Below are 230686 nucleotides of genomic sequence, written 5' to 3' on the forward strand. Positions count from 1 at the left end.
AAATACAGACGGGGCAAAGGCCTTTTCGGTACCCATATAAGTTACCTTCCCGGGAACGTCCGGGCCCGGGATGTACAGCTTTCCGATGGAATCGCGCATTCGGACGATATCGCGTACAAACGTACTGTCGTTGTCAAAACTGTCGCCCGGCATTTCGTAGGCAATGATATTCATGCTTCCCTTCTGGATTTCCCGGTCGATCCAGACAAAGTTTTCCTCTTGTTTCCCCACCTTGTAGATGGACGGCAGGCGCAGGGTGACGCCAAACTTGTCCTGGAAGATAGTCTCCTTGCTGAGCGAGCGGCGGAAACGCTCCTGGGCCTCTTCCATCTCCATGGTGCGGATGCTGTCGATTATCTGGCCCGCATGGGTTTCGATTGCGGCCATAATCGCGGAATCCGAAGTCCCCTTGACCACCCCGACCATCTGGGGGGAGGCGTAGAGGTCGCTCTGCACCTGGGCCCCCGTCACGCTGTCCCTAGAAACGTAAAGTACGGACCTCCGGTGGCGTGTGGTCCCCGTGAAAACAGAGGGCGGCATGTGTTCCAGGTTAAAGCGGGGTTCGTCCCAGGTCAGACCGATCAGGGGGGCGGCAAAATGTTCGCGGACCTTATCCCCGACCGCGCCTTCCCACATGGCGTTCGGCATGACCACTGCCACCGTGTTCAGGGCGCCGATGGAGCCCGGTTTGTATTTTTTCTTCGGGGTATCGTCACAGGCCGAAAAAACGGCTGCACATGCGATCAGGATAACTAGTTTTCTCATTTTCGATCGGGTTCCTTTTAATGCGGGAATCAGGAGGAGCAATTACAGAGTTTCAACCGGGTCCCGGGCTGCAGGTTGTTCCCGCGAATCCCGTTCCACTCCCGCAGGTTTTCAATGCTGATCCCCGGGTACTTCCGGGAAATCGTCCAGAGCGAATCCCCTTCGCGAACCACGTGGACACGGGGACCCTCCCCGGTATTACCCGCCACCTCAGCCCCGGATCCGGAGGCCTGGGCCTTTGGGGTGGTCACCGGTTTTCTGGGATAGATGGTCAGCCGCTGGCCAATCCGAAGGTCGTTGCTCCGCAGGCCGTTCCAGCGCTTAATCTGGCTGATGCCGACCCCGTAGCGTTCGGCGATCTTTCCGAGGTAGTCCCCGCTGCGCACCCGGTAGCGGATCCGGTCTTCGGCTTCCACCAGTTGCGGCAGGGCATTTTCCTTCTTTTTGAGTTCTTCCCGGGCCAGGGCATATACGGCCTCTTCGTTTGCGACAAAGGTGCCGATGGCCCTGCGGGGGAGCCGGAGCACGTAATTCTTCCCGTCGATTTTCGGGATGATCCCCAATTTGAAGGCCGGGTTGAGCATGGCGATTTCCTCTTTGTCCACCCCGGTTACTCGCGCAATCTGGTCGAAGGTAAGCGTGGCCCGCACCCAAACGGTATCCGTTTCAAAATAAGGCCGTTCTGCCGGGGTAAAGCCCAGGCCGTGTTCGGCGGCGTATTCAAAAATATACATGGCCGCAAAGAAGGCGGGCACGTATCCGGCTGTCTCCCGCGGCAGGAAATTCCGCAGGTTCCAGTAATTCGTATAGCCCCCGGATCGCCGGATGGCTTTATTGACGTTCCCGGGGCCGGAATTGTAGGCGGCCAGGGCCAGGTCCCAGTCCCCGAAAATACCGTGGAGCCGCTTCAGGTACTGGGCGGCTGCCTCCGTAGATTCGATCGGGTCGTTGCGTTCGTCTACATAGCTGCTCACATCCAGGTCGTACATACGGCCGGTACTGTACATAAACTGCCAGAGCCCGGTGGCGCCCACGCGCGAACGCGCTTTCGGGTTCAGGGCCGATTCCACGATGGCCAGGTACTTGATCTCCAGCGGCAGGTCGTGCCGGTCCAGGGCCTCCTCAAACATCGGGAAGTAAAACTGGCTGGCCGTCAACATGCGTTCCATCAGGTCCCGTTTCCGGGTCAGGAAGGTTTTCACCACGCTCTCCAGGGAGGTGCTGTAAACGATGTTAAACGGGGTCTTCTGGTTGAGTCGTTCCAGGCGGTCCTTGAACTCCTCCGTGTCGAAGGAGGGGATGCTGTCGGGGGCGTTTTCCAAAGCAGCCAACCGGACTTCCTCATACATCTCGGGAAAGCGTTCGGCAGCCTGCCGGAGTTCGCCCATCCAGAGGCTGTCATAACGGGCGGCGAGTTCGTGGTCGCGCATACGGGCGGAATCCGTGGCCGAAAATGCCACTTCCGCCACATCTGCCAGACCGGCAACCCGGGCGGCCACCGGACGAGGTTTCAAGGTATCCGCGGGCCGGGTAACGGCCGTGGAATCGCCCTGCCCGAAGGCCGTGCCAAACAGGGCCAGAGCGCATACGACAAATAGCTTTTTCATTTGATTTCCAGCGTGTTTGAAGTGGGGGTTAGCGAAAATCGCATAATTTTATATAAGAACGAAATTTTTGCCGTTAAAGTGCGGCAACCCCCCTTTTGGTTGAGGGAACTAGCTGCCCCGAATAGCTGCAATCCCCGGCAGGGTGCGACCTTCCAGGCTTTCCAGCATGGCGCCTCCTCCGGTAGATACATAGCTCACCTTTTCGTCAAAGCCAAATTGCTTCACGGCGGCCACCGAATCGCCCCCTCCGACCAGGGAAAACGCCCCGTTACGCGTAGCCTCGGCTACATAGTTCCCCACGGCAATGGTCCCCTTGGCAAAGTTGGGCATCTCAAATACGCCCACCGGGCCGTTCCAGAGGATGGTCCGGGATTCCAGGATCACTTTCCGGAATCGCTCCAGGGTTTCGGGTCCGGCGTCCAGGCCCTGCCAGCCGTCTTCGATGGCGTCCACAGCCATGATCCGGGACTCCGCATCATTGTCAAAGGCATCGGCTGCCACCACATCCACGGGCAGGTGTACGGCCACCCCTTTGGCCTTCGCTTTCTCCAGGATGGAAAGCGCCAGATCCGTTTTATCCGGCTCGCAAATGGAATCCCCCACGGAGCCTCCCCGGGCCTTGACAAAGGTGTACGTCATCCCGCCCCCGATAATCAGGTGGTCGATCTTGTCGAGGATGTTCTCGATGATGGTGATTTTGGATGAGACCTTGGCACCCCCCAGGATGGCTGTAACCGGTTTTTCGCCGGTTTCCATCACCTTGTCGATAGCTTCAATTTCCCGGGCAAGCAGGTATCCGAAACATTTCTTTTCCGGAAAGAATTCGGCCACCACCGTAGTGGAGGCATGCGGCCGGTGGGCCGTCCCGAAGGCGTCGTTTACATAGATATCCCCCCACTGGGAGAGCTTCCGGGCAAACTCGCGGTCGCCGGCTTCCTCCTCCCCGTGGAACCGCAGGTTTTCCAGCAGGAGGATCTCCCCGCTCTGGAGTGCCTCTACCTCGGCGGCTGCAGAATCCCCGATGCAATCCGATGCGAATTTTACTTCCACCCCGATGATATCGGATACCGTATCGACGATATGGGACAGCGACAGGTCCGGGTTCGGGCTGCCTTTGGGGCGGCCCAGGTGGCTCATCAGTACGGCGCTGCCGCCATCCTCCAGGATTTTGATAATGGTGGGTTTGGCCGCTTCAATACGGTTCGTGTCGGTCACTTGGAAGTCCTCGTTCAGGGGCACGTTGAAATCTACACGTACCAGTGCTTTCTTGTCCTTGAAGTCAAATTTGTCAATCGTCATGGTGTTGCGGTTTATTGGCAGACCCAAAAATAATATATAATGCACGGACCATTTGCCCCCAACCCATTTAATTTCGGGGCCGCGACGCAAAAGTGCTATATTTGGTCCATGCGTTTTGCCGACATTCTGGGGCTTGCCCACCTGAAGAAACACCTGACTTCCAGCGCAGACGGCGGACGGATCCCCCACGCCCAGTTGTTTGTCGGGCCGGAGGGGTGCGGCACCCTCCCGATGGCCGTCGCCTATGCCCGGTATATCCTCTGCGGGAATTCCGGGGGCGAAAACGACGGGCCCAATACCGCCTGCAACTCCAAATGCGAGCGGCTCGCCCACCCGGACCTGCACTTTGCCTTTCCCGTGGCGAATTCGGACACGGTCAAAAGCCACGCTGTGAGCGACCACTACCTGCCCCGCTGGCGGGATTTTGTCCGGGAGCAGCCCTACGGCAACCTTTTTGACTGGTACCGCTTTATCGGGATTGAGAAAAAACAAGGGCAGATCGGCGTGGATGAAGCGCACGACATCGTTAAGAAACTCAGCCTGAAATCCTATGAAGGAGGGTATAAGGTGATGATTGTCTGGATGGCCGAACGGATGAATATCCCGGCGGCTAACAAACTGCTGAAACTCATCGAGGAGCCCGCCCCGAAAACCGTGCTCATATTGATTGCAGAGGACGAAGAACTTCTGTTGCAAACCATCCGGAGCCGGTGCCAGCTGCTGCATTTCCCCCCCCTGCCCGAAGTGGTGATCGCCGACGGCCTGGTGGTCCGGGGCTCCAACCGGGAAGAAGCCACGCAAATTGCCCAGGAGGCCAATGGAAATTTCAACAAGGCGCTGGACCTGTTAAACAAGGACAGCGAGGACCTGGTATTTGAGCGATGGTTTGTGCAATGGACGCGCACGGCTTTCAAGGCCAAAGGAAACAAGGGGGCGGTCCACGAATTGATCCTCTGGAGCGAGGAGGTGGCCAAAACCGGCCGGGAAACGCAAAAGAAATTTCTCTCCTACTGCCTGTCCGTTATCCGGCAAGCCCTGCTGATGAACTACCGGGCGGATGCCCTGGTGTATATGAAGATGCGCCAGCCGGATTTTGACTTGCAGAAGTTTGCGCCTTTCGTGCACGAAAACAATGTGCAACCCATGGTGCGCGAACTGGAATCTGCCCTCTACCACATTGAGCGGAATGGGAATGCCAAGATCATTTTCACGGATTTGTCAATCAAACTGACCCGGCTGCTTCACGCCCGGGCCGCAAACATCCAGGAATCATGAACACGCTATTGGAACACGCTGCCGAAATCCTCATCCTGCTTTTTCTGATCATCACATTTATGCAGAGCGGAATCGATAAGGTAATGGACTGGACGGGCAACCTGAGCTGGCTGCGTTCCCACTTTTCCGAAACCCCTTTACAGGGACTGGTACCTGTCCTTTTGGCTATTGTCCTGATTGCAGAAATGCTGGCGGGGATTCTCTGCGCCGTGGGTCTGGTCCAATTGCTCCTGTACGAATCCGGAAAAATCGCGCTGTTGGGCGCTATTGTTTCCTGCGTGTCCCTGCTGATGCTGCTTTTCGGCCAGCGGCTCGCCAAGGACTACGACGGGGCCAAGACGATAGCGGTTTACTTTATCCCGGCCGTATTCCTGGTCTTCCTGTTACAGTAGATCCCGGCGCCCGGATACCCCCCGGACAGTGGCTGCCCGGGCCCTGATTAAGCAACAGGCTACTGCGTGGCCTGCTCGTTCAGATATTCGAGCACTTTATCTGTAATGTCCTGGCTTTCAGAGCCATACAGAACCGTGCCGCCTTCTCCTCCGGCCAGGATGTACGTGTAGCCATTGTTCTGGCCATACTCCCCAATGCGCTCTTTGACCTCCATGAGGAGGCTATCCATTTTCTGCTGGCCCTGTTGCTGCATGCGCTGCTCCTCCTGTTGCAATTGTGCCCCGATTGCCTGGCCCCGTTGCTGCAAGGCGCCAAATTCCTCCTGGGCTTGTTGCTGGGACATGCTCTTGGTTTTGTTCTGGAGGCTTTGTGCTTCAATCTGGAAGGCCTGGGAAATACTGTCGCGGCGTTGGGCAAAGGCTTCTGCACGGGAATTGTAAGTAGCTTCCAGATCCTTCTTTTTGCTGTAGCCGTCCAGTAGTGTCGCATAATCTACGTAGGCTACTTTATTTTGCTGGCAACTGCTCAAGATTATGGCGGCTGCCAAAAGAATTACTTTTTTCATGTGTACCTGATTTTTTAGGTGCGGGGCAAAAATAGGGGATTTGGGCCTTTCGTCGAACCTCCATCCAATTTATCTTTTTGCATGGAGGCCATACCGATTTGTAATGCGGCCCCCCGATGGAGGAAGCGGTTTGGGCTGCTATAGACGTACGCTATGCTGTTTTTGCGTTTTCATATCCTGAGTCTATTTAGAAGTTGGGCTTTTTAAAGCCTTTGAGAGCATTTAACAGCCTGCGTGAACCCCATGGGTGTCTGCCGTTGTTTTGAGCCCGTAAAAGGGCGCTATGGCCCTGAGTTGCCTGACGGCCCCCTCCTTCCCAACACATAGACCACGGAGGAAGGTTCCCGGGTAAACAGGGCTCCCAGGTTTGAAGTGAGCCCTTTCCATGGAGCCACCAGCGCCGCCCAGCGGTTGGCCTTGTATTTTTCCGATAGCCAGGACACATAAAAGGCGTCCAGCCACATCGGTCGCATAGCGATACACTCCAGCCCGTATGTGCCGAAAAGATCTTTTACGGAATGCTTTGAAAAATGCCAGAGATGCCTGGGCACGTCGTAGGCTGCCCAGTATTCCCGATAGTGGCGGGCATCCCAGGAACGGTGGTTGGGCAGGGCCAGGATCAGTCGTCCATCTGGCTTTAGTCGATTGAGTAAATTGGAAATGGTTGCTTCCAGATCGGGGATATGCTCCAGTACGTGCCAGAGCACAATCGCGTCATTGGCAGCTGCGGGCACTTCGTGCAACTTCTCAAATACTTTGAGTTTTTTCTGCAAGGCACGATGTCTGGCTCCCCTATTTGGCTCTACCCCGCTCACGCTCCAGTGGCGGGAAGCAACCTGTAAAAAGTCTCCCTGTCCCGTACCAATCTCCAGTATCTCCCCTCCGGCGGGGACGAATTTTGCCACCAACCGGACCTTCCAATTTACGTTCCATGCCCGGGCCAATTGATACAATCGGCCAAACAGCGTTTCCGGACGATCACGATGTGAAAGGTAGTCTCGGGATTCGTAGTAGCGCGTCAGGTCCTCGGGTACGGGATGAGTCATCAGCAGGCCGTGTATTTTGTCATGCCGGTGCAGTTGGAATTCCTCCCCGCTCACCATATAGTCCCTGGTGGTCAAAACTGGATCCTGGAGCATCGAGGGGGGTTTCGTTGAATTTTCGGCCATCATTTACGCGTTCTTGTCCGGATTGTTCCACGTGGAACTATCGATTCAAAAAAACCATCAGGACGCTGATGTCGCTTGGGGATACCCCGCTTACCCGCGAGGCCTGTGAGAGGGTTGCGGGACGGATCCGGCCGAGTTTTTCCCGGGCTTCGTAGGAGAGCGATTTTACCTGACTATAATCAAAACCTTCCGGTATCTTAACATTCTCGAGGCGCTGCAATTTATCTGCATTGTTCTTTTCCTTTTCGATATATCCGGAATATTTCACCTCAATTTCAGCCTGCTCAAGCACTTCCTGACCCAGTTGGTTCTCCCGAACATATTCCGATACACTCTCCAGTTGCATCATATGCTCCATTTGCACCTGAGGCCTGGAAAACACCTTGAATAATTTATCGCCCTGATCCACATTTTTCGATCCGACAGTTTCCAGGATGGGGTTGATTTCTTCCGGGACAAAGCTGGTCTTTTTAAAGAACCCGACCAAATCCTGGGATTGGGCCTTCTTCTGCTCCACTGCCCGCATGCGCTCTTCGCTTGCCAGGCCCATCCGAAAGGACTTCTCCGTAAGCCGCAGATCCGCATTGTCCTGTCGCAATAAAGTGCGGTACTCCGCACGACTCGTAAACATCCGGTAGGGTTCTTCCGTGCCCTTGGTAATCAGGTCGTCGATCAGTACCCCGATATACGCTTCGTCCCGCCGCAGAATAAACGGCTCCTTTTCATTTAATTTCAAGTGGGCATTGATCCCCGCCATCAAACCCTGGGAAGCGGCTTCTTCATACCCCGTTGTGCCGTTGATCTGCCCGGCGAAATACAAATTCTCAATGAGCTTCGTCTCCAGGGTATGCCGTAACTGGGTGGGGGGAAAATAGTCGTACTCAATGGCATAACCCGGACGGAAAAACTTCACGTTTTCGAATCCCGCCACTGAACGCAGCGCACGGAACTGGACGTCCTCCGGCAGGGAAGTTGAGAAGCCGTTTACATAGACCTCAACGGTATCCCACCCCTCCGGTTCCACAAACAATTGGTGCCGGTCTTTATCCTTAAACCGGTGGATTTTATCTTCAATTGAGGGGCAATACCTCGGGCCGATGCTTTGGATGCGACCATTAAACATCGGGCTCCGGTCAAACCCCTCCATTAATAATTCATGTACCTCCGGACTCGTATACGTCATATGACATTCCCTTTGCCTTGTAAGTTTAGGAGTGTCCAGATACGAGAAACGACCCGGCTCTGCATCGCCTGGCTGGGGGATCATCTTAGAAAAATCAAGGCTCCTGCCGTCCACGCGAGGCGGCGTGCCTGTTTTCATACGGCCGGTATCAAAGCCCATTTCTGCAAGCTGCTCGGTGATGCCCCGGGCGGCGCGCTCCCCCGCCCGACCGCCTCCGAATTGCTTTTCGCCTATATGGATTAATCCGTTCAGAAAAGTTCCGTTGGTAAGAACCACGCTCCGGCCACGGATTTCCAACCCGAGAGAGGTACGCACCCCAACCACCCGATCTTCCGAAACGATCAGATCACTGACCATTTCCTGGTAAAAATCGAGGTGCTGGGTACGTTCCAGCGACAACCGCCATTCTTCTGCAAACCGCATCCGATCATTCTGGGTGCGGGGACTCCACATGGCCGGTCCTTTGGATTTGTTCAGCATTTTAAACTGTATGGCCGACCGGTCGGATACGATACCACTGTAGCCTCCCAGAGCGTCAATTTCCCGGACAATCTGACCCTTGGCAATGCCACCCATGGCAGGGTTGCAGGACATCTGTCCAATGGTCTGAAGGTTCATGGTAACCAGCAGGGTTTTTGAGCCCAGGTTAGCTGCAGCAGCCGCAGCCTCGCATCCGGCGTGACCTCCACCTACTACTATTACATCGTACTCTTCCGTAAACATACTCATTGTTTCACGTGGAACATTCGCAGGCAGGCAGACTCTTCCTGCCGCATAATTTCCTTTTCCTTCTCCGTACTGTCGCCGAAACCAATCAAATGCAAAACCCCGTGGATCATCACGCGTGCGAGTTCTTCCTCAAATGGTACGCAATACGTTTTGGCATTATCCCGGATTCGATCTATTGAAATAAAAATATCTCCGCTAACGCCATCTTCCAGGTCGTTCTCGAAGGTGAGGATGTCTGTGTAATAATCGTGACCCAGATATTTATGATTCATCTCCAGCAAATAATCATCCGAACAAAAAACGAATTGCAGTTCCCCGGGTGTTAGTTCCCTGGATTTCAAGACATTAATAATCCATTCGGTATATTTGGCCGGATTGGGCAGGGAAAAATCCGTTTCACTGTGGTAATCGATCCTCATCCTGGAAATACGCCTTAATTTTGTTCTTGTAAATGCGGCGCAAAGGTAATACTTGCCTGTTTAATATTTCAACGTTTTCACCCTCATTTTCAAATACTTCTGGCCGGGTGGTAATTGGGTTCATATAGGTCCTGGTACTTGTCCGGCTTTCCCGTTCTTCTTTTTCCCCTTGTTGAAAGGAGGCATTTTCCAGCTTCATCAATTGCTGCTGGATTCGGTTCATTCGGTCTGCTGTCCGGGTAGTGACGCCGTTTCGTAATATTTCTTCCTCGAATTGTTCCATTTCACGTGCAATTCGTTGTGCCAATTCCCTGTCTGAATTATCGATCATGTCCTGTAATTGCTCTTCGAGACGGTTGCGGATAATCTGCTGCTGCTTATAGATTTCAAACAATTCCTGATAGCTCATTTCATCCCCGTTAGAACCACCGGTTCCTTCGCCGTTCTCCCCCCCGGAACCCTGACCATCTTGCCCATCCTGGCCCTGGTTTTGTCCCTGTCCTTTTCCATTCTCTCCGTTACCCTGGCCTTGTTCCCCGGAGCCCTCCTGACCTCCCTGGCCTTGCTGGCCTTGTTGGCCCTGGGATCCTTCGCCCTGTCCTTCGCTTCCCTGTTCGCCTTGTTCACCCTGTCCGGATTCGCCAGATGATTCCCCTTGGTTCCCCTGGCTGCCTTCCTCGGAATTGCCTTCCTGAGACCCTTGCATCCGTTGACGGAGTTCTTCCTGGCTCTGGATAATATCCGGAAGCTGAAAGTCGCTGCCTGAACCCTCTCCTTTTCCCGGCATCATTGATTGTTGCATGGATTCGAGCATTTCGGCAAGCATGGAAGCCAACTCATTGGCAGCAGTAATTACATATTGCTGATAGGAGGCGCCCCGGTACCATTGATTCTCGCTCAGGCTTTCAAGGCCCTTGTCTACGTTGTAATACACTTCAGCTATCTGTTTATTCACCTGTTCTGAAATCTGGGGTTGGCGTAGCGAGAGGGCAAACAAACTGTCATCCACATGCTCGAAGAGCTTCCTGAGCTCCTGTTGCTGCCGTATATCCCCGCTAAGTGAGGCGGCACCTTCTTCGAGTTTCTGTACGGCGTCGTAAAGCGTCTCCTGCTTAAAAGAAAAGACCACCAGGTTATCAAGGATCTGGCGCAACATCTCGGCGTCTTCCGCTGTGGATTCGCTCCCACCTCCCGAAGCGGCCGATTGCTGAAGCGCTTCGGACAATTCCCGGATCTTCCGGGCAGCAGCCTTCTGTTTCTTACGCGTACTGGCCGCTTCGGATTGCTGATCTCTTGTTTCCGAAGTTTCCGGCGCATGAAGCTTTTCCAATAATTCCTGTGCATCCTTCTGGTCCTGAGAAGCTCCTTCCTCCTTCTGTGTATCCCGCTTCCATGGGAGGGGTTGCTTCAGGTCCTGGTTGTTTTTCTCGAGTTCCGACAATTCCCTGCGCAAACTGTCGAATTCTTTACGGAGTTTATCCTGTTGTTCCGCGGAGAAATTTTCCATCATGTTCTCCAGCTCCGAGAGGATATCCTGCCGTTCTGCAAGCTCTTTCAGTTGTGCAGCCAGCTGCCGCGACTTTTCCTGCACATAATACCGTTTGGTAAGCTCCAGCAATTGTTCCATGCTGCGCCGGTTGCCCTCCTGCCGTTTGCCGATTTCCTCCATGCGCTCCCTCAGGGCGTCCTTGTCCAGTTGGTCCAGGACCTTCTGCATCTCCTCCATCAATTGGGCATTTTTCCTCGCTTCAATTTCCTGCCGTTCCAGGCGTTCCTGGAGCAATTCCCGGAAGGGATCCTTTTTGGCTTCTTCGGACTCGAGGTTCTCGCCGAGCTCCTTGCTGAATTTTTCCATCAGCCGTTCCTGCTTCAGCTGTCTGTTGAGTACGTCCTTGAGTTTCTGCTGGTCGTTGAATTCAAGATTGCGCTTCTCCTGTTGTTCCTTTCGAAAGGCATCCAATTCCTCTTGCAGCTTTTCCTGGGTCTCCCGGGTTTTCCCCAACCCGTCAAGAAGGGAATTCTGATAGTCCAGTTGCTGATCCCGCAACTCCTCAGGAGTATACTGGGTAAGCCTGAACGCTTCGCTTTCACGAACCTTACCGCCCCGCAATCCGTCGTTGTCGCGGATGCGGAACTGTACGATGTAATCCGTTCCGCTTTCCAGATTCAATCCGGATGGAAATGTGTAGTAAAAAGTATGATAGGTTCCTCCCGGCACATCGAGATCCACTTCCCGTACAGCCTCCTCGTCCCCTTCCGGGTAACAGATAACGGTTAGCTTCCCCAGGCCGTAATCATCGGAAACCTCCCCTGAAAAATAGGCCAGGTTCGGTTCCAGGGAGTCCCGCACCATCCGCGCACGGATGTCCGGAAACTCATCCCGGATCACCTCAATTCGATATCTGAGCTTATCGTATCCCGATACATCCCGGTTGGACGTGCTGAGCATATAATCCGTGGGCCGGAAAACGCGACGTGCAAGCGAAAAGGTATTTCCCTCCCGTGCCGCAAACAGTACTGTGTCCTTATCTTCATACCGGACGGTATCTGTGTGTACAGTAGCGATATTCCAGCGAATTCGCGTGCCCTCGGGCACAGTGATACTGCCGGTTCCCTGGACTTGTTGTCCGGTTCGCTGCAGATAGGCCGGGAATTCCAGCTCCATACCAAACCGGTCTATTACCGGCACGCGAACCACCTCCAGCCGGTAGGCCGGGGATTGCACCTCGTTGGCCTCAAAGTAGAGATCCATGTTCTCCAATGGCGGGCGAAAGGTGTATTCGAAATGTGTGGCCTTGTCTTCCATTAATAGGCGGCGCCCCCCGGCAACCAATTCCACGGTTTCAGGCTGCACGTCCCCCACAGTGCGCACCTTCAGGGTAAACGCCTGATTCTCCCGCGACCTGAGTTCCGGGTTGACCAGGTGGAAAGCGAATGGAGCGGGGGGTTCGTAGGCCGTTCTGTAATCGACGACCCGCTGGTAGGAATCCAAAAAATCCAACCCTTTGCCGGTGAGCCATAGCGCCCCGATAAACAACAAAGGGAGCACGGCATAACGCGCATAGCGCCATCCGTCCTGCATACGAACGGCACTGGCAAAAGGCACGTGTTTCAGGTTGCGGGAGCGCTGTTCGATACTGGCGAGGAGCAATTCGGACTGACCCGGGTTCTCGGCGAGCTCCAACAGGTTATACAACCGGTCGCCTACCTCGGGGAAATGCCGGCCGATCATGGAAGAGCCCTCTTTATAACTGAGACCGCGCTGTAAACGGAACAACTGCAGAACCGGTTGTACCAGGTACCGGAAAAACAGAAACAGCTCAATGCCCACCAACGCCCAGAACAGGATCCTGCGCAATCCGCTTCCCATCCACAACAGGTACTCCAGGCCGCTGACCAGCAGCAGGAGGAGCCCGCCGAAAAACAGGAACAGGAAAGTGCCTTTGAGCAACTGCCGCAGGTAGTAGCGCGTCAGGAACTTCTCCAGTTTCCCGATAATGAGTTGATACGGTTCCAAAAAGCCAATCTTTACCACCAAGATAGGCAGCTTCCGGGAATACGGGGACTAAAATCATGTTAAAAGGCCGGCGGGGCCCGGTCTGTAAGCTTCGCTTGTCATCCGGTCCGGCCTGCCTATCTTTGCAATTCAAATTCCAATCTGATGAAACAACCCGTCCGCGTCCGTTTTGCCCCGAGCCCGACCGGCCCTCTGCACATCGGCGGTGTCCGCACGGCTCTATTCAATTATTTGTTTGCCAAAAAACACGGGGGGGATTTTATCCTGCGGATTGAGGATACCGACCAGAACCGCTTTGTAAAAGGGGCGGAAGAATATATCGTGGAATCCCTGGAGTGGCTCGGCATCCCCTTTGATGAAGGCCCCGGGAAAGAAGGGGGCTATGGGCCCTACCGCCAGAGTGAGCGCAAGGACCGCTATCGGGAATTTGCCGAACAGCTCGTGCAATCCGGCTGGGCGTATTACGCCTTTGACCGGCCGGAGGCACTGGATGCCCATCGGGCCGATCACGAAAAAAAGGGGAAGACCTTCATCTACAACTGGCACAACCGGGAAAAACTGGACAATTCCCTGGGCATGTCCCCGGAGGCCCTCCAATTCCGCCTGGATGCCGAGGACCCGTATGTTATCCGGTTCCAATGGCCCAAAGATCAGACCCTTGAATTCCAGGACCTGATCCGGGGCGACATCCGCATCGACACAAACACCCTGGACGACAAGGTACTTTTCAAAAGCGACGGGATGCCCACCTACCACCTGGCGAATATCGTGGACGACCACCTGATGGAAATTACCCATGTAATCCGCGGGGAGGAGTGGTTGCCGTCCCTGGCACTGCACATTCAACTTTACCGGGCCTTTGGTTGGGAAGCCCCCCAATTCGCCCACCTGCCCCTGATCATGAAACCGACGGGGAAAGGCAAGCTCAGTAAACGGGACGGGGAAAAAATGGGATTCCCGGTTTTTCCCCTGGAATGGAAAGACTCGGCCGGATACCGGGAATCCGGCTATTTTCCGGAGGCAGTCCTGAACTTCCTGGCTTTATTGGGGTGGAACCCCGGCACGGAACAGGAGCTCTTTTCCCTGGAAGAGCTCATCGAGGCCTTTGACCTGGAGCGCGTCAACAAGTCCGGGGCGCGGTTTGATCCGGACAAAACCCGATGGTACAACCACCAGTACCTGCAGCAGAAATCCCCGGCTGAGCTCGTGCCGGAATTCCGCAGGGTTCTGGAGGGCCGCCATCCGTTTCCGGACAGCCTGGAAGACGCCTACCTGGAACGGGTAGTTGCCCTGTTGCGGGAACGGGCGGACTTCCTCAAGGACATCTGGGAACAGGGCTCGTATTTCTTCAGACAGCCGGAAGCCTACGATGAAAAGGCCGTCCGCAAGCAATGGAAGGAGGGTACGCCCCAGGTGATGGCCCGACTGGCCGATTTACTCGAAACCCGGGACGACTTTTCTTCGGAACACCTGGAAACCTCCGTAAAAGATTGGATCGGTGCGTCCGGGCTGTCTTTCGGACAGGTCATGCCGCCCTTGCGCCTGGTCCTGGTCGGCGCCATGCAGGGCCCCCACCTGTTCGACATCATGGGCCTTATCGGGAAGGATGAAACCGTCGGGCGGATCCGCCTGGCCATCGACCGTCTCGGCGGGAGCCCGAAATAGCACACCGCTGTAACAATTCCCGGGAAATTGCGACCTATAAGGACGATACTTTCGTATTTTCACGAACCCTTAGCAACGCACACTATGATCGCATCATTCCTTTGGATACCCTTCCTGTTCCTGGGGCTGGTTATCCTCTTCAGCTCTTTCTTTATCGTCAAACAGCAAACGGCCGTTATCGTCGAGCGGTTCGGCCGGTTCCAGAGTATCCGGAATTCCGGCCTGCAGATGAAAATCCCGATTGTTGACCGGATTTCGGGCCGCCTCAGCCTGAAGATCCAGCAGCTCGATGTAATTGTGGAAACAAAAACACGGGACGATGTGTTTGTCAAGCTCAAGGTATCCGTTCAGTATGTGGTGATCCGGGACAAGGTGTACGAAGCCTTCTACAAGCTGGAATACCCACACGAGCAGATTACTTCCTATGTATTTGACGTGGTTCGGGCAGAGGTGCCCAAGATGAAGCTGGATGACGTTTTTGTGAAGAAGGACGACATCGCCATTGCGGTGAAGGCTGAATTGCAGGACGCCATGCTCGATTACGGGTACGACATTATCAAGACGCTTGTCACAGATATCGACCCGGACGCCCAGGTAAAAGCCGCCATGAACCGGATAAACGCTTCGGAGCGGGAGAAGATTGCCGCCCAGTTCGAAGGGGATGCCGCCCGCATCCTCATCGTGGAAAAGGCCAAGGCCGAGGCGGAGAGCAAACGGCTGCAGGGACAGGGGATCGCCGATCAGCGAAGGGAAATTGCCAGGGGCCTCGAGGAGTCCGTGGAGGTCCTGAACAAGGTGGGCATCAATTCCCAGGAAGCATCGGCCCTGATTGTGGTTACCCAGCATTACGACACCTTGCAGGCCATCGGGGAGGAAACCAATACGAATCTGATCCTCCTGCCGAATTCGCCCCAGGCAGGCAGCGATATGCTCAACAATATGGTGGCCAGCTTTACAGCCAGCAACCAGATTGGGGAGGCGATGAAAAAACAGAACAAGGACAAAAAGGAGTAGGTGCAGCCGGCTCCGGTAGCAGGCTCCCGGAGTTTCCCAAACTTACCCGGAATTTCCCGGGCCATGCGTAAAACGAAAAACCCCGGCCAATGCCGGGGTTGTTTTTTGATTTCAGGCCTGATGTGACTGCCTAAAGACCTTGCCGTAGTGCAGGTCTCCGCAACCGGCGTCTTACCGGCTGAACTTCTGCAGCAACTTTTTCGCCAGAAGGGAGATGGCCAATTTCTGGATGATACCCGTAACCCCCCCCAGCAATTGGGTAGGGTAGAGGCTCTTGCGAGCTTCTGTATAGGAAAGTTTCAGGTTTTCCACCGCAATCTCCTGCTTCAGACGCATAATTTTCAGGTCCTTATCGATCTGTTCAAAAGAGGTATAGCGCTTACTCATCTTCTTCGTAAAAATATTCAGAGAACTTCCGCAGGATGGGGGCGTTCATGGAATCCTTCAGCAGGTAGGCCAGGAGGAACACAACCAGGTATGCCCCGGCCACAATCAGGAACCCGGTGGACAATGAGTCCATCCGCTCCCCGATGGCGTAAGCGCCGGCAACTGAAAGAAATATCAGGGTAAGCAACAGGATAAAGCCCAAAACAAACCCTTTGGCCAGGTAGAGAAAGCTGCGCATGGCGAGCTTAAAGGCCTTGAGTTTATAGTATTCGGCACTGGCCTGCCCGTATTCCTTCAGGTCGCGCTCGGCTTCAGCGGCGCGTTCTTTTAATTCGTCAAAAGCCATTCAGGGCTATGATTTGGCGGCTACTTTCGGTTTTCCGGCTGTTTCTATTACCGCGTCTTTCTGGTACTTGGCGTTCTTCTTTTTCAAATCTGCCAGTTTGTGTTCCAGGGTTTCGATAATATCGTCCGCCTTATAACTCATGGTGGAGATGGTATCCTCCAGGCGCCGCTCGAAATCTTCTTTCTTGGCCTCGGCCGTGCGGCTCAGCTCTTCAGTGGCCCGGGATACCCGAACCGAGATGTCGTCCTTGGCCTGATTGGCCTTTTTCTTGATTTTCTTTCTTGTTTTTGATCCTTTGTCCGGGGCGTAAAGTATGCCTACACCCGCTCCAATTGCCGCTCCTGTCAGAAGCGCCAAGAGTACAGATCCAGTATCGTTAGATGCCATAATTTGAAATTTGAAGTTAAACTTAGTTTTTGATCGGTTACGATCGGTCATAAATAGTATAGTGCAATTTCGTCAGAATATGCGTTAACAGGTCGTTAATTCGGGGGCTGTGCAGGTTTTGAGCACGGTTTTGATCCGGGGGAGCAAAAATACCGGGCAAAAAACGGTCTGTTGGAACTAAAACGGCCTGCGGACGCGTGTAAGGGCTTCGATGCGGCCGGGCAGTCCGGGAATATGCACCGCCCTCCGATCGGTCCTTAAAAAGGGCCTGATACAGGCGATCTAGATAGAATATACCGATTGATACAATCGCAGGGATAAGCGCCTTCTATGGCCCTGACTAGCCCTCCTTTTGTTCGATTTTGGCCCAGGTATCCCGGAGGGTCACCGTCCGGTTGAAAACGAGCCGGTCCTCCGAAGAGTCCGGGTCCACGCAAAAATAGCCGAGGCGCTGAAACTGGAAACGCTCTCCCGGTTGCGCACCGGCCAGGCCGGGTTCGATCCGGGCCTCCACTACTTCCAGAGAATCCGGGTTCAGGAATTCCATAAAATCCCGGTCTTTATGCTGGTCCGGGGTCGCATCCGTAAAAAGGCGGTCGTACAGCCGGACTTCGGCCCGGTGGGCGTGCTCGGCCGACACCCAATGCAGGGTGCCCTTCACCTTCCGCCGGCTTTCCTCCGTACCGCTGCCGCTGCGGCTTTTGGGGTCGTACGTGCAATGTATTTCGGTGATTGTACCGGATGCATCCTTTACCGCCTGCTCCGCCTTGATGATATACCCGCTCTTGAGACGGACCTCGCCCCCGAGCTTCAGGCGGAAAAATTTCCGGTTGGCCTGTTCCCGGAAGTCTTCCCGCTCAATATAGAGCTCCCGCGAAAATGGAATTTCCCGCGTGCCGGCTCCCGGATCTTCCGGGTTGTTTTCCGTCTCCAGCCATTCGGTTTCCCCTTCCGGGTAATTGGTCAGCACCACCTTCACCGGGTCCAGAACAGCCATGACCCGGGGGGCAATCTGGTTTAGGTGTTCGCGCATATGGAAATCCAGCAGCGCCACATCCACCACATTGTCCCGTTTGGCAATCCCGATGGTATCCGCAAAATTCCGGATGGCTTCCGGGGTGCATCCCCTGCGCCGGAGTCCGGATATGGTCGGCATGCGCGGGTCGTCCCAACCCGATACATGGCCGCCTTCCACCAGCTGGAGCAGTTTGCGCTTGCTAACGACCGTGTGGCTCAGGTTTCGGCGGGCAAATTCCCGTTGCTTCGGCCGCAACTTCCCCGCTTCGGTCACTGCGTCGAGAAACCAGTCGTACAGCGGCCGGTGGGGCTTGAACTCCAGGGTGCAGAGCGAATGGGATACCTGTTCAATGTAATCGCTTTCCCCATGGGTCCAATCGTAGAGCGGATAAATACACCAATCGGTATTTGTGCGGTGGTGGGCCCGATGCAGGATTCGGTACATCACCGGGTCGCGCATCAGCATATTTGGGGAAGCCATGTCAATTTTAGCGCGCAACACATGTGCGCCGGCCTCGAACTTCCCGTCCTTCATGCCCCGAAATAGTTCTAAATTCTCAGATACCGATCGGTTTCTGTGCGGGCTGTTCGTGCCAGGTTCCGTGGGCGTCCCCTTCTGGGCGGCGATTTCCTCAGAGCTCTGGCTGTCTACATACGCCTTGCCCTGGCGGATCAGGTCCTCCGCCCAATCGTAAAGTTGCTGGAAATAATCGGAGGCATAGCGCTCTTCCGCCCACTCAAATCCCAGCCAGGAAACGTCCCGTTTGATGGCGTCCACGTATTCCGCTTCCTCTTTGGCCGGGTTGGTGTCGTCAAAACGCAGGTTTACCGGGGCATCATAGCGCAGGCCCAGGCCGAAATTCAGGCAGATGGAACTCGCGTGGCCTATATGCAGGTAACCGTTGGGTTCCGGGGGAAACCGGAAGCGCAGCTGGTCTTTGGGAAATCCCGAGGCGAGATCGTCCTCGATGATATGCTCAATAAAATTCAGCGATCGGGAATCGGCTGTCATGTATGGGAATTTAAGGCCGTAAAGGTAGAAAAAATGCTGTTCATCGATGCTGATAAATCCCTTATCCGCAAGCCATTCATACAAATACAGTGATTTCACAACATATATGGTCGATGCGACAACAATAAATTCCCTATGGGCGGGCTTACAGCCATATTTGTTAGACAATGTTTGGTTGCGGTGGCCTGCCACCTGCTCAAATTGGAGCGGGGAACGGCATGGGCAGGGCGCCGGAGCAACCAGGCAAAGTAGGGCATAACCAAGTCGTTAACCAGTAAAAAGGAGTGTCATGAACCTAAAATTACGTATCACCGCAGCCCTACTGTGGGGATTGATGTGCGCCCAGGCCGGGTACGCACAGATTCTCAATGCCCCCGAAGCCGCCCCAAACCAAACCCCGCCACCGGGAACCAACCCCTGGACCGCAGCCTGCGCCTCCGGATCCTTCAACGATTATTGGGCCAATTTCACCTGGAGTCCGCCCCTGGTGAATGCCGACAACGAATTTATCCTGGAGCTCTCCGACGCTTCCGGGGACTTTTCAGGCGCCCGGGAACTCGCCCGGGTGGATGACATGAATACCACATTTGACTTTTATTTCCAGTTCTCTTTGCCAACCGATACACAGGGCGAGGGTTATCGCATGCGCGTACGCAGTACAAGCCCCGCGATGACCAGCCCTGCGTCGGTTGCATACCCCATGTATTATCTGGGTGTCAACAGCGGGATCAATATCCGCCCGCAGGGACAGGCCGATATGGGTGACGGCACCGCACAGGTGTGCGACGGCAATTCGATTACCCTGGAAGTATACAATGTAACCAATCCGGATACCTATCAGTATAACTGGTACCGCAGCGGCACGCTCCTGGCCGATAAGGGCTCCAGCATTACCGTGACCCAGGGGGGTATGTACAACGCCGAAATCGACTACGGATCCTGTTCGGGGTCCGGGAACACGTTGTCGAACCTGATTGACGTGACCAGCGGCAGCAGCCTGGGGATTGCCATCAACCCCCCGGCCAAGAACGCCCTCTGCCCGGGTGAAACCATGGACCTGACCGCGAATATCACCGGCCAGGGCCTCACCTATACCTGGTTCCGGGACGGCAACCCGATCACCCCGCCTACAGTAAATGACGACACGTATACGGTTGATGCCGGTATCGCCGGGTTTGAAGGGGATTATTCCGTGGAAATCTTTGGGGACGGTGCCTGCGTGGAACAATCCGCAACCGTAACCATTACGAATGCCGGCAACTTCACCGTAACCCGGACGAATCCGGCAACCGTAATGGTGTTGCCGGGCCAGACCCAGGACCTGTCTATTACGACGGACGCCTCCGGGGCCGATATCCAGTGGTACCGCAATGGCAGCCCGGTTTCCGGGGCTACCGCAACAACCCTGACGGTTTCCGAGTCGGATACCGGAAACTATTTTGCCCGTGTATCCCTGACCGGCGGAGCCTGTTCGGCAACTTCCATCGACTCGGACCCCACCTCCGTGGTGGTGCCCGCCTCCCTGGAAATGGACATTGCCTACAGCGGGGCCTACGCCGCCTGTACAAATACCGACATCGTGCTGGAGGTGTCCGCCATCCGCGCCCTGGACGGTAGCGGCGGCAGCACGGACGTGACGGCCGACCTGATGGCCGACCTGGCCTTCCAGTGGTACCGCGACGGAACGGCAATCAGCGGTTCTACCGCATCTGCCATCAGCCTGGCCGATATCTCGGAAAACGGATCCTACCATGTGGAAGGGAGTATTTCCTCCTATTCGCCCGCATCCAATACGCTGAGCGTCCAACTGCGGGTAGACGAACTCATTACTATTTCGGGCAGCGAGACCACTGTATGCGGCCCGTCCGATCCCGTTACCATCAGCACCACTACCGACCTGACCGGGTCGAGTTTTGACTGGTTCCGCGACGGGGTCAACCTGAACCTGACCACCCCGTCCATCGATGCCACCACCCCCGGCACCTACCAGCTGGTGGTGATGCGCAGCGGCTGCCCGGTGCCGTCCAACAACCTGGTTCTCAACAGCCTGGACGAAAACCTGATTACCCTGGACCCCGGAACGGATATCCGAATCCCGGAAGGCAGCGCCCGTACGGTTACGGCCTCCGGAGGGGAGACCTACCGCTGGATGGACAGTAACAATATTGAAATCAGCAGTACGTCTTCCTATTCCTTTACGGAAGCGGGTGATTACCTGCTGATTGCCACCATCGGCGGATGCGAAGTGGCCCGGTCGGTGACCGTTTCCTACCTGGACACGTTCCGGGTGCCGAATGTGATTTCGGTGAACGGGGACGGCATCAACGACCAGTGGGTTATCCCGAATACCTATTCCAACCGCCCGGAGGTGAATGTGATTATTTACAACGAAAAAGGCGAGGAGGTACTGAATGAAAACAGCTACCAGAACAACTGGCCCTCCTCTGCCTCCAGCTTCCCGAAACAGAACATGGTGTTCTATTACAAGATCCGGGATGCTGAAAAAGTCCTGAAACAAGGTACCATTACCGTAATACGCTAACCCGACCATGAAACGCATAGTAATGTTTGTACTGGTGTTGTGCACTGCAGGCCCCCTGGCCCGCGCCCAGGAGGAGAACCCGATCCTCGCCTACGAAGTGCCGGCCCAGAACCTGTTGAAGTACAACCGGTTTTTGATCAACCCCACCTTTTCCACGGTGCGGGAGGACAAGTCCTACATTAACTTGCTTCATAGAAACCAGTCGGTATCTTTTGACGATAACAACCAGATGTACTTCCTGAGCTACAGCGGTCGGATCGGGGACCGCTCGGGCCTGGGATTGAGCCTGTATACGCAGCGGGAAGGGACCCTGAGCAATTACGGGGTACTCGCCAACTACGCCTACGGGGTGAAGCTCAGCGACAAAAGCAATTTTACCTTTGGAGCCAACCTCTCGTATTACAGCAGCGGTTTTGACGAAAGCCTGGCAAACCCTGTGGAAGACGACCCCTTCCTGAGCGGTTTTCAGAACAGTTCCCTGCTGACGTTTCAGCCGGGTTTCAACATTTCCTACGGCCCCTTTGACCTTGGGGTGTACGCGGAGAACCTGATTGATTACAATTTGAAGACAAGTGACTTCATAACCGAATTCAAGGATAAAACCTTCTCGGGCCACCTGCAATATACCCACCAATTCCCGGCTGCAACGGGGATTTTTGAAGAAGGTCGCCTGATGCCCCTGGCGCGGGTCCGGAAGGTTGGAAAAGACGAAACCGTCCTGGGGGGAAACCTGATCCTTGACCTGCCCAAACTGGGTTGGCTGCAGGGGGGTTACGACAGTTTTTACGGTGCCTCAGCCGGGATCGGATTCAACATCAACCGGAGGCTTTCCATCGGATACACCATGGAAAAAGGTCTTTCGGACACGCAGGACAACCTGGGGCTTACCCACGAGATCTCCTTTGCCTATTCCTTTACGCCCAACCTGACCGAAGACCGGGTGATGCTGGAAAACGGATATAGGGATTCCCTGGCAGATGCAGATGACGACGCCATAGAAGTAACCGACAAGGACGTCGAAATCGCAGAACTTAAAAGGCGGTTAGCCGAAAACGATGCAATCCTTGCCGAATTGATGTTCCGTCAGGATTCCCTTGAAAACAGCCGCCAGCGCGAACTGGAACAGCGGTTTGAGATGGTGATGCGCATGGTGCGGCAGGAAACCGGCGGGGAACGCCCCGACCTGGAAGACAAGGCGCGTCAGGTGTATTTCGTCAACAACGACGCCACGACAACCGGCCGGGACTCAAGCAACATACCTTTCGGTATTAACACTGAAGACCAACCGGGCAACAACGCCCTGGCCGCCTCCGCAGATACTGCGCGCAAAGAAGAAACCGCACGGGCTGCAGAAACTGCCCGCAGGGCACGCGCTGAAAAAGCCATCGCCCGCGACCGGGACCGGACAGCGGTTGCCGATGCCGGGGAGCCGGCCAAAGGCCAGACAGCAAATGCTGCCACCCAACCGGAAGCCTCCCGGGTTAAAAGCCGGAGATTCCGCGACCTGCAGGGTGTACAGGACGGCTACTATGTGGTAGCCAACGTCTACAAGGGCACCACTTATTTGGACAAGTTTATCAATCGCCTGGAAGCCGACGGTATCGGCGCAGACTATATCGATAACCCGAACAACGGCCTGAAATACGTATACCTCACCCGGTATGACAACTGGGAAGATGCCGCCCGGGCCGTAAACTCCAAAGTGGACGGCCGCTACCAGGGCGACCTCTGGGTCATGCAGGTAGCCAACCGATTCAGCAACGAAGCTTATGCCGCCAATTCACGCCGCATTGAAGAAAAATCCGATCAGTATGAAAGTGATGTGCTGCAGAAGAACGTGGTGGAACGCGACAAGACCTCCGCAGGCGAAATAGCCGGAGAGGCCTTGATGGGCCAGGGGGGTACTGAATTCTACCTGATTGCCAACGTCTTTGCCAACCCCGGGAATGCCAACCGCTTTGTACGCTACCTGAATTCCCTGGGGCTCAGTGCCAGTTATTTTATCAACCCGGATAATAACTATCGGTATGTTTACCTGAAGCGGCACGAAAACTGGAACAGCGCACTGATCTCCTACTACTCAAAAATCAACAACACGTACGGCGACAAAATGTGGATCATGCGTGTGAGACCCAACCAGATCGCCTAGATGAAACCAACCAGACTCAGAAGACTTCTTCTGGCCTGTCTGTTGCTGACCACAATAGGAGGCCTTGCTCAGGAATACAACTCCTTCGATGTCCGCTACCAGGCGAATCTTCGGGGAGACCTGACATTTATAGCCAATAACATCGTCAACCGGCAATCCGGAAGCAACAACCCGGAAGATCCGTATAATGCCACTGGCGACTCTTCCACGTACAACGATTGGCTGAATATGCAGTACATCGACGTGGATTCCGACCCATCCACTTTCAGCTCGAGTTCGGCCACCTTTGCCTACGACGACGCCAACTGTAACCTGATTCGGTACGCCGGGTTGTACTGGTCTGCCACCTATCCGAGCGAACAGGCCGGGCAGGCCGTGGGAACCAACCGGCAAAACGACTTCAACCAGGTCAAATTCCGGGTCCCCGGCGGCGCCTACGTGGACGTAACGGCCGATGAGGTGCTTTACGACGGATTTACCAGCAGCGACAATTCGATGCGCGAAAACAGCCCGTATGCCTGTTATGCGGACGTTACGGCACTCGTAACGGCCCTGGCCGACCCCCAGGGGGAATATACGGTGGCGAACATCCGCTCCGTGGTCGGATCCCTCTCTCCCGGAGGCGGGGCAGCCGGGGGTTGGACCCTGGTCATCGCCTACGAAAACCCGAATCTCACCGGGAAACTCATCACCACTTTTGACGGCTTTGCCCGCGTGCGAAGCGCCAATCCCACGGTGGATATCAACTACACCGGCTTCAACACCATCCCGGCAGGCCCTGTAATTGCAGACATTGGAGCAGCCGCGCTTGAAGGGGACAACCGGATTACCGGCGACCGCCTGCGCATCAGCTCGGCTTCGGTTTCCGGATTCACGACCATCAGCAACGGGGCCAACCCGTCCAATAACTTCTTTAACAGCAATATCAGCGAGGACGGGGCAATTGTAAACACGCGAAATCCGAACAGCGTCAATACGCTGGGGTACGACACGGATATGTTTATCCTGAACAACCCGCTCAATTCGGTCATCCCGAACAACGAAACAGCCGCCACTTTTCGCTTTACCTCCAACGGCGACCAGTATTACCCATTCTTCAATTCCTTTAACGTGGAGATCATCGAGCCGAACATCGTGCTCGAGAAGCGGGTAGAAGACATCGCCGGGAACGATATAACCGGGGCCGGGGTCAACCTGGGGCAGTTGCTCGACTACGTGCTGACGTTTGAAAACCTCGGGAATGACGACGCCACCAACTATACGATCCGGGACATTCTGCCAATCAACGTCGCTCTGGATGAATCGAACCTCACGCTGCCACCCGGGGTAACCTATACCTACGACCCGGGGACGCGGGAAGTGATCTTCTCGATACCGGACAACCTTATCGAGGAAGGCGACCCTGCATCTTCCATCCGCATGCGGGTCCAGGTGGCCGAAAACTGCTTTGATTTTATCGACGCCTGTACAGACCTGATTCAGAACCTGGCCTATTCCACCTACCAGGGCGTCATCAATACTGCCGTAATTTCGGACGACCCGAGCGTCTCCGATTTCGATACCTGCGGCTTTGTAACGCCCGGGGCAACAAACTTCCTGCTGGACGACCTGGAAAACTGCGATTTCTCAAGGGAAGTGGAGCTTTGCGGGACCAGCGTGGTCCTGGATGCCGGCGACAACTTTGACGAGTATATCTGGTACCGGGACAACAACGGGGACGGCCTGATTGACGGCGGCGACACGGTCATTGACGACGGGGACCCGGACAACGATCCGAGTACCCAGCGCGTAACGGAGACCGGCCAGTACATCGTGGACAAGATTGTGGCGGACCCCTGCAAGGGCTTCCAGGAAATCATCACCGTTACGCTTCCCGGTGTCACCCAGGAAAACCCGATCGTCACGCTGATCAACGACACCTCCAATACCGTGGAAGGCGAGGTGGTAACCTGTGCCAACGACGGAGACCTGCTGCCCAAGATCTTCCTCTGCGGCCTGAACGACACGGAGCTTATCCAAATCAACATCCCGGATGCCACCAGCATCGTCTGGGAACAACTGGACGAGGCGAGTTGCGCGGATTCCGGGGATGACTGCGCCAACAAGAATTCCGCCTGCGCCTGGAACCAGGTAGACACGGGCAACGACTTTCTGGCGACCGATGCCGGTGAATACCGCGTGGTGGTCAACTATCAGAACGGTTGCTTTACCCGTTTCTATTTCAACATATTCAAGAACCCGCTGGATCCCCAATACGACGTGACGGATATTATCTGCAGCACGCCGGGGAACATCACAGTCACCAACATGCCGGCCCAGTACGAATACCAGCTGCTGGATGCCGTGAGCGGCAATGTACTGGTGCCTTACAGCGCGAATAACGGCCCGAGCTTCGACATCGCCACCAACGGCGCCTACACCGTAGAAATGCGGCAGGTGGGCGTGGTGGACGGCTGCGTCTTTTATCTCGAAAACATCGGGGTGCTGGCCCGGGACTTCCAGGTGGATGTCACCACCTCCGACGTGGATTGCAACGGCCTGGGCGCTATCGATATTTCCGTGCTGAATGTAGAGCCCCAGTACTACTACGAGATCTCCCAGGGAGGCACCGTGGTGGACACTTTCGGCCCCAGCACCGACAATAACTACAGTTTCGACAATATCAACGCCGGCACCTACGACGTGCGGGTAACCACAGACGACGGGTGTTTGCATACCGAGCAGGTAACCATTATAGACAATTCCGACCTGGAACTCGAAGCCCGCGTCTCCCAACACATTAGCTGTAAAGAAGGAAACATCCTCATGTCTTCGGACGGGGGGAGAACGCCCCATACCTATGCCATCTGGGAATATGTGGACGATGGGGGCGTAACGCAGATTTCCTATGCGACCCCGGCCGATATCCCGGCTTCTGAGTTTCAGACGAGCCAGATTTTCGACATCATGGACCCGGGCCAGTATACCTTTGTCGTCGTAGACCGGAACAACTGTTTCTCCATTTCGAATACCGTGGAAATCGAATTTGTCCCGGCAGCCGACTACAATGCCACTACCGTGGTCGATGTGCTTTGTTTTGGAGAGTCTACGGGTGAAATTCGCTTCAACCTCGTAAGCAGCAATGGATATCAGCTAACGTACTACCTGTTCGATGCCGCCGGATTTGACGAAGATAATTTCAACTATGCAGATGCATTGGCTACCAACTCCTCGGGTGTTTTTACAGGACTGCCGGCCGGCGACTACGCCATCGTAATCAACCAGCGGAAAGGGAGTGCAGATTGCGACTATTTTGAATATCAGACCGTATCCCAGCCCGCGTCCGGCCTTGCCGGTGATGCCGCGCTCACCCAACCGTACACCTGCCTGCAGGATGCCACCATCCAGGCGCAGAACGTCGCCGGAGGTACTGCCCCTTACGAGTACAGCATCGACGGGGTCTCCTTTGGGGCTTCCGATACATTCGCCGGTCTGACTGCCGGAACTTACAATATCACTATCCGGGATGCCGCGGGTTGTACCGTGGTAACGAATTCAATCACCATCGACCCGCTGAACCCGCCAGACGACCTTACCTTCGCTGCCACCCAGCCCACCTGCCCGGCCCTGGTTTCCGATGTCACGGTAACGGTCAGCAACGGCACGGCGCCCTTTGTGGTTGAAATCATCGCGCCTGCCGCCCAGGCCGCCGATTCCTCCTCCGGGAACACGGCCACCTTTAACGGGCTGGCCCCGGACACCTACACCTTCCGCGTCACGGATGACAACGGGTGTACCTATGAAGAGAATTTTACCATCAACCCGGTAACCCCCATTAACGTTTCCGGCGTTCAGGTTTCGCCTGTCAGCTGTTTTGGCGGATCCGACGGGGAGGCCCGCTACACCGTAAGCGGTTTTGCCACTTCCTACGACTACGCGGTAACCGGCCCGGCCGCCTTCTCGGGCACGGGGGAGACTAATGCAACCATTGACCTGACCGGCCTGGCTGCGGGCACCTATGACATCACCGTTACGGATACGGATACGAATTGTACGGATACGGCTTCGGTAACCATCGACGAGCCGGCCAGCCCCCTGGCCTTTACATTCAGCGCCGTACAACCCACTTGTGTCAGCGACGGCTCAGTTACCATTTCGGCCAACGGCGGCTGGGGTAGCTATTCCTACCAGCTCACCCAGCCGGATGCCACAGTGCTCGGGCCGCAGGGCAGCGCCACTTTCAACAACCTGACACAACTCGGATCCTACACCATTGCGGTTGAGGACGCCAACGGTTGTGTGGAAACCGATACCTTCACCCTGTCCGCCCCGTCCAACCCGACGGTGAGCCTGGACCCGGTAACCGACCTCTGTTACGACCCGGCCACAGGCGTGAGCCTTACGGCCACTGTTTCGGGGGGTACGGGCCCCTTCTCGTACAGCCTCAATGGAGGCCCCGGACAATCCGGCAACACCTTCAACAACCTGACCCCCGGCAATTACACGGTGGTGGTTACGGACATGAACGGCTGTACGGCTACTTCTGGTACCGTCACCATTGAGCCCCAGCTGACCGCCACGTCGGTACTCACCAAGGAGCTCGATTGCTCCGCTTCCCCGGATGCGGTTATCGACGTTACCATCAATGGCGGGTACGCCCCCTTTGCCTACCAGGTAAACGGCGGGGCCTCCACCCCGGTTGTTGGCAATGCCTTTACCTATACCACCGCCACAGACGGTACTTTTGTGTTTACGATTACCGACGCGGAAGGCTGTACGGCTGAAACCACCGTGGTGGTCGATCCCATCACCAACCCGGTGGCCACGCACAACGCAACCGACCCCGCATGTGCCGGGGCATTGGACGGTCAGGTGGAAATCCTGATCGACACAAACTTTGGAACCGCCCCCTACCAGGTGGATTTTGACGGGGCCGGCTTCGGCAGCCAGACGGTATTCAGCAACCTGGCAGCCGGCACCTACAACTACACCGTACAGGACGCCAAGGGCTGCTTGTACAACGGCTCGGTAACCCTTACAGACCCGGCCCCGATTGCAGCCGACGCGGTCCTGGTCCAGGGGTATACCTGCCTGCAGGACGGCAGCATCCAGGCGCAGAATATTACCGGGGGAACACCCGGCTACACCTACAGCATCGACGGGGTCAACTTCCAGGCCTCCGACACCTTTACCGGTCTGACAGACGGCACGTACACCATTACTGTACAGGATTCCGCAGGCTGCACGTTTGTGACGGCCTCCGTGGTGATTCCACCCCTGGACCCGCCCTCCGACATCAGCTTCAGCGCCACCCCGCCGAACTGCCCGGCCGAAGTCTCCGACGTTACCCTGACCGTTACGGATGGGGTAGGGGCCATCACCTATGAGATTATCGCGCCCGCTGCCGTTAACAATGGCAACAACAACGTATTTACAGGACTTGCCCCCGACACCTATACCTTCCGGGTAACGGATGCCAACGGGTGCTCTTATGACGAAGCCTATACGATCAATCCGGTAACGCCCATCGCGGTTGCCGGTTCCCTAGTGCAGGATGTAAGCTGTGTAGGCGGATCGGATGGCGCTGTGGATTTTGCCGTCAGCGGCTTCTCCACCACCTATGCCTATTCGGTAACCGGCCCGGCAACCTTCTCGGGCACCGGGGAAAGCGGCGCGGTCATTAACCTCACCGGTCTGGCTGCCGGCGATTATACGGTGGTGGTTACCGACGAAACCACCAATTGTACCGCTACGGACACCGTGACGGTAAGCGAGCCGGCCCTGCCCCTCGCATTTACCTTTACCGTTACCCCGCTGACCTGCGCGGCAGACGGTTCCGTGACCATTTCGGCCACCGGCGGATGGGGCGCCTATACTTACCAGTTGGAGCAACCCGACGCCAGCGTGCTTGGGCCCCAATCCGGAAATACGTTTACCGGCCTCAACCAGGTGGGCACCTATACGATCACCGTGGAGGACGCCAACGGTTGCCAGGTGACCGACACCTTTGACATCACCACGCCGGCCAACCCGGTGGCGAGCATCGACGCATCTTCGGATGTCTGCTACGACCCCTCCGGCGGGGCCACCGTAGTGGTGGGGGCTTCCGGCGGCGCGGCGCCCTATTATTACAGCATGAACGGCGGGGCTACCCAGACGTCCAATACGTTTGCCGGCCTGGTGCCCGGGAACTATACATTCACGGTGCTGGACAGCAACGGGTGTTCCGATACGGTAGCCTTTACCGTCGAGCCCCAGCTTACGGGTAATGCAGTACTGACCAAGGACATCGATTGTACGGTATCCCCGGATGCCATCCTGGATGTAACAGTTAACGGGGGGTATGCCCCCTACACCTATGAGGTGGAAGTTAACGGCGGCGGCTTTACGCCTTATGCCGGAGGCTTCCCTTACACCACGGCAACCCCCGGGACCTACCAGTTCCGGGTCACGGACAGCCAGGGCTGCGTGGGCCTGACCAACACGGTTACGGTTACGGCGGCCGTAGACCCCCAGGCCACGGCCACCACCATCGACCCGACCTGTTTCGGCGACTCCAACGGGGTAGTCGAGATCGATATCGACCCGAATTTTGGGCAAGCCCCCTACCAAGTAGACTTTAACGGAGCGGGATATAGCAACCAGACAGTTTACTCCGGCTTGCCTGCCGGCACCTACAATTACACGGTAAGGGACGACAAGGGCTGTACGTTTACCGACAGCGTCACGCTGACAGACCCGCCCCTGTTTGACGCCAGCATTACCGTGACGGACGTGTCCTGTAGCGGGGCTCCCGGGGGTGGCGACATTCCGGGCCGCATCGACATCTCCATCATCAGCGGGGGGACCCCGAATTTCACCTATACGCTGTACGACCAGATGAACAATATCGTTCCCGTAACCGGGTCGAACCCCATCGTAAACACAGCGGCAACCAGTGTCTCCTTTGACGGCCTGGACTTTGGCGACTACTATGTGCGGATCATCGATGCAAACGGCTGCGAATTCTACCAGAACCCGGTACGCGTCCTGGCCAACCCCTTCCTGACACTGGATTCCCAGGCGATCGTGGATTGTGCCACGGGCGGCACGGTGACCCTTTCCGCCGATGGCGGTTCGGGCGATTACAGCTTTAGCATCTACGGCCCGGGGACCCCGCCAAACTCGGAAACCGCAGGCCCGGGAGCCAATGAAGAACAGGCCGTTTTTCAGGGTTTGAATGCCGGCCAGTCCTATGTGTTTGAAGCTATCGACAACGTAACCCTGTGTACGAGCTACGTGGAGGTGGACATTCCGGCCCTTTCCGGTATCGAGGTGGTACCCACTCCGGCGGTTAACGACGTGACCTGCTTTGGCGACACAAACGGCTCCATCGCCTTCCAATTCCAGAATTTTGACGGCACGGTTGCCGACATCAACTACAGTATCCTGGAGGCGCTCACCAACAACCCGACGGGCTTCTCCGGCACAGTAAGCGGGCCCATGGGCGGCCCTACTCCCCTGGAGACGGTCAACAACCTGCCCCCGGGCGATTACGTCCTCTATTTTGAGGAAGCCACCAGCCCGTTCTGTTCGAATACCTGGGATTTCCGGATCCTGGAGCCTTCGCCCATTACGTTTAACCTGGTAGACCAAAACAACGCGAATTGCAACGAGGATGCCCAGGTTACCGTCCAGGCTACCGGCGGTTCCGGCGGGTTTGCCTACGCCTTTGTGGAAGACGGGGTCGCCCCGGTTCCCGGCGATTTTACAGCGAGCAGCTATGCCGAACTCGACCCGGCCGTCAACACGGACTGGGATGCCTATGCCATGGATGCCAACGGCTGTATGACGCCGCCCCTGGACATCGCCATCTCCATGGACCCGGAGCCGGTAATATCTGCAGTAGCCAACCAGTGTTCCGCCACCGAAGGCAATTTTGAAATTACCGTTACCCTGGATGTTGCCGGTGTCGGCCCGTATATGCTGAGCCTGGACGGTGGGGCCTTTCAATCCACTTCCCTGGTGAATGCGGGGGATACCCATGTTTTCACTGGCCTGAGCTCCGGGACGCACACCGTGGAAGTCCGCGATTCGAATTCTTGCGGCAACCTCGTTTCCCTGGATATTTTCCCGCCATCCGACCTGACCGCTGAGGCCGTGGTACAACCCACCTGTGCCCTGAACGACGGGCAGGTTCTCCTGACGGCATACGGCGGCTCCGGGGTATACACTTACGAACTTTTCCTGGGCGCGGTCAGCGTCACGGGAGGGCCCCAGGCATCGCCCCTGTTTACAGGGCTGGCGCCGGGCACCTATACTGCCTTCGTATACGACAGCCTTGCCGTCGGCTGTGGGGCTTCTTCCAGCATTGTGCTGAACGTCCCCACGAATGTGGCCTTTACCACCTCCGTTACGGACGTGAGTTGTGCGGGCGGTTCGGACGGGGTCATCACCGCAACCCTGGACCCGGGTCAGGACAACCCGCCCTACACCTACCAGCTCTTTGACGCCCTGGGCATTCTGCCGGTTACCGGCGTACAGTCCAGCCCGGTCTTTACCGGCCTGGCAGCCGGCGACTATACCGTGCGCGTAACTTCCGGACGCGGCTGCCAGCAAGATGATGTCGTTACGTTGGCAGAACCGACTCCGGTAACCGCATCTGCAACGGCCACGAGCTTTGCCTGCGCCCCGGACAACACCGTGACCCAGGCGGTAGTTACAATAACCGGTGGGGGCGGAACCGCACCCTACCTGTATAGCCTGGACGGAGTGAACTTTACGAGCTCCAACACCTTCAACATCAGCGACACAGGTGCCGTCCAGAATTTTACGGCCTATGTGCGGGATGCCAATGGGTGCGAGGAAACCGACAACATCAGCATCAGCCCGCTGCCCGTCATCACGGATGTGAACGTAAGCCAGCTTACGGTCATTACCTGCTCCAACGACGAAGTTGTACGGGTTACCGTTACCGGCGGTTCCGGCGACTTTGACTTTGACCTGCTCCCGCTGGGGTCGGCTCCCACCCAATCCCCGGGTGCCGGTGTCTACACAGCCGATTTCAACCTGGCCGCCCCCGGCGATTATGTATTCCGGGTTACGGATAATGGCACGGGATGCTACTTTACGACTACCCCGTATACCGTGGCGCCCTACGATCTGATTGAGGCTGTAGCCACAGCAATCACCCCGGTAGACTGTTTCGGGGATACGGATGGGGAGCTTTCCCTCCAGGTTAACAACTACGCCGGGAATTACACCTACCAGGTATTTGACGGTGCGGGCACCCCGGTAACCGGGGTCGTGCCTGCAGACACCTCGGTGAACCCCCGGACCATCGGCAGCCTGGCGGGCGGCAACTATTACGTAGAAGTCATCGCCACGGATACGCCTTTCTGCGACGACGTTTCAAACACCGTGACCATCGCCTCCCCGCCAGCGGCTGTGAGCCTGGCGGAAACGGCCAATATCAATGCGAATTGCAACACGGGCGCCCAGGTAACGGTTGCTGCCAGCGGCGGCACCCCCGGATATACCTATGCCTTTGTGCCCACCGGAAATATCCCCGTGCCCGGCGATTATTCGCCCAGTGCCACAGCGGTACTGAACCCGGCCACCTATCCGGCCGACTACGATGTGTACGCTATGGACAGCAACGGGTGTTTCACCTTTATCACCGTAACTGTGGACGAGGACCCGATGCCCACTGTTACCGCCCCGGCCTACGCCGCAGACCAGTGCGCCTCGGACGGTTCCAGCTACACCTTTACCGTTGCAGGATCCGGGATTGCACCCCTGAGCTATAGCGTAGGTGCCGGCTTCCAGGCCTCCCCGACCTTTACGGTAAGCGCCCCGGGCACCTATACGGTAACTGTCCGAGACGCCAATGGGTGTACGGCTACGGATACGATAACCATCCTGCCGCCCCTGGCCCTGACTGCCCAGCCCACGGTACAGCCCACCTGTGCCCTGAATGACGGGGAGATCACCGTCACCGCCCAGGGTGGTTCCGGCAGCTATGAATACGACCTGCTGGACGGCGGCGGGGTGAGCGTCAACGGCGGGGTGCCCCAGGCCTCCAATGTGTTCACGGGTCTGGCCCCGGATACCTATACGGCCATCGTATACGACACCTCCGGCACCGGCTGTGATGCCCAGGCGCCTGTAACGCTGGAAACCCCCACACCGGTATCCTTTACCACTGCCGCAGAAGATGTCAGTTGTGCCGGGGGTGCCGACGGTTCCATCACCGTGACCCTCGATGCCGGACAGGACAACCCGCCCTATACCTACGAATTGTACGACGGGACGATGACACTCGTGGCAGGCCCCCAGAACAGCCCGCTGTTTACCGGCCTGGCAGCAGATAATTACACAGTGCGCGTGCTCTCCGGCAGGGCCTGCGAAGCCAGCCTGGCCCAGGCAGTTGCCGAACCCACGCCGCTGAGCGTCACCGCTGCGGCCACGGCCTTTGCCTGCGCCCCGGATAATTCGGTGAACACTGCTACCATTACCGCCACGGTTCCGGGGGGAGCGGGGACTGCCCCGTACCTCTACAGCCTGGACAATGTCAACTTTCAGGCGTCGAATACCTTTGAAGTGGCAGATACGGGAGCCGTACAGAACCTGACGGTCTATGTGCGGGATGCCAACGGATGTCCGGCTACAGACACGGTCACCCTGGACCCGCTGAACGTCTTCACGGCTACCGTGACGCAAAATATCGCCATCACCTGTGCAAACCCGGAGGAAGTCCTCGTTTCCGTAAGCGATGACGGCAACCCGGCCAACACCTACACGGTGGAGTTGTTGCCCCCGGGCAACCCGAACGGCTCCCTGAACACTGTGGTTTCCAATACGCAGACCACCTGGGACCTGACCGTCCCCGGCACGTATGTGTTCCGGATTACCGACGATGCCACCGGGTGTTATATCCAGACCGCTCCCTACGAGGTGCCCCCGTACGACCTGATCCAGGTTGCAGCCGCACCTGTTAACCCCGTTACCTGTTTTGGGGATACGGACGGCGCGCTCTCGGTGAACATTACCGGGTATACCGGAGCCTACGACTACGAGGTGTTTACTGCAGCCGGGGTTTCTACCGGCGTGGTCGGAAGTGCCAATACGAGCACGAACCCGCTCACCGTAAATGGCCTGAGCGGCGGCAACTACTTTGTCCGTATTACAGAGACTGCTTCGCCTTTCTGTGCCGAAGACTCCAACATCATAACCATTATCTCCCCGGATATGGCGCTGACGGCTGTCGTCAGCCAGGTAGCCGACGTTACCTGTACGAACGACCAGGGGGAAATCCTGGTGGATCCCACAGGCGGTTACGCACCGTATGACATCGTCCTTACCAATACCACCACCGGGCAGGCCTATACGGCCAACAACGTCCAATCCCGCGTGTTTGCCGGGCTTTCCGCAGGTTCCTTTACGGTAGCCGTTACGGATGCCAATGGCTGCGTCTACAACGATACGATCGACCTGGTTGAGCCGGCGCCCATTGCGGCCGGGATCAATGCGGCCCCCGCCGTCCTCGCCTGCTATGGCGACACAAACGGGGTAGTTACGGCCACGGGTGTCTCCGGCGGCTCAGGCAGCTACCAGTACAGCCTGAACTATTACGACGCGGCCGGCGCCACTATCGCCTTCTCATCCGGATTCCAGGCAAGCCCCGTATTTACAGGGCTTGGAGCCGGCATCTACAGCATCACGGTATCCGATGGCTGGAATTGTGATTTGGAAACCGTCCAGGTAACCATCACCGAGCCCACCGAAGTGGAAGCCAACCTCATTCAGACGGCATCCATGACGTGTACCACCGACGCAGAGATATACCTGACCGCAACCGGAGGCAACGGCCCCTACGAATACAGTACGGACGGCACCACCTATTCGCCCATGTCAGGCGGAAACTCCCATACCTTCAGCGTGACGGATGGCACGTTCCAGTACTATGTGCGCGATTCTTTTGGTTGCGAGGCGGATATCTCCAACCAGGTGAGCATTGAGCCCATCCCGCCCCTGATGCTCGACATCGACACCAGCGCGGCCGTGATCAACTGTACGGGCGAAATGACTGCGAGCCTCCGGGCTACCGCCACCGGCGGCCTGGGCAGCTACCAATATGAGCTGTACGGCGATGCCGCCCTGACAAGCCTCCTGTCTGGTCCGCAGGCCAACGGCACGTTTAGCGGCCTGGGTGTGGGCAGCTACTGGATCCGGGTCACCAGCCAGGATTGCGAGGAGGTTTCCAATGAACTGATCATCACGGAGCCCGCTCCCCTGCAAATCGACCGGGAGGAGTTCACTGACGTCACCTGCAACGGGGAGGACGACGGTACGATCACCGTGGAAGTTTCCGGCGGCACCGGCAACATCCTCTACGCCATCAGCCCGAACCTGAACCAGTTTGACGACAACAACGTCTTTACCGAATTGGCGCCCGGCGTCTATGACGTAATTGCCCAGGACGAGAACGGCTGTTTCCTGACCTTCCAGTTCACCATTTCCGAACCGGCGTCGATTACGGTGGATGCCCAGGCAACCCCCGAGGTTTGCGCGGGCAGCGAGGACGGCATGATCGATATTGCGATCAGCGGCGGCACAGCGCCTTACCGGACGGCCTTCAACTCGAATGCAGATGCCGATTTCGGACCTGCCCAGTCCACATTCAGCGGATTGGCTGCCGGCACGTATGTGATCTTTGTAAGGGACGCCCAGGATTGCCAAACCAATGTAATCGTGGAAATCGAGCCCGGCGTGAACCTCAATGCAGTTGTAACGCCTGTATACGAGTGTACCGGCAGCATCCCGGATAACTACCTGGAGGTGGCGCTGGAAGACCCGTCCGTTGAAAATGACGTCATGTACGCCCTGGATTCCACGGATCCGGCCGACATGCAGCTGGATGCTGATTTTGCCGGCCTGAGCCCCGGCCCGCATTACCTGGCCATCTCGCACGCCAACGGCTGCGTACAGACCATCGATTTCGAAATCGAAAGTTTTGAGCCCCTGACCCTGACCCTGGAACAGCGGAACATCAACGAGATTACGGCCCTGGCGGAAGGCGGCGTAGCCCCCTATACGTTCTATTTCAACGATGACGACAACGGGGAGGACAACACGTACTATATCACCGAATCCGGCGTGTATACCGTACGCGTGGTAGACCAGAGCGGTTGCGAGGCCGTGGCCCAGATCGAGATGGAGTTCATCGACATCGAAATACCCAACTATTTCACCCCGGATGGGGACGGCAACAACGATTTCTGGATTCCCGACAACCTGGAGGGCTTCCCGGAAATACTAATCAAAATTTATGACCGTTATGGTAGAGTGGTAGATGAACTCGCCTATGGATTCCAGGGTTGGGACGGGACATATGAAGGTCGGGAATTACCCACCGGAGATTACTGGTACGTAATCAAACTGAACGGTGAACGCGACGAGCGGGAATTCGTCGGGCATTTTACCCTGTACCGCTAACGATAACCTACAACACGATGCGCTGGAGAATAATATTATGGATGTTGCTGCTGGGAAACCTTGGGGTTCGCGCGCAGGAATTGAATTCGCCCCAGTTGTCCCAGTACCTGGCAGACAACCCCTTTGTTCTGGCCCCCACCTATGCGGGGATCGGCGACCACGTGAAGATCCGCCTGAACGGCCTCAGCCAGTGGGTGGGGATCAAGGATGCCCCACAGACCCAGTCCCTGGCTGCCGATGCGCGGATCGGCAACAAATCCGGCCTCGGGATCTTTCTCTACAACGATAAAAACGGATATACGCGCCAGCAGGGGGCCCGGCTCTCGTTTGCCCACCACCTGACGCTCGACCGGTACGAGGATGAATTCCTCTCCTTCGGGATATCGTATAATTTTAACCAGTTCCGCATCAATATCGAGGAGTTCCGCGATTCCCCGGGGGTGCCCACCAACGACCCGAATGTCACGGACGACCGCTCCACGAGCAACCACAACTTCGACGTGGGGATCATGTACCGGATCAACAAGTTCTACGTGGCCCTGAACGCCTCTAACCTGCTCGATAAGGACCTGACGAGCTTTAACCCGATCTTTGAGCCGAACCACCTTCGGAACTACTACGTATACACGGGCTTCCGGTATTCCAAAAACAAGAACAGCCGGGTGGAAATAGAGCCCTCGGCCCTCTACAAGATCTTTGAAAGCGACGGCCGGTCCGAAACCGACCTGAACGTCAAGGTCCGCCTGTACGATTTTGAAGATTACTACTACGGGGGCATCAACTACCGCTTCCTGAACGACCAGATCGGGAAACCGCTGTACATCGCCCCCTTTATTGGTCTGAAAAAGAACAATTTTTACTTTGGCTATTCCGTGCAGGTGATCCTGAACGACATCCTGGCCTACAGCTACGGGACGCACGTAATCACCGTCGGGATGGACCTGTTCCAGGGCCTCAGCAACTGCCGCTGTACCTACTAAAAGCCCCTTCTGCATCCCTTTACTTCTCACTGGGCACCATTACTGGTGGCCGGACTCCATAGCTGCATCCGGCGCCGGCGCAATTTTTCCTAATTTTGCGGTAAACAAATTGCATGCTGGGTAAAATACGACTGGAAAATGTCAGGCTCTACGGTTTCCACGGGTGCCTGAAGGAAGAGGAGATGATCGGATCGGATTATCGCGTGGACCTCGAGGTAACTGCCGACCTGTCCCGGGCCGCCGCTTCCGACCGGTTGTCGGACACCGTGGATTACGTCCACCTGCAGACCATCATCCGGGAGGAGATGGCCAAACGCACCAAGCTCATCGAAACCGTAGCCGGGCGTATCCTGGACCGCGTCCTGGAGGAGCTCGGGGAGGTCGTAGAAGCGGAAATTGCCGTTTCCAAGATCAACCCGCCCATCGGCGGGGATGTCCAGCAAGTGACTGTCTGCCTGCACAAAAAAAGAGGCTGAGTTTTTTGGATGCGGGGAATGTATTAACTTTGCCCCCCTGAGGGCATCGTGGCCGAGTGGCTAGGCACAGCTCTGCAAAAGCTTGTACAGCGGTTCGAATCCGCTCGATGCCTCTGAAAAAGAAACCCCGGAAAATCCGGGGTTTTTTTATTCCTTCACCTATTCCCGTATCAGGTCGATTCCCTGTTCGATGGATAACTGGTCCTTGGGCAGGAACCCCTTGACAATCAACACCACCCCGCAGATAATCAGGATGATGCCCAGGGCTTTTTTTACCCAAAAGATCCGCTCCCGGGTGAGTTTTTTGCGCAATTGCTTGGCCAGAAGGATCTTGAATATATCCGTGACCAGGTAGGCGGCCAGCATGGCCGAGAAAAAAGTGAGGATGCGGTTGGGCTGGTTGTCCAGGCTTGGGCCCACGATAATGATCACGCCCAGCCAGAATACGAGTACGCCGATATTGATAAAATTCAGCAGAAATCCTTTGACGAACAGGCCGAAGTAATCCGAGGACCGGGTTACGATATGCGGTTTTTTTTCCTTGAAATCGGACCGGAAAACCGTTGTAAGCCCGTACACCAGCAGGATCACCCCGCCAAACACATAGAGGCCGGGTTGGTTGCTGAGGTTTTCCAGGAGTTGGAAGCTGCTGAAATAGGCGATTACCAGGAAGAGGATGTCCGCCAGCACCACGCCGAGGTCCAGGGCCAGGGCTGCGCGGAAGCCTTTTGTAGCACTGGTTTCAAGAAGGACAAAGAACACGGGGCCGATCATGAAGCTCAAAAAGAAGCCCAGGGGTAGTGCCGCGCTAATGTCATCCCAAATCACCTGCTACATGCGTTTTATCGTTCCGCCAAAAACTGTTTTTTCTTCCATTTTGTCCGGGTCGCCGTAAACGAACACCTTGCCCCCTGCCTTCACGGTGGCCTTTACGTAATCCGAGGCGTGGATTTCCGCTGTGGAACCCGCATTGACGTTAACGGTACAAAATCCGGTAGCGAAGTCCCTGCCCTGGTAGATGCCGCCCGTATTGATCTGAACATCCTGGTTCTTCGATTTCCCCGAGGCCGTAATAATGCCGCCGGTTACAGCCTTGACCAGAAACTGGGTTACTTCCGCCTCCAGGACAATTTCTCCTCCTTCCTGGGCCTTAACCTCCAGGACATCCTGCCGGATCACGTCCCTGGATTCGATGCGGGCATCCTCGTTTACATCGATAATTAACAGGGGATCCGTGTAATACAGGTCTACAAAAGTGCGATATCCGCTAAAAATCTTGGTGATCTCCATCCGGACTTTCAGGATTCCGTCGTTGTTCACAACAGCCACCTGCCGGGTATTTTCACCCCGCACCACGGCCTGGTTCCTGTCGCTGCGGATCAGGTTGAGGGAAATGCCGTCAAATACTTTGATTTCCCGGAAAGGCCCGGTATCGTGGGTCACCTGGGCATCCTGCGCGCGGAGCCCCGCAGCCGTCAGCCCTGCCAAACCAATCCAGAGAAACAGAAATTTACATTGACGCATCCTGGGGTACTTTGGTACAACTTGGTTTCCGGGTTCAGGCCTTCCCGATCAGGGAAAAATCCAGGTGGCGTTTGATCAGGTCGGAGTTTTTAACCATCACCCGGACCTCATCGCCCAACTGGTATACCTTGCCCCTGCGTTCGCCAACGAGGGCGTACTGCTTTTCATCAAAGGTATAATAATCATCTTTTATATCCCGGATCCGCACCATCCCTTCGCACTTATTTTCGATGATTTCCACATAGATCCCCCATTCGGTCACCCCGGAAATCACCCCGGTAAACTCCTGGTCCTGGTGGTCCTGCATGAATTTGATCTGCATGTACTTGATGGAATCCCGCTCCGCCTGGGCCGCCAGGGCTTCCATTTCAGAGGAGTGCTTGCACTTATCCTCATACAGGGTCTCGGGGGCCGATTTGGCCCCGTTCAGATACTGGTGCAACAGCCGGTGGACCATTACATCGGGATATCGCCGGATCGGGGAGGTAAAATGCGTGTAATAATCAAATGCCAGCCCGTAATGCCCGATATTGTCCGTGGTATAGGAAGCTTTGCTCATGCTGCGGATGGCCAGGGTGTCCACCAGGTTCTGCTCCTTCCGGCCCTTCACATCCTCGAGCAGCTGGTTGAGCGAATGGTTCAGATTTTTCTTGTTCTTGAAATTCAGCTGGTGGCCAAAGCGTTTGACAATCCCGTTCAGGGCAATGAGTTTGTCCTCATCGGGTTCGTCGTGTACGCGGTATACAAAGGTCTTTTTAGGCTGCTGCTTCCCGATGAATTCAGCCACTTTCCGGTTGGCCAGGAGCATGAATTCCTCAATGAGTTTGTTGGCGTCCTTGCTTTCCTTGAAAAATACCCCTACCGGGTTGTTTTCCTCATCCAGATTAAACTTCACCTCCACCTTGTCAAAGGAAATCGCCCCGTGCTGCATCCGCAGCTTCCGCATTTTCCTTGCCAACTGGTCCATGGTGTAGATGGCGTTGACGATTTCCCCGGAAATCTGGTAGGCCTTGCCCCGGATGGAAATATCGGCGGGGATGGAACCCCGTCCCGTCTCAATCACGTGCTGGGCTTCCTCATAGGCAAAACGCTCGTTTGAGTGGGTCACCGTCCGACCGAACCACTGGTCTTTTACCCGGGCCTGGTCGTCCATGATAAAAACAGCAGAAAACGTGTATTTGTCTTCGTGCGGCCGCAACGAACAGGCGTTGTTGGAAAGAATCTCCGGCAACATGGGCACCACGCGGTCTACCAGGTACACCGAAGTTGCCCGGTTATAGGCCTCTTCCTCCAGGATGGAATCCTCGTTCAGATAATGTGATACGTCTGCAATGTGGATCCCGATTTCGTAATCGCCCCCGTCGAGTTCCCGGAACGACAGCGCATCGTCAAAGTCCTTGGCATCCTTCGGGTCGATGGTAAACGTCAGGGTGTCCCGCATATCCCGACGTTTTGAAACCTCATTGGGATGGATCCGGGTATCCAGGGAATTGGCGTAGTGCTCCACCTCGGCGGGAAATTCATACGGCAACCCGTATTCGGCGAGGATTGCATGGATCTCCGTGTTGTGTTCGCCGGGCACCCCTAAAACCTGGGTTACTTTTCCATAGGGGGAATCCGCATCCTCCGGCCAACTCTTGATTTCCACCAGTACTTTTTCCTTGTCTTTGGCACCGTTCAGGTCGTCCAGGGAGACAAAAATATCGGTATACATCCGGGAGTCCGTAGGCCGGACAAAAGCAAAAGATTTGGACTGGTCCACAATGCCCACAAATGCATTTTTACGGCGCTCCACTACCCGGACCACTTTACCTTCCGGCTTGCTTCCCTTTTTCTTTTGGAACAACTGTACCTCTACGGTGTCCTTGTGGAAGGCCCTACCCAGGTTCGGGGAGGTGATAAATACATCTTTCTCCAATTCCGGGATCACCACGTATCCGTTCCCCTGAGAATTGATATCGATCTGCCCGGTCAGCACCTCCACCTTATGGATGGCCTGGTATTTTCCCGGGGATACTTCTTTAATCCGATTTTTCTGGGCCAGCTGGCCCAGGCGCTTGATGAGAAGGTTTCTGCCTTCGGTATCGCCGATCTGCAGTTTACCGGCTATTTGTTTGTAGTTGAAGTTCTTTTTAGGGTCGGACTCTAATACACTGAAGATTCCTTTGGTAATTTCGTTGATAAGGTGATTCTTTGCCCGCTTCTTTCTTTTCGACATGTACATTTTAAATTTCGCCGCAAATTACGAATAATATTCCGAGGAAGGCCCCGGAACCCTGTCTATTAAGCGATTCGGTCAATTAACAATTTAAACAACATATTCTATTATTAATTTGATTTTATAAAAAGATGATTATAGATATGATAGGCTGTTAATTCAGGGGATAAAAAAACATCGTTTTCCTTGTGAGATTCAATGCTAAGAACTTATCGACAGGATATATGAAGCAGAAATGGGTAGAATCAATGGGTTATACCGGTTATCAACGTTGTTTAATAAGTGCTGTTAACAGGAATTTTTGGATAAATAAACAGCGGATGTGTGTTGATTAGGGCATCGATCGCAGCGGATAATCCATGACAAAAAATGACAGTTACCCCTTGAATATCCGGGATTTTAAGTCCAATGCAATTTTTATGCGGGATAACAAAATTGGGTTGTCACAAATTGTGCCCCGGGTTTTCAACAATTGGCAGCACAGTACTTCGCTCAGGATAAAGCAGTTGAAATTATTGTAAAAAGCAGCTGTTAATTACCCGGGTTCGGCTCCAAGCCGGCTTGGTTTTGTAACTTTACAGGGGTGTAAAAGAAATAGCGACTGCAGTGATCAACGAAAATGTAGGGATTAGGTAAGACTCCGTGTAAAACCGAATGGTTTGTGAGTAGGAATCTGCTACTACTCATACACAAAACGATAGATACAATTTAAAACTACCAGGATTGAATATTAAATCAAGTTTGAAGTCATTAGTCTTTGTTTTCTTAATGCTTTCGGCAATCAATCAAGTTGTTTCACAGCATGCCACAAAAGCCCATAAAGACTCATTAGAAACAATTGTTCAGAAATATTATGATTTAAACCTCAAAATATTTCAAGCAAATTCCACAATCGATGATATCGACAAAACCTTTGAACTTTTTACAGAGGACTTTACATACGTTCATCCAAAATATGGTGGAACATACACCAGAGAAGATTTATACAACGGATATGTAAGGAATCAAAGAAATGGAGGTTATGATGGAAAAGTTACAGATATTAAAATACTGAATAAAATTACAGGACTTAACGCTGTTGTGACACAAAAGTGTTTTGTAGAAATTATAGATGGTGAAATCAAAGAGGGAGAACCAGAAATGACTCTTTTTGAATTTAGGGACGGGAAAATATCTCGAATTTTTGAATATTGGTAACGCAAAAAAACTGTATCTAACGGTTTAAATAGAATGAAATGAAAATAGCCATTGGAAACGACCATGCGGGTACCGAGTACAAGCTGGCCATTGTGGGTTTGCTAAAATCCATGGATATCGAAGTAATCAACCACGGCACCGACGGTACGGACGGAGTGGATTATGCGGATTTTATCCATCCGGTTGCCACGGATGTCGCTTCCGGGGAGGCAGACCTGGGGATTGTGGTATGCGGCAGCGGGAACGGTGCCTGTATGACTGCCAACAAGCACCAGGAGATCCGGGCGGCCCTCTGCTGGAACAAGGAAATCGTTTCCCTGGCTCGGGAACACAACAATGCGAATATACTGGGCCTGCCGGCGCGGTTCCTGGCCATTCCCCAGGCGCTTGAGATGGTGCGAACTTTCCTGGATACGCCTTTTGAAGGCGGCCGCCACCAGAGGCGAATCGAAAAAATACCCTGTTACTGAACCAGGAGTTTTGTGCGTAAGTGCCAGCTGAATTGAGGATCCATGGGACACTCCCACCATCACCACCACCATCATCCCACCACAGGCGGTCGCAACCTGTTGATATCCATCGTCCTCAATATCCTGATTACGATTGCCCAGGCTGTGGGAGGTTTCCTTTCCGGCAGCCTTTCCCTGCTATCGGATGCCCTGCACAACCTGAGTGATGTACTCTCCCTGGTCATCAGCTATATCGCCAATGTACTCACCCGGCGAGAACCTTCAACCAGCAAGACTTTTGGTTATAAGCGGGCGGAGATTATCGCCGCCTTTGTAAACTCGGCTTCCCTGATCGTAATCGCAGTTTTTCTGATTATTGAAGCTGTAGAGCGATTCCTCGAACCCCAATCCATCGATTCGGGCATCGTTATCTGGCTTTCCCTCCTGGGCATCCTGGCCAACGGGTTCAGCGTGCTGCTCATCCGGAAGGATTCCGGGAAAAACATGAACATGCGATCCGCCTACCTGCACCTGCTCACGGATATGATGGCTTCGGTAGCTGTCCTTGCCGGGGGCATATTGATGTATTATTTCAATTGGTTCTGGATCGACCCGGCCCTGACAATCGCCATTGCGCTCTACCTGATCTATATGGGGTACGACCTGCTCCGTTCTGCTACGCGGGTGTTGATGCTGTTTAGCCCGGACCATATCCGGGTGCAGGAAATCGTAGGGAGTATCAGCGCCCTGGATGCGGTGAAAAACGTGCATCACGTCCACTTGTGGCAGCTCAACGAGGACTCCATCCACCTGGAGGCACACATCGACTTTCACAGCGACATCCTCCTGTCGGAATTCGAGGTCATCCTGTCTGAAATCGAAAGAAAAATGCTCCGGGATTACGGGATCAACCACCTGAGCATCCAGCCGGAATTCGGCAAATGCGACAGCAAGCAAATTATCGCCCAGCACTGATATGGATATAAAACTCTTTCGCTTTGACGAGTTGAGCACCCGGCAACTCTACGATGTATTGAAACTGCGGTCGGAAATCTTTGTGGTTGAACAGGAATGTATCTACCTGGATCCGGACGGGAAGGACCAACCGGCTTACCATTTGTTGGGCTATGAGGGCGATATGCTGGCAGCCTATACCCGGATCTTTGCCCCGGGCGACTACATGGACCGGGCGAGTATCGGCCGGGTTGCCGTTGCGGAAGCCTGCCGCGGCCGGGGGTATGGCCGTGAAATAATGAAGGCCTCCCTGGAGGCCGTTGTGGATATATTGGAATGCAATGAAGTAGCCATTTCCGCCCAGGCCTACTTAAGGCAGTTCTATGCGGATTTCGGTTTTGAGATTTCCGGGGACGAATACCTGGAAGACGGCATTCCCCACATCAAAATGCTATGGCGGGCTGAATCCGGTTAACCGGCTACCACGCCTTTCACGTAACCTTGATGGGTTGTTTGTTCCCGAGGTTCAACTCCTGCAGGAGCGTATCGGTAAATTTGTAATGTCCGCGGAAGGTGATAATCCGGAACCGGTTCGACTTCATCCGGCTCAGCGTATCGAGGAAGACCCATTTGGATTTCAGCATGGTGGGCTTTTCCGACTTCAGGCTGATATCAAAGAGGTATTTCCTGCCGTTTTTGGTGGCCGTTATATCCGGCGTGACCGGGTTTCCGGTGCTTTTTTTGATATAGGATTTCGGGGATTCAAACCCCTCCATATCCGCTTTGATGTTGTTGAACCCTCTTGCCTCCAAATGCTGGATGGACTTCTCCAGAATTTCCTGATTTTCTTTCTTTTCTACTTTGATCATAACTAGTAAAATAGACGAATTTTTGTAACTGCCAAATTCCGGAGGCTAATTAACATAATCATAAGGTTTTAGCGATCGAAAATCAATCGATTGCAACCGTTTTCCCGGATTTATAGGAAGCGTCGGCCGCCAGAACGATCCGCAGGCTGTTCACCGCATCCCGGAGGTGGTCCCCCAGGTCGGCGTCGTTGCGGATCGCATCCAGGAAAAATTCCTGCTCCAGCCGGCAAAGACCGTCGTGGTCCGGTTCGTCTGCAGTACTGATGATTTCGTCCTCCCTGAGGAATTCGCCGTCAGGGCCCGTGGCGCTGTGGTGCAGCCTGAGGCTCCCGGTTTGGGTGTGGCCCTCCACGTCGTCCGAACCGCCCGCCGCGGTGTCCTGGATGGAAACCGACCCCTTTGGCCCCATGACGTCCTTTATAAAAAATGCGGTTTCGCTAACCATGGGCCCCCAGCCGGCTTCGTACCAGCCAACAGACCCGTCCTCAAAGCGCACCTGCAACTGGCCGTAGTTATACATCTCCGGGTCTATTTCGTCGCTCAGGCGGGCGCCAATGGCGCTGACGCTTACGGGGCGGGACCCCGTCATCAGGCACATGATATCCACGTAATGTACCCCGCAATCCACAATCGGGGACATGGATTGCATCAGTTGCCTGTGCGTATACCAGGTGGCCCCGGAACTCTGTTGGTTGAGGTTCATGCGCATCACCAGCGGTTTTCCAAGCGTTCGGGCAATTTCCACAAACTGCGACCAGGCCGGATGTACCCGCAGGATATATCCAACCACCAGCTTTAACCGGTTTTTATGGGCGAGGTCCACAAGTTCCCGGGCTTCCTCCACGGTAAGTGCCAGGGGTTTCTCCACAAAAGCATGGCAACCCGCATCCAGGGCCTCCCGGACAATTGCTGCATGCGTATCCGGATAGGTGTTGACAGATACGGCATCCGCCGGGGTGTCGGACAGCGCCTCTCCCAGGCTTGCAAAGGTGGGGTAGCCGCCGAGTTCTGCAGACAGTTTTTCCCGGCTTTCCGGGGATCTGCTTACCAAACCCGTGATTTCAAAGCCCTCCATGGCGTGGTAGGCCCGGGCATGGCTGGCACCCATATTGCCGCAACCCACTACTACGATGCGGATCGGGTCGTTCATGTGCGTTGGATTTTTCATGTCCGTTTGTTTTATTCGGTTTTCAGCGAGAAAGCAATGATGGAATTTCCCGGAGGCGTCCCGAGTTTTTCGCCCCCGCAGGCCAGGGCGATGTATTGCCGGCCGCCTGCTTCGTAAATTGCCGGGGTGGCAAATGCAGCTGCCGGCAACCGGTATTCCCAGAGCAGCTGGCCGGTATCCCGGTCAAAGGCGCGGAAAAAACCGTCCTTGGTGGCCCCGATAAACAACAGGCCGTTTTCGGTGACTACCGGCCCGCCGTAATTTTCGGTCCCCGTCGGGCGTTCCCCGCGGGCTTTCAGCGATTCTGTATCCCCCAGGGTAACCTGCCAGAGGTATTCCCCGGTGTTCAGGTCGATGGCGTGCAGCGTTCCCCAGGGAGGGGCAATGCCGGGCAGCCCGTTGGCATCCAGAAATTTATGGTATCCGTCGTGTTGGTAGGGAAGTGGCCTGCCTTCCTCCCCGGGCTCCCCTGCCACGACCTCCTGTTTGTCTCCCGGCGCGGCCTTGTGGTCTCCTGCCGCACCCGTGTTGTATTCCGCCGCGTCCAGTTCCAGCAGGTAGGCTGCCAGCGCATCCTGTTCGGCTTCCGTGAGCTGGGGAAAACCGGGCATCATGCCTTTGCCTTTGGAAATAAGCGTTTTAAATGTTTCAGGGGTATACGTTGAACCCACCCCGATCAGGGACGGGTATCCGCTGGCAGCCACCCCCTTGCGGTCCGGCTGGTGGCAAAGGGCGCAATACGTCAGATAGATGCGTTGCCCGGCCGGCAGGTCCTCGTCCGGGACCTGCGTCTCGCTCATCGAGAGGATCCAGGCCATCTCATTGGAATTCACATACAGGATGCCCTTTTCCGGATCTGCCGCGGCCCCGCCCCATTCGGCGGCCCCATCGTAGCCGGGCAGCAGGAAAACCGGGTCCGTGGAAGGCGGCGCATACAGCCGCTTGTCGGATTTGTTAAACAGCGCCAGCAGGGAGTCCCGGTCCGGGGCATAGGGGCTGATGTCCGCTTCGGTGAGGTAGCGCGCCTGTCGGGCATAGGGTGCTGGTTTTACCGGGATAGGCTGGGTGGGCCAGGCGGCTTCGCCCTGCAGGGTGGAAGCCGGGACGGGCACTTCCTCGATGTCGAACAGGGGTTCCCCCGTGATTCGGTGGAACAGGTATACATAGCCCTGTTTGGTAACCTGGGCTACTGCGGGGACGGGGGTTCCGTCCCGCATGACGGTCAGCAGGTTCGGCGGGGCGGGCGGGTCGCGGTCCCAGATGTCGTGATGCGTAAACTGGAAGTGCCAGAGCCGCTCCCCCGTGTTGGCATCCAGGGCCAGGAGCGTATTGGCAAAAAGGCCGGCACCCCGTCGGTCTCCGCCATAAAAATCCGGGGCTGCAGACCCGGTGGGGACGTACAGGATTTCGTTCCTGGCATCCAGCGCCATACCCGCCCAGTTGTTGGCCGCGCCCACCACCGGGCTTTCCCGTATGTTCGGGTCTTCCCAGGTGTCCGCTCCGAATTCCCCGGCCAGGGGAATGGTGTGGAAAACCCAGGCCACCTCCCCGGTGATGGCGTTAAAGGCGATGATATCCCCGGGCGCACCCCCCGGCCCTTCCGAGATCCGGAGGGGCATGATGATCAGGTCTTTAAATACCGTTCCGGGCGTATTGGAGATCACGAATTTATCCGCTGCCGAAGCCGGCAACCCGGAGCGCAGGTCGATTTTTCCACCGGAGCCAAAACCTTCAACAGGGGTTCCCGTACGGGCGTCCAGCGCATACAGGTCCGAGCCCACGGTATAGAGGATGCGCTTGTCATCCCCCCGCTCCCAGTAGCTGACCCCCCGGCTCGTGGAATGCCAGGCGTTCAGGGTATCCCCGAAAACCCAGAGTTCCTCCCCCGTACGGGCGTCCAGGGCAAAGGCGCGCAGGGCGGCCGTTACCCCGTAGATGACGGTGTCCACCACCAAAGGATTCATCTGCATCTGCCCGCTGTCCGGCGCCCGGTATTCCCATGCAACTTCCAGGTCGCGGACGTTTTCCCTGTTAAACTGGCTGAGCGTACTGAAATGGCTTCTTCCGGGATCGCCCAGGTAGTCCTTCCAGGTGGTAAAATCGGCCGCATGGGTGAACGATGTATCCGGTTCTTCCCCGCAGCCGCAGAACAGGGCGGCTATCCAAACCGTGCAGAGGATGGCCCGCAGGTGCAGGGTATGGGTTTTCAACCGGGGATACCGTGGGCAATAGCTCCGTATCATAATAATAAAAATTAAAGGAACTAAAATTAAGGAATTACCGCTGATGACGATTTATCCTGCCCGGCTAGTGCCCTGTCCCGAAAAGATCGCGCCCAATTTCCCGGACACCGCCAGCGTATGAGGACCCGAACAGGTTCAGGTGGACCAGCAGGTAGTAGAGCTGGTATATGGCCCTTCGGCGGGATTCCCCTTCGGCCGGGGGCAGCACGCTGTGGTATCCCTGGTAAAAATCAGGGGGGTACCCGCCGAAGAGCCGGCTCATCGCCAGGTCCACTTCGCTGTGCCCGGCGTAAACAGCAGGATCTATGAGCACAGCCCTGCCCGCTCGGTCAATCAGGTGGTTGCCGCCCCACAGGTCGCCGTGCAGGAGGGCGGGCTGTACCTCCCCGGCGGATGTCCGCAGCCAGCGCGCCACGGCAGCCGGCTTTGGGATTTCCGACGGCGCCAGCAGCCCGCTGGAAACGGCCCGCTCGTATTGAGGCGCCAGCCGGCGGGTGGCGTAAAAATCCGCCCAGTCCGGCCCGGGTGTATTGCTTTGGGGCAGGCTGCCGATGAAATTGTCGCCAGGCCAGCCAAAGTGCTCCTGCGGCTCGCTGTGCAGTTCGGCCAGTTGGATTCCGAAGGCCCGGTATTCCCCTGGGGTCCCGGGCCGGGATTCGATGAATTCCAGGACCAGGCAACCCCCCGTTACCAGCGGGAAAACGCAGGCTATTTCCGGAACCCGGATCGTGCCTGTCCGGGAAAGGGCGCGAAGGCCCTCCGCCTCGGCCCGCAGTTGTTGCAACCCGCTTTCCCCTTCCATGGTTTTTGCGAAGAACATTTCCCCCGGGGTTTTCACGCGGTAAGCCGAGGCGATATCCCCACCCCGTACCGGGGTCACCGACAGGATACGTTTTCCAAGCTGGGAGGCCAGGGCCTCATGCAGGGATACGGAAGCCATTAAAGCCGGAATTTTTGGCCCTGGCGCGCTATGCGGTATCCGGCCGCGCGGGTGGATTGGCTTGCGGCACTATCCGGGTCCAGGAGCGGGTTCGTGTGGTTCAGGTGGATAAAATGCACTTTGCGTCGCATCGCGGCGGGAAGGTTGTCCCAGCGCCCACGGCTTTCGGACACAAACGGATGGGGGATTTGTGAAATATCCCGGTAACCGATTTCAGCAGCGTCGTAAAAGGTAGCGTCCACAAATGCGACGTCTACTTCGGAAAGCAGCCGTTCAATAGGGGTCTCCCAGCGCTCCCATTTGTCGATATCCGGAATAAAAAGGACTTTTTGCCGGGGACCGCGGATCAGGAAGCCCACGGTCTCCGAATATTCATCCCGGTGGGGGACTTGCAGCGGGGTCACCTCCAGGGATTCCCCGAGGGTGACGACCGCTCCTGCGCGCAGCGGCTCCAGACGGATGTTTCCCGAGGCCACCAACTGGCTCCACGGCCCATTTTCCTCCAGGAAGGAGCGCATTCGAGGCATGGCAAATACAGGTACCTGCCGGGCTCCAAGGGCCTCTTTCCCCAGGAACATCAGGCCCGTGTAATGTCCGATATGCGCATGGGTCAGGAAAATTCCGTCGGGGACCGCATCGGGCTCCCCCCTGCCCACGCGGCCCAAATCGTGGAGTTGCCGGCTGATATCCGGGGTAGCCTCAAAGAGGTAGCGTTTGCCGCTGCGCGCATCGGAAATCCCCAGGGAGACGACCATGCGGCCTGGGTCCGGCGTTTTTTGCAAGGGGGCGCAGCATGAGCGGGCGCATCCGATGTGCGGGGAACCCCCGTCCTGCACCGTGCCCAGGACAACAAGGGTTACCCCCGCATTCTGGCTCTCCGCAACAGATTGCCCGGAGACGATGAATCCCGGAATACATATAAGGAGTATCCCAAGCAACCGGTTCACGGCCCCTGCAGGATTTCGCTGTATCGCCGGGGCTGCCCCAGGACTTCCCGGGCGGTCAGGATGGCCGCGTCTTTCTCCAGGTAATATTCGTAGAGCCCTTCCCGGTAGAAATAACGCTTGATGATTTCGTCCTCCAGCTGCCGGGTGATTTCGTCCGAATAGGTGTCCAGGGCCCGGAGCTTGCTTTTCTCGATGTCCGCCAGGAGCGTTTTAAAGTCGTTTTCGATGGTTTCCGTGAAAATGACTTCCTCCCGGTCGGTCAGGGCCTTTTCAAGGGCCTTCTCCGTCCGCGTTTCAAACGAAAAACTGCTGCCGGTAACGTGGTCCGTAAACTCCTGGTAGACTGCAGGGGTCAGTTCAAATTCTGCGGGGTTGTCCAGGGTGTGATCGTAGTAGTATTTGGTGGCGAAATCAAAAATGACGTGGTTCTGGACCAGGGCCCGGATGAGTTCGTTGGATTTCAGCTCATCGATGGGGATGTCCGGCTGGACCCCGCCCCCGTCGGTCACCTTCCGGCCGTTCCGCGTTTTGAATTCCTGGAATTCCGTATTCCGCACGGCGTTCCCCGATTCGTCCCGGTTCCAGTAGTCCAGTGCCTGGATGCATCGTCCCGAAGGGGTGTAATACCTGCTGATGGTTACCTTCAATTGCGTGCCGTAGGTGAGTTTCAGGGGCCGCTGTACGAGTCCCTTTCCAAAACTCCGCGCCCCGATAATCACTGCCCGGTCCAGGTCCTGCAGCCCGCCGGATACGATTTCACTTGCCGAGGCACTTTGGCCGTCCACGAGGATGGCCAGCGGGATTTCCGTATCCACTGGCCGCTTCCGGGTCTCGTATTCCTGGTTGAATTTGGCAACTTTGGATTTCGTGGTGACGATCAATTCGCCTTTTGGCACAAACAGGTTGGTCACGTTGATCGCCTCGGAAAGCAAGCCGCCGGGGTTGCCGCGCAAGTCCAGGATAATCCGTTCGGCTCCCTGTTCCTTGAGGTCCAGCAACGCTTCCTCGGTTTGGGAGGATGCCTTGGAGTTGAAGCGGGAGAGCACGATGTAACCTGTTTTATCATCCGCCATCCGGTAAAAGGGCACGGCGTCCACCTCAATGGCGCTCCGCTCCACGGTTGTGGACTGCAGTTTCCCCTGCCGCAGAAAGCTCACGGAAACAGACGAATTGTTGGCCCCTTTCAGCAGCTCGGCCGCGTCGTCCTTGAAATCCGCAACGGAGATATCGCCGATGGTGACAATCTCGTCCCCCGCTTTCAGGCCGGCCCGGTCTGCCGGATACCCTTTGTAAGGCTCCACGATCACCAGGCGGTCTTCGTAGGACCGCACCAGGGCCCCGATGCCGGAGTATTCCCCGGCATTGTTGATTTTGTAGGCCTCCACGTCCTGTTCGTTGAGGAAGACCGTGTAGGGATCCAGCTCTTCGAGCATGTTCTTAATGGCCGAATCCATGAGTTCTGCAGGGTTCGTCTCGTCCACGTAGTTCATGTTGAGTTCCTTGAACAGGGTGGTGAATATTTCGATTTGCTTGGCGATCTCAAAAAAATCGCTTTTAAAGGCCGTAGTCGTCAGGAACAGGCCAATGGCCAGGACCGGGACAACAACCTTAGTCTTCAGTAACTGCTTCATGGGAATCGAATTTTTTTAGCAGGATGTTCGTGGCTTTTGAAACCCCCTCAAAATCGGGCATTTCCCTTCCAATGTATAAAATAACGAACGCAAAGCTTCCCTTTGTATTGTTAAAAGTCCCGGGCTTTTCCAGGCGGAAGGCCTCGCGCATCAACCGTTTGATCCGGTTGCGTTGCACGGCCTTCCGGAAGGAGCGCTTGGGCACGGCAAATCCGGCCTGGAACGGCACGGGCTCCGGGAGGGGTGTTTCCAGGTAGTACAACAGCAGCGGGTAGGCTTTAACCGTGCGACCCTTGCGGAAAACCTCCTCCCACAATTTCCGGTGCGCCAGTTTTTCCCGTTTGGGGAATCGAAAAGAAACCATGTCCAAAAATAGGAATAAATCCCCCAGCAGCCCGGATGACAAATATCATATATTCCAGGCCCCCCAGGCCCTAACTTGCCGGATATAAACCGGGGATCCCCCCTGCACGAAATCACCTTTTATCTAGAAACTACCTTCTATGGGAAATTTAGCTGTAAAGACCCTGGACACCTCCCTGGAAAGGGCGCAATACTACCGGCAATTGCTAACGGATATCGCGGCCCTGGAGGTGATGCTCGAAGACGGCCTTTTTGAGCGGAACGAAATGCACATCGGCGCGGAACAGGAATTTTGCCTGGTAAATGCGGATTGGGAGCCCTCCATGAACGCCCCCAAGATCCTCAGCGACCTGAACGAGCCGCATTTTACGCCCGAACTGACCCGGTATAACCTGGAGATCAATCTGGACCCGAGGCGGTTGCAGGGAACCTGCCTCTCGGACATGCACAACCAGCTCAGGGACCTGCTCGGCCGCGCTCAAGAAGCGGCGGCAAGGCACGGCGACAAAATTATCCTCACCGGGGTCCTGCCCACCATCAGCACCCGCCACCTTGGCCAGGCATATATGGCCCCGCTCAACCGCTACCGCATCCTGAATGAAGCCGTGAAGCACGTCCGGGATTCCGACCTGGAAATGCATATCAAAGGGGTGGACGAGGTGAATCTGCACCACGACTCCATCATGTATGAAGGGTGCAACACGAGCTTCCAGAGCCACCTCCAGATAGACCCGGAGGATTTCTCAAGCGCCTATAACTGGGCCCAGGCCATCGCCGGCCCCGTCCTGTCGGTATGTGCCAATTCGCCCTTGCTGATGGGACGCGAACTCTGGGAGGAAACCCGGATTGCCCTTTTTTCGCAGAGCGTGGACACCCGCAGGAGTACCTTCCGGCTCAATGAGCGCGAGCCGCGGGTAGGCTTCGGATCCGAATGGGAGACCGGCAGTGCCGCAGATTTTTTTAAGCGGTCCGTGGCGCGATACCGCAGCCTGATATCAACGGATTTTGAGGCGTCGGACAGCCTGGAACAGGTAAACCGCGGCCAGGCCCCCGCCCTGACCGCACTGAGCCTGTACAATGGTACGGTTTACCCCTGGAACCGTCTCTGTTATGGCCGGGGCGGAAAGAAACCGCACCTGCGGATCGAAAACCGCTACCTGCCTTCCGGACCTACAACGGCCGATGAGATCGCCAACCTGGCTTTCTGGACAGGGATCATGACGGGACGCCCCTCCGAGTTCGACGACATCCGCAAGAAAATGGATTTCCGGGACGCCAAAAAGAACTTTTTCCATGCCGCCCGCTACGGTATGTCCGCCCAGTTCCGCTGGCAGGGAAAAGATGTCCCGGCCCGGGAACTCCTGCTGGATTTCTTCCTGCCCATTGCCTATCGGGGGCTTTCCCGGATGCAGGTGGCCGGTGCGGACATCACCAAATACTTAAAACTGATCGAGAATCGGATCCGGAGTCAATCGGGAGCCGAATGGAAGATAAGAACCTACCGGGAACTCCGGAAAGAGCTTCGCCAGCCCGATGCGCTTCGCGTACTGACCGCCAGCCTGTACAACCGTTCACTCAAGGGGTATCCGGTAGCCACCTGGAAAAAGTATACCTGCAACGAGGTGTTCAGCGGCCGCCGTTCCGCGAGTGTTCGCGACCTGATGAGTACCCGGATCATCACGGCCCATGAGAACGACAGCGCAGCCCTGGTGGTGCACCTGATGAAATGGAACGGGTTCCACCACCTTCCTGTATTGGACGGAAACCAGGAATTGATTGGCCTGCTCAGTTGGAAGGATGTCGGGGAACTGGCGGATAGTCCCGAAATATACGATATGCGGATTGCCGACCTGATGAAAACGGAATTGATAACCACAGGCCCGGATAAATCCATTCGATCGGCCCGGGAACTGATGGCCTCCTACGGGATCCATTGTCTTCCCGTCGTCTCGGGTCGGGAACTGATAGGCCTGCTTACTTCAACAGACATTGATAACGAAGACTGAATCTGACGCACCTCGGGAAATCAGGGATACCGGGATCCGGATCATCGGCGATATTCGCGGGCCGGAGCCCGGGGCTACGCTGATTTGTTTCGGCGGAATCCACGGCAACGAGCCGGCCGGTATCCTGGCGCTGGAGGAAGTTTTCCGCCAGCTGGAATCCGCAAAGGAGCCCCTGTCTGCCGGGCGGTTTATCGGGGTGCGTGGCAACCTCCCCGCCCTCCGGCGGAGCAAGCGTTACCTGGAGCAGGACCTGAACCGGATTTGGACGCGGACCCGGATCGGGCAGGTGTGTGCCACCGCCCCGGGCGAGCGGTCTACGGAAGAGCACCAGCTCGCCGAGATCCTCACATGGCTCCGGGAACTCCTGGAGGAAGAGCAGCCCCCGTTCTATTTTATCGATTTGCACACCACTTCGAGCCCTACCCTGCCATTTGTAACCATGAACGACGCGGTCATCAACCGGAAGTTTGCACAGCTCTTCCCGGTCCCGGTAATCCTCGGGATTGAAGAATACCTGGACGGGCCGCTATTGAGTTATATCAACGAATTGGGCTATGTTTCCCTGGGCTTTGAATCCGGGCAGCACCAGGAGCCGTCGGCCGCAGACTCCGCTGTGGACTTTGTCAGGCTTGCGCTGATCTTTGCCGGGCTGCTATCCGATACGGGCGGGAGGGAAACGCGGAGCCGGCTTGCGAACCTGCGGGAGGCGGCAAAAGGGGACGCTGCATTTTACGAGGTGTACTACCGCCATGCCCTGCAAAGCGCCCGGGAATTTCGCATGGTACGCGGCCTGAAGAGCTTCCAGCCCCTGCCGGGCGGCACGCTGCTGGCCCACGACCGGGACGAACCGGTGTTTCTCAAACGCAAGGGCATCCTGTTTATGCCGCTCTATCAGGAGCAGGGGGAAGAGGGGTTTTTCCTGATCCGCCGCATAGCGCCCTGGGCCCTGAAGCTTTCGGCCTGGTTACGGCGTTTCCGGTTCCAGGACTGGCTGGCCTTCCTGCCGGGGATCCGTTGGGCGGACGGCAACACGCTCCTGGTTAACCTGCGCATTGCCCGCTTCTTCAGCAAGCCGCTGTTCCACCTGTTGGGATTCCGAAGCCGCCACCGCGGCCGCTCCCACCTGCTCCTGACCAACCGGGAACGCACGGCCCGGAATGCGGATTACCGGGATACTTTCTGGTTCAGCCTCAAGCGGCCGGGTCGTTTGCGGTAATTATCAGGGGGCAGCAGGGTCCGAAAGTGTACTCGGGCAACCCGATTATTGCCCGGGCTGCCAGATGTTGTTTTCCAGGTCGATATCCGCCATGAGGCCGGACGGGTCGATGGCAATGGCCTGAATTTCGTCTATCGGGATAACCAGGACCAGGTCGTAGACGGGTTGCGCCCAGGGCCAGTCCGCTTTTACTTCCCGCTCAAAGCCGGCGTACGGATTCTCCTTTTCGGCCCGCATCATCCTCAGGGGCAGGTAATAGGTTTTCCGGGTCCCGTCATTCAGGGCTACCAGCAAGTCGATGGGCATCGGCATCAGGCCGATGCGCTCCAGGGAAACCCGGGTGCCGCCTTCCACGGCTTCCACGCTTTTCACCCCGTAATCGATTGTATTCGCCGTGCGCGTAAAATCGTTCAGGTACCACTCGAGCTCCGCCCCGCTGACCTTTTCGGCCACCCGGATAAAATCGTTCGGCGTGGGGTGCCTGAACTGGAATTCCCGGTAATAGCGCCGGATGGTCTCCATGAGCTTGTCCTGCCCGATCACGTATCCGAGCTGGGCCAGGAATACAGCCCCTTTGCTATAGGCGGAGATACCGTACCCCCCGTTAAAGTCGTACCGGTCCGCATGGGTGGTGAGCGGTTGCTCCCGCCCCGAGGCGGCCAGGCTGCGGTAGCCGTTGTAGGACCCGGCGAAGGGGTTCTCCCGTTGCCGCTCCATAACCGCATCCATGCACAGGGCCGAGATAAACGAGGTGAAGCCTTCGTCCATCCACTCGTGGCGGGATTCGTTGGTGGCCAGGACGTGCTGGAACCAGGAGTGCGCCATTTCGTGGACGGTTACACCCACCAGGCTCCCGAAGGAGCGCTCCCCGGTGATGAGCGTGCTCATGGCGTACTCCATGCCCCCGTCGCCCCCCTGGATAATGGAGTACTGGTCGTAGGGGTAAGGCCCGATATTCCGGTTGAAAAATTCCATGGTTGCCGCAGCTTTGGGCTGCAGGTTTTTCCAGTTCTCCAGGATTTCCGGGTTGTCCTTGTACAGGAAGTGGAGTAGCGTCCCGTTGTCCAGGCGAAGGGTATCGTGGAGGTAATCCGGGTCGGCGGCCCACATGAAATCGTGGACATTGGGCGCTTTGAAATGCCAGGTCAGCGTCTTGCCCCGGGTGCGGACGGAGGTGCCGGGTTTCTCGTAGCCGTGCCCGATTTCCTGGGGGTTCTGCAGGTACCCTGTTCCGCCCACGGTGTAGTCCTTGTCAATGGTCAGTTTCAGGTCAAAGTCTCCCCATACCCCGTGGAATTCCCGTGCGATGTACGGGTCGGCGTGCCAGCCCTCAAAATCGTATTCGGCGAGTTTCGGGTACCACTGGCTCATGGACAGGGCCACCCCTTCGCGGTTGTTGCGCCCGGAGCGGCGGATCTGTACGGGTACCTGCCCTTCAAACTCCATGTCAAAGGTCGTTTTACTTCCGGGAAGCAGCGGCTCAGCGAGCTCCACCACCAGGACGGTACCTTCCTCCTGGTAGCTCAGCGCTGTGCCGTCCTGGGTCAGGGAAGTGGCGTGGAGGTAGCCGATTTCATCCGGGGATAACCCGGCAATCCGGCTTTTGCCGTCTTCGGTCATCCGCCCGTCCGGGTCTTCAATGGCCTGCAGGCGCATGTCCATTTCGCTGCCGGGTTGAAAAGCGTTGAAATACAGGTGGTAGAATACCCGGTTCAGCGTATCGGGCGAATTATTGGTGTATACCAGTTTTTGCGTGCCGGTATAGCGGTAAGTTTCCACATCCATATCCACTTCCATCCGGTAGTCCACATGTTGCTGCCAGTAGGCGGTGTTGCCCTGGCCATAGGCCGTGGCGGTTGCAAGCAGGATAAGAAAAAAGAGACGTGTCATATTTCAATTGAATTTTAAGGTTGTGCATTGCCCCGGCTCACCTGGCTGGCCAGGATCAGGGCGTTATACAGATTCGCTATCCGCCCCGAGCGCGAGGCATCTGCAAGCGTACGCGCATTTTCCGGGTTGCCGCCCAGGATTACCTGAGACTTTACGGGCAATCCGGACTGCATGATGATTTTCTTTACCTGGGAGGCGGTAAGGTCCGGGAAGCGGGAGCGGATAACCGCGGCAATCCCGGCGACGGCCGGCGCGGCCATGGAGGTGCCGCCCTGGAAGTCATAGGCATTCCCGGGCATGGTGGAATATATGTTCCCCCCCGGGGCAAAGACGTCCACCTGGCTCCTGCCGTAATTTGAAAAGGACGACACCATCTCCGAGCCGTAGGAACTATCCAAAGACCCTACTGTCAGGACATTGTCTGCAATTTCCGGCCCAGTGCCTTCCTGGTCGGTGGGGTAATTTGCATTTTCCGGGAGGTCCAGGTCCTGGGAATCGTTGCCGGCCGCATGTACAATGAGCACATCGTTGGCTGCGGCGTATTTAATGGCCTCATACACCCACTGGGCGTTCGGGGAGAATGGCTTTCCGAAACTCGCATTGATGATCCGGGCACCGTTGTCTACCGCATAGCGGATCGCCAGGGCCACGTCCTTGTCGTATTCGTCCCCGTTGGGAACGGCGCGCACCGCCATGATTTCAACCTTGTCGGCTACCCCGTCCACGCCGATGCCGTTGTTGCGCTCAGCGGCAATAATGCCGGCCACATGGGTGCCGTGGGATTCGTCTTCCACCCGGTTCGACGGATTGCCGTTGCCGTAATTGCGGTCGTCGATGTCATAGGGGTCGTCGCCCACCACTTCCCGTCCGTTGAAGGAGGTGTTGAAGTGGTAGTTCAGCCGCTCGGTAAAATACTGGATGCCTTCCTGCAATTGCTCCATGACCGCATCGATGCTGTCCTCAAAGCTGTACATCTGCTCCAGAATGGCTACGGCCTGCATCAGCTGGGGGTCCTGGGTGTCGATACCGGCTACGTCGGCTTTGGTATAATTGTCCCGGCCCAGGTGGGCTTTGACGGCTGCGTCGGCATTTTTCACCGCCTGGAGGATTTGTTCGTACCGTTGCTTGTTGGCAGCTGCCTCGGCAGATTCGGCCTCGAGCTTTTTGCGGGCGCGCTCCTGCAGGGCGGCATCACCCAGGTTCAGCCGGAGGATGCGGGCCGCCTCGAGTTGTTCGTTGTAGGATTCGCCCAAAAAGTTGTAGCCGTGCACATCGTCCACGTAGCCGTTGTTGTCGTCGTCCACCCCGTTGCCCGGTTTCTCGTCCCGGTTTGTCCAGAGTACGCCGTCCAGGTCTTCGTGGTCCAGGTCAATCCCGCTGTCCAGTACGGCTACCACGACAGTTTCCCCCCGGAGGGATCCCAAAATTTCAGTGTATGCCCGGTCTACGCTCATGCCGGGGATCGAATCGCGTACCAGGTCGGCATGTGACCAGGATCGGGCCTCGGCCTCGCTCAATTCGGTGACTTTGGGTACCACGTGGTCGATGTTTTCGACCGGGGTGCTCACCAGCTGCGTGGCTCCGCATCCCCAGAGGAGGATGGCGGGTGCCAGCCAGGCCAGCGGACGGATCATTGCATTCAATTGCTTCATGTTTGGTTTATTTGTTTATTCAGAAAAAGCGGCGCCGGGATGCGGGGCTTCGAAAACCTCAAAACACCCCCGGTCTGCCAGGGTCACGTAGACCGTTTTGCCGTCGGGCCCGGCAAAAGTAAGATTACTTGGCTTCTTACCCGAAAGCCGATATTCTTTTAACACGCCCCCGTCCGGAGACAATACAACTACTGTGCCTTTGTCGTAACGGGCCACGTAAAGGTTGCCCGCCCGGTCGCAGCGCATCCCGTCCAGGCCAAAATCTTCAAATTTGTGGAATAGCGTTTTGTTGCGGACACCGCCGCCCGGGTCCATGTCGTAGCGCCAGATTGCGCGCTGCACGGATTCGTTTACATACAGGTAGCGCTGGTTGGGGCTCAGCGCAATCCCGTTGGTGGTGCCCATCCCGGATTCGAGCAGCTCCACGGTCCGGTCCGGGCGCACGCGCCAGAGGTTGCCCGTATTGTCGGACCAGTTCGGGTCGCTCAGATAGACGCTGCCGTCCGGGTGGACGCACAGGTCGTTGGGTTGGTTCATCCGGTCGTCTTCCGCCCACACCTCCGGGGCATCGCCCCCCGCCGGGACCCGGTAGACCCTATGCCTGACGTAATCCGCTACATACATGTGCCCGTCCGGGCCAAAGGCAATGCCGTTTCCGACGCTTCCCTCCGGCAACGTCAGATACAGACGGGCCTGCCCGTCCGGCGTCACCTGGCCGATGGTGCCTTCTTCTGCAAAGTTCACCGCATAAACATTGCCCGCCCCGTCTGTGGCCGGTCCTTCAATTCCCGGGGTAAAGGTCCCCTCCGGCAGCAGGTCGTTACTATCGGGCAGTGTCCCGCAAGCCCCAAGCAGGAACAGGGTGCCGCAGAGCACCGGCAGGGTGGCGCATTTCAAAACATCCCGCACGTTTGCTTCTGCAACTGGGTATTTACGCGCCGTACAAACCAAAATTTTAAAACTGCGCATGGAAGTCAAAACTTTTGTCCAGGCGGATGCCTTTTTCGGTTTCCCTGAGCGTGCAGCACTCGTTGTGGGCGTCGTGCTCCAGGAAGAGCACGTAGTTTTCCCGGCAGGCCCGGTCCAGGAAGGCCGCTTTTTCCTTCAGGGTTAGTAGCGGGCGCGTATCGAAGCCCATGACGTACGGCAGGGGGATATGGCCGGTTGTTGGCAGGAGGTCGGCCATAAAGACCAGGGTCTGCCCCTGATAGCGGATGTGCGGGATCATCTGCTTGTCCGTGTGCCCGTCTACGTACAGGATGCCGAAACCCAGGGGGCTTTCCTCCTGGAAGGTCTCCGCCCCCCGCGGGATAAAGGCCAGCTGCCCGCTTTCCTGCATGGGCATAATATTTTCGCTGAGGAAGGAGGCCTTTTCCCGGGCATTGGGCTCGGTGGCCCATTTCCAGTGGTCCTCATTCGTCCAGAAGGTCGCATTTTTGAAAGCCGGCTCGTATCCCGTCCGGTCCCTGTTCCAGCGAATACTGCCGCCGCAGTGGTCAAAGTGAAGGTGGGTCAGGAAGACGTCCGTGATGTCGTCCCGGTGGAACCCGGCTGCCGCCAGGGAGGCGTCCAGGGAATGGTCGCCCCAGAGGTAATAGTAGCCGAAGAATTTTTCGGATTGCTTGTCGCCCATGCCCGTATCGATCAGGATCAGCCGGTCGCCGTCTTCGATCAGCAGGCTCCGGGCGGCCATCTCGATCATGTTGTTGGCATCCGCCGGGTTGGTACGGGACCAGAGCGATTTGGGCACCACGCCGAACATGGCACCCCCGTCCAGCTTAAAATTCCCGGTTTCGATGGGGTAAAGGGTCATCCAGGTAGTTTTCTGATCGCGCAAAATACGAATTCGGGGCCCTATTAGCGAGGCGATTAACAAAGATTTTGGCATCTTCCTGCAAATTGCCGGGGTCGCCGGGGTTTCATAACTGGGGAGATTCCCTATTTTTGGCTTTAACGCAAAAACCAACACATGATAGAGCTGGCGGGTATTGTCATTCTCGGGATTGTGGCGCAGTGGGTGGCCTGGAGGCTCAAACTGCCCGCCATCCTGCCCCTGATCCTGATTGGGTTGCTGGTGGGGCCGATCTCCACCTTATTTACGGAGGATGGCGCGAAACTGATCGAGCCGATCTGGAACGGCAGCAAGGGCCTGTTTCCCGGGGAGGGGTTGTATTATTTTGTCTCCCTGGCCATCAGTATCATCCTCTTTGAAGGCGGGTTGACGCTCAGGCGCTCCGAGGTGGCGAACGTCGGGCCGGTAATTACCAAGCTTATCACCCTGGGGACCCTGGTGACATTTTTCGGCGCGGGCATCGCCGCGCATTTTATCTTCGGGCTTTCCTGGCAGATCTCCTTTTTGTTCAGCGGCCTGATAATTGTTACGGGCCCCACGGTAATCACCCCCATCCTGCGGAACATCCCGCTTAAAAAAGACGTCTCCGCCGTCCTGAAATGGGAAGGCATCCTGATCGACCCGATCGGGGCCCTGGTGGCCGTATTGGTATACGAGTTTATCAGCGTCGGGGCCGAAGGGGGGGCGTATACGAAAACCGCCCTGATCGAATTCGGCAAAATCCTGCTATTCGGCCTCACTTTCGGATTTACCTTTGCCCATGCCCTGGCGTTTGTCATTAAGAAGAATTTCATCCCCCATTACCTGCTCAACGTCGTGGCCCTTTCCACGGTGCTGGGGGTCTTTGTGATGTCCGATATTTTCGCCAAGGAATCCGGCCTGCTCGGGGTGGTGGTCATGGGCATGGTGATGGGGAACACGGAGCTCCCCAACCTCAAGGAACTCCTGTATTTCAAGGAATCCCTGAGCGTGCTGCTCATCTCCATCCTGTTTATCGTGCTGGCGGCCAACATCGACCTGGTAGACCTGCAGCTCATTTACAACTGGAACACGGCACTGTTATTTGCCATTATCGTGTTTCTCATCCGGCCGCTGGGGGTGTTTTTATCCTCTCTGGGCTCCCACCTGAGCATCAACGAAAGGCTGTTTATCGGTTGGGTGGGTCCGCGCGGGATCGTCGCAGCCGGTATCGCGTCCCTCTTTGGTTCCAAGCTGATTGACCAGGAGGTGCCCGGGGCAGAATTTATCACCCCCCTGGTATTCGTGATCGTTCTGGGGACGGTTCTGCTGAACGCAACCACCGCCCGGTTGTTCGCACAGCTCGTGGGCGTATTCCTGAAAAAATCCGAAGGCATCCTGATCATCGGGGCCGCCAAGCCCTCCCGTCTTATTGGCCAGTACCTGATGAAAAACAACCGGCATGTTGTGCTGATAGACAGCAACCAGACAAATGTGGAAAAATCGCGGAACCTGGGGCTGGAGGCGCTCACCGCCGATATCTATTCGGATACGCTGAGCGACAATATTGAGCTGAGCGATATCGGCTACCTGATGTCGCTTACGCCGAGCTCGGTGGTAAACAAGTACGCCATTGAAAAGTTCCGGAACCAGTTCGGGGAACACGGATCCTTCCGCCTTGTGGATGCGGATGAGATGAACGACCCGGAGAACAACCCGAAGGAAGGCCTGTTCTCGCACACGGACGACTTTATCAAACTGATGGAGGCCACCCGCCATTATCCGGCCATCCACGAAATTGACCTGAAGGACCGGCAACACTACGAAGGCCTGATCGAGATTACCAAGGCCGAGGACGACATCATCCCGCTCTTCCTCAAGGACCCGGAGGGCGACCTGATCATCATCCCGTCATATTCCAAGGATTTCACGGATATCACCGAGGGCTTTAAACTCGTGTACCTCGGGAAGGTTTTTGACCTGGACAAGGAAGAAGATGAGCCGGTCGGGAAGGAGAACGGCAAGCAGCACGCGCAAGCCGATAAGAACGGCTCGCCAGGCGAACAGGACGCCTAATCGTTCAGCTTCAGCACGGCCATAAACGCCTGCTGGGGGATTTCCACGTTGCCTACCTGGCGCATGCGCTTTTTCCCTTTTTTCTGCTTTTCGAGGAGTTTCCGCTTCCGGGAAATATCCCCCCCGTAACACTTGGCGGTCACGTCCTTGCGGAGCGCCTTGATGGTTTCCCGGGAGATGATCTTGGAGCCGATAGCCGCCTGGATCGGGATGTCGAATTGCTGGCGGGGGATCAACTCCTTGAGTTTCTCGCACATCCGCTTGCCGATGTCGTAGGCGTTGTCGAAGTGCACCAGGGCGGAAAGCGCGTCAACTGGCTGGGCATTCAGCAGGATGTCCACCCGCACGAGCTTGGAAGTCCGCATGCCGATGGGGCTGTAATCGAAGGAGGCATACCCCTTGGACACGGTTTTCAGCCGGTCGTAGAAGTCAAAGACGATCTCGGCCAGGGGCATGTCGAAGGTGAGTTCCACCCGGTCCTGGGTGAGGTAGGTCTGCCCGGTGATCTCCCCCCGCTTGTCGATGCAGAGCGACATCACATTCCCCACAAAATCCGACTTGGTGATAATGGTGGCCTTGATGAAAGGCTCTTCCACCCGGCTGATGGTGGAGGGGTCGGGCAAATCCGAGGGGTTGTTGACGATAAAGGGCGTTTCCGGGTCCTTGGTCGTGTAGGCGTAATAACTCACGTTGGGCACCGTGGTGATGACCGTCATGTCGAATTCCCGCTCCAGGCGTTCCTGGATGATCTCCATGTGCAGCATCCCCAGGAAGCCGCAGCGGAAACCGAAGCCCAGGGCCGCGCTGCTCTCCGGGGTGAAAACCAGGGAGGCGTCGTTGAGCTGGAGCTTTTCCATGGAGGCGCGAAGCTCTTCAAAATCCTCCGTGTCCACCGGATAGATTCCGGCAAACACCATGGGTTTGACGTCTTCAAACCCGGCAATCGCCTGGGGAGTTGGGTTGGCGGCGTCCGTAATGGTATCCCCCACCTTGACCTCCCGGGCGTCCTTGATGCCGGTGATCAGGTAGCCCACATCGCCGGTGGAAATTTTTTGTTTGGGCAGCTGTTTGAGTTTCAGCGTCCCGATTTCGTCTGCATGGTATTTTTTACCCGTAGCGACGAATTTGATGTGCTGGCCTTTGCGGATTTCCCCGTTCATTACCCGGAAGTAGGTTTCCACGCCCCGGAAGGGGTTGTAGACCGAGTCAAAGACCAGGGCCTGCAGCGGGGCCTCCGGGTCGCCGGCCGGGGCCGGAACGCGTTCGATAATAGCTGTCAGGATTTCCTGGATGCCCAGGCCCGTCTTCGCGCTGGCCGGGATCACTTCCCCGGGCTTGCAGCCAATCAGGTCCACGATATCGTCCGTCACCTCCTCGGGGTTGGCGCTGGGCAGGTCTACCTTGTTGAGTACCGGGATGATTTCCAGGTCGTTTTCCAGGGCCAGGTAAAGGTTGGAGATGGTCTGTGCCTGGATGCTCTGGGCGGCATCCACTACGAGCAGGGCCCCTTCGCAGGCCGCGATGGAGCGGGACACCTCATAGGAGAAATCCACGTGCCCGGGAGTGTCGATCAGGTTGAGGATATAGGGTTCGCCATCGTGGATATAGTCCATCTGGATGGCGTGACTCTTGATGGTGATGCCGCGTTCGCGCTCCAGGTCCATACTGTCCAGCAGCTGGTCCTGTTTTTCGCGCTCGGTCACCGACCCGGTAAAGTCGAGCAGCCGGTCCGCCAGCGTACTCTTGCCGTGGTCGATGTGGGCGATGATGCAAAAATTCCGAATATTCTTCATGCAATCCGAAAATAGGAGGCAAAGATAATCAAATTGCGCTCGGCGGCACCGGAATTTATGCGCTGCCCGGAGGACTTCGGGTTCAGTCCTGCCACTCGGCGATAAACAAATTGGTGTCCCGGGTGCCCCCGTTGTTCCGGTTGCTCGAAAAGGCCAGGTATTTTCCGTCCGGGGAGAAGACCGGGAAGGCGTCGAAGGTCTGCCCGTGGGTAACCCGCTCCAGGCCCGTGCCGTCTGTGCCGATGAGGTAGAGGTTGAAGGGGAAGCCGCCCTCGGATTCGAAGTTGCTGGAAAACAAAATTTTATCTCCGTCCGGATGGAAGAAGGGGCTCCAGTTGGCATTGCCCAGGAAGGTGAGCTGCCTCAGGTCGCTGCCGTCTGCATTGCAGATAAAGAGCTCCATCTCGGTGGGCTGGACCAGGCCGCGGGACAACAGGTCTTTGTATTCGGCAATTTCCGCCTCAGTCTCCGGTCGGGAGGCCCGGAAGATGATCTGCGTGCCGTCCGGGGAGAAAAACGCCCCGCCGTCGTACCCGAGCTCGTCGGTGATCTGTCGGACGTCCGACCCGTCCAGGTTCATGGTGTACAGCTCCAGGTCGCCGCTCCGGTCGGAGGTAAAGACAATCCGGTCGCCCTGGGGAGACACGGTGGCCTCGGCATCATACCCGGGCTCGTCCGTCAGCTGGTCGACGATATTCCCCTGGAGGTCGGCCACGAAGATGTCGAAGGAATCGTATACCGGCCAGACGTATTTGCCGTTTTCACGCAGGGGCACCTCCGGGCATTCCGGGTCCCGCAGGTGGGTGGAGCCGTAGAGGATGTGCTCATTATCCGGCATAAAATAGCCGCAGGTGGTACGGCCCATCCCCGTGCTGACCATGGGCGGGACGCTTCCGTTGAAAGTTTCCCCGGCATCCATCAGGAACATCTGGTCGCATTCCACCCCCCACTTTTCGTAATTGGACTGGAAGATCAGCTGGCGGTTGTCGAAACTCCAGTAGGCCTCTGCGTTGTCGCCGCCAAAAGTGACCTGGCGGATGGATTTAAAGTGCGTCTCGCCCGGGTAGATGAGCGTGTCGGAGGATGCGGCCATGGGGCTGCCGGCAGCGCTTCCCGCGGCCGGGTTATCGGCAGGATCGGAAGCCCCACCCGCGCCGGGCTCCGGCTTTTTGCCGTCCTTGCAGGCCATGGTGCAAATTCCCAACAAGAGTAAAAGTAAGATTCTCATGGAGATGCGTAATTTTGGTAAAAATAGAAGGAAGCCATGAAGTATTACAACCTTTTTGCAGGAATTCTGATGTCGGGGGCCGTTGGGCTGCTCGCCGGGAGTTGTGCCGAGACGGCCGCGCCTGCCGCCAGCCTGGAAGACGATGTGCACATCCTGGCCAGCGATTCCCTGGAAGGCCGCCGCACCGGGTCGGAAGGGGCCCGTCTGGCGGCCGGGTACCTGGCGCGCCGGATGGAGGCCATCGGCCTGGAACCGGCCGGGGAGGAAGGCAGCTATTTCCAGGACTTCAGCTTCCGCCCCCGGCAGGACCCGCATGGGGAGGTAGCGTATGGCGACCATTCGGACGGATCGGTCACCGCCCGGAATGTCCTGGGCCTGCTCAATAACGGGGGGGAGCGCACCGTGGTGATCGGGGCGCATTACGACCACCTCGGGATGGGGGGCGAAGGTTCGCTGCACCGGGGAGACTCGGCCATCCACAACGGGGCGGACGACAATGCCAGCGGGGTGGCGGTTATGCTCCGCCTGGCCCGGGACCTGGCTGAACGCGCGGCAACCGGGGCTTCGGGACCCCGGGATAACTATTTGTTCATTGCCTTCTCCGGGGAGGAAATGGGCCTGCTGGGGTCTAACTATTTCACCAAGAACCCCACCGGCGATTTCGGCAAGCCCGCGTATATGATTAACCTGGACATGGTGGGCCGGCTCCGCCCGGACAGCACCCTGTCCATCAGCGGTACGGGGACCAGCCCCATCTGGAACCAGGTGCTCCGTTCCCGGAACCCGGGATTCCGCCTCGTACTCCAGGAATCCGGCGTTGGCCCTTCCGACCACACGTCCTTTTACCTGCAGGATGTCCCCGTACTCCACTTCTTCACCGGTCAGCACGAAGATTACCACCGGCCTTCGGACGATTCGGAGAAACTCAATTACGAGGGGATGGCGCAGATTTCGGATTACATCCTGGCGATTGCCGCAGATCTGGAAAGCCAGCGGGAAATCGCCTTCCGGAAGACCAAAAACGAGAGTGAGGAAGTGCCCCGGTTTAAGGTGGGGCTCGGGGTGGTCCCGGACTACCTCTTTGACGGTACCGGCATGCGGATCGACGGCGTGAGCGAAGACAAACCCGCCCAGCGGGCCGGCCTGCAGAAAGGGGATGTGGTGGTTCAACTGGGCGACAGCACGGTAACCGACATGATGAGCTACATGCGCGCCCTCTCGGCCTTTGAGCCCGGGGACAGTACCACGGTGGTGGTAGCGCGCAACGGGAGGCAGGTAACCGCGGAAATCGGGTTTTAACCAGAAGGGGCCGGGCGTAAGGCCACCCGGGGTGCAGGTAGTCTAATTCTTCCAAATTTTAACGGGTTGGCTCGTGAAATTGTTTAGATTTATACCAGCCCAGACAGAAATTGAAGTTACGAACCTTGCTTTTGCTGGGGATTTGCCCCCTCGCCCTGCACAGCCAGACCTACTCGGTCTCCGGTTTCGTCAAGGATACCGGCGGTACCCCATTGCCCTATGCGAACATCCTGTTGCTCAACGCGGACAGCGTCCGGGTAAACGGGACCTCCTCGGATGAATCCGGCTATTTCTCAATCGACGGCATCGCCCCGGACCTCTACCTGTTCCAGCCCCAGTACTTTGGATATTCGGCCCGCCCTGTCCCCGTAGAGGTCCGCTCGGACCTGCGGCTCGGGGCCCTGATCCTGTCGGAAGATGCCGAACAGCTCGACGAGGTGGTGGTGACCCGGAAGCGACCGGTCATTGAGCGGCAGGCAGACCGGGTGGTCTTTAAGGTGGAAAACACCGTCCTGAGTTCCGGCAGCACCTGGGACATCCTCAGGAATGCCCCGGGGGTCATTGCCGGCCCGGAATCCCTTGAGGTGCGGGGGCAACCGGCCACCATCTACCTGAACGGCCGCAAGGTCCAGCTCGGGCAGGACGAGGTGCTGGAATTGCTCCGGGGGTTGTCGGGGGATATGATCCTGTCCGTTGAGGTCATCCCTTTGCCCCCGGCGAGCTTTGAAGCGAGCGACGGCCCGGTGCTGAATATCCGCACCCGGCAAAACATCCTCCCCGGGTATAAGGGCAGTGTTCGGGGGGAGTATACCCAGGCGGTATTCCCCAAATACAGCCTGGGCACCAGCCAGTTCTTCAAGACCGAAAAATTCGGGTTGCTCGCCAGCTATTCCATCGCCCCCCGCAAGGAATTGAAGGTCTCGGACAGCTACATCAACTTTATCGACGCCGGCAACGCGGTTTTTGCCAACTGGGAAACCCGGATGGACCGGATAACGCGTTCCCAGGCGCAGCAGGGCAACCTGATCCTGGACTTTACCCCTTCGGACCGGGACGAGCTGAACCTGACGGCAAACCTGTTGTATTCCCCGGACCAGGAGCACGCGTATACCCTGGGCACCGAGATGCGCAACGGACAGGGAAGCCCGGACTCCACCCTGGTAACCCGTTCCGTCCTGGACGAGGACCGGCTCAACGCCTCGGTTGAACTGAATTACCGCCGCAGCCTGGGGGAGAAGGGGGCTTCCCTGAAGGCCAATGCGCACTATACGTACTACGAACTGGACCGGGTCCAGGAGGGGAACAGCCGGTACTTTGACCCTTCCGGGGCCTTTCTCCGGGACTTTTTCTTTGCCACGGATGCGGACCAGCAAATCGACATCTACACGGGCCAGCTGGACCTGGACGTGCCAATCGGCAAGGGGAACCTGGAAACCGGGGTGCGGGGCTCGTTTATCGAATCCCGGAACGCCATCGACTACCTGGACGTAAATATGGAGCCGCCTTTTGACATTGCCGTGACGGACCGGTTTTCCTATGACGAGGAGGTTTACGCCGCCTACGCGAGCCTGTACCAGGAATGGTCGGCCTGGTCGCTCCGCCTGGGGCTGCGCGCCGAGCAGACACAGGTGCGGGCCCGTTCGGAAACCCTGGACGAGATCAACAACCAGGACTACCTGGAGTGGTTTCCCACGCTGTACCTCGGGCGGGCCCTGGGGGAGAAGCACAGCATGGCGCTAACCTACAACCGGCGGCTGACGCGGCCAAATTACCAGGACCTGAACCCTTTCCGGTTCTTCCTGAATGAAAACGACTACAATGAGGGCAACCCGAACCTCGTCCCGAATTTCAGCCACAACTTCAACCTGAACCTCTCCCTGGACAACACGTATTTTATAGACCTGTATTACCGGGATAATGGTCGGTACATCAGTACGCTCAGCTTCCAGGACAACGAAAACCAGACCCTACTGCAAATTAAGCAGAACACGCTGGGAAGCATTTCCTACGGGCTGGACTTCACAGTATCCAAAGCCCTGTTGGATTGGTGGCAGGTTTACGCCTACAATTCGCTTTTTTACGAGGAGGAGACGCTGCTGGCCGTATTGAGCGAGCAGGAAACCTACACCAACCGCGTCAGCGGGTATTACGGCTACCTCAACAATTCACTGACGCTTTCGGGGGACGGCACGCTTACCGGGGATGTCTCCCTGCTGTACCTGAGCGGCTTCCTCCACGGGTCGTTTAAGCGATCGGAAACGATTGCCCTGAGCGCCGGTCTCCGCCAATCGCTCTGGCAGGGCCGGGCCTCCCTGAGCCTGGTGGCCGAGGACCTGCTCGGACGGGCCAATGCCACGTACACCTCCCGGTACGCCAACCAGGACAATGCGTTTTACTCCCGCCCCGAAACCCGTTTTATCCGGCTGGGATTCACCTATAATTTCGGGAATTACCGCCTGCAGAGCCGGCGTGCCGACCTGCGGAACACGGAGCGGGACCGGATTGTGGAGGATTGATTTGCCCGGAAATCCACCTTATTCGTAGCTTTGTAGCGCAAAAACAGCAATTTATGGTTCGTATCGGCCCTGTGGAACTCCCGGATTTCCCGTTGCTGCTCGCCCCGATGGAGGATGTGAGCGACCCGCCCTTCCGCACGCTCTGCAAGGAACAGGGGGCCGATGTGATGTACACGGAATTTATCTCGTCCGAGGGCCTGATCCGGGATGCCGCCAAAAGCGTGGTGAAGCTGGACATCTATGAAAAGGAGCGGCCCATCGGCATCCAGATCTTCGGGGCCGAACTGGACTCCATGCTCCAGGCTGTGGACATCGTTACCGAGACCGGGCCGGACATTATCGATATCAATTTTGGCTGCCCGGTTAAAAAAGTGGTTTGCAAGAATGCCGGGGCCGGGATCCTGCGCGACATCCCGCTGATGGTAAAACTCACCGAGGCGATGGTGAAACGGACCCACCTGCCCGTGACGGTGAAGACCCGCCTGGGCTGGGATCACAATTCCATTAAGATCGTCGAGGTGGCCGAACGGCTCCAGGACGTGGGCATCCAGTCCATCGCCATCCACGGCCGGACCCGGGTGCAGATGTACAAAGGGGAGGCAGACTGGCGGCCCATTGCCGAGGTAAAGAACAATCCGCGGATGCACATTCCTGTGTTTGGGAACGGGGATGTGGACACCCCGGAGGCAGCGGTTCGCATGCGGGACGAATACGGTCTGGACGGGGCGATGATTGGCCGGGCATCCATTGGCTACCCGTGGTTTTTCCGGGAGGTAAAGCACTATTTCGAAACCGGGGAGCACCTGCCGCCGCCGGACATGGAGGCACGCGTGGCAGCAGCGCGCCGCCACCTGCAGATGGCCATCGACTGGAAGGGGGAAAAGCTCGGCGTATTTGAAACCCGCCGGCACTACACGAACTACTTCAAGGGGATCCCGAATTTTAAGCCCTACCGGATGAAGATGGTTACCAGCGACGACTCGGCCGACGTCTTTGCCGCCTTCGACGAGGCCCTGGAGGCATTTGCCACCCACGAGTTTGCCTGAATTCCCGATCCCAGTTCCCGGATTGGACCGCTACAGGCTCAGCATCTTTTTATTTATTCGGTTGCTCGCAATGCGGGCGGCAATGACCCCCAACACGGCTATGGTGGCCAGAACAATCCCCACATTCGCCCAGCTCAGGGCCACCGGGTAGGCCAGGGACGGGGTGATCATCAGCCAGCCAAAGGCGAGTTGCGACCCGATCAGCGCCACCCCGATCAATACCCCGATTACCCCGCCTGCACAGGTAACCAGTACCCCCTGCAGGAAATAGATCCGGCGGAGCTGCCTAACGGTGAGCCCCAGCGAATAGAGGGTGCGGGTATGGAGCTGCTTGTCCAGGATCATCATGATGATGGCCCCCACCACGTTAAAGAGCGCAATGATTAACACCAGCGTAAAGATCAGGTAGGTTGCGAGGTTTTCGGTATTCAGCATCCGGTAGAGCGTCTGGTTGAGCTGGCGACGGGTACGGACTTCCACGCCGCTCCCCAGGGTATCACGCACGGCCGACAGCATGGCTGCTTCATCGGCCTCCGGTGTGAGTCTCAGGTTCACCCCGGATACCTGCAGGCTGTCGCGCTCCAGCAGCGCCTGCACCAGCCCGAGGTCTGCAAACAGGTATTTTTTATCCAGCCCCTCCTCAATCTGGTAGATTCCGGAGAGGATCACCGCCATCTGGTTGTAGGGCTGGTCGCCCAGGCCCTGGGGGGAGAGGTTGCCCGTTCCGGGTTTCGGGACCAGTACGATGAGGGGGGAGCGGTAATTCTGAACGCTCAGCGAGAGCTGGGAGGCGATGGAGATCCCGGAAACCGCCTGTTGGGCGCTGAGGTCCCAGAGCCCCATATAGATGGTGCTGTCGATGCCCGTGGTGCGGTTGTAGGCGGAATCCACCCCTTTGATATAGGCAATCATGCTGCGCTGGTCGTGGGTGAGGTAAACGCGTTCTTCCAGTTCCCTGGAATACGAGGCGATCCCCGGGATGTCCCGCAACCCCGCAGCTTGTTCCGGGCCAAAGGCAAAGGTCTTCCCGCTGGCCGGGACAATGCGCATGTCCGGGTCGAACGTGTTGCTGAAAGACAGGCTGAAGGTTTTTAACCCCGCAAAACCGGAGAGGACGATAAACAGGGCAGCGGAGCCGATGACAATGACGCCGAAAGTGACTGCATTGATGATGTTGACCGCGTTCTGGCTGCTTTTGGAACGGACATAGCGCCGGGCGATGTACAGCGGGAAGTTCACGCTCAGGATTTTTTGCGGCGGGGCAGCAGGTCCGGGTTCTCGATGGGGTCTTCCCCTTCCTTGAGCGACTTTTCGATATTCTCGATGTATTCCAGGGAATCGTCCAGGTAGAATTGCAGTTCGGGAACGCGCCGGAGCTGGTTGCGCGTGCGCCGGGCCAGTTCGTGCCGGAATTGTGCCTTTTGCGCCTGGATCCCCTTGATCAGGCCCGTGGCCTCTTTGACCGGGAAGATACTCACATATACTTTGGCAATGGACAGGTCTGAGGTGACGTGGACTTTGGTCACCGAAAGGATAATCCCCTGGAGCCCGCCGTCGACGGCCGCCCGTTGGAGCATTTCGGCCAGGTCCTGCTGGAGGAGGCCGGCGATTTTTTTCTGTCGTTGCGTTTCCACAGCCCAAAAGTACACACAAATGGCTTATTTTCGTAGGAAAACGCCCCGGGAATGCGCAAAATCGAACATATTGGGATCGCGGTAAATGATCTGAAAGCAGCCGGCGACTTGTATGAAAAACTCCTGGGCAGCCCGGCCTACAAGACGGAGGAGGTTGCCTCGGAAGGGGTGCGCACCGCATTTTTCCGCTCCGGCCCCAACAAGGTGGAACTGCTCGAAGCCACTTCCCCGGACAGCCCGATTGCCAAATACCTCGAAAAACGGGGCGAGGGCATCCACCACATCGCCTTCGACGTGGAAGATATCCGAGCCGAGATGGCCCGTCTCCGGGCCGAGGGGTTTACCGTACTCAATGAGGAGCCCAAAAAAGGGGCAGACAACAAACTGGTGGCCTTCCTCCACCCGAAAGGCACCCACGGCGTCCTGGTGGAACTCTGCCAGGATATGGGCTAGGGCTTCGCCTGTGCAAGCTTCCGGCACAAACCGGCAAATCCGGAGGCAGTTCCAAACCTACAGGTTCCATCCGGTTGCCGGGTTCCATCCGTTATATCGTGGGATGAACTCCCTACTGGTACTTCTTCAGGTAGGCATCCAGTGAAAACCTCCCGGAACCGTATACAAAGAAGAAGACGCAGACCAGCAGCACGATGATGGCCGTGATCAGGTTGGCGGGAATCATCTCGCCCAGGAAATTCGTCATAATCGCCCCGAAAAGGATGGGGATCTGAAACCCTACGGCCCATCGCGTGAGCAGGCCGATAATGATAAAAAAGCCGCCGACAAAATGCGCCGCGGCCACATAGTGCAGGATGATCCAGCTGCCCGGCAGGTCCTGGTAGGGCCGCATCATGCTCATGAACAGGTCCAGGTTGGACATAAAGCTCACCCCTTTAACAAACAGGAATACCCCCAGGGCCACCCGAAGCACATCCAAACCGTAATAGGAGTGGGCGTCCGCCCACTTGTCCCAAGTTTTGATTGTTCCCATGGCTACGTTGTTTTAACCTACTTAAATTACTGAAGTTTAGGGAGATAAAAAAATTATTTTCGCTATGGCCCATTGGGGATTGTGGCTTTTCCGGAGGATGTGACAGGTGATATTGCCCCGTGTGCAGCCTCATTTATACGCTGGGTTCTCCAGCTATGCGAAACAAAAAACCCAGCCGAAGCGATCAGCTGGGTTTTGGATTTTGCTTAATTGTTCAATTAATAAGTAATCTCGCCTTCCAGTTCCCAAAATGTCCCTTCCGGACCGAAGCGGGCATTCCTTTGGAAAAATTCTCCGGTGGCATTTTGAAACCTACCGGTTCCTTCTTTGATGGTTATTGGGATGGGATTGCCATCCCCGTCCAGGGCATTAGTAAAGGTGCCGGTGGTGTAATCAATTCCGCCACCTTCCGTGGTATTTGGAAACTGGATTGAAACATGTTCGATAGTAACGAATTGATCGCCATTGGCTGCGACGTAGGTGACCTCGAACGTGGTGACCAATTCCCGAAATGTCACTACATTAATGTCACAGGTAACCGGCACGCCGAAACTTCCTGATAACATGTCTCCGGTTACAGCATGGGAGACGCCTTGCTGTAATTTTCCCAAGTGGCTCATACGCCCACCAATGATGTTCCTGGTCAGGGGAAATCCAAATTCCTGGGGACTGCAAATCAGGACATCTTGTTCATTCGGATCCTCAAAATTGAAAAGTGTTGCCTTAATAGGCCGGGCCTTTTTCCCCCTGGCTGAAACCATATTGAGGCTTTCCGCATCATCGGAACTGGAAACCCCGACAGAATCATGGGTACAGCCTGCGGCAATAAGTATGCATGCGAACAGGGATACCCCAAAAATTGAATTTTTGAAAAAAGAAGAATTGGTTTTCATGCTATGTTTGTTTAATGGGTTACATGATTGGAATGGAACCTCGATAGCACAAACCTTACGTCGGAAATTATAGGGGAAGCTATAAGCCGTGTGTCTCTATTTCGAGATAGCACTTGATAAAGTACAATAAAATAATGGCATTCAATCACTTATAGGACGAATTATTCAATTTTAATAGCTTTAACAGCACGGGGAAGCCAACAGGAAAATCTGCTTGCAGCCTCCCGAAATAAGTGGTAATATTGCATGCTCCAAAACGGGTCCTATAGCTCAGCTGGTTAGAGCACTTGACTCATAATCAAGGGGTCCCTGGTTCGAGCCCAGGTGGGACCACATCAAGCAGCAAACCCCGCACGGAAACGTGCGGGGTTTTGCATTTGTGGGAAGCGAACCAAGCTTGCTTGAGTGAGCGAACCACAGATGTAAAACCAAGGCTTGCTTTAGCAAGCCGGGGTTTGCTATTTGCAGGAGTGGTGATTTTCTGGTCGCTTTCGACGCAGGAGAAAGCAACCCAGGTGATCAGGAACGAAAAGGCGCCGATTTGCGCTAGCAAAGCGGAGGTTTGCTATTTGCAGGAGTGGTGATTTTCTGGTCGGCGGCGCCAGCCGCCAACCCAGGCATGAAATCCGTTGATTTCATCTCCGGTCGCTTTCGACATGAGGAGAAAGCAACCCAGGGAATCAATTCTGTGAAGTACTTCCAAGCAGGAGCCGTCATTCTCTGGTCGGCGCTAGCCGCCAACCCAAGATAACATAATCGCAAAGACCTCGCGTTACGCAAACAAAGATTGGATTATATAATAGCGAATCATAATATGCTGCCTAGGATGAGTAATCAGAAAATCAACTCCAACCTCAAGGAGATCGCTGCAATTTTGGGCATCAAAAAGCGGATTACGCACCACACCGCAAGAAAGACTTTCGCTTCTACAGTTCTTTTGAACAATGATGTGCCGATGGAGATAGTAAGTGAATTACTTTGTCACTCGAGTATAAAGATTACCCAGGAGTATTATGGTAAAATTGTACAAAGGAGGATTAGTGAGGAGACGAAAAGGATTAAAGATTTATTGTTATGAATATCCAAGCAGCGGACCAGTAGGGTATAATAAAAAGGGCCCTAAGACTCAAGAAATACATTAATGGCCGGCAACGGAATTCTGTATGGCGAATTAAATGACGCATATATCAATTTTTATTCTCGAGTTGTTTTTTCCATAATTCAGCCGATTCCTTGGCGCAAGATTTTATGAAATTCTTGCTTAGTTGACAATCATAATTCGTAAAAATTTTGGTATCCAAATCCTTTGTCAGATTGTCAACGCTTTGTTTGGCATTTCCCCCTTTGTTCGAGTGCGGAATGGGTCCAAGTATCACATAGTTGTATTTGCCAGATTTAATCTTCTGAAGAACATTCGAGTTTTTGATGTTGTATTCGGGAACAATCTCGATGTGTTTTTTTGAAAGCCACTTGGAGAAAATCCGATCAAATTCTTCACCAATGACTTTGGTTATATCATTGGAAGCAAGAGAAGTTGCTCCTGTACAAAGGATTTGTAATCCATCGTAAGGATCTTCAAAAGAATCATCCTGTTTGTCTATTCCAAAATCACTGGCTCTTAATTCATCTACCCTTCTTCGATAGTCTTCTTCGAGAATCCGCTCCCGCTCCTCGAACTCCTCCTTCTTGAGTTTTTCAAGTTCTTCAAGTCGTTCATGGGCCTTCAATACTTCCTTTTCAAGTTCAAATGCCTTCTTTTCTCTTTCTTTAAGAGTTTCTTCTCTCTTTTTGACGCTTGCCAGAAGCTTATCCATATCCATTGAATTTGCTCCGCTCTTTCCAAGCAAGCCGTCAATATCAGCAGATAGCTTATCAGACAATCCTGAAAGTGAGGCAATTATTTTCTGGTTTTCTTGATAGTGGACATGAGTGATCTTCTCGAGATTAACCATTTGGGATTTCAAGAAGCTCTTGTCGGACTCCAACATTTTCCGCTCCGACTGAAACCTTGTGATTTCTGATTGTAATGATCCGATGACCTGCTTCAGGTAGTTTACTTCGCTTGCTGAGACACTGTTGGATTTGGTTTTACCCTCAGCAAGATGATTAGACTGGTCTCGAAGAGACATAAACATGTCCAACATTTCTTGAACCTTACTGCTATCAGGCTTCGCATGCTCTCCAGTTTTCGTTTTGACAAACGGAAGCCTGAATAAGTATCTATACCGGGTTCCATTTGAAGCGGGGTATTTAGGGTCGGAATAGAATTTTGTTGGTTTTAAGCCCTCCTTATCTAGGAATGCCACCAATGATTTTAGTTCGTCCTGAGTGGTGTCATTCAGGCATATGTAAGGATAGTATGGTTGAGTATCGTAATAGTACTGCATCAGCAATGTTGTTTTAAAGCAGCTAAAAAGAATAACAGAAGTTACTAAACAGATAACAAGTACCAAACCCAAGCTAAGAGATATCCCTGCGAGCAGGACATTACCCTTAATAGTTCCTGCAAATTACTGTAAAGTATAATTGAGTAATTGTTCCTATGATCCACTATTCTATCGCCCCTTCCACAATGATTTCGCCATTGGATTTCACCCAAAAATGAACAATGCCAATGTCATTTAAGTTGGGAATGATTCCGCCAATAGCTCTTTTAATATCCTCATCTAAGGGCTGAGCAATAGCCACAACAGACTCTGGGAAATTGTTTTTGGTCTCAAGCGATTTTACTATAGCCTTCCCAAAGTGATCCTTAATTTGCCCACTATCAAAATACTTTCTCTTTTTGGTTGGGGAATTATCATTTGCTTTTGCCCCTTTCGTTTCGACAACTAGCTTTTTGCCATTTTTCAATGCGACAATATCAATGCCCCGTTTTTGTCCCAGACAATAACTCTCAATCTTCCAATCCCTGCTTTTGAGATAAGGCATAAGCAGTTCAATAACGCGATCTTCGGTTAACTTGTGATCTTCCATGTGGACTTCTTTTAAATGGTTGTTTTTATTCTTAAAAGGCAATTGAGAAAACCCCGGCAGGGGATCAAAACGGCATGGTGACGATTCTTATTTCCTTCTTCATTTCCTGTATTTCAATGTTAAGTCTTGAATATTGGTGCGTTTGGTCATAAAAGGCAAAACAGAAGGCCTCCGGTGTCCTGAAACAGAATGATGGCTCAATGTTTACAGTCCAAGACCCTGTTGAGTTTTGATGAGCACAACTCAGCATGTATTTAAAAAAGCGATAGAAGCGCATCTTATTCGGCATATCGGTTTGGACTTCCGGATACTTTAAAAATGGCAGGAAGTAACCAGGTTGATTGTTAAGGCATGCATATATCAGGGATTTCTTTGCTTTAAAGATTCGATGCTTCGTAACTAAAACTGTATTCATAGTTTGATTGAACAAGCGTTGATTAGTAGAGCACCAGAGTGTTTTGAGCTCGGGTTATGGCGGTGTACATATATCTCAAGGAAGGCATGTAGAACGAGTTTAGAAAGACTTTATCCCACTCTCCTCCTTGTGCCTTATGACAGGTGATAGAGTGCCCGTAGGTTGCTCTTATGGCTCCTACATAGCGGTCGTCAAATGCGTTGCCAGATTCCCGATAGACGATGTTTTTGGTGTAGCGTTCATGACGTAAGTTGTTCTCCTGTTTTGAAGTCAGTCCCTGTGGCTGAACCACGGATTCCAACAACAGATAATCTTCAATATACTCGTCCTCTCCTTTCAGGGTTTTCGATTTTAATTTAACGGGAACAAAATGCAATCCAGCGACCTCTTCCAGGTCTGACATGAAGACTTCCTTGACGATCAGATGATCTCCACTAAAGAGGGTATGCCCATTCCTTTTCCATTGTCGCGTGATAATCAGCAGCTCATCTTGTTCTATCGTATTTGCGCCAAATCCGTAGAGGGTGCGTCGGACAGCACCATTGAAAACAGCATTCATTTTATGAGTAGCCCCGATAGAAATACAGCGATCCACATTTTCTGAGCTATAAGACCTGGCATATTCCCCAACAGCACTCCATATATCTGTTTTAGCAAATCCTGTAAGGGCAAACTGACTGCCACCTGCCTCAATTTCTCTGCTCAGCAGGGTGGCATTTCTCAAAATCTCTGTACCGTCCTGCTGACGCTTAACTTCATGGAGAATGGATACAGAACCTTTAAGGTCAAACTTCTGGGTCAGATACACCTCAGATAGTGCTTGAGATACTCTCTCATGTACTGGAGGGAGTTGATTACGATCCCCTAAGAAGACAATTTTGTTGTTTGCATTTCCCTCCTTCACAAAATCGATAAGATCAGAAAGCAACGACCTTTTTGCCTGGAAGAGGGCATTATCGTCTTTCGAGGCTACCGACGAGATCATGGATGCCTCATCGATGATAAAAATGGTATAATCCATAACCTCGTTCTTCTTTGGCTGTAGATGAATGATGCCGCTTTCCGGGTTTGGCTTGGCATTATAAATAAGTGAGTGCACGGTGCTATTAATCGTTCTGGCTTTTCGCCCGAGAATACGTGCAGCGCGACCTGTGGGTGCTGCTATTTTATAGTGAACACCATTGTGATTCAGAAGCCCAATAAGTGCTGTAGTGATGGAGGTTTTACCTGTACCTGCAGCTCCGGAAAGGATAAAGAAATCCTCTTTATTCCTTTTTGAAACAAATGCCTCGAGTTTCTCTAATGCGGATTTTTGATCTGCTGTAGGCGCTGAGAACTGAAGGAATTCCAGAATGTTTTTCGTTTGTTTCATAGGTTCTTTGACCTTTCGGAAACAAACGTAAAACAGATGCGTGCAGCAGAACTGCACAAGTGCTAAAAAGACGGGAACGAGACAAAACTCAAAGTACTAAACCCCGGAGACTTCAGTTTCTCAAGATATTTCTGATGCAGTCTTTTGCGGTTATTAATTTGCCGGTAATGATAGTGATCAAAGATACTTGAGCTTTCGAGTTCGGTGTCCTCTCCCTTGGCATTAGGAACAAGATTAAATCCACGAGTTGCTTTAACTATTAGAAAATTGGAGTACAGATAGCGATCATGAAAAGGAGTGCCAGTGGCGTGAGCATTAGTAACTATCTGGAAAGAGTAAGGGGATTTGGCAAATATTGAATTCAGTTTTTGAACAATCCTCTCAGCTTTCGATTCCTCAGTTTCCGGAGGCCTGACCTTAAAATCTTTGGTGTGAATTCTAATTTGTACATCTGATTTCTTGCCTTGATTTAACAGCGCATGGAGTAAGGGAAATAAGTTCTTGCTTAATATATGCCCAGAAGATTCAGATAATATATAATGATCATTAATAATAAGGGAGTTGATAGGTAAATGAGCAAAGAATTCAAACCAATTCCAACCAGGAAATTCCTCAAAAAGATCAAACCTTTTATGGCATTTCGAAATGATCTCCTCTATTGTTCTTTCGAAGGTCTCAAACTCAAAACATAGTGCTCCTTTTCTTTCTGCTTCCTCAAACCAGTCTTTCTTTTCGACACAAAAGATTAGAGTCTGTTCACAGCTTGAGTGTTTGAAGAAATGTTTTTCAAAACTTTCTACTGAAGTAGGAGGATGGTAATTGGACCGGGAGGCGAAAAGGGGATTGTCCAATGAAAGCCGCTCCAGATCCTCAGGAGATTTAATAGGGCAATCAATGAACCAATCTACTTCTCCATAGTCTGTTAAAATGGATACAAGCGCTTTCTGTCCAAGACTGTAATTTCTTTTATCAAGGCTTGCATAGAAATCATCCAGAAACGCTTTTTCGATATAGAGTTCCATGATCAGTTTTGCTGCTCCTGATTAATGCGCATCAGATCAAATTTCAGACGAGTGGATTCATCGTAAAACCCCGGACCGAAGGTATCCGTAAGATTGCCATTGGCTGTAATTGATATTTCCTTCACCTTTGGTTCCTTTTCATTGACATACTCATCACTATTGAAATAGTAAATGGCCACACTCTTTTCATCAAGCGAATCGTTCGCAACAAGATATTGTAGCTTGCGGATCAGGTATTCAGAATGCGTTTCAATCACAAATTGTAATCCTGGAAAAGTAGTAATTGTCAGGTGAAGAAAGTCAGCAATTTTAGACTGAAGATTGGGGTGAAGATTCGCCTCTGGTTCTTCAATAATAATGGTGTATTCGTTAATCAGGGGCTTCTTCTGAAATGTTGCTAAACTTCCTATGGCATTACTAATGCGTAAGATAATGGGAACAATTTGGGAATACCCATACCCGAGATCTGATAGGTTAATTTCTTTTTTTCCTTTAAGAGAAACAACCGAAGCAAAATTTTCGAATCTCTTGACCTCAATTTCACCGGGTATTCCGAATAACTGTAGTGCTTTTGACTCATAATCCTTAAATGTTCTTTCTCTGGAAGAGTAGTCCCTTATAATTTCATCCATTTGTGTTTCTCCTTCATTAAGAAGAACCCGTTTCTGAGTTCCTCTGTTTGCAGAGATGTAATCAATGTTCTTGAATAAACTCTTGAATTTGAAATAACCAAATCCATCAAATAGTGATCGGGCAAATTCAATTTCCGTGGGACCCGCATCGTCAAAATCAGAGTCTAAGGGGTTACCAGAATTCTCGAAGGCATGAGATCCCAATAGCTTCGAGAATAGAATTTTACCAAGGGTGGAATATTCAACAACTATTGGATCATTTGCAATTGATCGATCTTCTTTATCAAACAAATAGTTATAGATTCTATTCTGCAATTCGTTTTGAAGCCTGTTGGGCACATTGTAAATAGACGTACTAATGTCTATAAACGTATCAGTCTCTCTATAAATTGATGGGGCTAACTCAAACCCATTCTTAAGTGCATTAATTTCTTCTTCAATCACATTTGCAAAGAGATGGGTCATCTCCTTTTTGCCGAGGAATATTCGAAATGGATTGTAGTCTCTCTCGAGTTGTTTTATTTCATTTCTAATGGCAGCAGTTCGTAACAGACTTCTGAATTTAAAATAATATGAATTCTCTTGCTGAATCCTGGATATCCTGCTGAATATATCCTCGAGGTTATCAAGAGTAACAGAATCTAGATAAAATCCATCAGCCTTAAGAATATTCTTGCACGTTGACTTAAGTAATTGTTCCATTTCTTCTGAAGTAATATCGCTGTCTTCAGTTTTAAGCATATGGGATTCCAACAGGGAGCCATCATAGATGGAATCCATCATTCTCTTCAGATCAATGGACAACCAAGCAGTGTGCTTGGTGAAGCTCAGAATGTCTTTACTTCCATCATCATTATTGACTTTAGAATATTTGCAGGCTATCGGAATTTCCTCGGAATCACAAATCTCGATTTTATAAGCGAGATCACCTTTATAGTAAACCTTATGGAAAAGGCCGGGCAAGGCTTGATAGTCTTCGTAAATGCTTAAAACCAATTCCTCAGAACCTAAATTCCAATTTAGCACCTTTGAAAAGCTTTCCAGATTGTGTTCCCCTTTGGTAAACTCAAGTTTGGAGATGCCGTTTTTTAGCAGCAATAACAGCTTGGTCAATGAGCTTTTCCCCGCATTATTGGGGCCTAAAAGAATAGTAATAGGACGTATATCAAATATTTGCGTTGAGGAAAAAACTCTGAAATTCCGGATTCCTATTTTCATAAAATTCCTGATGATTATGATGCCTGAAAAAGTATAAGGCGCCAATTCGCTATTAAAGTTATCAAATTCCCTTACAGCAAAGGAATAATGATGCTGTGCACTATTGCCTCACAGATGAGTTCTTAAAGGGCACCATAAAAGCAGGTCATTTACTAATTTTATTAAACCTCCATCTATTCCCAAAACATCTCCCTAAACGAGGATGTGGGGAGGCCCCCCCTATGATCCATAATTTATTTAATCATGGTAAACGTAAAAGATTACAAACAAAGGGAAGGAAAGGATGGTGAGCCGTTCTTTGTACTGGTGCTTCAGGGGGATGTCACGCCGGTAAAAAGCAAACAATCAGGGAGACTTTACTTCACAGCGAAGACCTGCACGGTCTCCAGCACATTCGATGAACAGACCTGCAAGGATCTGATCGGATTGCAGTTTCCCGGGGAGAATTATCCAGGTCACAAGACCTTAAGTAAATGCGTGCGATTTAGATGAGATATTCTTTAAAGCAGCTGTAATTCAGTATCTCTTGCGAAACCAGTCAGCTAGCATACTCCAGAATCCAAAAGCCCCCAACATGATAAAAGCCATATATCCCATTGCGGAATAGAATAACCAATTGGGAAAACTCTCGTAAAAGAGGATAATGATCACTGATCCGAACATGAGCCCAACACCTATCAGAGAGAGCAGTTTCGCTAATGCATCGAAGTTAAATCTGATTTTCATGTTCTTCTTACTAACGCTGCCGAATCGATTATGCTTATGTGGAACCAACTTCCATCATGCAGTCCAATCCTTAAACTGCCCTTCAGCCTGCTCCATGATTTCCTGCAGGATGGCATCTAATTCGCTCATAGACACCCTGCGTCGTAGCTCATGCTTTACAGCCAGCCGAATCTGAGCCTTGGCATTCTCCTTTTTGGTCCAGTCCAGTTGTAGGTTCTTTTTCACTGCTTTTACTACCGCCTTAACGATATCTTGAATGGGTCCTTTTTCTGAGATTATTTCTTTTTTGGCTGCCAGGATATCATAAAAGGCGAGTTCTTCTTCGGACAGGCCTAATTCCTTAGTCCGCGAGTCTTCGTGTTGTAACTCTTGCGCACGCTTGACCAGCTCTAATATGGTTGCATAGCTGTCAAGGGCATTGGTATGGTAGCGTTCTAAGATTCTTTCGAGCTCTTCTTTTAAGGAAGTATATTTCTTGATGTTTTTAGGAAGGCGGAGCTTAATCTCATCTTTAAGGATGTTTTTGATCAGCTCAATCTTGAGCGCATGCCCATCCTTTTCCTCTTTCGCTCCTAAAAGAAAGGTTTCATCTAAGATGGAGATATCTGGTTTTTCGATGCCGGCCATTGCAAAAACATCCACCACCGCCTCGGAATCAATACTCTGACTGATGAGCTCCTTTACCCTCTCGCGGTGGTTTTCGCGCTGTATGCGAACCGATTTGGCATTTCGAACCGCTTTGGCCACATGTTGAATGAAAAGCACATCTACCGCTTTGTCCTGAATAACCGGCTGATTCTTCACAATGGACAGCAACCCGGAGAGTTTTTTCTCTCCCAGCATGAAGTTTTGCGAGTCTTCGTCGCTGGGTACAATCGCATTTACAGCAGTTTTAACCAGGAGGAGTTTATCCCCTTCCCGCAAACGCTTCCAGGGACTGTAGTCGATATCCCCGGGGATATATTGCAGACAGGCCTCGATCTGGTCGTTGAACAGCTCCAGGGCCTGTTTCATATCGATGGTGGGCTTCCCTTTTCCACCGCCCTGGGTGTATTTTCTGGCGGCATTCCTCAGGTTATCCCCGATACCAATGTAATCGACAATAACGCCATTATCCTTATCCCGGAATACCCGATTGGTTCTGGTGATGGCCTGCATGAGATTATGACCTCTCATGATTTTGTCTACGTACATGGTATGAACGCATGGGGCATCAAATCCGGTGAGCCACATATCCCGGACAATGACCATTTTCAACGGATCTTTCGGGTCCCTGAAACGCTTTTTAAGCGCTTCTTTGGCCTCTTTGGTCCGGATATGAGGGTTCCACTCCTTCGGGTCCTTAGAGATGTTCCCAGTCATTACCACGGCGATTTCGGGGCATCCTTCCAAGGCGGTAAGCGCATCGTACATCTTGACACAGTTGCGACGACTCATGCAAACGATCATGGCTTTCCCTTCGAGGGTTTCGGTGCGCAACGTGAAATGTCTTAAAATGTCCGAGGCCAATTCCTTGACCCTATCCGCTGCACCGGCGGCATCCTCAATGGCCGCCCAATTCATGTTTCCATCCTCCTCGTCTGTCTCAGTAATGGCAGCTACTTCCTCATCGATATCTTCATTCCATAAATGGAGTTTAGCCAGGCGCGGCTCATAGTAAATGTTTACCGTTGCCTTGTCAGCAACCGCCTGCTGTATGTCGTAGGTGTGAATAACACTTCCAAAGACTGCTTCCGTATCGGCATCTTTTTTGTCAATAGGAGTGCCGGTAAATCCAATAAAGGAGGCATTTGGAAGGGCTTTGCGCAGATTGGACGCAAACCCGTCTAGCAATCCATATTGGGTCCTGTGCGCCTCGTCAGCCATCACAATCACATTTTCTCGCTCCGAAAGAACAGGGTGCTCCTCTTCTCCTTCGGTATCTTCATACCCTAATTTCAAACGGAACTTTTCAATAGTGGTAAAGATCACGCCTCCCGCTCCGGCCGAGAGCAAACTCCTAAGTTCATCTGTGCTTTCCGCATGGGATACTTCACCAACTAAGTCTTTAGCCAGCACAAAGTTTTCATACAATTGAAAATCCAGGTCGCTGCGGTCTACCTGGACGACAATGGTAGGGTTTTTAAGCTCTGGAAGGCTTCTGAGGATCCCGGTATACATCGCCATAGAGATGCTCTTGCCGCTTCCTTGTGTATGCCAGATCACTCCAATACGCCCATCACCGTATGGACGCACAGCGCGTTTGGCCGCATCTACCGCAAAGTTGACTCCGAAGAATTGATGGTACTTGGCGCCTTTCTTAATCAGTGTCCCGTTGTGATCTTCATGAAAAATGAAGTTTTTTATGTAATTCAAAAGTCGCTCTTTGGGGAAGAGGCCAAAGAGAAGCGTATGCATTTGAAAATCTCCGTCAGCCACTGTGGTGCGCCCGTCGATACTTTTCCACGGCGCAAACCACTCCAGACTGGAGCTGAACATGCCATGCTGGGCCTCGTTACCATCGCTTATGACCGTCAAAGCATTGTATTCGAAAAGCTCCGGAATGTCTTTTTTGTAGTGCCCAATTTGGTTGAAAGCCTCTTTGATGGAAGTTTTCTCGTCATACCAGTTTTTCAGCTCGAATAGCACCAAGGGAAGCCCATTAATGAATACTATCACATCGGGCCGCCGGACGTTTTTTCCTGTAACACTAAATTGATTGACAACCCGGTAGGTATTGTTATCTGGATTTTCGTAGTCCAGTGGGTACATGTGGATGGCTTTCTCCTCACCTTTGGAATTCTCATACGGCAGCTCCAGTCCTTTAGTGAGCTTAAGATGAAAACTGCGGTTACGATGGTCAAGATCTACGCCTGCATTGTTTGTAAACTCCCCAACAGCTAAATCATAGACCTCAAGTGGGAGACCGGGATAGGCTTTCTCCAAAAAGCCTCTAAGGTCCTTTTTAAGGACCACCTCTTTGAAATTCTCTGCCAGCTCCTCTCCCGGCAGATACGGATACCCCAGATCCTCCAGCCATTCTATGGTGGCCTGCTCTATATTTGATTCCCGAGTCATAGAAGTTCTTTTGCAAGTGATTTCAACTTTTTGATATCTCGGGGGAGTTCTAGGTCATGCATCAGTTTTTTAACGATCGGAATATCTGCTGGAGCAAACTCGTACTTTGAAAGTTCTGACTGCGCTACCCATTTATATTGATCATGGTCGGTAAGGATGATATCTCCCTCTAAATAATCAGCTAGATACCCTTTGAGACAGATGGATTTAGTATCGTAATCATAAGTAGAATCCATGAAATGGGACCGTACTGAAATACCTATGTTAAGCTCCTCCATAATTTCACGCGCCAGGCACACTTCCGGCGTTTCATCCGCTTCAATTTTGCCTCCCGGGAATTCCCAAAAGCCCGCTAGATGCTTGCCGGCTTTTCGCCGGGTTATAAGCACCTTTTTTGATGCATTTTGTATGATGCCAGCGGTAACTTCAATCATAGTGCAGATTCTACTTCTTCCCGGAATTCTTTTAAGCGAACCTCTCCGGAGATGAGTTTAGGAAGTAGGGTATCTCGGAGATCGCTCAACATTATATTTTCAGTTACTTTGGACCTGATCATTTTGAATAAAGGATCTACAATTTGATTAAAGTAAAAGATTATTTTTTCTTGAGGATAGATGACAGAGGTGGTCTTAAATGTTGAAGTAGTAATCGTATCAAATACCGAGCCGTACGATTTTCTCTTAAACTCCTCAATTAAATTCGAAATGATCAGATATATTGTTCCTTGGGAAAATTCACTTGTAGAGTACAAACCGTAGCAAGATTGATTCATGGCCATTGGACTAGATATTATTCCAAATTTCCCCACTGATCCACGAGCCACAACTATAACGGTATTTTCTGGCAAAATTTTTGCCGAACTATTATTCAACCCCAAATAGGAAATTTTCTTCTCCGTTTCAGATATGTAAATGGTCCCCTCATTGCCAATGTCTTTGGCAGACACCCAGTTTAAATTCCCCCCCCAATATTCAGAAACCCTTGTTTTCGGTGTGCCACCACTCAATAAATCAGCAACTTCAAGAATTCCTTTTACTTCCCACCCCTTCGGAATAGGCCCCAACTCAGAATCCACAAACTCTCCATCCTGAAACGGCCCGAAATCCACAAACCAGTGTTTGTAAAGCGCCATGGCCATTTCTTCCAGGGTTTGGTTCATGGCCAGGTTGTTTTCGATTTTGTCGTCTATGGCGGACAGAACGCCTGCAATATCATTAGCTTGTTTAGGATCAGGTGTACGAATTAAGAAATTTTCCAAATCCGATCTACTTAGGTTTGGAAATGTTGAACCTGTACAAAGTGCTAACATTCTGTCTAAATAGAAGTCAATTAGGTATTTAACATAACGAGTTGAATAGCTGTTTTTCCCTCGAATTGCCCCTAAGCCTCTTCCAATTGCATAAACTTGATCGGAAAAATTCATTCTACCGGTGGTAGAACCTCTTACACAAAAGAGCAAATCTCCTTGGACTGATAACTTTTTGGGTTGATTAGTGAACTGGGTTGGTGCAGGATGTGAATAACCAAATTCTGTCGGGCCGTTCAATAGAGGAATACCCTTACCTTCCTTGTTTGTATAGGATCCCATAGGTGATTGACCCATAATTATCTCCGCAATCTCAGATAGGGTTTGTGTTTTCCAACCGTTTCGCATCTTAAAACTGATCAAAGTTATCCAGTATCTTCCTCTTCAAGTCTTCACCTTCACGAAATTGCTCTTTTAATTGAGCTTTTAAAATGGCCAGCTTCTCCTCAAACGGAATACCGTCATCCTCCTCTTCTTCTATCCCCACATAAATACCAGGAGTAAGCTTATAATCCTGTTTTTGAACTTCTTCTAAGGTAGCTGCATAGCAGAAACCATCCTGGTTTTCATAAGGAGCATTATCCTTATTAGGCAGATTTCTCCAGGCATGATACGCCTCAACTGCTTTTATTAGGTCGGCCTCGTCAAACACACGCAGTCGCCGGCTTTCCATTCGCCCCATCTTCGACATATCGATAAAGAGAATCTCCTCTTTACGTTCCCTGTGAACCCCATCCTTGCCATCCCGGTTTTTGCTCAGGATGAAAATACAGGCTGGAATCCCGGTAGTAAGAAAGAGCTTGTCTGGGAGGCGAACAATTGCATCAATCATTCCCTCATCCACCATATGTTGGCGCACATTCTTTTCTCCTTTATTCCCGGTAGTCATGGCACCATTAGCCATCACCACCGCGGCAGTTCCCGTATTGCTTAGGTGACTCCAAAAAGTCTGCATCCACATATAGTTGGCATTGCCATCTGTGGTAAACTCTTCTTTAGGTCCAAAGAGCCGAGGGTCTTTATCCGGAAGATCCTCCGGATGCCACTGGCTGACGTTGAATGGGGGATTCACTAGGATATAGTCAGCCTCTAAGTCTGGAAATTTGTCTTGCAGCAGAGAGTCTCCCAAACGGACATCAAAGGACAAATCACGAAGGGCGAGATTCATTTTACACAGTCTCAGTGTGCCACTATATCGTTCTTGGCCATAAATAGAAATATTACGCTTGTCTCCGCCGTGCGCTTCTAGAAATTTAAGGGATTGCACAAACATTCCGCCGGACCCACAGGCAGCATCAAATATTTTACCCTTGTAAGGCTCTATCATTTCAACCATCAAGCGAACAATACTGCCGGGAGTGAAGAACTGACCCGCACCGGATCCCTCAGCAATCGCAAACTTCCCGATATAGTATTCATAAACGCGCCCAAGAATATCACTCTCTGGATTTTCCTTTACGGACAATTTAGGGTGCGAAAGCAAATTAATGAGTCCACCCACTTGCCGAGAGGTGAGCTGGCTCTTCACAAAAATCCGCGGTAAAATTCCTTTGAGTTCAGGCCGGAAAGCACCAAGTGTTTCATCCAGAGTGTCAAAAGCCTCGTCCACCAGGACTTTGATGTTATCCCGCTCGGCATTATCTTGTAAAAACTCCCAGGTTGCCTTTTTGGGAATGATGTAGGTGTTCTTTGAGAGGTATTCATCTGGGTCTTCAAGAACGTAGTTTCTATCGTCCTCAGATAGCCCGTAGTAATTTGAGGCCTCATCCTCGAAAGCATCCATTAACTCATCCCGGCGCATCTCATAACGCTCCGACATGTGCTTCAAGAAGATTAGGGGAAGCACATAATCCTTATACTGATTTTCGGCTACAGCTCCGCGGAGTTCATTGGCTGCATTCCAGAGTTCTTTTTCGAAGTTGATGTCGGCTTTGGTTTGGGTCATTTCAAAAAAATATAATGATTGCAGTTATTAGGTTAAATGTTATCAGCGTAAACTCCTTTAAACCATAAAAGGATTTCAAGCACTCCATTTCTTAAGGACTCTACGGCATAATTTGAAATAGTGTACTTTTCGTTCTGATGTTGCTCTAGATAATGAATATATGTCCCGCAAGTGTAATAAATCCATTCATGAAGATTCTTGATTTCCTTCGTTTGATATACCGGTGTAACTGGCTCCCAGTTTCGGTCTCTGGATGGGTTTCCTGATAAATGTTTCAGTTTTGAACTAAAACTATTCAATGAGGAATTCAAAACACTTATACCTTCAAGATTATAAAGACAACTTTCCTGAACACTTCGAATAATGGTTAAGATTTCTTTTAATTCTGAGTTGGATGATGGCAAGGGCTTGTTAATTAGATCCAGAATATTTTCTTCCATTTCATGAGGTAAATAACCTAAATCGAAAATTTCAAAAATTTCAGGATTATTATGTCTAGCCTGGGTTTCGGGGAGCAAATCTGACTCGGATTTTATCCTTTCCCATAATTCATCCAGATGTTCTTCATTACCCAGCTTATCATAGACTAAGCCTTCCTGAAATGCCTCGGCAAATCGATTTTTCTCCTTCGTAAATGAAGCCTGTCCGGAAAGTATAAACCAAGGTAATTTCTTGACCCCCTCAAGCCTAATTAATTCTCTGGCAACTTCACCTAGTGCATCGTCTTTTGTAGGTGTTCCTTTCTCCTCAGGTGTTTTATAAAACAACCCGTCCAGAAGTGCTGCATCGTAATAGCGAATATTTGTTCTTAACTCATTGATCCCACTTGCAGAATTCTTGAATCCCGTGAGTTTTATATCATTTAAGTGCGCATGTTCCTGAATCCTTGTTAAAGAATCATACTCGTCATCAAACCAAATTACTCGATAGGTTTTATTCTTCATTTTAATCACTAATTGGAAATTTTAACTCGAAGGAGGTTGCCAAATCACTATTTGCGAGTCTCTCTGGACCGGATTCGTCAATGAGGTCCCACTCTCCTTTATGCTTTCGAATAACCTGATCTATAAACCAACCTCCAAATCCTTGGCCCTGACCACTTCCGAAGCTAAATCCGTTTTGCTTTATATCATCGAATGTAAGGCTTGAATCAATTGGATTTCCTGTATTGGAAACCAGGATTTCGATAGTTTGAATTGTAGGGTCCTCCAAGAATGTTGATAAGAAAATTTCGATTCGATCGTTTCCTTTATTTTGAAAGGCATGTGCTACCGCATTGTCAATAAGATTATCTAGCATCGCAGTGAGCAGCTCCTTGTTTCCTAATATTTTTGGCCGGTATCGATTTCCCTGTACATCTGTGAATCCTTCTTTGTCATAGTCGAATAGAACTTCATAATCTGGCTTTGCATCTTTTTTAACGTGAACGTAGTTTTCCACAAACCTGAATAGGTCTATGTTGGTCATTTTCTTTCCCTCGAGTGTTTGCGCCACGCTTAATTTGCGCTGAACTGTATCACGAATAATTTTGGCTTTCGTCTTAGACTGTTCCAGATAGTTTTCCAAAGTAAAAATGTGCTTTGCACTTAGTTTTCGTTGCAGTAATTCAGGTAATTGCTCAAGCGCTATTTCTCTAATAATTTCATCAATGTTTTGAACGGCATTAAATAAGTCAGAAACAGGTCCTGCCAGCGTATGGCGTAAGTAGGCATTTTGTTGTATTATATCGCTCTCCAGAGAATCAATTTGCCTATATAACTTTGTAGCCTGAACCATTTCACTCTTTTGTTCTTTCAGACTAGGTAAAGCGAATTTCAAGCTTAAGAGATCCTGACGCCTTAGATAAGAAATACCACTTCCCTTTTTGAGTAAAGCCAACTGTCTTTTAATGGAATCAGAATGCAAATGATTAATAAACCAATCGAGATCAACTAAATTTGGATTTGGCTTGAGTGCAATTAGCTGATGATGAAGATAAAAAGGAGGTTCGGAATTGGAAACAAAAGTAGGTTTGAGCGAACTTCCAATTAAAGTCACTAAAACTACTTCATCCACAATTATCCTTGCGTTGTGCGAGCGCTCACGAAACTGAACTGAATCGATTTCTAAAGAATAATTATAGGGGTCGTTTTTTAAGTCTTTTGTTGAGATGAATTTAACTTGCCTTAGAACTTCTTGGATTTTTGAACGATTCTGATTGACAATTTTCCCATAATCATTTTTAGCTACTCCCTCTTTATCAAATGGTTCACCAAGTTGTGAAAAACCCATTTTTCTGAAAAATTTTTCAAGAAAAGAATCATTCCGGTTAAAGATTGATGAAACATAAATTAATCCTGATTGATACCCTTTTTCGACCTCTACTATTTCCTGAAGTTCAATTCCTTCTATTTCCTCGAATCGATATCGTTCGTGATCAAGGGAGTAATCCTGACTTTTAATGGAATCTTTGTCGATTTCCAATTGATTGAAAGGAGGTTCGTCAGTTCTAGAGTGATCGGAAGTTTGGATACTTACAGATCTTCTAAGAAAATCTTTGGTAATATCTTCTAGCATCAATTGGTAGTGCCCATTGTTTAATGGTTGCGCATAATTCTCTCCTGGAAAAAACAGCACACTTCCAGGTCGCTCCTTTGTTTTGCTTATAACTATTACTGAAAAAGGGCTATTCGATTGAAGAAATAATCCTCCTGGAAATGAGATAACAGCTTCGACTAGATCCTCTTCAATAAGTCTCTGACGGACACCTTTGTTAGACTTGGAATATAAAAGCCCATTCGGAACTATTGCTATCATCTTACCACAATCCGTAAGAAGTTCAATACCTTGAGTGAGTAGAAATTGCTCTACAGTTTTGTATTTCTTTTCCGTCGTTTGTTGATGTTTTCCAAGGCGAAGTCCAAACGGGGGATTGGATATAATGAGATCGTATCTATTGGTATTAGGCCAGGATAGAAAAGAGTCAACTTTTTCAAATGATGAGTTATTTAACTTATCATGAGCATCCAATCTTAATGTAGTAACCGCCCAGGTTAAATCATCAATTTCCTGACCATGATAATTAATGGTTGAATCATTCAGGAAGATTCCAAAACTTCCCAAGCCAGCAAATGGATTAAACACTCTTTTGCCCCCATGTAGATTTGAAATATTAATCAGGAATTTTGCTATTTCTGAAGGCAGCATTATTTCCCCCCTCTTCCTTTCAACACCCTTAACTATCTTCTCTAGTAAAGTCTCAAAAGCTTTAGCGTAGAGGGCAGGGGGTAGATTCAAATAGAGATCTTCTAATTTTTTCAGAAGTTCTTTTGATTCTGATAATTGAAAATTCTCGATTCGCCTTTCAAAAATCCTATAGGTATCCCTTAAAAAGTCAGGTAACTCATAGTTTGGCAATAGCAACAAGCGAGTTTGGGTGAAGGATAATTCTCCCTGGTCATTTCTATTCGGAAAAAGAGCAAGGCCTGAAGTATAGGAGCTTTTTTCTGATGTAAATTGAAGTTTAACATAATGACGAAAGCAACCTAGAACATAAAGGAGAAGAAAAGCATCATCCGGTTTTGTGGAAACCACCCTAAAAGCCTTCAGGGCCTTTAGGGCAAGATTTTCAAGATTTTCAGATTTGCTCATTTCAGATGTGCTGGCTTTTCAAATTCATATACTGCAAACCTAGATATGATTTGTGCATTGAGTCTTCACTAGTTATAATGTTCTAGGCTGTTTCTTAATTGGACATAGATTTCTTCTCTGTATCCATCAGGGCTGAGTACCTCAATTTTGTCACCAAAAGATAGAAGAAGGCTATCTAACTCTTTATTAGGCAAAACCTCTATAGAAAAGATGGCATAGTTACTTGTTTGGTCAACTATTTTCTGTGAGCCATGTAACGGTTTTGTTTTGATATATGGAGCCAGGGAGATATCAACTTTAAGTCGGATTTTTGTTAATTCCTGGTTTTCAAATAAGGTTACACCAATAATGTCCTCAAAATATTCATCGAAATCAATAGAGGTGTTCTCAATAAAGGCATGTGAGGATTCCTCTATTTCCTGAATCCTGTCTAAAGCGAGATTTACAATAGAGTCGTATTCCTTGTTACGCCCAAAAAGAAACCACCGACTATTATATTGTTTTAAATACCAAGGGAAGAATAGGAATGTAGAAGGTCTCTCCTGCCGAAATCCCTGATACGCTATATTCAAAGATTGTTTGTTGATTATTGCATTAAATAAACGCCCAAAGTAATTTAAGCCTTTCAGGTATGGATTCGTCTCGAATCCTACAATAGATTTAGAAGAACCTTTCAAACCTAGAGCATCCTCTAGGCGAATCTGCATTTCTTCAATCCATTCGAATTGAGGCATGCCCTTAAACCTTGAAAGCACTAAAAAAGCAGAGCGCAATTGCTCGGCTTCCATCGGATTTACCATTTGGTTTCTAATGGAAAAATGAGGGTCGGCATACCGATAATAAACCCGTCGCCCATCCCGGGTCTTTTCCAGTTCAATGGACCATCCCTGAGAGGATTCCATAAAAGCGATGTCATCGTATAATTGCCGGCGACTTATGCCGCTGCTACCCCCTTTGAGTTCGGCCAAGGCTTCATTACAAGCCTCGAGTAATTCCGGAATCCCATAATTTTTTCCAGGATTACTAAAGCACTCATCTAACTTGTGGTAGCGAACGATGGCATTTTTATTAATGGACATAGATCGGGCGACTTTTCAGCAAGGTACGGAATTCATGTGCACCATAGCTGCACACATTGGGTGATATCATGGAAAATGCAGGTTCCTTATTGAACAAGGAGGACCTTATTTCCCATCTGTACTTCGGGACGAGCGAGATAGAAGACATTGAAATATAATTCAAATGTGGGCCAGCTGATTTCCAAACGCCGAACACCGTTTTTTACTCTGACTAAGGGAACTCTAAAAAACTCTAAAAACAGGTTACGTTTAAGAGTAAATTTCATCGTGTTTGGATCCTCAAATTACATAATGAGGTTGATTTATTCGAAGGAGATCACCGGAAAGGGCATATAAGTGCCCCCCCTTGGGAATGAGAGAGGTAAACTCAGGAGACCTGCCTTTAGTCACAGGGCATTCAGAGGATAAATGCCAACAGGCCTCAGGACTGAAAACAAGATACATGTCTTTGGGGCTCTTTTTCCGTTTCGCCCGAATCCAGATATCCCCGAATAACTCAAGTATTGCTTTATGAAATCCGTAGTCCCGTTCCAATGATTTGGGAATGAACAACCCTTCTTCAAAAAGATCGCAAAGTTCATCCCTGTGGATGGGAATTTGAACATAGTCGAACTCATCTCTCCGCCAGATTATATACGGGAATATGAGATACCCTTGTTCCAAAGCGTCAAGACATGTGATCATATGCAGTCTTAAGAAGGATTAACTAATGTCAGAAGTGGGTTGGTAACAGGAATAAATGAAAAGGATTGTATTAGCAGTCAGCAGATTTCTGCTTCATTCGATTTCTGAAATCATCTTCTATACGGCGAAGCGTAGACTCCGACAGGGTATCGGAGATCATTTTGAAATCAAGGGAGGCATAATCAAATCCGTCCCATTGGAGGGCTTCTTCGAAGCTCTTTGCAGGACCATACCCTTCACCCCAATCCGGGATCAGGTAGAAATGCTCATCAAACGAATAGATGTAAACGGTACAGGCATTGCCAGGGGCATCACCCATATAGAATACTTCAAGAAGCATTTGCCCGTTGTCATTTACTTTTTCAAAGGTACTTTGTGTAATTACTCCGAATTCCATTTGGCTCGCGGTTTTAGGTTCATTACAAAGAAATCATTAATGTGTGCGCTCAATCTGCACAGATGTGTCTTACGGGAACTTTGAAAGCGCTTTGGATGATACAGGCATGGAATAGGGGAAACAATCCAAATTGACTATTAGCGACTCATCAGTTATATGACTTATCTGAAGATCCCCGCTTAAAGGGATGTTCAGGCACCCAGTAATATGACGCTTTACCAGAGGGATTAATGCTTGTATTGGAACAGCACTTAGCCGGAGTAGTTTTCCTTCAACCAGAAATACATGATTCCTGTAGGACATGGAGCTTTCATCGCCTACCTCAGAGTAATCAATGTTTCGTTTTTCAAGGGATTGCCGAATAGCGGCGAGGTAGCCCTGTTTAGCAGCACCCCATCCCCCGTTATGGACCTGGCTGTTAAAGGCCCGAACGAGCTCATCATCGGATTGCTTCTCAAATCCGTCCAGGTACTCATGATAATAGTCCTGCCAGTACTTGACCATGGTCTCATTAATTGGATTCGTACCAGATGTAATTTCCTTTTGGGGTCATGGCAGAGTTCAACCAAGGGATGTTCTCAGTAGCTGGAATGGGCGCATTCAGCAATCGGTAATCAAACCCATCTATCCCAAAAGCGGTATAATCAGGAATGATCACATAGTCCTTTGGTTCAGATAACCCCAGAGGCTTCAAATGCTTTTCAGCAAATTCTACGAGTTCGCAGGGAGGGTTCATCATCTCCTGCATGAGGAAGATGTGGTGATTTGCTGTTCCGAATATGAAGCCTGATCGAGATAACGACTTGAAGAATTCATTATGCTTTTTAATTACCGATACACGAATGACCATCCCGGAAAAAGACAGTTTTAATTTGGACTCTTTTTGATATGTGATCATATGCACAACGGGTTCTTTTTGAAATCATTAGAAGTGAACCTGAGGGTAAAGAAAATTGTAATGGGTGCACTCAATCTGCATATTTAATGAGTCGCGATGAGTCAAGACCTAGAGTCGAATAATATATCAGTTCGGACTTAAATAGACAATTTGCAACAGAACCGGTGAAATTTAAATAACCGAAGAATTTAATTGGTGTAAAGTGGTATAGCCAAATTCAACTACCAACTAATTAGTGTTGAGCAGTATCATATTGGGCCTACGGGTTATCACATTTACATAGGAGATAACGGGAATAATCGGCGTTTTTGGAATTTTTGACGAAGAGAGGAGGCTATATGCATCTTATTCAGTAAATTAAGGGGTTGATCACTCCTAACAATGGCCTATATAACCACTTATACCCTTAGTCAGCTTTCTAAGCGATTAGAGCTTCACAAAGACGAGGTCACAGAAGGTGTTTTCTTGGAGCACATCTATAACGACACCAGGATTTATCATTACCTGAACAAATATGAACTGCGGTATCTTTTTAACTATTCTTCGATTCTCAAAGATCCTATAACGTATTTAGAACAAGTGCCAATCCAAAGAGATACACGCACCTATGTGCAGGAGCGGGATGAAAAATTGAAATATCATCTTTACCTTGAGTGTGAACTACTGCATAAGGATTTTATAGGGTTTAAGATTCCTCCAGAAGTTAAGGAAGAAGATTTGGTGGAGGAATTCCGAAATTGGTTCAAAGAGAATGATTTTATTGAAAAGTACCTGGCGGATGAGATAACCAAAGCCGCGATTATTTATCGATACAATTCTGGATTTGCCCCCAGATATAATTTGCCGAAGTTAAACGAGAGTTATGAGTTAATCCGTGAATTGAAGAATTCAGGATATTTTGACATTGATGGAGAGTTTGATTTGTCAAAGTTCTACAGGGACATCAGTCAGTGGGTCTTTAGGGCAGATAATAGGTTACCTATACCTACATGGAAGCTCTTAGGAAAATGGCATAGCTTTGGACGAAAAAGTCTGAATGACATAGAAAATCTCCTTGAAAGACTTCAGATTAATCATGGTTTTAGAAATGCCAATCCTGCTGATGTTATCAGGGAAAGGTTAAGTGAACATCACAAAGAGATAATAGAATTGATTAGAATGCTGAGGGAATATTTCAATTGGACTTATAAGGCGGAAAACGTACTTTTTGATGTCGTTACCCTCGAGAATTTTAACTTGAAGTGTTGCAGTAATTGTAGGGATTTAAAAGAACTTGAAGTGCTGAATAAATCAGGCGCAGCAGGTCGTCAAAGATGATTTTATTATAAAAAACAGGCATACAATTCGGACACCCTAAGAGTTGACAAGTCGCCGCTTGGCCAACGCACCGGCTGGCTCCTCGCTGCGAGAGGTCCACCGGACCTCACGCGGCCGCTCGGCCCGGTCGCTTTCGACGCAGGAGAAAGCAACCCAGGGAATCAATTCTGTGAAGTGCTTCCAAGCAGGAGCCGTCATTCTCTGGTCGGCGGCGCCAGCCGCCAACCCAGGGCCCCGGGGTAAATCCCCCGAAAACAGTATCTTGGGGAGTGTAAAAACCAACCCAATGCCCAAAGGCACTACGTCCCGCTCCTGGATCGACATATTAATCGAACTCGCAGAGGTCTTTTTTAAAAGCGCCCGCCAGAACAAACGGGGGAGGACCTGGCACCAGCATGTGGTGCCCTATAAAGACAGGTGGGCCGTCAGGCGGGAGGGCAACAAACGCATCACCTCCAAACACCTGCGTCAGGACACCGCTATTCGCAAGGCCAGGCGACTGGCCAGGAAGTACAAGGCGGATGTGATCATCCACCGGTCGGATGGCAGTATACGCGATCGGATCAGCTATGATTAAAACGAACAAACCGGGGAGATGAAAACGGGAAAGCGGAGCCCCAACCGCAACTAATTTCCTGACGAATCAATATACTCCCCAGACCCATGGAAGCAACCGCAGCGGCAATAACGGCTATCGCTATTTTTGTAATAACCACTTTTTTGGTCTGGAAACTTTCGGTAGGCCGGTTTAAAGCGGAATTTGGTAAAAAGAGGAGAAATGTATGGGGCCAACGGACGTTTTATTGGGAGAGCATTATAGCGATCAGTACGGGAATTACCTTTCTGGCCATGTACCTCTTGAGATGGGCGGATGTGCTAACTTTCCCGTGAGCCGGCTGCACCGGTAGTCTTGTTCAATCCGCAGGGGCTTATTTTGTAACCCTCACTACCCATTCCTGTCTTTTCCATGGTTTTACAAAGTCGTTTGGAAAAACTTCGGCAGAGGTATTTCAACCCGACCTTTCAAGCAATTACTGGAACTCCCCTGCAAATAACTCCTATTCTCCGCCTCCGGGCACCCCGTGTTACCGATGTGGTATAGCTTGTTACATCTGTGCTATCGGATCACGCAGGCAATAGGTATATTCTATCGGATCCAGCCCGATGTTTCCAGGGACCTGGTTGTTTGCTCGGATACTGACATGTGCGGGATAACGAACACCGCCTGGCTACCAGACTTTATGATAAACTGAAAAACAAATAAGATGAAACACCTGATCTGTTTATGGATGCTCCTGCTCCTGACCCCATCGGCGGCCTGGAGCCAGGATTTTATGGAATCCATGATGCAAACCGCGCAAATGGAAAACGAGGCCAATGCGCAAGAAGAGGGCCAGCCCAACGAGGGAACGAATTCGGAAGCCGCGGAAACCTGGGAGGCGGAATTGGAGCGAATGAGGGAAAGTACCCCGGAGTTTTTCGCTTCGTTGGACACCAAATATCTGAAGTGTGTGGCCATGATGGAATCGTACGTCTATATGTATTTAAAACTGGTGCGGGAGCATAAATTGGGCGATATGACCCTGTCTGCATGCGACGCCTATGGAATGCAGACCCTGGCGATGGCCAGTTCCACCACATTTATGTACTGTGCGGAAGGGATGGAAGCCCCTGAATTGAATGAAGAGGAGAAAACCGATTTGATGATGGATTATATTCATAAGCTTACCGGGTTCCAAGAGCTGATAAATCATTACGTATATAGTTATTATTTCGATTTAGTGCAGTCAAATTTCCCGAATACCCCCGCCAGCGCCGAAACGATGAATCACAACTACCTGGTTTACCTAATGGAATTTTTCCGGCCGCGGTACATCATCCCCCAAAGCCTGAAAATTGCCCGGGAAATGGAGGCCCTGGGCTGTGGCGGATAAAATCGAAATTTAATCGGGCAGGGCATCGGGCGAACGGGGAATTTTGGGCAGAACATCAGGGATTGGCAAAATTTTCTACATTTAAGCCAACCGCCGGACCATGATCAAATTCTTCCGAAAAATCCGCCAAAGGCTCCTGGCCGAGAACAAATTCAGCAGGTATTTGCTTTATGCCGTTGGCGAGATCTTCCTGGTCGTCATCGGGATTTTGATTGCCCTGCAGATTAACAACTGGAACGAGGGCCTGAAGGAACGGGCAACGGAACAGTCCATACTAAAACAGTTGCACAGCGAATACCAAAGCAACCTGGCGCAGCTGGATGAGAAGATTTTTATGCGCAACGAGGCGCTGGAAGCGAGCTACTTCCTGCTGGAACAGATCGACCACCCTGCAAACATCGAAGAAAATGCGATATACGATGCCTTCTGGAAGCTCGTCAGGGACCCTACCTTCGACCCGATTGTGAACGATATCGTGGGAAGCAGCAACCTCCGCCTGATCCGGAACGATTCCCTGGTGCGGCTGTTGTCGAACTGGTCTTCGGAGGTCTACCAGGTACAGGAACTGGAACTGCAGTACCAGAAATTCCGCTCGGAAATCCTGGCGCCCGCCTACAACCGGCTGGGGGTCTCCAGGAATGTCAACGACGCCGTGTGGAAGGATGGTTATTCCCCCCCGGAAGCCCTCGACAAAAAAAATTCCGTCAAGCTGACCATCGACCAATCACCCAGGCCCATGGACCTCCGGGAGGTGCTCAAAGACGTCGAACTCGAGGGCATGATTGCCCAGGCCATCACCTACCACCAGGTAACCAACATCCAATCCGGGACGCTTCGCGACCGCATTCTGGAAATGCTCGAATTGATGGAGGGGGAGATAGACTGACGCGCTGCGGATCCTCCCCAGGCCCACTTCAGGGCTTCTGCCTTTATCCCTTTTCTGAATGACGTCTTTATCTCCTTGGCCCCCTACGCAAGACTTCAATCGGCACAGAGGAGTTTTCCCACACATAAATAATTGAAAATCAGTAATTTATTTTCATCCTCCGGTAGGTTGGCTGCTTTTATTTCGTACCTTCTGAGACTGCCTATATTCAAATAATCAACCAAAACCTATTAAAATGAAAAAAGCACTGCTTATCGTTGTCCTGCTGGGCCTGACCATGGCCTATGGACAATCCAAAAAAAACGGGACGATTTATATCGAACACCCGGCCATTGAAACCGTCAACGCCCTGGTCGACGCCTTTGTAGCGGGAGACAGCGCGGCCGTGGCGGGATTCCTCCACGAAGATTTCCGGGCCTTTAACGGTTCTACGCCGAACAAAGACGCCAAAGGCGCAACCAAAGAACAATACCTGGGACGCGTCAACTTCTGGAAAAACAACATCTCTTACCTCAGCATCGAACCGTTGCAGGGGTCCTACCCGGATGCCCTGGAATACAAGGACGGAGCCCTCTGGGTACAGAACTGGAGCCAGCTAAAAGGGGTCCATAACGGCTCCGGGGTCAAGATCGACGTGCCCATCCACCGGATGTACCGGCTGAAGGACGGGAAGGTGGACCTGGAGATCAGTTACCACAACGAGCGAATATACCGGGAAATTGGCGAGAGTTTCCAGGACCGCGAAAACGGGACTATCTACAACCACCACGACAATATCAACAGTGTCCGCCGGATGATGCACGCTTTTGAGCACGACGATTTTGAGACGGCTTATAGTTTCTTTGACGAGAAGGCCCGGTTTAGCAGCCTGGAAATGGAGCGGGGGGAATCGATGTCCCTGGAAGAAGCCAAGGCACGGAATGAGGAAATCTGGGAAACCTTTGACATTACGAGTATCGACGTGGTGGGATACCCCGATTACCTGGAGTACGACCTGCGCGACGGTAAGGTGGTACAGAGCTGGTGGAATATCCGGATGACGCGAAAAGCCGACGGCCACAAAATCGTGATGCCCGCCCTGTATATCCACGATTTCAATGACGAGGGGAAAATTACCCGTTCCAGTGCCTACCTGAGCACGAAATGGCTGGATGCCCCGGCTGAATAAACCAGAATCACCTGATGGCAGGAAAGCCCGCGACCCAATTGGGTCGCGGGCTTTGTTTTTTTGTATAACGCAAGGGAATCACGGGGTACGAGGACCCGCCTAGAACCCGCCCCGCTCCAGCTGCAGCAGGAAGGCGTACATCAGGGCCGTGCGCCGGTAGCGTTCAAAACGTCCGGATGCCCCGCCGTGCCCCACGTCCATGTTTGTGTCCAGCAGCAGCACGTTGTCGTCCGTTTTATAGTCCCGCAGCTTGGCCACCCATTTGGCGGGTTCCCAGTACTGTACCTGGCTATCCCAGTAGCCTGTGGTAACCAGCATATGCGGGTACTCCTTCCGCTCCACATTGTCGTAAGGGGAATAAGATTTGATGTATTCGTAGTACTCCGGGTCTTTCGGGTTGCCCCACTCGTCAAACTCAAAAGTGGTGAGCGGGATGGATTCGTCCAGCATCGTGGAGATCACATCCACAAACGGAACGGCGGCAATCACCCCGTTCCACAGTTCCGGGGCCATATTCACCACGGCGCCCATCAACAGGCCGCCAGCGCTGCCCCCTTGGGCGTACAGGTGGTCCGGGGACGTATACCCCAGTTCCACCAGGTACTTCCCGCTGTCGATAAAGTCGTAGAAAGTGTTCTTTTTGTTCAGGAGTTTTCCATCCTCGTACCATTGCCGCCCCAGGGTCTGGCTGCCCCGGATATGTGCGATTGCAAAAGTAAAGCCGCGGTCCAGCAGGCTGATCAGCGGATAGCTGAAGGAGGCGTCCTGGTTGGAACCGTACGATCCATAGCCGTAGAGCAGTAACGGGGTCTCCGCACTCTTGGGCGTACCCTTGCGGTAGACGATGGATACCGGGATCTGCGCCCCGTCCCGGGCCTCTGCCATAATGCGCTCCGTCTGGTAATTGGCGGGGTCGAAGCTGCCGCCCAGCACCTCGTCCTGTTTCATGACGGTCCGCTCCCGGGTGGCCATGTCGTAATCGTAGACGACGGTCGGGGTTGAAAAACTCGAATATTCAAACCGCAGTACGTCCGTGTTGTATTCTGGGTTGCCGGTAGTGTATACCCGGTACGCCGCATCCTCAAAATCGATGTAGTACTCGGACATGTCCCGCCGGTCGATCACGTGCAATTGCACAAGCCCGTCTTTCCGCTCCCCGAGGACCGAGAAGTTCTCAAAATGGTCCATGCCCTGGAAGAGGACCTCCGGGTTGTACGGGATAAAGTCCTCCCAGGCCGATTTTCCGGTAGCGTCTTCCCCACAGTACATCAGGCGGTAATTCGGGGCCTCCAGGTTCGTGCGGATCACAAAACGGTCGCCGATATGGTCCACGTAATGGATCAACCCCTTTTCCCGCGGCTGGAACAATTGCCAGTCCCCGTCCGGGGTATTCGCATCCAGGTAGCGGTATTCGGTCCACTCCGAGTGGGACGAGATCAGCAACAGGTAGTCGCGCGACCGGCTCTTGTAAACAAAGCTCTGGAAGGTGGGGTCGGTTTCTTCATAAACCAATTCGTCCGTGGCGGGGTCCGTGCCCAGGACGTGTTTGTAAACCTGGAAAATCCGCAGCGTTTCCGGATCCTTCTTGCCGTAGAATACGGTCTTGTTGTCATTGGCCCAGGTGATGCCCTGGGCATTTTCGATTCGCTCGTCCCGGACCTCCCCGGTTTGCAGGTTCTTGAAATAAACGGTGTACTGCCTGCGCGAGACGGTGTCCACCGAAAATGCCAGCCACTGGTTGTTTTCGCTGACTTCCCGTTCCCCGATGCTGAAGTACGCCTTGCCTTCGGCCATTTCCGGACCATTCAGCAGGATTTCCTCCTCGGCCCCTTCCTCCAGGGATTTCCGGCAGTAGAGCGGATACTGGTTGCCTTCTTCATACCGGATGTAATAGCTATACCCATTGAGGGTTACCGGTACCGAGGCGTCGTCCGGGGCCATCCGCCCCACGATTTCCTCGTACAGGCTGTCCTGCAAGGCCTCTGTCGGCTGCATTACAGCCTCCAGATAGTTGTTTTCCGCCCGGAGGTAGTCCAGGACCCTGGCGGTTTGCTCGTCCGGATCCTCCGCGTTTTTCTGGGCATCGCTCAGGCGCATCCAGAAGTAGTCGTCCGTGCGCGTGTCGCCGTGTATTTCTAGTTGTTCCGGGGATTTTTCGGCTATCGGGGGCTGGGGGGGTGCCGGTTCGGTTTTGCAGGCTGCCAGAAACAGCAGCAATACGGGAAACAGGTAGTATTTCATTAATCGTTGTTTTTTAGCTGATTGGTACTTGCACCTGCGGGCCAAAAAGGCCGACTCACAGCTGGCGGGGAGAAGTTACGGAATTTTACAAAGCGGAGGATTGTACGACAATCGGATGAAGGCGGTCCGGAATTTACAGATTGCAAACGAAAGATTGACAGCAGTAAGAACGCCGGCCTAATGCACCATCTCAGCGAGCATTGCTTCGCTTAACGGCTTCACCCGCATAGCATCCTGCAGGTCGTATTTTTCAATACGGGCCTGGTCGGATGGCTGCACTTCTGCGGTCAGGAAATAGAGTTTCATCCCGCTGAGGTCCCGCTCCGCCCCGGAAAGGGCTTCCATAAAATCCCAGGCATCCATCACGGGCATGTTGACATCCATGATCAGCAGGTCCGGCAAAGTCTTCCCAGGATCGAGGAGTTGCTCCAGGGCATCCCCGGCCGAGAGCAATTGGCTGACGGTGGCGTCCGGGAACGTGCGACGCACCACCACCCGGTTTACAAACAGGCTCATTTCGTCGTCGTCCACCAGGAGGATGGACCGGGGCGGAGACGGGGGGTTATCCTGGGTTGGTTTGGCAGGTGAGATCACACTATCAGGGGGGTTGTGCGGGTTTGTTTATGCGGATTGGAGGATGCCGGTCAGGTCTAATTCAGTTATGGGCTTTACGAAATAGTTGCCCACTACCTCGTATTCCCGCGCCCGCTGTTCGTCGGCGGGGTTGATCGAGGAGCTGACCACGTATATGGTAACCCGTTCCGTATTGTTGTTGGGGATCTTGACAAAAGACTCGAGGAAATCCCAACCGTCCATCACCGGCATATTCAGGTCCAGGAAGATGACCGATGGCAAGGCCTCTCCCCGGTTGAGCATATCCAGCAGCCCGTCTATGGCTTCCTGCCCGTTGTTAAATACCAGGATTTCCTCGCAAAATTCTACCTGCTTCATCATGAGTTTCATCCCATAGACCAGGATCGGGTCGTCGTCTACGATACAGGTTTTTTCCAGTGTTTTCATGTATTGTCGGTTGTATTGAGTATGACGCTGAACGTGGTGCCTGCGCCCGGCTGGCTGGACACGGTAATTTTCCCGCCCATGGCCTCTACCTGGTTTTTGGTGATAAACAGCCCGATTCCCCGGCTGTCCTTGTGTTTGTGGAAAGTCTTGTACATGCCAAAGAGCTTGGCCCCGTGACGCTGCAGGTCAATACCCAGGCCATTGTCGGTGAAATCCATGCGGCACCGTCCGTTTTCGACGGTGGCCCCGATCCGGATAAAGCTCTCTTTCTCCGGGTCGCGGTATTTCATCCCGTTTGTGATCATATTCAGAAACAGGCTGTCCAGGTAAGCCGGGATGCCCATAACTTCCAGCCCCATATCTATATCGACGTCCAGCCGGACTCCTTCGGCCTGCAACAAAGCGGCTAGTTCGGTTTCCGCTTTGTGGGCAGCGGCAAACAAGTTTACGGGCCGATGTGCTTCCTGATTGCCCGTCTGCACTTGTACCACCTCGTTCAGGTGGGTAATTGAATCGTTCAACCCGTTTGCAGCCCCGGCGAGCATTTGCAAAGCGTTCTTACGTTCGGATTCGGCGATCCTGTCCTCCAGGAGGAATTGGGTGATCATCGACAGGTTGGTAGCGTGAGACCGCAGGTTGTGCGATACGATATGCGCAAAATTCAACAGGCTCTCATTCTGGCTGACGGTGGTATTCAGGAGTTTTTTCATCTCCTCCTCGGCCATTTTTTGCCGGGTGACATCCCAGGCGGCGCCGATTACCTGCAGGGGCTTCCCATCGGGGTCCCTGACAATGTTTCCCTCGTCGTGGATCCACCGGGTTTCCCCATCCGGCCGTACAATGCGGTAGTCCATCTGGAACTTCCCGGCAGATTGCAGGTCGCGGCCCATTCTTTCCCTGACCCACTCCCGGTCATCCGGGTGCAAGGCTGCCTGCCAGGCGGCAAAAATGCTTTCAAACTTTTTCGCTTCAATGCCGAATATGTCGTGCATGCGCTCGTCCCAGGCAACCTCCTGCCCAACGACGTCAAAATCCCAAATACCGATTTCAGCACCCTCTTTGGCTATATTCAGGCGCTCGCTCACTTTTTTGAATTCAAGCCGGGCTTTTTTTCGTTTGTCGATATCCTGCATGGTTCCGCGAATCCGGATACACTTGCCGTTATGCATATCTACCTCGCCAATCCCCCGGACCCAAATTTCCCGTCCTTTGGCGGTGATGAGCTGCACTTCAATATCCCAGGGCTCCCCGGTACGGACATTCTCGTCCAGCACCTTGAGCACCAGGTCCTTACTGGCCCCTTCTTTGTAAAACTTGATTACCTCCTCCATAACCGGTTCATAATCCGGGGGTACCTCGTGCAGCGCCCGCAAGTTCGGCGACCAGAAAATCTGATTCTTCACCATGTCTACCTCCCAGGTCCCGATCCTGGCTACCCGCTCCATTTTTTCAAAAAGGTCGCGGTCCCGCATCTGATCGGTAATATCCTCAAGGACCAGGAGGATGCCTCCGGGCATCGGGCCATCGGCGGCCAGGGGGGACATTTTCCAGGAATACCAGGCAATTTTACCGTCGGCATGGCGGTAGAATATCCTGTCGTTGGATCGCTCGAGTCCCTCCCGGCAATAGGAGAGGTCCAGGAAGAGCTCCTCCGGCATATCGGGGAAGACTTCTGCAATCCGGGACCCTTTGGTGCTCCGGTCCGTCCGGAACTGGTTGTGCCAGGCCTCGGAGAAACCCTGGAATTTCAGGTCCTGGTCCAGGGCGGCGATGGGGATCGGCGCCTGGAGTAGCAGCAAGTCGTTGAGTATCATTATTTGGTCAGCTTGTACGAAAGTAGAAAATTCTTACGAAACATCATGAATATTGTTACAACTCGAATTTATGGCAATTATTGCCGTCAATTGATGAAAACATACGATTATTGCAGGGCTTTTCGTTACAGTGGCAAAGTGAACCCGAAAATTCCCTCTATGCGCAAGTTCCAATACCTCTGCTTGTTCTTATTATTGTTGGCAACCGCCTGTTCCACCGATGCAATGGACGACAACCCGGCCGGCGACCCTTCCGGAAATGGCTCCCCGGACGGGGGCCCGGGGTACCGCGGCGCTGTCGGTGAATCCGCAGCCGACCTCTTGTCCGGCGAAACCTTCAGCGGGCTTTCATTGCAATTGCTCTATGTGGAAGGCATGCGGCCTACCCAGGCTACCGTCGATAATTTCCAGGACTTCCTCCGGGAGCGCCTGAATAAGCCGGACGGCATATCGCTCACCCTGCAGGAAATCGCATCGCCCGGCCAGGACGTCTATTCCACCCAGGACATCCGGGAACTGGAAGACGAGGTGCGCACGCTGTTCTCAACCACAGACAACCTGGCGGTATGCGGTATTTTTCTGGACGGTTCCTTTGAAGGAAACACGGAATCCGGGTCTGTCCTGGGGATTGCCTACCGGAATACGTCCTTTGTCGTTTTTGGGGAGACCATCCGGGAATTCAGCGGACAGCCCCTGGCACCATCCACGACCGTCCTGGAAACTACCGTGGTCAACCATGAGTTCGGCCATCTGCTGGGCCTGGTGAACGCGGGGACCCCACTGCAAACCCAGCACCAGGATACCGAACACGGCCGCCATTGCACGGCCGAGGATTGCCTGATGTACTGGACTGCGGAAACCGGCGAGGGGTTGGTCAATATGATTTCCGGGGGGAACGTTCCCAGCCTGGATGCAGCCTGCCTGCAGGACTTGCAGGCCAACGGCGGGCGTTAAGGCGGCAACGGCCATTCGTTGCCAGGGCTTCCGGAACCTCAATTTGCGAATCTGCCGCGGGAGTACTGCCGGGATGGAATCATTGTATCTCAGGGAACCGATGCCATGTCGGGCCCTATGTCCTGTAATACGGAGCGATAGTGCTCAAACCGCTCAAAAACCTGTTTGACGTACCGGTAAGGTTCTTCCCCCCGCACATAGCCGTAGTCCACCACCTCATTCAGGTAATTGTCAGGCGTACTCAGGGCAAGTAACATCCGGTCTACGTTTTCGTCCCAGCAATCCTTGTCATACCCCCTGACGTCTGCCAGTTTGCGCGCATCTTCTACGTGTTGGTAGCCGCAATTGTATGAGGCCAGCGTGAACTTGATGCGCTGCAGGGAATCCGTGACCGTGGGGAAGCGCTGGTACAGTGCTTCCAGGTACCGGGCCCCGGCTTCCAGATTCTCCCGGGGATTGGTCCGGTCGGCCACCCCGAGTTCCTCGGCCGTGGCGGGCATCAGTTGCATCAGGCCCGAGGCCCCGGTCCAGGATTGGGCCGTGGCATTGAAACGGGACTCCTGGTAGACCACGGAGGCCAGCAGGCGCCAGTCCCAGCCCATTTCCCGCGCTTCCTGTTTGATCAGCGTGTCGTACGGGCTGATCTTCCCCTCATTCAGGCTGTAGAAGGGACTGTTTACGCGCCGGCTGAAATTGCGCCGGTTCTTGAAGTATTTATTAAAAATGACATAGTAATCGGTCTCTTTTTTCTCCCGTTCAAGCCATTGGTTGATGGCTTTGAGCAACCCGGGGGAATCCCTGGAAACCGCCCAGGCAATTCGCTGGGAGAAGCTCACCGGGACGCTCACGTCCAGGATGGGGTGATGGGAGGCGTTGATCCGGGCCAGGTTCTGGTCCGCAAAGGTGTATTTGATCTTTTTATCCACCACCATCTGGATAATTTCGTCCGTGGCCAGGTTGCCGTCCAGGGTGTCTACATGGATAATGCCCCCGATCTCCTGGGAGAGGTTGTTGACGCGTTCCAGGTAGGAGGAATTCTTGCGGAGGCTAACCGTATCCCCGATGAGTTCCACCGGGTCCAGGACGAGGCGGTCCCGGATCTGGTCGCGGGTGAGCCGCCGCCACCCGGCGGGTTTTCGCTGTACCAGGACCTGCCGGGTCAGGTAGAGGTAATCGGCAAAAGCGACCTTTTTTTTCCGTTCCCGGGTGATGGCCAGTCCGTGGGCCACCAGGTCCACTTCCCCCCGCTGGAGGATTTCCAGCATTTCGTCCAGGTTGCGGGCAATCCGGAGGTCCAATTCTACCCCCAGGTCTGCTGCAAGCCGTCGGGTCAATTCGTATTCATACCCCATGGGCTGCCCGCGGTACAGGAAATAACTCGTGGCGCTATAGGCGATCAGGGCCCGCAATTTCCCGCTTTCGCGTATGGCATCCACGGTCCGGGCGGGTTTGGGGGGGTCCCCTGCCCGGCTACCGGGCTCGCCGGGTCGGGAGGAGCAGTTGCAGAGCAACAACAACAGGGCAATATACGGGAGGGAACGCAGGCGCATTTCAGTTCGTTAATACCCGGAGAAGATACAAAACCCCTGGAAATGAGTACGCAACTCCCAATTCGGGCCACCGGCCTGCCAGGCCTAGCGGTTTGCCAGGGAACCACCCGCGCTGTTCAGGGAAGCGCTCAGGCGTTCGGTGCATTCCCGTAGGATCCAGTCGCTGACCTGTTCAAAATACATCAGGGTCAGGGTGGCAACGAAGATAAAAAGCAATGCCGTGCCAATGCGGGCGAAGTATAATTTTTCCGAATGGGACATGACGTAATTGGTTGGATTACAGGTCTAAATATAAGGAGGTCAATTAAAATTAACAAATTTTTAAGAACGTTTGTTCTCCGGGATTGGGCCCGTTGGCGGGCCTTATTCCGTCCTCCGGTCGCCCAGGGGGTTCAGCGAGTTCTCCACCCCGGACTGCACGCCTTTCCAGACGTAGTTCCAGACGCCCTTGTACGGGACGCGGGTAAATTCGATGGCGCCGACGATGGTTTTGCCCCGCCGGTTCGGGTTGGAATTGCGCACCAGGGTATTGGCCAGCCAGGAGAGCGTGGTTTTCCGGTTGCCGTCATCCTTGATGAAGGCCACTTCCAGGTCATCGTACAACATGGTCAACTCCCCGGTCATCCGCCGCGACGTACCGTCGGCGTGGAAATACATGCCGTTTAGTCTGCCTCCTGTAAAGCGCATTTCCATGGCCGGGTAGATGGTCGGGTTCAGTTTGTGGAGTCGGGAACTGCCCCGGGTGAGCCCTTTCATGTGGAAGTGGTCCGTGGCATAAGGCAATTGCAGGGAAACTTCCACAGGGAGCGTCCCCAGCAAAGTACCCTGCAGGTCAATCTTGAGGGTGTCGCCGGTGTCCCGGGCAGCAGCCCCCGATACTATATGGACGATGCGGCCGCGTAGTTCCGGGAAATCCACCAGGACTTCGGGCCCCGATTCCTGTACCTTCTCCCGGTACTCGAGGCTCGCATGGCGCAGTGAGACGGTATCGATCCGCAGCGGCCACTCCAATTCCATCAGCGCATCGTCGGGCAGGGGTACCCGGCGCTCGGTTTCATAGGGCTTGGTCTTGTCGCGGAAGATGCTCCCTTGCAGGCGGTCCACCGCTACGGATCGCATCCGCAAATCGCCCTGGGCCAGCAGGCGGTCCAGGTCAAACCCCGCAATATCCAATCGGGAGAACCGGGCGGTGTAGGTTTCAAAGCTGTGGGCGTGAGCCTCGGCGAACAACCCGGTATCCATTAAGGGGCGGAAGGCAAGGCTGTCTACCCGTACGCTTTTGTCCGAATGGCGGTACCGGAAGCGATCAAAGTACAATTCGTAGGAGGCCCCGGTAAGCGTATAGCGCTGCCGGCTGAGTTCCAATTCCAGGCCCGCGAGCTCCGGGACCAGGTAGGCGCCCGTTCCTCTGGCGTCCGCCGAGAGGCCAACCCCTTCCACCAGCAACCGGTCTCCGTAAAAGGATGCCACCGTATCACTTTGTGCGTACCCGGTAAGGTTCAGGCGGAAATGGTCCAGTTCAAACCGGCTGAGGCGGACCTGTTCGATACCCGGCAACCGGACCGAGTCGATGCGCGTCCCGGATAGCTTCGAATCTTCGCCCCCCAATGCGGAATCCGCAAGCGCCCTGCGCAAATTCAGTTGGAGCGTATCCAGTGAAATGGACCGGACGGAAAGTGTCTCGTTCCACAGGAAATTCGTCAGGTTAATCCCCTCCAGGGTGATGCGCCCGATTCGGAGGGTGCCCAGGCCTTCGCCCCCGGGGTGCAGGCTGTCGTCCGCCGCCCGTGCCCGAACCTGCCGCAGGTTAAGCTTTTCCGAAAAGATGTCGAGCTCCAGGGCTTCGTAATCCAGGGAAAAACCGGCTTCCGCACTGTGCAGGACGATTTCCCGCCGGATATACCCCTCCAGGACCTTTTCCAGGATGGGGTTGAGCCAAAAGGCTGCCGAGGCCGCGAGTAGAAACAGTACAAGGAGGGGATATCGTTTCCGGATTTTGATTTGCATGGGATCGGGCCAAGGGGGATGGCCTGAAGATACTAAAGATCGGCGTGATCCTTTGCCGGGCTGTGCAATCGGGCTTTTTTCCAGTGTAACTGCGGTAACATGACGCCATGCCGGTTATATGTATCTTTGCATTAAATTTCTCGAGATGTTTGGAAAAGGAAGCAAACTCTACAGCATATTGTTGCTCCGGTGCCCCCGCTGCCACGAGGGGGCTTTTCTCCGCAGCCACCCTTACGACCTCGGCAATATGAACCGCGTTCGGGAAACCTGCCCGAATTGCCAGCTGAAATACCGAATTGAACCGAGTTTCTACTACGGTTCCATGTATGTGTCCTATGCCGTGGGCGTGGCAGTGGCCATTGCGGTTTACGTGCTGATACTCCTGTCCGGCGTCCAACTCGGGGCAGGCGGGATTTTCGGCGTGATTGTCGCTGCGCTCGTGCTGCTGATGCCCTGGATCGGGGCCGTCTCCAAATCCATTTGGGCCAATTTCTTTTTCAAGTTCGACCCGGAGGTTGCGAGAAACAATAAATAACCGCCATGATCGGGGAACTCAGGGAGCGATACGGAAACCAGTTTGAGGAACCCCTCCTCGAGGAGATTGCCGAGGTGGGCGTCCTCCGCCAGGTAGCCGCCGGGGACAAACTGCTGGAGATCGGGGAGTATATCAAGGGCATGCCGCTGCTCCTCTCCGGGGTGATCAAGATTCTCCGGGAAGACGGGGACGGGGACGAGCTCCTGCTTTATTACCTGGAGCAGGGCGATACGTGCTCGATGACCATGAGCTGCTGTATGGGACAGACCCGGAGCGAAATCCGCGCCGTTGCCGAAACCGATGCCCGGCTTATCATGGTGCCTGTTCGGAAGATGGAGGAGTGGACTGCCAGGTACCTGTCGTGGCGCACCTTTGTCTTTTCGAGCTACAACCAGCGAATGAACGAACTTTTCCAGGCCATTGACAGCATTGCCTTCAAAAACATGGACGAGCGACTGGTTGGGTACCTCCGGGAGAAAATGCGGATTACAAACGAACCGATCATCCGAAATACCCACCAGGAAATTGCCTATGACCTGCACAGCTCCCGCGTGGTGATCTCGCGCCTGTTGAAGAAGCTCGAACGGATGGGGAAAATAGAATTGCACCGGAACCATATAAAAATCCTGGATCTCTGAAAAGATTCCTTCCCATACTGGATTGGTTGCCCGGCTATAAGAAGGCCTGGTTGCCCGGAGACCTCGCGGCCGGACTCACCGTGGGGATATTGCTGATTCCCCAGGGAATGGCCTATGCGATGATCGCCGGCCTCCCGCCCGTGTTTGGGTTGTATGCGGCCCTGGTGCCCCAGCTGGTCTATGCGCTGACCGGGACATCCCGACAACTCGCCGTGGGGCCGGTTGCCATGGATTCCCTCCTGGTGGCCAGTGGCCTCGGGGCCCTGGCGCTCACGGGCATCGAGGAGTACATCGCCATGGCGGTTTTCCTGGCGCTTTTCATGGGGGTGCTCCAACTGGCTTTCGGCCTGTTGCGGATGGGGTTCCTGGTCAATTTTTTATCGCGGCCTGTCATCAGCGGTTTTACTTCTGCGGCCGCCATCATCATCGGGTTGAGCCAGTTAAAACACCTGCTGGGCGTGGAAATACCGGGCAGCAACCGCATCCAGCAGCTGGTGTCCCATGCCGCGGCGGCATTGCCGGACACCCACCTGCCCACACTCGGGCTTGGGCTGGCGGGTATCGCCCTGATTGTCGGGATGAAGAAATGGGTGCCCCGCATGCCCGGGTCGCTGGCGGGAGTCGTGGCCGGCACCCTGGCCGTGTTCCTGCTGGGTTGGGACCAGGCCGGGGTGAAGATCGTCGGCGCGGTCCCGGCGGGCCTCCCGGAATTCGGCCTCCCGGAACTCGATATGGAACGGGTATCCCAACTTTTCCCGATTGCCCTGACCCTGGCGCTTATCGCCTATATGGAAGCGATATCAGTGGGGAAGGCGGTGGAGGAAAAGCACGGTAAGAACCGGATTGACGCCAACCAGGAACTCCGGGCCCTGGGCCTGTCCAATATCCTGGGGTCGTTTTTCCAGTCCTACCCAACAACCGGGGGATTCTCCCGGACGGCGGTCAACGACCAGAACGGGGCCCAGACACCCCTGGCTTCGGTCTTCAGCGCCCTGGTGGTGGGGGCTACACTGTTGTTTCTGACTCCCTTGTTCCACTACCTGCCCAACGCCATCCTGGCCGCGGTCATCATGGTGGCCGTTTTTGGCCTGATCGACCTGAAATACCCCCGGGAGCTCTGGAAAAACAGGAAGGACGAATTCATCCTGCTGCTGGCGACATTCGCCCTGACCCTCGGTCTCGGCATTGTGGAGGGGATCCTGCTTGGCGTCCTCTTTTCCCTGCTCTTGTTGGTGTATCGCATTTCCAAGCCCCATATCGCTATCCTCGGCCGGATTCGCGGCACGGATTACTTCAAGAATATCAACCGGTTTTCAGATGATATCGAGGAATTCCCCGAATTCCTGATTCTGCGCTTCGACGGCCAGCTCTTTTTCGGGAACAAGGATTATTTCCGCAAGGAACTGGTAAAGCACACCCGGCAAAAGGGGCCGGACCTGAAGTTTGTCATCCTGAATGCAGAGGCGATCAGCTATATCGACAGTTCGGCTGTCTATATGCTCCGCGCCCTGATCCGGGACCTCCGGCGCGACGGGATCCGGTTGCTCCTGGCGGGAGCTATCGGCCCCACCCGCGACATCCTCTTCAGCAGCGGCCTGGCAGAAGAAATCGGGAGGGAGAACCAGTTTGTCCGCACGTTCGAGGCCTTTGAGCATTGTCGGACGGCTACCGGTAAGACCGAGATGGAACGGAAAGTCTCCACCCAGTCCGCCCGCCCGCCTGTGTAACCCAAGTCACTGTTTAATGGGCGTTTGCCTTGTAGTTTTACTGCAAAACGCAAATGCAAACACCCATGAAAGTTGAGCAAATTTACACCGGCTGCCTGGCACACGCAGCCTACTACATCGAAAGCAACGGCGAGGCGGCCGTCTTTGACCCCTTACGCGAGGTGCAACCCTATATCGACCGGGCCAACAAGGACGGGGCGCAAATCAAATACGTCTTCGAAACCCATTTCCACGCCGACTTTGTCAGCGGGCACCTGGACCTGCAGAAAAAAACCGGGGCGCAGATCGTTTTTGGCCCCAATGCAAAACCGGGCTATGAGGCGTTGATCGCCGGGGACGGACAGGTTTTTGAGGTGGGCGACTACCAGGTGAAGGTCATCCACACCCCGGGACACACCATGGAAAGCACCACCTACCTGCTCATTGACGAAGCTGGCAGGCAGCACGGTATTATCACCGGGGATACCCTGTTTATAGGTGACGTCGGCCGGCCGGACCTGGCGCAGCACGTAGTATCCGAACTGACGGAGGAAAAACTGGCCTCCCATCTCTTTGACTCGCTGAGAAACAAGATCATGCCCCTGCCGGACCACCTGATCGTGTATCCGAACCACGGCGCGGGGTCTGCATGCGGCAAGAAGATGAGTGAGGAAACCACGGATACCCTGGGCCACCAGAAAGAGGTGAATTACGCCCTCCGGGCGGATATGACCCGGGAGGAATTTATCGGGGAACTCCTGACGGGGCTCACAGCGCCCCCCGGTTACTTCCCGCAGAACGTGCTGATGAACATCAAGGGCTACGAATCCCTGGATACCGTAATGAAGCGCGGCAACCAGCCGCTGAGCCCCGCTGCCTTTGAAGCGGCCGCCAACGAAACCGGAGCCCTGGTGCTCGACACCCGGGATGCCGAAACCTTCGCTAAAGGTTTCGTCCCCAACAGCGTGAACATTGGCCTGGGAGGGGATTTTGCCCCCTGGGTCGGGGAACTCATCCCGGATGTCCAGCACCCCATCCTGCTCGTAACCGAGCCCGGCAGGGAAGAAGAGGCCGTAACCCGTCTTTCCCGCGTGGGGTATGACCAAACCCTCGGGTACCTGGAAGGGGGTTTTGACGCCTGGAAGCAGACCGGCCGCGAGGTGGAAAGCACCGGCAGGATGACGGTTGCGGAACTCGAAGCCCTTGCCTCAAAAGGGGAGGCGCCCGTCATTATCGACGTGCGGAAAAGGAGCGAATACGACTCGGAGCACCTGCTGGACGCGATTAATATCCCGCTAAAAGAGATCAACGAACACCTGGCGGAATTCCCGAAAGACAAGAAATTTGTGCTGCACTGCGCAGGGGGATACCGGAGCATGATTGCCTCCTCGATCCTGAAACAGCGCGGATGGGATGATTTTGCCGATATTGTCGGGGGGTTCGACGCCCTGAAGAAAAGCCACCTGCCAAAGTCTGAGTATATTTGCCCGACGACTTTATTATAAGTGTATGGCGCATATAGACAGCGAATGGGGCTTGCGTAAGAAACGATATGGAAAAGGAGTGAAAGGGAATCGGCCGGGCCGGTTCCTTTTTGCGTTCTGGCTGGCAATCCTGCCGGTGCTGGGGTCGCTCACGGCCATTGAAGGCCGGGCGCAGCAACCGGTGGCCGACCCGGAGTATGCCGAACGCCTGGAAAGCCTGCTTTCCCATTCGGTTCCGGAGATTGCAGTGAGCGATGCGGCCGGCCGGGATTCGTTGGTTTTCCTAGATTCCAGAAGCCTGGAGGAGTTCGTTGTTAGCCGTATCCCGGGAGCCTATTGGGTGGGCTTCGACGATTTCAGCCTGGACCGGGTTAGCGCGGTTCCCCGAGACCAGGCCGTAGTGGTGTATTGTTCCGTGGGATACCGGAGCGAGAAAATAACGGAAGAACTCAGGGCCGCGGGTTTCGAGGATGTGTCCAACCTGTACGGGGGGATCTTCGAATGGGTCAACCAGGGGCAACCTGTGGAGGACCGCTCGGGCCCGACGGAAAAAATCCACGCCTACAACCGGGCCTGGGGCCGATGGCTGCGCCGGGGGCATAAGGTGTATTAGCCGGCAGCACTGCGTAAATTAACATTCAGACGCTTCCCTATTGGCCAGCCGGTTCCTGCCTGTCTTTGCCTTCCTTTCCCTTACCCCGATTCCTCCTGCTTTTTCGGGAGCGGCGGAAACCGTAGAGGTTTTGCCCGATAAAATCCCGCGGGAAGGATTCATCCCCCGGGAACCCCAGCGGGATGGTCCCGCTGTCATCCGGGATGTATTTGGTGCCGAACAGGTAGTCCCACAAACTCAGGCTGATGCCGAAATTGACCCCGAACTTACCCTGGGGCAGGTGATACGCGTGGTGGTAGAGGTGCATGACCGGGTTGTTGAGGACGTACTTGAGCGGCCCCCAGGTGAGTTTGATATTCGCGTGGTTCAGGTGGCCGATGGCAATGGCGGCAAAGTGGACCACATAGGCCTGTTCCGGCTCAAATCCGCCGAGGACCATCACCCCGAAGGTTTTCAGCGGCTTGTAGAGGATGTTCTCCATCCAGTGGTACCGCAGGTGTGCGGCGAACCCCATTTCCTTGACGCTGTGGTGTACCTTGTGGTATTGCCAGAATACCGGGTATTTGTGCAAAAGGATATGGGTAAACCACTGCACAAAATCGAGCACCACGAAGAATATCAGGAGTTGCAACCAGGAGGGCCAGGCACTCATGTCCACCAGGGCCAGGCTGTCTGCCCGGATCCCGATTTCGCCGAAGGCCAGCTGCAGGATGCGGTAGAACCCGGATATGGCGATGGCAAAGAGGAAGAAATTAAAGAACATATACCCGGCATCCATCCAGAAGTCTTTCCGGAAAATTGCCTGGTCCCGGCGCCAGGGAAAGCGGATTTCCAGGAGCCAGACCACCAGGGAAATCAGGACGAGCCCCCAGAAATAATTCATGTACCAGGGTACCTGGAAAAGGATGGATTTCCAGGTCCAGTTCACCGTCCCGGCCAGGGCATTCCAAAAGGCTTCCAAATAGGGTTCCATATTCTTTCTAATCGGATTCCAGTTCGTACCATTCAATGTCCTCCAGGTTCGGACGCCGCCCCTGCTCTTCCGGGGCGTAGTAGGTGGCGAGGTAATCCAGGATGGCCGCCTCGTTTTCACCCAGGTCCCAGAGGTTTTGCGTTTCCTGCATCCAGCGGATGGTGCTTTCCCACCCTTCCCGCGTCATCCGGTTCTGGGTTACCAGTTCGGCGGAATGGCACGGGGTACAGTGGGTAATAACCAGGGGCAATCCGTCCCCTTCCCGGAAGCCGGTGGCCAGGTGGATGCCGTCCCTGACGCCCCCTGCGGCAATCCCGGCGGTGTCTGCCGTTTCCGGGCCGGTTTCGGCAGGGCTTCCGGCACCTGCCGTATCTCGGAACCAGAGGGCGGCCCCCAGGGCCAGCAGGATTGCGCCGCCCAGCAAGATACCGGGCAGGTGCCCGCGTTTTCGGTTTCCACGCGATGTTTCCATCATGTAATTTTTACGGCAATCCGGTGGCATGCATTGTTGAGGTACCCTTTCGGGTTCCACCCGGGGAGTACCATGGGCTGGGCCCGGCCCTGGCTGTCCTCGGCCTGCGCCCAAAGTTCGTAATAGCCTTCCCGGGGGAATTCTGCCTCCCCGGAGAATCGCTGCCAGGCCAGTCGGTTGGCGGGTGCCTCCAGCCGGCAGTCCTGCCAGGTACTGCCAAAATCAATGGAGTAGCGCACCCGGGCAACTTCCAGCTCCCCGGCCCAGGCGTGCCCCCGGAAGGGAAGGGAGCGGCCACGCGCCAGTGTCGCCCCGGTTTTCGGGTAGGTGATCAGGGATTTCACGGGCATGGATTCGATGATGCACATGTCCGAATCGGGAACCGGGGTCCCCGGCGCCACGGGTCGGCAGGGGACCCGGTAGGAGTCTCCGGTCATCTTGGCCCCGTCGTGGACCCGGTCGCGGACGCTCAGCCGCTCAATCCACTTCCCGGAAGCCGAGGCAGGCCAGCCGCCGGCCACCAGGCGGAGCGGATACCCGTGTGCCAGCGGGATATCCCCGCCGTTCATTTCGTAGGCGAGGAGGGTTTCGTCCTGCAGGGCCTTTTCCATGGGTACCCCACGGGAAATGGGCTCCTTACCCGGGTCGCCGCTCAGGTGGGTATCCGCGGCATGGTACCCCACATAGACGGCACGGTCCGTATACCCGGCATCCTCCAGGACATCCCGGAGGCGTACCCCGCCCCACTCCGCACAGGAAACAGCCCCTACCTCCCACTGGTTCCCAGAGGCCGGCGGGTTGAATTCGCTCCGGCCGTTCCCGCCGCATTCCAGGGTGAGCCGGTAGGTGTATTTGCGGAAGTTGTTTTTGAGGTCGGCCAGCGTATAGGACTTCTTCCCGCGTACCGCTTCCCCGTCAAGGGTCAGCGTCCAGGCTGCCGGATCGGGCCTTTCGGGGATCAGGCCGTTGTTGCGGATGAACATGTACTTGTTCGGGGTTACCGCATCGTCCAGCAGGTGGGCCCGGGCTTCCAGGTTCCAGGGCCGGCTGTTGCGCACCACCATCTCCGGGTCCTTGTCGAAGAGGGAAAAAGGGTCCGGGTCCTGCAGGCCCAGCAGCTCGAGTCCTTCCGGAAGGCGGTCGCCGTAAACGATATCGGCGCCCAGCAGGGCACCCATGGAAGCGAGGGCCGATCGGCCCACGAATTTTCGTCTGTCCATATGCGCGGATTTGATCAGGCCCCGAACGTACGTATTTTGAACATCCGTGACCGCAACTCAAGTTACAAAAGTAACGCGATACCCCGGGTGTTCCAATGCGGAATGACCACATTCCGACCCGGTACCCGGACCTTGGGAACCCCCGGCCCATGAACGGCATGGATACCGCGAATAAAAACTCCGCTTGTGTAACCCGTGTTACCAAACTACACGGGGGTTTCCACTAACTTGTACACAATAAACCACCAGCTATGGACACGCATTTTGAAATACTGATTGTCGGGGGGGGAACCGCCGGCATCATGATGGCTGCTTCGCTCCTCAAAGAGGACAACAAGCTGAAGATCGGCATCCTGGAACCCGCCGAAACCCATTATTACCAGCCGGCCTGGACACTGGTGGGCGCCGGCACCTATTCCTATGAGAAAACCGCCCGGCCCATGGCTTCGGTTATCCCGAAAGGCGCCACCTGGCTGCGGGAGGCTGCCGCTGGTTTCGAGCCTGGAAAGCACGCCGTTACCACGGATGCGGGACATTCATACAGCTACGACTACCTGGTGGTTGCCCCCGGCCTGGTCTACGACCTGGAACAGGTCCCCGGCCTGGCCGAAGCGCTCGACAAAGGGGTTGTCTGCAGCAATTATACGGACCCGGAGCACACCTGGAAGGTGCTCCGGGAATTTAAGGGGGGCACCGCCCTGTTCACCCAGCCCACCACCCCCATTAAATGTGGCGGCGCGCCCCAGAAGATCATGTACCTGGCAGACAGTTATTTCCGCAAGTCCGGGGTCCGGGATCGTACAGAGGTGGTTTTTGCCACCCCGGGGACGGTTATTTTCGGTATCCCGGAAATAAAGAAAACGCTGATGGACGTGGTGGACAGGAAGGACATCAACTTGCGTTTTGGCTATAAGCTGGTACGGGTAGACGGCCCGAACCAAATTGCCTGGTACGAATTCGCCGACCACGAGAAGGAATACAACCACAAGGATATCAAAACAGAACAGGACGGGGAACTTACGGGCATCCATTTCGATATGCTGCACACGGCACCCCCGTCGGCTCCCCCGGCATGTGTCCGGGATTCGGAGATTGCCAATGAATCGGGATGGGTGGATGTGGACCCGCATACGCTCCGGCACAACCGGTTCCCGAACATTTTCAGCCTGGGAGACGTAGCCGGGCTTCCGACCGCCAAAACCGGTGCAGCCATCCGCAAACAGGTACCTGTAGTCACGGAAAACATCATGCGGCTGCGGGAGGCGAACATACTGGGATCCCCTACCTATAATGGCTATTCCTCCTGCCCGCTGGTTACCGACTACGGCAAGATGGTCCTGGCCGAATTTGACTACGATAACAAGTTTACCCCGGACCCGAAACTCAGGCAGTTGCTGATTTCGGACTCCTCCAAAGAGTCCTGGCGATTGTGGATACTCAAGAAATACGGGTTGCCCTACCTGTACTGGAACAAGATGCTGAAGGGGAAAGCGGTCTGATTGCCTTCCGGATGTAACCTGGGTTACCCGGGGTCTGCCCCGGACTTCGTAGATTTGCCCTAAACCAAATTCAAATTGAATGGACTGGATATATGAACCCTGGCCCTGGTACGTCTCCGGGGCGGCCATCGCACTGGTTATGCTGCTATTGCTCCTTACCGGCAAGAATTTCGGAATGTCCTCGAACCTGCGCACCCTCTGTACGATGTGCGGCGCAGACAGGAGTACGGAGTTTTTTCGCTTTGACTGGGCCACCCAGAAGTGGAACCTGCTGGTGGTGATCGGCGCCGTAATCGGCGGTTTTATCGCCGCCAATTTTATGACCCCGGATGATGCGGTTCAAATTAACCCGGATACGGTAGCCCGGCTGCAGACGCTCGGGTTTGACAGTGCCGGGGCGGCGTACCTCCCCGACGAACTCTTCTCCATGGAACAATTCACCAACCCGAAATCCATGTTGTTGCTTGCCCTGGGCGGGCTACTGGTCGGGTTTGGTGCCCGGTATGCCGGGGGGTGTACTTCCGGGCACGCCATTTCCGGCCTGAGCAACCTGCAATGGCCTTCCCTGTTGGCGGTCGTCGGGTTTTTTGCCGGCGGGATGATCATGATTTATTTCCTGTTCCCCTTAATTTTTTGACCATGCGCAGTATCCTCTATATTTTGATCGGTATTTTCTTTGGCATTACGATGTTTAAATCCGAAGCGGCTTCCTGGTTCCGGATTTACGAGATGTTCCGGTTCGACGCCTTCCACATGTACGGCATTATCGGCACGGCTGTCGGCCTCGGGGTCCTGATTGTCTGGGCTATTAAGCGGTTTGATATCCGCTCGTTTTACGGGGAAGCCATCGTTTTCCCTCCCAAGGACAAAAGCTTTGCACGCTACGCGATCGGCGGCCTTATTTTCGGCTTGGGCTGGGCGCTGGCCGGGGCCTGCCCGGGCCCGATTTTTACCCTTGCCGGGGCCGGATTCCTGCCCATCCTGGTGGTATTCCTCGGGGCCATGCTAGGCACCTGGTTTTACGGCCTGCTCCGGGATAAATTGCCCCACTGAATGTAAAGGGCCCGCCACTGAAGTGCTTTTCTTAATTTAGTCCGGACAAAACAGTGTAGCGGATGAGAAGGGGATTGCAACTTTTGAGCATGCTGATACTTTTGGGTTGTATGGCCAGGGGTCAGCAATTGCGTCCTTCCATCCGGAACTACGGGGTGAATGACTACCAGACCGCAAGCAAGAACTGGGGGCTGGACACGGATAGTAATGGCGAACTCTATGCGGCCAACAACAAGGGGCTGCTCCATTTCAACGGGGAGCATTGGGAGCTGTATCGCCTCCCGAACAATACAGTCATCCGGTCAGTGGCCTGTGTTGGAAACAGGGTCTATACCGGGTCGTACGAGGAATTTGGCTATTGGGAGAAGAATCGGATGGGAATTCTGGAATATACCTCCCTAACCAATCTGATCCGGGACCACACCTTTACCAGCGAGGAATTCTGGCAGATCCTGCCCGTAGATGGGGATGTGTGGTTCCGTTCTTTTTCATCGATTTACCGATATGATGGCCGTGCGATCCAGGTGCTGAACCCACCTTTTGTGGTGACGGCCCTTACCCATTGGAACGGAGACTTATGGATGGCCGGGGGCCATCGGGCGATCTACCAGATACATGAGAATACCTGGGAACTGGTCCTGGATGACCCCGCCCTGCAAGACCGGGTGATCGCAGACCTCGCCCCCTTTGGGGAGAGTATGCTTATAGGTACCAAGTTGCACGGATGCTATCGGTTTGACGGGACCCGGTTGACCCCCTTGCCCGAGACGATCAACGGCCCGCTCAGGGAATTCCAGTTAAATCAGATCTACCCGTTGTCCGACGGGAAGATTGCCTTTGGGACCATCAAGAACGGGGTGTATCTGTACGACAGGAAGTCGGATCAACTTGAAGTGTTCAGCCGGCAGGAGGGCATGCAGAACAACACGGTACACGCTTTTGCACAATTCGCCGACCAGTTGTGGGTGGGCCTCGATAATGGGATAGACCGGTTTCACCTGAATAATTATCTCACATTCTATACGGATTATTCAGGGGTAGCCGGAACGTCATACGATATGGCATTTCGCGACAGCACGCTGTATCTGGGAACCAACACGGGGGTCTATTATTTTGAAGGCTCCGCCCTCAGCTTTGTGCCGGGCTCCCAGGGGCACGTCTGGGACCTTCAGGATGTTGGAGATGTCTTACTATGCGGGCATAATACGGGGACTTTTCTCGTTGGCAAGAACTCCTTCCAGCCCGTGTCGGATTATGCCGGAGGATATGTTATGGCGCGGATTCCCGAATCGGAAGACGAATATATGCAGGGCACATACGTAGGCCTGGCTAAATTCCGGCAGGGTCCGGACGCCGCCTGGAAGGTAGACTACCTGGAGGGGCTGCAGGAGCCGATTAAATATCTGGCTTTTGAAGATGAGCACACCCTGTGGGCGGCGCATTCCTATAGAGGGGTGTATCGGATTGTATTAAACGAAAACCGCGACAGCCTGCAGACCGTCCGCAGATTTACCGGGGAGGAATTGCCAAACATTTACAACGTGCGGTTGTACCGTATCAAGAACCAGATCATCCTGCAGAGTAACGGCAATTGGTTTCGCTATGACCCCATCCTGGACCGGCTAACGAATTTTGAGGATTTCGAGGCTTTCAGCAACTCGGAATTGCTCTACTTTGATGATGAGCGATACTGGTTTGTGGGAAATACCGGTTCGCGTGTAATCACCATTACCGACCTCAAGGAATTTCAGGTTATCCTCGACGACCAGGAACTTCGACGGCGGCTGACCGCAGAATCCGACCGCATTATTAAAAGAAATGATAGTCTTTACTACATTACCCTGAGGGATGGTTTTGCCCGGCTGAACTTCAATGCCTTTGTCGGGAAATCGAGAGACATGGACCTGCCGGTTCCCGATTTTTATCGCATTGCGGATGCACAGGCCCTGCATCCGCTCGATTCGAACCTCACTTTTACCAATCGGATGGGCCGGGAAATCGAAGTAGCGGTAGCTGCGCCCTCCATGCCCCAGGCGCGATATCAGTACGAACTCAAGGGGCCTGTTCGCCAAAGTGGTATTACCGATAATGGAACCCTCGTGTTTCAGAACCTCCCATATGGACGCTATGAACTGGGGGTTCGCACCATTCGGATCGGGAATCAGCGGTCCGAAGCGGCAATCCTGGAATTTTATGTGGAACCTCCCTGGTATTTATCCACCTGGAGTCTGATACTATACGCAATGATGGGGGTCGGACTTATTTTTGCCGTACGGGTCTATAACCAGAGAAAGTACAATCGGAAGCGAAGAAAACTCGAACAGGAGCTGCAACGGGAACAGGCGGTCCATCTCGCGCGGTTGGAAAAGGAGAAAATGTCCCGGGAGATCAAGCTGAAGCAAAAAGAACTGGCCAGAAGCACCATGGACCTGGCCCGGAATAATGAAATGATCCTCGAGCTCAAGAATATGCTTATGGCCAATAAGGAGTCCTTTGGCAATCGCCCCGGGTACCGGAAGGTTATCAAGAAGCTGAATAATTCAATTAACAACAAGGAGGATTGGAAGCGCTTTGAGGTAAGTTTCAAGGAATTACACGAGGATTTTTTCGAAAACCTTCTGGAGCAGTTTCCGGATCTGACGCCAAAAGACTTGCGCCTGTGTGCCTATCTTAAGATGAATCTGGCGTCAAAGGAAATAGCGCCGCTGATGGGGATTTCCGTGCGGGGGGTGGAGATTCACCGGTACAGACTACGTAAAAAGCTTCGTTTGGACAGCTCTCAAAACATGTCCAATTACCTCATCAAATTCAAATGATGAATTTGTTTCTTCTTGATAAAGAAGCATTTGAAACTCATCATTACTACATCATACTGTTAAAATATGCTTTCTTTTTCTGTTGAGGTGACTCCGGGAGACGCCGCATAGCGGGCATTATCGCCAGTTGAAATCCTGTTGTATTCATGAAGAGTTTATTTCTTACCTGTCCCGGAATCAAATTTGATAATTTAGTAGAAATCTAACTCAATTATTGAATAATTATGAAAATAGGCAAGCAATTATTGCTGATTTGTCTTTTGCTGACGTTCTTCGGGGCCCGTGCGCAACAGGGGATAAATGTAACGGGAACCGTCTCCGACGCCATGGGACCCCTGCCAGGGGCAAGTGTGGTAGTCAAAGGGACTACCAAGGGAACCCAGACGGATTTTGACGGAAACTACGAATTGAGCGGAGTTCAACCGGATGCTATTCTGATTTTCAGCTATATCGGGTTTTCCACCCAGGAAATTTCGGTAGACGGCCGGACGGACATTTCGTTAACGCTTCAGGAAGATACCCAGGCCCTGGACGAGGTGGTAGTCATCGGATACGGCACGCAGAAGAAATCCGATCTTACCGGGTCAATTGCAACCGTTAAAGCGGAAGAAATTGAGAAAACGCCGGCGGCTAACGTCATGCAATCCTTGCAGGGCAAGGTTTCCGGGGTTCAAATAGTCAGTGCCGGGTCCCCGGGTGATTCCCCCACGGTCCGCATCCGGGGTGTGGGCACCTACGGGGATGCCACGAATGTACTCTATGTGGTGGACGGGATGTTCTACAGCAACATCGACTTCCTCAACCCCAAGGATATTAAAACGGTAAACGTGCTGAAGGATGCATCTTCCTCCGCAATCTATGGCGTGCGTGCGGCTAACGGGGTCATAATCATCGAGACCAAAGACGGCGCCCTGAATCAGAAACCGGTAATTGAATACGACGGGTATACCGGGGTGCAGGTAGCACAGAATGTGGTAAAAATGGCCAATGCCGAACAGTTTGTGACCATGGCCAACGAATCGGGATCGGCCGCCGATGTCCAGTTTGTACTCAACGCCATGCAGCGGTACGGCAGGAGCCGGGTGAACCCGAACATCCCGGATGTCAATACAGACTGGTACGACGAGATCATGCGCCAGGGGATTATTCAGAACCACAGCCTGAGTGCGACGGGAGGCGGGGAGAACGTCTCCTATTCCCTGGGGACCAACTACTTTTCCCAGGAGGGCCTGCTGGATATGAAGAATGAATACGAGCGTTTCAATATCCGCGCCAAGGTAGATGCCAATTTGAGCGACAATATTAAGGTAGGGGTAAATAATATTTTCAGTAATGCCACCCAATACCGCCCGGAGAATTCTGCCTGGTTCAAGGCGTATTTTGCAGTGCCGATCATACCGGTTATCGACCCGTTGAATACTGCAGCCGACCCAACGCCATACTCCAATGCCCAGCTCCTGGGATACCGGGGCACGCAAAACCCGTTCCCGGATATGGAATTCAACAACAACCGGTTGAAGATCCGGAAGATCCTTACGAGCGTTTACCTGCAGATGTTCTTCTTTGACGGCAAAGTCAATTACAAGTCCACATACAACCACGATTTTTCCTCCCTGGAGGAGCGGTATGTCAACCTGCCTTACCTGTTGGGCAACAATGTGGAACGCATCTCCCAGATTACCCGGGTGCAGAACAACTTCTCCAATCAAATCTGGGACAATACGATCACCTATACGGATTCCTACGGGGACCACGACCTCACGGTTCTGCTCGGGTCGTCCTACCGGGATGAATCGCGCAATACCTTCCGGGCCACGGGGCAGGACATCACGGGGATTGACCTGGAAACTTCATGGTTCCTGGATTTTGCCAACGGGGAATCCTTTATCAACAATGTAGGCGAAAGCGGAAACCGGTTCTACGGGCTCTCCTTTTTCGGTCGGGTTTCCTACGACTTTAAGGACCGGTACCTCCTGTACGCAACCATGCGGGCCGACGGTTCTTCCAAGTTTACCCTGGATCCCTGGGGGTATTTCCCTTCGGTGGGGGCCGGATGGGTTATTTCGCAGGAACCCTTTATGGAGAACAATAGCGTTTTCGATTTCCTGAAATTGCGCGCCAGCTGGGGGAAGCTCGGTAATGACAATGTCAGCGCCAGTGCCGGCTCCAATACCATCCAGGTTATCCAGGCTGCCCTGGACGACCAGCCTGCAGAAGGGGTGGTATCCACAAACGTATTTTCCAACAATACCTGGGAGGTTATCGAAGAGATGAATTTTGGGCTGAATGCGGTATTCTTCGACAACCAGTTGTCGCTGGATGCCGATTACTACATTCGGGATACGGAGAATGCCATCCTGCCCGTCTTTGTTCCGATCGTCAACCTATTTGTCGACACAAATGCAGGGGTAATCCGAAACCAGGGGCTGGAACTCAACCTCAACTGGACGAAACAGGTAAGTGATGATTTTAATTATACGATTGGCGCCAATTTCACTACCTTAAAAAACAAGGCCACCCAGTTGCCCGACCCGGGGTATATCGACGGGGGGACGGCGGAATTCCGCCAGCGCACGCAGCTGGGTGGTCCGCTCTTCGCCTTCTACGGGTATGAGACCACCGGGGTTTACCAGAACCAGGCGCAAATTGAAGCCGACCCGGCAGTAACATCGGCGGATGTCGTCCCCGGGGACCTGATCTACAAGGACCAGAACGGGGACAATATCATCGATGATGACGACCGCGTGATCATCGGCTCCATCCTTCCGGATTTTACCTTTGGCGGCAATGTGGGGGTGGATTATCGCAACTGGGGGTTTTCGATGAACTTCTACGGACAGATTGGTAACCAGATCCTCAACCGGAAAAGGGGGGAGGTCATTTTTACCAACGACACGAATATGGATGCCGACCTGGCCATCAACCGCTGGCACGGAGAAGGCACCAGCAACACCTATCCCTCGTCCGCCGGCCTGCGTAAAGGCTGGAACCAGCGGCTCAGCAACTTCTGGGTGGAAGACGGGGATTTTTTCCGAATCCAGAACATCCAATTGTCGTACACCATCCTGGGTGATAAACTGGGCGGGAATATGCCGGACACCAAGCTCACCCTGACGGCCGAACGGCCATTTACCTTCTTCGACTATAATGGGTTTAACCCCGAAGTGCCCGATGGCGTGGACCGGCAGACGTATCCGGTGCCAGCCGTCTACACCCTGGGAGTGAACGTTAAATTTTAAAAAATTGCAAGATGAATACCAGAGAGAAACTATTTAGAATTTGTGCGCCGGCGCTGGTAGTGCTCCTGGCGGCGTACTCCTGTACGGACCGCCTGTACGAACAGGAAGGCCAGCTCAACACGGCCGATGTGGATTACACGGCCACTGAAAATATGATCGACCCGCTGGTGGGGGCGTACTACGAATTTGCCACCCGGGGCTGGGAGGAACCCCTATTGCTGAGCGTGCGCGGGGACGATGTGAACGCGGGCGGCCTTGGCGACCAGCAGGACTTCGCGGAAACCGACCTGTACAATTACAACAAGGATTATTGGATGTACAATTCCCTGTGGCAAATCCATTACCGGGATATCGTCAACATGAACAATGCCATGGATCAGATCCTCCAGTACCGCGAATTCGCGGACCCGTCCGACTACGACCTGGCGGACCAGTACGTAGCCGAAACCAAGGTGTTACGCGGCTGGCTCCACTTTAACCTGGCCCGGGTTTGGGGGGACGTATTCATCATTGAAACCGCCCAGCCCACAAAGGAGATTGAGAAGGGCGTCGCTTCCAAGGATGAAGTGATGCAGTATATTTCAGACCTGATGGATGAAGCCATCCCGGACCTGCCTGCCGTCCATCCGGCAGATCGGCCGGATATTCCCGGGGGGGTTACCCGGTATACGGCTTACGCCCTCAAGGCGATGGCCAACCTGGAGCTCGGCAACTACCAGGCCGTTGCCGACGCATCGGCCGCAATTATTAATTCGGGCACCTTTGAACTTTACCCGGACTACTACCAGTTGTTTAAAAAACCCGGGGAACTCAGTTCCGAAAATATCCTGGAAATGCAATTCTCCGATTTTGGCCAGGAAACCGGGGATACCTTTTACCACCTGTATGCACCTTTTGGCCCGCAGAACTGGACGCCTGCCCGGGAGAACGCATCCGGGGGCTGGGGCTTTTACGAACCCAGCATGAAGTTTATCAAGCTGATGCTGGACCGGGGCGAAACCGTCCGGCTGGAAACCAGCGTACTCTTTACCGACCGGGGCATCGCCGAAATCCAGGCCGACCCGGATTACGCCACCCTGCCTGCGTTTGTCTCGAATACCACCCGGGACGGAGATGTAATTGAGGACTATCCCAGGGCATTGTTTGCCAGCGGGAAACACTACCTCCCGTCCGTGCAGCTCACCCCGGGCCGTAACGATTACGGCGGGGGCAAAAACCTCATCTGTATCCGGTACGCCGAGATACTTTTAATGTATGCCGAAGCTGTAACGCGGGGGGCGAACCCCTCCGGCTTATCCGCGGATGAGGCGGTGAACCTGGTGCGCGCCCGGGCGGAAATGCCCCCTCTTACGGGGGTGACGGCCGATCAGGTAATGGAGGAGAAACTCGCTGAGCTCGGCATGGAATGGGGGATTCGCTACTACGATATGATCCGTCTGGACAATTACGCGGAGCTCAGCTACGACGGCCGCACCTTTTCGCCTGAGGACGAATTGCTCCCCTATCCGCAGGCGCAGGTGGATGCCCTCCCGCTGGGCGGAGAATAACTAACTAAACGACTCAAGATGAAAAACGCATTTTATTTTATAGCCCTACTGACCGGCCTTTTCGCGGTGTCCTGCGAGGAAGGGATCGACCCGATTACCAGAGTGGATCCCGGAGCGGATGCCTCTGCGCCGCAAATTACAATTCACGCTCCGGCGGAAGGCGTGGAGATCCAGGTTTTCGAGGAGGTCACCTCGCTCACCATCGACCTGGAGGTCACCGACGACATCGAAATCGCTGAGGTGCGCGTCTTCCTCGACGGGGAGCAGATCGCCTTTTTCAACTCGTTTAAGGACTACCGGATCTTCCTTGAGGAATTTACATACGACCAACTGGAAGACGGGGACCACACGCTCCGGGTGGTAGCTACCGACATCGACGGAAAGACATCAACCGAGGAAATAAACTTCAGCAAATCTCCTCCCTACCAGGCCCAGTTTGCCAATGAAAGATTTTACATGCCCTTCGACGGCAACTATATGGACCTGATTAGCTTTCAGGAGGCCGAAGTGGTGGGGGACCCCGGATTTTCCGAGGAGGCCTATGTAGGGCCGTCCGCCTACTCAGGGGCTGAGGATTCCTACCTAACCTTCCCGATGGACGGCCTCAAAAACCAGGAGTTCAGCGCCGCATTCTGGTACAAGGTAGACAGCAGCCCGGACCGGGCCGGCATCCTCATCGTCAGCGACGATACGGACCGGAATCAGGGCTTCCGCCTGTTCCGGGAGGGATCTGCGGATGAGCAGCGCATCAAACTCAACGTGGGGACGGGAACAGGTGAAAGCTGGAATGACGGAGGCGTGATCGACGTGACTGCCGGTCAATGGGTGCATGTCGCCTTCTCCATCTCGGCTACCGAAACCACCATCTATTTCAACGGGGTGGAAATGCTTTCGGCCACCCTGTCCGCGCCTATCGACTGGACAGGTGCGGAAACCCTCTACATCGGGGCTGGCGGGCCCACCTTTGATTACTGGGACCATAAATCGGACTACTCGGCCATCGATGAATTGCGGATATTCGACAAGGCCCTGACGGCAACGGATATCCAGATCATGATCAATGCGATCAATCCCTATATCCCGACGTTCCCGGGGGAATCCCTTTATATGCCCTTTGACGGGGATTACATTGACCTGGTTGGCAGCCAGGCCGCTTCCCAGACCGGGTCGCCCGGGTTTTCGGACGACAGTCAGGAAGGCAGCCAGGCGTTTTCCGGAGCGGCGGATTCCTACCTGACCTATCCGTCGGACGGGCTTACCAGCAGTTCTTTCAGCGCATCTTTTTGGTACAAGGTCAACGCCGACCCGGACCGCGCAGGGATCCTGGTAATCGGGGATGATGAAACAGACCGCAACCAGGGCTTCCGCCTGTTCCGCGAGGGTTCCGCCACGGAGCAGCGCATCAAGCTAAATGTAGGTACCGGCGGGGGCGAAAGCTGGAACGACGGGGATGTGATCGACGTCACGGCCGGGGAATGGGTGCATGTCGCCTTTACCATCGGGCCGGATGAAAGCGTCATTTACTTCAACGGCCAGCCTGTCAATTCGGCGGCCCTGTCTGCCCCCATAGACTGGACCGGGGTGGGCGACTTTGTGATCGGGGCCGGCGGGCCCACCTTCAGCTATTGGAATCACTTGTCCGACGCCAGTAGTATGGATGAACTCCGCTTTTACAGCAAGGAACTCACGCCGGAAGAGGTGATGGAGGTTTACGGTGGTGGGTACGCACCGGCAGAAGGGGAAGTTTTCTATCTCCCGTTCAATGGGTCGTATAACGACCTGGTGGGAGGCGTCTCCCCAACGGTTGAAGGCATGCCCGGATTCGCAGGGGAAGCAGCCGGCGGCACGGATGCCTACGCAGGAGCTGCAGACTCTTACCTGACCGTCCCTGCATCCGGATTGACCGCGTCCACCTTCAGTGCTACCTTCTGGTATAAAATGAATGCCGATCCCACCCGGGCAGGGATTCTGGTCATCAGCCCGGAAGACACAGAAAACGCCGGGTATCCGGACACCCAAAACCTTCGGACCAATGGGTTCCGGTTCTTCCGCGAAGGGGATGCCACCCGCCAGGTATTCAAACTCAATGTAGGCACCGGGGACGGTGAGGTTTGGGTAGACGGTGGAGACAATGCTGCCCTTGATCCCGCCACGGACACGCAGTGGGTACATTTTGCCTTCACGATTTCAGAGTCCGAGGCGGTGGTCTATATCAACGGGGAAGTGGCTGCCAGCAACGGCATTTCGGGGATTGACTGGAGCGGGTGCGACTTCTTCAGTATTGGATCCGGCGACCCGCGATTCAATGAATGGGGCCATCTGGCCGATCTGAGCTACCTGGATGAGCTGCGCTTTTACAACAAGGCGCTCACCCAGGAGGAAGTGCAGGCCAATATGAATATGTAATCTTTTGGAACGCATACCTGCCTTCCGCAGGGCCCGGATAGGGCTTCCGGGCCGGAGGGCAAACGTATGCGGAATAGTTTGATTTAGTTAGTTTATGAAGTTAGTTAGAGAGTTGGTTTTCGGGGCTGTTGTGTTTTTAGTAACGGGATGCAACGGCCCCAAGGCCGACAATTCGCTGCAGACGCAGCCGGATAATAAAACCGGAATTACAACGGCCGACAGCAAGTTGCTCGATTCGGTCCAACGGCAGACTTTCAATTATTTCTGGGAGGGCGCCGAACCGATTTCCGGCCTTGCCCGGGAGCGCATCCACATGGATAGCATTTATCCTACACACCATAAAGATATTATAACCATCGGCGGATCCGGTTTTGGTCTGATGGCCATCCTGGTGGGGGTTGAACGCGGCTTCATTACCCGCGATCAAGCCCTGGAGCGCTTTGAACAGGCAATTGGTTTCCTCGAAATGGCCGACAGATTCCACGGGGCGTGGCCCCACTGGCTCAATCCCGATGGGTCTGTGGCCCCCTTCAGCCAAAAAGACAACGGGGGCGACCTGGTGGAAACAGCATTCCTCGTACAGGGCCTGCTTACCGTCCAGGAGTATTTTCGCGGGGGTACAGAGCGTGAGCGCCAGCTGGTGGAACGGATCCAGGCCCTGTGGGAGGGCGTTGAATGGGATTGGTATACGAAAGGCGAATCCGTCCTCTACTGGCATTGGTCGCCGGAATACGAATGGGAAATGAACTTCCCCGTGGGCGGATATAACGAAGCGCTGATCATGTACGTACTGGCTGCGGCGTCGCCCACCCACCCCGTAGGAAAAGAAGTGTATACAAACGGATGGGCCCGGGGAGGGGCTATCGCTAACGATACCGTCTATTACGGCCTGCCAACCGTCCAGGACCACTACGAGCACAGCGATGCCCCAGTGGGCCCGCTATTTTGGGCCCATTATTCCTACCTCGGGTTGGATCCCCGCGGCCTGGAGGACGGCTTTGGTTCGTATTGGGACCTGACCAGCAACCACGCCCGCATCCACTACCTGTATTGTGTAGACAATCCGGAAGGCCACCAGGGGTATGGTACGGATTGCTGGGGCCTGACCTCGAGCTATTCGATGAAAGGGTACGCCGGGCACCGACCCGGGATGGATCCGGGGGTCATATCGCCCACGGCCGCTTTATCCTCCATGCCCTACACCCCGGATGAAAGCATGGCGTTTCTCCGGCACCTGTACAAAGACCACGACAGCCTGATTGGCCGGTTTGGCCCCTACGACGCCTTCAGTGAAGCCGAAAACTGGTACGTTCCACGATATCTGGCCATCGACCAGGGACCTATCCCGGTCATGATTGAGAACTATCGGAGCGGTTTGCTGTGGAATTTGTTTATGGAGCATGCCGAGGTGCGCAAGGGCCTGTTGAATCTGGGATTCTCCTCTCCGAAAATCCAGTCGGAATAATGCGGCGGCTGCTCACGATCTGGTTCGCACTCCTGCTTGCGGCCTGTAGTAAAGATACCTCAGGAGGGCCTACAGGGGAGTCGCAACTACCCCCCGAACCTGAGGAACCGGGGTCGGAAGTTCCGGCTATATCGGACGAGGAATTGCTGACCCTGACCCAGGAGACCACCTTTGCCTATTTCTGGGACTATGCAGAAGCCAACTCGGGTGCTGCAAGGGAGCGCTATCACCCGGAAGACCCATCCAATGACCCGAATACTGTCACCACCGGCGGTTCGGGATTTGGGCTGATGGCAATCCTGGTGGGGATTGAACGCGGTTTTGTTAGTCGGGAAGCCGCGGTTGGCCGGTTGGAGCAAATTCTCGATTTTTTTGAATCGGCGGATCGGTTTCACGGGGCGTGGCCCCATTGGCTTGACGGCATGGACGGAACGGTCCGGCCATTCAGTACCATGGATAATGGGGCGGACCTGGTGGAGACGGCCTTTTTGGCCCAGGGGCTGATATGTGTCTCGGAATATTTTAAAAGCGGCAGCGATCGGGAAAAAGCCCTCGCAGCCCAGGCAGATGCCCTCTGGAAAAGCGTGGAATGGAACTGGTTTACAAATGGGGAACAGGTACTCTACTGGCATTGGAGCCCGCAGTACGATTTTGCCATTAATCTGCCCCTTACCGGTTATAACGAAACCCTTATCGCGTATGTGCTCGCCGCAGCATCCCCGGATTTTTCCATTGACCGGGAGGTATATTCACAGGGCTGGGCCCGAGACGGCGCCATTGCCCCGGGCCCGACGGCCTACAACTACCCCCTCGTATTCCGGCATAGCGGCAACCCGTCCCGGGGCGGACCGCTTTTCTGGGCGCATTATTCCTACCTGGGCCTCGACCCCAGGGGACTGCGAGACGCCTATGGGGATTACGGCACGGCCGCGGAAAACCATGTCCGGGTAAATTACCAGTACTGTCTGGAAAATCCGAAAAACTTCGTAGATTATGGTCCGGATTGCTGGGGCCTGACGGCCAGTTATACCCGGAATGAAGACGGAGGGATCGGATACAGTGCCCACAGCCCGTCTAACGACACGGGGGTCATTTCCCCAACGGCCGCTATTTCCTCCATCCCGTATACGCCGGAGGAATCGTTACGGGCCTTGCATTACTTTTACAGTCATAAGGACCGGCTACTGGGCCCCGCAGGGTTTTATGACGCTTTCAGCCCCCACTACGGATTCTGGGTTGCAGATGCCTACCTGGCTATCGACCAGGGGCCGATTATTGTTATGATAGAAAACTATCGCACCGGGCTGTTGTGGGATTTGTTCATGCGGAACCAGGACGTGCGCAACGGACTCGATAAATTGGGTTTCAACTATGGAAATTAACAAATGGATTGCGGGCTTACTCCTGCTAGCCGGGTTTACAGCCGGGGCACAAATGGAATCCCCCTATGAGAAGAAAAGATTTATTCAGGGCGCGGACACGCTGAATTACCGCCTGTTGATGCCGGAGCACTTCGAACCGACGGAAGAATACCCGGTAGTACTCTTCCTCCACGGGGCGGGGGAACGCGGATCGGACAACGAGAAACAGCTCACCCACGGCAGCAGCTTGTTTACAAGCCCGATCAACCGGTCGGCCTTTCCTGCCATCGTCCTGGCGCCACAGTGCGCATCCGGCGATTATTGGGCACAGGTGGAAGTGGATCGGTCATCCTATCCCATCGGTCTCGACTTCCAATACGAAAAGGGGCCTACCCGGTCCCTGGGCCTGGTGATGGAGCTGCTGGATTCATACCGCGGATTGCAGTATGTGGACAACACGAGAATCTACATCATGGGCCTCTCCATGGGGGGAATGGGGACCTTTGAATTGCTGCACCGCCTCCCGGATGTCTTTGCGGCGGCCGTGCCCATTTGCGGGGCCGGCGACCCGGAAACCGTGGCGGGTTATGCGGATAAGGTACCCCTCTGGATTTTTCACGGGGCCGTCGACCAGGTGGTGGCCCCGGATCACTCCCTGCACATGGTCAATAAGCTATTCGATGCGGGAGCCCGGCCGGGGTTCACGCTTTACGATCGGGTGAACCACAATAGTTGGGATTACGCCTTTGCCGAACCGGAATTGCTGCCCTGGCTTTTTTCGCATAAAAAATGAAGAGATCACTTCGCCTCCCATCCGTACTGCTGCTCTCCATGGCTTTCCTGTTAAGTAGTCCAACGGCTAAGGCTCAGGAGCTAACCGCCATGTCCTATAACATCCGCTACGACAACCCGGGGGACGGCCGCGACAGCTGGGATCAGCGGAAGGAATTTCTCATCGCCCAAATCGCCTACCACGCCCCGGACGTGGTGGGTACCCAGGAAGGACTCCTCCACCAGTTGCGGGATATGGAAGTAGCGCTGGAGGGATATGCCTTTTTTGGCAAAGGCCGCGACCAGGGGGACGACCAGGGGGAGCACACGGCAGTGTTCTACAACACCGGGCAATTGGAGCTGCTGGAGGAGGAAACGTTCTGGCTCTCCGAAACCCCGGAGGTTCCCTCCAAAGGCTGGGATGCTGCCCTGAACCGCGTTTGCACCTACGGCCGTTTCCGGCACCGGCCCAGCGGTAGGGAATTTTACCTGTTCAATACGCATTTCGACCACGTGGGGGAGGCAGCCCGCAGGGAAAGCGTCAGTTTGATCCTCCGGCAGATGGCCCGGGTAAACGCCGCGGGGCTCCCGGTGGTGCTGATGGGCGACCTGAACCTGGAACCGGATTCCGCCCCCATACGCCAACTCGCCAATTCCATGGACGATGCCTTTGACCAAGCCGGGCAGGCCGCCTATGGTCCGCCTGGCACCTTCAACGGGTTCGATTGCACCCAGCCGGTTACCCGCCGTATCGATTATATCTTTACCGGCCCCGGGGATTTCACGGTCCGCAGCCATGCCATCCTCTCGGAGTTTACCGGCCTCGGGTTCCCGTCGGACCACTTCCCCGTCCTGGCACGCCTGGAATTTTCGGAGTAATCCCCGCCGGCAAAGGAGTGACCCTCCCCTGCAGAGGACTATACCCCGTTTGAAAAATAGAATTGCAATAATAAAACCAGCTTTTATCGCAAGAGAATGAGTACGGCGCCCGCGGCGGTAAGGATCAGGATCAGCCGGCGGAAAAATCCTTCCCGGATTCGTCGGACCAGCCAGATGCCGGCGAGCAGGCCAAGCGCTAGTCCGGGCAGGAGCCCCAGGCTGATTTTCAGGGCCTCCGCATCGATCGTTTTCCAGACGAAGATGTGGAAGGGGAGTTTAAAGACATTGATGATCAGGAAGAGCCAGGCGGCGGTGCCGATAAATTCGTTTTTCGGGAGGCGCATGGCCAGGAAGTAGATATTGGAGAACGCACCTGCCAGGTTGCCGATCATGGTGGTAAACCCTGCGAGAATCCCCACGAAGCCCCCAAAGGCCCAATGGGTGGGGACGCGCTGGGACTTCCTGAGGTCCCACCAGGCCATGACCCCCACACTCCCGATGATGATGGCGGCCATGGCCCATTTAAACAGGGTTTCTGGCAGGTCCTTCCCCACCCAGACGCCGATAAGGATCCCCCCGATCATCCAGGGGAGGAATTTGATGATATAGGACCAACGGGTATGGCGGTGGTAGTAGATGACGGCAAAGATGTCTCCAACCACCAAAATAGGGACCAGCAGGCCGGTGGATTGGCGCGCTCCCAGGGCCAGGGCCAGGACGGTAACCGACAGGACGGCGGTGCCTTTGATGCCCGCTTTGGAAAGCCCCTGGATAAAAATCGCCAGCAGGGCGAGCAACCAGGCGGTGAGGGTCAGATCGGAAAAGAGGAGGTCCTGGGGCATTGGTTGGTGCAAGTACCTCAAAGGTATCCCAAAAAATAATATATTTAGCCCTAACCATAACCAAACTATGCAGCTCAGCTCCCTGGATTACGCCCTGATCATCGGGTTCTTCGCAATCGTACTGACCATCGGGATCGTCGTTTCCAAACGGTCCGGCAAAAACACCGCAGAGTATTTCCTTTCCGGCCGCAGTATGCCCTGGTGGCTCCTGGGATTTTCGATGGTGGCCACCACTTTTTCCACGGATACCCCGAATCTGGTAACGGACATCGTCCGGAACAACGGGGTTTCCGGCAACTGGGTCTGGTGGGCCTTCCTCCTCACCGGCCTCCTCACTGTTTTCGTCTATGCGAAGCTTTGGCGGAAATCCGAAGTGCTCACAGACATGGAGTTTTACGAACTCCGCTACGGGGGAAAACCGGCCAAGTTCCTGCGGGGTTTCCGGTCTATCTACCTCGGGCTGTTTTTCAACATCATCACCCTGGCGGCCGTCCACCTGGCGGCTATCAAAATCGGCGGGATCATGCTCGGGTTGTCTTCCGTGCAGACCCTGCTCATCGGCGGGGTCATTACGGTGACTTTCAGTGCCATCGGGGGCTTTCGCGGAGTCGTCTACACGGATTTCGTGTTGTTTTTCGCCGCGATGATCGGCGCCATCTGGGCTTCGTATTACCTGGTGAACCTGCCCGAGGTGGGCGGGATTACCCAGCTGATCAACCACGAGAACGTGGCCGGCAAACTTTCCATCCTCCCGGATTTCTCGGACACCGAAGCCCTGATCGCCATATTGATCATTCCCCTGGCGGTACAGTGGTGGAGTTCCTGGTACCCCGGGGCCGAACCCGGGGGCGGGGGGTACATCGCCCAGCGGATGCTCGCCGCCAAGAACGAGAACCACGCCGTGGCCTCCACCTTCTTTTTCAATATCATGCACTATGCGCTCCGGCCCTGGCCCTGGATTTTGGTGGCCCTGGCCTCCCTGGTGGTCTATCCGGACATCGCCTCCATCCACGAGGCCTTCCCCCATATCGAGGAGAGCAAACTGGGCCACGACCTGGCGTACTCCGCCATGCTCACCAAGTTGCCCAGCGGGCTGCTGGGCCTCGTCCTGGCCTCGCTGGGCGCAGCGTATATGAGTACGATTTCCACCCAGCTCAACTGGGGGTCGTCCTACCTGGTCAACGACTTCTATAAGCAAACCGTGCGAAAGGACGCCTCCGAGAAGGAGCTCGTGAACATCGGCCGGTTGTCCACCGTCGTGCTGATGGTGGCCAGTGCCATTTTGGCGCTGCTGCTGAACAACGCCATCCAGCTATTCGAGATCCTGCTCATGTTCGGGGCAGGGACCGGACTGGTTTATATCCTCCGGTGGTTCTGGTGGCGGATCAATGCCTGGAGCGAAATATCCGTGATGTTTGCGGCGGCTTTTGTGAGCCTGTTCCTGACGTTTTCGGATGCCTCCGAGACGCTGTTCGGCTATACGGATGCTGCCGGGGTTTTTGTACCCGGGGCGTTGCCTGGCTGGTCGCGATTCATCGTGATCGTCCTGGTGGTCACCGCGGTCTGGTTGGTAGCCACCCTGCTGACCCCGCCGGAAAAAAAGGAAGTCCTTTACAGCTTTTATAAAAAAACGCAACCCGGGGGCCCCGGCTGGCGGAAAATCGTCAACCAGGCGCGGGCAGAGGATACGGCCATTGTGGACGGAGGCAAAAAATGGACGGTGCCCTCCGGCATCCTCGCCATGCTGCTGGGCTGCGTATTGGTCTATGGCTGTATGTTCGCCACGGGGAACTGGATCTACGGAAATTACGGTCTGGCCTCCGGGCTGACAGCAGCGGTAGTGGTGGCAGCATTATTACTGGCCCGGGTCTGGAAGTCGCTTAAGGGGGATATTTTATAACCATTCAGCCAGTTTTCCCGCCAATTTGTGACGGTCCGGAACAACGATCAAAGAGAGAGAACCAACCCAGAAAAACAAACCAAAGCCATGAAAGAACGCATTGTCTCGGTCGACATATTCCGGGGGCTCACCATTGCCCTGATGATCCTGGTAAACACCCCGGGGACCTGGGAGGCCGTCTACGCCCCTTTTCGCCATGCGGAGTGGCACGGATATACGCCCACGGACCTGGTCTTCCCGTTTTTCCTGTTTATCGTCGGGACGTCTATTGTCTTCGCCTACCGCAACAAGCAACCCGATGCGGCTACGCACCGCAAGATCATAGTCCGGACGCTCAAACTGATTTTACTGGGGATCTTCCTGGGGGCTTTTACCGTAGAACCGCCGTTTTTTGAGCCCTTCAGCGAGATTCGTTTCCCGGGTGTGTTGCAGCGGATCGGGGTGGTCTTCTTTGCTGCAGCCCTGTTGTTTTTACATACCAACTACAAAACGCTTTTGGCGATCACCGTGGTAATCCTGCTGGGTTACTGGGTCTGGATGGCCTTTATTCCCCTCGGAGGTGAGCCGCCGTCCCTGGAGCGGGTGCCCAACAACTGGGCCAACTATATCGATGTCCACGTCTTCGGGAGCCATACCTATAAGCCGGATTACGACCCGGAGGGCCTGTTGAGCACGTTGCCGGCCATCGCCTCGGCCCTTCTGGGCATCTTTACGGGGCGGGTGCTCGTATCGGACCGGGCGAACAAGACGCAGTGGATGCTGCTGGCCGGGGCGGCCCTGTTGGCGGCCGGCTCCATCTGGGGCCTGGTTTTCCCTGTCAACAAGGCTTTATGGACCAGCAGTTTTGTCCTGGTTACGGCCGGCTGGGCCAACCTGTTGCTGGCGCTGATCTACTATCTCACAGATGTGAAGAAGATGCAGTTTGGGAGTATTTTCCGCTACGCCGGGGCGAATGCCATTACGGTGTATTTCCTGTCGAGTTTTGTGACAAGCCTTTTCTATCAGATACAGGTGGACGAAGGGCTCAGTGTCCACGGCTGGCTCTTCCGGAATATCTATGTACACGAATTCCTGCCTTTGGCGCTATCCTCCCTGCTATACGGGTTGACGGTAATGGGCTTTTACCTGTTGCTCGGCTGGTGGCTTTACAGGAGAAAGATTTTTATCAAGGTCTGACCGCGGCCGTATCGGCTTGCAACGACATCTTTTCCGGTTCCGGGCACGATGCAGGGAGCAGCTGATTATCAGGCCTGCGGCCTGTGCGGCTCCATCAGGCGCGCCACGTACTTGCCAATCATATCGAATTCCAGGTTCACCCGGGTGCCCGGGGCGTATTCGCAGAATCTTGTGTGCTCGTAGGTATAGGGGATGATCGCAACACTGAAGCTGCCGGGGGCGGAGTCCACTACGGTCAGGCTCACCCCGTCCACGGTTATGGACCCTTTCTCAATGGTGACGCGGCCCGGCCCGGGCTCGTAGTCAAACCGGAAAATCCAGCTCCCGTCCTGTTGGCTAACCCCGGTGCACCGGCCCACCTGGTCCACGTGTCCCTGGACAATATGCCCGTCCAGGCGGGCGCCCAGCACCATGGCCCGTTCCAGGTTCACCCGGTCGCCTTCCCGGAGGTCCCCCAGGTTGCTGCGGCTGAGCGTTTCGGCCACGGCGGTGACGGTATAGGTAGTCCCTTCTATGGCCACCACCGTCAGGCAGACCCCGTTGTGGGCCAGGCTTTGGTCGATTTTGAGTTCCGGGGTCAGGGACGACTCCAGGGTGATGTCGAGGTTTGACCGGTCCTTTTGGATCCGGGTAACGGTGGCGAGGGTTTCGATGATTCCGGTAAACATGGTACAGCTAAATTGAGTAATTTTGGGCAGCTTCAAACAGCACAAAGGTACACTATTCATGGAGGACGACGGGCAGCAAATCAAGGTGGGGATATCAGTTGGGGATCTGGGAGGCATTGGATGTGAAGTGGCTCTCAAGACGTTTTCGGACCCGCGGATGCTCGATTTCTGCACGCCCGTATTCTTCGCCTCCGGCAAGACCATTTCCCACCAGAAGGCGCATTTTTGCCTGGACATCGGCTTTCAGGGAGTTGGGGACGCTTCCGGGGCCATCCCGGGGAAGGTCAACGTGGTCAACGTTTGGAAAGAACATCCGGAAGTACCCTTCGGCCGGGCCAGCCAGACAGGGGGCGAATACGCCATCCAGTCGCTGCAGGCGGCGGTGGACGCCCTGAAAAATGGCGCCATCGACCTGTTAGTCACCGCCCCCATCGATAAGAAAACCGTCCAGAGCGACCAGTTCAGGTTTCCGGGACACACGGATTACCTGGCCCGGGAACTGGGAGGGGAAAGCCTGATGTTCATGGTGACCGAAGGGCTGAAGGTGGGGTTGCTCACCGACCACGTGCCCGTGAAGGACGCCCCCGCCCTGATCACCCAGAAATTGATTTATTCCAAGGTGCAGGCCATGGAGGAATCCCTGAAACGGGATTTTGCGATTCGCAGGCCCCGGATCGCCGTGCTGGGCATCAACCCGCACAGCGGGGACGAGGGAGTGATTGGCCGGGAGGACGAAGAAGTGCTCAAGCCCGCACTGAGGAAACTCACCGACGGGAAGCACCTCGTCTTCGGCCCCTATGCCGCCGACACGTTTTTCGCCTCGGACAATTACCGGGAATTTGACGGTATCCTGGCCTGTTACCACGACCAGGGCCTCATCCCGTTTAAAACGCTCGCTTTCGGGAAAGGGGTGAACTTTACCGCGGGCCTGTCCCGGGTGCGCACCTCCCCGGACCACGGCACCGCCTATGACATTGCCGGCAAAGGCAAGGCCGACCCCTCGTCTTTTGCGGAAGCCGTTTTCACCGGGATTCGTATTTTCCGCAACCGGAGGGAGTACGACCGGCTTACCAGCAACCCGCTTCAGAAGCAGAAACTAAAGCGCTCTGGCAAGGGCCGTGAGGGCCAGAAATAGTTTATCGAATAATTGGGTTTTCGCAAAAAAAGGATATCTTTGCACGCCCTAATTGAATGGAGAGAACGATGAAGAACAAGGAATTCGACATTCCTTTTTCGGGTCTGAAGCAGGGGAAGCATCATTTTGAGTATCAAATTGACAATACGTTCTTTGATTCTTTTGACTACGACGAATTCAACGCTTCCGATATAGCGGTCGTCGCTGTCCTCGAAAAGATGAGCACCATGATGGAGCTCACCATGCAGGCAACCGGTTCGGTGCACGTCAATTGCGACATCACCAATGAACCGTTCGACCAGCCGGTGGCGGGCAACCTGAAACTGGTTGTGAAATTCGGGGAGGCTTTCAACGACGAGGACGATGAGATCCTGGTACTGCCCCACGGGGAGCACCAGTTCAATATCGCCCAGTACGTTTTTGAAATGCTGGCGCTCGCCGTGCCGTCCAAACGGATTCACCCCGGGGTGGCAGACGGCACCCTGGACTCGGAAGTACTGCGCAAGCTCGAGGAATTGCAGCCAAAAGAAAACAACGAACAAAAGGACGATACGGATCCCAGGTGGGATGCATTACGAAATTTATTAACGGACAAAAAATAACAGCATGGCACATCCTAAGAGAAAGATCTCCAAGACCAGAAGGGATAAGCGGCGTACGCACTACAAAGCCACCAACCCGACGCTGGCCAAGGATCCGACAACCGGAGAGGTTCACCTGTACCACCGGGCCCACTGGCACGAAGGCAAGCTTTATTACCGCGGCCAGGTCCTGGTAGACAAGACCGAAGAAGGAGCCGTATAACCAAAGCGCAAACCGTACAGACACTCTCACTTTTCCAGGTGGGAGTTTTTTTATGCCCGGCAGAAGCCCGAAAAAGGCGGATTATTGGAAGAAAGTTCCAAATAATCCTTAATTTTCAACGATTTTGAACCGTTTTTGGGTTCCTTGCGATAAAACAGCACTACATGAGCAGTATTACGGCAGCGATTACCGCTGTGGGGGCCTATGTTCCCGAATACCGATTGACCAATGCCATCCTGGAGACCCTGGTGGATACGAATGACGAATGGATCACCACCCGAACGGGTATCAAGGAACGCCGGATTCTCAAAGATCCGGATAAAGGGACTTCCTTTTTGGCCATCAAGGCTGCCCAGGACCTGATTGAGAAACGGGGGCTCGACCCGGCTGAGATCGACATGGTCATTGTGGGAACGGCCACCCCGGATATGCCGGTGGCCTCTACGGCCGTGTATGTGGCCTCGGAGATCGGGGCTGTCAACGCCTTTGCATACGACCTGCAGGCGGCCTGTTCGAATTTTTTGTACGGCATGTCCACGGCAGCCCGCTATATCGAATCAGGGCGCTATAAGAAAGTGCTGCTCATCGGAGCGGACAAGATGTCTTCGATCATCGATTACGAAGACCGGACAACATGTATTATCTTCGGGGACGGCGCAGGTGCCGTGTTGTTTGAGCCAAATTCAGACGGGCTCGGTTTGCAGGACGAATACCTTCGCAGTGACGGTAAGGGACGGCAGTTCCTCAAGATCGAGGCGGGCGGTTCCTTGATGCCCCCCACGGAGGAAACGGTTCGCGAAAAAAAGCACTTTGTCCGCCAGGACGGGAAGTCGGTCTTTAAGTTTGCCGTCTCCAACATGGCTGAGGTATCGGCACTCGTTATGGAACGCAACGACCTCACCCATGAGGACGTGGACTGGCTGGTGCCGCACCAGGCCAATAAGCGCATTATCGATGCCACGGCGCACCGGATGGGCCTGGAGGCCGAAAAGGTGATGATGAACATCGAACGCTACGGAAATACCACGTCTGCCACGCTGCCGCTGCTGCTCAGCGATTACGAAAAGCAGCTCAAAAAGGGCGACAGTCTTATATTTGCAGCGTTTGGGGGAGGGTTTACGTGGGGAGCCATCTACCTGACCTGGGCTTACGATTCATAAAACCGAACACTATACTAAACCGAAATCCATGGATATCAAAGAAATTCAAAGTCTGATCAAGTTCGTGGCCAAATCCGGAGCCAGCGAAGTGAAGCTCGAAACGGATGAGATCAAGATCACGATCCGCACCGGATCCGACAAGGATGGGGAACCCACTTATGTGCAACAAATTCCCATGGCGGCTCCTGCCATGCCGCAACAGGCTCCGCCTGCAGCACCCGCCCCGGCCCCGGCCGCCGCGTCCGGAGAGGCAGATGCCAAGAAAGAAGGGGACGATTCCAAGTACATCACCATCAAGTCGCCGATTATCGGGACATTTTACCGGAAACCTTCCCCGGACAAACCCCCGTTTGTGGAAGTCGGGGACAGCATTTCCAAGGGCGACGTACTTTGCGTGATCGAGGCCATGAAGCTCTTCAACGATATTGAATCGGAAGTATCCGGAAAGGTCGTCAAAGTACTGGTAGACGACTCCTCCCCGGTAGAATTCGACCAGCCCTTGTTCCTGATCGACCCGTCTTAGACCGGGGTTTCGCATTAACTAACAGACAACAAGCGCACTATGTTTAAAAAGATTCTGATCGCCAACCGCGGAGAGATTGCCCTGCGCATCATCCGCACCTGCAAGGAGATGGGTATCAAGACGGTCGCGGTGTACTCCAAGGCCGACGAGGAAAGCCTCCATGTCCGGTTTGCAGATGAAGCCGTTTGTATCGGTCCGGCTCCGAGTAACCAGTCCTACCTGAAAATCCCGAACATCATTGCGGCTGCGGAAATCACCAACGCGGACGCAATCCATCCGGGCTACGGCTTTTTGTCCGAGAACTCCAAGTTTTCCAGGATTTGCGCCGAACACGAGATCAAATTCATCGGTGCGACGGGCGACCAGATCGACCGTATGGGCGACAAGGCATCTGCCAAGCAGACGATGAAAGAGGCTGGGGTGCCTACCATCCCCGGCTCCGACGGCCTCCTGAAGGATGCGAACCACGCGCTGAAGGTGGCCAAGAAAATGGGATATCCGGTTATGATCAAGGCTACTGCCGGCGGCGGCGGAAAGGGTATGCGTGCCATCTGGAAAGAGGAGGAGCTCGTAAAACAATTTGAGAGCGCCGTCAAGGAAGCGGAAGCGGCCTTCGGCAACGGGGGGATGTATATGGAAAAGCTCATTGAGGAGCCCCGGCATATTGAGATCCAGGTAGTTGGCGACCAGTATGGCAAGGCCTGCCACCTCTCCGAGCGGGACTGCTCCATCCAGCGACGCCACCAGAAGCTCACCGAGGAGACCCCTTCTCCCTTTATGACGGATAAACTCCGGGATGCCATGGGGAAGGCAGCCGTCCGCGCAGCCGAGTTTATCAAATACGAAGGGGCGGGGACCGTGGAATTCCTGGTAGACAAACACCGCAACTTCTATTTTATGGAGATGAATACGCGGATCCAGGTTGAACACCCGATCACCGAGCAGGTTATCGATTACGACCTGATTCGCGAACAGATCCTCGTGGCAGGGGGCGTGCCGATATCCGGTAAAAATTACACCCCGAACTTGCACTCCATCGAATGCCGGATCAATGCGGAGGACCCCTACAACGGGTTTCGTCCATCTCCGGGCAAGATCACGACGCTGCATACGCCCGGCGGGCACGGTGTCCGGCTGGACACCCACGTGTACAGCGGGTACACCATTCCGCCCAACTACGATTCGATGATCGCCAAGCTGATCACCACGGCCCAGACGCGGGAAGAGGCCATCAACAAGATGAAGCGCGCCCTGGATGAATTCGTAATCGAAGGCATCAAGACGACCATCCCGTTCCACCGCCAGCTTATGGACCATCCGGATTACCTGGCCGGGAACTACACCACCAAATTCATGGAGGACTTCGAGATGCAACCCGAGCCCTCCGAGGACGACTGACGGAGCCATCCACGGCCCCGTAAACCGGCAAGAACCGCGCTATGAGCCCGAGCTACTGGGAAATTGAATCCTGGCTTACCGACGTGGATTTTTGCGTGGTGGGCAGCGGCATAACCGGCCTGAGTTGTGCCCTGGAACTTCGAAAAAGCCATCCCGGGGCCAAAATCCTCATTCTGGAACGGGGCATCCTGCCCGCCGGAGCCAGCACCCGCAATGCGGGTTTTGCCTGTTTTGGCAGCCTAACCGAGATCCTGGACGATTTGCAGTCCCATACGGAAGATGAAATTGTCTCTCTGGTTTCCAACCGGTTCACGGGCATCCGGATGCTGCGCCAACGGCTGGGCGACCAGGCCATAGATTTCCGGCAGTACGGAGGCTACGAGGTTTTCCGGGAAGCGGATAAAGAGGTGCAGGAGCACGCCCTGGAGGCCATGGATCGAATCAACCGGATGCTGCAACCGGTTTTCGGCCGGCCGGCCTTTGAAATCCGGCCGGGGGAATTCGGGATGGCCGGCATCCAGCCCGACGCCGTCTGCAACCCGTTGGAAGGACAACTCCATACGGGCCGGATGATGCAGGCCCTGCTGGGCAAAGCCCGGGAGGCGGACATCTGCCTGCTCAACGGGGTGGAGGTAACCGGGTTTGAAGACCTGGGGGACCAGGTAGGCATCCGGACTTCCGCATTCGAATTTGAGGCGGCGAACCTGCTGCTGGCGACTAACGGGTTTGCCGGGCTGCAAACCGGACTGGACCTGCAGCCTGCACGGGGCCAGGTACTTATCACTGAACCCGTACCCGGGCTGGCCCTCCGCGGGAGCTTCCACCTGGACCGGGGCTATTTCTACTTCCGAAACGTCGGCGACCGCGTACTCCTGGGTGGCGGCCGCCATTTGGACAAACCCGGGGAAACCACCACGGACCTCGGTCAGACCCCCGGCATACAGCAAGCCCTGGAAGACCTGTTGCACAGGGTTATCCTTCCCGGGCAGGCCGTCCGGGTAGCGCACCGGTGGAGCGGGATCATGGGCGTGGGCTCCCGTAAGAAGCCCATCGTCCAAAAACTGTCCCCCCACGTATTTTGCGGGGTCCGCCTCGGGGGTATGGGGGTTGCCATCGGCAGTCAGGTAGGCGCCGACCTGGCGGCCCTGGCCACGACCTGACGAATCAGATCGGCAACCGCTTGTTGATGGTCTCCAGGGAAACATTCAGGAAAATGTTCTCCCCTGCCTCCAGGGCTTTTTCCGAATTGAAATACACCCCTTTTTCGCCTTCCATTCGTCCATATACCCGGTAGTAGCCGCCCATGTAGTAGGAGTGTTCCACAGAGACCTCCAGGCCGGACTTTTGCGATACGCGCAGCTCGTGGGCATAGACGATGATGTTCCGGGTGGTGGAAGCGTAGGATTTCAGGATATTGATAGGGATCAGGTTGGCTTCGCCCAGCAGATAGGCCGTATAGAGGCGGGCGGGTTGTTCAAAGATTTCCCGGGTGGGGCGCAGGTCCAGGATCTCCCGGTCCCGCAGCACCATCACCCGGTCGGCAAAGGGCAACACGTCGTTGTGGTCGTGGGTGGCGCACAGGCAGCTGATCTCCTCCCGCTTCAGGTATTCAAACAGGTTGCGGCGGAGTTTGTTCCGCCGAAAATGATCGATGTGGCCAAAGGGCTCGTCCAGCAATAACAGTTCCGGCTTTTGGGCCAATACCCGGGCCAGGGCCACGCGTTGCTGCTGGCCCCCGCTGAGGTATCGCACCTGTTTGCCGCGGTAGGCAGTGAGCTCCATGGTTTCCAGGAGTTCCTCCGTCCGGCGGGCCGTTTCCTCCGGGTAGTGTACCGACAGGAATTTGGCGATGTTTTCCTCCACGCTGATAAAGGGCATCAGGTCGAAGTCCTGGGCCAGGTACTTCATAAAAGGCGCACCCGGCAACAGCTGGTAGGCCGGACCCTTGATGGCGTGGTCCTTCCACCGGATGCTTCCCTGCTCAAAGGGGAGTTCCCCGTATATGAGCTTGAGCAGGGTGCTTTTCCCGCAACCGCTTTCGCCCATGACCGCCATGAGTTCACCCCGGCCCAGCTGGAACCCGATGTCCTCCAGGACGGCCTCCGACTCATAGGCAAAACTTAGAGATTCAACTGTAAGCATAAACAAAAAAAATCCGCTTCTTAAGAAACGGATTTTCAGGTATTTTATTGATCGTTATTCCTTGAAATCTTTCAGTGCGGCCTGGTTGGGCAGCTCTTCGTACCCCATATTGTAGAAGGTAAACCCGAAAATATCCGCGTACTGTTCAATGGTCTTGCTGATGGGTGTGCCGGCCCCGTGGCCCGCATTCGTCTCAATGCGGATCAGCACCGGGCTTTCGCCAGCGTGTTTTTCCTGGAGCGTGGCGGCGAATTTGAAGCTGTGGGCGGGCACTACCCGGTCGTCGTGGTCTGCGGTGGTCACCAGGGTAGCCGGGTAGGCGACCCCCTCCCGGATGTTGTGCAGGGGCGAGTATCCCTTCAGGTACTCGAACATCTCCTCGCTCTCCTCCGAGGTCCCGTAGTCATAGGACCATCCGGCCCCGGCGGTAAAGGTGTGGTAGCGCAGCATATCCAAAACCCCGACGGCCGGCAGGGCCACCTGCATGAGGTCCGGACGCTGGGTCATGACCGCCCCCACGAGCAGCCCCCCGTTGGAGCCGCCCCGGATGGCCAGTTTGCCTGCGGAGGTGTACCCTTCCGCAATCAGGTATTCGGCCGCAGCGATAAAATCGTCAAACACGTTTTGCTTGCTTGTCTTGGTCCCCGCGTCGTGCCATTTTTTCCCGTATTCGCCTCCCCCCCGGATATTCGGGACCGCATAGATGCCGCCCTGTTCCAGCCAGACCGCATTCGAGGTGCTGAAGCCCGGGGTAAGGCTGACGTTAAACCCGCCATACCCGTAGAGGATGGTGGGGTTGTCCCCGTTTTTTTCCAGGCCTTTTTTGTGGGTGATGATCATCGGGATCCGCGTGCCGTCGGCCGACTCGTAGAACACCTGGTTGGAGACGTAGTCGTCCGGGTTAAAATCGATGTCCGGCTTCCAGTAAAGCTCGTATTCCCCGGTTTCCACGTTGTACTTATAGGAGGATCCCGGGGTGTTGTAGTTGGTAAAGTAGAAGTAAAACTCTTTTTCTTCTTTTTTGCCGCCAAAGCCGCTGGCACTGCCCACCCCCGGCAGGGGCACTTCGCGCACCAGGTTGCCCTGGTAGTCGTATTGCAGGACCTTGGAAATCGCGTCCACCATGTATTCGGCAAAGAAGTAACCGCCCCCGGTATTCGGGCTCAGGACATTTTCGGTTTCCGGGATAAAGTCCACCCAGTTCTCCGGCCCCGGATCGGACGCATCCACCGTGACGATCCGTTTGTTCGGCGCGTCCCGGTCCGTGACAATGTAGAGTTTCGACCCGGAATTTTCGATCACATAGCTATCGGATTCCTCGTCCCCTACAATGGTTTTCAACCCGGAACCAGGGTCCTGCAGGTCCTGGATAAACAATTTATTACCGGAAGTCGTATTGGCCGCCGAAAGGATCAGGTAGCGCTGGTCTTCCGTCACCGAGGCCCTGATATAGCGGTGCTTCTGTTCGGGGGTGCCCCCAAAGATCAACTGGTCCCCGGCCTGCGGCTGCCCGAGTTGGTGGAAATAGACCTTGTGCTGGTCCGTCCTGGCCGAAAGCTCGCTGCCTTCCGGCTTGTCGTAGCTCGAGTAGTAGAAGCCCTCGTTGCCCCTCCAGGAAACCCCGCTGAACTTGATGTCCACCAGGGTGTCTTCGATGATTTCCCGGCTGGCGGCGTCCATGACGATCACCTTGCGCCAGTCGCTGCCCCCCTCGGAGATGGAGTAGGCTACCCGGGAGCCGTCTTCTGTAAAGCTCAGGCCGGCCAGGGAGGTGGTGCCGTCCTCCGAAAAGGTGTTCGGGTCCAGGAAAACCTCGGGGTCGCCCGTTTCCCCCTGGCGGTAGAGGACATACTGGTCCTGCAGCCCGTCGTTTTTGTAGAAGTAAGTCTTCCCGCCCTCTTTGAACGGGGTGCCCAGCTTTTCGTAATTCCAGAGCTTTTCAAGCCGCTGGCGCAGGGCCTCCCGGTAGGGGATGCCGTCCAGGTACCCGAAGGTGACTGCGTTCTGCCGCCGGACCCAGTCTTCGGTTTCCGGGCTCCGGTCGTCTTCGAGCCAGCGGTAAGGATCGGCCACTTCCGTGCCGAAATAGGTATCCACAGTGTCGACTTTCGCAGTTTCCGGGTAGTTTATGGCCATATTCGTTTCGGTTTGATTTTGGCAGGCCGTGAGCAGGAGGCCCAGGCAAAGGATTGCGGTGGTGTGTTTCATGGAGGGTGGTTCAGAAAATCGGACTAAAATACCACAAAAAACGGCCGTCCCAAACCAGGGGTCGGCCGTTTAACAGTATTTTATGGAGCAGACCTCTTTCGCGTTTGCCAAGTGCTGGAAACCGGCCGCAACCGCGAAGTCAGGGTTTGGCGTCAATGGCCGGGCATGCTGGCCGGCTACCGGGTTTCAGACCAGGCCGCGCTCCAGCAGGTGCTCCGCTATCTGGACGGCGTTTGTGGCTGCGCCCTTGCGGAGGTTGTCGGCTACGATCCAGAGATTCAGGGTCTTGGCCTGGCTTTCATCTCGGCGGATCCGACCCACAAAAACCTCGTCTCTGCCATGGGCGAGTACCGGCATCGGGTAGGTGTTTGTGGCGGGGTCGTCCTGCAGCACAACGCCGGGGGTGGCTGAAAGAATCTGCCGTACCTCGTCCAGGTCAAAGTCTTCCCGGAATTCGATGTTTACCGCCTCTGAATGCCCTCCCGCCGTGGGAATCCGAACGGCGGTGGCAGTTACGGAAAACGTGCGGTCGTCCAGGATTTTCTGCGGTTCCCGGGCCAGTTTCATCTCCTCCTTGGTATAGCCGTTCTCCTGGAACACGTCGCAATGGGGCAGGGCATTCCGGTTGATCGGGTGCGGGTAGGCCTTCTCACCGGACACCCCGGCGATTTCATCTTCCAACTGGCGGACAGCCTTCACCCCCGTACCGGAAACGGATTGGTAGGTGGAGACCACCACCCGCTTCATCGTATACCTTGTATGCAGGGGCGCCAGTACCATCACGAGCTGGATGGTGGAACAGTTGGGGTTCGCGATGATCTTGTCTTCCGGCCCAAGTGTATCTGCGTTGATTTCAGGAACCACCAGTTTCTTCCCGGGGTCCATCCGCCAGGCCGAGGAATTGTCGATTACCGTGGTGCCGGCATCCGCAAACCGCGGGGCCCATTCCAGGGAAGTATCCCCTCCGGCCGAGAAAATGGCGATATCCGGCCGTGCTGCTACGGCGTCCGCCAGACCGATTACGGGGTATTCCCGGTCCCTGAACGGGAGCAACCTGCCCACAGAGCGCTCGGAGGCCACCGGCAGCAATTCGGTAACCGGGAAATTGCGCTCGGCCAGTACCCGGAGCATGACTTCGCCCACCATTCCGGTGGCGCCTACAACTGCTACTTTCATCAGATTCGTATTTAGTGAGCCAAAAGTACGCCGGACATAGGTCTCCGGCAAATCCGTCCGGAAAGATTTTTAAAAATAAAACAAAATGTTGCAAATATAACCCCTGAGTGCGTCTATTCCACAGACCCGAAGGAATCGCGTCATCCGGCAGATTAGTTCCCATCCAGACGATAGGGGCCCACCCCAAAAGAAAAACCGCCCGGGCGCGCCGGGCGGTTTAAGTTGCACTTGCTTGTGGTGTAGCGGTTCCCGCCACAAGTCGGGACGCGTCTTTATTTCTTTTTCAGCAGGTCGCGGATTTCGGCCAGCAAGTCTTCCTGGGTGGGCCCTTTGGGGGCTTCCGGTTTGGGCTCTTCTTTTTTGCGGACCTTGTTGTAGGATTTCACGATCATAAACAACACGAACCCGACGATGATCAGGTTGATGATGCTGTTGATCCACGCCCCGTATCGCACGGCGCTTTCCGGTTTTTCCACCGTACCGTCGGCGGCCACCACGGCTTCCGACAGGACGATTTTCATATCGGAGAAATCCACTCCTCCGGTGAAATAGCCCACGATCGGCATCATAATGTCATTGACAAACCCGCTGACCACCAGGCCGATGGCGCTGGCGAGCAAAACTGCAACGGCCAGGTCGATGACATTGCCGGTCATAATAAACTTCTTGAATTCTTTTAGCATGGTTCCATTTGATTGGTTATGCTGCTCAAAATACTAAAAATTTGCAGAGTAGCCCCCAAGAGATATCATTTTCAGCGGATTAGGCTATTTAAAGGCCCATCGGTCGCCCCGGACGAATACCGGACGAATATTGAAAAGCTCAATGTTCTTCCAGGATTTCCCGCGCCACCCGCCGGGAGATACCCGTTAGGAGTTCATAGGAAATGGTGCCGGCTCCGCGAGCCAGGTCTTCGGCGGAATGCCCATTCCCGAAAACCACCACCTCGTCCCCCTCCTTGCAGGGGATTCCCGTGACGTCGATCATCGTCATGTCCATGCAAACATTCCCGATAATGGGAGCGCGTTTACCCCGGACATGGAATGCTCCATGCTCCTTTCCGTAAATCCGTCCGATACCGTCTGCATGCCCGATGGGAAGCGTAGCCGTGGTCCGGAAATCCGCAGCCCGGTACCCCTTGTTGTAGCCTACCCATTCCCCGGGCTCGATTTTATGGAGCTGGGAAATGCGGGTGCGCAGCCGGGCCACCGGGCGGAGGAGTGGGTCTACTTCGGGATCGTTGCCGTACCCGTAGAGCCCGATGCCGCTGCGGACCATGTCCCATTGGGCATCCGGGAAATTCAGGATGCCGGAGGTGTTCAGCAGGTGGAAAAAAGGCGTGCCGGGCAACTGTTCGCGGATATCCGCCACGATGGCGGCAAACGATTTGATCTGCCTTTGGGTAAAAGTGTTTGAGCCGGGGTCGTCCGAAGCCGCCAGGTGGGAGAAGGCGGATCGGATGGTAAGGCTGGACTCCCCTTCCAGTTGCCCGGCAATCCATTCCACGTCGTTTTCCCAGAAACCCAGCCGGTTGAGGCCCGTATTGAACTTCAGGTGGACCGGAAACCCCCGCGCCTCCCGCCGCCGGGCAGTTTCCAGGAACATTTTCAGAATCCGCAGGCTGTAGAGCGCCGGCTCCAGCCGATGGGTAATCAGGTCATCCAGGCCGGAAGGCTGGGGGTGCAGCACCAGGATGGGGAGCCGGACGCCGCCCTCTCGCAAAAAGGTGCCTTCGTCCGTGAAGGCCACCGCCAGGTAATCGGCCCCGAGGGCTTCGAGTTTCAGCGCAATGGCCAGGGAATCACTGCCGTAGCCGTAGGCCTTGACCACGCCCAGGAACCGGGTTTCGGGACGCAGCCTGTCCCGCAAAAACCGGTAGTTGTGGGCCAGGGCCCCCAGGTCGATCTCCAGGACCGTGTCACGGCTTTGAGGCATTCTCTGATTTTTTCGAGGGGAGGACCTCGGGTTCGTTCACTTCGAGCTTACTGATTTTTTCGGTGAGCATCGCCTTGTAGAATGCCCCCCGGCTCAGCGGTTCGTACTCCTCGGTTTCGCCCAGCAATACGAGCCGGTCGTTTCGGGATTTGCGGTAGCTGTAGTTGGCCAGGTTGCCGGTGCGCGTACAGATGGCGTGAACCTTGGTTACGTATTCCGCCGTGGCCATCAGGGCCGGCATGGGGCCGAAAGGGTTGCCCTTGAAGTCCATATCCAGGCCCGCAACCACCACCCGGACGCCCTTGTTGGCCAGGTCGTTGCAGACCGTGACGATTTCGTCGTCAAAAAACTGGGCCTCGTCAATGCCCACCACGTCGCAATTGTCGGCCAGCAACCGGATATTTGCAGCAGCCGGCACCGGGGTGGAACGAATCTCGTTTTCGTCGTGGGAAACCACGTAGTCTTCGTGGTACCGCGTATCGACGATCGGTTTGAAGATCTCTACCTTCTGACGGGCAAACTGGGCGCGACGCAGGCGTCGGATCAGTTCCTCGGTCTTGCCTGAAAACATCGAACCGCAGATGACTTCAATCCATCCGAATTGTTCTTTGGGGTTAACAGTGTTTTCGAGAAACATTTTGTAATTTTAGACGAAAGTAGCGGCTGTTTCCGTTACAGGTAGTAGCGGCGCTATAAAAGTATTAAAAAAGAACCACCTTCACGGAAAGGTCCCCGTATAATTAGCTATGAAACGAAAACTGAAAGAGGAGTTGCTGAAACTCTCCACGGACATCATTACGAGCCGCGGTTTGAAGGAGTTGCCGGAGCTTTACGAAAGGGCCAGGGATCTCTACGAAAAACTGGCGGTACTGAAATTTATCGAGGAAAAACTCAACGACGTGCAGATCGACGTCAGCAAGAGCGAAGTCGCCTCCAAGTTTGAATCGATCGCCTCGGCGGTACTCAACGAGAATAAGTCCGTGCCGGAATCCAACCCGCACGAAGAGGATATCATCGTCCCGGGAATCGACACGATTAAGCACATGGTATCGGAAATGCCCGGGGGTGAGGAACTCGAGGAGGTCCTTGAGCGGCTCATCGCCAAGAACGACTTTGTCAAAAACGACAAACAGGACACGGCCCCGGACCTGCCGAAACCGCCGAAACCCGGCCATTCCAAATCCCTGAACGACACGCTGACGGCGCGGAAGATCTCCGTGGGGCTCAACGACCGCCTGGCCTTTGTCAAACACCTGTTCAACGACGACATGGACGCCTTCAACCGCATCCTGTCCAAACTGAACGACCTGGATTCCGTGGAGCATTCCGTGGCCTATATCCGCGATGAAGTAAAACCCGGGTTCAACCAGTGGGAAGGGAAGGACGAATACGAAGCCCGGTTTATGGAACTCATCGAACGGCGCTTTAACTAATAGTCAGAAAAACAAGTGATAATGGCCGGACGTGCTTACAGCCGCCCGGCCTCTTTTTATACCGCCCATGCAGCCTGGCAAACTGTTCATCGTACCCACTCCCATCGGCAACCTCGGGGATATCACCCTGAGGGCCCTGGAAGTGCTCCGGGAGGCCGACCTGATCCTGTCCGAGGATACCCGCACCAGCGGAAAACTCCTGAAACATTATGAAGTGGAGACCCCCCAGCGTTCGTACCATATGCACAACGAACACCGGGTAGTGGACGCATTGGTCGCCGAGGTAGCAGCGGGCAGGACGCTGGCGTTGATATCCGATGCAGGGACACCCGGCATTTCCGACCCGGGCTTTCTGTTGGTCCGCGCCTGTATCCAGGCGGGGCATGCCGTGGATTGCCTGCCGGGAGCCACCGCCTTTGTCCCCGCCCTGGTGTGCAGCGGCTTCCCCACGGACCGGTTTGTTTTTGAAGGATTCCTCCCCCATAAGAAGGGCCGGCAGACCCGGCTCGCCGAACTGGCCGGCGAGGCCCGGACGATGGTTTTTTACGAAAGCCCCCATCGGTTGCTGAAGGCCCTGGAGCAATTTGCCGACCATTTCGGAGCGGAACGCGAGGTGGCAGTCTGCCGGGAACTGACCAAGCACTTTGAGGAGATTGTGCGGGGGACCGTGTCGGAAGTAGCCGACCACTTCAAACAGAATGCGCCCCGGGGCGAATTTGTCCTCGTGGTTAAGGGGACGGGTGATTAAATTTTAATCTAATATGTCATAGATTAAATGTATTTGAGAATTTTTTCAAGCGGGCAATCGCTGCCACCAGAATACGGAACCACATTTAAGGACACTGTTTATTTCACGGGGAATAAAAGTATTACTGAAGGAAACCCTAGTGAACCTGGACCGCCATTAGGTAAATTTTCTACAGTAAATCTATTTGTGGGAGCGAATAATTCAGGGAAAAGTAGATTTCTGAGAGGTTTAATTAAACTAAAAGATTCAGAAATGGAAATCTCCAATAACTCTGTAGTGTTCCAAGAAAAGCAGAATAAAGCACAAAAATATTACGAGGAAAATCAATCAAATGTTCAAAGGCTTGACAATGAAACCTATGGGATGATATTTCGCCTTTACAAAAATTTTACTGGAAAAAGAGATTCATTGAACAAGCATCTTGGCAATGAACAAGATTATAAGAATCTGTATAAGGAAATAAATTCAGAATTTAATAAGGGTATTGCTCAATTACAAAAAGGGAATCAAACAAATGGTAGAGTCAATGCGGTAAAAATATTTAGACAATTCTATGGTTTAATTAAAGAGGTAGAAACACACTTTATTTTTGCGTTAGAAAATAAACCGACGAATAAAATATTAATTCCAATATTGAGATCAATTAAGTCTAGTGAACACTTAGTCGAAGATGTGTTTAGTAAGATGATAATGGAGCTTTACTCAGTTGAGAACGCTGAAATCCATACAGGACTTAATCTCTACAATAGGATATTAGAGGCAAGAAATGGAAAAAAACAGATTAGAAGAGGCTTTGAGGAATTTGAAAACTTTTTATCTGAAAGATTTTTTGAAGGGAAGGAAATTGAGATTATATCAAACTTAAATGATGAAAAGATCAATTTGTGGATTGATGGTGAGGAGAGAAAGATACATGATGTAGGGGATGGAATCCAATCCATTATACAGTTACTTTTTCCAATTTACACTGCAAAAAATGGTTCTTGGATTTTTATTGAGGAACCCGAAACGCATATGCATCCTGGTCTTCAAAGACTATTTCTTGAAACGTTAATTTCCGATGAATATCTTACCAAGAAGGGATTAAAGTATTTCTTTACAACTCATTCAAATCATCTATTGGACTCCTCAATACCAAAAGATTTGATTTCTGTATTTCAGTTTGATAAGATAAATGAATCCAAATATGAAATTGGAACTGATTTATTACCAAATAAGAAAACACTAGATCTCCTAGGAGTTAAATCCTCATCTGTTCTTATTGCAAATGCTACTATTTGGGTAGAGGGTCCAACAGATAGAAAGTACCTTTCAAGATTTTTAAATCTTTATTGTAAATATCATCAAAAGCCCATTTATAAGGAAGATATCGATTTTGCTTTTATCGAATATGGAGGCAGTTTGCTATCACATTATCTCTTTGAAGAAAAACAAATTTCCGAAGTCAATTCTCTGGAGGTGAATGATGAAATTAAGGCCTTCGCTATATCTACAAAAGTTTTTTTGCTTGTAGATAATGACAACGTTGATAATAGAAGGCGCAAAGGTAAAAGACGATTAGAATTGAAGAAATTATCTGAAAATCAGCCGAACTTCACCTTTTTTGACACAGAATATGTTGAAATTGAAAACCTTTTACCCCCCACTGTACTCAAAGGTTATCTTAAGAAAATAATGAATAGGAAGTATCATAAGAAATTGGATTCATTGGACATATCTCAGAACAAATATGAAAGAACAAGAGTCGGTGAATATTTAATAAACTGCCTAGAGTCCTTGGGCTTATCAGATAACGAACTGCCCAAATTAAAATCCAATTCGGGAACATTATCAAATTATCACAAAATAAACCTCTGTGAGTTCACCATAACCACATTTGAAAGTTATGATGAATTGACTAGAGAAAATAAAGTTTTGAATAGATTAATTGAGCAATTATTCGATTTCATAGGCGATTAGCAACCGTGTTTCCCCTGCTCCCATCCGTAACGGGAGAGGTATTTTTCCCCGCTTTCAACTGCCCCCGATTCAATAGGGGTCCCCATGGAGTCATTCCAGCGGTTGAGAAAGCCAAACAGAGAGATCACCCCGAGGATTTCGACAATTTCCCCTTCGTCCCAGTGTTCGTGCAGCCGGGCCGCCAGGTCGGCATCCACCGTATTGGGTACCTGTGAAGCCGCCAGGGCAAAGTCCAGGGCGGCCCGTTCGGCATCCGAAAATGCGCTGTGGGTCCGGTACTCCCAAATATTTTCCAATTGCCTTTGCTCGGCCCCGTACCGCTCGGCGGCCCGGATGGCATGGGCCTGGCAGTACCGGCAGCCGGTGGCATTGCTGCTCACCCAGGCAATCATCCGTTTCAGGGCTGAGGTCACCTTCCCGTGGTTTTCCATCACGGCCATATTCAACTGGATAAATGCCTTGGAAATGGCCGGCCGCCGCTGCATGGTCAGGACGGAATTCGGGCAGAAACCCAGGGTTTCATCAAAGAATTTGGCCAGCTTCCGGGTTTCGGGATCGGCATTCGGGTCTAAGGGTGTTACAAGGGGCATATGGCGTGATTTTATTGTACTTTTGGGCAAGAAACAAAAAAATTATGGCTTCCACCAATCACGTCACGACGCGCTGGCTGGGGGATATGGCATTTGAATCCAACAATCCCTCCGGCCTGAATTTCCGAATCGATGCAAGCCCCGAAGATGGCGGGGCAGGGTCCGGGATGCGCCCGAAGGCCCTCATGTTGAGTTCGCTGGCAGGGTGTTCGGGACTCGACATTGCCATGCTGATCCGCAAGATGAAACTCGAGGTGTCCGATTTCCATATCGAAACCGTCGGGTCGCTCAGCGAAGACCACCCGCAAACCTACGAGGCGGTCCGGGTGGAGTTCCACTTCCACGGCAAAAATCTCGCACAGGCAAAATTGCAACGGGCCGTGGACCTGTCCGTGGAGAAATACTGCGGGGTGATCGCCATGTTCCGGAAATTTGCGGAACTCGATTTCCAGACTGTTTTCCACGAAGACTGATCCGTATTCCGCGGTGCCCGGGTCCAAGTGCAGCGGGCGCATTCAGCAGCCAGAATAGTTTTGGTGCCAGCCAATTTCGGGGCAGTGCGCCCCCGTACCGGGGTGGGGCAAAAAACGGGTGTAACCTGCCTGCAGCCCACAGGCCTAAATTCAATCCATGTCCATGAGTACGCGTTGGGTTTTTAAACCGGAGCCCGGGAGGGAAGCAGCCTCCCGCCTGGCCGGGGAACTCGGCATCGACCCGTTGCTCGCCGGCCTGCTGGTTCAACGGGGCATCCGGGATTTTGAATCGGCCCGGAGGTTTTTCCGGCCGGAGCTCTCCCACCTCCACGACCCGATGCAGATGCAGGACATGGAACAGGCCGTGGATCGCCTGGAAGTTGCCTTAACCAGGGGTGAACGGATCCTGGTTTACGGGGATTACGACGTGGACGGGACCACGTCCGTTGCCCTGATGGCAGCTTACCTGCGGGAATACAGCGATGCGGTGGCCACCTACATCCCGGACCGCTACCGGGAGGGATATGGCCTCTCCCGCCAGGGGATAGAGTTTGCGGATGACAACGGCATGGGCCTGATCGTCGCCCTGGATTGCGGGGTCAAGGCCATTGAGCAGGCCCGGTACGCCCGGTCCAAAGGCATCGACCTGATTATCTGCGACCACCACCGGCCCGGGGAAACGCTGCCGGAAGCGGTGGCGGTCCTGGACCCGAAACGCGATGACTGCCCCTACCCCTACAAGGAACTTTGCGGTTGCGGGGTGGGTTTTAAGCTCATCCAGGCGCTGCATGAGCGGCGCGGCCTGGACCCGGCAGAGCTCCTTCCCTACCTGGACCTGGTGGCTACCGCTATCGGGGCGGATATCGTCCCGATCACCGGGGAGAACCGGGTGATGGTCCACTACGGGCTGCAGGTGATCAACGGCGGGGCCCGTCCGGGGATCCGCGCGTTGCTCCGCGGGCTGGACAGGAAAAACTACCAGGTATCCGACCTGGTATTCCGGGTTGCCCCCCGGATCAATGCCGCCGGGCGGATGCAGCACGGGGAGGACGCCGTCCGGTTGCTCACCGAGACAGACCCGGCCCGGGCCGGGGCACTGGCCGACGAAATCGAATCGCTGAACAGCCAGCGCAGGGAGACCGAACAGGCCATTACCGACGAGGCCCTGGAGATGGTCCGTTCGGAAGGAGGGGAGGCCCGGATGAGTACGGTGGTTTTCAAGGAAGACTGGCATAAAGGGGTTATCGGCATTGTGGCGTCCCGCCTTATCGAGACGTATTACCGCCCCACCCTGGTGTTTACCCGCAGCGGCGATAAATTGGCGGCATCCGCGCGCTCGGTGCGCGGCTTTGACCTCTACGAGGCCCTGGAAGCATGTTCGGACTGTATCGAACAATTCGGCGGACACACGTACGCCGCCGGCCTGACCCTGGAGGCTTCCCGATTCCAGGACTTTAAGGACCGGTTTGAAAAGGTGGTGTCCGAGCGGATCACCGAGGATTCCCTGACTCCGGAAATCCAGATAGACCTCAAAATCCACCTGAGCCAGATCCACCCGAAACTCGTCCGGATCCTCAGTCAGTTTGGCCCGTTTGGCCCGGGGAATCCCGCCCCGGTATTCGTTGCCGGCCCCCTGGTGGATACCGGGTATGCGCGTACCGTCGGGGAAGGCGGGGCGCATTTAAAACTAGCTGTTACCCAGGATGGCTCCGGCCCCATTGGCGGGATAGGATTCGGGTTGGGAGACCGCCTGGACCTGATCCAGGGGGGCAGGGAGTTTTACGCCGTTTTTTCCATCGAGGAGAACCACTGGCAGGGCAGGACGAGCACGCAGTTAAAAATCCGGGACATCCGGGACGCGGCACCGGATTGATTCCCCAGGCGCGAAATGCCCGGGACCCGGGCCTGGGTAGCCGTTGGGTTTACTGGCGGTAGTATTCCAGTTTCAGGGTTTCCCCGTCAAAAACCCCATAGCTGTAATGGGAAATCCAGTCGCCCAGGTTGACGTAGCGGCTGGAATCGGTCAGTTTGATGTCCAGCGGCAGGTGGCGGTGGCCGAAGACAAAGTAGTCGAAATGGGCTTCGGTGAGTTTGCGCCTGGCGTATTGTACGAGCCATTCCCGGTCTTCGCCCAAAAAGCGGACGTCCTCTTCGCCGGAAATCATCTTGTTTTTCACGGAGAAATACTGCGCCATGCGGACGCCCAGGTCCGGGTGCAGCCACCGGAAGGCCCACTGGGCCACGGGGTTGGTAAAGACCTTCTTCATTCGCTTAAACCCTTTGTCCCCGGGTCCCAGCCCGTCGCCGTGGCCGATGAAAAAGCGCTTCCCGCCGATTTCAAAAACGCGCGGTTTATGGTACACCGGAATGTTCAGCTCTTCTTCGAAATACCCGTCCATCCAGAGGTCGTGGTTGCCCACAAAGTAAATGACTGGGATCCCCTGGTCGGTCAGGGAGGCCAGGGCGCCCAGCGTGCGGGTAAACCCCTTGGGCACCACCCGCTTGTATTCAAACCAGAAATCAAATAGGTCGCCCAACAGGAAGATGGCTGCGGCGTCTTCCCGGATGGAATCGAGCCACGCCACAAACCGACGCTCGCGGACCAGGCTTTCCCGTGAATTCGGGGCGCCCAGGTGGTTGTCGCTGGCAAAATAAACCTTCTTGCCGCCGGGGATGGCTATTGGGTCAGGAATGGTAGGGTGCTGCTGCATGCGTAGTAAAGATACGAACTGCCGGTGGTTCCCGGACTGTCAATCCGGGTTGTCCGAGGCAAACCATTCGGCATAGGCCGTCCCGGTCTCCCGAAGCCGCAGCGAATGCAGCCGGATATGTTCGGGGAGTCGTTTGCTGATCCGATGGGCAAAATCCACCACCATATTTTCACTGGTGGGTTGGTAATCCGCCAGGATGACCCGGTGACCCTCCCGTTCCAGGGTGCGGGCCAGTTCCACATGGGGCGTGTTCCGGTTAAAAATGGTGGCGTGGTCAAAACGGTCTACCACCTCTTCCCTGACCACTTTCTTCAGGTCGCCAAAATCCATGACCATCCCGAGCTTCACCGCCCCGTCCTCTGCGATGGGCGTCCCAATCACGGTAACGGAAAGGTGGTAGCTGTGACCGTGGACATTCCGGCATTTCCCGTCGTACCCGTACAGGGCGTGGCCGGTCTCAAATGTAAATTCCTTGGTGATGCGTACGCGTGCCATGATCGGATCTCTAGTTGCAAAAGTAGAAAAACATCGGAAGGAATCCCGTGCCGTCCGGGAAAATGGCCCGGGATGCGTAAATTGCCAAAAAAAGCTTTGGCAGCCAAACGACTCAAATCCATTGCCGACCAGGAACGCATTTCCCTGCGGGATTCCTTTCGGGGCTGGCAATCCATCCCGCGTTTTTTCAGGGAGATCTACGCCGCCGGGCCCCGGTTGTTTATCCTGAACCTGTTGGGCCGCCTGCTCAAAGGTTTCAGCCCGGTTGTACTCCTGTGGATCGGCAAGGTCATCATCGACGAAATCGTCTTCCTGCTGAACAACCCGGACGGGGATTTTACCCGCCTGTGGACGTATGTCGCCATTGAATTGGGCGTGGCCCTGCTCACAGACCTGATCGGCCGGGGGGTCACCCTGACGGACGGCCTTTTGGGGGACCTCTATTCCAACGCTTCGTCCGAACGCATCATCCACAAGGCCGCCGACCTGTCCATGTCCCAGCTGGAGAACCCCGTTTTCTACGACAAGCTGGAACGCGCCCGTATGCAGACCAACAGCCGCGTATCCCTGATGAGCAATGTCCTGGCGCAGGGCGAGGGCCTGCTTTCAATAATTTCCCTGATCGCGGGCCTTATCTATTTCGAACCCTGGTTGATCCTGCTGCTGATTTTGAGTATCGTGCCCGCTTTTATCAACGAACTCAAGTTCTCCTCGGACCGGTACTCCCTGGCGCGCAGCTGGACGAGCGAAAGGCGCGAACTCGATTACCTGAGGTATATCGGCGCCAATAACCGAACGGCCCAGGAGGTGAAGCTATTCGGGCTAACAGGGTTTATCGCCGGCCGGTTCCGGGACATGGCGGCGCAGTACTACCGGCTCACCCGGAGGCTGGCCGTCCGCCAGAGCCTCTTTGGGGGCCTGTTTAACCTGCTGGGGGTCATCGCCTATTACGGGGCGTATATCCTGATCATCTACCGCACTCTGGGCGGGCTGCTCACCCTGGGGGAACTCACCTTCCTCTCCGGTTCCTTCAACCGGTTGCAGACCAATATGCAGGGCTTCTTTTCCCGGTTTACGCGGATTTCGGAGAGTGCCCTCTATCTGAAGGATTATTTCGATTTTATCGACCTGGAACCGGAAAGTCCCGGGGGAGACGTGGTCCCCATGCCGGATCGCATCCGCGAGGGATTCGAATTCCGGGAGGTGTATTTTACCTACCCGGAAAGCGACACGCCGGTACTCAAAGGGGTCAGTTTCCGCATCCGGGCGGGCGAGAAGATTGCCTTTGTCGGGCAAAACGGGGCCGGGAAAACCACGCTCATCAAACTGATCCTGCAATTTTACCAACCGACTTCCGGGCAGATCCTGCTGGACGGGACGGATATTTCCCGCTTTGACAAGGAGGCTTACAGGAAGCGGTTTGGGGTCATCTTCCAGGATTATTTCCGGTACGAATTCACGTTGCGGGAGAATATTGCCGTGGGGGATATCGGGGCCGTCCGGGACGATACCCGGATTGGCGAGGCCGCGCGGAAAAGCCTGGCGGACCAGGTGGTACAGGAAATGGCCGACGGCCTGGAGCAGCAGCTCGGGCGCCGGTTTGCCCGCGGGCAGGAACTCAGCGGGGGGCAGTGGCAGAAGGTGGCCCTGGCACGGGCCTACATGAAAGACGCGGACGTTATGGTCCTGGACGAACCCACGGCCTCCCTGGACGCCCGGGCGGAATACGAGGTGTTTGAGCGGTTTATCGGGCTGACCAGGGGACGAACCAGCATCATTATCTCCCACCGGTTCAGCACCGTCCGGATGGCCGACCGGATATTGGTGCTCGAAGACGGGGTGGTAACCGCCCTGGGCACCCACGAGGACCTGATGGAACAAGGCGGCCTGTACGCGGAACTATTTACCCTGCAGGCTGCGGGGTACCAGTAGGCAGATCTCTTTTCAGGCCGGACTTCCGTTATTCCAGCGCCTCTTCGGCGTAAACCCCCGGGGTGTGAGTGCCCGGCACGTGTATTATTTTTTCTCCTTGAATTTCCGCAGGGTTTCCTGGGTGGTTTCGGACAGGGCCAGCCGCCCGGTTTCTGCGGCGCGTTCCGGCAGGAGGTCCCCCCAGTGGTCCGTCCCCTCCCAGAGGGCCTTTTTCAGGGCTGTAAGCGCGGCAGGCGGATAGGAGGCGAGTTGGGAAGCAAAGAATTCGGCTTCCTCGTCCAGGGCCTGGCGCGAATCGAATACGCGCGCATACAAGCCTTTTTCCTGAGCCCAATAAGCGCTCTTCCACTCTGTGGGGGAGAGGGACAGCTCTGCGAGCCCGGCTGCCCCGGTTTTCCGGGCGACGGCCGGTGCAATCACCAGGGGGGCAATGCCGATACTGATTTCCGAGAGGCGTACCGAAGCGCCTTCAAGGGCCAGGGCGTAATCGCAGGCGGCTATCAGCCCCACGCCGCCACCAACCGCCTTGCCGTGGACACGGGCCACGATGGGCTTTGGACACCTGCGCATGGCATTGATGACGCGGGCAAAGCCGCTGAAGAATTCGGCCCCGGTTTCCGGGTTGTCTATTTCCAGGAGTTCGTCAAAGGAAGCGCCGGCACAAAAGGCCCGGTCGCCTTCGGATTGCAGCAGGATTACCGAGATGTCGCCATCCCCGCCCAGGGCATCGATTTCCCGTTCCAGGCGACTCAACAGGTTGGAGGTGAAGGAGTTGCTGGCAGGATGGCCGAATTCCACGCGGGCCAGTGGGCCTGAGCGCTGGGTGTAAAGACTGCCTTCTTTGCGGGCTGCGGTCATGGTTTTTACCCAAATTTATGCCTTTTGCAAGAGCGGGCGAAATTTTTGCCGGAACTTCCAGACCAGGGGCGCTCCGCGGAACAGCATCCACACCGTAAACGCCCCCCAGATACCGTAAAGGCCCCAATCCAGCACTTTTCCGAGATAGAGGGCGGGGACAAAGCCCAGGAAGGTGGCAAAAAGAAGGACGTTCCTCAAAAACCGCATCTTCCCCATCCCCTTGAATATCCCGTCGAATACAAAGGCGATCCCGTTGATGGGCATTCCGAGGATCAGGATGAAGAAGAAGCTGTAGAACGCCTGCAGAACCAGGACGTCCTCCGAGAAGAGCCTGCCGGTGGGGCGGTAGAAGACGGTTGCAGCGACCATCAGGAAAAGGCAGACCCCCAGGCCGTAGCGGCTGAGTTTTTTGGCCAGGTTCCAGAGGCTGTCGTAGTCCTTTGCACCCAGGAACCGCCCGCCCAGGATTTTCCCCGCAGAGGAGTACCCGTCTACGAAGAAGGCGGCAAAGAGCCAGAGGTTGATTGCGATGGTATGCGCGCCGATAAACCGATCGCCCAGGGCCGTGGCTTCCCGGACGGCCAGTAGGAGCGCCAGGTTCAGGGATAGCGTGCGGATAAACAAATTGAGTACCATCCCGATCAGCCGGCGCATTTCCGGGTGTACGGGAAACTGCAGTTTCAGGCGGATCGGCGTCCGCCACATGAGCAGCCCCAGTGCCAGGAGGGCCATCACCCCCTGGGCGATCAGGCTGGCCCAGGCAGCCCCCTCCAGGTTCATAGCGGGAATCCATCTATCCACGCCGTAGACCAGGGCAAAGTCCAGCAGGATGTTCAGCCCGGCACCGGTAATGGCGATGAGCATGGGCCACCCGGTATTTTGCAGGCCCTGGAAAATCCCCATGATCGCGAAGGTGAGTAGTGTCAGCGGAAATCCCCAGACACGGATTTGGAAGTAGGAGATACAGTATTCCAGGATCAGGCCCTCGGCGTTCAGCAGCCCGAAAATCTGCGGGCTCAGGGGGAGGGAGACCCCCAGGATCAAAAGACTCAGCGCGAGATTCAGGAAAATAGCCTGGGCGGGGAGCGTTTTGATGTCGTCCAGCCGGTCGCCGCCCACATACTGGGCCACAATGGCCGATACGGCAGACCGCGTCTGGCCCAAAATCCAGATAAGCATCGAAAGGAAGGACCCGACAATCCCCACGGCTGCCAGGGATTCCAGGCCGTTCTCCGGGATGTTGCCCACGATGGCCGTATCCGTGATGCTGAGAACGGGCTCGGCGATACCGGCGAAGATAGCAGGTATGGCCAGGCGGTTGATGTTTTTCCGGGAGAGGGCTGGATTCACACCTGCGAATTTACGACCCGCTCGTAACAATAAAAAGGGTAAGCGCTCTGCCTGGGGAAGTAGACAGCCCCCAGGCGCTGGTAACCCCGCTGCTCGTAGAATCGCTGGTTTCGGTGGTTTCGGCTGAAGGTGTCCAGGCGGATGGAGCGGGCGCCTTGCCGGAGCGCCAATCCCTCGGCATGGTCCATCAGCTGTTGTGCCAGGCCCTGGCGTTGGTAATCCGGGTGAACGCCCAGGCGGTGGATGTAGAGGTTGTCGCGATTCGGGGTAAGCCAGCGTACCGATTTGTATTCTTCATCCATCCGGGAAGATACCACGATGGTCCCCACCGGCCCGTGGCCCGCGTCGATCACCCACAGTTCCCCCCGGTCCAGGTCCCGGACAAAGGCTTCCCGCTTCGGGTAGACGTCCGTCCACTGAAAGATGCCGTTGGCCTGCATGGCGCGGCCGCAGGCCCTGGCCATTTCCATAATTTCGGGGATTTCCTCTACTTTTGCAGGGCGGATCATTTCGCAGCCGACATTTTGTGTAAATTTAGAGGAATTAACTAGATCCAACCACCCATGAAAAAAATCCTGGTCCCTGTAGGAAACCCCGAAAGCGCCCTCGAAACACTGAAATACGCCGTGAGCTTCGGCGCGGAATTCAAGGCTGAAATCTACGCGATGGAAGTGCTGACAAAGACCAGCCGGGCCGGGGAGTTGTCGAACGTGAAGGAGAAATTCGTCGAGAGCAGCAAGGAACGCCTTCGCGAACTGATCGGCCAGATCGATACGGGGGGTGTGGACGTTAAAGTGGCCACCTATCAGGGCGACCTGGTAGACGGCTTGAATAACCTCACAGCAGAACTGGATATCGACCTGATCCTGGTAGCCCCCCGGAGTGTGGAAATTGACGAGGAGCTCTACCTGGGGAATACCACCGGGCGAATCATCAAGCGCACCAACATCCCCACGCTGATTGTGCCGAAAGGCTGCTCCTTCAAGCCCTACAAAACCATCCTGACCGCATTCCGGTCCGGGATCCTCAAAAGGAAGCGGGTCCTCAAACCCCTGGTCGCCATTCAGGAGAAGTTTGGGGCCACGGTGAACCTGCTGATGGTCAAGACCCCGAATTATACGGACGACGACCTGAAGATCAATACCGCCCTGATGGACATCGCCTCCCAGGTGACCATGACCGAACATGCAAACACGTATCTGGGCGTACTGGAGCACCTGCAGAGCCAGCAACCGGACCTGCTGACGGTATTCAGAAGGAAGCGGGGCTTTTTCAATGCGCTCTGGGAGAAGAACACGATCCAAAAATCCGAGTTTTCGGCACGGATTCCCGTGTTGGTGCTTAGTGTGAAGAAGGATTGAGGGGGCAACATAAGCCAAATGACTTCTCCATGCGAAAAATCCTGGTATGCACCCTGTTATTTTTCTATTACCCGAGCTTTTCCCAAACCCTGACCGATGAATCCGACAAGGAGGAGCTGACCTATGTGCTTTCGAATATTCAGCGTACTGTAGAGGGTCATAAATCGATTTTTGACGGAGCTTTTTATTTTCGGGTCTATCAAATCTGGGATTCCCGTGGGACGCCAGAAGGGACTTTCCCAGGATCCGAGGAAGCCTATTCTGCCTATTATATTGCAGTGAGCCCGGATGGAGACTATTACGTTGGGGCTGAGCTTTTCAAGGTAGGGGGGCTCATTGCTCCGGAATGGTTGGGGATTGAACCCCAGCAGTATCCGGAAGTAAAGATCCGATTCCGGCATGGACCCCATAATCAGCGTAAGGTGGTGGAGTATGTTCTCCGGCCAGAGATCCGTTGAGTTCTCCAGGACCGGAGTCGCTTCGCAGCTCCGGATGATCTCCCGTACTGCAAATGCCATCATCCGACTTCGCTATGCCTTTCGGCATAGACGCTTAAAAACACGAAAGCCACTCAAGTAAACTTGGTGGCTTTCTTAGTTCTTAATCGCATCTCCGAAGTCGGATGATGTCGCTTGATCGTGGAGAATACCGGAGTCGAACCGGTGACCTCTTGCATGCCATGCAAGCGCTCTAGCCAGCTGAGCTAATCCCCCGTGAACTAGACGGCAAAAATACGCATTTTATACAATTCTCAAAAATGTTCCTGATTTTTCTGATAGGAATTCCGGGGGCGGATTCTGCTTGTTATCTTGTGGTTTTCACGAATAAAACCAAAGAGACCCATGGATCAATTAAAGGATAAGGTAGCCTACATTACAGGAGGCTCAAAAGGAATCGGATACGGGATTGCCCAATCGCTGCTCGCGGCGGGCATGCGCGTGGCAATCAGCGGTCGGGATAAAAAGCGGATTGAGGAGGCGGCTGCGTCCCTGGACCGGGAGCGGGTCATCCCGATTGTGTCGGATGTTACCCGTCTGGAAGATGAAGAGGAGGCCGTCAAGACAATTTTGTACCGTTGGGGCCAGGTAGACGCCGTGATTGCAAACGCTGGCCTTGGTCACTTTGCGCCCGTGGACGAACTTTCCCCGGACCATTGGAAACAGATGATCGACACGAATCTGACCGGCGTTTTCCACACGCTGAAAGCTGCTTTGCCGGCCCTGAAGGAATCCCGGGGGTACTACATTACTGTGGCAAGCCTGGCCGGGACAAATTTTTTCGCCTCCGGGGCGGGTTATAACGCCACCAAATTCGGGGTGGTGGGTTTTACGCAGGCGGCCATGCTGGACCTGCGCCCCTTTGACATCAAGGTGTCGACAATCATGCCCGGCTCCGTGGCCACGCATTTCAACAACAATGAGCCCTCGGAAAAGGACGCCTGGAAGATCCAGCCGGAAGACCTGGGCGAACTGGTACTGGACCTGCTGAAAATGCACCCGCGGACGCTGCCGAGCAAGATCGAGGTCCGGCCTTCGCGCCCGGATAATAAGTGATCCCTACGCGGGGCGGGCTTCAAACGGGACTGCGGGGTTGAACACTTCCAGCAGGAGCTCGTGGAGGACCTCCCGGAATGCAGTAAGCGTATCCGCATGGATTTGCTCTTCCGTCTGCCGGGGGGCGGTGCGTACCCCGAACCACTGGTAGCCGGCCCCGAGGTTTTTAAAGGATACCACCCCTGCTTTTTCAGGCAGGGTCCCGGAATCGCCGGCATAGAGCAGGGCGTAACACAGTACCTGGAAGGCCTTGGCCCGGTCCGGTTCCGTCCGGAGCGATTCCCATTCGGAAACCCGCAGCTCGGCCGGGGTTACCTTCCCGGTCTTGTAATCGACAATCCGTACCTGCCCGTCCACCTCCTCAATCCGGTCGACGGTGCCTTTGAGGGTTACCGGATGCTGCAGGCCCGGGACTGCGAGTTCCTGCCGGAATTTCTTTTCCACCCCGAGGATCCGGATACGGTGCTTTTCCGCCCGGGTCACCTCACTGCCGAGGAAGTGATCCAGGTGCTGCCGGAGGACCTGCAGGGCAATTAGGTTTTTGCCCCGGGCTTTTCCATCGCGCAAATAGTTTTTTCGAAATGCCCGCTCGATGGCGCTGTCGGATCGGTTCCGGAGTTCCGCCAGGTTATCCCTGTTCAGGAAGGCGCCTTCCAGGGGCCTGTAGAGTTCTTCCAGAGCATCGTGCAGTACGGTGCCGAAGGTGTTTGCAGCTACGGTTTCCTCCAGTTCCTCCGTTTCGTCCAGGCCCAACACATTGCGCTGGTAAAACAGCAGGGGATCGGCGATGAAACGGCTCAGGGAAGTAGGGGAAAACCCGCTGGAGGCCATTTCCTGCAAGCGTTCAAGAAGTTCCGGCCCCTTATGGATCCGCAATTCGCCCGGCCGTTCGGCCCCGGTTTCCGGTACGGCGAAGGCCAATTCCGTCTGGGGCCCCAGGACGGGGTCGGTGCGCAGCTGGTTGATAAACCGGCTGGGCTCGCCCCCTTCGATGACTTCCGGTTCCGTATTGTAGCAGATCACCACGCGGCGTGCCCGCTGGAGCAGCCGGTAAAAGTGGTAGGTGTAGACGGCGTCCTTTTCCTTATACGTGGGCATCCCGAATTCCCGCTTGACGTCGAAGGGGATGAAGGAGGCATTCGATTTGCCTGAAGGCAGGATGCCTTCGTTTACGGATGTGATAATCACCGTGTCAAAGTCCAGGTTCCGGCTTTCGAGCATTCCCATTACCTGGAGGCCGCTGAGGGGCTGCCCCTCAAAATCCACCTTTTCATCGGCCAGTAGTTGCCGGTAGAGCAATTGGAGGGATTTCAGGTCGCTGACAAACGGGTAGGCCCCTGTAAGTTGGATCAGCTGGTTGAAAAGCTGGTTAAAATGGAACAGGTATTCGAGTTGTAACGGGTCCCCGGCTTTCTGGTACACGGGTTTCAGGGCCCGGGTGATGTCTTCCAGGTTTTTTGCATGGTCGCTTGGGGGTGCACCCGGCGGAGGGAGCAGCAATTCCCGGACGGTTACAGGCAGCCCCATGGCTTCCAGGGCGTCGGAATCTGCGTAATACAGGTTTTCGCGAATCAGATACATCCGGCCCCGGGTCGGTTCGAAATCCAGGGACCTGAACCAGGACTGCAGGTAGGGGTGTGCGATCAGCACGAGCAACTGCGGCACCCGCCAACCCTCTGCGGTCTTGCGGATGCGCATCTCCAGGAGCAAGTCGAATAGCTGTGCCATCGGGCTGTGCCGGATGGGATAGCTCATCGTAATGTTTACCGCGGGGATTTCTGCGGGGAGGGCGTGCAGCACCGGCGTCAGCAGGGCCTCATCCCCCAGCACCAGGGCCGTATTTTCAATACCCTCCGGGTCTTCGGCATATAATTCCCCCAGCAGCGAGCCGCAGTATTTGGCCTGGGCAACGGATTTGGGGATGCCCACCATCCGGATATTGCGCGGGCTGGCGAAATGATTTTGGATGCCCGCGAGACCCGTCCTGAGGGAAGGCCAATCCCGCAGGTGTTTGCGCATAAAATGCCCGGCATCGTGGACGGGGTTGTCGATGTAGTGGGGATCCGCGTCCCAGTAGATTCGGGATCCCGGTTTTTCCAGCAACTGCTGAATGATTCGGTCTTCCGCCGTATTCAGCGCATTGAAACCGATAAAGATATAACGTACGTCCCCCCGGGCTGCCGCATAGGAGGCTAATTGGGAAGCGGCGGCGCGATAGGCCATCCCCTGGTAGGCAAGGCCTTCCCCGGCGAGGTTTGTCCGGAACCGCGAATAGATCGGCGCCAGGTTCTTCCAAAAGGCGATTTGACGGTCCATCATGGGGGTGCTGCTGCCATCCGGGGTCCAGTTGCGGATTTCGTTCAGGGCGGCCAGGGTTTCGAATAACCGGTCCGTGTCTACCAGGTAGCGGTCGGCCTCGTTAAAATCCTGCAGGAGGGTGGGCCCCCACTTGGTAAAATCGGCAAAGGATTCCTGTTGAATGCCTTCCTGGTCCAGGCAGGCTTCGTAAAGCCGGAACAGCAGGTGGAGCGTGCCGGCATACCGCAAACCGGAAATCTCCGCGACAAAGTCCTCAATACTCCAGATGTGAGGCGACAGGAAGGTACTGGTTGCCCGCTGGGCCATGCGGTTCTTTAGAAAAAAGCCGGCCCGCTTGCTCGGCAGGACAAAAACAAACGAGGACGGGTCCGATTGCCATTCGGGCAGGTCGTCCAGTACGGAATCCAGGAAAGACTGCATGTACTAAAAATAGAAAAGCCCCGGCATTTCTGCCAGGGCTTTCCCAAGATTATCGGTTATATAAACTTACTCCTTGATGAGGTTGATCTCAACCCGACGGTTCTGCGTACGACCGGCACGGGTGTTGTTGGTGGCGATCGGGCGCTCTTCACCGTAACCTACAGCTTCCAGGCGAGAGGCATCGATGCCTTCGTTGATCAGGAAGTCGCGTACAGAGTTGGCGCGCTCTTCGGAGAGTTTCTGGTTCAGTGAGTTGCTGCCCACGCTGTCGGTGTGACCTTCAACGGTGAAGCGGCTGTTCGGGTACTGATCCAGGATCCGGATAATGTCTACGAATACGCGGGTGGACTCGGGCTTCAGAGAAGCTTTTCCGGTGTCGAAGAGGATCGTACGGGCGTACTCGTTAAGCTGGGCCTGTACTTCTTCAGTTACTTCCGGGCAGCCGTTGTTGGCTACAGTTCCGGCAGTATCCGGGCACTCGTCGTCTTTGTCGAGGACACCGTCGCCGTCAGTATCCGGCCAGGGGCATCCGTTGTTTTCAGCAGGACCTGCTTCAGAAGGACACTCATCGTCCTTGTCGGCAACGCCGTCTCCGTCAGCATCGGGGCATCCGGAAAGAGCCGGCAGACCAGCTTCGTTCGGGCAGGCATCGTCCTTGTCGGCAACACCGTCTCCGTCAGCATCGGGGCATCCGTTCATCTCCATGGATCCGGCCTCGTTCGGGCAGGCATCCTTGGCATCTTCGATTCCGTCTCCGTCAGAATCCGGGCAACCGTTAAAGGCTTCCAGTCCGGCAACTTCGGGGCAGGCATCGTCTTTGTCGTAGATACCGTCACCGTCCGTGTCGGTTCCGCCAAAGCGAATAGAGACACCGGCCAGGTGCTGGAAGTGCTTCACGCCGTAATCTTCGAAGGCGTGCTTGTATTGTGTTTGGAGGGTCAGACCGATAAAGTCGGTAAACCAGTAGTTCACACCGATACCTCCATTAACCGTACCGGCTCCGATTTCGTCAACCCAGGTGTAACCACCACCTACTTCAACGAAAGGATCGATCTTGGTATTTTTCAGAATATTGTACTTGATGGTACCATCTACAGCATAGTGCGAAAGATCGTCGGCAGAAACATCCCCGAGCTTGGAGATGCGGTTCAGCGATCCACGGACACCTACTGCAAATCCATCACCGATATATTTCGATACATGAACATAAGAGATGGAAGGCAGGATGTTCCAGTGGTCGTTCGCGTTGAAGTACTCACTGAAAAGGGATCCCGTCGGGTAAGCGGCATCTGAATCGTTGGTGGGGTAAACGTCAATGGCGTTCACACCGAAGCTTATTTGCCAGGGATTATTCTCATCCTGTGCTTGTATGTTGTTAAACCCTAAAACGAGTAGGCCAACAACCAATAATCTGCTAAGCTGTTTCATGTTCAAATTTTTAAGTTTAAGTGTTTATTAGAGGCAAATGTAAGTTGTTAAAGTTTATTAACAAAATCATATTCCCATTTTTTTCGTCCCAAATCGCCTGTCTTTACAGGGTTCAGATGACCCCGAGATCTCTGCCCACTTCCTTGAATGCCATGATGGCCCTGTCGAGGTGTTCGAGCTCGTGTGCAGCGGATAACTGGACCCGAATCCGGGCCTTCCCCTTGGGCACCACGGGATAGAAAAACCCGATCACATAGATGCCTTTTTCCAGCAGTCTTTCGGCCATTTCCTGGGACAGTTTCGCGTCGTAAAGCATCACCGGGACGATGGCGGACTCCCCGTCGACGATATCAAACCCGAGCGCCTTCATCCCTTTTTTGAAATACGCGGTATTCCGGTCCAGGGTTTTTTTCAGGGAATCGTCCCGGGACAACAGTTCGAACACCTTGATGGAGGCGCCGACGATGGCCGGTGCGAGGCTGTTGGAAAACAGATACGGCCGGGACCGCTGCCGGAGCATTTCGATTATTTCCTTTTTCCCGGTGGTGTACCCGCCCATGGCGCCCCCCAGCGCCTTGCCCAGGGTGCCGGTGATGATGTCGATGCGGCCGAGCACCCCTTTTTCCTCCAGGGTGCCGATGCCGGTCTCCCCGATAAAGCCGGTGGCATGGCATTCGTCGATCATGACCAGGGCATCGTATTTTTCGGCCAGGTCGCAGATCTCGTCCAGGGGGGCCAGCAGGCCGTCCATGGAGAAGACCCCGTCGGTGACGATGACCTTGAACCGGGCCCCGTCCTCCTGGGCCTTTTGGAGCTGTTCCTCCAGGGAGGCCATATCCGCATTGGCATACCGGTACCGCATGGCCTTGCAGAGGCGTACCCCGTCGATGATCGAGGCGTGGTTCAGCGAATCGGAAATGATGGCATCCTCAGGCCCGAGCAGCGGTTCGAATACCCCGCCGTTGGCGTCGAAGGCCGCCGCATATAATATGGTATCCTCGGTTCCGTAAAAATCCGCAATGGTCTGTTCCAGTTTTTTGTGGATGTCCTGGGTGCCGCAGATAAAGCGGACGGAAGACATCCCGAACCCGTGGCTGTCGAGCGTATCCTTGGCGGCGCGGACCACTTCCGGGTGGGCGGAGAGGCCCAGGTAGTTGTTGGCGCAGAAATTCAGCACTTCCTGCCCCGTGGAAATCCGGATCACAGGCCCCTGGGCACTTGTGATGACGCGCTCTTCCTTAAATAGCCCTGCCTGGCGGATGTCCTCCAGTTCGTTTTTCAGGTGTTCTTGTATTTTCCCGTACATAATTAAAGGGTTTCTGTTTGGATTCCGTTGTCTGTGATGTAGACCAGCAGTGCCCGGTCGATTTTCAGCCCCATTTCTTCGATGGCGGAGGCGTAGCCCCGCAGCTGGTCCCGGTGTCCGGGGGCAGGCCGGGCGGTTTTGTAATCGATGATTACTGCCCTTCCCTCTTGAATTACCAACCGGTCCGGGCGCAAAATTACCTTATTTCGGAGAATGATGTCCCTTTCGTTGTAAATCTCTGCCCCTTCCTCAAAATACGGGGCGAGCTCCGGGTGGTGGACCACTTGTTCCAGCAGCCTGGCCAGGGACTCCTTTTCCTCTGCCGGCAGCAACCCCTCCCCGACAAGCCGCGGGATCACCCCGGGCAGGTCCGCTGCCGTACGGATCAGGCTCAGGGCCAGGTGGAGCGTATTCCCGTAGGCTGCAGCAGCTTCCTGGGCGCTGTCCCAAAGCCGGCCGGACCGCGTGACGACCCGGAGGCGCCCGGCATCCCTTGAAGAATATCCCAGGGGTAAGGGACTGCGTACCGGAAATTCGCGGTGTCCCGGGGCCGGGGCCGGGGATCCGAAGGTGTAGGTACAGGTGGCGTCCTCCCATTTTCCGGTAGCGCGGAGATAGCTGGCATACAGGTCGGTGTAACGGGCGGGTTCGCGGGTTTCCCCATCGGGCGCTTTCCCGGTCAGGACAAATAGGGCGTGGATGGCCCGCGTATGGGCCACGTAGAGGACATTGAAGGCGTCGAGCTCCAGTTTTTCCCGCTCCTCCCGGTAGCATGCTGCCGCCGCCGCCCCATAGTGCTCCACCTCCTTGCGGGAACTGATTTGCAGGTAGGAGAACCCGCAGAAACTCTCCGGGTCCACCGGGAGCCAGAGCTTCGGGTTCTTTCCCCCGTAAATCTGCGAATCCGCGAACGGGAAGATGACCACCGGGAACTCGAGACCCTTGGCACTGTGGATGGTCATCAGGCGGAGGGCATCCGGGTTTTCGGGGGCTGCGATACTCAGTTTGTCTTTTTTGCTGTCCCAGTATTCCAGGAAGGTCCCCGGGGAGACATCCCCGTTTCGGGAGGCATCCAGGGCGTGTTCCAGGAGTGCAAACAGGTAGGCGTCGGCAGCTCCCCCCAGGCGGAAGTTGCGGATGGCCTCCTCCAAAATATCATAGGCTGGCTTCAGCCGCATGACCCCCGGGTCAAAAGACCATTCCTGCACCAGCAATTCCCCGGTATCCCCGAGGTGGTTGCGGATCCACGCATGCGTGCCTGCCCCGGCGGGGGCCAGGAAGGAAAGTACGCCATAGGCGTGGTTCGGGTCGGACGGGTCCTGCAGGAGGCGGAGCAAATCTACCAGGAACCGGACCGTCGGATGGTTGGCTAGCAACAGGGTTTCCGAGGAGATAACCGGAATGCCTTCGGCCAGCAACCGGTCGGATAGCGCTACCCCGTCCTTCCGCCTCCGGGTCAGGACGCAGATGTCACCCAGCCGGTACCCCTCCCCCCTGAGGCGCTCCAGGATTTCAACCGTTCGGTCCAGGTAAGCCGTTTCGCTGTCTGCTGCGTCGGGGTCCTGGAATTGAATCTCCACCCACCCGGGTTGACGGGAATGCGCCAGTTGGCGATTGCCATCGAGGAACAACCGGCTGTAGGCCTCATTGCTGAGCCGGGAACTGAGGACCGAGAAAAAGTCGTTGTTGAAGTCTACGATGGTTTGGGAGCTTCTGAAGTTTTTTTCAAGCGGTGCCCGGGTAGGGTCGATGGAGAATGGGTTGCCGGGGCCCTGTATCAGGCCCAGGAACTGTTCGGCTTTACCGCCGCGCCACCGGTAGATGGCTTGTTTGACGTCCCCGACGAGAACCAGCGAGCCGTGCCGGCCCTGCTGGTCTTCCCCTTCCAGGGCATTCCCGATCAGCGGAACCAGGTTTTTCCACTGCAGTTCCGAGGTGTCCTGAAATTCATCGATAAAGTAGTGTCGGTATTTTTCGCCCAACCGTTCGTATATGTAGGGAGCGGGCTGGCCGGCCAGTTCCTCGGCGATGATGCTGTTAAACCGCGCCACGGGAAGCAGGCTGTCCGCCTCCTGTATCCGCTGCAGTTCCAGTTGCAGCAACCCCAGGACCGTAAACGGCGCGCTATTCTGATAAGCATTGCTCAGGAACGCGCGCTGGTAGATTCGCAAACGGATGGTTTCGAACTGCCGGGCAAATTCCGGGTGCAGCCCGTCCAGCAATGCTTTTGTGTCCTCCGGCGTCTTTTTGCTGTAAAGGGGCTTTTCGGCAAATTCCCGCTTCCACGCTGCGTCGAAATTCTGGTCAAAATCCCCGGCGTTGACCTTGCGGATAAAATCCGGGAAATAACCCCGGGAGAAGTCCAGGCGTTCCAGCTCGTTGTTTTCAATAACGCGGAGGATTTCGGAGGTAGTCCGGAGGAGGTCGGCTTCGCATTCGTCCCGCATGGCGGCCAGGCTTTCCCGGAGCCGGACAAAATCCGCCATTCCCTTTCCGCGGAAGGTATCCAGGTATTCCCGATGGTTTTCGTTGAAGAGCAACTTGCCCGTATCGGCCAGGTCCCTGGCGATATCCCAACTGCGGTCGTCGGCGGATTTTTCAAGGGCGTAGTCGATCAGTACGCGGGTGAGTGCCGGCACTTCCCCAGCCTGCAGGATCAGGTTTTCCACGGCCTGTTCCAGCAGCGCATCCGTATCCAGGACGACTTCAAAATTGGCCGGCAGTTGCAGGTCGCGGGCAAAAGTCCGGAGGATGCGGTGGTTGAACCGGTCGATGGTGGACACGTCGAAGAAGGCGTAATTGTGCAGGATTTCCTGCAGCACCCGCCCGGATCGTCGGGCGAGCGTTTCCCGGTCGGTCCCCAATTCGTCCTGGAGGTCCCGGAACAAGACGGGCCGGCCGGCTTCGTCCCGGACGCCCGCAAAGGCTTCCAGGCTGTCGAGGATGCGGTTTTTTAATTCCCCTACCGCTTTATTGGTGAAAGTGATGGCGAGGATCTCCCGGAAGGGTTGCCCGCCCTGGCCGGAAAGCAACAGCTTCAGGTATTCCCGGGTAAGCGTATAGGTCTTGCCGGACCCGGCCGAGGCACTGTATATCCGGAATGCTTCCCCTGGTGGCGTCATACCCTGCAAAATAAGCAATACCGTGAGGTTCTTAACAAATAATTAGCGGAAAGTGTTTGTTAAAATCCTTAGTTTTGGTAGACAACTAGTTTTAACATTAAACCTGAACACATATGGCATTTCAACTTCCGAATTTACCCTATGCGTACGATGCGCTCGAACCGCATATCGACGCGCGTACCATGGAAATCCACCATACGAAACACCACAACGGTTATACGACCAAATTAAACAACGCCATCGAAGGAACCGACCTGGACGGGAAGTCCATCGAGGACATTCTCAAAAACCTGGACATGGGCAACGGAGCCGTCCGCAATAACGGCGGCGGCTACTTCAACCACTCCCTGTTTTGGGAAATCCTCTCCCCGGATGGTGGCGGAAAGCCTTCGGGCGACCTCGCCTCGGCCATCGACGACGCTTTTGGGTCATTCGATAAGTTCAAAGAGGCGTTCAGCAATGCGGCAGCTACCCGGTTCGGGTCGGGATGGGCCTGGCTGTGCGTCCACCCGGGAGGTAAAGTGGAGGTTTGCTCCAGCCCCAATCAGGATAATCCCCTCATGCCCGGTGTGGGATGCGGCGGTTACCCCATTTTGGGCATCGACGTCTGGGAGCACGCCTACTACCTGAATTACCAGAACCGGCGCCCCGACTACATCGAGGCATTTTTCAACCTGATCAACTGGAGCAAGGTGTCTGAAAATTTTGCCGCACATAAATAAGGTCCCCGAATAAGGTCCCCGTCAAGTGACTGAGCCCCGGTATTATGCCGGGGTTTTTTTATGGCTTATCGCGAAATACGGTGAAAATATGCGAGGGAAATATAGAGAGGAAAACGGGTGCGGACGGGAAACAGAAAAGGGCAGAGAAACTCCACCCTTTTCATCCCAAATCTTACCATAAACTTAACCTACTTATGCTATGGCAAGTACTAAATTACTGGGATAAAGAGAAATAACAAAGAAAATTGGTAAATATTTAAGGCTTATCCAGCCGGCGGCCGTGCTCTTTTGCCTCGAAATTCGGGGTGTGGAAGGGTAAATGGCTGTACATCAATATAAAAAAGGCAAGGTGTTACCCTTGCCTTTTTCCCCAAATCTTACCATGAACTTAACCTACTTATGCTATGGTCCTACGAATGTAAGCCATGGGTTTTCCATGCAAAAATCATTCGGATGAACGCCGCTTAAAACCGTTGAAATGCACGCCGGGTTGTAGCTTCTTACGAGGGAGGCATGCACGCCTTGGACATCGTGCGAACTTTCTCCCAGGAGGTACCCCCGGGAGGCGGTTGGGGAAAATAAAAAAGGTGGATAAGAATCCACCTTTTTTGCCCCAAATCTTACCATGAACTTAACCTACTTATGCTATGGCAATCCTAAAGTACAGGGGTTCCCTGCCGGAATCGGAAAAACCCGATATTCTGCAGATATTATCGATGAAATGCACAATTTTGTGCATTTCATCGATTTTTTCCTTTTACCGCCGGGGGCGTTTTTTAGTAAGCGCGCTGGTTTTTTCCCTCGTGGAAATTGACGAATGCCTGGTTTACCACCCGGTTGCCGCCGGGGGTCGGGTAGTCTCCGGTAAAATACCAATCGCCCAGGTTGTCCGGGCAGGCTTTGTGCAGGTTGCTGATGGTCTGGTAGATGATCTGAACTTCCGCCCGGATCTCGGGAGGGCTGAGCAATTCGGCAATCTTGTCGGATAATTCCTGAGTCCTGAACGGGGCGTAGAATTCCTTGACATGGTTAACGGCTTCCCGTTCCGGATTGGCCAGCTGCTCCTTGCATTTTTCGTAGATGCTGTCCACGACGTCCATGCTTCCCCTTTCCCGGTGCAGCTCCAGGGCAGCCCTGAAGGCGATGAAGTCCTCGAGTTTGGCCATGTCGATACCGTAGCAATCCGGGTAGCGGATCTGCGGGGCGGAGGATATCACGATAATTTTTCGGGGCCCCAGCCTATCGAGGATCCGCAGGATGCTCTTTTTCAGGGTGGTCCCCCGCACGATGCTGTCGTCGATTATTGCCAGGTAGTCGCCCTTGTTCACGGAGCCATAGGAAATATCGTATACGTGGGCCACCAGATCGTCCCGGCTGCTGTCCTGGGTAATAAAGGTCCGGAGTTTGGCATCTTTGATGGCCACTTTCTCAATGCGCGGGCGCACCTCCAGGATGTTGTGCAGCTCCTCGCTGGTGATATCGGGGCCCAGGGCGAGGATTTGTTCCTCTTTTTTCTTGTTCAGGTAATTCTGGGCCTCCCGGAGCATCCCCAGGAAGGAGGTTTCCGCTGTATTCGGGATATATGAGAAAACCGTGTGTTTGATGTCGTGGTCAATGGCTTCGAGGATCTGCGGAAAGAGGAGTTTCCCGAGTTCCTTCCGCTCCTGGTAGATTTCTTTGTCGTTGCCCCTTGAAAAATAGATGCGTTCAAAGGAACAGGCTTTTCGCTCCCGGGGTTCCTGGATCTGCCGGATGCGTACATCCCCGTCTTTTTTGACGATGATGGCGTGGCCCGGCGGCAGTTCCTGAACCTCCTCATAGGCCGTGTTGAAAACCGTCTGGATGGCCGGCCGTTCGGATGCAACCACCACCACTTCGTCGTCGGCATAATGGTAGACGGGACGGATCCCGGAGGGGTCCCTCAGGACAAAGGCGTCGCCGTGGCCTAGCAGCCCGGCCATCGCATAACCGCCGTCCCAGTTCTTGGAGGACTTCCGCAATATCTTGGACACCTTCAGGCGTTCGGCAATCATGGGCGAAGCTTCCATCTTGGTGTATCCCTCCTTCTTGATCTGCTTGTAGATCTTGGCCACCGCATCGTCCAGAAAATGCCCGATCTTCTCCATAACGGTAACCGTGTCGGCCAGTTCCTTGGGGTGCTGCCCGAGTTGCACCAGGTTGTCGAACAGTTCGTTGACGTTGGTCATGTTGAAATTGCCGGCGACGATCAGGTTTCGGTGCATCCAGTTGTTCTGCCGGAGGAACGGGTGGACGCTTTCGATGCTGTTCTTCCCAAAAGTTCCGTATCGCACATGGCCCAGGAGCAGTTCGCCCACGTAGGGGATGTTCCGTTTTTGCCACGCGACGTCATTGACGGCTTCCGGGTGCTCCTTTAGGGAGGTATTGATCCGGGCGTTGATCTGGTCGAAGATATCCTGGATGGGCTGGGACGCATTGGAACGTACGCGGCTCATATAGCGCTCCCCGGGGCGCATGTCGAGTTTGATGCTGGCGAAGCCCGCCCCGTCCTGCCCGCGGTTGTGCTGCTTCTCCATCATGAGGTACATTTTATTTACCCCATAAAAGGCCGAGCCGTATTTTTCCTGGTAGTATTCCAGGGGTTTGAGGAGGCGAATGAGGGAAATCCCGCATTCGTGCTTGATGGCGTCACTCATATGCTCGCAAAATTAATAAAAGCCCGCATACCGGGCCATTATTTAACTTCTATATCAAACTGGGTCAGTTCCCTGAACCGCTCCAGCCTTTGGTCGATGTCCTGTGGCCGGAGTTGGATCAGCCGTTCCGTGCCAAAACGCTCCACGCAGAACGACGCCAGGTTGGATCCGTGGATCACCGCGTTGCGCAGGTTGTTGAAGGAGATGTTTTGTGTCTGTGCCAGGTATCCGGTAAAGCCTCCGGCAAAGGTGTCGCCTGCACCCGTCGGGTCAAAGATCTCCTCCAGGGGCAGGGCCGGGGCAAAAAAGATCCGGCTGTCGTTAAAGAGCAACGCGCCGTTTTCCCCTTTTTTGATCACCACGTAGCGCGGTCCCATTTCGTGGATGGCCTCGGCTGCCTTTACCAGGGAATACTCCCCGCTGAGCTGGCGGGCCTCCTCGTCGTTGATGGTGATGACATCTACCTTCCCGATGACTTGCAGCAGGGTATCCAAGGTGTTGTCCATCCAGTAATTCATCGTGTCGAGCACGGTGAGCTTCGGCCGGGAATCCATCTGGCCGATGACGCTCAGCTGAATGTCCGGGTGCAGGTTGCCCAGCATAACGATATCCGCATCCCGGTAGGCTTCCGGGACCACGGGTTGGAAATCCGCCATCACGTTCAGTTCGGTAACCAGGGTATCCCGCATGTTCAGGTCGTTGTGGTACCGGCCGCTCCAGAAAAAGGTTTTGCCGCCGGGCACCACTTCAATGCCGCTGACGTCGATGCCCCGCTCGCGCAGCAGGTCCAGGTAGCTGGCCGGGAAATCCTCCCCGACCACGGAGACGATGGCGCTGTCCGCACGGTAGTGGGAGGCAGCCAGGCCGATAAAGGGGGCGGCCCCCCCGAGTATTTTATCCGTTTTTCCGAAGGGGGTTTCGATGGCGTCGAATGCCACTGAACCCACGATCAATAATTTCCCCATAGGGTGTCTGTGCAATTTTGCTGCAAATATACGCTTTTGGGGCGCGACAGCTCCCCGGGGTGCGGGGGAATCTCGGGAAGCCGGGGCGAATCCGGGAAAAAGGTGCTATTTCCGCCCGAAGTCGGCGGGGATTTCCCCCCAGGCACGGGTTTCCCATTTAACCACAGGGGTCTCGTAGGAGTTGGTCTCCAGCCAGTGCACCGCACGACGGACCATGTCGAAGAGGTCCCGGTTGGTTTCGGTTTCCTCCAGTTTCGTATTGCATTTTTTCTTTCGCACCCAGCTCATTGCCGTCCGCGAATCCGAATAGATGATGCGGTTGCTGCCCTGTTTCTTGAGGTAGGCCAGGGCGTGGACGATGGCCAGGAATTCCCCGATGTTATTGGTGCCCTGCCGGAAGGGGCCCTGGTGGAACAGGCGCTTCCCCGTCCGGGTATCCACCCCCTGGTACTCCATGACCCCGGGATTGCCGCTGGAGGCGGCGTCCACGGAAATCGAATTCGGGTTGGGCCGGCCAACCCGGGCCAGTTGTTCCGGAGAAACGCCTTTGGCCCGTTTCTTCCTGGCAACGGCTTCCCGGTATCCGGCGCGGTAAGCCATTTCGGCCTGCCCGCGGGAAGGGAACCCCATATACTGGGCTCCCTTTTCCCCCTGGATTTGTTTTTTACAGGCCTCCCAGCTCGTATAGACCCCGGGTTTTTTGCCTTTCCATACCACGTAGAACTTATTTTTCTCAGCCATGGCCTGGAAATAACACAGATTCGACGGCCTTTGGGAAGTACTCGTATTCGAGCGCATGCACTTTTTCGGCTACCGATTCCGGAGTATCCCCGGAGGTAACCGGGATCTCCTGCTGCATGATGACAGCCCCCTCGTCATAGGCCTCGTTGACGTAATGCACGGTAATGCCGGTGCGCTTCGCCCCGTCCTGCACCACGGCCCGATGCACATGCATCCCGTACATCCCCTTGCCCCCGTAGGCAGGCAGCAGGGCCGGATGGATATTGATGATGGCGTCGGGGAATGCCCGGACAACCTCCCCCGGGACCTTCCACAAAAAGCCCGCGAGTACAATCAGGTCCGGGTCAAAGGAGCGCAGCACCCCCACGAACCCGCCGGGATCCTCAAAGGCGGCCCGGTTAAAACCGTAGAACGGGAGCCCCAGGCGCTTACACCTTTCAACCACCCCGGCCTGCAGGTTGTTGCCCAGCACGGCCCGGATCCGGACCCGGGGGTCGCGTTCGAAATATTTCGTAAGATTCTCTGCGTTGGAGCCTGAACCCGAGGCAAATAAAATGATGTTTTTAGGCATTGGGGATGTTGTATTCAGCGCCTGGAATTTGCGATAAAAGTACTATAGCTATTGGATTTATCGCTAATTTGGAGTACATTTTATCGGGATTTAAGGTATTTAATCCAAAGTTTTATATTTTTGCCAACAATTTAAATTTAAAACCAAACAATATGTCAGACATTGCATCAAGAGTAAAAGCTATCATTGTTGATAAGCTGGGTGTTGACGAAAATGAGGTGGTTGCTGAAGCAAGCTTTACCAACGACCTGGGGGCGGATTCCTTGGATACGGTAGAGTTGATAATGGAATTTGAAAAGGAATTTGATATCCAGATCCCTGACGATCAAGCAGAAAATATTGCTACTGTAGGCCAGGCTATTAGCTACATCGAGGAGGCCAAGTAGGTACATGATATTCAATCAATCGAATTGAAATTATCCATGTGGTAATCGGGCTGCATGGATAATTTTTTTTAATTTACACCAGGGTTACACAGCAGACAAACAGATTCCTTTCATGCAATTAAGACGAGTAGTAGTTACCGGTCTGGGAGCCCTTACCCCCATTGGCAACAGCAAAGACGCATATTGGGAAGGCCTGAAGAATGGCAAAAGCGGATGTGCTCCCATCACCTATTTCGATACAGAAAAGTTCAAGACCAAGTTCGCCTGCGAATTGAAGGGGTACGACCCCATGGAGTTTTTTGATCGCAAGGAGGTCCGCAAACTGGATCCCTTTGCGCAATACGCCCTGGTCTGTTCGGACGAGGCGATTGCGGATGCAGGGCTGGACCTGGATTCGGTAGACAAATTCCGGGTAGGCGTTATCTGGGGTGCCGGGATCGGCGGGCTGGAGACCTTCCAGACCGAAGTCCTCAACTTTGCCGAAGGAGATGGCACGCCGAGGTTTAACCCGTTTTTTATCCCCAAGATGATTGCGGATATCGCCCCGGGGAATATTTCCATCAAGCACGGGTTTATGGGGCCGAACTACACCACTGTTTCGGCCTGTGCGAGTTCGGCCAACGCGATGATCGATGCGCTGAACTACATCCGCCTGGGCCACTGCGATGTGGTCGTCACCGGCGGGAGCGAGGCGGCTGTAACCATTGCGGGAATGGGCGGTTTCAATGCCATGCATGCCCTGTCCACGCGCAACGACAGTCCCGAGACGGCTTCGCGCCCCTTCGATGCAACCCGTGACGGGTTTGTGCTGGGGGAAGGCGGCGGGTCCTTAATCCTCGAGGATTACGAACACGCCAAGGCCCGCGGTGCCAAAATCTACGCTGAGGTGGTCGGCGGCGGACTGAGCAGCGATGCCTACCACATGACAGCCCCCCATCCGGACGGCATCGGGGTGGTACGGGTTATGGAGAACTGCCTGCGGGACGCCGGGATTTCCCCGGAAGAAGTGGACGCCATCAATACGCACGGGACCTCCACCCCCCTCGGGGACGTGGCGGAGCTCAAGGCAATTTCCCAGGTATTCGGGGAGCATGCGCCGAAAATGAACATCAATTCCACCAAATCCATGACCGGCCACCTGCTTGGGGCCGCCGGGGCTATTGAGGCCATCGCCTCCATCCTGGCCATGGAACACGGGATTGTCCCCCCGACCATCAACCACTCGGTGGTGGACGAGAATATCGACCCGAAGCTCAATCTGACACTCAACAAAGCACAAAAACGGGATGTGCAGGTGGCAATGAGCAACACCTTCGGGTTTGGCGGGCACAATGCCTGCGTATTGTTCAAGAAAATAAGCTGAACCCCGTATGACATTTCCCGGCAACATCTTTAATTCCCATCCTAAGGAGGATGGGGATTTTTTTTTGGGGATCAGCCGGATCCTGGGGTTCAAGCCGAAAAGCCTGGAGGTTTATAAGCGCGCATTCCTCCACCGGTCGGTCAACAAGAAAGATAAGAACGGGCACCCGATGAATTATGAACGGCTTGAATTCCTGGGGGATTCCATGCTGGGGACCATCATCTCCAAGCACCTGTACAATGAAGTACCCGCCGGGGATGAGGGCTACCTCACCAAGATGCGCTCCAAGATCGTCAGCCGGAAACACCTGAACGAACTGGGCAAGGACCTCGGGTTGCTGAACTTTGTCGAAAGCCGGATTCCCAAGGCCCACTTTGGGGAGAACATCCACGGCAACGTCTTTGAAGCACTGGTCGGGGCCATCTACCTGGACCGGGGGTACAAGTACTGTGAAAAGTTTATCCAGAGCCGGGTGATTGAGCCCTATGTGGATATCGAACAACTCGAAGGCCAGGTAATCAGCTACAAGAGCCTGGTGATTGAATGGTGCCAGAAGCAGAAAAAGGAATTTGAATTTGAGGTATATGAGGATACGGGCAACGACCCGGTGAAGCATTTTGCAGTCAAATTGCATATCGACGGCCGCATCCTGGCCAAGGCCCGCGCCACCTCCAAGAAGAAAGCGGAAGAAAAGGCATCGCGACGTGCATTCTTTGCACTCCAGAATAAAATGGACAGCGAATAGGCCCTGAACTAGGTGGATTCGGGCAGAACCGTTATATTTACGATTCGTCAAAAACCGGAATGGGCGCAACGCTGAACATTTGGGAAGACCTGTTGCAGGACACTACTTTCGGCCTTTTCGCAATCCACAGCCAGTTAGAGGACTACGCCCTGGCATACGCGCTGAATCAGGCGTGTTCCATCAAGCTGCGGCGCCTGCGGGAGGATCTGGAATTGGACCGACAGGTGAATTTTCCCCTGTTCCAGTACAAGGACGAAGCGAACCAGCGGGAGTGGACCCTGGTGCGCAATTCAGGCATCAGCACGGGTGCCGGGCCGGCAGCGGGCCTGTTCCCGGATGAACCCAGCCACAGGCGTCATTACCTGATCCCGGAAAAAAAGGAAGTGGACTACTTCCTGAAACTCGACGGGGAGGACGGGGAACAAAAGCTGGTTGCCAGACTGCTTTCGGTCGAAAAAATTATCACAGCCTACCGCCTGGAGGCTTCAGAACTGAAATCCAAACAGAACCTAATTTTCTAGAACAGATATGCCAAGCCATAAAAAGACGAAAATAGTGGCCACCCTCGGCCCGGCCACCAGCGACAAGGAAGTCCTTCGCCGGATGATCGAAGCCGGAGTGGACGTTTTCCGCATAAATTTCTCCCATGCCAATTACGAGGATGTCGGTAACCGGATCCGGATGATCCGGGAGCTCAGTGAAGAACTCGGCCTCTACACGGCAATCCTTGCCGACCTGCAGGGCCCCAAGCTCCGCGTGGGCGTGATGTCCGGAGAGGTGGTGGTGGCCCCCGGGGACGAAATCCTCTTCAAGACCGGGAAACCTTTTGAAGGTACGGCCGAGGAGGTGTACATGAATTACGAGAATTTCCCGAGGGACGTCAAGCCCGGGGAACGCATCCTCCTGGACGACGGGAAACTGATATTTGAAATCCTCGAGACCAACGGAAAAGACAGCGTCAAGGCGAAGGTCATCCAGGGCGGGCCGCTCAAGTCCAAGAAGGGGGTCAACCTGCCGAACACGAACATTTCCCTGCCGGCGCTGACCGAAAAGGACATCAAGGATGCTGAGTTTGCCATCTCCCAGGACGTGGACTGGATGGCCCTGTCTTTCGTGCGCCACAGCCAGGACCTGATGGACCTCCAGGAGCTGATCAACAAGCACTCGGAACACAAAATCCCGATCATCGCCAAGATTGAGAAACCGGAGGCCGTGGACAACATCGACAAGATCGTCGCTTACTGCGACGGCCTGATGGTTGCCCGGGGAGACCTGGGCGTGGAGGTCCCGGCCCAGGAGGTTCCGCTGATTCAGAAACGGCTGGTGCTCCGCGCCAAAAAAGCGCGTATCCCCGTGATTATCGCCACCCAGATGATGGAGACGATGATCACCAGCCTGACCCCGACCCGGGCCGAGGTAAACGATGTGGCGAATTCCGTGATGGACGGTGCCGATGCGGTGATGCTCTCCGGGGAAACCTCGGTGGGGAATTATCCGGTACAGGTTATTGAGCGGATGTCGAGTATCCTGAAAAGCGTGGAGAGCTCGGAACTCATCAAAGTCCCACACGACCCGCCCCACGTCCGTACCAAACGATATATCACCAAGAGTGTCTGCTACCACGCGGCGCTGATGGCAAACGAAATCAAGGCGAAGGCAATATCCACGCTGACCAACAGCGGGTATACCGCCTTCCAGATTTCCGCCTGGCGCCCGGGCGCGCATATCCTGGTATTCACCTCGAACAAGCGGATACTGTCCCAGCTGAACCTGCTCTGGGGAGTCAAGGCATTTTACTACGACCGGTTTGTGTCCACGGACGAGACCATCGAAGACGTCAACAAGATCGCCTGCCAGAAGGGATACCTGGAAGCCGGCGACATGCTCATCAGCCTGGCGGCCATGCCGATCAAGGACAAAGGGATGGTCAATACGCTGCGGGTTACCGAGATCGACAGTTGTAATTTCTGATCCGGCCACCGTGTCCCCCGGGCCTGCCTACGTGTTCGTGCCCCCCGGGGCTCTTCCCGCGTTCGTGCCCACAAGGCCCGCCCTTGCGTTTAAAATTCAAACTTTAATTGTACGGAAACCGAATCCTCCCCGGATTCGGTTTTCTCTTTTTCCGTATCCAGGTTCGACAGGGAGATCCCCAACAGGCGTACGGAGTTCTCAAGGGGTTGCTGGTAGAGGAGGTCCCGGGCTGCCGCCAGGATACGTTCGGGAGAATCGATGTACTCCGCCAGCGTGCGGCTTCGGGTTTGCAGGCTGAAATCGCTGTACCGGATCTTCAGGGTAATCGTTTTACCCGAACGGTTGCGGGTCCTTAGTCGGCGGCTGAGCTCTTCTGCAATCTTCGTCAGTTTTTCAACCATAAATACTTCACTGCTAAGGTTTTCGCTGAAAGTCCGCTCCGCCCCCAGCGATTTCGGGACCCTGCTGGGCTGCACGGGGCTGTCGTGTACCCCCCGGACCACCCGGTAGTAGTGGTGCCCGCTCTTGCCAAAATGGCCGGTGAGGAAATGTTCACTTTGCCTGCGAAGGTCGGCACCGGTAAAGATCCCCAGGGCATTCATTTTTTCGGCCGTCACCTTGCCCACGCCGTGGAATTTCCGAATCTCCAGGGATTCCAGGAATTCCTGTACGTCTTCCGGGGGGACGGTTTTCTGTCCGTTGGGCTTGTTGAAATCGCTGGCGACCTTGGCGATAAATTTATTGACGGAGATCCCGGCGGAGGCGGTCAGGCCGGTTTCCTCCAGGATGCGCCTGCGGATTTCGCGGGCGATCAGCGTGGCGGAAGGCATCCCCTTGCGGTTGGCCGTCACGTCCAGGTACGCCTCGTCCAGGGAGAGGGGCTCCACCAGGTCCGTGTATTCCAGGAAGATCCCCCGGATTTGACGGGACACCTCCCGGTAGCGATCGAACCGGGGCTTGACAAACACGAGCTCCGGGCAGAGGCGCCGGGCCTGTACCCCGCTCATGGCAGAACGGACGCCGAATGTACGCGCCTCGTAACTCGCCGCAGCCACCACCCCCCGTTTGGCTCCCCCGCCCACTGCAATGGGACGGCCGCGGAGTTCCGGTTGGTCGCGCTGTTCCACGGAGGCAAAAAAGGCGTCCATGTCGATGTGGATGATCTTTCGCAATTCCCGCGATTCTTCCATACGCAAATTTACGGTATATTTAACCGGAAGGGGCCTGGCAGCGGGTTGCGAACCGATACGAATTCATGCTTGAGATTGAACGAAAATTCCTGGTGGTATCCGGGGCGTACAGGGACCACGCCACCTCACGCAGGGAAATGGTACAGGGGTTCTTAAGCACGGATCCTGAGCGGACCATCCGGGTGAGGCGCTCCGGCGAAAAGGCCTGGATTACCATCAAGGGCCTGACCACGCAGGCGGGGACTACCCGCCAGGAATGGGAATACGAGATTCCTCCCGGGGATGCCGAATCGCTGCTGGCACTGTGCACGGATACCCCGATCCGCAAAACCCGGTACGAGGTGCCCTCCGGGCGCCACGTGTTTGAAGTGGATGAATTCCGGGATGCAAACGCCGGCCTGGTCCTGGCAGAGGTGGAACTCGCACGTGCCGATGAAGATTTTTCCAGGCCCGAATGGCTTGGGAAGGAGGTAACCGGCAATCCGGCTTATTACAATTCGCAATTAAGCATCAAACCCTATAGCACATGGAACGATTGATATACGGAGCCGGCATCTTCATACTGGCCATAGCACTGAGCGCCTGCGGCGAACAATCCCGCAACACGCCTGCGGATTCGCCCGGATTACCGGAATCGCCGTCCGGGGAACCCGCTGCGGGGACGAGTAGGGAAAAAAGCTTCGGGGAACTGCGGGAAAACCTGGTTTCCGAAGGGTACCAGGTATTTGATTACGTCGATGAGAAAACCGGGGATACCGTACTGATGCAGCAGTATTTCATGGCCTTCCTGAAACGGGGCGGTTCCCGTTCGCAGAGCCAGGAGGAGGCAGACAGCCTGCAGCAGTTGCACCTGGCCCATCTGGGGCGTATGTACGAATTGGGATACGCGGATATTTCCGGGCCATTCGGGGATGACGGGGACATCCGGGGCGTGACCATCTACAACGTGCCAACCCTGGAAATGGCGGATTCCCTGGCCCGATTGGATCCGGCTGTCCGCGCCGGCCGGCTCGAAATTGAAATCCACCCCTGGTGGGCGGCTAAAGGATTCCCCCTTCGCTGATCAGCGCAGGCTCCGGAACTGGCGCAGGAAGCGGACATCGTTTTCGCTGAGCAGGCGGATATCCGGGATCTGGTGGAGCAGGAGCGCAATGCGGTCGATACCCATGCCGAACGCAAACCCGGAATACGTCTTGGAATCGATGCCGCAGTTCTCCAGTACGTTCGGGTCTACCATCCCGCAGCCCATGATTTCCAGCCATCCGGTGCCTTTGGTCATCCGGTAGTCCGTCTCGGTTTCAAGCCCCCAGTACACATCTACTTCCGCACTGGGTTCGGTAAACGGGAAATAGGAGGGACGCAGGCGGATTTTGGATTTGCCGAAGAGGGCGGTGGTAAAATAGCGGAGGGTCTGCTTCAGGTCTGCAAAGGAAACCCCCTTGTCGATATACAGGCCTTCAACCTGGTGAAAAAAGCAATGCGAACGCGCAGAAATGGCCTCGTTTCGGTAAACCCGGCCGGGCGAAATGGTCCGAATGGGCGGTTTGTTGTTTTCCATGTAGCGCACCTGAACCGACGAGGTGTGTGTCCGCAGTAGGATGTCCGGGTCGGTCTGGATAAAAAAGGTGTCCTGCATATCCCGGGCCGGGTGGTATTCCGGCAGGTTCAGGGCGGTGAAGTTGTGCCAGTCGTCTTCGATTTCCGGGCCTTCCGACACGGTAAACCCAATCTGGGAAAAGATATCGATAATCCGGTATTTCACCTGTGAAATCGGGTGCCTGGAGCCCACTTCCAGGGGCTTCCCGGGGCGGGTGAGGTCGCCGTAGCGCGTTTCGGCTTGCTTCCCGGCTTCCAGGGCCTCCCGCAGGGCGTCCACCTTTTCCGCAGCTGCATTTTTCAGCTGGTTTACGGTTTGGCCGAATTCCCGCTTTTCGGACGCAGGCACGTTTTTCAGTTCCGCAAAAAAAGCGGTTAGCAACCCCTTTTTGCCGAGGTATTTGATGCGAAACGCTTCGATGGCTTCCGGGGTGTCCGCCTGGAATTCCCGTACTGTTTCCAGATGTTCTTTCAGTTGGTCGATCATGCTGCTCGATGCACGGACGCGGCAAGCGTCCAGGGTTTTAAAGCAGGGACAAAGGTAAACAATTCCGGCAACCGGAAAGGCATTTCACCCTTCAAAACGCCCCGGGCGGATACCCGATCAAACGGTATCCGGGATATTCTCCCGCACCCAGGCCACACAGGCCCTGAAGGATTCAAAAATATGCTCCTCCGGCACGAGGTCCGGGATGATGTCGATTCGCGACATCATATACCGCGGCTGATCCTGGATGTCCACGAACAGGGGGATGACCTGCTTTCTCTGCAATTCCTGCAGCACGTCTTCCATGGCGTAGAGGCCGGACTGGTCCATGTATTGCATCCTCCCGAGGCGGAGGATCACCGCCTGGGCTGTGGGGGGTATCTGGTCGGCCAGGCTCTGGAAATCGCTGGTGGTCCCGAAGAACAACGGCCCCTTGATATGCTTGATAAACACCTCTTCCCGGAGTTTTGCGGGGAAGTTGCCCTCGTCCGGCCAGGCCTTTTCATCGTTGAGGGATTTCACGTCCGACCGCTGGGCCGTCAGGTCGCCGATTTTTTTCATGAACATCAGGGAGGCGATCACCAGGCCGATACCCACCGCGTAGACGAGGTTCCAGAAGGTGGACAACACGAGTACCACCAGCATGACAATTACCTCGGAACTCAGCTTGACGGGCCCCAGGGTAATATCCTTGGGCAGGCTGGGGATGGCGCGGAGGCCCTTGTAGTCCATCACGGCAATCCCTACGGTAATCAGAATCCCCGCCAGGACGGCTGCCGGGATCTGGGAGGCAATAGGCCCGAGGGCCAGCAGGACCACCAGCAAAAGGATGCCGGCAATCATCCCGGAGAGGCGCGTTTTACCCCCGGAATTGATGTTCACAACGGTCCGGATGGTGGCGCCGGCCCCAGGGAGGCCGCCGAATACGGCCGCGATGCTGTTGCCAATCCCCTGGCCCACCAGTTCCTTGTTGGGTTTGTGTTTGGTCTTGGTCATGTTGTCGGCCACCACTGAGGTCAAGAGGGAGTCGATGGCCCCCAGCAAGGCGAGCGTCAGCGCAGTAAAAACATAGGGGGTAATGGTGCCGAGCCGGAATTCCGTGAGGATTTCCAGATTCGGGATGGGGAAGCCTTCGGGGATTTGTTCGATGGGCCGGTAGTCCAGGCCCAGGCCCACGGCAGCACCCGAGACCACCAGGAGGGACACCAGGGTACTGGGGACGGCGGTGGTAATCCGTTTGAACCCGTAGATGATAAAGATGGTCGCCAGGGCCAGGGCTACTTCCAGCCAGTTGATGTTGTTCAGTGCCCGATCCATGACCCGCAGGGCGCCGATTACCCCGCTGGCCTCTTTGGCCGCGAGGGTGGCGGATTCCTTCCGGATGGCTGCTTCGGTGATTTCATCGGCCCGGTTGATGGTTTCTTCGAAATTCTCGAGTACGAGGATACCTTCCCCCGCTTCTTCTTTCAGGATATTTTCGAGGATAAGCTCTTCTGCCTGGGGCTTGAATCGGCTTACAAATTCTTCGTCCTCCTTGGGGTAATACCCCAGGGCAGGGAGGATCTGGGTGACGATGATAATTACTCCGATAGCCGTCATAAAGCCCGAAACAACCGGGTAGGGGATATACCGGATATATTTGCCCAGCCCTACCAGGCCGAGGCCGATCTGCATCAGCCCGGCGAGCAGGAATACCGTGAGGATGGCGGGCATGGCCTGTTCCACGCTCCCGTCGTTGACGGCGATGATACTGGCGATGATCACCATGCTCACCGCGGTCATTGGAGCGGTGGGCCCGGATATCTGCGTGGGGGTCCCCCCGAAAAGGGCTGCGAAAAAGCTGATGAAAATAGCCCCGTAGAGGCCGGCACTCGGCCCGAGCCCGGAGCTGACCCCAAAGGCCAGGGCCAGGGGAAGGGCGACGATCCCGGCGGTGATTCCCCCGAACAGGTCTCCCCTGAAATGGGCAAAAAGTTGCTTCATGGTTGCGGTTGCTTGTGGCACCAGAAGATACAAACAAAAAACTGAAAAAGCCGGCACGCAAGTGCGTGCCGGCTTTTTTCGTTGGGGGTTCCTGTCCCCGGGGAATCAGGCCCGGGATTACTCGTAAAACGTCACAGCCCCGTTGCTGATGTCGTACATGGCGCCGACAATGGCAATCTCGCCGTCGCTCTCCATTTCGCTGAGGATCTTGCTCTGCTCCCGGATCTGGTCGATGGCCATTTTGACGTTGACCTCGGATACGGCGTCCACGAATTCCAGGTTCTTGGAGTTCCGCAGGGATTCGTCCTGGGGTTCTTTTACCGCAGTGACTGCCGGTTCGATCTTGTTGATCAGCGTGGTCAGGTGACCGAGGCGCGCGTGGTCGCAGGCCCCTTTTACGGCCCCGCAACTCGTGTGGCCGAGAACCACCAGCAATTTGGTTCCTGCCAGTTTGCAGGCAAATTCCATACTTCCCAGAATGTCCTGGTTGATAAAATTGCCGGCGATACGAATGCTGAAGATATCCCCCAGGCCCTGGTCGAATACGAGCTCGGCGGATACCCGGGAATCGATGCAACTCAGGATGGTGGCAAACGGGAACTGGCCTTCTGCCGTATCGTTGACCTGTTCGAGCAGGTTGCGGTTGGCTTTCAGGTTTTGTTGAAACCGCTGGTTGCCCTCCTTGAGGAATTGCAATGCCTTATCAGGCGTCATGGTTGCCTGGGTTTCTTTAGTATGTGCTTTCATGTGATAATTGTTTAGGTTCTTATGCAGTTTTCTTGGGGCGGAGGTTGAAAAATTCCAGGTAGCTCGGCGGATTGTGAGCTTCGCCCCGCTCGGAAATCAGCAGGATGTCGATGTTCCGGTTTTTCGCTTTCAGCGCGAAATCGTCCAGGATTTCGATGATGTCGTTGTCCAGGTAACGGGTTTTACGCACATCCAGTTCAAGATAGGTGTTTTCCGGCAGACTGTCCAGTTCCTTGAGGATAGCGCCCTTGTTGATAAACGTAACTTCCTCGGCCAGGGTCATTTTTACCCGGTGCTTCCCGTTGTCTTTCTCCTGGATATGCAGGAAGTGGGAATTCTGGTAGCTCTTGATCAGGATCACGACGATGCCGACTCCCAGTCCGAGTCCGATCCCGATCAGCAGGTCGGTGAAGATAATCCCCACCACGGTAACCACAAACGGGACGAATTGTTTCCAGCCCTTGATGTACATCTCCTTGAAAAGCGAAGGTTTGGCCAGTTTATAACCCACCAGGAAAAGGATGGCTGCCAGTACGGACAGCGGGATCATGTTGAGCAATGTCGGAATCAGGATCACCGAGATCAGCAGGAAAAAACCGTGCATGATGGCGGCCAGTTTGGTCTTCCCGCCGGACTGGATATTGGCCGAACTCCTGACGATTACCTGGGTGATGGGCAAGCCGCCAACGAGGCCGGAAAGCATATTCCCGGTTCCCTGTGCCAGCAACTCGCGGTTGGTGGGGGTTACGCGTTTCTCGGGGTCGAGTTTATCCGTGGCTTCCACGCAGAGGAGGGTCTCCAGGCTGGCCACCAGGGCAATGGTAAAGGCGGTAACCCAGATTTCGGGCCGGCCGATGACCGCAAAATTCGGGAAGCTGAACTGGGAGACAAAAGATGCAGCATCCTCGGGAACGGGAACGCTCACCAGGTGTTCGGGGGCGATAGCGAGGAGCTCGTTGCCCTGGGTGAAAACATAAAAAAGGATTCCGACAACCACGGCCACCAGGGGCCCCTGTATCAATTGGAATATTTTGGCCTTCTTGGAGAGTACTTTCTCCCAGAGGATCAGGATGCCCAGGCCGATAAGTGCGATGATGGTCGCTCCCGGGGAGATATTGTTCAGGGCGTTGAACACCTCGGAGAAGGTGTTTTCCCCGTCTACCTGGAAGAAGGCAAAATCCCCTTCCGGATCTGAATCGTATCCGAAGAAGTGCGGAATCTGTTTTAGGACGATGATAATCCCGATACCGGTGAGCATTCCTTTAATAACGGAAGAAGGAAAATAATAGCCGATGATCCCGGCGCGCAAAACGCCGAAGAGAATCTGGATGGCGCCACCCAGGACGACGGCTACCAGGAAGTTTTCCCACCCCCCCAGGGCCCCGATGGCCGTGAGGACGATGGCGGCAAGCCCGGCTGCCGGGCCGCTGACCCCAATGTGGGAGCCGCTGAGCGCGCCAACGACGATCCCCCCGATGATCCCGGCAATCAGTCCGGAGAACAGGGGGGCCCCGCTGGCCAGGGCAATCCCGAGACATAGCGGGATAGCCACAAAAAAGACGACGATACTTGCAGGAAGATCCTGCTTGATATGTTTAAACATGGAAGAACGAATTGATTCCGCAGACCCGGTTACCGGGGCGCGGAGATTAGTAAGCTGTTATTAATTGGCGTAATCAGGCGTACAGCTGTACTTCGGGGGGTGGCAGGAGGATTTCCCCGATAAAATCGGATTCGTCACAGGTGGAACTAAACCCCGGACGGGGAATGGAATATGCCCAATTTTCGGAATAGGGCATGAGGTTGTGAATGATCAGTTTTTCTTCGAGGGGATCTACCTTAACGGTTTTTCCAGACTCTTCCTCGGCAGTATTCATGGTAATCGCGATGGTCTCCTCGGATTGATATAGCCAGGCCAGGGGCGAACCGATAATGGACAGCGCCCAGAAACCCAGGATTGCTATAAGAAATGGCTTGGATGGCATACGCGTATTGGTTGCCGCAAAAATAAGAAAGTATACGGAACCGTCCTGTTAACTAAATTTTAAAAGTCTTTCAGCAAACGGAGGGCTTCAGCGGGCATCCAGCCGGTCTGCCCGTCTTCCAGTTCAATTTTTCGCCAGTCTGCCAGGGAGTCGCGCACCTGAACTTTGGTCCCCTCGTGCAGCTGAAAAGCGGTCTCCGACCCCCGGTTGGGCTCGGTCCGGACCGCAACTTCCCCGGCAAAGATTATGGCCGGCTGGTCCTGCAGGTAAGCCCGGTGCTGGAGGTATGCCAGGGTCGTGGATGCGGTGGCCAGCAGCAGGAACAGCAGCCCGGCCAGCAGGGCTATCCGTTTTTTGTTCGGGCTCGACAACTGATAAAAGGCCAGGGAACCGAGGACAAACAAGATCATAAAAGCGATCCCCAGGTAGGCCCACTGGTCGATGCCAAACCGGTAGAGCAGGCTTTCGTATGCGCGGGAAATTTCGGTTTGCGGGAGCGGTTGGATGGCATCGAGGGTCATGTTCTGCGCAAAGGCGAGGTTGTTCCGAATCTCCGGGTCCGCGGGGTCCAGGAGCAGCGCTTTTTCATAGTAGTAGATACTCGGGGCGATTTCCCCCATTTTGTAGTACGCGTTCCCCAGGTTGTAATAGAGGGCGGCGGAATGCCGGTTGTCCCCGAGGATCGCTTCGTAATAGCCGACGGCCTCCTCGTATGCCCCTTCGTTGTAAGCCTCCGTGGCTTTATGGAAAAGGGAATCCGCCTGCGACCACCCGAGCGGGGCGGCCAGGAGCATCAGGAGCAAGATGGGTATCCTATGTATCCGCTTCATTTTACAGGGATTTATCCAGTTCGGTGATCACCTCGCTCGCCTTGTCGTAATCCTGTTGCATCTGCACCCTCGAAAACGGGCTGTACCGCGCCATTTCGCAATTTTCCAGCAACCGGGTGAAATCGTCGACGGCGTCCGAAGCCACGCCCCGGTCCGTGAGCAATTCGCGGATTTTGTCCTTGCTGAATTCCGAGGTTTCGATCTTCAGTTTGGCCTTCAGGTAATTGTGCAGGGCGCGTTCCAGGGCAACATAGAAGGCGTCCTTTTGCCCGAGTAGCTTGCGCGCCCGGGACAGGTAGCGCCTCGCCAGGCGGTTGGCCCGCTTCACCTTGTTCCCGACTACATCCCGCTGGCGCTCCTCCTGTTTTCTTCGAAGGACGACAAACAAAGGGATGAGGAGCAGGGGTGCCAGCAGCCAGATTATATGAGCCCGGCTTCCAAAGAACGGGCTCCAGGTTTTGCTGCTGAGTTCCGGCCGCAGCTTGATGAAATAAAACTGGTTGCCCGAAATCACCGGCGATTTAACGGCTCCGGGGGCTGCAGGTGTACTGGCCGCAACAGCCGTGGGCCCCTCTGTGACTTCAATGGTAATCTCGTCGGAGCTCATGCTTTCGTAGGTTTCCGTGCGCGGGTTAAACCAGGAGAAGTTGATGGGGGGGATGGGATACTTGCCCTGGAACCCCGGGACAATGGTATATTGCTCGGAAACGGAACCCTGCATGCCGCTGATGGTGGTGCGTATGTCTTCGCTGAACTCCGGTTCGTAGACCTCCAGGGAACTCGGGAGCGTGAGCTTTGGCAACTGGAAGAGTTTCAGGTTTCCGCTGCCGCTCACCGACACGGTGGCCTGAAGCGATTCCGTGGCCTTGAGGCTCGTTTTGCTGGTCGTTACCTCAAAATCCAGGTCGCCGACGGCCCCGCTGAAGCCTGCCGGTTTCCCGGCTTCCGGCAGGGGGCGTACCTGCAGCGTCCGCCGGCCGGCAGAGACGGTTTTATTCGCAGTGGCGTAGATGCGCTCCCCGAAAAAGTTCCGCTTGTCCGTGGGTACCTCCAGGGAAACCTCCAGGGCCAGGGGCTCTATAGCGAGTTCGCCGCTTTTCTGGGGGTAGAGGACCACCCGTTTCAGCACGACGTACCGGTAGGGCTGGCCGCCGTAGGTGCCATTTTCGATGCTGTATTTGCTGAAAGGGATTTCCTGGCTCCAGAAATTGTTGTATTTCGGGTTGTCCAGGGGCCTGAAATTCGAAACACCCACCGTGGAGCTGAAGTAGAGTTTGTACACCACGCTCACCGGTTCGTTCATGTAGGGGTTGGTCTTGGACACCTCAGCAACGAGGTGGAGGTTCTCGTCGGCGATTTCGTCTACGGATGGGGCGCCGTTCGGGTTGTCCACGGCTTCCGTGACGGTGACTTCCCGGGGGATGGTCTTATGGACTTCCCCTGAGATGACGATGGTTCCCTGACCGATGGTAAACCGGCCTTTGGCCTCTGGGGCCAGCACATAGGTATACGTCTTGGAATAGGACCGCACCCCGTTGATCCAGGAGGAGCTGATGGACTGGGAGGGCCCCATCAACACGCGGAACCCTTCAAAATCCGGCGGCACAAAATTGTCCCCGTCTTTGTTCATCACAAAATCGGCCCGCAGGCGTTCGTTTACCCCGAGCCGCTCCTTGCTCAGTTTCAGCTCAAAGGTAACTTCCCCGTCCTCCTGCCCCAGCAGGGCAGTGGCCGAGAAGGCCAGAAATAACGATATGATCCAGCCCCGTATCCGCATCTACCAGTCCTTTTCAGTTTTAACCGGGGCCCCTTTGACCTTCTGGGCGTCAATTTTTTCCTTTACTTTCTTCTCCTCGTTCTCCATCGCCTGCAGCAGGTTCTGGATTTGCTGGGGCGACAGCTGATTCGGGCGGGGTTGTTCCTGGTTCTGTTCCGGCTTGCGGTCCTGTTCCTCCTTGCGGTCCCCGTCGCCTTCCCGGTTTTCCTCCTGCTCGTCTTCGCCCCCGCTTTGCTGCTGGTCTTCCTCCTGCTCCTGTTCCCCGTTATCGCCCTCGTTCTGTTCCTGGTTTTGCTGCTCTTCCTCCTGCTGGTCTTCCTGTTCCTGCTCCTGGTTTTCCTCGTCCTGCTTCTGTTGTTCCTGGTCTTTTTTCAGCAGCTCCTTGGCAAGGGCCAGGTTGTAGCGGGTCTCCTCGTCTGTCGGGTCGTTGCGGAGGGCCTCCTTATAGGCTTCAACCGCCTGTTTGTAATCTTTCTGCTTCATAAACACGTTGCCCATATTGTGGTAGGACTTGTGTTTCTGGGACTTTTCCCCGGCCCGTTCCCCGGCCTCCTTAAAGCGGCCGAATGCCTCCCCGTAGCTGTCGTTGCGGTAGTAGGCGTGTCCGAGATTGTAAGGGGCAGCCGTATTTTCGGGGCTCTTGGCAATGGCCCGGCGGTAGTTGGCCTCAGCGCTCACAAAATCGTCCTCGGACAGGTCCTCGTTGGCTTCCCGGGTCAGTTCCCGGGAGGCATCCATCGCCTTGGGATCCGGCGCACCGGCTTCCTGGGCCCGTACCCAGCCGGCGCAGGACATTATTACCAGGGTGAAAAATGCGATCCGTTTCATTCAGGCAGCTTTCTTTTCATTAAACAAATCCAGTTTCCTGAGCCAGCCGGTTTTGCGCTCGAGTACAAAAATATCCAAAAACAACAGCAGGAGCCCTGCGCCCAGAAACCACTGGAACTGGTCTTTGAACTCGGCAAATTGCCGGGCCTCGAATTCCTTCTTGTCCATTTGCTGGAGCAGCCCGCTGATCTGTTCCACGGCAGCTGCGGTATTGGCCCCCGGAATGTATTCCCCATTGCCCTCCGAGGCGATTTCCGCAAGGATCGATTCGTTCAGCCGCGTGATAACCACTTCCCCCCGGGCATCTTTTTTCAGGCTTTCCAGGACCCCGTTCCGCTTGATGGGGATGGGCGCTCCCCGGGCGCTCCCCACCCCGATGGTAAAGATGCGGATACCCTGGTCGGTGGCCTGTTCAATGGCGTCCATTACCTGGTCCTCGGCGTGGTCCTCCCCGTCGGAAACCAGGAAGAGGATCCGGTTGGTCTGCTCCTCATCGTCAAAATAGGTGGCCGCGAGTTCGATGGCTTCGTGGATGGCGGTCCCCTGGGAGGAAAGCATATCCGTATTCATGCTTTGCAAAAACATTTTGGCCGCCCCGTAATCCGTGGTGATAGGCAACTGGGGGAAGGCCTGGGCGGCGTACGCGATGATCCCCACCCGGTCGCTGGCCAGTTCGTTGATGATTTCGGATACGAGGCGCTTGGCCTTTTCCAGGCGGTTCGGGGCGATGTCTTCGGCCAGCATACTCTTGGAAACGTCAACGGCAAATACGATGTCCACCCCTTCCCGCTTGACGGTCTCCAGTTTGGTGCCCATCTTGGGGTTGACCAACCCGAGGATCAGGAAGGCCAGGCCCAGCAGGAACAGCAGGAGTTTCAGTTGCGGTTTGAAGAGGGAGCGGTCCGGTGCCAGGCGCCGCAGCAGCCGGGGGTCCGCAAACCTGCGCTGGGTGCGTTTCTTCCAGATATGGTGGGCGAGATACAGCACCAGCAGTACCGGGATGACCAGCAGCAGGTAAAAATAGATGGGTTCGTCGAACTGTATCATTGCCTGATTATATAAAACTCCGGAACACAGTGAATCGCAGGCCCCACTCCAGGAGCAGCAAAGCCCCTGCCAGATAGACCCACGGCCTGAATTTTTCCTCGTACCGGTAGTATTTGAATTCTTCCACCTCCGTTTTTTCGAGTTTGTTGATCTCTTCGTAGATCGCCTCAAGCTTTTCGTTGTCCGTGGCACGGAAATACTCCCCTCCGGTGGCCGTGGCGATATCGGTGAGCAGCTCTTCGTCGATCTCCACCTGCCGCATGCCGTAGCGGAACGATCCGTCCGGGTTGTACCCGATGGGGGAGAGGGCGTTTCCGTTGGTTCCCAAACCAATCGTATAGGTTTTGATGCCGTATTCCAGGGCGAGGTCTGCGGCTGTCTGGGGTTCGATGAAACCGGCGTTGTTCACCCCGTCCGTCAAGAGGATAATCACCTTGGAAATGGCTGTGCTTTCCTTGAGGCGGTTTACCGAAGTGGCCAGGCCCATGCCGATGGCCGTTCCGTCGTTGAGCTGTCCGTAGGTGATCTCCCGCAGGGCCCCCAGCACGATGGATTTATCGCTGGTGATCGGCGTTTTCGTATAGCTTTCCCCCGCATAGGCCACCAGGCCGATACGGTCGTTCGGGCGCTTCCGGATGAATTCGGCAGCCACTTCCTTGAGGGCGGAGAGCCGGTTGGGACGCAGGTCCCGGGCCAGCATGCTGGAGGACACGTCGATGGCCATGACAATATCGATCCCCTTGGTGGTCTTGGTGCGGGTGGAAATGTCCTGGGTCTGCGGCCGGGCCATGGCGGTGATCACGGCGGCCAGCGCGAGCAGCCGGAGCGCGAAGAGGGCCGGTTGGAGCCGGCTCAGCAAGCCGGGCCTTCCAAAGCCCTTCAGCGAAGGAATTCGCAGGCTGGCGCCCTGCCGGTTCCGCTTCAGGACATACCAAAGCACCGCCAGGGGCAGTGCCAGCAGCAGCCAGAAGTATTCCGGGTTTGCAAATTCAATATCAGCGCCGATCATACGGTAGTTTTAACTTCCAGTGTTTTTACAATGCGTTCCACAATATCCTCCGAATAGGCATCCCCGTCTTCCCAGGTCATCACTACCTGCTGCAGGAACCCCTTACCGCCGAAAACCAGGATGCTGTAAGCCCCTTCCATGCTCCCGGAGGAATCGGGCAGGTCAAAGGTACCCTTTCCGTACACGCGCACGCCTTCCACGCCCGAAATCGTCGTGAAAGACTCTTGTTTCATGATGATATTCCGCGCACCCGAGGCCTCGAATTGTTCCAGGACTTTCTCAATGCTCTGTTCAAAATCGGGTTCGGACTCCGGGTCTGCGAAAAGGGTGGAGCTGGCCATGATGGAAAAATTGGCCCGGCGATTGTCGTAAGCGAACACATCCATGTCCCGGATACTCCCTTTCGCCCCGGCGGGAAGTTCCACCTCTTTGCGGTAAAGTACTTCCGGGGTTTCCAGTAAAATGGGCGGGTAACCATAGGAGCTCGCTATCCATTCCCCTTCCAGCAGGGATTTTGTAGGCGTGCCGAAAACGGCTTCCCGCACGTTTCCGGGCCCGAAGTACGCCAGGGCGGATACCAGGCCCACCACGAGGATACCCGCTGCCGTTGCCAGGCCCACCCGCAGGCGTTTGCGGCGTCGCTGGCTGAGGATTTCCTGCCGGTATTCCTCCTGCTCCATAAGTTCCTCTTCCGTAGGCTCGGGCAGGGCGTCATGGGTCCGCACCACGATGTCACGAACCTGCTCCCGGTCTGCTTCCGCCTCCCGCAGCGGGGGTTTGGATTTCGCAAACTTTACCAGGTCGGCCGTCTGCAGGATCCGACGAAACCGGCTCAGCGTCTCGGCATCCAGGTTGAGTTGCCCGGCATCCCGCAGGAGCTCCAGTTTGGTTATGAGTTCTTCCGTGGTACTTTCCAGGGCGGTCACGTGTACCTCTTCTTCCAGGTACGCCCGGACGATGGTAGTGAGTTCCGTGTAATACCCCTTGAAATCATCTTGGATGAGGTAGCGGGTAGATTCCAGTCGCTCCAGCTCAATCAGCGCCCGGTCATATGGGGGTAAGAGGGCCTCCTGCTCCGCTTCGGTCAGCGGCTTTTCCCGGAAGACGAACCAGTAGAGTGCCCCACCGGCCAGCAGGAGTACGAGAAGGGTCCAGCCCAGCCACCGGATCCAGCGCCAGGGGTTCCCCTCCACTTCCACCATGGGTTTGATGTCGTACAGGTTTTGTTCCAGGGTATCTACCGGGACGGTGGCCACCGAGACAAAAAGCGAATCCGTGAAGTACCCTTTTCCGTCTATTTCAATCCGCTGGCTGGGCAGCAGGTAAGCCCCGGAATCGAACTGGGTGAGCGCGTAGGTTTTCAGGAGCTCCAGGCGGTTGTCGCGGCGGGTGGTATCGGTCTTGAAAGCCTCCACCGTTTCCAGGGGCGAAAAAGTCTGGCCGTCCGGGAAAATGACTTGGGCTGTGGTGTCCGCCTCCACGCGAACCGTAAACCGGATTTGTTCGCCGATACGGATGGCTGTGGTATCCACTTCGGAGGAGACCAGCGGCAGCGACTGGGCAAACGCAACCTGCAGGCCCGCCAACAGGAAGAGCAGGGCGGGCAGCCGCCTGAGCAGCAACCCGGCCGGGGTTTTATATGGGGGTATTTCCTGTAACATCGCTATCCTCTGCGTTTAAAGTACCCGAGCAGTTTTTTCACATAACTTTCGTCTACCCGGCAATCCAGCGTCCCGCACCCGGCACGTGTAAAAGTATCCCGGTAGTAGCCTACCCGGTCCCGGTAATGGGCGGCATAGGCATTGCGCAAGCGCCGGGACTGGGTATTTACCAGCCGCAGCTTTCCGGATTCGGCATCCAGCATGCGGACCATCCCGAGGTTCGGGATATCACTTTCCATCGGGTCGTAGATCCGGATGCCCGTCAGGTCGTGTTTATTGCCGGTTACCCGGAGTGTCTTCTCGTAATCCTCGGCCATAAAATCGGAAAGCACAAAAACGATAGCCTTCTTCTTGATGACGTTGGACAGGAATTTCAGCGCCTCGGAAAGGTCTGTCCGGTGGCTTTTGGGCTCAAATTCCAACAGCTCCCGGATAATGCGTAAAACGTGGCTTTTTCCCTTTTTCGGTGGGATGTAAAGCTCCACTTCGTCCGAGAACAGAATCAGGCCCACCTTGTCGTTGTTCTGCAGGGCCGAAAAGGCCAGGGTGGCCGAAACCTCGGTAACCACCTCCCGCTTGAACTGCCCGACCGTACCAAAGAACTCCGAGCCGCTGATATCCACCAGGAGCATCAGGGTGAGTTCCCGCTCCTCTTCGAATACCTTGACAAATGGCTCGTTGTATCGCGCGGTGACATTCCAGTCGATAGATCGGACGTCGTCCCCATACTGGTATTGCCGGACTTCGCTGAAAGTCATTCCCCGCCCCTTGAAGGTGGAATGGTATTCCCCTCCGAAGATGTGATCGGACAAGCGGCGCGTCTTGATCTCGATCTTCCGTACTTTCTTTAAGAGCTCTTTGGTATCCATACAGGTGCGGGATTGCAGGTTGGGCCGGTGCCGGCCTCAAAGGGGGCTGCCCGGCTGCCTGGCGCTAGGGGACTTCTACCTCGTTGACAATCCGGTTGATGATTTCCTCGGATGTCACATTCTCCGCCTCGGCCTCATAGGTGATGCCGATCCGGTGGCGCAGCACGTCGTGAACCACTGCGCGGACGTCTTCCGGGATCACGTATCCCCGCCGTTTGATAAAAGCATAGCATTTGGCGGCATTCGCCATGTTGATACTACCCCGGGGGGAAGCCCCGAAACTGATCAGCGGTTTGAGGCCCCCGAGCTGGTATTTTTCGGGGAACCGGGTGGCAAACACGATATCGAGGATATATTTCTCAATTTTTTCGTCCATATAGACCTCCCGAACGGCCTGTTGGGCACTCAGGATTTGTTTCAGGCTCACCACCGGCTGGATCTTTTGCTGGGTACCCTGCAGGTTTTGCCGGATGATCAGCTGTTCCTCGTTCATCTTCGGGTAGTCGATAACCGTCTTGAGCATGAACCGGTCTACCTGGGCTTCGGGGAGCGGATAGGTTCCTTCCTGCTCCACCGGGTTTTGCGTGGCCATCACCAGGAAAGGCTCGTCCAGGATAAAAGTTTCGTCCCCGATGGTCACCTGTCGTTCCTGCATGGCCTCCAGCAGGGCGGACTGTACCTTGGCCGGGGCGCGGTTGATCTCATCGGCCAGGATGAAATTGGCAAAGATAGGCCCGCGTTTGATGGAAAAGTCGTTTTCCTTGATGTTGTATATGAGTGTCCCGATGACGTCCGCGGGCAACAGGTCGGGGGTAAACTGGATACGGGAAAAACTGCCCTTGACCGCCCGGGAAAGCGTATTGATGGCAAGCGTCTTCGCCAGCCCCGGAACACCTTCGAGCAGGATATGGCCCCGCCCGAGCAACCCGATGAGCAACCGCTCCACCATGTGCCGCTGGCCCACGATTGCCTTGTCCATTTCCTGAACCAGTAGATCGATAAAAGCGCTCTCTTCGGCAATTTTCTCATTCACAGCGCTAATGTCTACTGCCTTGGTCTCTTCCATAAAAATGCTTTAGTAATTGTTTGTCAATAAGCGAGTTTAGTTGTACTGCGCAAATTGAAAATTTATTTACTGACTGCCTGTTAACGATTGGTTAAAAATGTTCGGAAACCCCTAGTTTTATGATGGTTTTAAGGGATTTTCTATTTACTTTAAGCAGCCTATGAAAGACACGAATAAAGAGAGCCGCATCATTGCCGGGACGATGACCTGGGGGGTGTGGGGAAGCGATCTGGATACGGCATCGATGGAGCAGCTCATACACGACTGCCTGGAGGCGGGTATCCGCACCTTCGACCACGCCGATATTTACGGAGGGTATACCACGGAAGCCGCCTTTGGGAAGGCCTTTGCCGGTAGCGGCGTGGACCGGGAGGAAATCCGGCTGATCAGCAAATGCGGGATCCAGTATGTCTGCGACGCCCGGCCCATCCGGGTTAAGCATTACCAGTACGATGCGGACTATATTGTCCGATCTGCCGAAACATCCCTGGAAAACCTGGAAACGGACTACCTGGACCTGCTATTGCTGCACCGGCCCAGCCCGCTTATGGAGCCCGGGGAAGTTGCCGCCTCCTTCGACCGGTTGAAGGCCGCGGGGAAGGTCCGGCGGTTTGGGGTCAGTAACTTTACCCCCTCCCAGATCCGGCTGATCGAAACGGCTGCCCCGGTAGAGGCGCATCAATTCGAGTGTTCGCTTTCGGCCCGCGACCCGCTTACCGACGGCACGCTGGACGATTGCATGACCGGCAGGCGCGAGGCGATGGCCTGGAGCCCCTTGGGGAAATTCTTTCGTGAGGAAGGGCCCGAAAGGGACCGGCTGGCAGCCTGCATGGAGGCGCTCATGCCAAAGTACGGGGCGGACGAAAGCCAGTTGCTCCTGGCCTGGCTCATGGGGCACCCGGCGGGCATCCGGCCCGTGGTGGGCACCACAAAAGCCAAAAGGCTCCGGGGTGCTGTCCGCGCAGAGAAAATTGAACTGGAGCCGGAGGACTGGTTTGACTTGCTGGTCGCTGCTCAGGGGCATAAGGTCCCCTGAACCGTTCCCCGGGCCGGCAGGACAGGGTTGGCCGGTGAAAATCGCCCGGGCCGGGAGGCCCTTTAAATGAACTATATGGATCGAATTGTTTGCATTACAGGCGCCACCAGCGGTATTGGACGGGCTACGGCCCTTCTGCTCGCCGGCAAGGGATGCCGCATCATTGCCTGCGGCCGGCGGGGGGATCGGCTGGTCGGGTTGAAGGAGGAGCTGGGAAGCAAGGTGCATACCCTGGCGTTTGACGTGCGCAACCGGCTGGATGTGGAAGCGGCTTTTGCCTCGCTCCCGGAAGCATTTTCACCCGTTGACACACTGATCAATAACGCCGGGAATGCCCACGGTCTGGACCCGATACAGGAGGGAGACCCGGACGACTGGGACGCCATGATCGACATCAACGTCAAAGGCCTGCTCTACGTGACACGGGCCCTTCTCCCGTCGCTGATCAAAAGCGGCAGGGGCCACCTCCTGAACATCGGCTCGACCGCCGGGAAAGAGGTCTACCCGAAAGGGAATGTCTATTGTGCGAGTAAGCACGCAGTAGACGCCCTGAACCAGGCTTTTCGCATCGACCTGAATGCAGAGGGCATCCGCGTGGGGGCCATCAACCCGGGCCTGGTTGAAACCGAGTTCAGCAAGGTGCGTTTCAAGGGGGATGAGGCACGGGCCGAAACCGTGTATGAGGGGTACGAGCCCCTGCGTCCGGAAGACATCGCGGACATCATCTGGTTTGCCCTGAGCCGGCCGGCCCACGTCAACATTGCAGACCTGGTAGTCATGCCCACGGCCCAGGCCAGCAGCACACAAGTCCGCAAAGCCCCATGATCAACAAGCGGTTGCTGATAAAGAACCTCCTGGCCCACAACGACGAGAACAGCTTTTACGACAAGAAGCGATCGATCGACATAGGCCGCAAGGAAGGGAAGGCCAAATTCCTGAAACACGTCTGCGCCCTGGCCAACAGCAATCCGGCCAACCGTTCGTATATCGTCATCGGGGTGGAGGATGCGGACAATGAAATCCTGGGCGTCGACTTTTTTGACGACAGCAAGATCCAGAACCTGGTGAACGCCTACCTGGAGAACCCCCCGCTGATCACCTATGAAAATGTACTCTTCCCGCACCTGGCCGAAGGCAAGGTGGTGGGCCTGGTGACGATTACCTCATCGGGGGAAATCTGCGCTTTGCGCAAGAACATCTGGAAGTATTACGGCGGCGCGGTCTTTTTCCGGGAAGGCAGTATCAGCATGCCGAAGAATTTCGACCTGGAATTGCGGGATGTCAATTCCGGGGTGGTGGCGGCGATAGAACAGAACGCCCGGAACAACATCGAACTGACCCTGGACGGGGTGATCGACTTTCTGAACTACCGGCACCGAGACCTCACCAGCCATTACCGGGTATTCAAAGAACAATTCGTGCTTTGCTGGGCCGGCAACAGGAAGGTGGTGGGGGAAGCGGAATACTACTCCCGTGTGGACATCGAACTGATCAACGAACAGGTCAAACTATTCTATTCGGCCCTGGACGAGGTGTCCATCGCCTTCGATTCGGAATCGTTCGACATCGTGGAATATGTCTACCTGGGCCTGGCCGGCCGCAAGCGCTACTACCCCCTGGAGAAGGTATCCATCCGGTTTGCGGACAACGGGACATACCAAATCCTGAGCGAATTGATTTTTGAGCCGCCCCAGTACGACCGGAAAACGCTTCACCACATTTTCAATGCCAACAAGGCGCTGGCCGCCAAGCTCCGGCAGGGGATCCCCCTGAGGCCTTCGGAAGAAAAGGACCTGCTCCAGTTCCCATCCACCCTGCTCATCTGCTACCTGAACGGCTTTGAAAGCGCCGGCGACCTGATGTACAGTGCCCGGGAGTGGCTTCGGGGTCGGGACGAAAGGGTGTACAATTCCCTGAAGGAGGCCATCCGGATTCTCAGGAAAGTCCGGTACAATTAAAGGGGAATACCCCGGGGGTAGGTTCCGGGGATTTACCCGGACGGCAGGTTATTTTGCCCCGGCCCCCTCCACTGTTTTCAGCCAGAGCAGGCCGTAGGGCCTGATTTCCAATAATGCGCTCTGTACCGAATGGGACGTTCCGTCCACGAGGTTCGTATATGCGCTGCCCTTGAGGTACCCGAGGTTGCGAACCCAGGTGGCGTTGAGTACCTGCGGGTTTTCGTCGAAGTTGGCGACAACCAGCAGGGAGCCTTTCTCCGCCTTTCTCTCAAAGACATAGAGGTGCTCGTTCCCCGGGTGGTGGAGGACCGATTTGCCGCCACCCAGTGAAGGCAGCTTCCTCCGGAGTCGGATCAGCGATTGCAGTCTTGAAAAAATCCGGGACGGGAGGCGATTGGGGTCGTCCAGGGCGGCCACTGCCTCCCAGTCGTGGATGGGCCGGTTTACCCAGCGGCTGTCATTTTCCTTGTCCTTTTCCCGCAGGTACGAATAGTCGTTCAGCATCCCGATTTCATCCCCGGCATAAATGAGCGGGATGCCCGCCGAAGCCAGGATAACCCCGTACATCATGACGATTTTGTCGAAGGCCGTTTCCACATCTGCCGCGTTCCCGGAATCGAGGGCCTCTTCCAGACCCAGCAGGGAGGCCGTGCTCCCGGTTATCCGTCCGTCCCCGGTAACGGGGTTGTACATAAAGAGTACGCCCCGGGAGGGGGACCACTCCAGGCGCTGGCAATAGTAATCCAACAGAAACCGCCGGTGTGCGGCGGGGTTCCACCCGAGGGCTTCAATTTGCCGGTCGTCAAATCCGAGCCCGATATCGTCGTGGCAGCGGATATAGTTTATCCAGCTGCAGGATTCGGGGATTGACGCGATATCCGCCAGGCTCCGGTAGAGCAGGTTGGTCTTTTTGGTGGCGATGGAATTCCACAGGCAGGCCATGTAGGTGGCGTTGTACGCCGCCTCGCACTCGTTGCCGGCCAGGCGGCCTTCCCCGAAGTACCGGACAATTTCCCGGGGTGCCACTATTGCTTCGGCCAGGATGGCGACCCCGGGGGCCACCACCTGCAGGCAAAGCCGGAACAGCGCAATCAACTGGTGTGCCTCCGGGAGATTCTGGGAGTTCGTCCCGAGTTTTTTCCAGAGGAATGCCAGGGCGTCAAACCGCAATACGTCCACGCCTTTGTTGGCCAGGACCACCATATTTTTGAGCATGGCCAGGAATACCCTGGGGTTCGTGTAGTTGAGGTCCCACTGGTACTGATTGAAGACGGTCATGACCCACTGGCCGGTTTCCGGGATAAAGGTGAAATTCCCGGGCGATGTTTCCGGGAAGATTTCCGGCAGGGTTTCCTCGTACAGGTCGGGCAGGGTCCGATCCGGGAACATGTAGTAATACCCGGCGTATTCGGCGTCCCCCTCCCTTGCTTTCTGGGCCCACGGATACTGGTCGGAGGTGTGGTTGACCACGAAATCCAGCATCAGGCAGACCCCTTTATCCCGGCACGCTCCGGTGAATTCCAGGAAATCGGCTTCCGTGCCAAACCGGGGGTCGATCTCCGTGTGGCTGCTAACGGCGTATCCCCCGTCGTTTTCCCCTTTCGGCTGGCGGGTAAGCGGCATGACGTGCAGGAAGTTGACGCCGAGTTTTTCGAAGTAGGGGAGCTTGTCGATCAGCCCCCGGATGTCCCCGCTGAAACGGTCGGTGTACAACTGCATGCCCACCCATTTCTCGGATTGGTACCAGGCCCCTTCGTTCAGGCGCTCCAGGTCCTGTAAACGAAGGTCTTCCGACCGATCCCGGAAGAGTTTTCCCAGCATCCCGGGCAATTCCTCAAAAGCGGCATCCTGACCCGGGTAAAGCGAATAATACAAGTCCTGAATCAGCGTGAGATTGGCGGCCAGCCGTTTTTCGAACAGGGCGGGCAGGTCCTTTTTGGATGGCTTTGCCAGGCTTTTCCCGGCCAGCAGACGATGGATTGCTACCTGGTTCATGCCAGTGCCCGATTCAATTGCTCCTGGTCCGGAAGTGCCTCGATGGCGCCGAACCGCGTGGTGGTCACGGCGCCTGCGGCATTGGCAATGCGCACCATTTCAGCTAGCGCCTCCACATCCGAGGCGATGTGTTCCAGGTCTTCGCGGGCGGCCAGCTGCCAAAGCAGGCAACCGATAAAGGCGTCGCCCGCCCCCGTGGTGTCCACGGGCTCCACCCGGATACTCGGGATGGTCCGCTGCCCCGCACGTGTGCTCAGCCAGGTGCCGTCACCCCCCAGGGTAATCACGATAATTTCCGTACCGATATCGTGGAGCACCGAACAGGCTTTCTCCAGGCTCTCCTCCCCGCTGAGCAATTGCGCTTCCTCCAGGCTGAATTTGCAGAGGTTGGACTTCTCGATAAAAGGGATGCATTTTTTCCTGAAAACGGCCGCCTTGTTTTTCCAAAGGTCGTGGCGGTAATTCGGGTCGAAGCTGATAAAGGCCCGCTGGGTGAGCCCGTCGAAGAAATAATGCCCGTAGGCCTTTTCAAGCGGCCCGCCGAGCAATGCGGTGGCGGCCCCCAGGTGGATCATATTCCCTCGGAAGGACTTTTTGACTTCGGGCATGTATTGCAGCTCGCGGTCGGCCCCCCGGCTAAACACGAAATCCCGCTCCCCGTCTTCCGCAATGGAGACAAAGGCCAGGGTGGTAAAAGTTTCGCTGCGCTGCAAAAACTGCGTATCCACCCGGTTTTCCCGGAGTACGTCCAGGAGAAATTCCCCAAAAGGATCCTCCCCGATACAGCCTACAAAGGCGCTGCGGCCGCCGAGACGGGCAATGGCACTGGCTACGTTTGCCGGTGCGCCCCCGGCTTTCTTTGTGAACATCACTGCCCTGGACAGGTCGCTTCCCTGGTTTTCGCCTACAAAGTCGATGAGCAGTTCGCCCACACAAAAAATCTGTTTCATACTAATGTGTTCCTTTCTGGCCCTGGCCGGGGTTCGGCAGATCGAGGCCAGCGGCTTCGCAGCGTCCGGTTCCGTTTGGAAATGTAAACAGAATTCGAGGATCTCCCCAAATTTTCAAGGATTTATCTGGGAAGGGCTTTTAAGAATGCCTCGCAGGTAGTACCTTACAATCTCCCTCGTGGCGCAGGCCCGCAGGAGCAATTTAATTATTTCGATATGGGATTATTTGATGAAATCAAGAAAAAACTGAGTCACGAGTTTATCGACATTGTCGAATGGCTGGATGATTCCCAGGATACGATTGTCCACCGGTTCGAACGCTACCAGAACGAGATTAAAAACGGGGCCAGGCTGATTGTGCGCGAAGGCCAGAAGGCCGTTTTTGTGAACGAAGGCCAGCTGGCGGATGTCTTTGGCCCGGGAACCTACGAGCTGACCACGTCCAACCTGCCGATACTGACAACCCTCAAAGGGTGGAAGTACGGCTTTGACAGCCCGTTCAAGGCGGAGGTTTACTTTGTGAATACGCGCCTGTTCACCGACGAAAAATGGGGGACGAAAAACCCGGTCATGCTGAGCGATGAGCGTTTCGGGCTTACCGAAATCAGGGCTTTCGGCACCTACAGCTTCCGGATTGAAGACCCTGGAAAATTTGTGGTGGACGTGGTGGGCACGGATGGAAATTTCACGAATTACGAGGTCAACGAACACCTGAAAAGCCTGATTGTCACCCGGTTTACGGATACGGTCGGGGAGGCCAACCTGCCCCTGGAACTCTACGCCGCCAATACGAGCGAATTGTCGGAAACCTGCCGGGAGGTTATGGAGCCGGAATTTGCCCGGGTGGGTATCGAACTGGAAAAGTTCTATATCGAAAACGTGTCCATGCCGGAGGAGCTCAAAAAGGAGATCTTCGAATACAGCCGGCTCGACAAACTGGACATGAGCAAGCTCTCCCAATTCAAGGCGGCGAAGGCCATGGAGGCGGCGGCGAGCAACGAAGGCGGTACGGCCGGCGCCGGGATGGGCATGGGCATGGGGTTTGTCCTGGCGCAACAGATGGGTTCCATGATGGCGCAACCCCAGGCAGCACAACCGCAGCAGCCCCGCGGTCCGGTTGCCTCCGTCCCGCCCCCGGTACCCGTTCCACCCGCTTATTATTACGCCGTCGACGGCCGGCAGCAGGGGCCCGTCCCGTATGAGCGCCTGCAGGAGCTCTTTGCCTCCCGCGCAATCAACCGGGACACGCTTATCTGGAAACAGGGCATGGCCCAGTGGTCCGCCCTGAGCGAGGTGGAGGAACTCAAATCGTTCCTTGGCGGCAGCACACCCCCGCCCCTGCCCGGCAACTGATTTTTCGGATGGAGTTGAGAGGCACAGGGGGAAACCGCCCGAATATGGAAACAATTACATCCTCGGAGCAGAAGAAGACCTGCAACAACTGCGGGGCAGAGATGAAGTACAAGCCGGGCTCTGAACAAATAGCCTGTGATTATTGCGGTTTTGAGGCATTTATCGAATCTTCCAGGAAAAGCTTTGAAGAACTCGAACTCGACCACTATCTGAAGGTTACCGGCGGCGACCATGTATTTACGGATACCATCGAACTGTTGCACTGCAAGAACTGCGGCGCCAGTCAGCATGTGGCCGAAAATTACAAGTCCCTGGCCTGCGTGTACTGCGGGGAACCTCTTATCCGGGAGGACGCCCGGGAAGCGGGCTGGATTTTACCCGGGGCCCTGGTGCCGTTCCAGATCGATGCGGCCCGGGCGCGGCAATTATTCCGGAAATGGGTGCGGGGGCTCTGGTTTGCCCCGGGAAAGTTAAAACGGGCCGCCCTGGACCCGGAAGCCATTCACGGCCTCTACCTGCCGTACTGGACATTTGACGGCAACTTGCAGGCCGACTACACGGGCCAACGGGGGGATTACTACTACGAAACCCAGCGGGTTCGGACCCGCGAGGGAACCAAGACCCGGCAGGTTCGGAAAACCCGTTGGACGCCTGCATCTGGAAGGGTAAGCGGCTTTGTGGACGATATCCTGATCCCGGCTTCCCGGGACCGCAAGGCGGAAGTTCCAACGGCTGTGACAGGCTGGCGACTGGGGGATCTCCGACCTTTCGATTCGGACTACCTATCCGGGTTTGTGACCGAGAAATACTCGGTTTCCCTCAAGGAAGGCCACCAGCAGTCATTCCGCAAGGCACGGGAAATAGCCCGAACGTGGATCCGAAGGGATATCGGGGGCGATACTCAGCGGATCGACCAAACGGATATACGGCTTTCCGACGAAACCTTTAAGCACATCCTGCTCCCGGTATATATCAGCAGCTATTCCTACAAGGGCCGCACGTATAATTTTTATATCAACGGGCAGACGTCGGCCATCCACGGAAGCCGGCCCTATTCCACCTGGAAAATCGTCTTGCTGATCCTCGCCGTACTGGTCGTCGCTGCTGCAATCGGAATACTAACCCAATGAGAAAACTTGTAATCGGAGATATACACGGGGGCCTGAAGGCCTTGCGGCAATTGCTGGACCGGGTGGCCCCGGCCCAGGAGGATTTTTTTGTGTTCCTCGGGGATTATGTAGACGGGTGGAGCGAAGCGGCCGAAACCGTGGACTACCTGATCGGTTTTGCCCGGGAGCACCGCTGCCTGTTCCTGAAAGGCAACCACGATGAGCTCTGTGAAGAATGGCTCAACGGGCAGGCAGAGCGCGAACTCTGGCTGCGGCATGGGGGCGCCGCTACCAAAAAGTCCTACCAGGGGGTGGGTGCAGCCACCCGGGGGCAACACGCCAAATTTTTCAGGGACCTGAAAGCCTACCACCTGGATAGCGAGAACCGGTTGTTTCTCCACGCCGGGTTTACCAACCAGCGGGGCGTGGAGCACGAGTATTTTGAAAAGAATTTCTATTGGGACCGGACCCTTTGGGAAACCGCCCTTTCCCTGGATGCCAGACTGGACCCCTCAGACCAGTTGTACCCGGCCCGCCTGCGGCATTACCGGGAGATCTACATCGGTCATACCCCGGTGGTGCGGATTGGGAAAGACCAGCCATTCCGGGCGGCAAATGTGTGGAATGTCGACACGGGGGCTGCCTTTCGCGGCCCGCTGTCTGCCATCGATGCCGGGAACAAGGAAGTATGGCAAAGCGACCCGGTTTACCAGATGTACCCGGAGGAAACCGGGCGGAACGCCTAGCCCGCTACCCTGCCCGCTGCCGCGGCAAAGGGAGCCTCAGAGTTTTCCGTGGAGGTGTTCGTCCTGCCAGCGCCGAAGTTCCTTCCACTTGTTTTCATAAGCCATCCGGGCCTGCATGGGCCAGGAAGAAGGGTCGTGGATTTTATAACGGTCGCCGCCGGAATCCAGGACTTCCTGGCATTTGGCCACCGGGGTCCCGGCCAGGGCGCGCCACGTTTTGATATCGTAGTTGTGGAACAGGCTTTCGATTTTCGGGCCAATGCCCTCGATGATTTTAAGGTCGTCCTGGTGCACGGTGACCCCGAAATCGGCCTTGGCTGCTTTGTAGTCGAAGGGAATATCCGGGCGTACAGCCTCCGAATTCGCCGTCTCGAGCTGGTGCCGGCAGGCTTCCAGTTCTTCCTGCAGCCGCGCATAGGATGCCGAAAGGGACCGGGCTTCTCCGGACTGCCTGGCTTCCCGGGCTTTCCGGCCCAGGACATACCCGATGGCCATCCCGATAGCTGCGGTCAGCAGCGGAATGATCCAAAACAGGCTTTTCATCGTTTCAGGTTCCATCGTATGTGGCCGGGAGGCAATCCCGCTCGTATACAAGGTACTAAAAATACCCGTAGCATCGCCGGATGCAAATCATACAACATTTTGTGCCAGTCATACAAATCCGGTACCGCGGGGCGGGAAGTCTCCTTATTTTAGTTTCAGGCTTGATGTCGATGCCCCGAAACCGCAGACCGCACATCCCAGGGATCGGAATGCGGCCACCTCTGGGCCGACATTTGAGTTACTTGTTTTGGATTAGTTTGGTTAGTTAAAAATCCGTTTCGTACGTGCTAAGCCGTCGGGGCGGGTTTTTTTCTTTGGGTACAGGCCCCCTGCCGCCTGTGAGTATTCGGGAACAGCTTCCGCTGAAGGGTAATTGCGGTTCCCGGGGTAATATTTGTTCGAGATCCGATGAAAATGAAAAGCGCATATCGCCGGCTCCGCACGGCCGCCCGATGGGTAGCCATGGTACTGCTCCTCAGTATCCAGCACCTGCTCGAAGGCGCATGGCGGTCCGACACCCCCAATACGGGTTAAGTGTATGATGCCCTCAGGCCGTCTGTTTTCCCAAAAACGGCCTGAAGGCCCAAATGTGGCCGGGGCCCTCGGGATCCGCCAACACCCATGGGTGCATCCGGATGGTCCGGCAAACCGTCAAAGGTCAAATCGAATCCCCTGCGCCAGGGGGAGATTGTCGCTGTAGTTAATGGTGTTTGTCTGCCGCCTCATATAGATTTTCCAGGCGTCCGAGCCGGACTCCCGGCCGCCGCCGGTTTCTTTTTCACCCCCAAAGGCGCCGCCTATTTCGGCGCCGGAGGTGCCGATGTTTACGTTGGCGATTCCGCAATCGCTCCCCGCGGCAGAGAGGAAGGCTTCCGATTCCCGCAGGTTGGTCGTCATAATGGCCGATGAAAGCCCTTGCTTGACGCCGTTTTGAAGTGCAATCGCATCGTGGACGTCCCCGGAGTACCGGATCAGGTACAATACGGGCGCAAAAGTTTCTTCCTGTACGATTTCAAAGTGGTTTTCGGCCTCGGCAATAGCCGGCTTCACATAACAGCCGCTCTCATACCCCGGGCCGTCCAGGACGCCCCCGGGCACCAGGATCTCGCCCCCTTCGGCAACCACCTGCTCCAGGGCTTTCCGGTACATATCCACAGCCTCCCGGTCAATCAGCGGGCCAACGTGGTTTTCCTCGTCCAGCGGGTTGCCGATTCGGAGTTGTCCATAGGCCTGTTTCAGGGCCGATTTTACCTCGTCATATACGTCTTCGTGGACGATCAGCCTCCGGGTGGAGGTGCAGCGCTGGCCACAGGTACCGACGGCTCCGAAGACTGCGCCGATAACAGTCATTTTTATGTCTGCGTCCGGGGTGACGATGATGGCGTTGTTCCCTCCGAGTTCGAGCAACGACCGTCCGAGCCGGGCGGCAACTGCCTGCGCGACGATTTTGCCCATCCGGATGGAACCGGTTGCCGAGACAAGCGGTACGCCGGTGTCACCGGTCAACATTTCACCCACCCGGTAATCCCCGTTGATCAGGCAGGTTATTCCTTCCGGCATCCCGTTGCGGTGGAATACCTCGGCGGCGATCTTCTGGCAGGCGATACCGCAGAGCGGCGTTTTTTCGGAGGGCTTCCAGATACACACATCGCCGCAAACCCAGGCCAGGGCCGTATTCCATGCCCAAACGGCCACCGGGAAGTTAAAGGCGGAGATGATCCCCACCACACCCAACGGGTGATATTGTTCGTACATGCGGTGTCCCGGTCGTTCGGAATGCATGGTCAGGCCGTGAAGCTGGCGGGAGAGGCCCACGGCAAAATCGCAGATATCGATCATCTCCTGCACTTCGCCAAGGCCTTCCTGGTAGGACTTGCCCATTTCATAAGATACGAGCTTGCCCAGGGGTTCTTTGAGCTCCCGGAGCCGGTCCGAAAACTGCCGGACGATTTCCCCGCGCTGGGGGGCGGGTACCAGGCGCCAGGAGGTAAAGGCGCTGGCTGCGGTTTCCGCAACACGCCGGTAATCTTCCTGGGTGGTGGCCCGGACCCTGGCAATGGTTGCGCCGTCAACCGGCGATACGGAGGCGATTTCCTCCCCGGAACCAAAGTGTTCCATTCCGGTGGAGCTTCCGGGGTTTACGTCTTCGACTCCCAATGCTTTCAGGGCTTTTTCTATACCAAAATCCAGGGCAACTTCCGTCATTTTGTAACTTTTTTATGCTGAGATGTTATATTTATGACAAAACTACAAATTCCCGGGGCATTTCCATGACCGGCCGGCCAACTTTATCAGCGGGAGTTCCCGGATTTGTCGGGGGGGCACCGGCAGGGGCCTAGTCGGACGAATCCCCGACAAAGCGGGGATCGGCTTCCATCACAGTCCCGCATTGATCACAGGTCCGCAGGGCCTCCGACCCGTAGAACACCTTAAAATGCGCCAGGAAGTCTTTTTCGATATCCTCTAATTTGAAATAGGCTTCGTAGAGCTTGTTGTTGCAATTGTCGCAGTACCAGAGCAGCCCGTCCCGGGCATCCGTATCGCTGCGCTTGCGCTCCACCACCAGGCCGATGGAATCCGGGTGCCTGACCGGCGAATGGGGCACCCTGGCCGGGTGCAGGTACATGTCCCCCGGGCCGAGGGTGAAGGTTTTTTTCTCCCCGTCCTCCTGTACGTGCACCTCGATCGTCCCTTCGAGCTGGTAAAAGAGTTCTTCGGTTTCGTTGTAGTGGTAATCCTTACGCGCATTGGGCCCGGCCACCACCATGACAATATAGTCCCCGGCCTCCTTGTAGAGGTTCCTGTTTCCCACCGGGGGCTTGAGTTCTTCCCGGTGGTTTTCGAGCCATTGCGTCAGATTGAAAGGAGGGGCGATTGCCATTTTCGTATTGTTTCGTTTATCGCATGTAGCGTCCCCGAAAGATACGAAAATGGAAGCGATATCGGGCCGGCCCGGAGTTCAGGGCGGTCCGGAGTTCAGGCCGGCACGTGGGCTATTGCAGGTAAAACAACTGGGTGAAGTACAATTTCCCGTCGGGAGCGCGTTTGACGCTGACGGCCGTGTGGCTGAAGCTGCCCTCCAGGGTACTCTTGTGGGAGGCGCTCGCCATCCAGGCATCAAAGGCTTCCTGGGCCGTGTCGTAATTCCTGGCGACATTCTCGGCTACGGACTTGGCGTCCGTGGCCTCCGCGATTTTGGAAGCGCGGGCATTGAAGTCGTCGTGACTCGTGTTCCCGGTGGCAATCATATAATCCGTGTGCTGGTTGGCGTAGGAATACGCCAATTCGCTAAAGGCCAGGGGGTCGGCCCCTATGGCCTGCCGGTGCTGGTTGACAAGTTCGAGTATGGCACCCTCTACAGCCTGGACATTCTCGGCTTCTATCGGGTTAGCAGGCATTGTTGAATCCTTGGAGCAGGAAGCGATTGCCAGCGCGAAGAAAACCAAGAATGCACTTTGCATTCTCATTTTCATACAGTGTTCTATTCTGTAAGTAGGCCAGTAGAAAGAATGGGGGTTCTTTTCATACCCGGCGCGGGGCCGGAGGATAATAATACACATTTTTCCGGCGAACCGCCCGGGAGGGCCTTAAATTTCGATAAAGTGTCGGGAATCCTCGTACACCGGCAAACAGCTTCTAATTCTTCGGGCGGTTAACGGGAGGCGGGAACTTCGGTTTCCCGGGGTGCCGGCTCCAGGACCCGGCTGAAAACAAAGGCGCCGACTTCCCGCACCGGCCCGTAGAGTACGGACTCGCGGACTGCATCCGAGTCGCCCACGCCCAGGGTCCGGTTGGCCCGTTCAAAAAAGATCAGCAGGGCCCCGAGGATAACGGCTACTTTAACCACCCCAAAAACGGCGCCCCCCAGCCGGTTCAGGAAGCCCACCAGGATCATTTCCGCCACGCGGGTAAGCAGTTTGCCCAACAGGTGGACAGCAATGACGATGGCCAGGAAGGTGATCAGGAATGCGGTTAGTTTCAGGTAGTAGGGGCTCCAGTCCAGGCGCTGACTCAGGTAGCCGGCCGCGATGTATGAAAAGTGGATGGCCCCGTAGATCCCTGCTATCAGCGCGGCGATGGAGGCAATCTCAAGGATCAGCCCGTTGCGAAACCCCTTATAGAGTCCGTAAACGAGTAATAATCCCAGAATGACATCGATAAATCCCATGGCGGTTACCCGCAAATATAGCGCATTGATTCGTACCTTTAGGGCGCGTTAAACGGCGCCCCGATCCGGCTGGCTTATGGCAAGAGATACAGAATTGAAAGCGCGTTGGGAGAAGCTGCAGGCAGACCTTTCCGAACGGTTCGCCGACGGGGACACCCTGGATCTGGACGCGATTATCTACCTGATCGGCGTCCAGGAACTCGGGCAGTTCCACCGCCGCTTCAAGAAAGATGAAAAACTCGACCTGATGCATATCGGCATCTGCCGCCTGCTGGAGCCTTATGGGTATTACGAGTTCGAATATTTTGACGATGAGGGATGGCCGCATTACCGGCTGCTGGAACCGCTGCCGGTGCTGAAGGCCGGGGAGCAATCCGTCCTGATGAAGGAAGCCATCGTCACCTATTTCCTGGAAAACGATTATCCGCTATGAAGGCAAAATTCCCCTATTACGCCGTGATTTTCACTTCCCGCCGGACCGAAGAGCAGGCCGGGTATGCGGAAACTTCGGCTCGTATGATGGAGCTGGCCGCACGCCAGCCGGGTTATCTGGGGGTGGACCACGCCCGGGAGGAAGTCGGGATAACCGTCAGTTACTGGGAATCCCTGGAGGCTATCGCGGGCTGGAAGGCCCAGGCCGACCACGCACTGGCCCAGCGGAACGGACGCGAAAAATGGTACAGCGAGTACCGGATTCGGATTTGCCGGGTGGAGAAGGAATACGGGTTTAACCGGGAAGGATCTGCTGAATGACTCCCCAGCAGGGGGACGGCAACCCTCCTCGTTGAAGCTCCTTCCGGGGAACTGAAACCCCGCGCGCCCATTGGCGAAACCTGAAATTCCTCGTATTTTTATCGCATACCATCGCGGTCCCGGAATAACGCTCACGTCGCAACCCGGCCGCGATACCCTGCACCAAACCCCAATTGCTATGAAAAAACCGAACCCATTTACCACGAAGAGCCGGTCATCCGACCTCAGGGAACTGCAAGCCTCCCGAGCCGACCTGCTGGTTATCGGCGGGGGAATCACCGGGGCGGGGATTGCCCTGGACGCCGCATCCCGCGGGCTTCGCACCGTCTTGCTGGAAAAGGGGGATTTTGCCTCCGGGACCAGCAGCAAATCCACCAAACTCATCCACGGGGGCTTGCGGTACCTGAAACAGTTCGACTTCTGGCTGGTGAAAGAGGTCGGTTCGGAGCGCGCCATCGTACACAAACTGGCCCCGCACCTGGTCCTGCCCGAGAAAATGCTCTTGCCGCTCATCGAAGGGGGGTCGTACGGAAAATGGCTCACATCCATCGGCCTGAAGGTATACGATATCCTCGCCCAGGTAGGAGGGGACGACAAGCGGAAGATGCTGGAAAAGAAACAGGCGCTGAAGAAAGAGCCGCTCCTGCCGAAAAAGAAATTAAAAGGTGCCGGATATTACGCGGAATACCGCACCGACGACGCCCGACTGACACTCGAAATCATCAAGAGCAGCCTGGAATTCGGGACCAAGGCCCTGAACTACATGCGGGTGGACGACTTCCTTTACGAGGAAGGCCGCGTGGACGGCGTGGTGGCCGAAGACCTCCTGGGGGGCGGCAAGATGGAAGTCCGCGCCGACCATATCATCAATGCGGCGGGCCCCTGGGTAGATGAGTTGCGGGGCGTAAACCGCAGCCGGCAGGGCAAACGGCTGCACCTGACCAAGGGGGTCCACCTGGTTTTCCCCCATGAGAAACTCCCGGTTCGGCAGTCCGTTTACTTCGACGTGCCGGACGGGCGGATGATTTTTGCGATTCCCAGGGGGAAGGTCACCTACGTGGGCACTACGGATACGAATTTCAACGGGGACAAGGATGACGTGCGCACGGATTTGGCCGACGCCATCTACCTGATTTCCGCGGTGAACAATATGTTTCCGTCCATCGAGCTGGAAATGGCAGATATCGAATCGTCCTGGGCAGGACTGCGGCCACTGATCCACGAGGAAGGCAAATCCGCCTCCGAATTATCGCGCAAGGATGAGATTTTTACTTCGGAGAGCGGCCTGATCAGCATGGCCGGGGGCAAGCTGACCGGGTACCGGAAAATGGCCGAACGGGCTGTCAACCGGGTAGCGCATCGCCTGGAGGAAGCCGGGAAGGAGCTGGGGCCCTGCCGGACCGAGAAGCTGCCGCTCTGCGGGAACGGCTTTAAGAATTCCAAAGCGGTGCGGGAGTACATCGACCAAATAGCCCGCCGCCTGAAGCCTCACGGACTGGACCGGCATGTGGCCTGGCAATTGGTCACCACCTACGGGGACCAGACGGAAACGATCCTGTCGGATTTTGAGGCCTCTGAGGGGAAGGACCCCAGGTGGCGCCTGATGCAGGCCGAATTGCAGTTTGGCGTGGCCTATGAGATGGTGCAGAGCCCCATGGACTTTTTCATCCGGCGAACCGGCCGGCTTTACTTCGATATCGATTCGGTACGGGAATACCTGGAGGAGGCCGTTGCCGAGTGCGCCCGGTTGCTGGGGGCGGATGCCCGGAAGGCCGAGGCCTGGAAGGAAACCCTCGAACGGGAAATCCACCTGCACAGCACGTTCAGCCTGGAACCGGTATAGCTTCCCGGGGTACCCCGGGATCAACTCATCCGGTCGGCCAGGGCAGCGAAGGTTTTCTTGGCATTCTTTTGTTCGTACAACACTTTGTAAACGGCGTCGATGATCGGGGTCTTGACCTTCTTGGGGAAGTCCTCCTTGATGGCGTGGGCGCTTTTCACAGCGTAATAGCCTTCAGCCACCATACTCATCTCCATCATGGCGCTTTTTACCGTGTACCCTTTCCCGATCATGTTCCCGAACATCCGGTTCCGGCTGAAGGTGGAATACCCGGTTACCAGCAGGTCGCCCAGGTAGGCCGAATGGTTGATATTCCGGTCGATGTTGTACAGGCGCTTCGTGTAGCGCTTCATCTCCCGGATGGCATTGCTCATGAGCACGGATTGAAAATTGTCGCCATATCCCAGCCCATGGGCAATCCCCGCGGCAATCGCGTAGATGTTCTTCAACATGGCCGCGTATTCCGTGCCGATGATGTCTTTGGTAACCTTCGTCTTGATATAACTACTGCTCAGGGCCCGGGCCACCATCCGCGCCTTCTTTTTATCGGAACAGGCGATGGTCAGGTAGGACAGCCGCTCCAGGGCCACCTCTTCTGCGTGGCAGGGGCCGGTGATCACGCCGATGTCGTCATAGGCAATGTCGTAGGTTTCGTGCAGGTGTTCCCCGACGATTTTACCCGTCTCGGGCACGATTCCCTTAATGGCCGAGAAAAGGGTTTTGCCGCCGAGGGGGACGCTGAGCTGTTTGAGTTCGCGGACCAGGAAGGCAGACGGGATGGCAAAAATCAACAGGTCTGCGTCCCGGACCGCCTCGTCGATGGTGTCCGTCAAACGGAGTTGGTCCGTGTTGAACTCCACGGAGCTCAGGTAATTCGGGTTATGCCCTTCCCTGCGAATGTGTTCGATGGCGTCCGGATTCCGCATGTACCAGGTTACCTGGTCCAGGTTCTCGCACAACATTTTTACGATGGCTGTAGCCCAACTCCCGCCGCCTAGTACGGCAAACCGCATATTTGCTTTCACTCCTGTGTTCTTTCGTCCAAAATTACTTAAAATTAATTCGGTCGGAAATGCGGATAAAACCCATTAAAACGTTGACTATCAGCGCCAAGAAACTTTGGCACGCCGATTGCAACTTGGTAATCGGAATCAAAGTCACGCGATATGAGAACGAAAATTACGATCCTTCCGCTTCTGCTGCTCACTTTTCTGCTCCATTCCTGTTACACCGAATTGTGGGTGGAGGAACCCGCCCCGGTAGCAGACGTCCCGGTCAGCGCCCGGCAGGTGCTGGAAGCCTATGACCTCTGGTATGTGGATATCCACGCCACCCGGGGCAGCGGTGAGGTCCCATTCCTGCAGCACGCCTTTACGGTCTCTTTTGACAGGGGTGCCCTGCTCGCAAACAACAACCTGGTGGGGATCGGGAAGACGGGGAACGGCCTGGGCATCCAGGTGGGCTGGTACGATACGGCCGGCGGGATTGTGGCCATCGACCACGACATCGACGGGCTCTGGGACCTGGATGTCTATGTCCTGGGCAATGCCCGGGTGGAACTCTACGACCCGCAAACGGATACCTCGTATTTTCTCCACGGCTACCAGCGCGGCCAGTTCGATTACGACGGGCTGTTTTACGATAACATCCATTATTTCCTGCAGGAATACAGCGCCTGGGAAAAAACGTTTGCCAGCGATGCCGGGACCCTGAACGATTTTGACCGGGAACACTTCCTGTCATTCCCGGCCCTGGGCAACCGGGATGAATTCCGTTCGTCCGAAGACCTTCCGGGCACGCCCATCCAGGCGCTATTATGGGATTACCAGGGACGGTATACCGTGTACAATGTGCCCGGCGACCCCAGCCTGAAAACTTTAACACTGGATTATGAATTTATGGGCAATGACTATTTTGAATTATACGTTATTGATGACGGAACGATTGAACTCTACCACCCGGACAGCGGGACGTTGTACGAGTTCTCGGGCCGGGGCTACCGGCAATTCCTCAAGGATGCGGGCAGAGACCTGCGCAAACGCCGGGCGGAAACGCTCCCGGACATGCACGTGAGCAGGAAGCGCCCGGGGTAAGCCTTTAAAATTTTGGTTGGTTGGTTAGTTGGAAACCGTCCGGATCCTGTAAGATCCCGGGCGGTTTCTCTTTTTAGGGGACAGGGACCGGCAGCAAGGGGGCATTGCGGGTACCTCAATGACTCCCCGAAATTGTTGCAAAATCCTGAGAGATCCCCGCGAATTCTGAAGATTCCCGAATTCCTTCCTCCAGGCCGGGCCTCTCGGAAATATTGGGTAATTTTGCCGGCTTAAACCAGGATTTTGAAGAAGTATCTGAACCTATTCGATTTTTCACAGGAAGTCAATTACCGCACGGAGATCCTTTCCGGGCTTACCGTAGCCCTGGCACTTGTGCCCGAGGCGATTGCATTTGCCCTGATTGCCGGGTTGTCCCCGCTCACCGGGCTCTATGCAGCCTTTGTATTGGGTCTGGTAACCTCCGTCCTTGGCGGAAGGCCGGGCATGATCTCCGGGGCCACCGGGGCCGTGGCGGTGGTCATCGTTTCCCTGGTAGCCGACTACGGAGTGGAATATGTCTTTGCCACGGTAATTTTAGCCGGCCTGCTGCAGGTAACGGCCGGGGTGTTCCGCCTCGGTAAATTCATGCGGCTGGTGCCCCACCCCGTGATCTTCGGGTTTGTAAACGGCCTGGCCATCATCATCTTTATGTCGCAACTCGCCCAATTCAAGACCCCGGAAGGGGGTTGGATGCAGGGTCCGGCCCTTTGGACCTTTAGCGGGCTCGTTCTTCTTACCATGGCCATTATCTGGGGCCTGCCCAGGCTGAGCAAGGCCGTGCCCGCCTCCCTGGTGGCCATCCTGGTCATCTTTGGCCTGGTCCTGGCACTGGATATCCCCACCCGCAGCATCGGGGATATTGCCTCCATCAGCGGGGGCTTCCCGCCATTCCATATCCCGGAACTGCCGTGGACCCTGGAAACACTGCGCATCATCTTCCCCTATGCAGCAATCGTGGCCGGGGTGGGGCTTATCGAAAGCCTGCTGACTCTGAACATCGTCGACGAAATCACTGAAACCCGCGGCCGCGGCAACAAGGAGGCGGTAGCCCAGGGGGCGGGCAATATCCTTTCCGGCCTGTTCTCCGGTATGGGCGGGTGCGCGATGATCGGCCAGAGCCTGATCAATACATCCAATGGCGCCAGGGCCCGGCTCTCGGGGATTGTGGCATCCCTGATGCTCCTGGTATTCGTGGTTTACGGCTCCGGGTTGATTGAGCGCGTGCCGATGGCGGCTCTTACCGGGCTGATGATTATGGTGGCCCTGGGCACCTTTGAATGGGCGAGTCTGCGGACTTTTCGCCGGATGCCCAAATCGGACGTCCTGGTCATGGTGCTGGTTACCCTGGTAACGGTCTTCCTGCACAACCTGGCCCTGGCCGTGCTCGTGGGGGTGATCATCTCCGCCCTGGTTTTTGCCTGGGACAATGCCAAGCGCATCCGGGCCAGGAAGCACATCGACTCAGAAGGGGTCAAGCACTATGAAATCTACGGCCCGCTCTTTTTCGGATCGACGACATTGTTCAACGAAAAGTTCGATGTAATGGGCGACCCGGAAGAAATCGTAATCGACTTCAGGGAGAGCCGCGTGGTGGACATGTCCGCCATCGAAGCGCTTAACAAACTCACCGAACGCTACGAACGGGTGGGCAAAAAGGTCCACTTAAAGCACCTGAGCAGGGACTGCCGCCGCCTGCTCAAAGATGCCGACGACATCATCGAGATCAACGTGTTGGAAGATCCGACCTACAAGGTGCTGACCGACAAGATCTGAAGGGTGGGAGGGTCCCGGTAGGCGGAATGCCTACAGGGTCCTCAGGTATTCCAGCAGTGCCCGCGCGTCTTCTTCGGACAGGTTCTGGTTGGTCATGATCATGTTGTTGTACTCCTTGAGCAACGCCTTGGCAATGGGGTCTTCCTTGAGCATCCCGTCGGGGTTCAACATCATATTCATCACCCATTCCGGGCTGCGGCGCTCCATTACGCCCGCCATGGCCGGGCCGATCATGCGTTTTTCCACCTGGTGGCAGGCGACGCAGATCTGGTTGAATTTGGCTTCTCCGGTTGCGGCGAGTTCCTGGTCGATTTCATCGGGAAGATCCAGGGATTCCACGGGTCCCACGCCTTTGTTGGAAAGGTCTACGGGGACGCCTCCCGAATCGGCTTTTTCGGCAGCCGGGGCTTCCTGCTTGGTACGACTCATTTCAAAACCGTCGTCTTTTTTCTCTTCCTTTTTTTCGCCGCAACCCGTCACAAAAGCTGCAACGGTGCATATAGCCAAGAATTTTTTCATGATACAGATTCTTATGAGCGACTAATATACAAATTCGGTGCTTATGAATGCTGCCTGAAAAATCGAATTGCGCGGAGTTCGTTGTAGTAGGTGCCCCCCGGCAGGATAAACCCGACATGCCCGCCATAGGCCGGGGATTCGTAAAACAAGCGGGGATGCCGCTCACTGAGTGCCCCGGGATAGCAGGCGGGCCCCAGGAAACTGTCGTTGCGGGCATTGAGCAGGAGGGTGGGGACCCGGATGTTTTCCAAAACCGGCAGGCTGCTGCACCGGGCGTAGTAATCCAGGGCGTCCCGGAACCCGTGCGCCCGGCTGGTATACAGGTCGTCGAAATCCTTGAGGGTCCGGATAGCCCGGAGGGTTTCCAGGGGTATCCGGTCCGGGAAAAGGCGGTGTTTCTGACGCATTTTCTCCCGGAGGTTCCTGAGGAATCGCCGGGAATACAAACGGTTCCTCGGTTGCTGGAGCTGCATGAGGGAATCGCGCAGGTCTACAGGGACGGAAATGGCCGCTGCAGCCTGGATGCTCCGGGCCCTGCCGGGGTCTTCCCCGAGGTATTTCAGGATCAGGTTCCCGCCCAGGCTGAACCCCTTGAGGTAGATGCGGGCTTCCGGTTGTGCGGTTGTCAGGTGTTGAACCACGGCCTGCAGGTCTTCCGTAGCCCCGGAATGGTAGGAGCGGAACAGCCGGTTGGGCTCCCCGCTGCACCCCCGTAGGTTCACCGCACAGACTGCGTAGCCTTCCCGGGCAAATGCAACGGCGCTCCCGACCATATACGGGCGGCGCGTATCGCCTTCCAGGCCGTGAACCAGGACCACTATCTTACCCGGGTGCTTCGCTTTGTTCTCACCATTGCGTCCCAGCCAGTCCAGGTCCAGGAAATCCCCGTCCGGGAGTTCCAGGCGTTCCCGACGGTAGCCCGGGTTGGGGACCCGCCGGAAGAGGGCGGAATAGATGGTGGACAGGTGGCCGTTGCGCCAGTACGCCGGGGGATGATATGCAGACGGTTCCAGGGGCATCGGTCAGACGCCGTGGCAATAGCGGTCCAGCAATTCGGCTTGTTCGGTCAGGGCTTCCCGGAATTCCAGGCGGAGCCGGTCGATCAGTTCGGAAACCGGGAGGACGTCCCCGATACTGGTAACCCCTTGTCCGGCCGACCAGATGGTCTTCCAGGCCTTGGCCTCCGTATCCAATTCTTTGCCAAAGTCGATCTTCGTATCCCGTTTCAGGTCTTCTTCGGTGAGGCCGGCGGCCTCCAGGCTGGGCCCCAGGAAATTTGCGGGCACTCCGGACACGGCTGCTGTATAGACAATATCGGATGCGCCGGCCTTCACGATCATCTGCCGGTAGGCCTCCGGGGCCCGGCTTTCTTCCGTATTGATAAAACGCGTCCCCATATAGGCCAGGTCGGCCCCCATTTGCAGCGCGGCTGCCACGTCCCGTCCCGTGCTGATACAACCGGAGAGCAGCAGCGTTTTGTCAAAGACCTTCCGGACCTCGGCAATCAGGGACATCGGGTTGAGCGTTCCGGCATGCCCCCCGGCGCCCGCGGCAACCAGGATCAGTCCGTCTACCCCGGCTTCCGCTGCCTTCTCGGCATGGCGTTTCTTGATGATGTCGTGGAATACGAGGCCTCCATAACTGTGAACGGCATCCACCACATCGGAGACGGCGCCCAGGGAGGTGATTACCAATGGGACGCGGTAGCGGACACAGAGTTCCAGGTCGGCACGCAGCCTCGGGTTTGTCGGGTGAACAATCAGGTTGACCCCAAACGGGGCGGGCTTCTTGCCGGTTTCCCTTTCATAGGCCTCCAGGGCCCCGGTGATTTCCCTGAGCCACTCTTCGAAACCTTCGCTGCTGCGCTGGTTGAGGGCCGGGAATGTGCCGACGATGCCTCGTTTGCAGCAGGCGATGACGAGCTCGGGGTTGGAAATCAGAAACATGGGTGCCGCCACAACCGGCAGGCAAAGGCTATCGATAAAACGCGCTTTTTCGGGCATTGGAACAGGTTGATGGATAAAAGAAAAGTTCTAAGTTAAAAGTACGATAAAAATGCAGGGCTCCGGGAAGCGGGGAAGAAATCCGTTAATTTTGCAACCGGGTTGTCAGCAACTCAAACTGAAAACCCCGACATGTAACCCAAAACTCGTCAATTTATGTACATGAAAGCGTTCGAAGTCCGATGGAGTGACCTGGATGCCAACCGGCACCTGGCAAACAGCGCCTACACGAATTTTATGAGCCACGCCCGTATGTCCTTCCTGATCGAATCCGGCCTGGACCTCCCGGAAATGGTGGAGCAAAACCTGGGCCCGGTGGTCTTTTTCGAGCACATGCACTACCTCAGGGAAGTACTGCCGGGAACCGGGGTGAGGGTCTCGGTGGAGGTAGCCGGCCTGAGCCGGGATGGGATGTTTTTTGAATTCCACCACAACTTCTACGACCACCGGGGGAAGCACCTGGCACATTGCAAGATGATGGGAGGTTGGATCGATCTGCACCGACGGAAGCTCACCGGGCTGCCTCAAAAATACCTGGATGCGCTCAGCCGCACGGAAAAGGCCGAAGGTTTCAAGGAACTCACCCGGGCAGACACACGCCGCCACGCCGTGCCCGTCAGGGACCTGGAATAGTACGCCTGCTCACCAGGTACACGCCGCTCATTACCAGCAGCATGGCTAGCACGTCCAAAGCGCTCAGGGTATCCTTGCCGGTGAGGAGGGCAAACCCTATACCGATTACGGGTTGCCCGTAGATAAAGGCGCTTACCGTGGAGGCTTTGAGCTGGGTCAGGGCAAACACGTTGAACAAGTAGGTGAGGAACGTGGTGCCGATAACCACAAATGCGATCGAGGCCAGCCCCCAGGCCGGGATGGACGGCCAGTCGATTTCCAGGAATTCCGGCAGCGTGATGGGCAGGTTGATGAAAACCGCCAGGGTAAACAACCAGCGCATCAAAACAAACGGGTGGTACTTCTCGATGAGTTTTTTGACAAGGATCAGGTAGAGCCCGTAACTGCTCGCATTGACGATGAACAGGAAATTCCCGAGGGGGATGTTCGGGGCGTTCATCCCGGTGGTTTCATTCAGAAAAATCAGGGCCAGGGCGCCGGCAAGCCCCAACAGAATCCCCAGGCCCCTGAGGCGTGTCAGCCGTTCGCGGATGAGGAAATACGAAAAGATCGCGACGATGATCGGGGTCACCGTAACCAGGACGGAACTGTTGACGGGCGTGGAAAGTTCGAGCCCCTTGAAGAACGACAGCATGTTGATTACCATGCCGAGGAGGGCGCAGAGCAACAGCCGCCCCCAGTCCCGTTTCTCGACAGACTGGCAGGGGCCGGCAAAGGAGATCATCCAGAACAGCGCGGCGGCCCCGGTTACCCGCAGCAGGATAAATGCAAAAGGTTGTACATAATGCGGCATGACACCCTTTGCGATGGTGTGGTTCAGGGCGTAGATGGTTGTGGCCCCTATGGCCGCCCATATGGCCAGCGTCCGCTGGCTCAAGGATGGAGGGCTTGTGCGGCTGCCACTGTGGTTTTGGCGGCGTTGCCGATAAATACCCGGCCGCCGGCCAGGATAACGGGCCGCTTCAGGAAGGTATAGTGTTCCAGGATCAGGTCGCGGAAATCCGTTTCGCCAAGCGCGGCTTCCTTCAGGTTGCGCTCCCGGTAAAGGCGGGCGCGTTTGCTGAAAAGCGCTTCGTAGCTGCCGGCGGCCCGGCGGAGTTCTTCGAGTTGCGATGCGGTAATCGGTTCGGTTTTGATGTCCTGCAAAACCGCAGTTTCCGGCGGGTCGAGCTGTCGGAGGATCTTTTTGCAGGTATCGCAGGTGCTCAGGTAGTAGATTTTAATCATCGGTGCTTGTTGTATTGGATCGCTTCGGCAATTCTATATCATGGGGCGCCCCGGTCAGGCAGGTGGCTGCATGCCGGCCGACAGGGCCAGATAGGGGTTCGCATCTGCATAGGGGATCACCACCCGAACCGGCCCGTCTGCATAGGAGGCTACTTCATAGGGGTTGTACAGCAGCACGAGCCCCTCCGCTTCAAAGCCTATAGTATCCGGCAGGCGGAACTGGTTGTCTTCGAACATAAAACCCGTACTATTGATCTCCGCATCGGATGCGATTCCCTGGGAATCCCGGAAGGCAGCTTCCGCCAGGGCCTCCAAACCCGGCAGGTCCCGGAACAATTCGCGGTTGTCGAGCTCCCGGGCGGACTTCTTGTCAAAATTCAGGTACCGGGTGCGGGTAAACCCGTGGGCACCCCCGGTAAAGATGTAACCGTCGAGTTTCAGGCTCAGCAATTCGTCGCTTTCCAGGGCCACGACGCCTTCCACGGTTGCCTCCCACCCGATAGCCTCGTCCGGGAATTGTTCCCTGAGATTTCGGTAACCGGCCCCGAAAGCGCGGATGGCTTCCGGGATATCGCTGGCCCCGGATACCTCGTCGTAGTCCAGCCATTCGATAACCTCTTCCCGAACGCTCCGGTTAACGGCCCGGCCCAGGGCTTTCTCCTCCGATGCCTCCGGCACGTACACCCGGACCGAAGGACAGTCGGCGCACACCTGCCCGAGGTATTCCCGGGGGGTAAACCCGAGTGTTTCCGGCTCCTGGCAACCGGCGGGGACGAGGATCAGTAAGATGGCTGTAAATACCCGGGCAAGCCGGCGGACAGGCCTTTCCTGTATCGGGGCGAGGGTTGTTTTCATATCGGTTATCCGGTTGTTCCCACAAAAATACGATTTCCCCATCGTTAACGTGCCATTCGCCGCCGGACGCAGTTGTTTTCGCTGGCAGGAAGTGCTAGCTTTGCCTCAAGAGCCAGAAATTCATGAAAAAAGACCTTCGTTTCAATTCGCGAACCATCCACGGCGGACAGCACCCGGACAAAGCTTACGGTGCGGTAATGCCACCCATTTACCAGACTTCCACCTATGCCCAATCGTCCCCCGGACAGCACCAGGGCTACGAGTACTCCCGCAGCGGCAACCCAACGCGCCATGCCCTGGAGGAATCCCTGGCGAGTATTGAAAACGGCCGGTTCGGGCTGGCTTTCGCCAGTGGCCTGGCGGCCATGGATGCCGTGGTGAAGCTCTTAAAGCCGGGCGACGAAGTCCTGGCGACAAATGATTTGTACGGCGGCAGTTACCGGTTGTTCCGCAAAGTCTTCGAGCCCCTGGGGATCCGTTTTCGCTTCCTGGGCATGCAGGATGCCGAAGCCGTCGCTTCGGCAATTGGGCCTGAAACCCGTTTGGTTTGGGTGGAAACCCCGACCAATCCGATGATGCAGGTGATCGATATCGCGGCCGTGGCGGAAAGCTGCCGTTCCCGGGGCGTTCTTCTGGCGGTGGACAATACCTTTGCCACCCCCTATTTACAGCGCCCGCTGGAGCTCGGGGCGGACATTGTCATGCATTCCGCGACCAAGTATCTGGGGGGGCACAGCGATGTGGTGGCCGGCGGCCTGGTGGTTAAAGACAAAGAACTGGCAGACCGGTTGTATTTTATCCAGAATGCCAGCGGGGCCGTCTGCGGTCCGATGGACAGCTTCCTGGTGTTACGGGGGATCAAGACCTTGCATGTGCGGATGCAGCGCCACTGCGAGAACGGCCGGGCCGTAGCCGAATTCCTGGCGGGCCACCCCGGGGTGGAACGGGTCTACTGGCCGGGTTTCCC

At 55.1% G+C, this 230686-nt stretch carries 188 protein-coding genes, 3 tRNA genes and 1 pseudogene (2 of these 192 running past the window's edge); 84 read left to right on the forward strand and 108 right to left on the reverse strand.

What is annotated here, in order from left to right; translation table 11 throughout:
- The 3 genes from RB2501_RS03385 to RB2501_RS03395 all read right to left on the reverse strand — a co-directional run.
- Positions 1-765, reverse strand: the 5' portion of a protein-coding gene (locus RB2501_RS03385; RefSeq protein WP_015753341.1) for a DUF4837 family protein. Its footprint begins 249 nt before the window's first position; only the first 765 of its 1014 coding nucleotides appear in the window; its start codon is at positions 763-765; the stop codon falls past the left edge of the window.
- Between the two features lie 29 nt (positions 766-794).
- Positions 795-2372, reverse strand: a complete 1578-nt coding sequence (locus tag RB2501_RS03390; protein ID WP_015753342.1) for a LysM peptidoglycan-binding domain-containing protein — start codon at positions 2370-2372, stop codon at positions 795-797.
- Positions 2373-2480: 108 nt separating this feature from the next.
- Positions 2481-3671, reverse strand: coding sequence for a phosphoglycerate kinase (locus tag RB2501_RS03395; RefSeq protein ID WP_015753343.1), 1191 nt, complete (start codon positions 3669-3671; stop codon positions 2481-2483).
- 108 nt (positions 3672-3779) lie between these two features.
- Between RB2501_RS03395 and RB2501_RS03400 the strand changes: the two genes are divergently transcribed.
- Entirely contained in the window at positions 3780-4946 is a 1167-nt protein-coding gene (locus tag RB2501_RS03400) for a DNA polymerase III subunit (protein WP_015753344.1), read from the forward strand.
- Complete coding sequence (locus RB2501_RS03405; protein ID WP_015753345.1) at positions 4943-5338, forward strand: hypothetical protein; 396 nt, start codon at positions 4943-4945, stop codon at positions 5336-5338. Before RB2501_RS03400 ends, RB2501_RS03405 begins: the two co-directional genes overlap by 4 nt.
- 59 nt (positions 5339-5397) lie before the next feature.
- On the opposite strand, the gene RB2501_RS03410 is transcribed toward RB2501_RS03405, so the two are convergent.
- The 5 genes from RB2501_RS03410 to RB2501_RS03430 form a co-directional block, all read right to left on the reverse strand.
- Complete coding sequence (locus RB2501_RS03410; protein WP_015753346.1) at positions 5398-5904, reverse strand: OmpH family outer membrane protein; 507 nt, start codon at positions 5902-5904, stop codon at positions 5398-5400.
- Positions 5905-6185: 281 nt separating this feature from the next.
- Positions 6186-7043 (reverse strand): class I SAM-dependent methyltransferase, encoded by an 858-nt coding sequence (locus RB2501_RS03415; RefSeq protein WP_049764829.1) that lies wholly within the window; start codon positions 7041-7043, stop codon positions 6186-6188.
- Positions 7044-7110: 67 nt separating this feature from the next.
- Positions 7111-8979 carry a tRNA uridine-5-carboxymethylaminomethyl(34) synthesis enzyme MnmG gene (mnmG, locus tag RB2501_RS03420; RefSeq protein ID WP_041326939.1) on the reverse strand — a complete coding sequence of 623 codons (1869 nt, stop codon included), beginning with the start codon at positions 8977-8979 and terminating at the stop codon, positions 7111-7113.
- 2 nt (positions 8980-8981) lie between these two features.
- Positions 8982-9404, reverse strand: a complete 423-nt coding sequence (gene ybeY / locus RB2501_RS03425) for an rRNA maturation RNase YbeY (protein ID WP_015753349.1) — start codon at positions 9402-9404, stop codon at positions 8982-8984.
- Entirely contained in the window at positions 9382-12921 is a 3540-nt protein-coding gene (locus RB2501_RS03430; RefSeq protein ID WP_041327455.1) for a coiled-coil domain-containing protein, read from the reverse strand. The genes ybeY and RB2501_RS03430 overlap by 23 nt, the downstream gene beginning before the upstream one ends.
- Before the next feature lie 144 nt (positions 12922-13065).
- Here RB2501_RS03430 and gltX point away from each other — a divergent pair, with 144 nt between their 5' ends.
- Positions 13066-14586, forward strand: a complete 1521-nt coding sequence (gene gltX, locus RB2501_RS03435) for a glutamate--tRNA ligase (protein ID WP_015753351.1) — start codon at positions 13066-13068, stop codon at positions 14584-14586.
- Positions 14587-14670: 84 nt separating this feature from the next.
- Entirely contained in the window at positions 14671-15600 is a 930-nt protein-coding gene (locus RB2501_RS03440; protein ID WP_015753352.1) for an SPFH domain-containing protein, read from the forward strand.
- A 171-nt stretch (positions 15601-15771) separates the two neighbouring features.
- Here the strand turns inward: RB2501_RS03440 and RB2501_RS03445 are convergent, their stop codons facing one another.
- From RB2501_RS03445 to RB2501_RS03460, 4 genes are all read right to left on the reverse strand, one after another.
- A complete protein-coding gene (locus RB2501_RS03445) occupies positions 15772-15987 on the reverse strand; it encodes a DUF6327 family protein (protein WP_015753353.1) in 216 nt (71 codons plus the stop codon).
- Positions 15980-16333 (reverse strand): hypothetical protein, encoded by a 354-nt coding sequence (locus RB2501_RS03450; protein WP_015753354.1) that lies wholly within the window; start codon positions 16331-16333, stop codon positions 15980-15982. The genes RB2501_RS03445 and RB2501_RS03450 overlap by 8 nt, the downstream gene beginning before the upstream one ends.
- Before the next feature lie 6 nt (positions 16334-16339).
- A complete protein-coding gene (locus tag RB2501_RS03455; RefSeq protein ID WP_041326942.1) occupies positions 16340-16720 on the reverse strand; it encodes a YtxH domain-containing protein in 381 nt (126 codons plus the stop codon).
- A gap of 340 nt (positions 16721-17060) precedes the next feature.
- A complete protein-coding gene (locus RB2501_RS03460) occupies positions 17061-18749 on the reverse strand; it encodes a glutamine--tRNA ligase/YqeY domain fusion protein (RefSeq protein WP_041327457.1) in 1689 nt (562 codons plus the stop codon).
- A gap of 289 nt (positions 18750-19038) precedes the next feature.
- Here RB2501_RS03460 and RB2501_RS03465 point away from each other — a divergent pair, with 289 nt between their 5' ends.
- The 6 genes from RB2501_RS03465 (at position 19039) to RB2501_RS03490 (ending at position 38464) form a co-directional block, all read left to right on the forward strand.
- A complete protein-coding gene (locus RB2501_RS03465) occupies positions 19039-21291 on the forward strand; it encodes a T9SS type B sorting domain-containing protein (RefSeq protein WP_238528098.1) in 2253 nt (750 codons plus the stop codon).
- A 7-nt stretch (positions 21292-21298) separates the two neighbouring features.
- A complete protein-coding gene (locus RB2501_RS03470; RefSeq protein ID WP_148214281.1) occupies positions 21299-23440 on the forward strand; it encodes a PorP/SprF family type IX secretion system membrane protein in 2142 nt (713 codons plus the stop codon).
- The gene (locus tag RB2501_RS03475) at positions 23441-36895 is read left to right on the forward strand and encodes a T9SS type B sorting domain-containing protein (RefSeq protein WP_015753359.1); all 13455 of its coding nucleotides are present in this window, start codon (positions 23441-23443) and stop codon (positions 36893-36895) included. It begins immediately after the preceding gene.
- A gap of 17 nt (positions 36896-36912) precedes the next feature.
- Entirely contained in the window at positions 36913-37875 is a 963-nt protein-coding gene (locus RB2501_RS03480; RefSeq protein ID WP_041326945.1) for a PorP/SprF family type IX secretion system membrane protein, read from the forward strand.
- A gap of 116 nt (positions 37876-37991) precedes the next feature.
- On the forward strand, positions 37992-38351 hold the full coding sequence (gene folB, locus RB2501_RS03485) for a dihydroneopterin aldolase (protein WP_041327459.1): 360 nt from the start codon (positions 37992-37994) through the stop codon (positions 38349-38351).
- 42 nt (positions 38352-38393) lie between these two features.
- Positions 38394-38464: transfer RNA gene (locus RB2501_RS03490), tRNA-Cys, on the forward strand.
- A gap of 46 nt (positions 38465-38510) precedes the next feature.
- Here the strand turns inward: RB2501_RS03490 and RB2501_RS03495 are convergent.
- The 3 genes from RB2501_RS03495 to rnr are packed head-to-tail and all read right to left on the reverse strand — an operon-like array spanning position 38511 to position 42093.
- On the reverse strand, positions 38511-39176 hold the full coding sequence (locus RB2501_RS03495) for a LysE family translocator (protein ID WP_041327461.1): 666 nt from the start codon (positions 39174-39176) through the stop codon (positions 38511-38513).
- 6 nt (positions 39177-39182) lie between these two features.
- The gene (locus RB2501_RS03500) at positions 39183-39875 is read right to left on the reverse strand and encodes a head GIN domain-containing protein (RefSeq protein ID WP_049764830.1); all 693 of its coding nucleotides are present in this window, start codon (positions 39873-39875) and stop codon (positions 39183-39185) included.
- 34 nt (positions 39876-39909) lie between these two features.
- On the reverse strand, positions 39910-42093 hold the full coding sequence (gene rnr / locus RB2501_RS03505; protein ID WP_015753364.1) for a ribonuclease R: 2184 nt from the start codon (positions 42091-42093) through the stop codon (positions 39910-39912).
- Positions 42094-42834: 741 nt separating this feature from the next.
- Between rnr and RB2501_RS03510 the strand changes: the two genes are divergently transcribed.
- Genes RB2501_RS03510 through RB2501_RS03525 form a run of 4 tightly spaced genes read left to right on the forward strand, consistent with a single transcriptional unit; the run spans position 42835 to position 45168 of the window.
- On the forward strand, positions 42835-43290 hold the full coding sequence (locus RB2501_RS03510) for a nuclear transport factor 2 family protein (RefSeq protein ID WP_015753366.1): 456 nt from the start codon (positions 42835-42837) through the stop codon (positions 43288-43290).
- A gap of 38 nt (positions 43291-43328) precedes the next feature.
- Positions 43329-43760: an RpiB/LacA/LacB family sugar-phosphate isomerase gene (locus RB2501_RS03515; protein WP_015753367.1), complete on the forward strand. Its 432-nt coding sequence runs from the start codon at positions 43329-43331 to the stop codon at positions 43758-43760.
- A 42-nt stretch (positions 43761-43802) separates the two neighbouring features.
- Positions 43803-44714 (forward strand): cation diffusion facilitator family transporter, encoded by a 912-nt coding sequence (locus RB2501_RS03520; RefSeq protein WP_015753368.1) that lies wholly within the window; start codon positions 43803-43805, stop codon positions 44712-44714.
- 1 nt (position 44715) lies between these two features.
- On the forward strand, positions 44716-45168 hold the full coding sequence (locus RB2501_RS03525) for a GNAT family N-acetyltransferase (RefSeq protein WP_015753369.1): 453 nt from the start codon (positions 44716-44718) through the stop codon (positions 45166-45168).
- 16 nt (positions 45169-45184) lie between these two features.
- On the opposite strand, the gene RB2501_RS03530 is transcribed toward RB2501_RS03525, so the two are convergent.
- The 7 genes from RB2501_RS03530 to rnpA form a co-directional block, all read right to left on the reverse strand.
- Positions 45185-45562: a hypothetical protein gene (locus RB2501_RS03530; RefSeq protein WP_015753370.1), complete on the reverse strand. Its 378-nt coding sequence runs from the start codon at positions 45560-45562 to the stop codon at positions 45185-45187.
- 82 nt (positions 45563-45644) lie between these two features.
- Positions 45645-46730, reverse strand: coding sequence for a Gfo/Idh/MocA family protein (locus RB2501_RS03535; protein WP_041326947.1), 1086 nt, complete (start codon positions 46728-46730; stop codon positions 45645-45647).
- Between the two features lie 11 nt (positions 46731-46741).
- On the reverse strand, positions 46742-48973 hold the full coding sequence (locus tag RB2501_RS03540) for an outer membrane protein assembly factor BamB family protein (RefSeq protein WP_148214282.1): 2232 nt from the start codon (positions 48971-48973) through the stop codon (positions 46742-46744).
- Between the two features lie 64 nt (positions 48974-49037).
- Complete coding sequence (locus RB2501_RS03545) at positions 49038-49913, reverse strand: fructosamine kinase family protein (RefSeq protein WP_015753373.1); 876 nt, start codon at positions 49911-49913, stop codon at positions 49038-49040.
- Positions 49913-50860, reverse strand: coding sequence for an MBL fold metallo-hydrolase (locus tag RB2501_RS03550; protein WP_015753374.1), 948 nt, complete (start codon positions 50858-50860; stop codon positions 49913-49915). Before RB2501_RS03550 ends, RB2501_RS03545 begins: the two co-directional genes overlap by 1 nt.
- A complete protein-coding gene (locus RB2501_RS03555; RefSeq protein WP_015753375.1) occupies positions 50857-52491 on the reverse strand; it encodes a S41 family peptidase in 1635 nt (544 codons plus the stop codon). Before RB2501_RS03555 ends, RB2501_RS03550 begins: the two co-directional genes overlap by 4 nt.
- On the reverse strand, positions 52469-52855 hold the full coding sequence (gene rnpA / locus RB2501_RS03560) for a ribonuclease P protein component (protein ID WP_015753376.1): 387 nt from the start codon (positions 52853-52855) through the stop codon (positions 52469-52471). Before rnpA ends, RB2501_RS03555 begins: the two co-directional genes overlap by 23 nt.
- Positions 52856-52994: 139 nt before the next feature.
- Between rnpA and RB2501_RS03565 the strand changes: the two genes are divergently transcribed.
- Entirely contained in the window at positions 52995-54860 is a 1866-nt protein-coding gene (locus RB2501_RS03565; protein WP_015753377.1) for a CBS domain-containing protein, read from the forward strand.
- Positions 54844-56076 (forward strand): succinylglutamate desuccinylase/aspartoacylase family protein, encoded by a 1233-nt coding sequence (locus tag RB2501_RS03570; protein WP_015753378.1) that lies wholly within the window; start codon positions 54844-54846, stop codon positions 56074-56076. Before RB2501_RS03565 ends, RB2501_RS03570 begins: the two co-directional genes overlap by 17 nt.
- A gap of 45 nt (positions 56077-56121) precedes the next feature.
- On the opposite strand, the gene RB2501_RS03575 is transcribed toward RB2501_RS03570, so the two are convergent.
- Genes RB2501_RS03575 through RB2501_RS03590 form a run of 4 tightly spaced genes read right to left on the reverse strand, consistent with a single transcriptional unit; the run spans position 56122 to position 61431 of the window.
- A complete protein-coding gene (locus RB2501_RS03575) occupies positions 56122-57966 on the reverse strand; it encodes a M1 family metallopeptidase (RefSeq protein WP_015753379.1) in 1845 nt (614 codons plus the stop codon).
- A 14-nt stretch (positions 57967-57980) separates the two neighbouring features.
- Positions 57981-59618, reverse strand: a complete 1638-nt coding sequence (locus RB2501_RS03580) for a S8 family peptidase (RefSeq protein WP_015753380.1) — start codon at positions 59616-59618, stop codon at positions 57981-57983.
- 15 nt (positions 59619-59633) lie between these two features.
- A complete protein-coding gene (locus RB2501_RS03585; RefSeq protein ID WP_238528099.1) occupies positions 59634-60515 on the reverse strand; it encodes an SMP-30/gluconolactonase/LRE family protein in 882 nt (293 codons plus the stop codon).
- 58 nt (positions 60516-60573) lie between these two features.
- Positions 60574-61431, reverse strand: a complete 858-nt coding sequence (locus tag RB2501_RS03590; protein ID WP_015753382.1) for an MBL fold metallo-hydrolase — start codon at positions 61429-61431, stop codon at positions 60574-60576.
- 156 nt (positions 61432-61587) lie between these two features.
- Between RB2501_RS03590 and RB2501_RS03595 the strand changes: the two genes are divergently transcribed.
- Positions 61588-63504, forward strand: a complete 1917-nt coding sequence (locus tag RB2501_RS03595; RefSeq protein WP_015753383.1) for a cation:proton antiporter — start codon at positions 61588-61590, stop codon at positions 63502-63504.
- Here RB2501_RS03595 and lepA read toward each other — a convergent pair.
- A complete protein-coding gene (gene lepA / locus RB2501_RS03600; RefSeq protein WP_015753384.1) occupies positions 63501-65297 on the reverse strand; it encodes a translation elongation factor 4 in 1797 nt (598 codons plus the stop codon). The genes RB2501_RS03595 and lepA overlap by 4 nt on opposite strands.
- A gap of 82 nt (positions 65298-65379) precedes the next feature.
- Positions 65380-66525: a TolB family protein gene (locus RB2501_RS03605; protein ID WP_041326949.1), complete on the reverse strand. Its 1146-nt coding sequence runs from the start codon at positions 66523-66525 to the stop codon at positions 65380-65382.
- Between the two features lie 36 nt (positions 66526-66561).
- Here RB2501_RS03605 and RB2501_RS03610 point away from each other — a divergent pair, with 36 nt between their 5' ends.
- The 3 genes from RB2501_RS03610 to dusB all read left to right on the forward strand — a co-directional run bounded on the left by RB2501_RS03610 (position 66562) and on the right by dusB (position 71386).
- Entirely contained in the window at positions 66562-67824 is a 1263-nt protein-coding gene (locus RB2501_RS03610) for a M28 family peptidase (protein WP_015753387.1), read from the forward strand.
- Between the two features lie 110 nt (positions 67825-67934).
- On the forward strand, positions 67935-70340 hold the full coding sequence (locus RB2501_RS03615; RefSeq protein ID WP_148214285.1) for an outer membrane beta-barrel protein: 2406 nt from the start codon (positions 67935-67937) through the stop codon (positions 70338-70340).
- Between the two features lie 53 nt (positions 70341-70393).
- On the forward strand, positions 70394-71386 hold the full coding sequence (gene dusB / locus RB2501_RS03620) for a tRNA dihydrouridine synthase DusB (protein ID WP_015753389.1): 993 nt from the start codon (positions 70394-70396) through the stop codon (positions 71384-71386).
- 30 nt (positions 71387-71416) lie between these two features.
- Here dusB and RB2501_RS03625 read toward each other — a convergent pair whose 3' ends face one another.
- Together RB2501_RS03625 and rbfA are read right to left on the reverse strand one after the other, a co-directional pair.
- Complete coding sequence (locus RB2501_RS03625; RefSeq protein ID WP_015753390.1) at positions 71417-72625, reverse strand: ABC transporter permease; 1209 nt, start codon at positions 72623-72625, stop codon at positions 71417-71419.
- 2 nt (positions 72626-72627) lie between these two features.
- A complete protein-coding gene (gene rbfA / locus RB2501_RS03630; RefSeq protein WP_041326951.1) occupies positions 72628-73020 on the reverse strand; it encodes a 30S ribosome-binding factor RbfA in 393 nt (130 codons plus the stop codon).
- Between the two features lie 51 nt (positions 73021-73071).
- Between rbfA and mce the strand changes: the two genes are divergently transcribed.
- Positions 73072-73473 (forward strand): methylmalonyl-CoA epimerase, encoded by a 402-nt coding sequence (gene mce / locus RB2501_RS03635; protein WP_015753392.1) that lies wholly within the window; start codon positions 73072-73074, stop codon positions 73471-73473.
- 112 nt (positions 73474-73585) lie between these two features.
- Here mce and RB2501_RS03640 read toward each other — a convergent pair whose 3' ends face one another.
- Complete coding sequence (locus RB2501_RS03640; protein ID WP_015753393.1) at positions 73586-74008, reverse strand: DoxX family protein; 423 nt, start codon at positions 74006-74008, stop codon at positions 73586-73588.
- A gap of 218 nt (positions 74009-74226) precedes the next feature.
- The gene (locus RB2501_RS03645) at positions 74227-74901 is read right to left on the reverse strand and encodes a hypothetical protein (RefSeq protein WP_015753394.1); all 675 of its coding nucleotides are present in this window, start codon (positions 74899-74901) and stop codon (positions 74227-74229) included.
- A 259-nt stretch (positions 74902-75160) separates the two neighbouring features.
- On the opposite strand from RB2501_RS03645, the gene RB2501_RS03650 reads away from it, so the two are divergent.
- Together RB2501_RS03650 and RB2501_RS03655 are read left to right on the forward strand one after the other, a co-directional pair.
- Positions 75161-75234 (forward strand) — tRNA-Ile (locus RB2501_RS03650).
- 484 nt (positions 75235-75718) lie between these two features.
- Positions 75719-75979 (forward strand): annotated as a pseudogene (locus RB2501_RS03655) (tyrosine-type recombinase/integrase); the annotation flags it as partial.
- Positions 75980-76088: 109 nt separating this feature from the next.
- Here RB2501_RS03655 and RB2501_RS03660 read toward each other — a convergent pair.
- The 15 genes from RB2501_RS03660 to RB2501_RS03755 form a co-directional block, all read right to left on the reverse strand.
- Complete coding sequence (locus tag RB2501_RS03660; protein ID WP_015753396.1) at positions 76089-77288, reverse strand: hypothetical protein; 1200 nt, start codon at positions 77286-77288, stop codon at positions 76089-76091.
- Between the two features lie 163 nt (positions 77289-77451).
- Positions 77452-77877: a hypothetical protein gene (locus RB2501_RS03665; RefSeq protein ID WP_015753397.1), complete on the reverse strand. Its 426-nt coding sequence runs from the start codon at positions 77875-77877 to the stop codon at positions 77452-77454.
- Positions 77878-78314: 437 nt separating this feature from the next.
- On the reverse strand, positions 78315-79664 hold the full coding sequence (locus RB2501_RS03675) for an ATP-dependent DNA helicase (protein ID WP_015753399.1): 1350 nt from the start codon (positions 79662-79664) through the stop codon (positions 78315-78317).
- Between the two features lie 62 nt (positions 79665-79726).
- The gene (locus RB2501_RS03680) at positions 79727-80686 is read right to left on the reverse strand and encodes a hypothetical protein (protein WP_015753400.1); all 960 of its coding nucleotides are present in this window, start codon (positions 80684-80686) and stop codon (positions 79727-79729) included.
- A 2-nt stretch (positions 80687-80688) separates the two neighbouring features.
- Positions 80689-82536, reverse strand: a complete 1848-nt coding sequence (locus tag RB2501_RS03685; RefSeq protein WP_041326958.1) for an AAA family ATPase — start codon at positions 82534-82536, stop codon at positions 80689-80691.
- Positions 82537-83316: 780 nt separating this feature from the next.
- On the reverse strand, positions 83317-86319 hold the full coding sequence (locus RB2501_RS03700) for a type I restriction endonuclease subunit R (protein WP_015753404.1): 3003 nt from the start codon (positions 86317-86319) through the stop codon (positions 83317-83319).
- On the reverse strand, positions 86316-86753 hold the full coding sequence (mutT, locus tag RB2501_RS03705; protein ID WP_015753405.1) for an 8-oxo-dGTP diphosphatase MutT: 438 nt from the start codon (positions 86751-86753) through the stop codon (positions 86316-86318). Before mutT ends, RB2501_RS03700 begins: the two co-directional genes overlap by 4 nt.
- Positions 86750-87907, reverse strand: coding sequence for a restriction endonuclease subunit S (locus tag RB2501_RS15730; protein WP_238528100.1), 1158 nt, complete (start codon positions 87905-87907; stop codon positions 86750-86752). The genes mutT and RB2501_RS15730 overlap by 4 nt, the downstream gene beginning before the upstream one ends.
- 67 nt (positions 87908-87974) lie before the next feature.
- On the reverse strand, positions 87975-89570 hold the full coding sequence (locus tag RB2501_RS03715) for a type I restriction-modification system subunit M (RefSeq protein WP_015753407.1): 1596 nt from the start codon (positions 89568-89570) through the stop codon (positions 87975-87977).
- Positions 89571-89602: 32 nt separating this feature from the next.
- Positions 89603-90514, reverse strand: coding sequence for a hypothetical protein (locus RB2501_RS03720; protein ID WP_041326960.1), 912 nt, complete (start codon positions 90512-90514; stop codon positions 89603-89605).
- Between the two features lies 1 nt (position 90515).
- Positions 90516-93200, reverse strand: a complete 2685-nt coding sequence (locus RB2501_RS03725; protein WP_015753409.1) for an N-6 DNA methylase — start codon at positions 93198-93200, stop codon at positions 90516-90518.
- 68 nt (positions 93201-93268) lie between these two features.
- Positions 93269-94279, reverse strand: a complete 1011-nt coding sequence (locus RB2501_RS03730; RefSeq protein WP_015753410.1) for a helix-turn-helix transcriptional regulator — start codon at positions 94277-94279, stop codon at positions 93269-93271.
- Positions 94280-95033: 754 nt separating this feature from the next.
- Entirely contained in the window at positions 95034-95360 is a 327-nt protein-coding gene (locus RB2501_RS03745; protein ID WP_015753412.1) for a hypothetical protein, read from the reverse strand.
- 69 nt (positions 95361-95429) lie between these two features.
- A complete protein-coding gene (locus tag RB2501_RS03750; protein WP_015753413.1) occupies positions 95430-95864 on the reverse strand; it encodes a hypothetical protein in 435 nt (144 codons plus the stop codon).
- Positions 95865-95871: 7 nt separating this feature from the next.
- A complete protein-coding gene (locus tag RB2501_RS03755; protein WP_041326964.1) occupies positions 95872-96258 on the reverse strand; it encodes a hypothetical protein in 387 nt (128 codons plus the stop codon).
- A gap of 381 nt (positions 96259-96639) precedes the next feature.
- Here RB2501_RS03755 and RB2501_RS03760 point away from each other — a divergent pair, with 381 nt between their 5' ends.
- The 5 genes from RB2501_RS03760 (at position 96640) to RB2501_RS03790 (ending at position 101563) form a co-directional block, all read left to right on the forward strand.
- Positions 96640-97575: a hypothetical protein gene (locus RB2501_RS03760; protein WP_015753416.1), complete on the forward strand. Its 936-nt coding sequence runs from the start codon at positions 96640-96642 to the stop codon at positions 97573-97575.
- A 286-nt stretch (positions 97576-97861) separates the two neighbouring features.
- Positions 97862-98152 (forward strand): DUF2188 domain-containing protein, encoded by a 291-nt coding sequence (locus RB2501_RS03770; protein WP_015753418.1) that lies wholly within the window; start codon positions 97862-97864, stop codon positions 98150-98152.
- Between the two features lie 688 nt (positions 98153-98840).
- Positions 98841-99509 carry a hypothetical protein gene (locus RB2501_RS03780; RefSeq protein ID WP_015753420.1) on the forward strand — a complete coding sequence of 223 codons (669 nt, stop codon included), beginning with the start codon at positions 98841-98843 and terminating at the stop codon, positions 99507-99509.
- Between the two features lie 100 nt (positions 99510-99609).
- Positions 99610-100395: a DUF6090 family protein gene (locus RB2501_RS15735; protein WP_015753421.1), complete on the forward strand. Its 786-nt coding sequence runs from the start codon at positions 99610-99612 to the stop codon at positions 100393-100395.
- A gap of 235 nt (positions 100396-100630) precedes the next feature.
- A complete protein-coding gene (locus tag RB2501_RS03790) occupies positions 100631-101563 on the forward strand; it encodes a nuclear transport factor 2 family protein (protein WP_015753422.1) in 933 nt (310 codons plus the stop codon).
- A gap of 99 nt (positions 101564-101662) precedes the next feature.
- On the opposite strand, the gene RB2501_RS03795 is transcribed toward RB2501_RS03790, so the two are convergent.
- The 4 genes from RB2501_RS03795 to RB2501_RS03810 form a co-directional block, all read right to left on the reverse strand.
- A complete protein-coding gene (locus RB2501_RS03795) occupies positions 101663-103804 on the reverse strand; it encodes a S9 family peptidase (RefSeq protein ID WP_015753423.1) in 2142 nt (713 codons plus the stop codon).
- 177 nt (positions 103805-103981) lie between these two features.
- Positions 103982-104398: a response regulator gene (locus RB2501_RS03800; protein WP_015753424.1), complete on the reverse strand. Its 417-nt coding sequence runs from the start codon at positions 104396-104398 to the stop codon at positions 103982-103984.
- Between the two features lie 27 nt (positions 104399-104425).
- Complete coding sequence (locus RB2501_RS03805) at positions 104426-104824, reverse strand: response regulator (protein ID WP_015753425.1); 399 nt, start codon at positions 104822-104824, stop codon at positions 104426-104428.
- Positions 104821-106638 (reverse strand): PAS domain-containing protein, encoded by a 1818-nt coding sequence (locus RB2501_RS03810; RefSeq protein WP_015753426.1) that lies wholly within the window; start codon positions 106636-106638, stop codon positions 104821-104823. The genes RB2501_RS03805 and RB2501_RS03810 overlap by 4 nt, the downstream gene beginning before the upstream one ends.
- Before the next feature lie 159 nt (positions 106639-106797).
- Here RB2501_RS03810 and RB2501_RS03815 point away from each other — a divergent pair, with 159 nt between their 5' ends.
- Positions 106798-107592, forward strand: a complete 795-nt coding sequence (locus RB2501_RS03815) for a zinc metalloprotease (RefSeq protein ID WP_041326966.1) — start codon at positions 106798-106800, stop codon at positions 107590-107592.
- Positions 107593-107681: 89 nt separating this feature from the next.
- Here the strand turns inward: RB2501_RS03815 and RB2501_RS03820 are convergent, their stop codons facing one another.
- From RB2501_RS03820 to RB2501_RS03825, 3 genes are all read right to left on the reverse strand, one after another.
- Positions 107682-109142, reverse strand: a complete 1461-nt coding sequence (locus RB2501_RS03820; RefSeq protein ID WP_015753428.1) for an MltF family protein — start codon at positions 109140-109142, stop codon at positions 107682-107684.
- 84 nt (positions 109143-109226) lie between these two features.
- A complete protein-coding gene (locus RB2501_RS16190; RefSeq protein ID WP_015753429.1) occupies positions 109227-109403 on the reverse strand; it encodes a hypothetical protein in 177 nt (58 codons plus the stop codon).
- Positions 109404-109505: 102 nt separating this feature from the next.
- Positions 109506-111149, reverse strand: coding sequence for a hypothetical protein (locus RB2501_RS03825; RefSeq protein ID WP_015753430.1), 1644 nt, complete (start codon positions 111147-111149; stop codon positions 109506-109508).
- Positions 111150-111294: 145 nt separating this feature from the next.
- On the opposite strand from RB2501_RS03825, the gene RB2501_RS03830 reads away from it, so the two are divergent.
- From RB2501_RS03830 to RB2501_RS03850, 5 genes are all read left to right on the forward strand, one after another.
- Complete coding sequence (locus RB2501_RS03830) at positions 111295-111684, forward strand: hypothetical protein (RefSeq protein WP_015753431.1); 390 nt, start codon at positions 111295-111297, stop codon at positions 111682-111684.
- Positions 111685-111689: 5 nt separating this feature from the next.
- Positions 111690-112322 (forward strand): Crp/Fnr family transcriptional regulator, encoded by a 633-nt coding sequence (locus RB2501_RS03835; protein ID WP_015753432.1) that lies wholly within the window; start codon positions 111690-111692, stop codon positions 112320-112322.
- A 26-nt stretch (positions 112323-112348) separates the two neighbouring features.
- Entirely contained in the window at positions 112349-114049 is a 1701-nt protein-coding gene (locus RB2501_RS03840) for a SulP family inorganic anion transporter (RefSeq protein ID WP_015753433.1), read from the forward strand.
- Between the two features lie 65 nt (positions 114050-114114).
- On the forward strand, positions 114115-115533 hold the full coding sequence (locus RB2501_RS03845) for an MBL fold metallo-hydrolase (RefSeq protein ID WP_015753434.1): 1419 nt from the start codon (positions 114115-114117) through the stop codon (positions 115531-115533).
- Between the two features lie 4 nt (positions 115534-115537).
- Positions 115538-116125, forward strand: a complete 588-nt coding sequence (locus RB2501_RS03850; protein WP_015753435.1) for a rhodanese-like domain-containing protein — start codon at positions 115538-115540, stop codon at positions 116123-116125.
- Between the two features lie 37 nt (positions 116126-116162).
- Here the strand turns inward: RB2501_RS03850 and RB2501_RS03855 are convergent, their stop codons facing one another.
- Genes RB2501_RS03855 through RB2501_RS03865 form a run of 3 tightly spaced genes read right to left on the reverse strand, consistent with a single transcriptional unit; the run spans position 116163 to position 118790 of the window.
- Positions 116163-117098 (reverse strand): sterol desaturase family protein, encoded by a 936-nt coding sequence (locus RB2501_RS03855; protein ID WP_015753436.1) that lies wholly within the window; start codon positions 117096-117098, stop codon positions 116163-116165.
- Between the two features lie 7 nt (positions 117099-117105).
- Complete coding sequence (locus RB2501_RS15740) at positions 117106-117570, reverse strand: hypothetical protein (RefSeq protein ID WP_049764833.1); 465 nt, start codon at positions 117568-117570, stop codon at positions 117106-117108.
- Positions 117570-118790, reverse strand: coding sequence for a sulfite oxidase (locus RB2501_RS03865; RefSeq protein ID WP_041326970.1), 1221 nt, complete (start codon positions 118788-118790; stop codon positions 117570-117572). The genes RB2501_RS15740 and RB2501_RS03865 overlap by 1 nt, the downstream gene beginning before the upstream one ends.
- 251 nt (positions 118791-119041) lie before the next feature.
- On the opposite strand from RB2501_RS03865, the gene RB2501_RS03870 reads away from it, so the two are divergent.
- The 11 genes from RB2501_RS03870 (at position 119042) to RB2501_RS03920 (ending at position 135826) form a co-directional block, all read left to right on the forward strand.
- Positions 119042-120289: an NAD(P)/FAD-dependent oxidoreductase gene (locus RB2501_RS03870; protein ID WP_015753439.1), complete on the forward strand. Its 1248-nt coding sequence runs from the start codon at positions 119042-119044 to the stop codon at positions 120287-120289.
- 79 nt (positions 120290-120368) lie between these two features.
- On the forward strand, positions 120369-120926 hold the full coding sequence (locus RB2501_RS03875; protein WP_015753440.1) for a YeeE/YedE family protein: 558 nt from the start codon (positions 120369-120371) through the stop codon (positions 120924-120926).
- Between the two features lie 2 nt (positions 120927-120928).
- A complete protein-coding gene (locus RB2501_RS03880) occupies positions 120929-121342 on the forward strand; it encodes a YeeE/YedE family protein (protein ID WP_015753441.1) in 414 nt (137 codons plus the stop codon).
- 89 nt (positions 121343-121431) lie between these two features.
- Entirely contained in the window at positions 121432-124158 is a 2727-nt protein-coding gene (locus tag RB2501_RS03885; protein WP_238528101.1) for a helix-turn-helix and ligand-binding sensor domain-containing protein, read from the forward strand.
- 224 nt (positions 124159-124382) lie between these two features.
- The gene (locus RB2501_RS03890) at positions 124383-127397 is read left to right on the forward strand and encodes a SusC/RagA family TonB-linked outer membrane protein (protein WP_015753443.1); all 3015 of its coding nucleotides are present in this window, start codon (positions 124383-124385) and stop codon (positions 127395-127397) included.
- 11 nt (positions 127398-127408) lie between these two features.
- Positions 127409-128944 carry a RagB/SusD family nutrient uptake outer membrane protein gene (locus RB2501_RS03895; RefSeq protein ID WP_041326971.1) on the forward strand — a complete coding sequence of 512 codons (1536 nt, stop codon included), beginning with the start codon at positions 127409-127411 and terminating at the stop codon, positions 128942-128944.
- A gap of 18 nt (positions 128945-128962) precedes the next feature.
- Positions 128963-131350, forward strand: coding sequence for a LamG-like jellyroll fold domain-containing protein (locus RB2501_RS03900; RefSeq protein ID WP_015753445.1), 2388 nt, complete (start codon positions 128963-128965; stop codon positions 131348-131350).
- A 94-nt stretch (positions 131351-131444) separates the two neighbouring features.
- Positions 131445-132815, forward strand: a complete 1371-nt coding sequence (locus tag RB2501_RS03905) for a glucoamylase family protein (RefSeq protein WP_041326972.1) — start codon at positions 131445-131447, stop codon at positions 132813-132815.
- Positions 132815-134197 carry a glucoamylase family protein gene (locus RB2501_RS03910; protein ID WP_015753447.1) on the forward strand — a complete coding sequence of 461 codons (1383 nt, stop codon included), beginning with the start codon at positions 132815-132817 and terminating at the stop codon, positions 134195-134197. The genes RB2501_RS03905 and RB2501_RS03910 overlap by 1 nt, the downstream gene beginning before the upstream one ends.
- Positions 134187-134969 carry a carboxylesterase family protein gene (locus RB2501_RS03915; protein WP_015753448.1) on the forward strand — a complete coding sequence of 261 codons (783 nt, stop codon included), beginning with the start codon at positions 134187-134189 and terminating at the stop codon, positions 134967-134969. Before RB2501_RS03910 ends, RB2501_RS03915 begins: the two co-directional genes overlap by 11 nt.
- Complete coding sequence (locus tag RB2501_RS03920; RefSeq protein WP_041326973.1) at positions 134966-135826, forward strand: endonuclease/exonuclease/phosphatase family protein; 861 nt, start codon at positions 134966-134968, stop codon at positions 135824-135826. The genes RB2501_RS03915 and RB2501_RS03920 overlap by 4 nt, the downstream gene beginning before the upstream one ends.
- Before the next feature lie 83 nt (positions 135827-135909).
- Here RB2501_RS03920 and RB2501_RS03925 read toward each other — a convergent pair whose 3' ends face one another.
- Complete coding sequence (locus RB2501_RS03925) at positions 135910-136668, reverse strand: sulfite exporter TauE/SafE family protein (RefSeq protein ID WP_015753450.1); 759 nt, start codon at positions 136666-136668, stop codon at positions 135910-135912.
- 67 nt (positions 136669-136735) lie between these two features.
- Between RB2501_RS03925 and RB2501_RS03930 the strand changes: the two genes are divergently transcribed.
- Both RB2501_RS03930 and RB2501_RS03935 read left to right on the forward strand, forming a co-directional pair.
- Positions 136736-138568, forward strand: a complete 1833-nt coding sequence (locus RB2501_RS03930) for a sodium:solute symporter family protein (RefSeq protein WP_015753451.1) — start codon at positions 136736-136738, stop codon at positions 138566-138568.
- 87 nt (positions 138569-138655) lie between these two features.
- Positions 138656-139744, forward strand: coding sequence for an acyltransferase family protein (locus tag RB2501_RS03935; protein WP_041327476.1), 1089 nt, complete (start codon positions 138656-138658; stop codon positions 139742-139744).
- Between the two features lie 68 nt (positions 139745-139812).
- On the opposite strand, the gene RB2501_RS03940 is transcribed toward RB2501_RS03935, so the two are convergent.
- On the reverse strand, positions 139813-140412 hold the full coding sequence (locus tag RB2501_RS03940; protein WP_015753453.1) for a riboflavin synthase: 600 nt from the start codon (positions 140410-140412) through the stop codon (positions 139813-139815).
- A gap of 58 nt (positions 140413-140470) precedes the next feature.
- Here RB2501_RS03940 and pdxA point away from each other — a divergent pair, with 58 nt between their 5' ends.
- The 7 genes from pdxA to RB2501_RS03975 all read left to right on the forward strand — a co-directional run bounded on the left by pdxA (position 140471) and on the right by RB2501_RS03975 (position 146592).
- Entirely contained in the window at positions 140471-141547 is a 1077-nt protein-coding gene (gene pdxA / locus RB2501_RS03945; RefSeq protein WP_015753454.1) for a 4-hydroxythreonine-4-phosphate dehydrogenase PdxA, read from the forward strand.
- A 68-nt stretch (positions 141548-141615) separates the two neighbouring features.
- Entirely contained in the window at positions 141616-142149 is a 534-nt protein-coding gene (locus RB2501_RS03950) for a YceD family protein (protein WP_015753455.1), read from the forward strand.
- A gap of 4 nt (positions 142150-142153) precedes the next feature.
- Positions 142154-142351: a 50S ribosomal protein L32 gene (gene rpmF / locus RB2501_RS03955; protein WP_015753456.1), complete on the forward strand. Its 198-nt coding sequence runs from the start codon at positions 142154-142156 to the stop codon at positions 142349-142351.
- Positions 142352-142515: 164 nt separating this feature from the next.
- Positions 142516-143511 (forward strand): beta-ketoacyl-ACP synthase III, encoded by a 996-nt coding sequence (locus RB2501_RS03960; RefSeq protein WP_015753457.1) that lies wholly within the window; start codon positions 142516-142518, stop codon positions 143509-143511.
- A 28-nt stretch (positions 143512-143539) separates the two neighbouring features.
- On the forward strand, positions 143540-144034 hold the full coding sequence (gene accB / locus RB2501_RS03965; protein ID WP_015753458.1) for an acetyl-CoA carboxylase biotin carboxyl carrier protein: 495 nt from the start codon (positions 143540-143542) through the stop codon (positions 144032-144034).
- Between the two features lie 39 nt (positions 144035-144073).
- Complete coding sequence (gene accC, locus RB2501_RS03970) at positions 144074-145432, forward strand: acetyl-CoA carboxylase biotin carboxylase subunit (protein WP_015753459.1); 1359 nt, start codon at positions 144074-144076, stop codon at positions 145430-145432.
- Positions 145433-145473: 41 nt separating this feature from the next.
- Entirely contained in the window at positions 145474-146592 is a 1119-nt protein-coding gene (locus RB2501_RS03975) for an NAD(P)/FAD-dependent oxidoreductase (RefSeq protein WP_015753460.1), read from the forward strand.
- Positions 146593-146596: 4 nt separating this feature from the next.
- On the opposite strand, the gene RB2501_RS03980 is transcribed toward RB2501_RS03975, so the two are convergent.
- The 6 genes from RB2501_RS03980 to RB2501_RS04005 all read right to left on the reverse strand — a co-directional run bounded on the left by RB2501_RS03980 (position 146597) and on the right by RB2501_RS04005 (position 153530).
- Positions 146597-147574: an ABC transporter ATP-binding protein gene (locus tag RB2501_RS03980; protein WP_015753461.1), complete on the reverse strand. Its 978-nt coding sequence runs from the start codon at positions 147572-147574 to the stop codon at positions 146597-146599.
- Between the two features lie 54 nt (positions 147575-147628).
- Positions 147629-149782: a prolyl oligopeptidase family serine peptidase gene (locus RB2501_RS03985; RefSeq protein WP_015753462.1), complete on the reverse strand. Its 2154-nt coding sequence runs from the start codon at positions 149780-149782 to the stop codon at positions 147629-147631.
- Positions 149783-149968: 186 nt separating this feature from the next.
- Positions 149969-150958 (reverse strand): aspartate-semialdehyde dehydrogenase, encoded by a 990-nt coding sequence (locus tag RB2501_RS03990; RefSeq protein WP_015753463.1) that lies wholly within the window; start codon positions 150956-150958, stop codon positions 149969-149971.
- Positions 150959-151230: 272 nt separating this feature from the next.
- Positions 151231-151641, reverse strand: a complete 411-nt coding sequence (gene mscL / locus RB2501_RS03995; RefSeq protein WP_015753464.1) for a large-conductance mechanosensitive channel protein MscL — start codon at positions 151639-151641, stop codon at positions 151231-151233.
- Between the two features lie 139 nt (positions 151642-151780).
- On the reverse strand, positions 151781-152893 hold the full coding sequence (gene alr, locus RB2501_RS04000; protein WP_015753465.1) for an alanine racemase: 1113 nt from the start codon (positions 152891-152893) through the stop codon (positions 151781-151783).
- The gene (locus RB2501_RS04005) at positions 152877-153530 is read right to left on the reverse strand and encodes a thymidine kinase (protein ID WP_015753466.1); all 654 of its coding nucleotides are present in this window, start codon (positions 153528-153530) and stop codon (positions 152877-152879) included. The genes alr and RB2501_RS04005 overlap by 17 nt, the downstream gene beginning before the upstream one ends.
- A 109-nt stretch (positions 153531-153639) precedes the next feature.
- Between RB2501_RS04005 and RB2501_RS04010 the strand changes: the two genes are divergently transcribed.
- The 3 genes from RB2501_RS04010 (at position 153640) to RB2501_RS04020 (ending at position 157033) form a co-directional block, all read left to right on the forward strand.
- Positions 153640-154326 carry a hypothetical protein gene (locus RB2501_RS04010; RefSeq protein WP_015753467.1) on the forward strand — a complete coding sequence of 229 codons (687 nt, stop codon included), beginning with the start codon at positions 153640-153642 and terminating at the stop codon, positions 154324-154326.
- Between the two features lie 67 nt (positions 154327-154393).
- Complete coding sequence (gene rsmI, locus RB2501_RS04015) at positions 154394-155074, forward strand: 16S rRNA (cytidine(1402)-2'-O)-methyltransferase (RefSeq protein WP_015753468.1); 681 nt, start codon at positions 154394-154396, stop codon at positions 155072-155074.
- Positions 155075-155101: 27 nt separating this feature from the next.
- Positions 155102-157033, forward strand: coding sequence for an AAA family ATPase (locus tag RB2501_RS04020; RefSeq protein WP_083760682.1), 1932 nt, complete (start codon positions 155102-155104; stop codon positions 157031-157033).
- On the opposite strand, the gene RB2501_RS04025 is transcribed toward RB2501_RS04020, so the two are convergent.
- Positions 157030-157623, reverse strand: a complete 594-nt coding sequence (locus tag RB2501_RS04025; RefSeq protein ID WP_015753470.1) for a carboxymuconolactone decarboxylase family protein — start codon at positions 157621-157623, stop codon at positions 157030-157032. The genes RB2501_RS04020 and RB2501_RS04025 overlap by 4 nt on opposite strands.
- Before the next feature lie 44 nt (positions 157624-157667).
- Here RB2501_RS04025 and RB2501_RS04030 point away from each other — a divergent pair, with 44 nt between their 5' ends.
- Both RB2501_RS04030 and recJ read left to right on the forward strand, forming a co-directional pair.
- Entirely contained in the window at positions 157668-158096 is a 429-nt protein-coding gene (locus RB2501_RS04030) for an OsmC family protein (RefSeq protein ID WP_015753471.1), read from the forward strand.
- Between the two features lie 157 nt (positions 158097-158253).
- Complete coding sequence (gene recJ / locus RB2501_RS04035) at positions 158254-159969, forward strand: single-stranded-DNA-specific exonuclease RecJ (RefSeq protein ID WP_015753472.1); 1716 nt, start codon at positions 158254-158256, stop codon at positions 159967-159969.
- Between the two features lie 49 nt (positions 159970-160018).
- Here the strand turns inward: recJ and RB2501_RS04040 are convergent, their stop codons facing one another.
- Both RB2501_RS04040 and RB2501_RS04045 read right to left on the reverse strand, forming a co-directional pair.
- On the reverse strand, positions 160019-160807 hold the full coding sequence (locus tag RB2501_RS04040; RefSeq protein WP_015753473.1) for a UDP-2,3-diacylglucosamine diphosphatase: 789 nt from the start codon (positions 160805-160807) through the stop codon (positions 160019-160021).
- A gap of 39 nt (positions 160808-160846) precedes the next feature.
- A complete protein-coding gene (locus RB2501_RS04045; RefSeq protein ID WP_015753474.1) occupies positions 160847-161302 on the reverse strand; it encodes a 6-pyruvoyl trahydropterin synthase family protein in 456 nt (151 codons plus the stop codon).
- Positions 161303-161374: 72 nt separating this feature from the next.
- Here RB2501_RS04045 and RB2501_RS04050 point away from each other — a divergent pair, with 72 nt between their 5' ends.
- Entirely contained in the window at positions 161375-163234 is a 1860-nt protein-coding gene (locus RB2501_RS04050) for an ABC transporter ATP-binding protein (protein WP_148214289.1), read from the forward strand.
- Positions 163235-163318: 84 nt separating this feature from the next.
- Here RB2501_RS04050 and RB2501_RS04055 read toward each other — a convergent pair whose 3' ends face one another.
- The 3 genes from RB2501_RS04055 to RB2501_RS04065 are packed head-to-tail and all read right to left on the reverse strand — an operon-like array spanning position 163319 to position 165951.
- Positions 163319-164092 (reverse strand): enoyl-CoA hydratase/isomerase family protein, encoded by a 774-nt coding sequence (locus RB2501_RS04055; protein WP_015753476.1) that lies wholly within the window; start codon positions 164090-164092, stop codon positions 163319-163321.
- Between the two features lie 15 nt (positions 164093-164107).
- Positions 164108-165442 carry an MATE family efflux transporter gene (locus RB2501_RS04060; RefSeq protein WP_015753477.1) on the reverse strand — a complete coding sequence of 445 codons (1335 nt, stop codon included), beginning with the start codon at positions 165440-165442 and terminating at the stop codon, positions 164108-164110.
- A complete protein-coding gene (locus RB2501_RS04065) occupies positions 165439-165951 on the reverse strand; it encodes a GNAT family N-acetyltransferase (RefSeq protein ID WP_015753478.1) in 513 nt (170 codons plus the stop codon). Before RB2501_RS04065 ends, RB2501_RS04060 begins: the two co-directional genes overlap by 4 nt.
- A 54-nt stretch (positions 165952-166005) precedes the next feature.
- Between RB2501_RS04065 and RB2501_RS04070 the strand changes: the two genes are divergently transcribed.
- Both RB2501_RS04070 and RB2501_RS04075 read left to right on the forward strand, forming a co-directional pair.
- Positions 166006-166803: a universal stress protein gene (locus tag RB2501_RS04070; RefSeq protein ID WP_015753479.1), complete on the forward strand. Its 798-nt coding sequence runs from the start codon at positions 166006-166008 to the stop codon at positions 166801-166803.
- A 29-nt stretch (positions 166804-166832) separates the two neighbouring features.
- Complete coding sequence (locus tag RB2501_RS04075) at positions 166833-167261, forward strand: hypothetical protein (RefSeq protein ID WP_015753480.1); 429 nt, start codon at positions 166833-166835, stop codon at positions 167259-167261.
- 181 nt (positions 167262-167442) lie between these two features.
- Here the strand turns inward: RB2501_RS04075 and RB2501_RS04080 are convergent.
- Positions 167443-167516 (reverse strand) — tRNA-Ala (locus RB2501_RS04080).
- A 129-nt stretch (positions 167517-167645) separates the two neighbouring features.
- Here RB2501_RS04080 and RB2501_RS04085 point away from each other — a divergent pair.
- Complete coding sequence (locus tag RB2501_RS04085) at positions 167646-168356, forward strand: SDR family oxidoreductase (protein WP_015753481.1); 711 nt, start codon at positions 167646-167648, stop codon at positions 168354-168356.
- Positions 168357-168359: 3 nt separating this feature from the next.
- Here RB2501_RS04085 and RB2501_RS04090 read toward each other — a convergent pair whose 3' ends face one another.
- The 4 genes from RB2501_RS04090 to RB2501_RS04105 all read right to left on the reverse strand — a co-directional run bounded on the left by RB2501_RS04090 (position 168360) and on the right by RB2501_RS04105 (position 176951).
- Positions 168360-171095, reverse strand: a complete 2736-nt coding sequence (locus tag RB2501_RS04090; RefSeq protein WP_015753482.1) for a PD-(D/E)XK nuclease family protein — start codon at positions 171093-171095, stop codon at positions 168360-168362.
- A 66-nt stretch (positions 171096-171161) separates the two neighbouring features.
- Positions 171162-172523, reverse strand: coding sequence for an OmpA family protein (locus tag RB2501_RS04095; protein WP_041326974.1), 1362 nt, complete (start codon positions 172521-172523; stop codon positions 171162-171164).
- Positions 172524-172635: 112 nt separating this feature from the next.
- The gene (gene kbl, locus RB2501_RS04100; protein WP_015753484.1) at positions 172636-173829 is read right to left on the reverse strand and encodes a glycine C-acetyltransferase; all 1194 of its coding nucleotides are present in this window, start codon (positions 173827-173829) and stop codon (positions 172636-172638) included.
- A 2-nt stretch (positions 173830-173831) separates the two neighbouring features.
- A complete protein-coding gene (locus RB2501_RS04105) occupies positions 173832-176951 on the reverse strand; it encodes a UvrD-helicase domain-containing protein (RefSeq protein WP_015753485.1) in 3120 nt (1039 codons plus the stop codon).
- Between the two features lie 113 nt (positions 176952-177064).
- Here RB2501_RS04105 and RB2501_RS04110 point away from each other — a divergent pair, with 113 nt between their 5' ends.
- The gene (locus RB2501_RS04110) at positions 177065-177673 is read left to right on the forward strand and encodes a superoxide dismutase (RefSeq protein ID WP_041326975.1); all 609 of its coding nucleotides are present in this window, start codon (positions 177065-177067) and stop codon (positions 177671-177673) included.
- 776 nt (positions 177674-178449) lie between these two features.
- Here RB2501_RS04110 and RB2501_RS04115 read toward each other — a convergent pair.
- From RB2501_RS04115 to purN, 4 genes are all read right to left on the reverse strand, one after another.
- Complete coding sequence (locus RB2501_RS04115) at positions 178450-180348, reverse strand: amidophosphoribosyltransferase (RefSeq protein ID WP_015753488.1); 1899 nt, start codon at positions 180346-180348, stop codon at positions 178450-178452.
- A gap of 38 nt (positions 180349-180386) precedes the next feature.
- The gene (locus RB2501_RS04120) at positions 180387-181313 is read right to left on the reverse strand and encodes a PfkB family carbohydrate kinase (protein ID WP_015753489.1); all 927 of its coding nucleotides are present in this window, start codon (positions 181311-181313) and stop codon (positions 180387-180389) included.
- Between the two features lie 105 nt (positions 181314-181418).
- Positions 181419-182054 (reverse strand): ribonuclease H1 domain-containing protein, encoded by a 636-nt coding sequence (locus tag RB2501_RS04125; RefSeq protein WP_015753490.1) that lies wholly within the window; start codon positions 182052-182054, stop codon positions 181419-181421.
- Positions 182047-182625, reverse strand: a complete 579-nt coding sequence (gene purN, locus RB2501_RS04130; RefSeq protein WP_015753491.1) for a phosphoribosylglycinamide formyltransferase — start codon at positions 182623-182625, stop codon at positions 182047-182049. The genes RB2501_RS04125 and purN overlap by 8 nt, the downstream gene beginning before the upstream one ends.
- 152 nt (positions 182626-182777) lie before the next feature.
- On the opposite strand from purN, the gene RB2501_RS04135 reads away from it, so the two are divergent.
- The 5 genes from RB2501_RS04135 (at position 182778) to pyk (ending at position 187090) form a co-directional block, all read left to right on the forward strand.
- Positions 182778-183011 carry an acyl carrier protein gene (locus RB2501_RS04135; protein ID WP_009778413.1) on the forward strand — a complete coding sequence of 78 codons (234 nt, stop codon included), beginning with the start codon at positions 182778-182780 and terminating at the stop codon, positions 183009-183011.
- Positions 183012-183123: 112 nt separating this feature from the next.
- A complete protein-coding gene (fabF, locus tag RB2501_RS04140; protein WP_015753492.1) occupies positions 183124-184374 on the forward strand; it encodes a beta-ketoacyl-ACP synthase II in 1251 nt (416 codons plus the stop codon).
- A gap of 7 nt (positions 184375-184381) precedes the next feature.
- Positions 184382-185119 (forward strand): ribonuclease III, encoded by a 738-nt coding sequence (rnc, locus tag RB2501_RS04145; RefSeq protein WP_015753493.1) that lies wholly within the window; start codon positions 184382-184384, stop codon positions 185117-185119.
- Between the two features lie 59 nt (positions 185120-185178).
- Positions 185179-185640, forward strand: a complete 462-nt coding sequence (locus RB2501_RS04150; protein ID WP_015753494.1) for an IPExxxVDY family protein — start codon at positions 185179-185181, stop codon at positions 185638-185640.
- 7 nt (positions 185641-185647) lie between these two features.
- Positions 185648-187090 (forward strand): pyruvate kinase, encoded by a 1443-nt coding sequence (gene pyk, locus RB2501_RS04155; protein ID WP_041326977.1) that lies wholly within the window; start codon positions 185648-185650, stop codon positions 187088-187090.
- An 89-nt stretch (positions 187091-187179) separates the two neighbouring features.
- Here the strand turns inward: pyk and dinB are convergent, their stop codons facing one another.
- Positions 187180-188280, reverse strand: coding sequence for a DNA polymerase IV (gene dinB / locus RB2501_RS04160; protein WP_015753496.1), 1101 nt, complete (start codon positions 188278-188280; stop codon positions 187180-187182).
- Between the two features lie 65 nt (positions 188281-188345).
- On the opposite strand from dinB, the gene RB2501_RS04165 reads away from it, so the two are divergent.
- Together RB2501_RS04165 and RB2501_RS04170 are read left to right on the forward strand one after the other, a co-directional pair.
- Positions 188346-188819 carry a CYTH domain-containing protein gene (locus tag RB2501_RS04165; RefSeq protein WP_015753497.1) on the forward strand — a complete coding sequence of 158 codons (474 nt, stop codon included), beginning with the start codon at positions 188346-188348 and terminating at the stop codon, positions 188817-188819.
- Positions 188807-189343, forward strand: a complete 537-nt coding sequence (locus tag RB2501_RS04170) for a YciI family protein (protein ID WP_015753498.1) — start codon at positions 188807-188809, stop codon at positions 189341-189343. Before RB2501_RS04165 ends, RB2501_RS04170 begins: the two co-directional genes overlap by 13 nt.
- Here RB2501_RS04170 and pheS read toward each other — a convergent pair whose 3' ends face one another.
- The 13 genes from pheS to RB2501_RS04235 all read right to left on the reverse strand — a co-directional run bounded on the left by pheS (position 189344) and on the right by RB2501_RS04235 (position 204165).
- Positions 189344-190363, reverse strand: a complete 1020-nt coding sequence (gene pheS / locus RB2501_RS04175) for a phenylalanine--tRNA ligase subunit alpha (RefSeq protein ID WP_015753499.1) — start codon at positions 190361-190363, stop codon at positions 189344-189346.
- Between the two features lie 117 nt (positions 190364-190480).
- The gene (locus RB2501_RS04180) at positions 190481-192346 is read right to left on the reverse strand and encodes a SulP family inorganic anion transporter (RefSeq protein ID WP_015753500.1); all 1866 of its coding nucleotides are present in this window, start codon (positions 192344-192346) and stop codon (positions 190481-190483) included.
- Positions 192347-192463: 117 nt separating this feature from the next.
- Positions 192464-193093 carry a carbonic anhydrase family protein gene (locus RB2501_RS04185; RefSeq protein WP_015753501.1) on the reverse strand — a complete coding sequence of 210 codons (630 nt, stop codon included), beginning with the start codon at positions 193091-193093 and terminating at the stop codon, positions 192464-192466.
- Between the two features lie 19 nt (positions 193094-193112).
- A complete protein-coding gene (locus RB2501_RS04190; protein WP_015753502.1) occupies positions 193113-194696 on the reverse strand; it encodes a SulP family inorganic anion transporter in 1584 nt (527 codons plus the stop codon).
- Positions 194697-194769: 73 nt separating this feature from the next.
- Entirely contained in the window at positions 194770-195078 is a 309-nt protein-coding gene (locus RB2501_RS04195) for a hypothetical protein (RefSeq protein WP_015753503.1), read from the reverse strand.
- A gap of 59 nt (positions 195079-195137) precedes the next feature.
- Positions 195138-195908 (reverse strand): SH3 domain-containing protein, encoded by a 771-nt coding sequence (locus RB2501_RS04200; RefSeq protein WP_041326978.1) that lies wholly within the window; start codon positions 195906-195908, stop codon positions 195138-195140.
- A 1-nt stretch (position 195909) separates the two neighbouring features.
- Positions 195910-197685: a BatD family protein gene (locus tag RB2501_RS04205; protein ID WP_015753505.1), complete on the reverse strand. Its 1776-nt coding sequence runs from the start codon at positions 197683-197685 to the stop codon at positions 195910-195912.
- Positions 197686-198513, reverse strand: a complete 828-nt coding sequence (locus tag RB2501_RS04210) for a tetratricopeptide repeat protein (protein WP_015753506.1) — start codon at positions 198511-198513, stop codon at positions 197686-197688. It abuts the gene before it with no gap.
- Positions 198514-199560 (reverse strand): VWA domain-containing protein, encoded by a 1047-nt coding sequence (locus tag RB2501_RS04215; RefSeq protein ID WP_015753507.1) that lies wholly within the window; start codon positions 199558-199560, stop codon positions 198514-198516.
- A 7-nt stretch (positions 199561-199567) separates the two neighbouring features.
- The gene (locus tag RB2501_RS04220; protein WP_015753508.1) at positions 199568-200569 is read right to left on the reverse strand and encodes a vWA domain-containing protein; all 1002 of its coding nucleotides are present in this window, start codon (positions 200567-200569) and stop codon (positions 199568-199570) included.
- The gene (locus tag RB2501_RS04225) at positions 200566-202230 is read right to left on the reverse strand and encodes a hypothetical protein (RefSeq protein ID WP_015753509.1); all 1665 of its coding nucleotides are present in this window, start codon (positions 202228-202230) and stop codon (positions 200566-200568) included. The genes RB2501_RS04220 and RB2501_RS04225 overlap by 4 nt, the downstream gene beginning before the upstream one ends.
- A gap of 2 nt (positions 202231-202232) precedes the next feature.
- Positions 202233-203099 (reverse strand): DUF58 domain-containing protein, encoded by an 867-nt coding sequence (locus tag RB2501_RS04230; protein WP_015753510.1) that lies wholly within the window; start codon positions 203097-203099, stop codon positions 202233-202235.
- Between the two features lie 64 nt (positions 203100-203163).
- Positions 203164-204165, reverse strand: a complete 1002-nt coding sequence (locus RB2501_RS04235; protein WP_015753511.1) for an AAA family ATPase — start codon at positions 204163-204165, stop codon at positions 203164-203166.
- Between the two features lie 160 nt (positions 204166-204325).
- Between RB2501_RS04235 and RB2501_RS04240 the strand changes: the two genes are divergently transcribed.
- The 3 genes from RB2501_RS04240 to RB2501_RS04250 all read left to right on the forward strand — a co-directional run bounded on the left by RB2501_RS04240 (position 204326) and on the right by RB2501_RS04250 (position 207159).
- Positions 204326-205201, forward strand: a complete 876-nt coding sequence (locus RB2501_RS04240; RefSeq protein WP_015753512.1) for an aldo/keto reductase — start codon at positions 204326-204328, stop codon at positions 205199-205201.
- 75 nt (positions 205202-205276) lie between these two features.
- On the forward strand, positions 205277-206026 hold the full coding sequence (locus RB2501_RS04245; RefSeq protein WP_041327483.1) for an SDR family NAD(P)-dependent oxidoreductase: 750 nt from the start codon (positions 205277-205279) through the stop codon (positions 206024-206026).
- Positions 206023-207159: an ATP-binding protein gene (locus RB2501_RS04250; RefSeq protein WP_015753514.1), complete on the forward strand. Its 1137-nt coding sequence runs from the start codon at positions 206023-206025 to the stop codon at positions 207157-207159. Before RB2501_RS04245 ends, RB2501_RS04250 begins: the two co-directional genes overlap by 4 nt.
- 48 nt (positions 207160-207207) lie before the next feature.
- On the opposite strand, the gene RB2501_RS04255 is transcribed toward RB2501_RS04250, so the two are convergent.
- Together RB2501_RS04255 and RB2501_RS04260 are read right to left on the reverse strand one after the other, a co-directional pair.
- Positions 207208-209154, reverse strand: coding sequence for an amylosucrase (locus RB2501_RS04255; RefSeq protein WP_015753515.1), 1947 nt, complete (start codon positions 209152-209154; stop codon positions 207208-207210).
- The gene (locus RB2501_RS04260; protein WP_041326980.1) at positions 209151-210104 is read right to left on the reverse strand and encodes a carbohydrate kinase family protein; all 954 of its coding nucleotides are present in this window, start codon (positions 210102-210104) and stop codon (positions 209151-209153) included. The genes RB2501_RS04255 and RB2501_RS04260 overlap by 4 nt, the downstream gene beginning before the upstream one ends.
- A gap of 216 nt (positions 210105-210320) precedes the next feature.
- Between RB2501_RS04260 and RB2501_RS04265 the strand changes: the two genes are divergently transcribed.
- Genes RB2501_RS04265 through RB2501_RS04275 form a run of 3 tightly spaced genes read left to right on the forward strand, consistent with a single transcriptional unit; the run spans position 210321 to position 213312 of the window.
- A complete protein-coding gene (locus tag RB2501_RS04265) occupies positions 210321-211457 on the forward strand; it encodes an SPFH domain-containing protein (protein WP_015753517.1) in 1137 nt (378 codons plus the stop codon).
- Positions 211458-211501: 44 nt separating this feature from the next.
- Complete coding sequence (locus tag RB2501_RS04270; RefSeq protein ID WP_015753518.1) at positions 211502-212587, forward strand: hypothetical protein; 1086 nt, start codon at positions 211502-211504, stop codon at positions 212585-212587.
- Positions 212584-213312 (forward strand): metallophosphoesterase, encoded by a 729-nt coding sequence (locus tag RB2501_RS04275; RefSeq protein WP_015753519.1) that lies wholly within the window; start codon positions 212584-212586, stop codon positions 213310-213312. The genes RB2501_RS04270 and RB2501_RS04275 overlap by 4 nt, the downstream gene beginning before the upstream one ends.
- A gap of 36 nt (positions 213313-213348) precedes the next feature.
- Here the strand turns inward: RB2501_RS04275 and RB2501_RS04280 are convergent, their stop codons facing one another.
- The 5 genes from RB2501_RS04280 to RB2501_RS04300 form a co-directional block, all read right to left on the reverse strand.
- The gene (locus RB2501_RS04280; RefSeq protein WP_238528102.1) at positions 213349-213855 is read right to left on the reverse strand and encodes a hypothetical protein; all 507 of its coding nucleotides are present in this window, start codon (positions 213853-213855) and stop codon (positions 213349-213351) included.
- Between the two features lie 651 nt (positions 213856-214506).
- Positions 214507-216060, reverse strand: a complete 1554-nt coding sequence (gene amaB / locus RB2501_RS04285) for an L-piperidine-6-carboxylate dehydrogenase (RefSeq protein WP_015753522.1) — start codon at positions 216058-216060, stop codon at positions 214507-214509.
- Between the two features lie 130 nt (positions 216061-216190).
- The gene (locus RB2501_RS04290) at positions 216191-216736 is read right to left on the reverse strand and encodes a 3-hydroxyanthranilate 3,4-dioxygenase (RefSeq protein WP_015753523.1); all 546 of its coding nucleotides are present in this window, start codon (positions 216734-216736) and stop codon (positions 216191-216193) included.
- 112 nt (positions 216737-216848) lie between these two features.
- Positions 216849-217253 carry a CAP domain-containing protein gene (locus RB2501_RS04295; protein ID WP_238528103.1) on the reverse strand — a complete coding sequence of 135 codons (405 nt, stop codon included), beginning with the start codon at positions 217251-217253 and terminating at the stop codon, positions 216849-216851.
- A 254-nt stretch (positions 217254-217507) separates the two neighbouring features.
- Positions 217508-218023 (reverse strand): CvpA family protein, encoded by a 516-nt coding sequence (locus tag RB2501_RS04300; protein ID WP_015753525.1) that lies wholly within the window; start codon positions 218021-218023, stop codon positions 217508-217510.
- Between the two features lie 76 nt (positions 218024-218099).
- On the opposite strand from RB2501_RS04300, the gene RB2501_RS04305 reads away from it, so the two are divergent.
- The 3 genes from RB2501_RS04305 (at position 218100) to RB2501_RS04315 (ending at position 220619) form a co-directional block, all read left to right on the forward strand.
- Complete coding sequence (locus RB2501_RS04305; RefSeq protein WP_015753526.1) at positions 218100-218456, forward strand: hypothetical protein; 357 nt, start codon at positions 218100-218102, stop codon at positions 218454-218456.
- Complete coding sequence (locus RB2501_RS04310) at positions 218453-218776, forward strand: antibiotic biosynthesis monooxygenase family protein (RefSeq protein WP_015753527.1); 324 nt, start codon at positions 218453-218455, stop codon at positions 218774-218776. Before RB2501_RS04305 ends, RB2501_RS04310 begins: the two co-directional genes overlap by 4 nt.
- A 178-nt stretch (positions 218777-218954) precedes the next feature.
- Complete coding sequence (locus tag RB2501_RS04315; protein ID WP_015753528.1) at positions 218955-220619, forward strand: glycerol-3-phosphate dehydrogenase/oxidase; 1665 nt, start codon at positions 218955-218957, stop codon at positions 220617-220619.
- Between the two features lie 20 nt (positions 220620-220639).
- Here RB2501_RS04315 and RB2501_RS04320 read toward each other — a convergent pair whose 3' ends face one another.
- Positions 220640-221641 (reverse strand): NAD(P)H-dependent glycerol-3-phosphate dehydrogenase, encoded by a 1002-nt coding sequence (locus tag RB2501_RS04320; RefSeq protein WP_041326983.1) that lies wholly within the window; start codon positions 221639-221641, stop codon positions 220640-220642.
- Positions 221642-221782: 141 nt separating this feature from the next.
- On the opposite strand from RB2501_RS04320, the gene RB2501_RS04325 reads away from it, so the two are divergent.
- Together RB2501_RS04325 and RB2501_RS04330 are read left to right on the forward strand one after the other, a co-directional pair.
- Positions 221783-222709 carry a hypothetical protein gene (locus tag RB2501_RS04325; RefSeq protein WP_015753530.1) on the forward strand — a complete coding sequence of 309 codons (927 nt, stop codon included), beginning with the start codon at positions 221783-221785 and terminating at the stop codon, positions 222707-222709.
- Positions 222710-222952: 243 nt separating this feature from the next.
- Positions 222953-224482: a SulP family inorganic anion transporter gene (locus tag RB2501_RS04330; RefSeq protein ID WP_015753531.1), complete on the forward strand. Its 1530-nt coding sequence runs from the start codon at positions 222953-222955 to the stop codon at positions 224480-224482.
- A gap of 30 nt (positions 224483-224512) precedes the next feature.
- Here RB2501_RS04330 and RB2501_RS04335 read toward each other — a convergent pair whose 3' ends face one another.
- From RB2501_RS04335 to RB2501_RS04345, 3 genes are read right to left on the reverse strand one after another with little or no spacing between them, the layout of a single operon-like run.
- Positions 224513-225001, reverse strand: coding sequence for a c-type cytochrome (locus RB2501_RS04335; RefSeq protein WP_015753532.1), 489 nt, complete (start codon positions 224999-225001; stop codon positions 224513-224515).
- 41 nt (positions 225002-225042) lie between these two features.
- The gene (locus RB2501_RS04340) at positions 225043-226020 is read right to left on the reverse strand and encodes a YheT family hydrolase (protein WP_015753533.1); all 978 of its coding nucleotides are present in this window, start codon (positions 226018-226020) and stop codon (positions 225043-225045) included.
- A 3-nt stretch (positions 226021-226023) separates the two neighbouring features.
- Positions 226024-227004: an NAD(P)H-dependent flavin oxidoreductase gene (locus RB2501_RS04345; protein WP_015753534.1), complete on the reverse strand. Its 981-nt coding sequence runs from the start codon at positions 227002-227004 to the stop codon at positions 226024-226026.
- 156 nt (positions 227005-227160) lie between these two features.
- Between RB2501_RS04345 and RB2501_RS04350 the strand changes: the two genes are divergently transcribed.
- The gene (locus RB2501_RS04350) at positions 227161-227637 is read left to right on the forward strand and encodes an acyl-CoA thioesterase (RefSeq protein WP_041326986.1); all 477 of its coding nucleotides are present in this window, start codon (positions 227161-227163) and stop codon (positions 227635-227637) included.
- On the opposite strand, the gene RB2501_RS04355 is transcribed toward RB2501_RS04350, so the two are convergent.
- The 3 genes from RB2501_RS04355 to RB2501_RS04365 are packed head-to-tail and all read right to left on the reverse strand — an operon-like array spanning position 227621 to position 229719.
- Complete coding sequence (locus RB2501_RS04355; RefSeq protein ID WP_015753536.1) at positions 227621-228514, reverse strand: DMT family transporter; 894 nt, start codon at positions 228512-228514, stop codon at positions 227621-227623. The genes RB2501_RS04350 and RB2501_RS04355 overlap by 17 nt on opposite strands.
- Positions 228511-228864: an arsenate reductase family protein gene (locus RB2501_RS04360; protein ID WP_015753537.1), complete on the reverse strand. Its 354-nt coding sequence runs from the start codon at positions 228862-228864 to the stop codon at positions 228511-228513. The genes RB2501_RS04355 and RB2501_RS04360 overlap by 4 nt, the downstream gene beginning before the upstream one ends.
- 54 nt (positions 228865-228918) lie before the next feature.
- Positions 228919-229719 (reverse strand): DUF3298 and DUF4163 domain-containing protein, encoded by an 801-nt coding sequence (locus RB2501_RS04365; RefSeq protein WP_015753538.1) that lies wholly within the window; start codon positions 229717-229719, stop codon positions 228919-228921.
- Between the two features lie 122 nt (positions 229720-229841).
- On the opposite strand from RB2501_RS04365, the gene RB2501_RS04370 reads away from it, so the two are divergent.
- Positions 229842-230686 carry the 5' portion of a cystathionine gamma-synthase gene (locus RB2501_RS04370; protein ID WP_015753539.1) on the forward strand. It continues 322 nt past the right edge of the window, so 845 of the gene's 1167 nt are visible here — the first part of the coding sequence; the start codon lies at positions 229842-229844; its stop codon lies beyond the right edge, outside the window.

Origin of the sequence: Robiginitalea biformata HTCC2501 (assembly GCF_000024125.1) — a bacterium.
Taxonomy (GTDB): Bacteria; Bacteroidota; Bacteroidia; order Flavobacteriales; family Flavobacteriaceae; genus Robiginitalea; species Robiginitalea biformata.

Coding starts and splice junctions, on each gene's coding strand:
- RB2501_RS03390 (WP_015753342.1), bottom strand. CDS start 2,372: ATGAAAAAGCTATTTGTCGTATGCGCTCTGGCCCTGTTTGGCACGGCC.
- RB2501_RS03395 (WP_015753343.1), bottom strand. CDS start 3,671: ATGACGATTGACAAATTTGACTTCAAGGACAAGAAAGCACTGGTACGT.
- RB2501_RS03400 (WP_015753344.1), top strand. CDS start 3,780: ATGCGTTTTGCCGACATTCTGGGGCTTGCCCACCTGAAGAAACACCTG.
- RB2501_RS03405 (WP_015753345.1), top strand. CDS start 4,943: ATGAACACGCTATTGGAACACGCTGCCGAAATCCTCATCCTGCTTTTT.
- RB2501_RS03410 (WP_015753346.1), bottom strand. CDS start 5,904: ATGAAAAAAGTAATTCTTTTGGCAGCCGCCATAATCTTGAGCAGTTGC.
- RB2501_RS03415 (WP_049764829.1), bottom strand. CDS start 7,043: ATGCTCCAGGATCCAGTTTTGACCACCAGGGACTATATGGTGAGCGGG.
- mnmG (WP_041326939.1), bottom strand. CDS start 8,979: ATGTTTACGGAAGAGTACGATGTAATAGTAGTAGGTGGAGGTCACGCC.
- ybeY (WP_015753349.1), bottom strand. CDS start 9,404: ATGAGGATCGATTACCACAGTGAAACGGATTTTTCCCTGCCCAATCCG.
- gltX (WP_015753351.1), top strand. CDS start 13,066: ATGAAACAACCCGTCCGCGTCCGTTTTGCCCCGAGCCCGACCGGCCCT.
- RB2501_RS03440 (WP_015753352.1), top strand. CDS start 14,671: ATGATCGCATCATTCCTTTGGATACCCTTCCTGTTCCTGGGGCTGGTT.
- RB2501_RS03445 (WP_015753353.1), bottom strand. CDS start 15,987: ATGAGTAAGCGCTATACCTCTTTTGAACAGATCGATAAGGACCTGAAA.
- RB2501_RS03450 (WP_015753354.1), bottom strand. CDS start 16,333: ATGGCTTTTGACGAATTAAAAGAACGCGCCGCTGAAGCCGAGCGCGAC.
- RB2501_RS03455 (WP_041326942.1), bottom strand. CDS start 16,720: ATGGCATCTAACGATACTGGATCTGTACTCTTGGCGCTTCTGACAGGA.
- RB2501_RS03460 (WP_041327457.1), bottom strand. CDS start 18,749: ATGACAGCCGATTCCCGATCGCTGAATTTTATTGAGCATATCATCGAG.
- RB2501_RS03465 (WP_238528098.1), top strand. CDS start 19,039: ATGAACCTAAAATTACGTATCACCGCAGCCCTACTGTGGGGATTGATG.
- RB2501_RS03470 (WP_148214281.1), top strand. CDS start 21,299: ATGAAACGCATAGTAATGTTTGTACTGGTGTTGTGCACTGCAGGCCCC.
- RB2501_RS03475 (WP_015753359.1), top strand. CDS start 23,441: ATGAAACCAACCAGACTCAGAAGACTTCTTCTGGCCTGTCTGTTGCTG.
- RB2501_RS03480 (WP_041326945.1), top strand. CDS start 36,913: ATGCGCTGGAGAATAATATTATGGATGTTGCTGCTGGGAAACCTTGGG.
- RB2501_RS03500 (WP_049764830.1), bottom strand. CDS start 39,875: ATGCGTCAATGTAAATTTCTGTTTCTCTGGATTGGTTTGGCAGGGCTG.
- rnr (WP_015753364.1), bottom strand. CDS start 42,093: ATGTCGAAAAGAAAGAAGCGGGCAAAGAATCACCTTATCAACGAAATT.
- RB2501_RS03515 (WP_015753367.1), top strand. CDS start 43,329: ATGAAAATAGCCATTGGAAACGACCATGCGGGTACCGAGTACAAGCTG.
- RB2501_RS03520 (WP_015753368.1), top strand. CDS start 43,803: ATGGGACACTCCCACCATCACCACCACCATCATCCCACCACAGGCGGT.
- RB2501_RS03525 (WP_015753369.1), top strand. CDS start 44,716: ATGGATATAAAACTCTTTCGCTTTGACGAGTTGAGCACCCGGCAACTC.
- RB2501_RS03530 (WP_015753370.1), bottom strand. CDS start 45,562: ATGATCAAAGTAGAAAAGAAAGAAAATCAGGAAATTCTGGAGAAGTCC.
- RB2501_RS03535 (WP_041326947.1), bottom strand. CDS start 46,730: ATGAAAAATCCAACGCACATGAACGACCCGATCCGCATCGTAGTAGTG.
- RB2501_RS03540 (WP_148214282.1), bottom strand. CDS start 48,973: ATGATACGGAGCTATTGCCCACGGTATCCCCGGTTGAAAACCCATACC.
- RB2501_RS03545 (WP_015753373.1), bottom strand. CDS start 49,913: ATGGCTTCCGTATCCCTGCATGAGGCCCTGGCCTCCCAGCTTGGAAAA.
- RB2501_RS03555 (WP_015753375.1), bottom strand. CDS start 52,491: ATGAAGCAGTTACTGAAGACTAAGGTTGTTGTCCCGGTCCTGGCCATT.
- rnpA (WP_015753376.1), bottom strand. CDS start 52,855: ATGGTTTCTTTTCGATTCCCCAAACGGGAAAAACTGGCGCACCGGAAA.
- RB2501_RS03565 (WP_015753377.1), top strand. CDS start 52,995: ATGGGAAATTTAGCTGTAAAGACCCTGGACACCTCCCTGGAAAGGGCG.
- RB2501_RS03575 (WP_015753379.1), bottom strand. CDS start 57,966: ATGACACGTCTCTTTTTTCTTATCCTGCTTGCAACCGCCACGGCCTAT.
- RB2501_RS03580 (WP_015753380.1), bottom strand. CDS start 59,618: ATGAAGCAATTGAATGCAATGATCCGTCCGCTGGCCTGGCTGGCACCC.
- RB2501_RS03590 (WP_015753382.1), bottom strand. CDS start 61,431: ATGACCCTTTACCCCATCGAAACCGGGAATTTTAAGCTGGACGGGGGT.
- RB2501_RS03595 (WP_015753383.1), top strand. CDS start 61,588: ATGATAGAGCTGGCGGGTATTGTCATTCTCGGGATTGTGGCGCAGTGG.
- lepA (WP_015753384.1), bottom strand. CDS start 65,297: ATGAAGAATATTCGGAATTTTTGCATCATCGCCCACATCGACCACGGC.
- RB2501_RS03605 (WP_041326949.1), bottom strand. CDS start 66,525: ATGAGAATCTTACTTTTACTCTTGTTGGGAATTTGCACCATGGCCTGC.
- RB2501_RS03610 (WP_015753387.1), top strand. CDS start 66,562: ATGAAGTATTACAACCTTTTTGCAGGAATTCTGATGTCGGGGGCCGTT.
- dusB (WP_015753389.1), top strand. CDS start 70,394: ATGGTTCGTATCGGCCCTGTGGAACTCCCGGATTTCCCGTTGCTGCTC.
- mce (WP_015753392.1), top strand. CDS start 73,072: ATGCGCAAAATCGAACATATTGGGATCGCGGTAAATGATCTGAAAGCA.
- RB2501_RS03640 (WP_015753393.1), bottom strand. CDS start 74,008: ATGGGAACAATCAAAACTTGGGACAAGTGGGCGGACGCCCACTCCTAT.
- RB2501_RS03645 (WP_015753394.1), bottom strand. CDS start 74,901: ATGAAAACCAATTCTTCTTTTTTCAAAAATTCAATTTTTGGGGTATCC.
- RB2501_RS03660 (WP_015753396.1), bottom strand. CDS start 77,288: ATGCAGTACTATTACGATACTCAACCATACTATCCTTACATATGCCTG.
- RB2501_RS03665 (WP_015753397.1), bottom strand. CDS start 77,877: ATGGAAGATCACAAGTTAACCGAAGATCGCGTTATTGAACTGCTTATG.
- RB2501_RS03675 (WP_015753399.1), bottom strand. CDS start 79,664: ATGAAACAAACGAAAAACATTCTGGAATTCCTTCAGTTCTCAGCGCCT.
- RB2501_RS03680 (WP_015753400.1), bottom strand. CDS start 80,686: ATGGAACTCTATATCGAAAAAGCGTTTCTGGATGATTTCTATGCAAGC.
- RB2501_RS03685 (WP_041326958.1), bottom strand. CDS start 82,536: ATGAAAATAGGAATCCGGAATTTCAGAGTTTTTTCCTCAACGCAAATA.
- RB2501_RS03700 (WP_015753404.1), bottom strand. CDS start 86,319: ATGACTCGGGAATCAAATATAGAGCAGGCCACCATAGAATGGCTGGAG.
- mutT (WP_015753405.1), bottom strand. CDS start 86,753: ATGATTGAAGTTACCGCTGGCATCATACAAAATGCATCAAAAAAGGTG.
- RB2501_RS15730 (WP_238528100.1), bottom strand. CDS start 87,907: ATGGGATCCTATACAAACAAGGAAGGTAAGGGTATTCCTCTATTGAAC.
- RB2501_RS03715 (WP_015753407.1), bottom strand. CDS start 89,570: ATGACCCAAACCAAAGCCGACATCAACTTCGAAAAAGAACTCTGGAAT.
- RB2501_RS03720 (WP_041326960.1), bottom strand. CDS start 90,514: ATGAAGAATAAAACCTATCGAGTAATTTGGTTTGATGACGAGTATGAT.
- RB2501_RS03725 (WP_015753409.1), bottom strand. CDS start 93,200: ATGAGCAAATCTGAAAATCTTGAAAATCTTGCCCTAAAGGCCCTGAAG.
- RB2501_RS03730 (WP_015753410.1), bottom strand. CDS start 94,279: ATGTCCATTAATAAAAATGCCATCGTTCGCTACCACAAGTTAGATGAG.
- RB2501_RS03745 (WP_015753412.1), bottom strand. CDS start 95,360: ATGGAATTCGGAGTAATTACACAAAGTACCTTTGAAAAAGTAAATGAC.
- RB2501_RS03750 (WP_015753413.1), bottom strand. CDS start 95,864: ATGGTCAAGTACTGGCAGGACTATTATCATGAGTACCTGGACGGATTT.
- RB2501_RS03755 (WP_041326964.1), bottom strand. CDS start 96,258: ATGATCACATATCAAAAAGAGTCCAAATTAAAACTGTCTTTTTCCGGG.
- RB2501_RS03760 (WP_015753416.1), top strand. CDS start 96,640: ATGGCCTATATAACCACTTATACCCTTAGTCAGCTTTCTAAGCGATTA.
- RB2501_RS03770 (WP_015753418.1), top strand. CDS start 97,862: ATGCCCAAAGGCACTACGTCCCGCTCCTGGATCGACATATTAATCGAA.
- RB2501_RS03780 (WP_015753420.1), top strand. CDS start 98,841: ATGAAACACCTGATCTGTTTATGGATGCTCCTGCTCCTGACCCCATCG.
- RB2501_RS15735 (WP_015753421.1), top strand. CDS start 99,610: ATGATCAAATTCTTCCGAAAAATCCGCCAAAGGCTCCTGGCCGAGAAC.
- RB2501_RS03790 (WP_015753422.1), top strand. CDS start 100,631: ATGAAAAAAGCACTGCTTATCGTTGTCCTGCTGGGCCTGACCATGGCC.
- RB2501_RS03795 (WP_015753423.1), bottom strand. CDS start 103,804: ATGAAATACTACCTGTTTCCCGTATTGCTGCTGTTTCTGGCAGCCTGC.
- RB2501_RS03805 (WP_015753425.1), bottom strand. CDS start 104,824: ATGAAAACACTGGAAAAAACCTGTATCGTAGACGACGACCCGATCCTG.
- RB2501_RS03810 (WP_015753426.1), bottom strand. CDS start 106,638: ATGATACTCAACGACTTGCTGCTACTCCAGGCGCCGATCCCCATCGCC.
- RB2501_RS03815 (WP_041326966.1), top strand. CDS start 106,798: ATGCGCAAGTTCCAATACCTCTGCTTGTTCTTATTATTGTTGGCAACC.
- RB2501_RS03820 (WP_015753428.1), bottom strand. CDS start 109,142: ATGCGCCTGCGTTCCCTCCCGTATATTGCCCTGTTGTTGTTGCTCTGC.
- RB2501_RS16190 (WP_015753429.1), bottom strand. CDS start 109,403: ATGTCCCATTCGGAAAAATTATACTTCGCCCGCATTGGCACGGCATTG.
- RB2501_RS03825 (WP_015753430.1), bottom strand. CDS start 111,149: ATGCAAATCAAAATCCGGAAACGATATCCCCTCCTTGTACTGTTTCTA.
- RB2501_RS03830 (WP_015753431.1), top strand. CDS start 111,295: ATGTTTGGAAAAGGAAGCAAACTCTACAGCATATTGTTGCTCCGGTGC.
- RB2501_RS03835 (WP_015753432.1), top strand. CDS start 111,690: ATGATCGGGGAACTCAGGGAGCGATACGGAAACCAGTTTGAGGAACCC.
- RB2501_RS03845 (WP_015753434.1), top strand. CDS start 114,115: ATGAAAGTTGAGCAAATTTACACCGGCTGCCTGGCACACGCAGCCTAC.
- RB2501_RS03850 (WP_015753435.1), top strand. CDS start 115,538: ATGGCGCATATAGACAGCGAATGGGGCTTGCGTAAGAAACGATATGGA.
- RB2501_RS03855 (WP_015753436.1), bottom strand. CDS start 117,098: ATGGAACCCTATTTGGAAGCCTTTTGGAATGCCCTGGCCGGGACGGTG.
- RB2501_RS15740 (WP_049764833.1), bottom strand. CDS start 117,570: ATGGAAACATCGCGTGGAAACCGAAAACGCGGGCACCTGCCCGGTATC.
- RB2501_RS03865 (WP_041326970.1), bottom strand. CDS start 118,790: ATGGACAGACGAAAATTCGTGGGCCGATCGGCCCTCGCTTCCATGGGT.
- RB2501_RS03870 (WP_015753439.1), top strand. CDS start 119,042: ATGGACACGCATTTTGAAATACTGATTGTCGGGGGGGGAACCGCCGGC.
- RB2501_RS03875 (WP_015753440.1), top strand. CDS start 120,369: ATGGACTGGATATATGAACCCTGGCCCTGGTACGTCTCCGGGGCGGCC.
- RB2501_RS03880 (WP_015753441.1), top strand. CDS start 120,929: ATGCGCAGTATCCTCTATATTTTGATCGGTATTTTCTTTGGCATTACG.
- RB2501_RS03885 (WP_238528101.1), top strand. CDS start 121,432: ATGCTGATACTTTTGGGTTGTATGGCCAGGGGTCAGCAATTGCGTCCT.
- RB2501_RS03890 (WP_015753443.1), top strand. CDS start 124,383: ATGAAAATAGGCAAGCAATTATTGCTGATTTGTCTTTTGCTGACGTTC.
- RB2501_RS03895 (WP_041326971.1), top strand. CDS start 127,409: ATGAATACCAGAGAGAAACTATTTAGAATTTGTGCGCCGGCGCTGGTA.
- RB2501_RS03900 (WP_015753445.1), top strand. CDS start 128,963: ATGAAAAACGCATTTTATTTTATAGCCCTACTGACCGGCCTTTTCGCG.
- RB2501_RS03905 (WP_041326972.1), top strand. CDS start 131,445: ATGAAGTTAGTTAGAGAGTTGGTTTTCGGGGCTGTTGTGTTTTTAGTA.
- RB2501_RS03910 (WP_015753447.1), top strand. CDS start 132,815: ATGCGGCGGCTGCTCACGATCTGGTTCGCACTCCTGCTTGCGGCCTGT.
- RB2501_RS03915 (WP_015753448.1), top strand. CDS start 134,187: ATGGAAATTAACAAATGGATTGCGGGCTTACTCCTGCTAGCCGGGTTT.
- RB2501_RS03920 (WP_041326973.1), top strand. CDS start 134,966: ATGAAGAGATCACTTCGCCTCCCATCCGTACTGCTGCTCTCCATGGCT.
- RB2501_RS03925 (WP_015753450.1), bottom strand. CDS start 136,668: ATGCCCCAGGACCTCCTCTTTTCCGATCTGACCCTCACCGCCTGGTTG.
- RB2501_RS03930 (WP_015753451.1), top strand. CDS start 136,736: ATGCAGCTCAGCTCCCTGGATTACGCCCTGATCATCGGGTTCTTCGCA.
- RB2501_RS03935 (WP_041327476.1), top strand. CDS start 138,656: ATGAAAGAACGCATTGTCTCGGTCGACATATTCCGGGGGCTCACCATT.
- RB2501_RS03940 (WP_015753453.1), bottom strand. CDS start 140,412: ATGTTTACCGGAATCATCGAAACCCTCGCCACCGTTACCCGGATCCAA.
- pdxA (WP_015753454.1), top strand. CDS start 140,471: ATGGAGGACGACGGGCAGCAAATCAAGGTGGGGATATCAGTTGGGGAT.
- RB2501_RS03950 (WP_015753455.1), top strand. CDS start 141,616: ATGAAGAACAAGGAATTCGACATTCCTTTTTCGGGTCTGAAGCAGGGG.
- rpmF (WP_015753456.1), top strand. CDS start 142,154: ATGGCACATCCTAAGAGAAAGATCTCCAAGACCAGAAGGGATAAGCGG.
- RB2501_RS03960 (WP_015753457.1), top strand. CDS start 142,516: ATGAGCAGTATTACGGCAGCGATTACCGCTGTGGGGGCCTATGTTCCC.
- accB (WP_015753458.1), top strand. CDS start 143,540: ATGGATATCAAAGAAATTCAAAGTCTGATCAAGTTCGTGGCCAAATCC.
- accC (WP_015753459.1), top strand. CDS start 144,074: ATGTTTAAAAAGATTCTGATCGCCAACCGCGGAGAGATTGCCCTGCGC.
- RB2501_RS03975 (WP_015753460.1), top strand. CDS start 145,474: ATGAGCCCGAGCTACTGGGAAATTGAATCCTGGCTTACCGACGTGGAT.
- RB2501_RS03980 (WP_015753461.1), bottom strand. CDS start 147,574: ATGCTTACAGTTGAATCTCTAAGTTTTGCCTATGAGTCGGAGGCCGTC.
- RB2501_RS03985 (WP_015753462.1), bottom strand. CDS start 149,782: ATGAAACACACCACCGCAATCCTTTGCCTGGGCCTCCTGCTCACGGCC.
- RB2501_RS03990 (WP_015753463.1), bottom strand. CDS start 150,958: ATGAAAGTAGCAGTTGTAGGCGCCACCGGAATGGTGGGCGAAGTCATG.
- mscL (WP_015753464.1), bottom strand. CDS start 151,641: ATGCTAAAAGAATTCAAGAAGTTTATTATGACCGGCAATGTCATCGAC.
- alr (WP_015753465.1), bottom strand. CDS start 152,893: ATGCCTCAAAGCCGTGACACGGTCCTGGAGATCGACCTGGGGGCCCTG.
- RB2501_RS04005 (WP_015753466.1), bottom strand. CDS start 153,530: ATGTTTCTCGAAAACACTGTTAACCCCAAAGAACAATTCGGATGGATT.
- RB2501_RS04010 (WP_015753467.1), top strand. CDS start 153,640: ATGAAACGAAAACTGAAAGAGGAGTTGCTGAAACTCTCCACGGACATC.
- rsmI (WP_015753468.1), top strand. CDS start 154,394: ATGCAGCCTGGCAAACTGTTCATCGTACCCACTCCCATCGGCAACCTC.
- RB2501_RS04020 (WP_083760682.1), top strand. CDS start 155,102: ATGTATTTGAGAATTTTTTCAAGCGGGCAATCGCTGCCACCAGAATAC.
- RB2501_RS04025 (WP_015753470.1), bottom strand. CDS start 157,623: ATGCCCCTTGTAACACCCTTAGACCCGAATGCCGATCCCGAAACCCGG.
- RB2501_RS04030 (WP_015753471.1), top strand. CDS start 157,668: ATGGCTTCCACCAATCACGTCACGACGCGCTGGCTGGGGGATATGGCA.
- recJ (WP_015753472.1), top strand. CDS start 158,254: ATGTCCATGAGTACGCGTTGGGTTTTTAAACCGGAGCCCGGGAGGGAA.
- RB2501_RS04040 (WP_015753473.1), bottom strand. CDS start 160,807: ATGCAGCAGCACCCTACCATTCCTGACCCAATAGCCATCCCCGGCGGC.
- RB2501_RS04045 (WP_015753474.1), bottom strand. CDS start 161,302: ATGGCACGCGTACGCATCACCAAGGAATTTACATTTGAGACCGGCCAC.
- RB2501_RS04050 (WP_148214289.1), top strand. CDS start 161,375: ATGCGTAAATTGCCAAAAAAAGCTTTGGCAGCCAAACGACTCAAATCC.
- RB2501_RS04055 (WP_015753476.1), bottom strand. CDS start 164,092: ATGACCGCAGCCCGCAAAGAAGGCAGTCTTTACACCCAGCGCTCAGGC.
- RB2501_RS04065 (WP_015753478.1), bottom strand. CDS start 165,951: ATGATCCGCCCTGCAAAAGTAGAGGAAATCCCCGAAATTATGGAAATG.
- RB2501_RS04070 (WP_015753479.1), top strand. CDS start 166,006: ATGAAAAAAATCCTGGTCCCTGTAGGAAACCCCGAAAGCGCCCTCGAA.
- RB2501_RS04075 (WP_015753480.1), top strand. CDS start 166,833: ATGCGAAAAATCCTGGTATGCACCCTGTTATTTTTCTATTACCCGAGC.
- RB2501_RS04085 (WP_015753481.1), top strand. CDS start 167,646: ATGGATCAATTAAAGGATAAGGTAGCCTACATTACAGGAGGCTCAAAA.
- RB2501_RS04090 (WP_015753482.1), bottom strand. CDS start 171,095: ATGCAGTCTTTCCTGGATTCCGTACTGGACGACCTGCCCGAATGGCAA.
- RB2501_RS04095 (WP_041326974.1), bottom strand. CDS start 172,523: ATGAAACAGCTTAGCAGATTATTGGTTGTTGGCCTACTCGTTTTAGGG.
- kbl (WP_015753484.1), bottom strand. CDS start 173,829: ATGTACGGGAAAATACAAGAACACCTGAAAAACGAACTGGAGGACATC.
- RB2501_RS04105 (WP_015753485.1), bottom strand. CDS start 176,951: ATGACGCCACCAGGGGAAGCATTCCGGATATACAGTGCCTCGGCCGGG.
- RB2501_RS04110 (WP_041326975.1), top strand. CDS start 177,065: ATGGCATTTCAACTTCCGAATTTACCCTATGCGTACGATGCGCTCGAA.
- RB2501_RS04115 (WP_015753488.1), bottom strand. CDS start 180,348: ATGAGTGACGCCATCAAGCACGAATGCGGGATTTCCCTCATTCGCCTC.
- RB2501_RS04120 (WP_015753489.1), bottom strand. CDS start 181,313: ATGGGGAAATTATTGATCGTGGGTTCAGTGGCATTCGACGCCATCGAA.
- RB2501_RS04125 (WP_015753490.1), bottom strand. CDS start 182,054: ATGGCTGAGAAAAATAAGTTCTACGTGGTATGGAAAGGCAAAAAACCC.
- purN (WP_015753491.1), bottom strand. CDS start 182,625: ATGCCTAAAAACATCATTTTATTTGCCTCGGGTTCAGGCTCCAACGCA.
- RB2501_RS04135 (WP_009778413.1), top strand. CDS start 182,778: ATGTCAGACATTGCATCAAGAGTAAAAGCTATCATTGTTGATAAGCTG.
- fabF (WP_015753492.1), top strand. CDS start 183,124: ATGCAATTAAGACGAGTAGTAGTTACCGGTCTGGGAGCCCTTACCCCC.
- rnc (WP_015753493.1), top strand. CDS start 184,382: ATGACATTTCCCGGCAACATCTTTAATTCCCATCCTAAGGAGGATGGG.
- RB2501_RS04150 (WP_015753494.1), top strand. CDS start 185,179: ATGGGCGCAACGCTGAACATTTGGGAAGACCTGTTGCAGGACACTACT.
- pyk (WP_041326977.1), top strand. CDS start 185,648: ATGCCAAGCCATAAAAAGACGAAAATAGTGGCCACCCTCGGCCCGGCC.
- dinB (WP_015753496.1), bottom strand. CDS start 188,280: ATGGAAGAATCGCGGGAATTGCGAAAGATCATCCACATCGACATGGAC.
- RB2501_RS04165 (WP_015753497.1), top strand. CDS start 188,346: ATGCTTGAGATTGAACGAAAATTCCTGGTGGTATCCGGGGCGTACAGG.
- RB2501_RS04170 (WP_015753498.1), top strand. CDS start 188,807: ATGGAACGATTGATATACGGAGCCGGCATCTTCATACTGGCCATAGCA.
- pheS (WP_015753499.1), bottom strand. CDS start 190,363: ATGATCGACCAACTGAAAGAACATCTGGAAACAGTACGGGAATTCCAG.
- RB2501_RS04180 (WP_015753500.1), bottom strand. CDS start 192,346: ATGAAGCAACTTTTTGCCCATTTCAGGGGAGACCTGTTCGGGGGAATC.
- RB2501_RS04185 (WP_015753501.1), bottom strand. CDS start 193,093: ATGAAAGCACATACTAAAGAAACCCAGGCAACCATGACGCCTGATAAG.
- RB2501_RS04190 (WP_015753502.1), bottom strand. CDS start 194,696: ATGTTTAAACATATCAAGCAGGATCTTCCTGCAAGTATCGTCGTCTTT.
- RB2501_RS04195 (WP_015753503.1), bottom strand. CDS start 195,078: ATGCCATCCAAGCCATTTCTTATAGCAATCCTGGGTTTCTGGGCGCTG.
- RB2501_RS04200 (WP_041326978.1), bottom strand. CDS start 195,908: ATGAAGCGGATACATAGGATACCCATCTTGCTCCTGATGCTCCTGGCC.
- RB2501_RS04205 (WP_015753505.1), bottom strand. CDS start 197,685: ATGCGGATACGGGGCTGGATCATATCGTTATTTCTGGCCTTCTCGGCC.
- RB2501_RS04210 (WP_015753506.1), bottom strand. CDS start 198,513: ATGAAACGGATCGCATTTTTCACCCTGGTAATAATGTCCTGCGCCGGC.
- RB2501_RS04215 (WP_015753507.1), bottom strand. CDS start 199,560: ATGATACAGTTCGACGAACCCATCTATTTTTACCTGCTGCTGGTCATC.
- RB2501_RS04220 (WP_015753508.1), bottom strand. CDS start 200,569: ATGATCGGCGCTGATATTGAATTTGCAAACCCGGAATACTTCTGGCTG.
- RB2501_RS04225 (WP_015753509.1), bottom strand. CDS start 202,230: ATGTTACAGGAAATACCCCCATATAAAACCCCGGCCGGGTTGCTGCTC.
- RB2501_RS04230 (WP_015753510.1), bottom strand. CDS start 203,099: ATGGATACCAAAGAGCTCTTAAAGAAAGTACGGAAGATCGAGATCAAG.
- RB2501_RS04235 (WP_015753511.1), bottom strand. CDS start 204,165: ATGGAAGAGACCAAGGCAGTAGACATTAGCGCTGTGAATGAGAAAATT.
- RB2501_RS04240 (WP_015753512.1), top strand. CDS start 204,326: ATGAAAGACACGAATAAAGAGAGCCGCATCATTGCCGGGACGATGACC.
- RB2501_RS04245 (WP_041327483.1), top strand. CDS start 205,277: ATGGATCGAATTGTTTGCATTACAGGCGCCACCAGCGGTATTGGACGG.
- RB2501_RS04250 (WP_015753514.1), top strand. CDS start 206,023: ATGATCAACAAGCGGTTGCTGATAAAGAACCTCCTGGCCCACAACGAC.
- RB2501_RS04255 (WP_015753515.1), bottom strand. CDS start 209,154: ATGAACCAGGTAGCAATCCATCGTCTGCTGGCCGGGAAAAGCCTGGCA.
- RB2501_RS04260 (WP_041326980.1), bottom strand. CDS start 210,104: ATGAAACAGATTTTTTGTGTGGGCGAACTGCTCATCGACTTTGTAGGC.
- RB2501_RS04265 (WP_015753517.1), top strand. CDS start 210,321: ATGGGATTATTTGATGAAATCAAGAAAAAACTGAGTCACGAGTTTATC.
- RB2501_RS04270 (WP_015753518.1), top strand. CDS start 211,502: ATGGAAACAATTACATCCTCGGAGCAGAAGAAGACCTGCAACAACTGC.
- RB2501_RS04275 (WP_015753519.1), top strand. CDS start 212,584: ATGAGAAAACTTGTAATCGGAGATATACACGGGGGCCTGAAGGCCTTG.
- RB2501_RS04280 (WP_238528102.1), bottom strand. CDS start 213,855: ATGAAAAGCCTGTTTTGGATCATTCCGCTGCTGACCGCAGCTATCGGG.
- amaB (WP_015753522.1), bottom strand. CDS start 216,060: ATGACGGAAGTTGCCCTGGATTTTGGTATAGAAAAAGCCCTGAAAGCA.
- RB2501_RS04290 (WP_015753523.1), bottom strand. CDS start 216,736: ATGGCAATCGCCCCTCCTTTCAATCTGACGCAATGGCTCGAAAACCAC.
- RB2501_RS04295 (WP_238528103.1), bottom strand. CDS start 217,253: ATGCCTGCTAACCCGATAGAAGCCGAGAATGTCCAGGCTGTAGAGGGT.
- RB2501_RS04300 (WP_015753525.1), bottom strand. CDS start 218,023: ATGGGATTTATCGATGTCATTCTGGGATTATTACTCGTTTACGGACTC.
- RB2501_RS04305 (WP_015753526.1), top strand. CDS start 218,100: ATGGCAAGAGATACAGAATTGAAAGCGCGTTGGGAGAAGCTGCAGGCA.
- RB2501_RS04310 (WP_015753527.1), top strand. CDS start 218,453: ATGAAGGCAAAATTCCCCTATTACGCCGTGATTTTCACTTCCCGCCGG.
- RB2501_RS04315 (WP_015753528.1), top strand. CDS start 218,955: ATGAAAAAACCGAACCCATTTACCACGAAGAGCCGGTCATCCGACCTC.
- RB2501_RS04325 (WP_015753530.1), top strand. CDS start 221,783: ATGAGAACGAAAATTACGATCCTTCCGCTTCTGCTGCTCACTTTTCTG.
- RB2501_RS04335 (WP_015753532.1), bottom strand. CDS start 225,001: ATGAAAAAATTCTTGGCTATATGCACCGTTGCAGCTTTTGTGACGGGT.
- RB2501_RS04340 (WP_015753533.1), bottom strand. CDS start 226,020: ATGCCCCTGGAACCGTCTGCATATCATCCCCCGGCGTACTGGCGCAAC.
- RB2501_RS04345 (WP_015753534.1), bottom strand. CDS start 227,004: ATGCCCGAAAAAGCGCGTTTTATCGATAGCCTTTGCCTGCCGGTTGTG.
- RB2501_RS04350 (WP_041326986.1), top strand. CDS start 227,161: ATGTACATGAAAGCGTTCGAAGTCCGATGGAGTGACCTGGATGCCAAC.
- RB2501_RS04360 (WP_015753537.1), bottom strand. CDS start 228,864: ATGATTAAAATCTACTACCTGAGCACCTGCGATACCTGCAAAAAGATC.
- RB2501_RS04365 (WP_015753538.1), bottom strand. CDS start 229,719: ATGAAAACAACCCTCGCCCCGATACAGGAAAGGCCTGTCCGCCGGCTT.